Consider the following 227,975-nt stretch of genomic DNA (forward strand, 5'->3'; position numbering starts at 1 on the left):
CCGAGGTGGAGATCGGGACGCCCGACGCCACCGTCTACGCCGATACCCGCGGCGCGTCCTACGGTGCGGACCTCGAGGCCAACCGGGCCACGCTGACCGCCCAGCTGAGCAATCCGGTCGAGTTCTACGACGCGCTCACCGCCATGCGGGCCGACGGCTGCACGGTGTTCGTCGAATTCGGTCCCAAGCAGGTGCTGACCTCATTGGCGCGGCGCACCTTCGGCGACGAGATCATCGCCATCGCCACGGATTCCGGTCCGATCGGCAACGGCGATCTGGCACTCAAGCGGGCCGCGGTGCGCCTGGCCGTGCTCGGCTTCGACCTGCGCGGCATCAACCGCTACGGTGCCGCCGAGCCCGCCGCCCCGGCCGCGAAACCCGCTATGGCGGTGAGCCTCTCGGCTCCCGAGTACGTTCCCGAGGCGCGCCGCAAGGCCTACGCCGCCGCCCTGTCGGAAAGCTACCAGCTCTCGGTCGCCGCCCCGGCCGCTGCCGCCCCGGCCCCCGCTCCCGTCGCCCTGGCGGCCCCCGTGGCTCCGGCCCCGGCCGCCCCGACCGGCAACGGTCATCACGCCAACGGCACCCATGCCCCCAGTACCCTGGAGAAACCCGTGACCGCGGAACCGCAGTACCGCATTCCCACGCCGGGCGCCCTGGACAGCGCGCTCGTGCAGCACCTGCACACCCACCGCCACTACCTCGACGGCCAGCTCGAACTGGCCCGCGATCTGGCGGGCGCGCTGCGCCACGGTCAGGTCGACGAACTGCTGGTCCGCGCCATCGAGGCGGTCAAGGACCACGGCGTCGCCATCAGCGAAAGCCATTCCCGCGCCGGTGATGTGGTCGCGCAGCTGGCCGAGCTGGAGGGCGGGTCCGGGGTGGCCCGCGCCCAGTCGATCCCGGTCTACGTCGAGTCTGCCGCGAGCAGCTCCGCACTGCCGCCGGCCGCCCTGGCCGCGCCCGCGCCCGCCCTGGCGGCTCCGGTCGCGGTGGCTCCGGTGGCCGCTCCGGCCGCCCCGGCGCAGCCGGAACCGGTTGCACCCGTGAGTGTTCCGGTGCAGCAGGCCGCTCCCGTCGAGCAGGCCGCCGCGGCGTTGTCCGCGGACGCGGTGCGTCAGGCGCTGCGTGAGGTGGTCGCCGACAAGACCGGCTATCCGGTCGAGATGGTCGACACCACGATGGATCTGGAGGCGGATCTGGGGGTGGATTCGATCAAGCGGGTCCAGGTGATCGGTGCTCTGCAGGAACGCTTCCCGGAGTTGCCGGTGCTCGGCCCGGAACAGCTGGGCACGCTGCGCACCCTGGACCAGGTGGTGGATGAGCTGGTCGCCGGTGAGACGGCCGCCGCCCCGGCTGCCGACTCGGCTCCGGACGCCGAGGCCGCGCCCGTCACCGACGGTGTCTCCGCCGACGCGCTGCGTCAGGCGCTGCGTGAAGTGGTCGCCGACAAAACCGGTTACCCGGTCGAGATGGTCGACACCACGATGGATCTGGAGGCGGATCTGGGGGTGGATTCGATCAAGCGGGTCCAGGTGATCGGCGCTCTGCAGGAACGCTTTCCGGAGCTCCCGGTATTGGGACCGGAGCAACTCGGCACGCTGCGCACACTCGACCAGATCGTGGGCGAGCTGGCCGGGGGTGATGTCCACCCAAAAGCTGAGGCCGCGGCCGAAACGCCGCGGCACGTCGTCGAACTCGTCGAGCTGCCGGCGGTGGATCCGGCCGTGGATCCCTACCGCCCGGCCGGGCACGCCGTGCTGGTGTGCCTGGACGAGTCGGCCGAAACCGATTGTGAGGCCATCGAGGAACTGCTGCGGGCCCGCAGCTGGTCGGTGCGTCGGGTGTCCGGCCCCGACGCGGTCACCGGCACCGGCCCGGTCGACGCCTGCGTCGTGGTCGCCGGTGTGGCGACCGAATGGGTGCGGGCACAGGCCATTCTGACCGACGCCATCCTGGTGGCCGGACAGGTGCTGCCCCGGTTGCGGGCGGCGACCGGCCGGGCCGGGTTCGCGACCATCACCCGGCTCGACGGCCACCTCGGCTTCCGCGGTGACGCGGAACCGGTGCCGGCCCTGCTGGGCGGCCTGGGCGGTCTGGTGAAAACCCTGGCCGCGGAACAGCCCGCGCTGTTCTGCCGGGCTCTGGACATCGACCCGCGAATACTGCCGCACCGGCTGGCCGAGGTCGTGCTCGAGGAGCTTTGTGACACCGCCGTCGATACTCCCGAGGTCGGCATCGACGCCGACGGCGTCCGCCGCACCCCGGTGCCGAGTCGGCACGACGCGGCTCGCACCGTGGAAATCATCCGCGCCGGAACAGATTTCGGTCCGTCCCTGCTGACGGCCGACGACACCCTGGTGGTGACCGGCGGGGCCCGCGGCGTCACCGCTACCTGCGTGCTCGAACTGGCCCGCACCAGTGAGTGCCGCTTCGTCCTGCTGGGCCGCACCGAGCTGACCGATGATCCGGACTGGGCCACCGGTGTGGCCGATGCCGATCTGAAGCCCGCCGCCGTGCGTGCTCTGGCCGGGGCCGGGGTCACCCCGCGCGATATCGACCGCACCTGCGGCGGGATCCGCGCGGTCCGTGAAATCCGTTCCACCCTGGCCGAACTCGGCGATCGGGCGGAATACCTCGCCGTCGACGCCACCGACACCGCGGCCCTGACCGCCGCGCTCGCGCCGTGGCGTGCCCCGGCGGCACCGAGTGTCGCCGACGCGGGGGAACCTGCGTCGGGCCAGGCGGCCTTCGCGCCGAACGCGGCGCGAAACGGCTCGAACGACAGCGGAACCTCACCGGTGGCCGCCGGTGTGCGGCGTGGCGCGATCACCGGTGTGGTGCACGGGGCCGGAGTACTCGCGGATTCACTCATTCCGGATAAGACGGCCGAGTCGATCGGGCGGGTGCTCGGGCCCAAACTGGCCGGGCTGGCCGCTGTGCTGGAGGCGGCCGGGGACGTCCGGCATCTGGTGCTGTTCACCTCGGTGGCCGGACTGTTCGGCAACACCGGGCAGGCCGACTACGCGGCGGCCAACGAGGCGCTGGGCCGGTTCGCGGTCAGCTGGGGCGCCCAGGACCCGGACCGCCGGGTCACCGCCCTGGACTGGGGCGCCTGGGACGGTGGCATGGTGACTCCCGAACTGCGGGAACACTTCCGGTCCCGCGGCGTGCCGCTGCTGGCGCCGGCCGCCGGCGCCGCCGCGTTCACCGCGCAGTTCTCGGCCGCCCGCCGTCCCGAACCGGTGCTGCTCATCGGTTCCGCCACCGCCCTTTCGGCGTCGAGCGTGGAGCCCGCACCGGTGCGGGCCCGCCGCGGGATCGTGGAACTGGTGACCGAGCCGGTGATCGAGGCGCACCGCATCGGTGAGCACATCGTGCTGCCGGCCACCTTCGGGCTGGGCGCCATGGTGAACCTCGCCGAACGTACCCGGCCGGGGCGGATGGTGGTGGGGGTGCGCGGCTTCCAGGTGCTCAAGGGCCTGGTGTTCGATCACCCGATCCCGAGCATCGAGGTGGAACTCGAGCCCGCCGACCCGGTGGACGGCCGGATCGCAATGCGGGCCACCGTCTTCGGTGAGGGCGCCGCCCGTTTCCGGGCCACCCTGCTACTCGGCGACGAGCCCGAAGCCGCTGCCCGGCAGCAGGTTCCGGTCGGTACCGGCAGTGACGCGAGCTATGTCTACCGCGACGGCATCCAGTTCCACGCGCCAGCCCTGCAGGGGCTGCGCGCGGTGCGGTCGGCGAGCGACGCGGCCATCGTCCTGGAATGCGCGCTGAGCGCGGATCCGGTGGCGCACGGCAGCTTCGCGAGCCGTCTGCACGATCCGGTCCAGGCCGATCTGCTCCTGCAGTCCCCGCTGGTGCTGGGACACCGGTTGCTCGGCGCGGCCTGCCTGCCGCTGGGCGTCGGCCGGATCGACTACCACCGCCCGCTGCCGGCGGGCGAGCGCTTCCTGGTGGTCGTCGACAACCCTCGGGCGAGCCGGATGGAAGCCCTGATCGACTCGACCGCACTGGCCCTCGACGGCACGGTGCTGCAACGGTTCTCGGATGTCGCCGTGCTCACGACACCCGATCTGACGGAGAAGTTCCAGACCTCGGTGAGGGGGTGGACGGCATGACAGTTCTCGACTTCGACGGCATCGCCTTCGATCCGACGGGCACCCGGCCGCAGGCCGCGGCAGCGCCCACTACGGCGGCGGCGCCCGCCGCGCCGGAGCAGGTGACGCCGGTTGCGCCGCAGGCGATTTCGGCGCTCGCCCCGGTGCACGCGCCGCAGTCCGACGCCGGGCCGGTGCATCCGGTCGCGGCGGACGCGATCGCCGCCATCCGGGCCGGCGTCATCGAGGCGCACCGTGCGGCGCTGACCGCGCAGACGGCGCTGCAGCGGGAGGTGTGGCGACGGGCCCGTGCCGCGACCGTCGGCGCCGAGGACGCCAGCCACGCTGTGTCGGCGGCAGCCGCGGCAGTTCCGGCCGGTGCGCAGCAGGCTCCGGTCCCGCCGAGCACTCCGGTGTTCCTCGCCCCCGAGGGCGCCTTCAAGCCCCTGGCCCGCACCGCGGTGTCGCGGCTGGACCGGGCGGCGCTCGAGCGGCTGGCCGCCGGAGAGCTGAGCGCGGTGTTCGGCCGCACGCATCAGCGCACCGGCGTCGAGGTGACGGCCCGGCTGGCGGCCACCACGCCGCTCACCCTCACCGAGATCGAGTCGATCGAGGTGTACGGCGGCACCGGCAACGGTCGCGTGCTGGCCCGCTTCGACGGGGATCCGCGGGCGGCCGCCCTGCAGGCTGCCGAGGTGTTCGCCCTGTACACCGGGATGCCGCTGTGCCTGTCGGGCAGCACACTCACCGGCGGCGTCGGGGAGACCGAGGCCGGATTCGGCAGCGGCATCCTGGATCTGGTGGTGGACCGGCTCGATCTGGTGCCGCGCCCGTTCCTGCAGGCGACCGCCACCCTCGACGGCGGCGCGGCCCTGGCCGTCACCGTGATGGTGGCCGAGCGGCTCGGCGCCGAGGTCGGCCCGGGCCAGGCGGTGCCACGGGTGCTGCTCAACGAGTTCCACATGGCGCACCTGGCGCGCGGCGACCAGGCCATCGCCATGGGCCCGGAATTCGCCGAGTACACCGGCGTGCGGGCGACCCGCCTGCCCACCGGCGGACTGCTGCTGGTGGATCGGGTGCTGCGCTTCGACGGCGAACGCGGCAACCTCGAATCCGCTTCGTACGACACCGAATACGATTCACCGGCCGACTCCTGGTACTACGGCGACACCGCCAACGACTCCATGCCTCACTTCGTCTACATGGAGACCTCGCTGCAGGCGGCGCTGCTCATGGGCTACTACGCGGGGCCGACGCTGACCCAGCCGGGTACCACCCTGAGCCTGCGCAACCTGGGCGGCACCGCGACAGTGCTGCGGCAGGTCGACCTGCGCGGCAAGACGATTCAGCAATCCTCGCGGCTACTGTCGACCACCATCCTGCCGGGTTCCTCGCTGCAGACCTTCGACTACACCCTCAGCGTCGACGGTGAGCCGTTCTACCGCGGCGAGACCATGTTCGGCTACTTCAGCGATCAGGCGTTGGGCAACCAGACCGGTCTCGACGCCGGAAAGTACGTGCCGAGCTGGCTGTCGGAGCATCCCGGGGCCGCCCCGCGCGTCATCGACGTGGCCGCGCGCCGCGCCGATCCCGCGTCGCCGGCCTGCTCGCGACGCAAGCTGGCGCTCATCGACCGGGTCGAGGTGGTCGACGAGGGCGGCAACTACGGTGCGGGCTACCTGCGTTCGCTGCGCACCATCGATCCGCAGGACTGGTTCTTCGCCCGGCACTTCCACCTGGACCCGGTGATCCCGGGTTCGCTGGGCGTCGAGTCGGTGATCCACGCCGTGCAGGAGTGGATGCTCGACGCCGGATTCGCCGACGGCATGGCCGATCCGGTGTTCCGGATTCCCCGCGACATCGCCTTCAGCTGGCGCTACCGCGGCCAGTTCCTGCCCACCGACGGCACCGTCGAGCTCGAGGCGCACATCAAGTCGGTGCACCGCGGGCCGCACGGCGCGACCGTCGTGGTGGACGGCTCGCTGTGGAAGCCGGGCCTGCGCATCTACGAGCTGATCGACCTGGCCATCGAACTCGCCGACCGAAAGGCGCTGTCGTGACCACCCTCCGGAATCCGGCCGCCGACACGGCCGAGGAGATCGCCGCGCTGCTCGGCGACCTGGACCGCCCGTGCTGGATCATCCGGCACGACGGCCGGGTCGCCGCCACCGCCGACGAGGGTCTGGCCGCCCGCGGCGGGATTCTCGCGGCGGTGGGGCCGCTGCCCCCGGAACGACTGGGCGACAGCGCCTTCCGTGCCACCCACGGGGTCCGGGCCGCCTACGCGGCCGGGGCCATGGCCAACGGCATCGCCTCGCCCGAACTGGTGATCGCCATGGCCGAGGCGGGTTACCTGGCCAGCTATGGCGCGGCCGGGGTGCCGCCGGCCGGGGTGGAGGTCGCCCTGGCCGAGCTGTCCGCCCGGCTGCGCGGAAAGCCCTACGCCGTCAACCTGATCCACAGCCCGTCGGAGCCCGCCCTGGAACGCGCCATCGTCGATGCCTGCCTGCGCCACGACGTGCGGTGCGTGGAGGCCTCGGCGTTCATGGACCTCACCGCCGAGGTGGTGCGCTACCGGGCGGCCGGGCTCGCGGTGAATCCGCAGGGCGGCATCGAGATCCGGCACCGGATCATCGCCAAGGTGTCGCGCGTCGAGGTGGCCGAGCTGTTCCTGCGGCCCGCGCCGCAGCGACTGGTGACGCCGCTGGTCGAGAGCGGCCGCATCACCGCCGCCCAGGGTGATCTGGTCACCAGGGTGCCGATGGCCGACGACATCACCGCGGAGGCAGATTCCGGCGGCCACACCGACCGCCGCCCGCTGGTGGTGTTGCTGCCCGAGCTCATCGCCGCCCGCGACCGCGTCGCGGGCACCGTGCCGGCCGCCGCGACGGTCCGCATCGGCGCGGCCGGCGGCATCGGCACCCCCGACGCCGCCGCGACCGCCTTCGCCATGGGGGCGGCCTACATCGTGACCGGTTCGGTGAATCAGTCCGCGCGCGAGGCACAGCAGTGCGAGGCCACCAAGCGGCTGCTGGCCACCGCGCAGTTCGCGGACTGCGTGATGGCGCCGTCCTCGGACATGTTCGAACTCGGCGTGCAGGTGCAGGTGCTGCGGCGCGGCACCATGTTCGCCACCCGCGCGCAGCGCCTCTACGACCTCTACCGGGCCTACGACGGCATCGACTCCATCCCGGCCGAGGTCCGGGCCGATCTGGAGGCGACCCTGTTCCGCCGTCCGTTGCGGACCGTGTGGCAGGACTGCGTGGCCTTCTTCACCGAACGCGATCCCGCGCAGCTGGTTTCGGCCGAACGTGATCCGAAGGCGCGGATGGCGTTGATCTTCCGCTGGTATCTCGGCCTGTCTTCGGGCTGGAGCATCCGCGGTGAGGCCGAGCGGGTGGCCGACTACCAGATCTGGTGCGGCCCGGCCATGGGCGGGTTCAACACCTGGGCGGCGGGCACCTATCTGGCCGAGCCCGCCAATCGCGCGGTCGCCGATATCGCCGATCAGCTCATGACCGGGGCGGCCTACCTGACCCGCGTCGCGCAGCTGCGCACCGCCGGGGTGCGGCTTCCGGCCGCGGTCGCCCGGTACCTGCCTCGTCCGATGGAGGAGCGATGACCATTCTCGACACCGGCACCTCGGCCGGCACCACCTGGATGGTGTGCCCCGGGTGCGCGGCCATGATCTACGTCAAACGCTACGAACGCGGCGACCGGGTGTGCCCGGAATGCGACAGCCACGGCATGCTCACCGCCCCGCAGCGGATCGAGCTGCTGCTGGACCAGGACAGCGCCGTGCCCCTCGCCTACGCGGCGACCGTGCCGGACCCGCTGATCTTCACCGACTCCCGCCCCTACCCGGACCGGCTGGCCGACGCCCGCCGCCGGACCGGGCTGGACGAGGCCGTGGCATGCGTGCGCGGCACGCTCGGCGGGGTGCCGGTCGTGGTGGCCGCCATGGACTTCCGGTTCCTGGGCGGCAGTCTCGGCAGTGCGGTCGGCGAGGCGGTGACCACGGCCGCGGAAGTCGCACTGGCCGAACGCCGGCCGCTGATCCTGGTCACCGCCTCGGGCGGGGCGCGGATGCAGGAGGGCATCGTCGCCCTCATGCAGATGGCCAAGACCAGCGACGCGCTGCGCCGTCTCGACGACGCGGGCGTGCTGACCGTCTCGGTCATCACCGATCCCACCTACGGCGGTGTCGCGGCCTCCTATGCCACCTCCACCGACGTGATCATCGCCGAACCCGGTGCGCGCCTGGGGTTCGCGGGCCCCCGCGTCATCCGCCAGACCATCGGCCAGACGCTGCCCGCCGGGTTCCAGACCGCGGAATTCCTGCTCGAGCACGGCGTCGTCGACATGATCTGCCACCGGTCGGCGCTGCGCGACCGGCTGATCCGGCTGGTGGGCATGACCGTTCGCCCGGCGCGGCCGTACGCCAACGACGCCGAGGCGGTGTTCACCGATCCGGCCGCGCTGGCACCCGCCGACCCGTGGGAGCGGGTGCGGGCGGCCAGGCGGCTCGGCCGGCCCACGACCTTCGATCACATCGCCGGGGCCTTCGAGGAGTTCGTCGAGCTGCACGGTGACCGCCTCGCCGCCGACTGCCCGGCCATGGTGGCCGGACTCGCGCGCCTCGACGGGGTGCCCGTCGCGGTGATCGGCACCCAGAAGGGCCATACCGCAGCCGAACTGGCCGCGCACAACTTCGGCATGCCGACGCCGCCGGGCTACCGCAAGGCCGCGCGCGTGCTGCGGCTGGCGGCCAAGCTCGGCCTGCCGGTCGTCACCCTCATCGATACCGCCGGCGCCTACCCGGGTATCACCGCCGAGGAGCAGGGGCAGGCGGTGGCCATCGCCGAGAACCTGAAACTGCTTGCCGGACTGCCGGTTCCGGTGGTCGCCGTGATCACCGGTGAAGGCGGTAGCGGGGGAGCGCTGGCGCTGGCGGTCGCCGACCGGGTTCTGATCTGCGAGAACGCCGTCTACTCGGTGATCAGCCCCGAGGGGTGCGCGTCCATCCTCTGGCAGGACGCCGCCGCCGCGCCCCGTGCCGCACAGGCGCTGCGGGTGGACGCCGCCGCCCTGCTCGAACTCGGCATCGCCGACGCGGTCATCCCCGAACCCGAGGGTGGTGCGGATCGGCAACCGGCCGCCGCCACCGCGCTGCTGCGCCGTGCGCTGCGGCAGGCGGTGCACGAACTGCGGGCCTGGTCCGCGTCCGACCTGCGCGCCCACCGGCACGCACGCTTCCGAGCCTTCGGCGTCGCCCGAAACGATCTGCAGGAGAACCGATGACCGACAACGGCAGCACCCTCGTTCGTCCCGATAGCACCTCGTCCGCGTCCGGCGCCGCTGTGGTGAGCGCCGCCGAGGCCGACCACAGCCTCGCGGTCCTGGCCCGGCACACCCTGGCTGTCCGCGCGGGCATCGTGCCCGCTCCCACCACGGTGATCGTGGCCAACGGGCCCGTGGTCCTGCACGTGAGCTGGGACGGCGGCCGCACCGACGGCGCGGCGGTGGCGCAGCCCGCCGGGACCGTTCAGCCCGCAGTGGCCGTCGCGGCCGCGCCGGAGGCGGGCGCGACCGCCGCGCGACCGGAAAATGGTTCGCAGACAGCGATATTCACTCTGAACGCCGAAACCGTCGGCGTCTTCTACCGGTCGCCCGAGCCCGGTGCCGCGCCCTTCGTCGCCGAGGGCGACCCGGTGCGCGCCGGTCAGCAGGTGGCCATCATCGAGGCCATGAAGCTCATGATCCCGGTGACCGCGGATCGCGAGGGTGTGGTGGCCGAATTCCGGGTCGAGGACGGCGAATCCGTGGAGCACGGGCAGCCGCTGATCGTCTTCGAGGTGCTGCGGTGAGCCCGGTCGCCGGGGTGACGCGGCCCATCCGCAAGCTGGTGGTGGCGAATCGGGGCGAGATCGCGGTGCGGATCATCCGCACCTGCGCCGAGCTCGGAATCACCACCGTGGCAGTGCATTCGGCCGCCGACCGGGATTCGCTCGCGGTGCGGATGGCCGACGAGTCGGTGCAGATCGGTCCCGGCCCGGCCAAGCGCAGCTACCTGTACGTGCCCGCGATCATCGAGGCCGCCCGCGCCACCGGCGCCGACGCTGTCCACCCGGGCTATGGATTCCTTTCGGAGAACCCCGATTTCGCCGAGGTCTGCGAGGCCGAGGGCCTGGTGTTCGTCGGCGCCCCGGCCGCGGTAATGGCCCGGCTGGGCGACAAGTCCACCGCCCGCGCCCTGATGGCCGACGCGGGCCTGCCGCTGCTGCCCGGCAGCCGCGACCCGGTCGACACCGTCGACGAGGCCCGGGATCTGGCCGGCGACATCGGATACCCGGTGATCCTCAAGGCGGTGGCCGGTGGCGGCGGCCGCGGCATGCGGGTGGTCCGCGATCCGGGCGACTTCGCGACCGCCTGGCAGCAGACCCGCGCCAACGCGACCGCCGTCTTCGGCGACGGCCGTCTCTACGTGGAGCGTTATCTCGAACCGGCCCGCCACGTGGAGGCCCAGATTCTGGCCGACACGCACGGCCGGGTGGTGCATTTGGGCCTGCGCGACTGCTCGCTGCAGCGCCGGCACCAGAAGCTGGTGGAGGAGGCGCCCGCCCCCGGGCTCTCCGACGAGCTGGCCGAGCGGATCGGCGCGGCGGCCGTGCGCGGCGCCGAGGCGGCCGGGTACGTCGGTGCGGGCACGGTCGAATTTCTGCTCGACGGGGACGGGCAGTTCTACTTCATGGAGGTGAACTGCCGTCTGCAGGTGGAACATCCGGTCACCGAGATGATCACCGGCATCGACCTGGTGGCCGAGCAGTTGCGGATCGCGGCGGGGGAGCGGCTGACCGTCGAGTCCGGCGGGAATCCGCGCGGCGTGGCCATGGAGTGCCGCGTCAATGCCGAGGATCCGGAGCGGGAATTCGCCCCGGCCCCGGGCACTCTCACCGAATGCGTGCTGCCGGGCGGCCAGTTCGTCCGGGTCGACAGTCACATCTCGCAGGGCTATTCCATTCCGCCGCACTATGATTCGCTACTGGAGAAAGTCGTGGTGTGGGCTCCCGACCGGGCCGCAGCCATCGACCGCATGCGGCGCGCGCTCGCGGAGACCCGCATTCGCGGCGCCGGTGTCGCCACCACGGCGGAATTCCTGCACGACGTGCTGGATCATCCCCGCTTCCGGGCCGCCGCCCACGACACGGCGTTGATCGGTTCGCTCACCGGTCCGGTGGGGGCGCGGGCATGATGGAGGGCGGCCGCCCGCAACGCGAAGGAGCCCGCGCAGATGACCGTCGACGCCTGGGCGCAGCATCCCACCGCCCGCTTTCTCGCCCATGACATGTTCGACTCGCTGCGGCGGTGGACCGATGCCATCCCTGCCGGTGAGATCCCGCTGAAATCGACGCTCGCCGCCATGGACGCGGCGGGCGTCGACCACGCCCTCCTGTCCGCCTGGTGCGCCCCGGAGGGCATCCTCATCTCCAATGACGAGGTCGCCGCCTGGGTCGCCGAAGCGCCCGACCGGTTCTCCGGCATCGCATCGGTCGACCTGCGCCGGCCGATGACGGCGGTCCGCGAGCTACGCCACCGAGTCCAGGACCAAGGTTTCAGAGCGCTGCGCGTACTGCCCTGGCTGTGGGAGGTCCCACCCACCGACGCCCGCTTCTACCCGCTGTACGCCGCCTGCGTCGACCTCGGCATCCCCTTCTGCACCCAGGTCGGACACACCGGCCCCCTGCGGCCATCGGAGACGGGCCGCCCGATTCCCTACATCGACCGGATAGCCCTCGACTTCCCCGAACTGACCATCGTGTGCGGCCACGTCGGCTACCCGTGGACCGAGGAGATGATCGCAGTCGCCCGCAAACACCCGGGCGTAGTCATCGACACCTCCGCCTACACCACCAAACGCCTACCGCCAGAGCTGATCTCGTACATGAAGACCCGCAGCGGCCGCCGGAAGGTGCTGTTCGGCACCAACTATCCGATGATCTTCCCCGGCCACGCCCTGGCCGGCCTGGACGACCTGGCCCTGGACGACGAAACCCGCACCCTCTACCTGGACGGCAACGCCCGCCGCATCTTCGGACTGTGACGGCTTTCGGCGCCGCGCCACCGCACCCGCATCAATGCCCCCGGAATTCAGGGCAGTCCACATTTGTGAAATCGTCCTGTTTCACCGTTTCGGGCATCTAACTTCAATCGACCTGACTGAAAACGATTGGGGTTATCCATGAATGTGACGACCGGGACATGGCACCGGACCAGCTGGGCGGCAACGGTTTCCGTCCTTGCCGCGGCCTTGACCGTGGTGGCTGTGCCGGCGGGGTCTGCGGAGGCGATCCATCCCGCCGCAGCGTCGACCGGCTCGGCCGACGCAGGCAACTTCGAGATCGACGGCGGTCCGCAGGCCTATTTCGTGGGGTCGACCTACAACCTCGATGCCAATATGGGCGCGTCGAATATGTATGACACCCCGACGATCAGCTTCTACGACAACGGCACGTGTGTCGGCAGCACCATGCTGGTGCCCACGGGCGGCCAGTTTCCGAGGTTCACGAGGATGCCCTGGGTTCCGACCACCGCCGGCACCCATACGCTCCAGGCAAAGACGGGTTTCATCTCGAAGGAACTCGTCGTGACGATCCAAGCCGCCCCCGCGGGAACCACGCCCGACCCACAGCCAACCCACGACCCCTGCGGAGGCCTCGGCTCCGGCAGCGCGGGACTCTGAGCCCGAGAACGACTGGGGTTCTTCGCCGGATGGAGTCCTACCAAGGTCCGGCGGCGATGATGCCAGCCGACTCCGCACCTCATGTACGCGCTCAAAGAGATGTTGCGATATCCGCCTGCACCGCAAGCATGAACGCGCACAGTCGATGGTCTGATCACGCACTGTTGGTGAGGAACTGGCGGATTACGCACGATTCGTAGCCAATAGTGCGTGATTACACCGGTTGTGCCGCACTCTGCCTACATGGCCTACCCGGGTTCGGACCTGAGCCCTCGGCGGGTCGTCCCGGACACTCGGTTGGCATGGGCCGGCTTCCCCCGGCAGGCCTACTTGAGGCCTGAGCGGACGAAGGCATTCACGATGTGTCGTTGCAGGACCAGGTAGAGCAGCAGGACTGGGAGGCAGGCCAGGCCGGCCACTGCCATCAGGGGGCCCCATTGGTCGCCCTCGGTGCCCATGAAGCTGCGCAGGCCCAGTTGCAGGACGGAGTTGGAGCGGCGGAGGACTACTGCGGGCCAGAAGTATTCGTTCCAGGCGTTGATGAACAGGAGAATTCCCAACGCTGCCAGAGCGGGTCGCAGGTTCGGGACCACTACCGTCCACAGGATCGACCAGGACGAGCGGCCGTCGATGCGGGCCGCGGCCACCAGCTCCTTGGGGAAGGCGGCCAAGTGCTGGCGCAGGAGCAGCACGGCCAATGCCGAGCACAGGGTGGGCAGTACTGCGCCGACCAGGGTGTCGAGTAGGCCCAGGCGGGTCAGAAGGATGTAGTTGGGCAGCATGCTGACCTGGAACGGGACCAGCCAGGTGCCGACGAAAGCCAGGTACAGCAGCCGCTGGAAGCGGAAGGTGTACAGGCCGAAGGCGTACGCGGCGAGCAGGGCGATGAGCAGCTGACCCGACGCCGAGAGTGCCGCCACCACAAAGGTATTGAGGACCAGCCGGGGGATGTCGAGCTGGTGGGCGGCGTCGGTGAAGTTCGACAGCGATAGCGGCCAGGGCAGCGGTGACAGGGAGGTGACGTCCTCGGGCCGGCGCAGCGCGGTCGCGAAGAGCCAGTAGATGGGGAAGACGCACACGACGGCCGTGCCCGCCAGCAGCACGTGGCCGCCGGCGGAGCGCAGCCGGTCGGGCAGGGAGGTGTCAGTCATCGTGGAAGGCAACCTTTTCCGAGATCCAGACCAGGCCCGCGGCTACCACACCGAATCCGAGGAACAGCAGCACACCCGCCGCGGCGCTGAGGCCGGCGTCGAAGCTGTGGAACGCGTATTCGTAGAGCAGGTAATAGATGTTGGTGGTGGACTGCGCCGGGCCGCCCTGGGTCATGGTGTCGATGAGCGGGAAAGTCAAGGTGGGACTGAGCAATACGGTGGTCAGCACCAGGAACAGCACGGTGGGGGACAGCAGCGGCAGGGTGATCCAGCGGCGGATCTGCCTTGGGGAGGCCCCGTCGACGCTGGCGGCCTCGTCGTAATCGCCGCTGATACCGGCCAATCCGGCCCACACCACCAGCACGGCGAATCCGAGCAGCTGCCAGCCGGTGATGCCGACGATCACCCACTGCGCGGTCTGCGCGTCGTAGACCCAATTGCGTTGCGAGCCCACGACACTGTCCACGAAACCGGTGCGCGGGTGCAGCAGCCACCGCCACACCGCGGCCACCGCCACGGGCGCCACCAGGAACGGCGCGAAGATCAGCGCGTGATAGACGGTCCGGGCACGCGGGCCCACCCGCCGGCTGGCCAGCGCGATCAGCACCGGCAGCGCGACCGTGAACGGCAGCAGCCCGGCGATCATCCAGACGGTGCGGCGCACGGAGGCCCAGAACGCCGGAAGATCCACCAGCCGTTCGTAATTCGCCATCCCAACCGGCCGCATGGGCTGGGTCGGAAGCAGATTCCAGGAGTAGGTCGACAGTTGCAGGGCCTGCACCAGCGGCTGGTAGGTCCACACCACCAGCAGGAACAGCGCGGGCGCGAGATACAGATACGGTGTGGCGCCGCGCAGTACGCGGCGCAGCAGGGCGCGGTGCGGTCGCGCCGCCGGTGTCGCGGCGATCACCGGCGGCGCGTCCTGTTCGGGGACTGTGACGAACACCGGTCAGCCGGCCTCCGCCGCGAGAGCGGCCAGCCGCTCCTGCACCTCGGTGTCGGCTTTGTCGTAGATCCGGGTGCCCGGGCCCGCCTCGACCGCGGTCGCGATGACCGCCGTGCCGACCACATCGAGCCGGGTGAAACCGGATCCGACGAAACCCTGCTGCCGGCCCGCCGGCGCCATGGCGTCGATGCGGTAGGCCAGCGCCGGGCCGACCCAGACCGGGACCCCGGCCAGCACCGACGCCGCGGTCATGTGGTTGTGCCCGCACAGGATCATGCGCACGTCGGTGCCGGAGATCACCTCGGCCAGCTGATCCGCGTTCTGCAGCTTGAGGAACTCCGCGGCCGGGATGGCCGAGGGCAGCGGCGGATGGTGCAGCACCAGCACGCTGCCGCGCGACGCGGGGTGGCGCAACTGCTCGGCCAGCCAGGCCAGCTGCTCGGGTTCGAGACGGCCGTCGTGGCGTCCTGGCGTGGTGGTGTCCAGGCCGATGAGCCGCAGGCCGTCGACCTCGATGACCCGATCGTGCGGCAGCGCGGTGTCGACCGTGCCGGGTTCGAGACCGAGCAGCTCCACGCCGAAAGCATCGCGCTCGTCATGGTTTCCCATCACGTACAGCACCCGGGCGCCGAGTTCGGCCGCCACCGGCTCGACGGCCTCGCGCAGCCGCCGGTACGCCTCGGGCGAGCCGTTGTCGGTGAGGTCGCCGGAGAGCAGCAACGCGTCGATGCGCTGCCCGCCGGTGCGCAGCCGATTCAGGACGTGCAGCAGCGTGGCATGGGTGTCGATGGTGTCGAGGACCTGCTCACCGGCGGGGCGCAGGTGGGTGTCGGTGAGTTGGACGAGAATCAGATCGTTCATGAGGCCGGCATCAGTTTGGCGCCCTCGATGCGGGCGGCGGTGAGAGTGGACTGGGCGTCCTTGCCCTGGAACACGATCGACTCGACGGCGTCCATCATGCCGTCGCGGATCTGCAGATAGTCGTTGCCCGGCATGGAAACCCACGGTTCCATGGTGGCCAGCTGCGCGATGTTCGGCGCCAGCAGCGGGTTCTGGGTGGCCCACGAACCCAGCACGGCCGGATCGGTCACCATCTCCGAACGCAGCGGCAGGTAGCCGATGTTCTGTGCGATCTTCATGTAGGACTGCTCGCTGGTGAGGAACTTGATCAGCTCCCAGCCGGCGCGCTGCTTGACCGGGTCATTGGTCAGAATATGAAGTCCCGCACCGGAATTGGTGGGCACCGGCGGCTTGTCGCCGAAGCGCGGCATGGCGGCCGAACGCAGGTCCCACTTGTCCTTGGCGCCCGCCACGAACGTGCCCTGGATGGCGCTGGTCTCGAGGATCATGCCGATCTCGCCGCGCGCGAACGCCTCGTAGCCCTGCTTCTGCGCCAGCTTCGGCATGGAACCGGAGTTGACCAGATCCTGGGCCATCTTGGTGACCTCGACGCTCGGGGCGTCGGCATAGGTGAGGGTGCGGCGATCGTCGGAGATGACCCGTCCGCCGTCGGACCGCACCATCGACTGGAAGCACCAGTCCTTGGCGGCCTTGGTCAGGCAGTCCAGGTACACGCCGCCCTGACCGGTCTTCGCGGTGATCGCCTTGGCGTCGTCGGCGACCTGCTGCCAGGTGGTCGGCGGCTTGGCCGGATCCAGCCCGGCCTGGCTGAACAGGCTCGCGTTGTAGTAGAGCACCGGGGTAGAGAACACGAACGGGACACCGTAGGTGTGGCCGTCCCAGTCGTCGAGGGTGCGGGCGCGCGGGTGGAAGTGGAACTTCTCACCGTCGAAGTTCTGCTGCACCGCCTGCTTGCCGAACAGCGTGTCGAGCGGTTTGGCGCCCAGCTGGTGGATGGTGAAATCGAGGTCGCTGAAACCCAATTGGGCGACATCCGGCGGGTGCCCGGCCACCATCTGGTTCTGGATGCTCGAGATGGTGTCGGTGGCGGGGTTGGGGCTGTTGCCCTGCGGCTTCTGCGCGGTCACCGTGATGTTGGGGAACTTCTTGGAGAAGTCGGCGATCAGGGCGTTGAAGGTGTCGGTCCAGGCGCCGGCGAGCCCGTAGTTGTAGGACTCGAAGACGATCGAGACCTTCTGATCGGGGCGTAGTTCGGGGACCTGCGCCGTGGAGGTGGCGTCGGTGGCGGTGGTACCGCTCAGCCCGCAGCTGGTCAGCGCGAGACAGGCGGCGAACACCATGCCCAGGACGGGGCCGGTGCGTTTCACGGGTCTTCTCCTCATCGAATGGTGGTGCGAAAGAATCAGGCGACCGAGGCCGCCGGGTCCGCGGGTAGGGTCGCGGCCGGCTCCTGCCAGCGCAGGCGCAGGCCGGAGCCGGGGTCGAACAGGTGGAGATCGGCGGGGTCGCAACGCAATCCGATGTCGTCGCCGACCCGGACACCGGCGGGGCGGGTCGCGCGCACGCACAGCTCCAGCGCGCCGGCGGTGACGTGCACGAGTTCCTCGCTGCCCAGGTTCTCGACCATGGTCACCCGGCCGCGCACGGCCGTGGCGGTCGGATCGATGCGCAGACGCTCGGGACGAATGCCGGCCAGAACCTCGGTGCTGCTTCCGGTTTCGCCGGCGTCGCTACCGGATCCGGTCGTGATGCTGCCGGATTCGGCGTCGATCCCGAGCGCGGCGTCGATACCGTCGGTCCGCACGCGCAGCTTGCCCTCGTGCGAAACCACCTCCGCCGGGAAGATGTTCATCGGCGGCGAGCCGAGGAATCCGGCCACGAACGCGGTGCGCGGGTGGTCATAGAGCTCTTCCGGGGTGCCGACCTGCTCGACCCGGCCCGCGTTGAGCAGCGCGATGCGCGTGGCCATGGTCATGGCCTCCACCTGGTCGTGGGTCACGTACAGGAAGGTGGCCCCCAGCCGCCGGTGCAGGGCGATGAGTTCGGCGCGGGTGGCGCTGCGCAGCTTGGCGTCCAGATTCGACAGCGGCTCGTCCATCAGGAACGCGCCGGGGTCGCGAACCATGGCCCGCGCCAGCGCGACTCGCTGCCGCTGGCCGCCCGAGAGCGCGGCGGGCCGTCGCTCCAGCAGCGCGGACAATTCGAGCGTCCGGGCCACCCGTTCGACCCGCTCGGCGATCTGCGCCCGCGGCGTGCGGCGGGCCCGCAGCGGGAATCCGATGTTCTTCGCGACCGTCAGATGCGGGTAGAGCGCGTAGCTCTGGAACACCATGGCCAGGTCCCGCCGCTGCGGCACCTCGTCGGTGATGTCGGTGCCGTCCAGGAGGATTCGGCCTTCCGACGGCTGCTCCAGGCCCGCGATCATGCGCAGCAGCGTGGATTTGCCGCAGCCGCTGGGGCCGAGCAGCACCAGGAATTCACCGTCGGCGATGTCGAGGCTCACCTCGCGCACCGCGTAGTCGGTGTCGAATCGTTTCGACACCGCGTCGATCTGCAAGCGGGCCACTGTTCTCCTTCAGGCCGGCGCGGTGCCGGTCGTGATCCAATCCGCCACGCCGGTGGCGATGGCGGGCGCGTCCTTGACCCACAGGAAGTGGTCGCGGTTCGCGACGGCCGAGTTCTCGTCGATGTGCCAGCGGGTCACCTGGGCGGCGGGCATGCGCGAAACCAGGAAGTCCACATTGGATTTCGGTCCGAGCACGTCCTCCGACAGCGAGATCACCAGCACCGGCACGCGCATGGCGGCCAGTAGCGAGTTGTAGCGGCGTTTGGTGCCGCTGGGTCGGTAGTAGCTGGTCAGCGAATGCACCGACCAGTCGATCATCACGCCGCCGGGCATGGGCGCGGGAATGAGCACGCCTCCGGGCCAGTGACCCTTGTACCGCGACACCAGGCCGATCCACTGGATCTGGCTCAGCGCCTCCCACCAGCGGCGCGGGCCGAACGCCCACCAGAAGACCGTGCCGGTGCCGATGATGGTGACGCCCGCGATCCGACCGGGCTCAGCGGCCGAGAACAGCAGGGCCAGCTGGCCGCCCAGGCTGTGGCCGAACAACTGGATCGGCGCGCCCGGGAAGCGCTCCTCGACCGCGGTGACGATGGCGGGCAGATCGGTCTCGATCATCTCGCGGTAGCCGAAGTCGGTGTGCTCACCCAGCTTCGGGGTGGCCTCACCGTGCGCCCGCAGGTCGCAGGTCGCCACCGAAAGTCCCTGGGCGTGCAGGGCTTTGGCGAGCGAGAAATAGTTCTTGGCCTTCATCGCCATGGCCGGCAGGATCAGCACCACCGGGGCGTCCGGCCGCTGCGCGGGCAGGAAGCGGACGGTGAAAGCGACGCCGTCGGCCGTCTCGACCCGGGTGCTCTCCAGAGTGGTGAATTCCGAACGGGATTCGGGGGTCGCGGTGGTCGTGTCGCCGCTCATTTCGCCTCCGCCCCGGTGATGGTCACGTCGCACACGTAGTCGAAGGTGAACTTGGCGACCATGACCTCGTTGTCGTCGAGCAGCGTCGCCTTGCCGGACAGCTCGAACCGGGCCGACGCGGTGGCGGCCAGGATGTCGGCGAGCTCGCGCTGGTCGACGGTGGCGATCGCGCGGATGCGGCCCTGTGCCGGCTTGCGGTAGGACGCGGTGCCGCCGCGCAGTACCAGGCGTTCGACCGTGTACAGCCGGTGGGCGGCCGCGCCGACGAAGGCCGCCGCGCCCGCGATGTCGGCCGCGGTGAACAGCGCGCCCGCGTGCACGGTGGACATGTGGTTGCGGACCTCGTCCACGGCCGGGATCTCCACCACCGCGCGGTCGGGGCTGATCTCGGAGACGAGGGTGCCGACGTGGCGGCCGAACGGCACCATCTGCTGCGAGATGGCGCGCAGGTACTCGTAATCGACGGCGTCGGGGTTCAGTTCCGGGTAGGCGGCGGCGAATCCGGCCAGCGTGCGGGTGGTCATTCGGGCTTCCCTTCGGTGTTCTGAGTTGTCGGCGGCAATCGGGCGATCAGCGCGGGCCGCGCAGCACCCGGCGGGCGATCGACCAGCGCAGCACTTCCGAGGGCCCCTCGTAGATGCGGAAGGCCCGGGCCTCCACCAGGAATCGGGCCACCAGGTGGTCCTCGCAGACGCCCAGGCCGCCGTGCAGCTGCACCGCGCGATCCAGCACCCGCCAGACCGCCTCGGAGACGAAGGTTTTCGCGATGGAGGTCTCGTGCCGGGCCTGCGAGGAGGTCGGACCGTGAGTGTCGATGGTGTCGGCGACGCTGCGCACCAGGCTGCGGGCGGCCGCGATATCGATCTCGTTGTCGGCGACGAGGCCCTGGGCGATGCCGTGCTCGGCGATGGGCACGCCGAAGGAGTGGCGGCGGGTGATGTGGTCGGCGGTGAGCTGCTGCGCGCGCACCGCCAGGCCCAGCCAGTTCATGCAGAACGTGAGCCGTGACGGCGCGAGCCGGACCTGCGCCAGTTCCAGGCCCCGGCCGACCTCGCCCAGCACTGCGGTGTCGGGGACCTCGCAGTCGGCGAATTCGACCTCGCAGTGCCCGCCGGGGGCGCTGGTGTGGTCCAGGGTCGGCATCCGGCGGCCCACCCGCAGGCCCGGGTTGTCCTGATCGACCAGGAACATGGTGGGGCCGTCGGAGGTCATGGCCACGCAGATGGTGAACGCCGCGCCGTTGGCGCCGGTGGTGAAGTGCTTGGCGCCGTTGATGACCCAGCCCTTGTCGGTCTCCTCGGCCGTGGTGCGCAGCATGCGGGGATCGGTACCCGCGCCGGGGGCGGGCTCGGTCAGCGCGATGGCCGAGCGCACGTCGCCGGCGGCCAGCGGGGCCAGATAGCGTTCGCGCTGTTCGGCATTGGCGACGTGGGCCAGCAGATGGATATTGCCGTCGTCGGGAGCCCAGGCGTTCACGGCCAGCGGGCCGAGCAGGCTGGCGCCCGCCGCCTCGAGCACCTCGGCCTGGGCCCGGGTGTTCAGGCCGAGTCCGCCGTACTCCGGATCGGACAGCGGGCCGAAGACCCCCGCCTCCTTGGCCTTCTTCTGCAGGTCCAGCCGCAGCGCGTCATCGGTGACCCGGCCGCCGGCCACCACCTCGCGTTCCACCGGGATGACCTGCTCAATCACGAACTGCCTGGTCCGTTCGACCAGTTCCGCCACAGCGCTCATGGGGTCAGTGTCGGTCGGGCGTGCTGTCTACCGGGCGGGCGATCGTCAATGCCTATCGGTCGAATCGACTGCCGCTTCCGACCCGCGTTCTTCCGGGCGTCTCGGACAGGCTGAGCCCGACACCGAGTCCAGGAGTGTTCGACACCGGGCCCGCGAGGGCCGACGAGGGGATGCGATGACCGAGTTGATGGTCCGGGTGACCGGCCGACGTGACGTGGCCGAGGGCGTGTTCGCCCTCGAGCTGGCGGCGCTCGGCGGCGGCGCGCTGCCGGACTGGACGCCCGGCGCCCACATCGACGTGTTCGCCGGATCGGCCGGCGTGCGGCAGTATTCGCTGTGCGGCGATACCGCCGACCGGCAGTCCTGGCGGATCGCGATCCTGCACGAACCCGACGGCCGGGGCGGCTCCGCGCATCTGTTCCGCACCGCGCATCCGGGCACCGAGCTGCGAGTGTCGCTGCCGCGCAACCACTTCGCCCTGGCACCCGGTGACGAGTACCTGTTCCTGGCGGGCGGCATCGGGATCACGCCGATCCTGCCCATGGTGGCCGCCGCAACGCGGTCGGGCGCGCGCTGGAGCCTGCACTACGGCGCGCGCACCCGGGAGCACCTGGCCTTCACCGATGAGCTGGCGCGCTACGACCGGGTGAACCTGGTGCCACAGAACGAATCCGGGCTGCTGCCCCTGGCAGACCTGCTCGCCGACACCACCGCCACCGTGTACTGCTGCGGGCCCGCGCCGCTGCTCGACGCCGTCGAGGCCGAGGGCGCGCGCCGAGGGCTGGCCGTGCACACCGAGCGGTTCGTGCCACGACGCGTCGACAACGGGGTCGATCGCGCCTTCGAGGTCCGCCTGGCACGCAGTGGTCAGGTGCTGCGTGTCGGGCCGGACCGGTCCATCGTCGACGTGCTCGAGGGCGTGGGCGTCGCCATCGTCACCTCCTGCCGGGAGGGGACGTGCGGCAGCTGTGAGACGCCGTTGCTGGAAGGCGAAGTGGAGCACCGGGACTCGGTGCTCACCGCCGCCGAACGCGAATCCGGCAACACCCTGATGCCCTGCGTATCGCGGGCCGTCTCAGATGTTCTCGTGCTCGACCTGTGACACGAGAAGCACAAGGAAAACCAAGCGAAAGAACGCAGAGAGAAACAGGATGAGGAACACTGCTGCGGCGTCCGCGCTGCTCGCCGCCACGCTGTGCATCGGCGCAGGCGCCACCGGCACGGCCGGGGCCGACACCCCCGCCCCCCTGAACTACACCGCCACCAGCACCCCGACGAACGTGGTCATCCGGACCGACGCGGGCTCGATAGCCGTCGAGGACGGCGCCCTGAAGATCAAGGCCGGCGACGGCACCGTGCTGGCGGGCACCGAATTGGCCTTCCGCGTCGATGATTTCGTCTTCCCGATCGCGGCCGAGGTCACCGACCGCACCGCCACCCTGACCCCCGAATTCGACATGGCCCACGCCGTCTACAAGCCGGTCGCCCTCCCCTACGAGGACCAGGCCCCGTGGAAGACCCAGTACGACCGCGAACAGGCCGCCTGGAGCCGCATGACGACCACCATCTCCACGGGCGCCACCATCGGCACCCTGGTCGGTGGCATCGGTGGCGCCGCCCTGGGCTGCCTGGCGGGCGCGACCGCCGGTCTGGCGCTCACCGGTGCCCTCGCCACGCTCTTCGGCGCGGGCCCCCTGGCCGGTTGCATCGCGGGCGCGGCGGCCGTGGGTTTCCTCGGTACCATCGCCGGTCAGCTCTTCGTGACGGCACCGGTCGCCATCGGCGCCGCCATCCAGTACTTCACCACGATCAACCAGCCTTTCACGCCCGCGAAGTAGGCGTGTAAGACCCGGCGAGTCTCGCCCGGGGGACACGGCCCCGTCCGGATCATCGATCCGGGCGGGGCCTTTTGGTTCACAGGAGTACCGGGAGCTGGTGCAGGCCGCGGATCAGGGTGCTCGGATGCCAGGCCGCTTCGCCGGCGGGCGACAGACGCAGGTCCGGGAACCGGGACAGCAACGCGGCGAAGGCGATTCGCGCTTCCAGGCGGGCCAGGGGCGCGCCGACGCAGAAGTGGATGCCGTGGCCGAACGCGAGATGGCCGGTGGCGTCGCGGCCGGGATCGAGGGTGTCGGCGTCCGGGTAGCGGTCCTCGTCGCGGTTGGCGGCGGCGAGCGCGATGTAGACGAATTCGCCTGCGGGGATGGTGGTTCCGGCGACGGTGAGCGGCTCGGTCGTGTGCCGGACGGTGGCCAGATTGACCGGGCCGTCGTAGCGCAGGAATTCCTCGACGGCGCCGGGGATCGCGTCCGGATCGGCGCGCAGGGCTTGCAGCCGAACCGGATTGCGGAGCAGGGCACGGGTGCCGTTGGCGATGAGATTGACGGTGGTGTCGTGTCCAGCGACCAGCAGCAGGAAGGCCATGCCGACTTGCTCGGGCTCGGTGAGGGCGTCGCCGTCGTCGGCGGGAACGGCCAGCGCGGAGAGCAGATCGGCGGCGGGCTCCTGAGCCTTCGCGCGCACCAGCCGGGTCAGGTAGGCCGCCATGGCCTTCGAGGCGCGGGCGCGGTCCTCCTCCAGGCCGGCGACGGCGACCAGTGCCCGGGTCCACTCCTGGAAGTCCGCGCGGTCCTCGAGCGGTATGCCGAGCAGTTCACAGATCACCGTGATCGGCAGTGGTTCGGCGAACTCGCGCAACAGGTCCGCTTCGGCCCGTCCTTCCAGCGCGTCCAGCAGGTTGCCGGTGATCTCCTCGATGCGCGGGCGCAACTCCGCGACCCGGCGCGGGGTGAAGGCCCGGGTGACCAGCTTCCGCAGCCGGGTGTGCCCGGGCGGATCGGTATTGAGCATGTGGGTGAGCAGGGCCAGGGCGCTCGGATCCGATGGCGGCGTCCCGCGTTTGGCGCTGAGCAGGGCGTCGGTCGCGGCCGCGTCCTTCTGGAGGCGGGGATCGGTCAGGGCGGCGCGGCCCGCGGCATGGTCGAGCACGACCCAGCGAACGAGGCCGTCGGGGAAGCGGACTCGCCGCACCGGGCCGTGTGCGCGCCAGCGGCGGTAGTGGGCGTGTGGATCTGCGAAGAACTCCGGGCCGATGGTTTCGATCCGGTCCGGGGCGTCGATGTCGGCCATGGCGCGACCCTATTCGGCGGGGCGGACGGGGCGCGGGAGCGCGTGAAATCCCGATCATCCGATCGGACTTCGGAATGGAATAGCTTGCGGCGAACCGGAATTCACCCTGGGCTGGTCGAATTCGAGGACATCGCAGTCCAGAGAGGATGTCACCATGACCAGCACCGACATCAAGGTGAACGACACCGTCGCGTCGCGCGTCGGCGAACTGACCGAGGTATTCCAGCGGGGCCTGGACGAGAAGCTCGGAGTCGGCGCGTCGCTGGGCATCCGGCTCGACGCGGCCGGCGACGGCTTCACGCGGTACTACCTGGACCCCAATCCGGCCACCATCAACGCCATGTTCACCGTGCACGGCGGCGTGATCGCCACCCTGATGGACACCGCCATGGGCAGTGCCGTCTTCACGAAACTCGGTGACAACACCGCTTATACGACCCTGGAGCTGAAGGTCAACTTCATCCGCTCGGTCGCCATCGACGGCAAGCGGCTGACCTGCGAGGCCACCGCGGTACACGTGGGCCGGCGCACCGCCACCGCCGAGGGCCGGATCACCGACGCCGACGGCAAGCTCATCGCGCACGGCTCCACCACCATCCTGGTGCTCGGCCCGCAGGGCTGATCCGGACGAGATCGCCGATCCGCGCGCAGATGCCCGGCTCCCCTCGGGAGCCGGGCATCTGCCGTACTCGCCCCGATCAGGCCAGGGCGCGGCACTGGCCGATGAAGCGGGCCAGTTCGTCGATGCGGTCGGTGCGGGCGTCGACGGCCCGGTCGATCACCTTGAGCAGATGCTCATACGCCTCGGTGTGGTCGTAGTCGGCGACCTCGGCGATGCGCAGCGCCCACCGCCAGTAGCCGCGCAGCGTATCCGCCAGCGGCATCCGGAATCCCGCGATCACGTCCCGGATGGGCTCCACCGCCGCGTCGCCCTGGACCCGCAGGTAGCGGCCCACCACGTCGGCCATGAAGCTGAAGTGGCGCGCCTCGTCGCGGGCCAGCCGGCTCAGCACCGCCGCCAGCACGGGATCGCCGGAGACGTCCCGCAATTGGTGGTAGTACATCTGGGTCGCCTTCTCCTGCACCAGCGCGTAGGCGAAGAACTGCACCGGATGCTCGTAGGGCAGGTCGAACGGCTTGCGGCCCTCCACCGCCAATTCGGTGCGCAGGGAGTCTCTCTCGGCGATGCCGGAGGCCACCTGGTACCGGTTGAGTGCGCGGGCGTGGGTGTCCTCCTCGAGCGCCCAGCGCACCGTGAAGTGGTAGAGCTCGCGATTGTGGACGAATGCGGGCAGTTCGACACTGTCGTTCACCGGGAAACAGCGTTGGTATACATCGAAGTACCCCGGCAGGTGATCCTCGATGTAGGTGACGAACTGGACCGCCGAGCGCTGTCCCTCGGTGAGCCGCCCGGCGTCGGCGTCGGCCCAGTCGAAGGCGGTCTCCACGTCCCAGGCGCGGGTGGCCGGCGAGGCGGCCAGGAAGCCGTCCACCGCCGCCACCAGTTCATCGACCGGCAGCAGCGCGGATTCGATGCTCATCGATACTCCTGACGGCTAGCGGGCCCTGCGGCAGCCCAGTGCGTAATGCTTGGTGGTGTAACCCCATCCGGCATTGGCCACCTCGAGGTAGTACCGCAGTTTCCCGGCCAGTCCCGGCTGCCGCTCGTCGATGGCGTCGGCGGCGGCGTCGACGTTGGCGATCCAGTCCTCGATGGTGCGCCGGTAGTGGTCGGTGAGGTCGTCGACCGAGGTGATCGTGAAGCCGGCGTCCTCGGCTGCGGTGATCAGCTCGGACAGCGGCCGCAGATCGCCCCAGCCGAAGATGTCGGAGCGCACGAACTCGGTGCCGGCCCGCTCGTCGAACGCGCGGCGGGCGGCGGCATTGCGGAAGCAGCTCTCCGAGACGTAGAGGGTGCCGCCGCGGCGCAGCACCGCGCGGGCGCGGCGGAACACCTCGTCCAGATCGGGCATGTGCACGATGGACCCGAGCATGGTGACGGCGTCCACGCTGCCCGCGGGCAGGTCGAGCTGCTCGAAATGCCCTACGCGCGTGTGGACCTGGCGCTCGACGCCGCGGGCCTGCGCCTGTGCGGCGATGTAGTCGTGCTGGCGCGGCGCGGGACTGATGCCCAGGGTCTCGCAGCCGTACTCCTGGGCCATGAACAGGATCAGCGAGCCCCAGCCGCAGCCGATGTCGAGCAGTCGCTCGCCGCCCTGGATGCCGAGGCGGCGGGCCACGAACCGCAGCTTGTTGCGCTGGGCGAGTTCGAGGCTGTCGCCCTCGTTCTCGTAGAGCGCGGAACTGTACTTGCGCAGCGGATCCAGGAACTGGCCGAAGATCTCCGGATCCAGGTCGTAGTGCTGGTTGGTGTCGGCGGTGACGGTCATGCCGCGTCCTGCAGGGCCTTGTCGACGACCACGGCCACCTCGGCGAGCGTGGCGGTGCCGAAGACGTCCTCGTCCTCGAGCTCGATGTCGTAGGTGCGTTCGATGCGCGCGATCATGCGCAGCACCCGCACCGAGTCCACGCCGGCCATGGCGCGCAGGTCGGCGTCGGGGGTCAGTTCCGAGACGGGCAGGCCGGTCTCGGCGACGGCGATCTCGGTGACGGTGCGCAGGATGTCATCGGTGGTCATGACGGAACTCCATTCGGGGACAGGGCATTTGCCGTGGTGAGAGCTTGGTCGAGCAGGGCGACCTCGTCGTCGCGCAGGGACAGCTGGTGGCGCACGGACTCGAGCGCGAACGGGCGGTAGGTGGCGGCCGAGGACGCGCAGCTGATGCCGTCGGCGTCCAGGATCTCGGCGGCGGCCTGGATCAGATCGCCGGAGCCGGTCGCGGACAGCGTTGCCACACAACGATATTCGCGGTCGATCAGCAGCGGCGTCAGGAAGCGGGTGCGCTGCGACACCGTGAAGGCGGGCACCTGCCGGGCCAGCACGATCAGGTTGCCCATCACCTCGTCGCAGATGACGCCGGTCAGACCACCGTGCACGATGCCCGGATAGGACTCGAAGCAGCGGTCCAGCCGGAAGCGGGCCTGCAGCCCGTCCGGGTGCGGGGTGAAGGCCAGGCGCAGTCCGGACGCGTTGTGCGGGGAGCAGCCGAAGCAGTGATAGTCGGGGATGACCGACCACGGCACGCGGACGGTGGCCGGATCCGCGGGCGCCGCGGTGGCCGGATCCGCGGGCACGGTGGCGGCTGTGGGGGAGAGCACGGCCGCGCCGCTAGGCGATGGCCTCGGCCAGCGCGCGGCGGACCTTGGCATTGCTGGACAGGTCCAGGCCGGTCATGGTCGCGAAGGTGCGGCGCACCTTGTCGTGCAGCACCTCCAGTTCGCCGTCGGCGGCGACCTGTTCGAGGAACAGTTCGAAGCCGGTGTCGATGGTCTCGTGATCGCCGAGCTCGGCGATCCCGGCCTTGAAGGTGCTCACCGGGTGCTTGATCTTGGCCTCGGAGCTGTACACGTACAGGGTCTCCAGGACCGAGGGCAGCTCCTCGGGCCGGCGGGCCAGGCGCTCGGTGGCGTAGTGGATGAACTCGCGGGCGTGCCCGGCCTCGTCGCGACTCGCGTTGAGCAGCAGCGACTTCAGGACCGGCTCCTGCACCCAGGCCGACACCGCGCGGTAGACGTGGTTGACCGTCAGCTCGGAGATGATGTTGGTGGCCAGCGTCGCCGAGGGCGAGGTGCCCGGGGCGTAGGGCTCGCGCATGGCGTCGACCGCGCGGTCCTCGACATCCTCGCCGATGGCGCGCAGCCAGGACCGGAAGGCGTAGTGGTGCTGCACCTCCTGGTAGCCCCACACCACGGCGAAGGTGGAGAAGTCGTAGTCGTCGACGAACTCGGCCAGGAACCCGTGCACGGCGGCGATGACATTGGACTCGCCCATGGCGGCGCTCTTGGCCAGGGTCACGTACTCCGGCCGCACCAGGTCCTTGTCCACGGTGTCGAAGGCGAGATCGCCCAGCTTCCAGTGCAGGCGCTCGTAGTGGCGGAAGACTTCATAACTGTGCACGGGTGCCTCCGGTTCGTGCGGATCGAATGGCGTTGGGCGTCAAGGGCACTGGGGAATGTCAGCGGTGCTGGGCGATGAGGTCCCGGGCGGCGAGCCGCCGCAGCTTGCCGCTGCTGGTGCGGGGGATGGTGCGCGGCGGCACGAGGTACACCTCGACGGCCGCCAGCCCGAGATCAGCGGCCACCCGGTCGCGGATGGCCCGGGTCAGCGCGGCCGCGGCGTCGCCGTCGAGTTCGGATTCGGCGATCAGCGCGATCACGTCCGCGCCGTCGGGGTCGATCGCGGCGGTGCAGCGCTGCTTGTAGATGCCGTCGAGGTCGCGCACCGCGGCCTCGACGTCCTGGGCGTAGTGGTTCACGCCGCGCACGGTGATCATGTCCTTGCAGCGGCCGGTGACGAAAAGCTCACCGGCGCGCTGGTATCCGAGGTCGCCGGTGCGCAGCCAGCCGTCGGTGAAGCGGTCGCCCACCGCGGCCGGGTCGCCACCGAGGTAGCCGTCGGTGACCGAGGCGCCGCGGATGAGGATCTCCCCGACTCGGCCGTCGGGCAGGTCCAGGCCGGAATCGGTGGACACCACACGCAGTTCGAGGCCGTCCACGGCCGAGCCGACCCCGGCCACCGCCCGCGCGCCCGCCTGTCCCGGCAACACCGGGTCGGCGTGCTGGGCGTCGGCCAGCAGCACCCGGTCCACCCACTCGAACACCGGCTCGCGGCCCAGCGGCGGGAAGGCGACGGCCAGCGTGGCCTCGGCCATCCCGTACACGCCGAACATGGTGCTCGGCGCGAATCCGGCCGGGGCGAACCGGTCCAGGAACCGGGTCACCACGTCCTGCGAAATCGGTTCCGCGCCATTGAAGGCGATGCGCCAGCGGCTCAGGTCGTATTCGGCGACCTGCTGCGGGGCTACCGCTCCCAGCAGCGCCTCGTAGCCGAAACTCGGCATGGCGGTGATGGTGGTGCCGCTGGCGGCGAATTCGCGCAGCCAGCGCGCCGGGTCCTTGACGAACGACAGCGGCGACCACAGGTGCGCCGGAATGCCGCGCAGGATCGCCGAGAGCGTTCCGAACAGACCCATGTCGTGGAACAGCGGCAGCCAGAAGCCGCCCTGATCGTCCAGATCCAGGGCGATGCCCCGGCGGATGGCGGCCAGACCGGCCATCACCTGGCGGTGGGTCAGCTGCACGCCCTTGGGGAGGGCGGTGCTGCCGGAGGTGAACTGCACGACCGCCAGGTCGTCGGGCTCCGAGGTCGGCAGTACCACCCGCTCGGACTCCTCGTCGGCGGAAAGCTCTGCGGTGTCGAGGAATTCGACCGGGACGGCGCCGCCCAGCAGCGGCACCAGTTCGGCGAAGCGCGGGGACACCAGCACCGTGCGCATACCGGCAGCCGCGGTGATGGCTGCCAGCTGCGGTGGATAGCCGCCGGCGCGACGGGTGCTCGCGGGCAGGGGCAGGGGGGTGGCGGCCGCGCCGGCGGCGACGACGCCGAAGAAGCTCACCAGGAATTCCGGTGCGTTCGGGCAGAGGATGCCCACCGGTTCGCCGCGCCCCACCCCGCGCCGGACCAGCGCGGCCGCGGCCGCTCGTGCGGCGCGGTGCAGTTCCGCGTAGTCCATGCGCTCGGCGGTGGACCAGAATGTCGCCTCCACGCGTGGGTGCTCGGCGGCGATGAATGCGAGCCGATCGGTCAGTGTGCCTTCGGAATTCGCGGAATCCATAACCGTCACGACAACAGCGAATTGTGTCCGGGCGCTGAACGCGCTGTTAAACGTGAGCGGTGATAACCAGCCTCGATCGCCCAATTACAGTGCGCGATAAAGACATACGGCGATCGGACGATAGACGTCGGCAATGGCCGCGCGGCCTGCCGGGGCCGGCGGCGAGGATGAAATCGCGAAAATGCTATTCACAATTCAGGAGTCGCCGGTGAGTTCCGAACCCGCCGCCGTCGCGGAAATGACCCGGGTCCAGCGGGCCGTCGTCGAGAGCATCGCGCCGCACCTGCGGCACAACCCCTACGACAGTTACCGGATCCTGCGTGCCGCCGGGCCTTTCGTGCCCGGCCCCCACGACACCCGTCTGGTCACCCGCCACGCCGAGGCACAGGCCATCCTCACCGATCCGCGCTGGAGTCACGCCGAGGAACCCGAGTTGCTGCACGGCGACAGCGACGTGGAGCTGCCCGGATCGTTCCTGTGGATGGAGCCGCCGGATCACACCCGGCTACGTGGCCTGGTCGGCAAGGCGTTCACCGCCCGCACCGTCAGCGGATTGCGCGGGCGCGCCGCCCAGCTGGTGGACGAGCTGTTGACCGCGATCCTCACCGACTGCGAGGTGGATCTGCTCGAGGCCCTCGCCTATCCGGTGCCCCTCACCCTCATCTGCGAGATGCTAGGCGTGCCCGCCGAGGCGCACGCGCAGGTGCGGGCCATGTCGGCGGGCATCGCCCGCGGTCTCGACCCCGACGTGCTGCTCAGCCCCGAGGAACTGGCCGCCCGCACCGCCGCCGTGCACGAATTCACCGAGTTCTTCGGCGATCTCGTCGAACAGCGCCGCCGCACCCCGCGCGCCGACCTGATCACCGCACTGGTCCAGGCCGAGGAGGCCGGGGTGCGGCTGACCCACACCGAGCTCATCGGCACCTTGCTGATCCTGGTGGTGGCGGGCCACGAGACGTCGGTCAACCTGATCGGCAACGGCGTGCTCGCCCTGATCCAGGAGCCCGGTGAGTTCCGGCGGCTGCGCGCCGATCCCGACCTGGCCGGTGTCGCGGTGGACGAGGTGCTGCGCTACGACGCGCCGGTGCATCTCACCACCCGTACCGCGCGGGCCGAGATCACCGTCGGCGAGCGCACTTTCGCACCCGGTGACGCGGTGATCGTGCTGCTCGGATCGGCCAATCGCGACCCGGAGGCGTTCCCCGACGCCGACCGGTTCGACCTGGGCCGGTATCTGCCGGGCCGGAACACCGAGCGGCACCTGTCATTCGGCCTCGGCCTGCACTACTGCCTGGGCGCGCCACTGGCCCGCATGGAGATGCAGACGGTGCTGCACGCCCTGGGTGTTCGCGTTACCGAGTTGAGCCTGCTGGCCGAGCCGCCGTACCGGCCCAATGTGGTCGTCCGCGGCATGTCCGAATTGTGTGTCCGTGTGGAGGGCCGATGAGCACCGCTGTACCCGAGATCACCTTCGACGCCTTCGATCCCGGCCACCGCGCCGATCCCTACCCCGCGTACCGCCGCGTCCGTGACGCCGCGGCCCTGTTCCCGTACCACTTCGGGGGCGTGCCGGTCACCCTGATCACCCGGTACGAGGAGTGCGCGGAAATCCTCACCGGCGCGGACTGGGGACACGGGTACGCCGCCGGCATCAGCCCCTTCCGGGACACCACCGCCGCCATTCCGGGCTCCTTCGTGCGCATGGATCCGCCGCAGCACGGCCGCTACCGCAAGCTGGTGGCGAAGGCCTTCACGCCGCGCATGGTCGGCGAACTCGCGCCGGTGGCCGGGAAGGTGGTGGACGATCTGGTCGACATCGCCTTGGAGCGTGGCGAATTCGATGTGCTCGAGGATCTGGCGGTGCCGCTGGCGGTGGCCATGATCCCGGTGCGGCTGCTGGGCGGCGATCCGGCCGACGGCGCGCGGTTCCGGGAGTGGCAGCTGGCCATCGCGCGCGGCAGCGATCCGGACTCGCTGCTCGGGCCCGACGACATCGAGGCGCGCGGGCGGTCGGCGCTGGCCTGCATGGGGTACTTCGGCGAACTGGTCGCGCGCCGCAAGCGGGAACCGGGCCCGGATCTGCTCAGCGAACTGGTCGCGGCAAGCGCTGACGGTGAGACGTTGACGGAGGCGGAGGTGATCGGCATGGCCCTGCTGCTGCTCGTCGCCGGGATGGAAACCTCCATCAACCTGATCGGCAACGGGCTGCTGGCACTGCTGCGCAATCCGGACCAGCTCGAATTGCTGCGCCGCCGACCCGAACTCGTCGAACCGGCCCTCGACGAGATGCTGCGCTACGACGCGCCCACCCAGTTCACCATCCGGGTGGCCCTCGCCGACACCGTGGTCGGCGGCCGGCAGTTCGAGCGCGGCGACGGTGTCGTGGTGCTCACCGCCTCGGCGAGCCGCGACGACCGGGTGTTCCCGGACGCCGACACCTTCGATGTCACCCGGTACGCCGGGAACCGGCCCGCCCGTAAGCATCTGGGCTTCAGCCTCGGCATCCACTACTGCGTCGGCGCTCCGCTCGCGCGCCTCGAAGCCTCGGCCGCGGTCCGCGCTCTGCTCGACCGCGCGCCCGGGCTGCGGCTGGGCGCGGAGACCATCGAGTACCGGCCCAGCCTGATCCACCGCGGTGTGATGGCCCTGCCGGTGACGGTATGAGTCGAGCGGACCGGCACGCCATCGTCATCGGCGCGGGTATCGCGGGACTGCTCGCGGCCCGCGTGCTCGCCGAATCCTGCACGCGGGTCACGATTCTCGAACGCGATACCGCCGACGCGGCCGCGGTGCGCCGTGGCGTCGGGCAGGGCCGGCACCTGCACGGCCTGTTGGACCGTGGCCGCACCATCTTCGAAGAGCTGTTCCCGGGCTGTACCGCCGATCTGGTCGAGGCCGGCGCGCAGACAGCCGAGGTACTCGTCGGGACCCGCTGGTACATCGCCGGATCGCGGCTGACGGCCACTCCGACCGGGCTCACCTCGATCATCGCGACCCGGCCCCTGCTCGAATCCGTGCTGCGCCGCCGCACCCTGCAACTGCCGAATGTGATGCTGCGCGATGGAATCACGGTCCGGGGCCTGATCGGGGACAGCGATCGCATCACCGGTGTGCGGGTGGCGTCCTACCGTGATCCACACCCCGGCAACGACTTCGACGCCGCGGGTGGCGACAGGGCCTCGGCCGGCCCGCGCGGCGCGGCCCCGGACGGTGAGATCGCCACCGCCGATCTCGTCGTCGACGCGAGCGGGCGAGGATCGCGAGTCTGCGAGTGGCTCCGGGTGATCGGCGCGCCCACGCCCGTCGAGGAGCAGCTCGAGGTCGATCTCGGGTACGCCTCGCGGCTCTACCGCTACTGCGAGGGACAGCTGGGCGGGCACGCCTCGGTGATCATCTCCACCGGCGCCAACGGGCACGGCGGTGGGGCGGTGCACGTGGAGGGCGACCGCTGGCTGGTCACGCTCGCGGGCATGATGGGCGACCATCCGCCCATCGACGCGGCGGGCTTCCAGGCGTACGCCGCGAGCCTGGACGCGCCCGACATCCACGAGATCATCACGGCCGCAGAGCCTCTCGACGACCCGGTGCCCTACCGATTCCGGTCCTCGGTGCGGCGCCGCTTCGACCGGATGCCCGCCGCGCCCGCGGGACTGGTCGTGCTCGGTGACGCTCAATGCGCGTTCAACCCGCTCTACGCCCAGGGCATGACCGTCGCGGCGCTGCAGGCCGCCGCCCTGCGCGCATGCCTGGACGGCGGCCTGCCGTTCGCGGAGCTGCCCGCGCGCTTCTACCCGGCCGCGGCCGAGGCCACCGCGACCGCCTGGCAGCTCGCGGCGGCCTCGGATCTGCGTCATCGCAGGGTCGCGGGGCGGCGCGGGCTGCGCACCCGGCTCACCAATGCGTATGTGGCGCAGGCGCATCGCGCCGCCCACCGCGACCCGCTGGTGGCACGCACCTTCATGCGTGTCGCCCACCTCGTCGAACCGCCCGCCGCACTGACCCAACCGGCGCTGGCGGCCCGAATCATGCTGCGCGGCAATGGCGCCGCACTTCTTATACCGGCCGATCGTTGAATCCAGGAGGACAGTCATGGCCGCCCCAGAGGTGAACGCCGTCGCCGAAGCGCAGGACCCGGCCGTTGAGAACGCGCTGGTCCAGCTCTTCGGGCCCGACGGCCGCTCGGACCCGTACACCCCGGCGCGCGTGCTGCGTGATGCCGGGCCCATCCATCAGACCCCGCTCGGGCATCACGTGCTCACCCGGTACGAGGACTGCGCCGCGGTGCTGTCCACCACCGCGTGGAGCCACGCCGAAGAGGCCGGGATGATGCACCCGACCGTCAAACCCGAGGACGCCCCCGACGAACTGCCCACCTCCTTCCTGTGGATGGAGCCGCCGGACCACACCCGCCTGCGCAACCTGGTCACCAAGGGGTTCACCCCGCGCACGGTGGCCCGGCTGCGCCCGCGCATCGAGAAGCTCAGCGCGGAGCTGGTCGACAAGGCCCTGGAGGCAGGCGAATTCGACCTGGTCGAGATGATCGCCTACCCGCTGCCGCTGATCATCGCCTGTGAGCTCATCGGCGTGCCCGAGGAAGCCTACGAGCAGGTGCACCAGTGGTCGCAGGACCTGGCGCGCGGATTCGACCACGACTACACGCTGCCCGAGGAATCGCTGAAGGCGCGCAGCGCCGCCTCGCGCGGATTCATGGGCTACTTCCGGGAACTGCTCAACGAGCGCCGGGTGAACCCGCGCGACGATCTGCTCAGTGCGCTCTCACAGGTCGAGGACCGCGGTGACGTGCTCACCGAGCAGGAATTGCTCGCCACCTGCATCACCACCTTCGTGGCCGGGCACGAGACCACCGCCAACCTGATCGGCACCGGCATGCTGCGGCTGCTGCGCGCGCCCGACCAGATCCAGGCGATGCGCGACCGCCCCGAACTCACCGCCTCCGCACCCGATGAACTCCTGCGCCTGGAACCCTCGGTGCAGATCACCACCCGGGCCGCCACCCGCCCGATCACCGTCGCCGGTCACGACTTCGAACCGGGCGAGGGCGTGGTGGTCCTCATCAACTCCGCCAACCACGACGAGCGCGTCTTCCCCGATCCCGACCGCACCGACGTCGCCCGCTACTCCGACCCCAAGCACCCCGCCAAGAAGCACCTCGGCTTCAGCCTCGGCATCCACTACTGCCTGGGCGCCCCCCTGGCCCTCCTGGAAATGGAGATCCTGCTCGACGTGCTGCTCCGCAAAGTCGGTGCGATGGAACTGCTTTCGGAGAATCCCCCCTTCAAACCGAACGTGGTCATCCGCGGCCTCGAGTCCCTGCGCGTAGGCCTCCGGCCCGCCTGATCCGAGGCGTGACCCATCAGCGGGCACCGGGACATTCCCGGTGCCCGCCGGTGTATATCGGGGCTCTTTCGCGGCCGTCGCGGCGTGCCACACTCGCTGTGCGAATTGCACGGCGTGGCTTCGGCCGCGATGGTGGCTCGAGGAGCTGGGGTGAGGCAGACCCAAGAACCTTGGGCTGGTGCGCGTTTGGAACGTGGACTACTCAAGGTAGAACCCCTGATCTTGCTCCGGCGTTCGCCGTGATGTGACCGATCTCGGGGGGATGGGAGAGGTTGTGCGGTTGCTCGGCCCTTGGTCGGATTCGGTGGATGTCGCCACGCATGGGGGTGGAAAGGCGCGAGGGTTGTACGCGCTGGGGGAGATGGGGGTGCGGGTGCCGGAGTGGGTGGCACTCGGGACGGAGGTGTTCGACGGGTTCGCGACCGCGGCGGGCCTGACCGGGGAGTTGGCGGGGTTCGCGGCGGTCGGGGAGGTCGAGGCCGCGGTGGCGCGGGCCGCTGAGCTGCGCGAAGCGCTGGCGGCCGGGGACGTGCCCGCGGCTGCGGCGGCGGTGATCGGTGAGGCGTGGGAGCGGGTCGGGCCGGGACCGATCGCGGTGCGGTCGTCCATGTCTGCGGAGGACGGCGCGCAGCATTCGTTCGCCGGGCAGTTCGACAGTCACCTGAACGTGTACGGCCTCGAGGCCGTGACCGCGCGGGTTCGGGACTGCTGGGTGTCGGCGTACTCCGAGCGTGCGGTGCGATATGCGTTCGCGCACGGGCTGTCTCGCGGCTACGCGCCCGCGGTGGTGTTACAGCGATTGATCGCCGCGCGATCCAGTGGCGTGGTGTTCACACGGAATCCGATGACCGGCGCGGACGACGAGCTGGTGATCAGCGCCGTCTACGGGCTCGGGGAGGGTCTGGTCTCCGGCGCGGTCGACGCCGACTCGATGATCCTCGACCGGGACACCGGCGCACTGCTCGATATCACGCTGGGGGACAAGGATATTCGTTTCGACCCTCTCGACGGGCAGGGCTGCGCGACCGTCGAGGTCGAGGCCGACCGGCGCGGAGCCCGAGTGCTGAGCGACGCCGAGACCGCGGAGCTGGCCGAGGTCGCTCGCAAGGTCGAGATGTCCTGCGGTGCACCGCAGGACATCGAATGGGCGATCGACGACACCGGCGTGTGGCTGTTGCAGACCCGGCCGATCACCGCGACCGCGTCGACGCTGTCCGCGCGCGAGGTCGAACTGCGCGGCGCGGGCGAACAGGTTGCTCCCGGTGCGACGCGAATCTGGGACAACTCCAACATCATCGAGAGCTTCAGCGGCGTCACCTCACCGCTGACCTACACCACCGCCGCCGACATCTACGGCCGCGTGTACCGCGGCTACGCGGCCTCGCTGGGTGTGCCGCCCGCGCAGCTGCGGCAGACCGATGCCTGGACTCCCGTGCTGCTGGGTAGCTTCCACGGCCGCGTCTACTACAACCTGCTGCACTGGTATCGCATGGTCGGCATCGCGCCCGGCTACCCGCTCAACCGCCGGGTGCTCGAGGCCGCCCTCGGCGTGGCCGAACCGCTGGCCACCGATATCGCGAAGACGCTGCGCCCCTTCGAATTCGACAGCGCCGCGGCCCGCCTGCGCTCGCGGGCACTGACCACGGTGATCTACGCGCGCCGCCTGTTCGGCATCGACGATCTGGTCGAACGGTTCATGACCGACTTCTACCGCGTCTACGACGAATACGACGCCGTCGACTACACCACACTGACCGGTGAGCAGGCCTACCGCTCCTATCGCACGGTCGAGGGCGACCTGGTGCGGCGGTGGGGTCCGCTCATGGTCCTCGACGCCATCCTGCTCACCTGCACGGGCCTGATGTTCCTGCTCACCAGGCTGTTGCTGCCCAAGGCGCCGGAATGGTTCCTCTACGCCGTGGTCGGCCCCGGCGCGGATGTCGAATCCGCCGAACCGGCCCGCGCCATGACCGAGCTCGCCCGCGTCGTGCGCGCCGATCCGGAACTGAACGCGATCATCAATTCGACCGCGCCGGAACGGATTCACGAAGCCCTGCGGGCCGCCGGGCGCATCGAGTTCCTCGCCGCCCTCGACGACTATCTGGACCGCTACGGCTACCGCAGCCTCGACGAGCTGAAACTGGAGACCCCGGATCTGCGCGAGAATCCGGCCAGCCTGTTCGTCATGCTGCGCAGCGCGGTCGGCCGCGTCGGCGACACCGTGACCGCCGGCCGCACCGGTGAGGCCGACGCCTATCTGGACGAGCACCTCGGCCACGGCGTCCGCCGGCGCATCTACGAACGCCTGCGCGCCAAGGTCTCCCGCTGCGCCGCCCATCGTGAGCGGCTGCGCTTCTGCCGCACCCGCGCCTTCGGCATGGTCAAGCGCATGATCCGGGTCATGGGCCGCGATCTGGCGGCAAGGGGCGTCCTCGACGAGTTCGAGGACGTGTTCCAGCTGACCGTGGAGGAACTGCGCGGCTGCTACGAGGGCGCGGACACCGGCCGCCTGCGTGAGGTCGTGACGGTGCGGAAGTCGCTGCGCGCCAGGTATTCCGCGCTGGTCGCCCCGGCTCGCTTCCGCACGGTCGGCCCGCGGCTGGGCAATGCCGAACTCGCGGCGCAGGGCTGGGCGCCCATCACCGCGACCGACGCGGCCACCCCCGGCACGGTGCTCACCGGCACCCCGTCCGCGGCGGGCATCGTCGAGGGCGCGGCGGTCATCGTGGACGAACCCCGCGACGTGGCGGGCGGCATCCTCATCGCCTACCGCACCGATCCGGGCTGGGTGGCGGCCCTTCCGTCGGCGTCGGCGCTGGTCATCGAACGCGGCAGCCCGCTCACCCACGTCGCCATCGTGGCGCGCGAACTGGGCGTGCCGACCGTGGTCCAGCTGCCCGGCATCACCCGCCAACTGCGCAACGGCATGCGTATTCGAGTCGATGGGGCCGCCGGCACCGTCACCGTGCTTCCCGAAGGAGACCAGTGATCGACCAGGTGAACGACGAATCGACGGTGCGCCGATGGCTGCTCGAGCCCTCGGCGAGCACCGGGCTGTACCTGGCCGACGAGGCCGACGGATGGGAGTACCGCAGCTACCGGGACCTGGCCGGCCAGGTATGGTCGATCGCGGACCTGCTGCGCGCCCATGGACTCGGCGGCGGCGAGGGCGCCTGCGTCATCATGCCGACCGGATTCCCCTGTGTGGCGGCCTTTTACGCGGTGTGGGCGTGCGGCGGGGTGTTCACTCCGGTCGCGCCGCCCATGTTCGGTGACCTGGAGCAGATCATCGCGCACATCGCGGGCATCGTGGAACAGGCCGCCCCCCGGTTGGTGGTGACCTCGCCGGAGTTCGAGACCTTCGTGCGCAGCGCCTGCCTCGCGGCGGGCCGCACCGACGAACCGGTGGTCGTCAATGCCGCGACACTGCCTGCCGCACCCGCGACGCGTGAGCTCGCCGGCGCCTCGGAAGTGGCTTTGCTCCAGTTCACCTCGGGTTCCTCGGGCGCGCCGCGTGGTGTGCGGGTCAGCTGGCACAACCTGGCCAACAACATCGCCATGATCACCCGGCTCATCGACTGGCGGCCGGGCGAATCCATGGTGTCCTGGCTGCCGCTCTACCACGACATGGGCCTCGTCGGCGCGTTCCTGCAGGGCGTCACCAACCAGGCCGACCTGTACCTCATGCGCCCCGACCAGTTCGTGCGCGACCCGCTGCGCTGGCTGCGCGCCATGACCCATGCCCAGCACGCGCCGTCACCGTCGTTCGCGCTCGGCTATGTGGCGCACCGGGTCCGGCCCGAGGAGATCGCCGCCCTGGACCTGTCGGGCTGGCGGACCCTGGCGATCGGCTCCGAGCCGGTCGAGGTGGCCGATCTGCAGGCCTTCGCGGACCTGGCGGGCCCGCAGGGCTTTTCGATGGGCGCGTTCACCCTCGCCTACGGGTTGGCCGAGGCGACGCTCATGGTGACCTCCTCGCCCACCCGGCGGCCCATCACCGCGCTGCGGCTCGACAACCCGAATCTGCGCTTCGGCGAACCGGTTCCGGTGCTCGAGGAGGCGATCCTCGACGACACCCACCGGGTGACCGGCGCGGGCTGGATCACCGGGCTCGGCTTCTCCACCCCCGAATCCACGGTGACCGTGGTCGACGACGAGGGCCGGGAACTGCCCGACGGCGTCCTCGGCGAAATGGTGGTGACCGGAGACTCGGTGGCGCTCGGCTACTCCGGGGAGACGAACGCAGCCGCCGCAACCCGCCTCGAGAACGGCCGCCTCTACTCGGGCGATGCCGGATTCCGCTATCACGGTGAGGTTTTCGTCCTCGGCCGGATGGGCACCAGCATCAAGGTGCGCGGCCGCTCGGTGTTCATGGAGGACATCGAATCCCGGGTCGCCCAGGAAACCGGGCTCACCAAGGGCAAACTCGCCGCCGTCGGCCTCGTGGAGGCCGGACTCCAGGGCGTCGCCCTCTTCGCCGAAACCGCGCCCGGCGAGTGGATTCCCCAGGCCCGCGCCCTCATCCGCGGCCACCTCGGACCCGCCCAGACCGTCCACATCGTCACCGGCCCCCGTGGCCTCATCCGCCGCACGTCCAGCGGCAAACCCCGCCGCCGCCACATGTGGCAGCTCCTGCGGGACGGGGCACTGGAGGGCGCGGTGCTGCACGCGGCCGACACGCCTGCGGGGCAGCCGAATTCGCTCCAGCCGGACAGTGCCGCGGGTGAGTCCCGACCGGCCACGCCACAGCCGGACGGCGCTGGTCGTTCCGCGGACATGGCGCCGTCGGAACCGGTTGCGCACCAACCCGCGATGCCGCTGGATCGACTGCGACAGCTGCTGGACGGCGCTCTGCAGTCGGTGGTCGTTCCCGAGGACGCGGCAGTCCTGTTCGAGGGGTCGCTGGCCGAGGGCTTCGGCAATGCGGGCTCCGATATCGATTTCCTTGCGGTGGTGCCCGGTTCGGACGAACTGCCCACCCTCCCCACGGTCCTGTTCCTGGACGGCCGCCGTGTCGAGGTCCGTACGCGCTCGGTGGCCCAACTGCGGCGACAGCTCGAGCGGGCCGCGACCGACCCGGACGAGGACGGCCTCAACCGCTGCCAGCGTTTCCTGCGCGCCACGGTCGTCCGCCCCGGCGCCGTGGACCTGGACGAGCTGCGCGGGATTCTCGGCCACGACGGGTTGACCACCCTCGTCGCCGACTGGTGGACCGAACGGGCCCGGCACGCCCTGCGATTCGCAATCGCGCTGCGCGCCTTCGGATCCCACGCCGAGGCGGAGGCGTGGGCGGAAGACGGCCTCCTGCAAGCCATGAAGGCATGGCTCGGCCGCCGCGGCGAAACCTACCTCGAAACCAAATGGCTGCCACAACAACTCGACCGGACCGGGCCGGATCCGCTGATCGACCGCTACCGACTGCTGAACGACCTGGCCGATAGCGCCGCCCGCTGGACCGCCCGGCTCGCGCTGGCCGCGGATCTCGGTGTCGACGGCGTCGCGGACGACCCGAACGACGTGATCTTCACGCGCCGGCCGGCCGTCACCACCTGGCCGCTGGCCGGGCGGCTGCACGTGCTGCGTTCCGAGAGCGAGGTTTTCGTGCTCTCCGAGGCGGGGGCGCAGGCGTGGCGTTCGGTGGTGTTCCGGCAGTCGATCCGGGATGTGATGGCGCGGGCGCCACGCGATATCGGGGCGGAGTTGGCGGAATTCGTGCGGCTGGGATTCGTCGGATTGCAGTGGCGAGGTGGGCAGGTGCTGGAACCGGCCCTGGCCATGTGCAAGCCGGTCGCGGCGTATACACCGGTGGCCGTGGACGCCGCGCCTGCGCTGGGGCTCACCGGGGCGGCGCGCGGGGATGCGATCGCGACGCTGTCGGCGCTGCCGGCAAAACGGTTCATCGGGGCCGGACTGAATCTCGTGTGGTCCAACGTGGTGCTGGAGAACGCGCGCGAGGACCTGGTCGGGGCGGTCAAGGACGCGCAGGGGGACGTCGCCGACATCGCCGCGCACCGGCTGATCGCCATGAGCGTGCGAGTGCTGCTGAGCGCGGTCGGCATCCATCCGCTGCCCGCCGACGTGGACGCGGTCGGTACCGTGCGGCGGCTGCTGCCCGCCCACATCCCGGAGCGGAAAGCGCTGATCGCGGCGCTGGAATCGGCTACGGCGGTGCGGTTCTCGCGGACGCTGCGAAACGGCGGCGATGCGCTGAGCGATCTTGCCCGTGTCGACGGCGTCGTCACGGCGGTGCGCCGCCTGGCCGCGGATGCCGGTGCGGGCCGGGAATTCCCGGCCTCCTTCGATTCCCGTGAGCAGTGGCAGCGCACCCTCACCCTCGGCTACGACTGGCTGCGCCTGGCCGGCTATCTCGACGCCGACCTGCCCCTGGACGAGGCCCGCGATCTGCTGGCCAGCGGCGGCCAGCAGCCCCATCTGCGAGAAAGCGAGCAGTCATGACCCCAGAAGCCACTGTCACCGAACGCGTCCGGCACATCATCGCCACCATGGCGCCGCGACCCCCGGCCGACCTCGGCGCGCTGGAAGCCGGCGGCGAGCTGCGCCTGATCGAGGACCTCGGTTTCGACTCGCTGCGGCTCATGGAACTCACCGTCGTGCTCGAACAGAGCTTCGCGCTGCCGCGCTACCGGCCCGAACAGCTGATGGGCGTGCTGCGGGTGGACCAGGTCACGGATCTGGTCACCCGCACCCTGGAGGTGAGCGCGTGAACGAACGCATCACCGTCCTGCTCACCGGCGCCAGCGGACTGGTCGGTTCCGAGGTGGCCGCCCGGCTGACCGCGTCCGGCCGCCCGGTCGCGGCCGTCCTGCACCGCAATTCGGACATCCGACGCAATGACGGCAGCACCTATGAGCCGGATCTGCGAATCACCGGCGACATCCGGCAGCCGGGCTTCGGTCTGGACCTCACGACGGCCGCCGATCTCGCCGAACGGGTCGGCCTGATCGTGCACTGTGCCGCCACCACCGCCTTCGACGCCACCCCCGACGCCTACGACGAACTCAACGTGCGGGGCGCGGAGCATGCCGTCGGAATGGCCCTCGCCTGGGATGTCCCGCTGCTGCACGTGAGCACCGCCTACGTGTGCGGCCTGCGGCACGGCGTCATCGGCGAGGACGAATTGGACGCCGGCCAGTCCTTCGGAAACGGCTACGAGCAGAGCAAATTGCGCGCCGAACAGGTGGTCCGGGCGGCCGGGGAGCACGGCCTGCGGTGGGCGGTGGTGCGGCCCGGCATCGTCACCGGCGCGCTCACCGACGGCGTGATCCGCGAATACAAGAACCTGTACACCGTGGTGAAACTCATGGTCGAGGGCAAGCTGCGCACCCTGCCCGGCCGCTACGACGCCACCCTCGCCCTGGCCCCGGTCGACCATGTCGCCGACGTGATCGCCGCCGCGGCCGCCGATTTCGACAGCGTCGCCGGCGCCACCCTGCACGCGGTGGGCCGCGACACGCTGTCGCTGCGCGAGGTCTCCGACGTCCTGGCCGAGTATCCGTCCTTCGAGGTCGCGACCTTCGTCCCGGAATCCTCCTTCCGCACCGAGGATCTCGACCCCATCGAGCGCGAGTACTATCTGCGCATCGGCGCGCTCTACACCAGCTACTTCCAGCGCCGGCTGAGCTTCGACACCAGTACCGCGGACCGCCTGCTGGACCGGCTCCCGCCGCGCACCGGCAAGGACTACCTGCGGTCGCTGCTGGACCACTGCCTGGAGACCGGCTACCTGGGCGCGCCGCTGCCGTCCATCGCGGAAACATTGGCGCGCACCGGAATCGGCGCACCTGCCGCGGGAGCGGGGGCCCGGCCGTGACCGACGACGCCCTGCGCACCCTGCTCACCGACGCCACCCCGTCGAAGGAGAAGGTCGACGCCTACCTCGCCGACACCTACGTGCTCGAAACCGTCGAGCAGGCGCGGCGGCTCGGCATCGACACCGCCGCCTTCGCCCGCGAGCACTCGCTGCTGCTGCTGAAACCGGACGCCATCGTGGCGCGCGCCGTGGAAACGACCCTGATGTGGCTGGCGGACAACGACTTTCAGGTGGTGGATGCCCGGCGCGTGGTGGTGGACCGGCACGTGGCCCGCGCCCTGTGGTACTTCGCCTGGAACATCGCCTCCCCGGAACGACGGCGGCTGGCCGATCTGCTGGTCGGGATCTCCGATGTGCTGGTGCTCGTCGTCCGCGGCGCGGTCGCCGACCTGCCCACATCGGTGCGCCTGACCGCCGCGAAGGGCGCGACCGATCCCCGCAAACGGCAGCCCGGCGAACTGCGCTACCTGCTCGGCCGCCACAACTACCTGCTCAATCTCGTCCATTCCCCCGACGATCCCGCCGATGTCCTGCGCGAACTCGCCATCTACTTCGACGAGAAGACCCGCGCCGAGGTGTTCGCCCGCGCGCTCGAGGCGCGCGACCGCACCGAGACGGCCGCCGGACTGGCCCGCGACCTCTACGAGGTGGCTCCGGCCCGCAGCTTCGAACGCGCCGACGCCATCGCGCGGCTGTGTGCCGAACTGGGTTCCGCCGCAATGAAATCCCTGGACGACCGGATCGCCGCCATCGAACCCGGCTCGCCGGCCGCCCAGGCCGCGCTGCTGGAGGTGGCGTGGTCCGGTGGCCGCGAGCTCGACCCCTGGTCGCTCATCGTGCTGGGTTCCTACGTCCTACCCATGCGCGCCGGGACCGGGTCGCAGACCCTGCGCCCCGTCAGCGCGACCGATTGGCTGGAGGCCAGACCGTGACGACGACACAGCCACCCAGAACCGCCCACCCCCTCACCCGGGCGGCCGCCGTGCGCGCCACCCACGTGCGCACCATCCCGCGTGCCCTCGCGCACCGGCACGCGGTCGCGGAGGTCTTCGTGACCTCACTGGAGGCCGAGACTTCGGGCACCTTCGTGGCCGGGGCCCAATTGCCGCGCATGCACGGCCATTACGGCGATCACGCCGGTGCGCTGGGCCTGCACCACGACCTGATCGCGGTCATGGAGGCCGCCCGGCAGGCCTCCATCGCGGTGACCCACGAATTCTTCGGCGTCCCGACGAACCGGGCCTTCCTGGTGCGCACCTTCAACGGCACCGGCATCGACGGCGCCGGCTGGGAGATCGGTTCCGCACCCGCCGATCTGGAACTGCGGGTGCGGGCGCTGCGTGAACACCATCGGGGTGAGCGGCTGGAGGGCCTCGACCTCGTCCTCGACATCAGCTGCCGGGGAGTTCCGATGGGTACCGTGGACGGCTCCTTCTCCTGGGTGGACCCCCGGCAGTGGGCCGCCATCCGCGCCGGCTACCGCAAACATCTGGGCCTGGGGCCCTTCGAGATTCCCGCCTCGCCCGGCACGCGGGCGGACGCGGCGCTGGTCGGCCGGGAGAACCCGCGCAATGTGGTGATCGGCCCGCCGGAATCCACCCCCGGCCGATCCCGGGCCGCGCTGGTCGCCGACACCACCCACCCGATCCTGTTCGACCATCAGCTCGACCACGTGCCCGGCAACCTGCTCATCGAGGCCTGCCGGCAGACCGCGCTCACCACCATGGGAACGCGGCCGCGCCGATTGATCGGCGTGACAAGCGCTTTCGATCAATTCGTGGAGCTCGACCTGCCCGCCGTGTGCGTGGCCGAACGCACCGGCTCCGGGGTGGACGCCACCGTGGTGCACTGCGAGATCCGGCAGGCTGGTACCGTCGCGGCGCGCATCGACCTCGAATTCGCGGGAGACCTGGCCCTGGCGGAGGACGGCGACTGATGGACACCGAACTGCTGACCGGCACCCGCGCGGCCCGCAAACGCCTGGACCTGCACCGGCCCGTCGACGACCGGGACCTGCGGGAGTGTCTGGACATCGCGGTGCACGCACCCAGCGGCTCGAACCGGCAGCCCTGGCGGTTCGTGGTGGTGCGCGACCCCGAACTCAGAGCCCGGATCGGCGACTACTACCGGAAAGGGTTCGACGCCAACCTCTCCGGCCGCACACCCCGGCCCGATCAACTGGCCGATCTGTCCTCAGGGCAGTACCTGGCCGACCATCTGGGCGAGGTGCCCGCGCTGATCCTGGTGTGCACGCTGGGGCGGCCGCCCGCCGAATCCTCGTCACTGCGACTGGCCGGCTTCTACGGGTCGATCTATCCGGCGGTGTGGAATCTCCAGCTGGCCTTGCGCGCCCGCGGACTCGGGTCGACGCTGACCACCGCGCATCTGGCCTACGAACGCGAGGTCGCCGAACTACTGGGCATTCCGTTCGAGGAGGTCACCCAGGTGGCGATGCTGCCGGTCGCGCACCTGCTGCCGGGCGGCGGCAAGCCGGTGCGGCGCACGCCCGCCGCGGAACTGACCGGATGGGACGGCTGGCAGATCGGGGAGGCGCAGTGACCGATCTCGCCGAAATCCCGGTCAGCTCCGGCTTTCTCGCCTCGGTGGGCCGCATCGCGCGATTCACCAGGGTGATGTACAAGCCGCACTATCTGCTGTACGGCATCCTCTGGGTGCTGGCCCTCGAGGGCACGGCGGCACTGCTGACGAAGCCGGATGTCGCCTGGCATCCGGCCGGCGCGACCGCCGCCCGGATCGGCATCGTCGCCATCGTGCTGCTGTACCTGCGCATGGTCGACGAACAGAAGGACCTCGAGTACGACCGCGTGCACAATCCGGACCGGCCGCTGGTCACCGGAGCGGTGAGCGCGCTCGAATTGCGCGGTGCCATGGGGGTGATCGCGGTCGTCTCGATCGCGGGCAGCCTGGTCCTGTCGGTGCGATCGGCGGTGGCCATCGCGGCGGTGCTCGCCTACGGGCTGATCCTGTGGGCGCTGGAACAGCTCTCGGACACGGTGCGCACCAGCATCCTGCTCAACCTGGTGGTCACCTATCCGGTGCAGCTGCTGGTGACCGCGTATGTCGTGCTCTCGGCCATCGACACCGGCGACGCGGCGGCCCACGGGCGGGTCGCGGTCGTGGCCGTCGTGTTCGCCGGGGCTTTCCTGCAATTCGAATTCGCCCGCAAGACCTCACGGATCGCGCGGCCGGGGGAGATGTACTACTCGAACGCGCTGGGCGCGAGAGGGAGTGCCGCGGCGTCGGTACTGTGCGCGCTGGCCGCGGCGGCGGGTGAGATCGCCGTCGCGGAGCCGTGGGAGTGGCACGGCGCGGCGGTCGTGGTCGGCTGGATTCCCTTGACGCTCACGTTGATCCCGGTGATCGGGGCATGGCGGTTCGTGCGGTCGGAGGACGACGAGTACCCGGTGCTGCCCGCGGTCCTGTTCATCCTGACCCTGTACCTGACGCTCATCGCACAGGCGGCGGTGGTCACCCGCGGCTGACCGGCTCAGCGGTAGGCCAGGCGTCGGTAAGAGGTGGCGGCGCAGCCGAACCCGACCGCCGCGATGGCCAGGCACCACAGCACCGCCGCCGGCGCCCGATCGGCGGGGGCGCCGTCCAGCAGCGCGCGCACGGTGTCGACCACCGGGGTCGCGGGCTGCCGGTCGGCGATCCCGCGCAGCCAGCCCGGCATGGTGTGGGTCGGCACGAACGCGGAGCTGACGTACGGAATGAACGTGATGGCGTAGGTGAGCCCGCCCGCCGCCTCGGGATTGTTCGCCGCCATGCCCATCGCCACCGCGACGGCCGAGATCGCGACCACGAACAGGGCGATCAGCGCGGCCGCGCCCAGCCAGCCCAGTGGCCCCGAACCCGGGCGATAGCCCAGTGCCACCGCGACACCCACCGCGATGGCGATGGCCGCCATGGTGCGCGCGACCCCCTCGGTCAGATGTCCCGCCGACAGCGCCTGCCGGAACATGGGCAGCGTCCGGAACCGGTCCATGCTGCCCCGCGTCATGTCGGTGCATACGCTGGTCGCGGTGATGGACGCGCCGAAACCCGTGCACAGCAGCATGATTCCCGGCACCACATAGTTCAGGTACGAGCCGCCGACCTCGATCGCGCCGCCGAAGACGTAGGTGAACAGCAGCATCATCAGAATCGGCATGGTCAGCGAGATGACGAGGGTGTCGGTGCTGCGCAGGGTGCGGCGGGCGCAGCGCCGGAACATGACCAGGGTGTCGGGCACCAAATAGCGTGCCGCCGAGAACGCGGGAGCGGTCACCGGGCGGCGGCCTCGATCAGATCCGCGGTGTGCTCCGCCACGCCGGTGGTCCGCAGTGTGGCCGCGAAATCCGCGACCCGCTGCCGGGTGCGCGCGTTGAGCAGCGGCGCCAGCGCGGACTCCAACCGGTCTGCGGTCATGGCCGTGAACGGAAGATGCGCTCCCACACCGAGTTTCTCCACCTGTCCGCCCCACATGGGCTGCTCGAACGACACCGAGCACACCACCGTCGGCAGGCCGGCGCGCAGGCTCTCGAACAGGGTGCCGATGCCGCCGTGGTGCACGGCCGCCGCGCAATACGGGAAGATCAGGTCGAAGGCGAAGTTGCCGACCAGTTTGATGCGATCGTCCGTCACCGTGTTCGCCACATCCAGATCGCTCCACCCCGCGTGCACCAGGGCTCGTACCCCCAGCCGCGTGCACACCCGCTCCACCATGGCGAACACACTGGCGGCGTCGCGAATCGGCATGCTGCCGAACCCGAAGAACACCGGTGGCTCGCCCGCCTCGACCCAGGACAGAATGTCGTCATGGCTGCCCGACAGCTCGCCCACCGCTGCCCGCGTGGCCTGATCCAGCGTCAGGAAGCCGGTGAAGGGACGACGGCCGTCCCACTGCTCCGGCAGGCCCGGCACCAGGGCGGGGTCGTAGATCTGGATCTCGGGCACCCGCTCGCGTGCCAGCGCCGCGGCCGGGCTGGTGTACGACTTCGGCAGCCCCAGCACGGCACGCAGCTCGTTGAGATAGCGCAGGAACACCACCCGGCGCAGGTTCTCGGCCAGCAGCCAGGTCGCCCGATTCACCGCGGCGGGCGGATTCCATTGCGCGGGAAGCAGACCCGGGAACGGGTAGGCGCTGTTCATGCGCGCCGGGTAGTAGTGCAGGCTGACCAGCGGCACGTCCATGGCCTCCGCGATCGACGACGCCCGATCCTCGGTGACGGTGGTGGCCACGATCAGCTCGGCCTTGGCGCACACGTCGATGACCTCGCGGTTCATTCGCTCCGCGTACTCGGCCATCTGTTTGCCGACCAGCTGCATCAGCCGCAGCGTATTGCCGGCCGCCAGCGCGCGCTGGCCCTCGTCGGAACTGTAGAGCCGCTGCACGTCCGGCCCGCACGCCTGCGCGGGAAGACCTGCGGCGGTGACGAACTCGACCAGATTCGGCGGCGCGCCGATCAGCACCTCGTGGCCGCGGCGTCGCAGTTCGATGCCCAGGCCCACGATCGGGTGCACATCGCCCCGGGTTCCGGTCAGCGGTATCGCGATGCGCATGCGGCCTCTCTCGGTGCGGGGACGGGATTCCTCGACCCTGGGGTGCCCTGCGGCCCGCCGTCCAGACGCAGGAAATGTGGGCATTTCACGAAGCGGCGGCGCTGCGTAGGGTTGCGCTGATGCACATCGCCATGTTCGTGGACTACCATCCGGCCTCGCTCGGCGGGGTGCAGACAGCCGTCACCGGGCTGCGCCGCGGACTCGAACGGGCCGGGCACCGGGTCACCGTGTTCGCCGTGCCCGATCCCGCGGCCGCCCCCGATCCGGATGTCGTTGCGCTGCACCCGCTGTCGGTTCCGGCCGTCAACGGATTCGAGGTCGTCGCGCCGACCCGGCGCAATGCGGCGCTCATCGACGCCGAGTTCGCCGCCCGCGGGCCTGTCGACATCGTGCACACCCAGAGCACCTACGGCGTCGCCATCGCCGGGATGAGAGCCGCACGGCGACACCGGATTCCGCTCGTGCACACCGCGCAGAGCCGCGACGACGCCTTCATCGAGCACACCTCGCCGGCGCCCTATGCCACCGCGCTGGCACTGCGGCTGCTGCATGGACGCTATGTGCCGCACGAGCATCACATGCCGCACCGGGCCGGGGAATCGGCCGCCGCCCGGCACGCCTGGTGGACGATCAGCGGGCAGGCGCAGGCCGCCGACCGGGTGATCGCGCCGACCCGGCACTTCGCCGATCTGTTGCTCGCGCACGGGCTCACCCGGCCGATCACCGTGGTGTCCAACGGCGTCGACGACACACTGCTCAACGAGCGCACCCCGGTGCCACGCGATGGGGACGGACCGCTGCGGTTGGTGTGGTGCGGGCGGCTGTCGGGGGAGAAGCGGCTGCTCGAATCCATCGAGGCGGTGCGGCGCACCGACAACTGCGTCCTCGACATCTACGGCGACGGCGACCTGCGCGGCGCGGCCGTCGGGCGCATCGTGGAACGGCGGCTCGGGGAGCGAATCCGGCTGCACGGCAGGGTGAGTCAGGCCGCCTGCCTCGACGCCATGGCCGCGGCCGACGCACTGCTGTTCCCCTCCAACGGATTCGACACCCAGGGCATGGCGCTCCTGGAAGCCACCGCCGTCGGGCTGCCGGTGGTGTACTGCGATCCCGAACTCGCCGAATCGGTGCCCGCGGGCATCCGATCCGCGAACCCGTCCGTCGAGGCACTCGCCGAGACGCTGGCCAAACTGGCGGCCGACCGCACGGTGCTCGACGGACTGCGTGCGCGACTGGCCGATGAGGCCGACACCGTGCGCCAATCGCGCCAGATCGCACGGGTATTGGCGGTCTACCGGGACGCCGCCGCCGGATCGGCCGCCGCGCCGCCGCAGGCCATGCCCCGCACCCTGGCGGACATTCCGACCGCACCGGGCCGGGTGCCGGTGCTCGGGCACAGCCTGCGCGCGCTCACCGACGCGCCCGGCTTCGTCACCTCGCTGCCCGCGCTCGGGCCGATCGTGCGCGTGCACTTCGGACGCCAGACCGGGTACGTGCTCACCACCCCGGAACTGCTGCGCCAAGTCAATCTCGGCGATGCCGAATTCGAGCGGGAAGACCTGCGCGAAGCCATCGCCGATATCGCGGGCGGGGCGGTGAACGTGCTGCGCGGGCCCGAACACCGGCTGCGCCGCCGCATGATCTCGCCCGCCCTGCGACAGAGCCGGCTCGCCGAGTACGCCGAAGCCGCCGCCGACATCGCCAATGCCTGGGCCGCGGCACTGCCGGTCGATCAGCGGGTGAACCTGATGGACGAGGCGCACGGGCTGGTTCTCGACACCGTCTCCGCGACCCTGTTCACCGCCGATTTCGGCGACAGCGCGCGACGCGAGATCCGTGACAACGTGCCATGGCTGCTCAGCCAGGTCATCGTGCGCACCGCGCTGCCGCCCCAGCTGCGCAGGCTGCGGGTCATCGCGAACTACCGGTGGCGCAGCAAGTCCCGGCACCTGCGCGCCGCCGTCGGCGCGGTCGTGAGCGAATACCGCAGGCGCGACCAGGATTTCAACGACGTGGTGTCGGCGCTCATCCGCCACACCGACAGCGAGACCGGGGCCCGGCTGTCCGACGACCACATCATCGACGAGGCCATCCTGATGCTCGCCGGCGGTGTCGGATCCATGGCCTCGCTGACCGGATGGCTCTGGCACGAGGTCAGCCGGCGACCGGCCATCGCCGAACGGCTCTACACGGAACTGGACGCCGTGGTGGGAACCGGTGACGTGCGGCCCGAACACCTGGCCTCGATGCCCTACCTGAAACAGGTTGTTTCCGAGACCATTCGCTTCTGGGGACCCTGGATCAGCGCCGCCAACGCCGGCGCCGACCTGCCCATCGGGGACGTCACCATCCCGGCCGGTGCGGCGATCATGTTCAGCCCCTACATGGTTCAGCACGACCCGCGCTGGTTCAGCCACCCCGAATCCTTCGACCCGGATCGCTGGTCCGCCGCGAACGCCGCCGACACCGCCAAGAAGGCGATGATCTCCTTCGGCGTCGGCCGGCGCCGCTGCCTCGGCGACCACTTCGCGATGCTCGAGATCGCGCTCGCCTCCGCGGCCCTGCTGTCCCGCCGGCAGATCACCCCGGTGCCGGGACATCGGGTGCGGGCCTCCAACCGGGACTTCGTGCTCTCGCCCTCGGCGCTGCCGGTCGTCCTGCGGGCGCGCTGACCACGGACAGGTCCTACAGCAGGACCGGCAGCTCCTGCAGACCGTGCATGAGGGTGCTCGGATGCCAGGCGAGGGTCTCCGCCGTGGCGGACAGGCGCAGGTTCGGGAACCGGGACAGCAGGCCGGCGAAGGCGACCCGCGCTTCCAGGCGGGCCAGCGGGGCGCCGACACAGAAGTGGATGCCATGGCCGAAGGCCACGTGGCCGGTGGTGTCGCGGGTGGTGTCGAGGGCGTCGGGGGCCGGGTAGCGGTCGGGATCGCGGTTGGCCGCGGCCAGTGCGACGAACACGAGTTCCCCCTCGGGAATGTCCGTGCCCGCGATGGTGACCGGCTCGGCCGTGTGCCGGATGGTGCTCATGTTCACCGGACCGTCGAAGCGCAGGAACTCCTCCACCGCATCGGGAATCGCGTCGGGGTCCCGGCGCAGGGCCTCCCGCTGCGCCGGATCGCGGAGCAGCGCCAGGGTGCCGTTGGCGATCAGATTCACCGTGGTGTCATGCCCGGCCACCAGCAGCAGGAACGCCATGCCGACCTGCTCGGACTCGGTGAGCGCGTCACCGTCGTCGGCGGGCGCTGCCAACGCCGAGAGCAGGTCCGCGGCCGGCTCCTGCGCCTTCGCGCGCACCAGCCGCGTCAGGTAGTCCGCCATTTCCTCGGACGCTCGGGCGCGGTCTTCGTCCAGCCCGGCGACCGCCACCAGTGCCCGGGTCCAGTCCTGGAAGTCCGCGCGATCCTCGAGCGGCACGCCGAGCAGTTCGCAGATCACCGTGATCGGCAGCGGTTCGGCGAAGTCGCGCAGCAGATCTGCCTCGGCGCGGCCCTCCAGGGCGTCCAGCAGCGAAGCGGTGATCTCCTCGATGCGCGGGCCCAGCGCGGCCACCCGGCGCGGCGTGAAGGCTCGTGTCACCAGCTTCCGCAGCCGGGTGTGCGCGGGCGGATCGGTATTGAGCATATTGGTGAGCAGCGCCAGTGCGTTCGGATCCGACTGCGGCACAACGCGTTTGCGGCTCAGCAGCGCGTCGTTGACGGCGGCCGCCTTGCGCAGACGCGGATCGGACAGCGCGGCGCGGCCCGCCGCGTAGTCGAGGATGACCCAGCGGATGACGCCGTCCGGAAACCGGACGCGCCGCACGGGGCCGTGCTCGCGCCAGCGGCGGTAATGCGTATGCGGGTCGGTGAAGAACTCCGGGCCGATGGATTCGATCCGGTCCGGGGCTTCGATATCGGCCATGCCGAGACCTTAGCCGATGTAATGACTTGCAGTAAACGGCAATTCGTCGCCATGTAAAAGATTCTGTACATAATGTCGGGTTTTCTTTACACTGGCCGCATGCCCTACGAGGAGAAGCGGACCTGGATTCTGGGTGCCGCGGCCGCCGTCTCGTACCTGATCTATCTGATCGTCGTGCTGACGCGGGCCCGGCATGTCCCGGTGGTGGACGTCGCCTATGCCGCGCCGCTGCTGTGGGCGGTCGGCGGGTCCATCGTGTTCTCGATCGCGGCCAGTATCGCGGTGGCGATCGGGTCCCGGGATCGGGACCGCAGGGATCAGCGCGACCGCGAAATCGATATCCGTGGAACGCAGGTCGGCAACGCCTTCGTCGTGCTGGGCGCGGTCACCGCCCTGGTGCTGGCCCTGGCCGGCGGCGACCGGTTCTGGATCGCCAATGCGATCTATCTGGGTTTCACACTCTCCGCGGTGGTGGGCGCGGTCGCCAAACTCGTCGCCTACCGGCGGGGGACCTGGCCATGGTGAAACCGACCAGAGTCACCAACAACATTCGCGCACTGCGCTTCTCGCACGGTGAGATGACACAGGCCGAGCTGGCCGACCGGCTCGGGGTGACCCGGCAGACCGTCAACGCCATCGAACAGGGCAAGTACTCGCCATCGCTGGAGATGGCATTCCAGATCGCCCGGGTGTTCCGCGCACCACTGGACGAGATCTTCGAGTATCCGGAAGAAGACCAGCCATGAAGGCTATTGCGCAGGACGCGTACGGCACCGTCGACATGCTCTCCTACACCGACATCCCCACCCCCGGCACCGGACCCGACGGTGTGCTCGTCCGGGTGCGCGCCGCGGGCGTGGATCCCAGCGTCTGGCATTTCATGACCGGCGAACCGCGGCTCGCCCGGCTGGCGCTCGGACTGCGCGCACCCCGTGAACGGGTCCGCGGCTGGGACGTCGCCGGCGTTGTCGAGGCGGTCGGATCGCGGGTGACCGAATTCCGGCCCGGTGACGAGGTTTTCGGCACCGTCCCCGGCTCCTACGCCGAATTCGCCTGCGCCCCGGCCGCGAAACTCCAGCACAAACCCGTCAATCTCGGCTTCGAACAGGCAGCGGCACTACCGATCTCCGGCATGACCGCCCTCACCGGCCTGCGCGACGCGGGCCGCATCGAAGCCGGACAGCGGGTGCTGATCATCGGCGCGGCCGGTGGGGTCGGTCATCTCGCGGTCCAGCTCGCCAAGCACTACGGCGCCGAAGTCACCGGCGTGTGCTCGACCGGCGCCACCGCCTTCGTCGCCGACCTCGGTGCGGACCACGTCATCGACTACACCACCGAAAACATTACCGGCCGTTACGATCTCATCCTCGACATGGCCGGAAACCGCCCCCTTCCGCTGTTGCGCGCGCTGCTCACCGCCACCGGCACCCTGGTCCTCGGCGGCGGCGAGAACGGCGGCCGCTGGTTCGGCGGACTCGGCCGCTCCCTCCACGCACAGCTCCGCTCACCTTTCAGCCGCCACCGCATGCGCGCCCTGCTGTCCCTCCCCAAACCCGAATCCCTGCGCACTCTCGCCGAACTCGCCACCGCAGGAGCCCTCACACCCCGCATCGACCGCACCTACGCCCTCCCCGACGCCGCGGCCGCCATCACCCACCTCGCCGCCGGACACTCCATGGGCAAATCCGTGATCGTGGTCGGCTGACGCGGAAACCCGAGAACCCCTCCGCCGCAACGGGCGGAGGGGTTCTCGACACCGTGTTGCCTGCCGTTACAGCGGCATCGGGCCGGACGAGCCGGACGAGGCCCAGGACCAGCCCGCGTTGATGCGGGCCAGGATCAGGTTGACGACGTCGAGGACGGTTGAACCCATCGATACTTCCTCAGTGCTCGGGGTGATGCGACGGTGCGCAGCGTAGTCGAGGGGTCCGGGCAGCGATATGGGTTGGCGCAAAGGTGAATCAAGCTACGCCGAGACCGGAGTCGGGGCCGCGGCGAAGGCGAGCAGGTCCCGGGTGAGGCGTTCGGGATGGGTCAGGTACAGGCCGTGCGGGGCATTGTCGTAGACCACGAGCTCACTGCCCGGGATCAGTGCGGCCTGGCGGCGGCCACCGAACTCGAGCGAGATGGAGGCGTCCGAATCGCCGTGAATGATCAACGCGGGAACCGTGATCGCCCGCATCTCGTCACGGAAATCCGTCTCGACCACCGCGCGATTGCATTCGACGGTCGCCCACAGGGACGTCCCCGCAATCGATTGCAGGACACGGTCGCGGGCGATGTCGGAGACCTCGCAGCCCGGCAGGCCGGCGCCGAAGTAGGGATCGGCATTGTCGGTGAGCCAGCGGTCCTGGTGATGATGCCAGGAATCGCGCAGGGCAGCGGCGGCCGTGCGCGGCGCACCGTCCGGATTGTCGGCGGTGGCCAAGAGGAACGGCAGCGCGGCCGCCACCAGTGCGATGCGATGTACCCGGGCGCTGCCGTAGCGGGTCAGGTAGCGGACGATCTCGCCGCCGCCCATGGAATGACCGACCAGCAGGAGACCGCGCAGGTCCAGGTGATCGATCAGGTCGGCGACATCATCGGCGAGAGTGTCGTAGTCGTAGCCGCGTCCCGGATCATCGGAGCGGCCGTGACCGCGGCGGTCCAGGGCGATGACGCGATAGCCCTGCCGGGCCAGATCGGCCATCACGCCACGCGCTTCGGTGCTGTCCATCCCGGCCGCCGCGAGGAACAGCACCGGACGGCCGGTGCCCCAATCGCGGTAGAACAGCGAGGTGCCGGTGCGGGTGTCGACGAAAGGCATTGCGGTGTCTCCTCATTCGATGCTCGGATGTGATCCGATCGGAACGGGGAGGACAGTATGTCGGCTTCACTGACATCTAGTGTCAGTGGATTCCGGCAGAATTTCCGGCATGCGCGCCAGCCGTCTCATGTCGATTCTGTTGCTGCTGCAGACCCGTGACCGGGTCACCGCCCAGGAGCTCGCGGAGCAGCTGGAAGTCTCGATCCGCACCGTGTACCGCGACATGGAATCGCTGTCCGCCGCGGGCATCCCCGTCTACGGCGATCCCGGCCACGACGGCGGCTACCGTCTCCTCGACGGCTTCCGCGCCAAACTCGACCTGCTGACCACCGACGAGGCCGGATCCCTCTTTCTCGCCGGACTTCCCAGCGCCGCAGCCGATCTCGGCCTCGGTGCCATCGTCACCGCCGCCAACCTCAAGGTCATGTCCGCCCTGCCCCCGGAACTCCGCGACCGGGCGGGCCGCGTCGCCGAACGGTTCCACCTCGACGCCCCCGGCTGGTACAGCGAGGCCGAGCCGACGCCGTATCTGACCACCGTCGCCGACGCCGTCTGGAACGAACGGGCCCTGCGCTTCAACTACATCCGCTGGGCCACACCGCATCTGGTCACCCGCGCCACCGAACCCCTCGGCCTGGTCCTCAAATCCGGCAACTGGTACCTGGTGGGCCGCACCGGCGCCCAGCTCCGCACCTACCGCATCTCGCGGATCATGGAACTCGAGGTCCTCCCCGACGCGGTGTCCCGCCCGCCCGACTTCGACCTGGCGGCCTACTGGTCGAGCTACCTGGAGTCCTTCGACCGACGCCGCCATCTTCACTCGGCCCTGCTCCGCGTCACCGCCGAAACCTTCGAGCGCCTCCCCGAACTCCTCGACCCCGCCACCGCGCAGGCTGCCCGCGCCTCGGCCGCTGACCCCGCCCCTACCGGCCACCGCGAGATCCGCCTCCCGATCGAATCCATCGACCGCGCGATCCCCGACCTGCTCCGCCTCGGCGCCGGCGCGGAAGTCCTGGCCCCCGCAACGCTTCGCGACCGGATCGCCGCCGAAACCGCGGCGATGGCCCGCGTCTACTCGTAAGGCGGCCAGTTCGACAATGTCCGGTGCAGCGCCTCGACGATGTGCGGCCAGGAGTCGTCAGGGGAGCGCGAGTGTGCGAAGCCGCCGCCCGACTCGAGCGTCGCGAATCCGTGAAAAGTACTGCGCAACAAGCGAGCCGCGTCCAGCCCCTCGGCCTCTCCCAACCCATAACCGCGCAACAGTGCCGCGGTCAGCTCGACACTGCGCAGCAACGCCGGCTCCCCGGCCACTTCGCTCGGATCCATCCGAATCTGTGTAGCCGCATACCGTTCCGGATACTCGAGCACATAAGCCCGGTACGCGTCCGCGAACGCTACCAGCGCATCCCTGCCGGAGCGCCCGAGCACCGCCGCCCCGATCCGCTCGTTGAGCTCCGCACTGGCCAGCAACGCCACCCGCACCCGCAAGTCCCGCAACCCCCGCACATGCACATACAAACTCGGGTCCTTCACCCCGACCCGCTTCGCCAGCGCCGACAACGTCAACTTCTCGAACCCGATCTCATCGACCAACTCGGCTGCCGCCCCCACCACCCGCTCCGTCGTCAACCCAACCCGCGGAGACATCCGCCCTCCTCCCTATGTGCACTGAGCCAAAACCTAGCATCCATAGGAACAATCGAACCGGCCCGGGCGAGCTGCCAGCGGCCGAGAGGCCGGGGCTCAGCCTCCCGATCGGCCTCGAGCGCGACGAGCCGCCTCGGGCTGAAAAGCCCCGGGCGGCTCGCTGTTTCACTCTGAGGTGTGTACGGCTGACCTGACGAAGAACTGTCAAGAAGAGTCGGCCAAGCGGGACAAGGGGAAGGAGATCTGGAATGGGTCGGAGACCTCGAGAACGTCTGTTTCCGCGAGAATGATCGGGTCACTGTAAACGGTGCCGTTGCGGCGTCGGATCTGGATCCGTGGATGGGGGGTCGAAATCGACCACCCAAGGGAACTCTCGCCGGTCCAGGGTCAATCCCCGGCCGCCACGGTCGGCCGGGGATCAGTTTCACGCCGCGGCGTGGATGTGTTCGAGGCGGTCGTCGGCCGGGGCGACCGCCCTGGGGGTCGCCGACTCCCGGCGGATGGCCGCACGGATGTTCGGCGGTCGACCGTGGCGGTCCGGGACAAAGGGAAATCCCCGGCCGACGAGAGTCGACCGGGGATTTCGTTGAGGCTCAACCGAAGTCGGAACCTACACGCTCTTGTTGAAGGCCTTGGCCTCGCGACGGCGGCGGTGCAGGATCGGCTCGGTGTAGCCGTTGGGCTGCTTGGTGCCCTCGAGGACCAGTTCCTTCGCCGCCTGGAAGGCGATGGAGGCGTTGAAGTCCGGCGCCATGGGGAAGTACGACGAGTCGCCCGCGTTCTGGCGGTCGACGATGGGGGCCATGCGCTCGAGGGAGGCGATGACGTCGGCCTCGGTGACGATGCCGTGGCGCAGCCAGTTGGCCATCAGCTGGCTGGAGATGCGCAGGGTGGCGCGGTCCTCCATGAGGCCGATGTCCTTGATGTCCGGCACCTTCGAGCAGCCGACGCCCTGGTCGATCCAGCGCACCACGTAGCCGAGGATGCCCTGCGAGTTGTTGTCGAGTTCCTGCTGGATCTCCTCGGCGGACCAGTCGGTGTTCGGGGCGAGCGGGATCTCGAGGATCTCGTCGACGGTGGCACGCGGGCCGCCCTTGGCGATCTCGGCCTGCCGCTTGAACACGTCCACCAGGTGGTAGTGGGTGGCGTGCAGGGTGGCGGCGGTGGGCGAAGGCACCCAGGCGGTGTTGGCGCCCGACTTCGGGTGGCCGATCTTCTGAGCCAGCATCTCGGCCATCAGATCGGGCATGGCCCACATGCCCTTGCCGATCTGCGCCTTGCCGGGCAGACCGGTGGCCAGACCGGTGTCGACGTTCCAGTCCTCGTAGGACTTGATCCACTGCTGGGCCTTCATCTCGGCCTTGCGGACCATCGGCCCGGCCTCCATGGAGGTGTGGATCTCGTCGCCGGTGCGGTCCAGGAAGCCGGTGTTGATGAACACCACGCGGTCCTTGGCGGCGAAGATGGACGCCTTCAGGTTCACCGTGGTGCGGCGCTCCTCGTCCATGATGCCGACCTTGAGGGTGTTGGCCGGCAGGCCCACGACCTCTTCGACGCGGCCGAACAGCTCGTTGGTGAAGGCCACCTCGTCCGGACCGTGCATCTTCGGCTTCACGATGTAGATCGAGCCGGTGCGGGTGTTCTTCAGCTGGGTGTCGCCGACCAGGGCGTGCTTGGCGATCAGGACGGTGATCAGGCCGTCCATGATGCCCTCCGGCACCTCGTTGCCCTGCGCGTCGAGGATCGCGTCCGAGGTCATCAGGTGACCCACGTTGCGCACGAACAGCAGCGAACGGCCGTGCAGCACAAGCTCACTGCCGTCCAGTGCGGTGTACACGCGGTCCGGGTTCATGGTGCGGGTGAAGGTCTTGCCGCCCTTCGACACCTGCTCGGCCAGATCGCCCTTCATCAGACCCAGCCAGTTGTGGTAGCAGAGGACCTTGTCCTCGGCGTCCACGGCCGCGACCGAGTCCTCGAAGTCCATGATCGTGGTGACCGCGGACTCCAGCACCACGTCCTTGACGCCCGCGGTGTCGGTGGCGCCGATCGGGGAGGACGGGTCGATCTGGATCTCGATGTGCAGACCGTTGTGCTTCAGGAGCACAGAGGTCGGTTCGGTCGGGTCGCCCAGGTAGCCGACCAGCGCGTCGTTGTCGGCCAGGCCGATCTCGGTGCCGTCCTCGAGGCCGACCACGAGCTCGCCGTCCTCGATCGAGTACTTGGTGGAGCCGACGTGCGAGCCGGTGATCAGCGGCACCGCGTCGTCGAGGAAGTTGCGGGCCCACTCGATGACCTTGTCACCGCGGACCTTGTTGTAGCCCGAACCCTTCTCCGCGCCATTGGCCTCGGAGATGGCGTCGGTGCCGTACAGGGCGTCGTAGAGCGAGCCCCAGCGCGCGTTCGCGGCATTGATGGCGAAGCGGGCGTTCATCACCGGCACGACCAGCTGCGGTCCCGCCTGGGTGGCGATTTCGGCGTCCACGTTCTCGGTACCGATCTGGAAATCGGCCGGTTCGGGACGGAGATAGCCGATCTCGGTGAGGAACTGCTTGTAGGCAGCCTTGTCGTAGCCTGCGCCCGGGTTCGCGCGGTGCCACTCGTCGATCTTGGCTTGGATGTCGTCGCGTTCCGCCAGCAGTGCGCGGTTGCGGGGAGCGAGGTCATTGATGACGGCCTCGGCACCCGACCAGAACGCGGCGGAATCAACTCCGGTGCCGGGAAGGGCCTCGTTCTCCACGAAATCGTGGAGCACCTTGGCAACCTGAAGCCCGCCGACCTGAATCCGCTCTGTCATCTACTGCCTCATTTCGAGTAGCCGGGTGGAAATAGTACGCGCGTCATATTACTCGCGGTTACTCAGCGGTATTCCCCCGGCCTCGGGGTGGGGGCCTCGGCAGATGGGGGTTGATTGTATCGAACGGTACATTTAATGTACTGGTTGGAACATTTTCCGGCGGCCCGGAGCGAAGGTGCGAATCATGGGAAAGTCCTTGTCGGGCAAGGTCTCTGTGGTAACGGGCGGCAGTCGCGGGCTCGGCCGGGAGATGGTGCTCGCGCTCGCGGAGGCCGGATCCGACGTCGTGATCGCCAGCCGCAAGCTCGACGCATGTGAGGAACTAGCCTCCGACGTGCGCGCGAAGACCGGGCGGCGAGCGCTGCCGGTCGCCTGCAACGTCGGCGATTGGGGGCAGTGCGAGGCGCTCGCCGACGCCGCCTACGACGAGTTCGGAACGGTCGACGTACTGCTCAACAATGCCGGGATGTCGCTGCTCTACCCCAGCTTGGACCAGGTTTCCGAGGCCATGTTCGACAAGGTGATCGCGACCAATCTGAAGGGCCCGTTCCGGCTCTCGGCGCTCATCGGCGCACGCATGGCCGCGGCCGATGGCGGATCGATCGTGAATATCTCTTCGATCGAGGCCGCGCATCCCGAACCGCTGGCCGTGCCCTACGCCGCCGCGAAGGCCGGTCTCGAGGCGCTGACCGTGGGCTTGGCGCACACCTACGGACCGTCGGTACGGGTGAACACCATCCGCTGCGGACCCTTCGACACCGATATCGCCAAGGCCTGGCCGCCGCAGATGCGCGCCGAACTGGCCCGGCACACCGCCCTCGGCCGAATCGGCCTGCCCGCCGATATCGCCGGGGCGGTGCTGTTCCTCGCCTCCGACGCCTCGGCCTACTGCACGGGCGCGACCCTGGCCCTGGACGGTGGTTTCCGGTGACCTCCGCCGTCCCGGCCCGCCGGCGCGGCCGCCCGCCCGCCTCGGCGAGCGGGCCGGGGGAGACCCGGGAACGGATCGTGCACGCGGCGCTGGAACTGTTCGCGGAGCAGGGTTTTCACGGCACCGGCGTCGCCGAGATCGGAGAGCGGGCCGATGTGCAGCGCGGGGCGCTGTACTACCACATCGGATCCAAGGAGGAGCTGCTGTGGCAGATCCTCGCCGACTACACCCGGCTGATGCTGGCCGACGCCGAGCGGATCGCGAACGGCTCGGACCATCCGGTCGCCAAGCTGCGCAAGCTGATCCACAGCCATGTGCGGCTGATCATCGACAACCGCCGGGCGGTGGCCATCCAGCTGCGAGACGGCGGCGCGCTCAGCGGCGAACGGGCGCGGGAGCTGCAGGAGCTGCGCGACGGTCTGCAAGCCCGGTGGCAGCAGGTCATCGACGCCGGCCAGGCCGCGGGCGTGCTGCGCACCGCCGACCACGTGGTCACCAACAGCCTGCTGGGCATGCTCAATTCGGTGACCTTCTGGTACCGGCCCGACGGGCAGCACACCCCCGAAGAGATCGCCGACCTCCTCTGCACCACTGTCCTGGACGGACTCATCCAACCTCGTAAGAGCACGAAAGGCTGATCATGGCTTGGGATTTCGAGACGGACCCGGAGTACCAGAAGAAACTGGACTGGGTCGCGGAGTTCGTCAGGACCGAGGTGGAACCTCTGGACCTGCTCTACCCCAACCCCTACGACCGGCAGCACCCGGAGATCCGGGCGCTCATGAAGCCGTTGCAGGAGAAGGTCAAGGAGCAGCAGCTGTGGGCCTGCCACCTGGGTCCCGAGCTGGGCGGGCCCGGCTACGGGCAGCTGAAGCTGGCCCTGCTCAACGAGGTGCTGGGCACCTCCTTGTGGGCCCCGCTCGTGTTCGGCTGTCAGGCACCGGATTCCGGCAATGCCGAGATTCTGGCCCACTTCGGTACGCCCGAGCAGCAGGCGACCTATCTGCAGCCGCTGCTCGATGGCGAGATCGGCTCCTGCTACGCCATGACCGAGCCGACCGGTGGCTCGGACCCGACGGCCTTCCGGACCCGCGCGGTGCGCGAGGGCGACGAATGGGTCATCAACGGCGAGAAGTGGTTCAACTCCGCCGCCGAGTTCGCCACCTTCCACATCGTCATGGCGGTGACCGATCCGGAAGCGCCGCCGCATCAGCGGCTGTCGATGTTCATCGTGCCCGCCGCCGCGCCGGGCCTGGAGATAGTGCGCAACTTCACGGTGCCCGGTTTCAGTGAGCACGAGGCGCACCTGCGCTTCACCGACGTGCGCGTGCCGGCGGACGCGCTGCTGGGCGCGGAGGGGCTCGGCTTCGTCGTCGCCCAGACCCGCCTCGGCGGCGGCCGCGTCCATCACGCCATGCGGACGGTCGCGTTGGTGCGCAAGGCTTTCGACATGATGTGCGAGCGGGCGGTCTCCCGGCCGATGGGCCACGGCGTGCTCGGCGGCAAGCAGATGACCCAGGAGAAGATCGCCGAATCCTGGATCGAGATGGAGCAGTTCCGGCTGCTGGTGTTGCGCACGGCGTGGCGCATCGACAAGGAACAGGACTACCGTAACGTCCGCCACGACATCGCCGCGATCAAGGTGGCAATGCCCAAGGTGATGCACGACATCGCCCAGCGCGCCATGCATCTGCACGGCGCCATCGGTGTCAGCACCGATCTGCCGTTCCTCGACATGATGAACTACGCCCAGGTGATGGCCATCGCCGACGGGCCGACCGAGGTGCACAAGATCACCCTGGCGAAGCAGATCCTCGGGAACTACACGCCCGCGGATCCGGTGTACCCCAGCGGTTTCCGTCCCGCGCTGCGCGAACAGGCCCGTCAGTTGGTGGCCGAGCGACTCGAGCGCACCGTCGGGAACCTGTAGCGGTCAGGGTGCGGGGGTGGGTTCGTCGATGGTCTTGATGTAGTCGTCGACGTAGGTGGAGAGGATCTGCTCGACACTGAGCAGGAACTCGGTGGCGTTCGCGGCGGTGGGTCCACTCGTGTAATCGCCCGCCCCGCGACGAAACGCCGGCCCTCGGACAGCAGCAGCTGCTGGGTGCGCCGGTTGGTCGCCACCCGCTGGTCGGCGTGGAAGCTGGCGGCGCTGCCGGTGGCGACCACGGCCACCCCGCCCGCGAAGGCGGCGGCCCGGATGAGCGAGCCCTCGAAGCCGCCCAGACCGGTCACCACGGCGCTGGCGACCATGGCGACGAACCCGAGAAGCTGCCCCCAGCTGCGGAATCTGCCGGTCAGGAGGCCGGTGTTGGCGACCTCGCGGGCGTTGGCGCTGGTCCAGAAATCTGAAACGCGGGTCCGACGACGTTCCAGTCGATGACCGCCGCCATGGCGTCGGCCTGGGCTCGGGGCGACGAGGATCCTGCCACCCGGGTCTGTGTGGCACGGGTCGCCCGGCGACGCGCCCGGTCACGGCGAGTCCTCGTGGTCAACAGGCTTCGCCGGAGTGCCGCGCCGGTTCAGCCCTGGCGCGGTTCGATCCAGAGCGCCTCGGACAGTGCGCACAGCTCGCCGTCCGGCGTGGAGAGCGCCACGCCGACAGTGTGTTTGCGGTCGTCGCGGTTCAGCACCCAGGCGTGGGAGATGTAGTCGGATCCGGCCATGACGGGCGCCAGCTGGGTCGAGGTCATGGCGGCCGTGAACGCGCCCTGGCCCATTCTGGAGAAGACGAACGCGGCCAATCCGCCCGGGCAGTCCAGCGTCGACCACACGACTTCCGGTGGCAGCTCACCGTTCTCGTCCGCGAGACCCGGATCCGGCGTCCAGGCCGTGGCCATGATCTCGGTGCCGGGGACCCGCCACGGGAACAGGCGCAGGCCGCGGCCCGGCGCGCAGGCCACGCCGCAGCCGTAGCAGTCGGTGACGGTGCGGTGCTGGGACGAAAGGGCCGTCTCGAGCGCGTCTTTCGCGTCGGACCACGACGGCGCCGGGATGGGGTCGAGGGTGAGAGCGCCCGGGCTCGCCTCGACGAGCAGGGTGTCGTCGGTGCCGGTGAAGGCGGCGCGGCCGTGCTCGGGTCGCGACAGCAGGATCGGGGTGTCGATCAGGACGGGACGCCGGAAGTCGACGCGCACGGTGTCCGCACCGGAGTGGGCGGCCAGCAGGCCCGCGAGGTAGCCGCCGAACGCTATCTCGGGGTACCCGTGGATGTGCGCCGGAATCGTGAGCGCCTCGGCCCGAGTCATGCTGATGGTCAACCTCTCCCGGCCGGTCGGCCGATCATTCGACGATACCCAGAGTGCGCGGGTGCGTTGTCGGTGAGTTTTCGCACTCTCGGTCGAGCGCGACCCGGAGGGCGGCTACCGGCGCTTGCGCTCGCGCACCACGTGCGAACGCAGGCGCGGGATGCCCTTCACCCGGACGCTGCGCAGATGCCGCAACGCCAGGTCGTTGTCGCCCTCGAGTTCGGTGGCCGCGCCGTCGTCGACCAGGACGGTGCCCGGGCGGGCCACACCGGTGAGGCGGGCGGCGACATTGACCACGGTGCCGTAGAGATCGCCGAATCGGGTGAGAACCGGTCCGTAGGCCAGACCCACCCGGATCTGCGGCATCTCCGGAATCGTCTGGGCCGCACGGGTGATCGCGGTGTTCATCTCCAGGCCGATGCGGGCGCCCGCACGTGCGTTCTCGGCGGCGAACATGACTTCGTCGCCGACATTCTTGATCACCCAGCCGCCGTGGGCGGTGATCACCTCGGTGGTGGTGGTCTCGAAGGTCTCCAGCAGCTCGGTCAGCTCATCGGGATCCAGGTGCCGGGACAGCCGGGTGTAGCCGACCATATCGGCGAAACCGACCAGCAGGCGCCGGGTGCCGCCGCCCGACGCGAGGGAGCGGGTCAGCGCCGCGGCCATGTGCCGCTGCCAGGCGTAGTCCTGCAATTCGGCGAGCACCGCGATGGCCTGGGCGGTGGCCTCCCCGCCCGCCTCGGGCTCCCCGGCGCCGGCCGCGATCCGGCCGCCGATCTCGCGGGTGATCAGATCCGCCTGCCACTCCGCGAGCCGCGCCATCGCCTGGCCCAGCGTGCGGGCGGCGGCGATCTGGCTCTGCTCGTTCGCGATCGAGGCCGGATCCAGGGTGGCGAAGGCGCGGATGGCGGCGACGTCATTGTCGGTGTACGCCACCTCGTCGTCACTGTCCGCGGCCGGGAAGCCCAGTGCCACCCACAGCTTGCGGGCCCGGTCGGCGGGCACCCCGGACAACTCGGCCACCTGGGCCCGGGTGTACCGGCGCGGGCCGCCCAGCAACGACTGTTCGACCACCGCGTCGACCGCTTCGGTCACGCCACCAGATTCGATCATGCCGTCAGTACAGCACATCGGGCGGCGGAAGCAGAGAAGTCCCGCCGCGGCGGCCGATTCGAATCGCTCATTCGATGAAATGTCCAAAGTGACTGCGGCAGTGGGTAATCGGAAATCCTCCGGTTCTCGGTTCTCAGGACAGGGGTTGGGCGTCGCGCTGGGCGAGCATGATCGTCATCAGGCCCGACTCCTGGGACTGGGCCGTGATCATGCCTCGCGCGGCCTCTTTCACCGGACCCGACGTGAGCAACTGATCCGCCGCCTGAGCCATGGCCACACCGCCGCGATGGTGGCGCAGCATGAGCTGCAGGAACAGCACCTCGGCGTCCTTGCCGCGGGCGGCGGCCAAGGCGTCGAGTTCGGCCTGGGTGGCCATGCCGGGCATGGAGGTGCCGTTCGTGCTCGTCATCGAATGGTCGTGTGCCGCAGCCGATGTCATCCACGCCATCGGATGAGTGGAGTCCGGCGAGGCATTGGCCAGGCGCAGCCAGCCGAGCAGGGTGCCGATCTCCATGCGCTGGGCATCGGCGATCTGCTGGGCCAGCCGGCGCACCGTGGGATCCACGCCGGAATCCAAGCGCTGCACCATGATCAGCGCCTGCTCGTGATGGGCCTCCATGTCCTGACTGAAGCCGATCTCGACCGGGCTGAGGACCGTTGTCGCCGAACGGCTCTCGGGAATCAGCAGCGGTCGCAGCAGCATTCCGGCCGCCAGCAGGGCGAGGACGAGGACCGCGATCGCCATCGGCCGCCGGGCTCGAATACCCGGGCGATCCGTCACGATCCCACCACGGACTGCTGGTCGGCGGGCGGGTTGTACACGTCATCGGCGAGCTGCAACACCATGAAACCGTTGTCGTTGCAGGTGGCCCACAGCTGGTTGCCGTGCCACTCCGGCGGCGAGAAACACCAATCGGTGGACAGGTCGCCGAAGGCGACCATGCCCGACCGCGACGAGAGCGCCTGGTTCGGATCGAACTTGCCCTCCAGTACCGCCCGCGCCGCTGACGGGAACTCCATCGCCGGGACACCGATCAGCGAGGCCAGGGCGTGCGGAGAATTCCACAGCTCCAGGTTCCGGCCCTTGCGGGCGGGCGGATTGAAATACGCGATCTCCTTGGCGTGGAAGGGATCCCGCACATCGAACACCCGGATACCGGACTCCTCCCAGCCACAGGCGAGCGCCGTCGGATTCTCGGGCCGATCGGCGGCGCAGTAGTGGGCGTCGTAGGAGAACACCGAGCCGCCCATGGCCGAGGCCAGCATCGAATCCTGGTGCTCGGGCAGGTTGATCTCCAGCTTGATCTTGGCGGCGACCGTCGGGTTGGTCTCGTCGGAGATGTCGATGAGCTTCACCCCACCCGCGCCGCCCTCGTCCACCGTGAACAGGAACGGCTTGCCGTCATAGGTGACCGGAATGCTGTGCTGGGTCGCCCAGCCATCGGTCCAGAAAACTCGTCCCAGATGATTGACCTGCGGGTTCGGATCACGCCGTTGCACGGCGCTGATGTCCAGCACGGTGAAACCGGCCAGCGCGGACAGGTACATGCGATTGCCGTCCGGGCTGATGCCGAAGCCGTGCGCCTCGATGCCGGTGAGGCCCTGCCAGATCACGTGCGGATTCGCCGGATCGGTCAGGTCGACCGCGCTGACGAAACCTGGCGCGATGCCCGAGGCCCAGTAGGTGCGGCCGTCGGGGGAGAAGCCGCCCTCGTGGGTCGTGATCGGCAGCGGCATCAGCAGATCGGTGCCCGCGCCGGTGTTGAGCAGCCGCGGATGCGCGCAGTCGGAGATGTCGTAGACCGACAGGAACCCGGCGCCCTCGCCGACCGGAACGCCGGTGCCCACCAGCAGTTTCCGCTCGGGATTGACCTTGAGAGACTCCCAGGTGCCCGCGAGCATGGCGGGCTCGGTGAGGCTTCCGGTCACCACGGGATTCGCGGGATCCGACACATCCAGCACCTGCACGCCCTGGGAGGGCCCGAGGATATTGCCCGGGAACAGTGAGCCCGTGTAGGAGCAGTGGTCGTAGGTCGTCGAGGTGATCCCCGCGCCCTTGCCCACATACCCGCCGACGAACGACAGATTGCACCGATACCCCAGCGTGCTGCGGCCGCTGTCGCGGTCCTCGGCTGGAACATCGCCCTGCAGACCGGTTTCCGGCAGCGCGTCGTCCCCACAGTCCGCGCGCGGGACCGAGGTGCGCCCGACATCCAGGAACTGCTGCACCTGATTCTCGATGTCGGACTGCAGATCCGCCGTCGCGCCCTGCATCGGCAGCAGGGCCGCCCCCAGCAGCGTCACCGCCAGCACCGCCGCCGGCTTGGACCGGCGCACGCCTGTGAACCGCCTCATCGCGGTTACCCCCGTCTTCTTCCGAAACATTCGTGCAGTGACCGGTGGCACAGACAGCTGTGCAGTGTGGCCACGGTTACATCTCGGAACGCTAGCCCATAAACTGACTGACCGGTAGGGCCGCTTGCGAATAAGTGTCTGTGACACCACCGATAAACCGGGCTCGTAGTCTCATGAGGCGGGTGAAATCCTTTGCCGCAGTGCGTAACAGACCTGGTCGGCCGGTCGATTTCGGAAGTGTCCGACGTTCGAAGGGGATAGGTGACGCATGCGCACAACAGGATTCACGGCACTACTGGCCTGCGCGGTCCTCGCGGCCGCCACCGGCTGCTCGAGCTCCACCCCCTCCACCCCCTCCGCCGCCTCGACCACGTCCGCGTCGGCTGCCTCCTCGGGCGGCAATACCCCTGGCGGCGGTAACCCTGGTGGCAGCCAGAGCGGCGGCAACCCGACCGGTGGCGGCAACCAAGGCGGTGGCCCCGCCACCACCGCCCCGCGGCCCACCGACACCGCCATCCCCGCCTGCGCCTCCGGCCAAGTCGACATCACCGCCCAGAGCATGGGCGCCGCCATGAGCCACGACGGCATCACCCTCACCTTCGCCATCGCCAACCCATCCCAGGCCTGCACCCTCACCGGCTACCCCGGCATGGACGAAATCACCGACACCGGCACGGTCATCCACGCCGACCGCACCCTCAACGGCTACATCGGCGGCCTCCCCGCCGGCACCGACACCCCACCCACCGTCGTCGTCAAATCCGGCCACCCTGCCCACGCCATAGCCGAAGGCACCTCCTGCGGTCCCTACAACAAGCCCGACCCCAAGATCGTCAAAACCGAAGTAACAGCCCCCAACTCAACCGACACCCGAGTAATAGACACCGCCATCTACACCTGCCCCCTCAAGATCCACCCCGTCGCCGAGTAGCGCGTTGGCTCACACTGCCTTCGCTCGGTGTTCACGATGATCGCGAACGGGGTAGTGGAGGTGTCGATGGTCGTGCTGCGCTGCGATTCAGTCTGTGCTGGAATGGGTTTCGGCCCAGGTGGTGGCCCAGGCGTCGAGTGGGGCGAGTGCGCCGCGCAGTGCGGTACCGAGTGGGGTCAGTGCGTAGCCGTCTTCGTCGGGGTGCAGTACTCCGGCCTCCGTGAGTTCTCGCAGGCGTTGATACAGCACGCTGGACGACAGGCCCTCGCATCGAGCGAGTAGACCCCGTGCTCCGACCGGGCCCTCACGGAGTTCCCAGATGATGCGCAGGGTCCACCGGCGTCCGAGCAGGTCGAGGGCCGCCATGAGCGGACGTCCCGTCGACGAACCGCGTACCGGTCTTCCGGGCTGTGGGACTCCCATCGCACTCCTTGTGTTTCGAATATCGAAACACTAGCATCCGGGGTGTTTCTATTTCCGAAACAGGGGAGTTGGGATGTCCAGGATCGAACCCCTCGAGCCGCCGTACGCCGAGGAAACCGGCTCACTGCTGGCCCGGATGATGCCCGGCGGCGCGGCCCCGATCGGCCTGTTCCGGCTCTTCGTCAAGAACCTGCCCATGGCCGGCGCAATGCATGGCTGGGGAAGCTACGAACTGAGCAAGGAGCTGTCACTGACCCTGCGCGAACGCGAGATCGTCATCGACCGGACCACCGCCCGCTGCGGTTGTGAATACGAGTGGGGTGTGCACCTCGCGGTCTTCGCCGGGCGTGCCGGGCTCACCACGGAACAGCAGATCTCGCTCACCCACGGCGAGCCCGACGATCGTTGCTGGACAGTGGAATCCGAACGCCTGCTGATCCGCGCGGTCGACTCCTTGCACGACGAGGGCGATATCGATGACGGCCTGTGGGGCGCACTGGCGAAGGAGTTCGACGAGCGGCAGCTGCTGGATCTGGTGCTCCTGTGCGGCTGGTACCACGCGATCAGCTTCGTCGCGCGTGTGACCAGACTGCCGAACGAGCCCGGTACGCCGACCTTCACCGATCCGACGGCGACCGCGGAATAGACCCACCGCCCTTCCGCCGTTACGACGCGGGCGTGATCACCTCGGTCTGCAGCGCTCGGCAGGCGTCGAGGAGGCGGGCGCGGAGGAGGTCGGCTCGGGCGGCGATGCCGGCCTGGGCGCGGACGTATTCGGCTCGGCCGGCGGGGGTCTCGATGCGGATCGGATCGTAGCCGTAGTCGAGGAGGTCGTAGGGGCTGGCCCTCATATCGAGTTCTCGGGCGGCGCAGGCCAGTTCGAAGGCGTCGAACAGCAGGTCGGACGAGATCAAGGGGGTCAGTTTGAAGCCCCACTTGTAGATGTCCATGTTGGCGTGCAGGCAACCCGGTTGCTCGCGGTCCATCTGGGATTCGCGGGTGAGGGGTTCGATATTGCGGGGGGCGGCTTCGGGGGTGAAGAAGCGGAAGGCGTCGAAGTGGGTGCAGCGCAGTTGCATCGACTCGACGACGGCATCGGTGCCCTGGTGGCCCAGACGGAGGGGGACCTGTTGGTGGCGGACATCGTCCGTGCGGTAGACCATCGCCCATTCGTGCAGGCCGAAGCAGGAGAGCTGGGCGGGGCGGGTCGCGGTGGCCGCGAGCAGGCGGGCGACGAATTCGAGGGTGTCGCGGCGCTTTTCGAGGAAAGCCGGATCCGCGGTCCAGCCGGAGACCCGAGCACCGTCGGGGTCGATGGCCGAGATCGGTTGGTAGCCACGGGAACCCGCGTAGTCGTCGGCCTCGGCGAGCGCGACACCGAAGCCCGGATGCCACTTTCGGAGCTGGGCGGGCTTGTGGCCGTAGTACGTGAACAGGAAGTCGATCACCGGGTGCTTCGAACCCGCCGCCCGGCGTTCGAGATACGGGCCGATCAGGGCGTCGACGCGGTCGCGGTGGGCGGCCGCCCGGCCCCGCCAAGCGGGGCCGGGCAGCCATTCGGTGCCGGATGGCACGGTGGAATCGGTGTGCGCGTTCATCATTCGTCGAGGCGATGGGTGGCGTCGCGGACGGTGCCGACGAACTCCTCCACCAGATCTTCCAGGGCTACGATGCCGACCGTATTGCCACGGCTGTCGACCACCCGGCCCAGATGGGAATTGGTGCGGCGCAGGCGGGCCAGCGCCTCGAACAGGGTGGTGCCCATGCTGACCGTCGGCAGCGGGCGGATATCGGTGCGCGGGATCGGGGTGCCCGGGCCCGCGCTCTCGTCGGCGGTCAGGTCGAGGACATCCTTGACGTGCAGGTAGCCGACCATGGAACCGTCGTCCGCCCGCACCGGGTACCGGGAGAAGCCCGTCTCGGCGACGGCGGATTCGATATCGCCGAGCGTGGTCCCGTCCCCGCGCAGCGGCACCGACCGGGCCTTGGTCAGCGGCACCATCACATCGGCGACGATCCGGTCGCTCGAACCCAGCGCCTGGGTGAGGCGGCGGTGCTCCTCCTCGTCCAGCAGACCCTCCGACCGCGACTCACCGAACATCTCGGCCAGCTCCGTCGACGACACCGTGGAATCAAGCTCGTCCCTCCGCTCGATCCGCAGGGCGCGCAGGGTGATATTGGCCGCGAAGTTGTAGATCGCGATCAACGGTTTGGCCAGCCGCAGCCACGCCAGGTGCAGCGGAACCAGCAGCAGCGCCGACCGTTCCGGCCCGGCCAGGGCGATGTTCTTCGGGATCATCTCGCCCAGCAGGATGTGCAGGATCACCACGATCGCCAACGCCACCGCGAACGAGATCGGATGCAGTAGCGAATCCGGCACGCCCAGCAGATCGAACGGCTTCTCCAGCAGATGCGCCACCGCCGGCTCACCCACCCGGCCCAGCAGAATCGAGCAGATGGTGATGCCCAGCTGCGCGGCCGCCAGCATCATCGACAGGTTCTGACCCGCCTCGATGACCGTGTTGGCGCTCCGCTTGCCCTGCGCCGCAAGCGCTTCCAGCCGATCGCGGCGCGCGGAGATGAGCGCGAATTCCGCGCCCACGAAGAACGCGTTGCCCAGCAGCAGCACCAGCGTGAGCAGGACGGCGTACAGGTCACCCATGGGTCTGCTCCCAGATCGCGAGGGCTTCGGCGTCGACCGGCCGGATCAGGACGCGGTCGATGCGCCGGCCGTCCATCCGCTCCACCCGGGCGATCCAGCCGCCCTTGGTATGCGGCTGTTCGAGGTGATGGTTGCCGGGCTGCGGCAGCAGCACCTCGTCGCCTGTCTCCGGGATCCGGCCCAGCCGGGTCAGCACCAGGCCGCCGATGGTTTCGTACTCGCCCTCGGGTGCGTCGTATCCGGTGGTGCGGGATACCTCGTCGATGCGCAGCAGGCCCGAGCAGTTCCAGCCGTTCGGGGTGCGCCGCACATCGAGTTCCTCCTCGTCGTGCTCATCGCGCACATCGCCGAGGATCTCCTCGATCAGGTCCTCCATGGTGACGATGCCGGCGGTGCCGCCGTACTCGTCGACCACCAGCGCCACCTGCATGCCGTCGCGGCGCACCCGCTCGAGCACCTCGTCGCCATCGAGGCTGGCGGGCACGATCGGCACCGGGTGGGCGATCGACTTCAGCTTGATGCTGCGGCGATCCTTCACCGGGTGCACGAAGGTCTGCTTCACGTGTACGAAGCCCAGCGTGTTGTCCAGGTCGCCGTCGATGACCGGGAACCGGGAGTAGCCGGTCTCGCGGGCGGCGTCGATCAGATCGGCGAGAGTGCAGTCCTGATCCAGGGATTCGATCGTCATCCGCGGCGTCATCAACTCCTCAGCCGTGCGGTCGCCGAACTGTAGTGAGCGATCCACCACCTGCGCGGTGCGCTGATCCAGTGCCCCGTGCAATGCGGAAGTCCGCACCAGCGAACCCAATTCCTGCGGTGAGCGTGCCGAACGGAGTTCCTCCGCGGGCTCCACACCCAGCCGGCGCACCGCCCAGTTGGCGGCCCCGTTCAGGAAATTGATCATCCACTTGAACACGGTGGAGAACGCGATCATCGGCCCGGCGGTCAGTCGCGCCATCGACAGGGGATTGGCGATGGCGATGTTCTTGGGCACCAGCTCCCCGTAGATCATGGACAGCGAGGTCGCGATGAGCAGCGCCAGCGCCAGCGAAATGCCGTGCGCGGTACCGGCGCTCACCCCGAACGCGCGGAACATCGGCTCCAGCAGCCGCGCCAGCACGGGCTCGGCGATATAACCGGTGATCAGCGTGGTGATGGTGATGCCCAGCTGGGCGCCCGACAACTGGAACGAGAGCGTGCGATGCGCCTGCCGCACCTGCCGGGCCCGGCGGTCGCCGTCACGGGCGTGGGCCTCCACGGTGGAGCGTTCCAGGGCGGTGAGCGAGAATTCGGCGGCCACGAACAAGGCCGTGCCGGCGGTCAGAGCGATGAATCCGAGCAGACTGAGAACGGTGAGCAGGGCCGACACGGTCAGCACCACCTGGCCGTTTCCGAAGCCGGTATTGCGGGGAAGCCGGGTTCGTCACCCGGCTCGGTAGAGGAGCCCTCCTGTGAAGCGCCCTTGGACGCGGGTGACAACTGGTTCCTTTCGCAGGGGTTCTGGCGGAGATACGCCACCGATACCCATTTCTTGGGTCCGGTCACGCCATGCTACCGGGCCGCTTCGACTGATTCCGCACAGCGGGGCCGTATCACATCCGGCGGTGAGCCCGAATCCCCGCGGGTCGTGCTGAATCGCGTCCGCGGGCGGACCCGCACACGCGAAACCCGGCGGATCCGCGAGGGACCCGCCGGGTTCGGGTTGTGCAGTACTGACCGGTGAGGGTCACCAACCGGAGGGCAGTGGGCGGCCCTCCGCGAAACCGGCGGCCGACTGCACGCCCAGCATGGCGCGCTCGTGGAACTCGCCGATGGTGCGGGCGCCGGCGTAGGTGCAGGAGCTGCGCACACCGGAGGTGATGTGGTCGATCAGGTCCTCCACGCCCGGGCGCTCGGGATCCAGGCGCATGCGCGAGGACGAGATACCCTCCTCGAACAGCGCCTTGCGGGCCCGGTCGAAGGCCGAGTCGGTGGCGGTGCGGGCGGCCACGGCACGCTTGGACGCCATGCCGAAGGACTCCTTGTACCGATTGCCGTCGCGATCGACGCGCAGGTCGCCGGGCGACTCGTAGGTGCCCGCGAACCAGGAGCCGATCATCACGTTGGCGGCGCCGGCCGCGAGGGCCAGGGCCACGTCGCGCGGGTGGCGCACGCCGCCGTCGGCCCACACGTGCTTACCGAATTCCTTTGCGGCCGCGGCGCATTCGGCCACGGCCGAGAACTGCGGGCGGCCCACGCCGGTCATCATGCGGGTGGTGCACATGGCGCCGGGGCCCACACCGACCTTGATGATGTCCGCGCCGGCCGCGATCAGATCGCGGGTGCCGTCGGCGGAGACGACATTGCCTGCGACCAGCGGCACACCCAGATCCAGCGCGGCCACCGAGGCCAGCGCCTCCAGCATCTTCTGCTGGTGGCCGTGGGCGGTGTCCATCACCAGCACGTCGGCGCCGGCGTCGACCAGGGCCTTGGCCTTGGCCGGGATGTCGCCGTTGATGCCGACGGCGGCCGCGATGCGCAGCCGGCCGTTGGCGTCGGTGGCGGGGGTGTAGATGCCGGTGCGGATGGCGCCGGTGCGGGTCATCACGCCGGCGAGGGTGCCATCGGCGTCGACCAGCACGGCCAGATGGGCGTGGGCGGCCTCGAGCATGTCGAAGATGTCGCGCGGTGAGGCGTCGGCCGGCGCGCTGACGAAGTGGGGATCGGCGACCACGCTCAGGCGGGCGAAGCGGTCCACGTCGGCGCACGCGGCTTCGGTGACCACACCGACCGGCTTGCCGTTCTCGACCACCACGACCGCGCCGTGCGCGCGCTTGTGGATGAGGGCCAGCGCGTCGGAGACCGACTGCTCGGGATCCAGCACGACGGGGGTGTCGGCGGTGAGCGAGCGGCTCTTGACGAAGGCGATGGTGTCGGCGGCCGCGGGAATCGGAAGATCCTGCGGAAGTACCACGATGCCACCCCGGCGGGCGACGGTCTCGGCCATGCGGCGGCCGGCGACGGCGGTCATATTGGCGACCACGAGGGGAATGGTGGTGCCGGTCCCGTCCGCGGTGGAGAGGTCGACATCGAACCGGGACGCCACATCCGTCCGGCGGGGGACGAGGAAGACATCGTCGTAGGTCAGGTCGTAGGGCGGAGTCTGCCCGGGAAGAAACTGCACGTTGGACCATGGTAGCTGAATGCTGAGAGTTCGCGGTGGAGTTGGGCGGATTAAATGCCAGGCATCTACCGGCGGGGTCTCCTAGGTTGATCGGCGTGACCGATCTCGAGGCGCTCGCCGACCGACTGGATGTCAGCGACACCATCACCAAACTCTTCGTCTACTGCGATCAGGCCCGCTGGGCCGACCTCCGCGAGTCGGTGCTCGCGGAGGAGGTCTTCTTCGACAACGGCTTCGGCGGACCCGTCGGCCCGCAGCCCGGCGCCGACATCGTCGACACCTGGGCCACCGGCCTCGGCGCCCTCGACGCCGTGCACCATCAGGCCGGCAACCACCTCGTCGAGATCACCGGCGACACCGCGCTCGCGCACGCCGACGCCATCGCCGTGCACGTGAAGAACGACGCCGCCGGCGGCACCACCCGGTGGTTCGTCGGCAGCTATGTGCTCGGTCTGCAGCGGACCGAAAAGGGCTGGCGCATCGACCGTTTCGAGTACAGGTTGAAGACCATCGACGGCAACGCCGACCTGCTCTGAGGGCGGGTCAGGACGCGGTGGGAATGAACAGCGCCTCGAACGGCGGCGCGCCCACCCCGGCGGTCGTGTGACCGCGGCCGGTGGTGTCGGCGGCCAGCACCAGATCCCCGGGCGCGAACCGCCGGCGTTCGCCGTCGGAGGTGGTCACCTCGATCGCGCCGCGCAACATGACCACCCACTGGCGCGCCGGCGCGGGATGCGGCTCGCTGTCGAATCCCGCACTGCGCAGGTAGGCGACGCCGGGCGCCGAGGGCATGCCGCCGACCGCCATGGCGGGCACGCCGGTCGCCAGAGTCCGGTCCGCCAAAGGGATTTCGGCATCGGTGAACATCGAGCCGCCGTCGGCGGTGGATTCGATCACGGTGTAGCGCAGGTGCTTTCGGTCGGTCATGGCACCGATACTCGCGGTCCGGCCGCAGCAGCGCGATTCCCTCCGGGGAATGACGCACGGCTCTGCGGTCCGGGCGCGGCTACATCCGGATCTTCGTTTGCTAATAGATTGCCGAACCCTGTTCGGAGTCCGCAGTTATCTCGATCTCGTCCGATTTGCCGGGAACCCTGATCGATTTCGCCGCGCGTGTCGTAGGAACATCCAAACGTGTCGGGCGTCAGCGGGAGGACCGCCGGGCGGCGCCGGGTTTCCGCTTCTTGTTGTGCGGGCGGCTCTCACCCGGCGGCCGCTGCTGCCGGAACCGCGGCTGCTCCCGCGGAGTCTCCGTCGCGGGCGCGGGCGGCGCTGAAGGATCTCGCACCGGACGGCCACTGGGACGGCGGGCCCCCGTGATCTCGAGCAGCCGTCGATCGCCCGGCCGCACCTCGACATCGGTGAGCGTCACCGAGGCCCGTTCGGCCAGCCGTGCCGCTTCCTCCCGGTCGTCCGGGGTCACGATGGTGACGACCGTGCCCGACGCGCCCGCCCGCGCGGTCCGCCCGGTCCGGTGCAGGTAGTCCTTGGGATCGGCGGGCGGATCCACGTGCACGACCAGCGACACATCGTCGACGTGCAGGCCGCGGGCCGCCAGATCGGTGGCCACGAGCACCGGCGCGGTCCCGTCCGTGAACGCCGCCAGCATCCGATTGCGCTGGTTCTGCGCCTTTCCGCCGTGCAGAGCGACCGCCCCGATCCCGATCTCGCGCAGCTTGCGCGCCAGCTTGTCGGCGCCGTGCTGGGTGCGCACGAACAGCAGCGTCCGGCCTTGCCGCGCAGCGATCTCGCTGACCACGGCACGTTTGTCGGAGCGTCGGACGTGCAGGGCGTAGTGCGCGATGTCTGGTACAGCCGCGCTATGCACGCCACGGTCGTCGCCCGAGTCCTCGCTCGGGCCACGGGTGTTCGTGCCCGCGACGGCCCGAGCCTGTGCGCCGATATCCGGTTCGGCGGCGGCCACGATCGAGTGCCGCACCGGCTCACGCAGATAGCGCTGCACCAGGCCGTCGATCGTCTCATCGAGCGTCGCCGAGAACAGCAACTGCTGCGCGTCGCTCGGCACCTTGTTGAGCAGCGCCGTCAACTGCGGCAGGAACCCCAGCTCGGCCATGTGGTCGGCCTCGTCGACCGTGACGACCCGAATATCGCCCAGCTCCACGGCTTTACGCCCGAGCAGATCGGTCAGCCGCCCAGGCGTCGCGATGACCAGATCCACGCCACGCGCCAGCCGCTCCTCCTGCTTCTTGATCGGCAGTCCACCGACAGCGGTCGCCAGCCGCAGGCCCAGCGCGAGCGCCGGCTCATCCAGCGCGCTCTCGATCTGAATCGCCAGTTCCCGCGTCGGCGCCAGAATCAGCCCCCGCGGCCGCCGCGGCGAACTCGGCGCCCCGAACAGCCGCACCAACATCGGCAACCCGAATGCCAGCGTCTTCCCCGAACCCGTTGCCGCCCGGCCCAACGCATCACGCCCGGCCAGAATGTCCGGAATCACCGCCACCTGAATCGGAAACGGCGTATCGATCCCATCCCGCCGCAACGCCTGCACCAGCACGGGCGGCAGCCCCAGATCCGCGAACCGCACCTCGCCTCGGCCACCCGTGTTCGCCGGGCGTCCGCGCCGATCGGCCGTTGCGGCGCCGGCGTCGGGGTCGACCGGCGGGACCGCGGCTGTCGCCTCGGCATGGGATGTCGGGTCGGTGTGGATGGTGGCCTCCTGAGTTGGCATAGGTGTCGATGACAGGGTGTTCCCGCTGGTCGTGGCAGGTGTCGACCTGCTCTCGCCCGGGTCGGAACCGGCGGCGGGCATGGCGGATCGCGCCGCGCCCGAGCCGGATTCGGGAGCGGGCAGGGAGGGTTCAGGCACGGCTGACCAGGCGGCTGAGTTCGACCAGCCAGGGGATCGCGACGGCGAGAGTCGGGACGACGAGGATCGCGGCGGCGGCGAGGTAGGCGGCGACGGCGATGCGAAGGTCGCCGATGGGACCGGCCAGGCGCTGGATACGGATCAGAGTGGTGGGGCCGCCGACGGCCATCGCGCCCTGCGGGGCGGGCGAATTCGAGCAGGCAACCAGGGCGCGGGCCAGGGGGGTGGCACCCGTGACCTTGACCGCGGAGTCGTCGGCGAGCAGTTCGATGAGCAACTTCACCGAGTCCAGCGCGGATTTGGAACGCACCACGCGGGGAAACGCCTCGTGCGCGGCGGTGAAGGCCTCGAGCACCAGGTCGTGGCGGGCGCGCAGGTGGGAGCGCTCATGGCTGACGATGGCGGTCAGTTCCTCGTCGGACAGGTTGGTGACGGTGCCCTGGCTGAGCACCACGCGCCGGCGCAGGCCGGGCAGGCAGTAGGCGATGGGCTCGGTGGCGGCCAGTACCCGGATGTCGGCCGAGGTGCGGTACACGCTGGACTGATCCAGCAGATCGACCAGCATGCGGTGGCGGGCACGGCGGCGGCGGGTGTGGATGCCGACCCGGATCACCGACCAGATCAGCCGCGCCCCGACGAGCAGGGTGAGCGCGAACACCAGGACCAGGCCGAGCCACAGCGGCAGGCCGAGGGCGTCGATCTCTTTGCTGGGCGTGGTGGTGGGCCGGCCGTCGCCGCCCGGGACGAGGAGGCGGGAGGCGATGGCGAGGCCGGAACCGAAAGCGCTGAGCACCGCGGCGAGCGCGATCGCCTGCCAGAGGACCAGTGCCGCACGGGGACTGCGATAGGGCCAGGTAGCCCGGCTGAGCAGCGCTGGCACCGGTCCCGCCAATAACAGGGCGAGACCGGCGAATACCGGCGCTGTCCAGTCCATGTCCTCAGCTCACTGCGTTGTGGGGCTCGGGGCCGAGGATACTGCTACCTGGACTCGGGTTTGTCCTTGCGCGCTACCTCGGTGGCTTCGAGCTTAGCGAGTGCGTCGCGCAATGCGGCAGCCTCGTCCGCACCGACCTGTTCGACGAAGTGCACGAGCGCGGCGCGGCGGCTGCCGACCTCGTCGGCTTGCTGCAGCGCGTCGACCATGAGGCTGGCGACGAGTTCGTCGCGGGTGTGCACGGGGGCGTAGCGATGCGCGCGGTCGTCGCGCTGCTGGACCACGAGGTTCTTCTTCGCCAAGCGCTGTAGAACGGTCATCACCGTGGTGTACGCGAGTTCACGACGCTCAGCGAGGGCTTCATGGACCTGCCGGACCGTTTGCGGTTCATCGGCCGACCACAACTGGTCCATGACCGCTTTCTCGAGTTCACCAAGACCTGCCATCCCACAAGTTTACGGAGACAACGACAGGAATGCGTACTACAGGTCGTCGTAACCGGCGAGTTGCTGGTGTGGTATTGCTCATAGTTCGGCGGCGGCCGGCCTGCCCTCCGGGCGGGCGTCGCGGACGTGCCGGGCGCCGATGGGGACGATCATCGGCCGGCCCGACACCGGGCACTCGAGCACCTCGGCGTGCAGGCCGAAAACCTCGTGCAACAATCCGGCCTCGATGATGTCGGCGGGCGCGCCCTGGGCGACGATGCGACCGTCGCGCATGACGATCAGGCGGTCGCTGTATCGGATGGCCAGGTTCAGATCGTGCAGGACCATGACCACGGTCCGGCCGAACTCGTCGTGCAGGCGATCGACCAGGTCGAGGACCTCGAGGGAATGGGCGAGGTCTAGGTAGGTCGTCGGTTCGTCGAGCAGCAGGATGTCGGTGCCCTGGGCCAGGGCCATGGAGATCCAGGCGCGCTGGCGCTGACCACCGGACAGTTCGTCGAGGGTGCGGCCCGCCAGGTCCGCGATGCCGGTCTGTTCCAGGGCAACGGTCACTTCGGCCTCGTCATCGGCCGACCACTGCCGCAGCCAGGACTGATGCGGATGACGGCCCCGCGCGACCAGATCCGCGACGGTCAGGCCCTCGGGCGCGATCGGTGTCTGGGGCAGCATGCCGATGATCCGGGCGATGTCCTTGATCTTCATGGTGGAGATGGCCTTGCCGTCCAACAGGACTCGCCCCGACCGGGGGCGCAGCAGCCGGCCCAGGGAGCGCAGCAACGTCGACTTGCCGCAGCCGTTGGGGCCGATGACGGTGGTGATCAGCCCGGGCTCGATCTGCACCGACAGTCCGTCGACGATGACCCGGTCGCCGTAGCCGAGGGTGATGTTGTCCGCCGCGAGAGTCACAGTGTCGGCTTCCGGTTGGTGCGAACGAGCAGGTAGAGCAGGAACGGCCCGCCGACGGCCGCGGTGACGACACCGACCGGGAGCGAGACCGGAAAGGCGGTGCGCGCGAGCAGGTCCGCCCCGACCACGGCGATGGCGCCGACCAGTGCCGACGCGATGATCGGTTCCCCGGGCGTGCGCAGCAGCCGCCGCGCGATCTGCGGCGCGGCCAGTCCGACGAATCCGAGGGGGCCCACCGCCGCGGTCGCCAGTGCCGCGCAACCGACCGCGGCGGCAATGAGAATCGCCTGCTGGGTCTGGATGCGGACGCCGAGGACACGCGTGGTGTCGGTGCCGAAGCGCAGCGCGGCCAGCGTCCGTGCCGACCCGGCCGTGACGAGCAGCGCGATGCCCAGGCCGATCGAGGCCGGAACCAACGTCGGCCAATCGGCGGCGTTCAGCGACCCGGTCAGCCACTGCTGAGCGTGGGCGACATCGGTGAGCGTGGCACGCGTGAGCAGCCAGCTGACCACCGACAGCAGCGCCGCGTTCACGCCGATTCCGATGAGCACCAACCGCAATCCCATGACCCCGCTGTCTCCGGTCGCGGTCCGGCCCCAGGCCAGCAGGTAGATCAGCACTGCCGTGAGCAGCCCGCCCGCCAGCGCCGCCGCCGAAACCCCCAGGGCCGCAGCCGTCCCCGTCCCGGCGCCACCCATCCCGACGATCGCCGCGACCGCGCCGCAGCTCGCCCCGGAGGTGATGCCCAGCAGGTCCGGGCCGGCCAGCGGATTGTGCAGAATCGACTGCGTCACCGCACCCGCCAACCCCAACGCCGCCCCGACCACGAGGGCGGTCAGCGCCCTCGGCAGCCGAGAATCCATGATCACGAACCGCTGCGCCCGAGTCCCCCCGCCGCCCAGCACATCCAGCACCCGCCCGACCGGAATCCGGAACTCGCCCACCGCGATATCCAGCGCGAACAGTCCGAACAGCAGGGCCGCCAGCGCGACCACCGCGAACACCGCACCGACGCGCAACACCGCCGAGAACCCGCCCACGCGCACCGCCGGCCGAACAGCGCGCACGTGGTCGGCGGAAGCCCGCGTAGTGCTTCCTGCCGCTCTGCGCCGCAGTGTCCCGCCGATCGCGTGGCATTTCCCTGGTTCTGTAGCCGTGGTGTCACTCGGCCGAGGCGATTCGTCGGTGCCGAGGCGCCCAGCGTGCGCGGCGGGCGAACCCGGTTCGGCGACATGGTCATCGGATCGGGCGGCTGTCCGGTCGCGCCCGAGGGCGCTATCGGGGCCGGCCGTTGCCGGCTCGAAGGATGACGATTCGGTGCTTCCGGGGGTGTTTGCCCTGGGGTGGCCGGAGCTCACCGCGGCGCGGGTGCCGGTGGGAGGTGTCGGAAGAGTCACAGGCTCACCAGCTTTCGGCGGCGGACGAGCAGGAGGAAGAAGGGCGCGCCGAGGGCGGCGAGGGTCACGCCCGCCTGGAGTTCACCGGGGCGCGCGATGAGGCGGCCGCCGGTGTCGGCCAGAAGTAGGACCACGGCGCCCAGCAGGCCCGAATAAGGGAGCAGCCAGCGGTAATCCGGCCCGGTCAGGGCGCGGGCCAGGTGCGGGACGATCAAGCCGAGGAAGGCGATCGGGCCGACAGCGGCGGTGGCCGCGCCCGCGAGGAGGACCACCGCGGCCAGGCCGAGCGCCCGGCTGCGGATGACATCGACGCCGAGTCCGCGCGCTACATCGTCGCCGAGGCCGAGCAGGTTGAGGGCAGGGGCGGCGGCCAGGGCGAGGATCGCGCCGAGTGCGAGGAACGGCAGGACCTGGCGGAGGGTTGAGGCGTCGTGCCCGGCCACGTCACCGACCACCCAGTAGCGGTAGGTATTGAGGGCCGTGCCGTCCAGCAGGACAACGATATTGGTCATGGCCTGCAGGAACGCCGTCACGGCCGCGCCCGCGAGGACCAGGCTGAGCGGGCTCGCCTTGCCGCCGCCGAGCGAGGAGACGCCGAAGACGACCAGGCCCGCGAAGAGGGCGCCGGCGAAGGCGAACCAGATGTACTGCGCTGGCGTGGTCAGCGCGAGCAGGTGAATGCTCAGCGCGGCCAGGAACGCCGCGCCCGCGTTGATGCCCAGTAATCCCGTGTCCGCCAGCGGGTTTCGGGTGTAGCCCTGGATCAGCGCTCCGGCCATACCGAGCGCTGGTCCGGTCACCAGGGCGAGTCCTGTTCGCGGAAGGCGTAATTCACGCACGATCTGTGTGGCGGAGTCGTCGGCAGGGCATGAGAGTGGTAGTCCGCCAGGGCAAATCAGCGCGTCGTAGACGGTTCCGGGGCTCAGGTCCCGGGATCCGAGGGCGATGCTGGCGGCGATGGCGAACAGCAGGAGGACTGCGAGAACGAGAAGTCCGGACAGACGTCGCCGTCTGGTGGTGACTACGGCGGGCACGGTGACGAACTACTCCTGACGCATTCATTGCTCAATAAGTCTGGTAAGCCTAACCTATCTTCCTGTTGCTCATTGTCCCTGCATTGGCCGAACAGTCGATGAATGAGGAGGTTCGATGCTCGAACCCGTAACCGTGTGCCCGCCGCGCGATTCCAGGCTCGTTTTCGGGATGGCCTGTTCCCGCCTGCGCGCCCTGCAACCCGAACATCCGCGCGTCTACGCGGTCGCCGCCATGGCCGACCAGGGTAAACGTCGCTGGTGGCGGCTCGCCGAGGGCATCCGCGAGGGGCGTGTCGAGGTGATGTACCGGCGGCACGCGGCCGAGATGAGCAACGCCGACATCGCCGCCGAGGTGGTGGCCACGGCCCTGATCCACGCGGTGATCGGGCGGGTGATGGCCATGGTGGTGGCCGAGGGGCGGGCCTGGGATCCGGGCCTCGAGAACCTCTGGATCCATACCGACAACGACGGCGGCATCGACTGGGCGGGGCTGTCCGACACCACGATCCGCGTCCTCGACGGGGACGTGCTCACCGGGGAGGACGGCGTCGTCGCCCTGCCCTGTGAACCTGCCCTCTACGTCTGGCTCGCCCATCGCTGCATCCCGGCCCTGACCCTGGTCCAGGCGGCGATGGCCCGCTGTGCGGGGCTGGGCGCACGCCGCTTCTGGGGTCTGGTCGCGGAATCCATCGTGGGAGCGGCGACCTATGTCCCCGCCCTGGCGCGCACCTCCTCCACGGAAGGCGCTCGTCGTGGCCAGGCCATGTTGGCGGCCTTCGAGGACCGAGGTCTTCCGGTCCGCCGGACCTGACTCGGAGGGACCCGGCCTACGCCGGTCGAGACCGTATTCGGTCTCGACCGGCGTCAGGCGCCGACCGCCGGCCCCCCGTTCTCCGGAGTGCCGTGGCGTCGCCGGGAATGCAAGGGCCACAGCAGAACCCAGAGCACGCCGTAGAGCAGTCCCACCGTGAGCATCAGTACCAGCCAGGCGGGGTAGAGCACGATCAGGCACAGTCGCAGGAACTGCTTGACGCCGATCGGCTGGTCGTCGGCCTGCGAGAGCACGAAGGGCAGGCCCGAGACCTTCAGGAACAGGCGGCCGAGGGAAACGTCCTCCGCGTCTGTCTCGGGGTCCGGTGTGGGCGTCCCGGCGTTGGTCGTGGGCATTGTCCGTCCTCGCTCGTCAGACCGTGATGGTGATTTGCTGGTCGATGGTCTCGATGGCCGACTGCAACACCCCGGCCTGATCCTGATTGCTGGTGGCGTTCAGCTGCAGGACGTAATACGTGCCGCCCGCGCCCGGAATGACCACGGTCTCCTGTGCGGATACCGCGGGAATGCCTTGCAGCGTATAGGTGCCCGCGATCCGGTAGGCGGGGTATCCGGAGACGGTGGTGACCGACCCATTGCCGATCTGGGTGAAGCCGGGCAGGTTCTTCATCTCGCCGGCGGCGTCGTCGATCAGCTTCTGCGGATCGACCTTGCCCTGCAGTTTCGACAGCAGCGCAATGATATTCGGCGTGTAGTTCGCTCCGACCGCCTCCGCGCCGCTGTAGACGATCGCGCCGATGGCGTAGTCGGGGGTGTCGGCCCCGGCGTTGGCCCAGCCCTCGGGGAAGGGCAGGCCGATCGCCGGTGCGCCCGGATCGCCGTTGTGCACCTGGGTTTCGGTGATGTGCTGGTCTTTGATGTAGTCGGCGATCGTGTAGTTCGAGCCGCCGGCGGTGTCGAGCGTGCGCGGGGCGAGTTTGCTGTTGGCCGGATTCGCCGGCGTGGTCGGCTTGACCGCGCTCGAGGTCACCGACGCCGAGGACGCCGGGGCGCTCTTCGCGCTGTCCTTGCTACCGCAGCCGGTGAGCGCGACGCTCACCGCCAATGCCGCCACGGCGACCCCGATCAGGCCGCGATTTCCCATCATCATTGGCACCTCCGTGTCGAATCGAGCCGTCGAAACGTAGCCACGCGGGATTGGGATTCGATTGGAACCGCCGTCCGAGCGGGTTCCAATCCGGGCCGACTACGGTCCGTCGGACCCGGCGGGGAGCCGGTGCGGTGGAATCGAAGGAGCGGCCATGCCGGCATCTCGCACCCTGGGACTCGTGGCGCTGGCCGCGACGGTCATCCTGACCGCCGCCTGCGGTGCGCGATCGGAGACGGGCTCGGGGACGCCCACGGTGGCTGTCCACGGCGATGCCGGCAACGCGGTGAACACGATTGCGGCGCAGGCGATCAGCGATCTGCAACGGTATTGGGCCGAGCAGTTCCCGAAGCTGTACGGCCAGCCGTACCGGCCGGTCACCGGTGGGTTCTACGCGGTCACGCCGTCGACGGGACCGCTGCCGCCGTGCGCGAATTCGGCGGCCGATATCGCGGGCAACGCCTATTACTGCGCGGACCAGGATGTGGTGGCCTGGGATGTCGAGAGCCTGTTGCCGTCACTTCGGAAGAGCTACGGTGACTTCGTCATTCCCATCGTGCTCGCTCACGAATGGGGGCATGCCGTGCAGGCGCGGGCCGGTTTCCACGGGCTCACGGTGACCAAGGAGATCCAGGCCGATTGCTTCGCCGGAGCCTGGGCCGCGGACGTGGCCGCCGGGCACAGCTCCTTCCACGCCACCGCCTCCGACCTCGACAGCGCTCTGGCCGGATTCCTGTCCCTGCGAGACGAACCCGGAACCGACAAGACGAGCGGGTCGGCCCACGGCAGCGGATTCGATCGGGTCAGTTCCTTCCAGACCGGGTTCGACAATGGCCCGGGCGCCTGCAAGGACTATCGGGACGGCACTCCCGCGGTCATCGAACTGCCGTTCCGGTCCGCCGCCGACGCGGCCTCCGGCGGCAACGCCTCCTACGATCAGGTCGTCCAGTTGGCCCCGGTGGATCTGGAGGACTACTGGTCCGCGGTGTATCCGGCGTTGTTCAGCGCACCGTGGAAGCCGGTGCGGCAGGTGCTGGGGTTCGATCCGCGCCGCGCCCCGAGCTGTGGCGGCTCACCGACCGATTCGTACAGCCTGTTCTATTGCGTGCCCGACAATTTCATCGGATACGACGGTGTCCGGACCATGCCCGAGTTCTATGACGAGGGCGGCGATTTCGCGGTCGCGACGCTGCTGGCCACCCAGTACGGTCTCGCCGTAGAGGCCCGCGACGGCGACACTTCCGACGAGCGCACCGCCTCGCTGCGAGGTGACTGTTATGCCGGCGCGTGGGCCGCCAGCGTGTTGCTGGAGAACCGGCCCACCAGCAATATCCGCATGTCACCCGGTGATCTGGACAAGGCCCTCGCCGCGCTGCTCGTATTCCGCGGCCAGGATTCGACCGACCGGCAGGGCAGTGGATACACGCGCGTCGAGGCCTATCGGGATGGACTGCTCAACGGCGCGAAAGCCTGTACGGGGACCATGCCGGGCGCGTGAACCGGCACCCGGCAGCCTCGGTCACCGGTGTCCGGCGATCGTGTCACTCGTGCGGGCGGACTCGGCGCAGCTCGGCGACCCGGGCCGAGAGCAGCGGATCCCAGGCGTGCTCGCCGGTGGCGTCTGCGATTCCTTGTGCCCGGGCCAGCAATTCGAGCGCCGCAGCCGATCGGTGGTGGCGAGCTTCGATATCGGCGAGCAGGGCGAGGAAGAACGGGGCCATGACGGTGCTGCCGTCCTCGGTGATGGCGTCGAAGGCCCTGAAGGCGGTGGCGGGGTCGGTGTTCTCGCCGGTGAGGGTGCGTGCCCACACTTCGACCACCTTGGCGCAGGCCGCCCATTGTCCGCCGCCCGCAGCGCTGAGATCCCCGTATACGGCCTCGGCGGCGGCCGCGGTGCCCTCGGTGATGCCCAGCACCCCATAGGTCTCGACGAGAGTCAGCCGCGCGGCGAGGATATTGAAGACGTCGCCGCGAGACCGGGCCAGCTCCAACGATATCCGGCAATAGTCGGCGGCGGCGTCGCGGTTGCCGCGTAGGGCCTCCATCAGACCCATCCAGCAGTACACCCGGGGATGGAAGAAATGTGTGGGGTCGCTGACCGTCTCCGGCGGCGGGAAGGTCTCGAGCATACGGTGTGCGCGGTCCAGCATCTCGTCCCTGTGTCCCCGCAGTCCGGTGGCCATGACGTCCACGAAGGCGCTCGCCACCCCGGCGGCGGGATCGTGGGAGACCGCGTAGCGGGCTCGGAGGCCGTGCGCGATGACCTCGGCTTCGTCGAGGCGGCCGCGGGCGCACAGCATCATGCAGCGCATGGCGGCCGCGCTGTAGAAGTCGCGTCCGTCGATCTGCTCGCCGAGTTCGAACGCGCGCTGTACCGCGTCCAGGGCGGTGACGCTGGTCTGGCCGTGCAGGATGCCGCGGGCCCCGGCCAGGTGCAGCCAGAGCGCCGACTGCCGTTCCAGCAGTTCGGGTTTGGCGGGCAGGCGGCGGCAGATCTGGAGCGCGTGCTCGGCCAGGGTGGCGATGTCGGCGTAGGCGGATCGGGCGAGGGCGCGCTGGATCACGGTCTCGTGGATCTCCAGGGCCGCATGGGTATTGATCTCGGTGCCCGCCTGCCAGGCGTGATCGGCGGCCGCGATGGCCTCTTCGTAGGGCGAGGCCGCGAGTGCGGTAGCGCGATCCGAGGCGATGGCGGCGTGCGCGGCGCTCCGCTCGGCCACGGGGATCCGGGTCAGTACCGCGTCTCGCAGCAGACCATGACTGAAGCTGAACATGCCGGGTCGATCCCGGTGCTCGTCGAGCAGACCCGTCTCGTAGGCCGGGCGCAGCCGGGCCCGGACGGTCCGGACCGGGGAGTCGAGGATGCCCGCTAGTGTCGCGACATCGAACTCCGGGCCGATCACCGCGGCAGCCGACAGCGCGCGCCGGCCGGGCTTGCCGAGGACCGCCAGTCGTCGGCCGACCGCGGCGGCGACCGCATCGGGGACAGCGTCGAGGTCGGATCCGGTGAGGCCGCCCGATTGTGCGCCGACCGCGAGCGATCGGGCCAGTTCCTTGATGTAGAAGGGATTTCCGCGGGCATGCGTCCACAGGTGCTCGGACAGTTCTGGCGTGACGGGCGCGCCGCTGAGTTGCTCGATGAGCCGGCCGGCCGCGTCGCGATCGACGCCCCGCAAAGGCACTGTCGAGATGTCGCTCGACCCGGTGAGCTTCTCATACAGCTGTCGGTTGACCGGGCGTCCCACGCCGAAATACGTCCAGGTGCAGACGATCTGGATGGGCAGGCGGGCGCTGTGCGCGGCCAGCATGAGCAGGACGCTGCCGGAGGTGGAATCGGCCAGGTGCAGGTCGTCGATGACCAGCAGGAGCGGGCGCAGGGCGGACAGCTCGGCCAGGGCGGTCACGATGCTCTCGAAGAGCGGGAATCCGTTGGCGGCGGGCGCCGTCGTCGCCTCGCCGGCGTGCCATTCGGGTACCAGTGCGTCGATGACGCCGGGTGCTCTGTGGCGTACCCTGTTCCGGCCCGCCTCACCGAACTCGTCGCCCAGCCCGCGCAGGATCTGGATCCACATCCACAGCTGGGGGACGCGAATACCGGCTGGGTGTGCCGCCCAGGCGACGGTCATCCCGGCCTCGCGGGCCCGGTCGGACAGTGCGTCGACGACGGACGTCTTGCCGATTCCGCTCTCGCCGGTCACCACGATCAGGCCGCCCGACCCGGTGCGTGCGCGCATCACCGAGTCGGTGAGCGTGCCGAGTTCGTTCGCACGGCCGACCAGGACCGGCCGCCGGGCCTCCGGCGCGGCTGCGACGAGCGTTGCGGGCGTGGACCTTCCGAGTAGCAGGTCGGCGGAGTTGTCGCTGATCTTGCGATACAGGGTGCGCAGATCGTTGCCGGGCGGTGCCCCCACCTCTCGGTCCAGGGTGTCGCGGGCGCGCTCGAAGGCGCCCAGGGCGTCGGGACCGCGTCCGCTGCGGAAGAGCGCGAGCATCAGATGGCCCCACAGCTTCTCGTGCACCGGATCGTTCGCGAGGGCGGCCTCGAGTTCGGGTATCAGATCGCTGCCGCGGCCCATCCGCAGTGCGGCGTCGAATCGGGATTCGATCGCGAGCCGGCGCAGCGCCGTGTATCGCAACACCTCCGGGTGCGCGAACTCGTGGTCGGCGAATTCGCCGAAAGGCGTTCCGCGCCAGAGTCGCAACGCCGTGGTGAGCTTGTCGAACCCCAGCGTCGGGTCGTCGTGGCCGAGTGCCGTGCGTCCCTCGTCGACCAGGTGCTCGAAGGTGGCGAGGTCGAGCCGATCCGCCTCCAGCAGGGTCAGTCGATAGCCGAGCGGCCGGGTCTCCAGGCGCGCCGGGGCATCGGCGGGCAGGCATCGGCGGAGATTGGAGATATAGGACCGCAGCGATACCAGTCCCTTGGTGGGCGGCTCGTCACGCCAGAGCGCGTCGGTGAGCCGGTCGACGCTGACGACCGTGCCGCGCCCGGCCAGCAGGACCGCGAGCACACATCGCTGTTTCGGCCCGCCCAGCGCCGCCGGGGTTCCGTCGACGCACACCTCGATCGCGCCGAACAGTGAGTACTCGACCGGGCGGGTCATGCGGATGTGTCTCTCTCGTACGGGCAAACGCGGCGGGAACCGCAGATTTGGTTTTTAACACGTTCCGGCGTGCATCGCCCCCCGGTCAGCGGAATTCAGCGCATGAGAGGCAACCACCCGCAGAGCGCGGCACCGGCTGCCGATGCCACTGGGATTCGGCGGCGGTGATCGCGGGAAGCCGTGCACTGACAGGCAGTTTCGAGCACGTCCGGATCTGGTGCGGCAGTAGGAAACCCCGGGGCGGTGCGGCGTGGTCGTATGCGACACGGACCGCCGACGCGCCGACTGGTTTGCTGACAACTTGCCAGTGTCTGTACGGTGGCGGGCGCCGTCGCGAAACCCAGTGGCGTGCTCCAGTTTCAGCGATGGTTCGAACTGTTCAAGAGACTAGTTCTGAGGAAGAAGGGGGCGCCGGTGATGCCGAACCAGTCGGTGGCGCATCTGGTAGCTGACGTTGTGGCCCGGTACGGGTCCCTGGATGCGTTCTGTGCCCGGCTGCGGGGCAGCGTCGAGAATCCGACCGAGGAGCTACGGCGGATCACCGGTGAATGCGGTCCGCAGGCGGTCACGGACCGCACACGCGCGGGCTCGCCGGCCGCTGCCGATAGCGCCAGGCACCGGGGAACGGTGTAAGGGCCGGTCCTGGTCAGCACTGCCGACCGGGCACCGGCGCGACCGCACGACGACGGCCCGGACGCCGCGGAGACGGCGTCCGGGCCGTGCTTGCCCTGGCACTGCATGCGCTGCCCAGCGCTACTGCTGGGCACCGGAGGGCCTACGGCACCACCGGAAGGCGGGTGTCTGAAGTCCGCCACCGGCGGTGTTGGGGGTGCATTTCCTCTACGGTGCCGCGCAGTGCGCCGCACAGTGCCGAGGCCATTCCCCGACTGACCAAAGTCCGTCGGTGCTCATGAGTTTCACGTATCAGCCACGGTTGGGCAGGTCGAGAGCTCTGGAAGGCACAGACGGTCGGTACATGTGTCACAACCGGTCGGTCTGTAATGAACCGCTCTGCCATCAGGGACATGATCGATCCCCTCGCTCGGTGATCCACCCGGCGTCGATGGACTCGTCGCTGTCGAGGACGACGAATTCCCGCTCGGCGGACAGTACTTCGTAATCGTCGGCCCGCAGCGCGGCCAGCAGGGCCGTGTGGCGGACCGCGGCGGTGGCGTCACCGACCAGTCGGCAGCGCTGCGTGACAAAGCGTTCCGCGCTGCCGTCCGGCCGGGTGCGCCGGGCATTGGCCGACAGGTGCGCGTCGTGCCCAGCGGCGAGATCCGCGAGTGCGCGCACATCGGTGCCCGGTGTGAGCAGCAGTTTGACGTGATGCTCGAAGTAGTAGCCCGCCCCCAGCGTCGCGGCCGCGTCGTCATCGGCGGGTACTCCCGTCGCCCACGGCGTCGCCTCGATCTTGACCCGCACCACCTCGAATCCCGCCGCGCCGAGCCGCGCGGCCAACGCCATCATCGAATCCCGCACCGCGGGAAGCGATCCCATGGCGGGCACGGTGAGCATCGGCTGGTCGATCACCCGTCCGCGTTCCAGCACGATGTGCGCGAACTTCAATCCATGCGCTGCGGCATACCGTTCGAGTCGTTCGGCCTCACCCGCCCGCACCGTCAGATGTGTTTCGAAGTCGCCGTGGAAGATCGGTGGAGCGGTCACTGTCACCGCGCCATCCTCGCAAACCAACCACGATGGCGTCGCACGGTTTTCGGCACCGATCGGTGCGCCCGACAATGAAGAGGCGGTGGGCTCCACACAATCTCGTGACTGTGGAACCCACCGCCGGCAACAGATCGGGGCCACCGCAGCCCTCGGGGCCTCGCTCGATCCTGACGCCGAAACCAAGTGTAGGTCAGGCTTACCTAACTAGGCAAGCAGATCTCGAAATGCCCCGTTTGCCCTAGCTCTAATCGAGCCAGAATCCGCCATCCGACGCCGCGCGTGATCGAGATCGCCGTCGACGAGCGGACCGGCTGCTGCTTTGCCCAGCCCCGGCCGGGGTGGACTGCGTCCCTGTCGTGACCGCCGCAGTAACACCCGGTTTGCTCACCAGGATTCTGAGGCTGGCTAAGCTTCGGGGCATGACCGCTGATGAGCATGCGAATAAGGGTGCTGAGGACTTTTCTTCGATCAAGTCCATGGCCGATGTGACGCCTGAACTGATGAACAAGTTCAGTGAGGGGACCTTCACGGATCTGCTGGGATTGAAGTACACGGCGTTGGGGCCGGATGGGGCTACCGCGGAATGGGTGGTTACGCCGCAGCAGCATCAGCCGGCGGGGATCGCGAACGGTGGGGTGTACTGCACGGTGATCGAGACGCTGGCCAGTGTGTCGGCCGGGGTGTGGCTGGGGGATCGGGGGTCGGTTGTGGGGGTCAACAACAACACCGACTTCCTGCGGGCCGTGCGGGAGGGGAAGTTGACCGGGGTGGCGACGCCGATTCATCGGGGGCGGTCGCAGCAGTTGTGGCAGGTGGTGATCACCGACGAGCAGGATCGGACCGTGGCTCGCGGGCAGGTGCGGTTGCAGAATCTGAGTCCGCAGAACTGAACGGGGGGAGCGGAATCCGAGGGGCCGGGATGTGGGGTGTGGGTCGTGTCTTACTGAAACATGCTGGTAACGCGGGTCGTGCCAGAATGGCCGACGATCCGATCCCGCGATTCGACGAGGAGTCCGAATGCGACTGTCGCCGCACGAGCAGGAGCGCCTGCTGCTGAGTTACGCGGCCGAGCTGGCCCGGCGGCGACAGGCCCGTGGACTCAAGCTCAATCACCCCGAGTCGATCGCCATCATCACCGATCACGTGCTCGAGGGCGCGCGCGACGGGCGGACCGTCGCCGAGCTGATGGCCTCCGGCCGGACCGTGCTCACCCGCGCCGATGTCATGGTCGGCGTCCCGGAGATGATCCGCGACGTGCAGGTGGAGGCCACCTTCCCGGACGGCACCAAGCTCGTCACCGTCCACGACCCGATCGGATGACGCGCGTGATTCCCGGCGAATACCTCTGTGCCGAGGGCATGATCGAGCTCAACACGGGCGCGGCGCGCATCGAACTGGACGTGGTCAATACCGGCGACCGTCCGGTGCAGGTCGGCTCGCACGTGCACTTCCCGCAGGCCAATTCCGCGCTGGAGTTCGATCGCGCCGCCGCCCACGGCCACCGCCTCGACATTCCCGCCGGTACCGCGGTGCGCTTCGAACCCGGTCTGGGGCAGCGGGTTTCGCTGGTCCCGCTGGGCGGCGCCCGTGAAGTGCACGGAATCAGCCTCACCCCGCCCGGAAAGCTGGATGCCTGATGGCCGAACTGTCCCGCGCCCGCTACGCCGAACTGTTCGGGCCCACCGTCGGTGACCGGATCCGGCTGGCGGACACCGATCTGCTCATCGAGATCACCGAGGACCGCAGCGGCGGAACGGGTCTCGCCGGTGACGAGGCCGTCTTCGGCGGCGGCAAGGTGCTGCGTGAATCCATGGGCCAGGCCCGCGCCACCCGCGCCGAGGGCACCCCGGACACCGTCATCACCGGCGTGGTGATCGTCGACCACTGGGGAATCATCAAGGCCGACATCGGTATCCGCGACGGCCGCATCGCCGCCATCGGCAAGGCCGGCAACCCCGACACCATGACCGGGGTGCACCCCGACCTGGTGGTGGGGCCGTCGACCGAGATCATCGCGGGCAACGGCCGCATCGTCACCGCGGGCGCCATCGACTGCCACGTGCACTTCATCTGCCCGCAGATCCTCGACGAGGCCATGGCCGGCGGCATTACCACCCTCGTCGGCGGTGGCACCGGCCCCGCCGAGGGCTCCAAGGCCACCACCGTGACCCCGGGCGCCTGGCATCTGGCCCGTATGCTGGAGTCCACCGACTCGTGGCCGGTGAACATCCTGCTGCTGGGCAAGGGCAACACGGTCCGCGAGGACGCGCTGTGGGAGCAATTGCGCGGCGGCGCCGGCGGTTTCAAACTGCACGAGGACTGGGGCACCACCCCGGCCGCCATCGACCACTGCCTCACCGTGGCCGACGCGTCCGGCGTGCAGGTGGCGTTGCACTCGGACACCCTCAACGAGGCCGGCTTCGTGGAGGACACCCTCGCGGCCATCCGCGGCCGGGCCATCCACTCGTATCACACCGAGGGCGCCGGCGGCGGGCACGCACCCGACATCATCACCGTCGCTTCGCATCTCAACGTGCTGCCCAGTTCCACCAACCCGACCCGGCCGCACACCATCAACACCCTCGACGAGCACCTGGACATGCTCATGGTGTGCCATCACCTGAGCCCGTCGATTCCCGAGGATCTGGCGTTCGCGGAGAGCCGGATCCGGCCCTCTACCATCGCGGCCGAGGACCTGCTGCACGATCTGGGCGCGATCTCCATGATCGGCAGTGACGCCCAGGCGATGGGCCGCATCGGTGAGGTGGTGATGCGCACCTGGCAGACCGCGCACGTCATGAAACGCCGCCGCGGCGCACTGCCCGGCGACGGCGCGGCCGACAACAACCGGGTGCAGCGCTACGTCGCGAAATACACCATCTGCCCGGCGGTCACGCACGGCCTCGACGCCGAGATCGGCTCGATCGAGGTCGGCAAACTGGCCGACCTGGTGCTGTGGGAGCCCGCGTTCTTCGGGGTCCGCCCGCACGCGGTCATCAAGGGCGGCGCGATCGCCTGGGCCGCCATGGGTGACGCCAACGCCTCCATTCCGACCCCGCAGCCGGTGCTGCCGCGTCCCATGTTCGGGGCCGCGCCGAGCGTGGCGGCCGGAACGTCGCTGCACTTCGTGTCCGAGCAGGCCATCGAGGATGGTCTCGCCAACCGATTGCGGGTCGACCGGAAGCTGGTGCCGGTGGCCAACGTCCGCCGACGCACCAAGGCCGACCTCCCCAACAACGACGCCATGCCGCGCATCGAGGTCGAACCCGACACCTTCACCGTGCGCGTCGACGGGGAGGTGTGGACCGAGCAGCCGGCCACGGAGCTGCCGATGGCCCAGCGCTACTTCCTGTTCTGAACCACCGTCCTCCCCGGTGCCGGGGAGGACGAACCTCGCACCGACGAACGCCAATGCCTGTCAGGCATTGGCGTTCTTTCGTTGTGCGCGGCCAGCCCCGCCACACGTTTCTGATGTTTTCATCATTTTCTCCTTGACAGAGGAATCCGCCGTAACTGATGATTTCATCAACAACGGGTATGGAGGTGACTGTGACGAGCATCGGCGACGACGTGCTGACCGACCGGACGGTCCGGGTCGGCGGGCGTGAGCTCTACTTCGGCGAGACCGGATCGGGCCCCGCGGTGGTGATGCTGCACGGCGGCGGGCCGGGCGCGACCGGGGTGGCGAACTACGCACGCAATATCGAGGCGCTGGCCCGGCGGTTCCGGGTCATCGTGCCCGATATGCCCGGATATGGGCGGTCGGAGAAGTGGATCGACCAGTCGGATCCGTTCGGCTACCTCGGCCGGGCGATCGGCGGGCTGCTCGACGAACTCGGAATCGGCTCGGCCCATCTGATCGGCAATTCCTACGGTGGCGCGGCCGCCCTGCGGCTGGCCATGGACCGGCCCGAGAAGGTCGGGCGCATGGTGCTCATGGGACCGGGCGGCGTCGGCACGACCCGTGCGCTGCCGACCGACGGGCTGAACGCACTGCTGGGGTACTACCAGGGCGAGGGACCCAGTCGCGAGAAGCTGCGCCGATTCATCCGGGACTACCTGGTCTTCGACGGCGGCCGGGTGCCCGACGAGCTCATCGAACTGCGCTACCAGGCCAGCATCGACCCCGACGTGATCGCCAACCCGCCGCTGCGCCGCCCCTCCGGACCGATGGCGCTGCGGACCATCTGGCGCATGGATTTCACGCGAGACCCGCGGCTGCGCAAGCTCTCGCACCCCACGCTGGTGATCTGGGGCGCGAACGACAAGGTCAATCGTCCCGCCGGCGGCCGGATGCTGGCCGAGGCGATGCCGAACTGCGACCTCTACCTGGCGGCGAACACCGGTCACTGGGTGCAGTGGGAGCGCGCCGACCTGTTCAACACCCTCGCCACCGCATTCCTCGAAGGCTGACCATGAACGATTTCCGGCAACCCGCCACGGACGGCTCGGCATTCGGCGCGGTGCATCTGGGATACATTGCGGTGCAATCGAACCGGCTGCCGGAGTGGCGCAGGTTCGGGGCGGAGGCCATCGGGCTGCACGTCGACGAGATCGACAGTGACACCGTCCGTTTCCGGCTGGACGAGCGCGCCTGCCGCTTCCTCGTCCGGCGCGGCCCCGCCGAGGACGTGACCGCCCTCGGCTGGCAGATCGACGACCACGAGACCTTCGACCGTATCCTCGCTCGCGTCACCGATCGCGGCGTGCCGATCGCCGAGGGCACTCCGGACGACGCCGCGCTGCGCGGAGTGGAACGCCTGTGGCGGTTCGCCGGGCCGAAAGGCATTGCGCAGGAGATCTTCACGACCGCGGTGACCACTCCCGCGCCGCTGCGGATGCTCAGCTCCGGCTGGGTCACGGGCGAGGCCGGGCTCGGGCACGTGGCCATCGTGTCGCGCGAGCCGGAGGCCATGAGCTGCTACTACCGGACAGTCTTCGACTCCCGGCTCACCGACTTCATCGATGAGAACGTGTCCGGGCTGAAGATGAAGATCCGTTTCCTGCGGGTCAACGAGCGCCACCACTCGATCGCCATCGCCAATATCCGCGGCCTCAAGATCGATCCGCTGCGCACGCGGGTGCAGCACATCAATATTCAGTCCGCGACCCTCGACGACATGCTCGCCGCGTACCGCCGCGTGACCGAGATGGGTTTCCGCATGCAGTGGTCGGTCGGCCAGCACACCAATGACCGTGAGCTGTCGTTCTACTGCGTGACCCCGTCCGGTTTCGAACTCGAGGTCGGCTGGAACCCGCTGGTCATCGGGCCGGAACTCGAATCCACCTGGGAGCCCGCGACCTACCGGGGCATCAGCATCTGGGGCCATTCGCCGGTGGGGGAGACCGTCCTCGGCAAATTCGCTCAATTCCGGCAGGCGCTGCGGACCGCCGCCACCCCCGAGATCACCGTCCCACAGCTGACCGGAGGCACGCGATGACGAGTACCGAATACGACGTCGTGGTCGTCGGCCTCGGACCCACCGGCCTCACCCTGGCGAACCTGCTCGGCCGGCGCGGAGTCAGCGTGCTCGTCCTCGAACGCGAACCCGAGTTCTACGGCATGGCCCGCGCTGTCTACACCGACGACGAAGGCATGCGGATATTCCAGACCGCCGGGGCCGCCGACGAACTCGCCGCCGACATGAATGTCGATTCGATCGTGCAGTGGGTGCGCGGTGACGGCCGGGTCCTCGCCCAGTTCCATCGCACCGACCGGCCGCTGGGCTGGCCGATCGCCAACTTCCTGTACCAGCCATATCTGGAGAACACCCTCGAACGCGCGCTGGACCGGTACCCGCACGTCACCGTGCGGCGCGGCCGCGAGGTCCTCGGCTTCGACCACGATGCCGACGGCGTCACCATCGAGCACGCGCACTGCCTCGGCACCGGATACGGCAAGAACCCGCCCGAGACCGACCCGCAGACCACCGAGGGCGTCCGCGCGAGATTCCTCGTCGGCTGCGACGGCGGCCGCAGCGTGGTGCGCACCGAACTCGGTATCGACATGAGCGGCACCAGTTTTCCCGAACGCTGGCTGGTGGTGGACCTGAAGGCCCGCGACGGCGCGGACCCGTTCCGGCACCTGCCGTACTTCGACTTCGTCTGCGACCCGGAACTGCCGATCGTGTCCTGTCCCCAGCCGGGCCGACACCATCGCTTCGAATTCATGCTCACCGGCAGCCAGACCAAAGAGGATATGGAGAGCCCGGAAACGGTGCGCCGCCACATCTCCCGCTTCGTCGACCCCGACCAGGTCGAGGTCCGGCGCAGACTTGTCTACACGTTCAACGCTGTGGTCGCGCACCACTGGCGCGACGGCCGCGTCCTGATCGCCGGCGACGCCGCCCACATGACACCGCAATTCATCGGCCAGGGCATGAACTCCGGCGTCCGCGACGCCGACAACCTCTCCTGGAAACTCACCGCCATCCTGAAACACGGTGCGGACCAGCGCATCCTGGACACCTACGAATCCGAACGCCGCCCCCACGCCAAGGCGATGATCGACCTCTCGGTCCTGAACAAGGAGCTCGTCTCCGTCGGCAACCCCATCCTCGCCGGCATCCGCGACCTCGCTCTGATGACCGTGACCCGGGTACCGGGGCTCGGCGGCTGGATCCGCGCCGCGAAGATGAAGCCCTCCCCGCGCTACCGGCGCGGCACCTACCTGGGACTGCCGCGGCACGGGCTGCGCGGCATCGAAGGCACCCTGACTCCCCAGCCGGATGTCCGGACCGTCGACGGTCGCCACCTCCGCTTCGATGATGTTCTCGGCCTGGGCTTTTCGCTGCTCGGTATCGGCATCGACCCGCGCGCCGGGTTGAGCGGCGACGATCTCGCGGTTTTGCGGGCACTGGGCACCCGATTCGTCACCGTTCATGCTTCCGGAGGCAGGCCGCAGGGCCGCCCGGGCGACCCGGCGACGGCCGCCGATATCGCCGATATCGAAGACCACACGGGCACGCTCACGAGGTGGCTTGCCAAGGGCGGCGCTCGCAACGGCTGCGTGATTCTCCTGCGCCCCGACCGCTTCGTGTTCGGCGTCGGCCGGAACGGCCGCGCCGGGGAGTTGATCGGTGAGCTGCGCCGGCAGCTCTTCGCTCCGGGCTTCGAGTCATCCGAGGCGAATTCCCTGGTCGGTGCCGCGAGACGAGCGGAGGGCGCGTGATGGGAGTGGACGTGATCGATTCGGCGCAGGTGCGGACGGCGGCCGAGCGGCTGGCTCGCGCCAGGAGTAGCGGTGTACCTGTGGAACCGGTGCGGGATCTCATCGGGGCCGATGATGTGGCGGTCGCGTATGCGGTGCAGCGCATCGGGGTTCGGGAGCGGCTATCGGCAGGCGCGCGGGTGGTGGGGCGGAAGATCGGGCTCACCTCGCCGGCGGTGCAGCGGCAACTCGGGGTGGATCGGCCCGATTTCGGGGTGCTGTTCGACGACATGGATGCCGGTGCGACGCCGATGTCACGGCGGCCCCCACTGCTGCAACCCAAGGTCGAGGCCGAGTTGGCGTTCGTGCTGGGCGCCGATCTCGAGGACGGGCGCCTCGATGCGGAGAGCGTGCGAGCAGCCGTCGATCACGCGGTCGCGGCGCTGGAGATCGTGGACAGCCGGATCACGAACTGGGACATCAGTTTCGCCGACACCGTCGCCGACAACGCGTCCAGCGGCTGGTTCGTCCTGGGGCGGGAACGGCTGCCGCTGAGCGGGTTCGAACCGCGCGCGATCACCATGCGGATGCTCGTCGACGACGAGATCGTCTCCACCGGAACGGGTTCCGACTGTCTCGGCGACCCTCTCGCAGCGCTGGCCTGGCTGGCACAGACCGCCCGCGACGTGGGGGACCCGCTGCGCGCGGGGGAGACCGTGCTGTCCGGTGCGCTCGGGCCGATGGCCCCGCTGCGGCCCGGAGCACGGGTGCGATCCGAACTGTTCACCGGCGCGGGGCAACTCGGCGCCGTCGACTTCACCCTGGAGGACGCATGAGCCGCACGAAGGTCGCGGTGATCGGATCGGGCAATATCGGGACCGATCTGATGATCAAGGTGCTGCGGTTGTCGCGGACGCTGGAGATGGCCGCCATGGTCGGCATCGATCCGGGCTCCGACGGGCTGGCCCGCGCGGCCCGGCTCGGTGTGCCGATCACTGCGGACGGCGTGGACGGGCTGATCGCCATGCACCACTTCGGCGAGATCGATATCGTCTTCGACGCCACGTCCGCCGGTGCGCACCAGGTCAATTCGGCCGCGCTCGCGCCCTACGGCAAGCGCCTGATCGATCTGACCCCCGCCGCGCTCGGGCCGTTCGTGGTTCCGGCGGTGAACCTGGGCGCACACCTCGGCGCGACCAATCTGAACATGGTGACCTGCGGCGGACAGGCCACGATTCCGATCGTCGCCGCCATCTCCCGTGTCACCGCCGTGCCCTACGCCGAGATCGTGGCCTCGATCGCGTCGAAATCCGCCGGTCCCGGGACCCGCGCGAACATCGACGAGTTCACCGAAACCACTTCCCGCGCCATCGAAGACGTCGGTGGCGCGGCGGCGGGGCGGGCCATCATCGTCCTCAATCCGGCGGAACCACCGCTCATCATGCGCGACACCGTGCTGGCGCTCATCGCGGATCCCGACTCCGAACACGAAGCGGCCGTACGGGAATCGATCACCGCCATGGTGGCCGAGGTCGCCGCCTACGTGCCCGGCTACCGCCTGAAGCAGGAGGTCCAGATCACGCCGCTGGCCCCCGACGCCGCGCTGCGCACCCTGACCGGGGACGCCCCCGTCACCCATCAGGTGTCGGTCTTCCTCGAGGTCGAGGGCGCGGCCCACTACCTGCCGGCCTACGCCGGCAACCTCGACATCATGACCTCGGCCGCCCTGCGGGTCGCCGAACACCTTGCCGCGGCGCCGATTCCGGCCGCACCGACCTCGGAGCCCGTGCGATGACCAGCGTATTCCTGCAAGACGTGACCCTGCGCGACGGCATGCACGCGCTGCGGCACCGCCTTACGCCGCAGACCGTCGCCGCCGTCGCGGCGGCCCTGGACGCGGCCGGGGTCGATGCGGTGGAGGTCGCCCATGGTGACGGCCTGCACGGCGGCAGTCTCACCTACGGGCCCGGCAGCCACACCGATCGGGAATGGCTCGAAGCCGCCGCGGGCGCGCTCACCACCGCCCGGCTGACCACACTGCTGCTCCCCGGCATCGGCACCATCGAGGACCTGCGTCGCGCCCACGACCTCGGGGTGCGGTCGGTGCGGGTGGCCACCCACTGCACCGAGGCCGACATCTCCGCCCAGCACATCGCGTGCGCGCGCGAGCTGGGCATGGATGTCTCGGGATTCCTCATGATGAGCCACATGAACAGCCCCGAGGGGCTGGCCGCCCAGGCTCGGCTCATGGAATCGTATGGCGCGCACTGCGTCTACGTCACCGACTCCGGCGGCCGCCTCACCATGGACGGCGTGCGCGACCGGGTGCGCGCCTACCGTGCGGTGCTCGGCGACGCCACCGAGATCGGCATCCACGCCCACCAGAACCTCTCCCTCGCGGTGGCCAACAGTGTCGTCGCGGTCGAGGAGGGCGTGACCCGGGTCGACGCCTCGCTGGCGGGTCTCGGTGCGGGAGCGGGCAATACGCCTCTCGAGGCTTTCGTGGCCGTCGCCGAGCTGTCCGGCTGGCAGCACGGCGCCGACCTGGACGCCATCACCGATGCCGCCGACGACCTGATCCGCCCGTTGCTCGAGCGTCCGGTGCAGGTCGATCGCGAAACGCTCACCCTCGGCTACGCCGGCGTCTACTCCAGCTTCCTGCGGCACGCCGAGAACGTCTCCGCCACCTACGGCGTCGAGGTGCGGGCTCTGCTGGTCGAAGCCGGACGCCGCCGACTGGTCGGCGGTCAGGAGGACATGCTCGCCGACATCGCCCTCGATCTTGTTGCCGGGGAGGCGAATCGATGAGGTCAGAGCTCAGGCTGCGGCGGCAGCTCGCCGGTGGTCAGCTTCTCCGCCGCCCGCTTGGTCATCCCGAACATGCGCAGTACGTGGAAGGTCATCTCATCGGTGAGCGCGCCCGCATCGGCCTCCGGCCGCGCGTCGAGCATCTGCAGCAAGCCCAGCAGCGCGCCGCCCGCCGCCATCACCGCCATATCGGGATCCATGGGCTCGAACCGGCCCGCCTCCTGGGCGGCCTGGATGTCGTGCCGGGCGCGCGGGGCCAGACCCTCGTCGCGCATCAGGATCGAGGTGCCGGAGTTGAGGATCACCCGGACCCCTTCGGGCAGTTGGCGTTGCAGCCGCCCGGTCATGCGGAAGCTGACCGCGAACACCTCGGCGGGATCCGTATAGCGCGCCACGATGTCGTCGCGCATCTCGCTGTAGATCGTCAGCACCGACCGGACGGCCTCGTCGAAAAGCTCTTCCTTGGAACCGAAGTGGTTGTAGAAGGACCCGAATCCCACATCGGCGGCCTCGGTGATCTCCTGGATGCTCACCGCGGAACGGCCCTCCGACAGGAACTTCCGCGCCGCGCCCAGCAGCGCGTTGCGGGTGCGCTCGCGACGGCGATCGGTGCGGGTGCGCACCTCGGGTGTTGCCGCCATTCGCTCCCTCATTCCCCTCGAAACCGCCACCAGAATCGTATCTGACGAAAATATCAGAGCCGATTTCGATCATGATCGGAAGGCGAACCCCGTGACAACGTCTCGGCCGGGATCCCGGACCACTTTCACTCGTCGCGGCGCGCTGAGCAGCGGCCTGGCCGGGCTCGCGGGCATGGCCGGTGCGACCGGCATCGCCTCCGGGGCGATGCCGGGCAGTCTCGGCGCACCGGTGCGGGCCCAGCAGCCCCCGCCCGGCGGGACCTACCGCATCGACCTGCACGCGCACTTCCTGCCACCGGACTACCGCGCCGCACTGCTCGAGCACGGCCACCTGACCATCGGCGGCTACCCGACCCCGGACTGGTCGCCCGAACAGGCCATCGCGTTCATGGACTACTACGGCATTCAGGCCCAGGCGCTTTCGGTCTCCGACCCGGGTGTGTCGTTCCTCGGCGGCAAGGAGGCCGCCGACATGGCCCGCTACTGCAATACGTATGCGGCGGGCCTGTTCACCGCCGACCCGACCCGCTTCGGCGCCTTCGCCGTTCTGCCCATGCCCGACATCCCCGCCTCGATCGAGGAGGCGCTCTTCGCCCTCGACGAACTACACCTCGACGGCGTCATCCTGCTGTCCGCCTACAACGGCGTCTATCTGGGCGATCCGCGTTTCGAACCGCTCATGATCGCGTTGAACCAGCGCAACGCCTACGTCTTCGTGCACCCGGCCGCGATTCCGGACGATGCCAAACCCAGGCTGCCGCTGCCGGACTTCCTGGAGGAGTTCACCTTCGACACCACCCGGGCGGCCACCATGATGATGGTCACCGGAATGACCCAGCGCTACCCGGGAATCCGATTCCAGCTCGCCCACGCCGGCGGCACCGTGCCGTTCCTGTCGTCGCGCCTCAGCGTCGCCTCCCAGGCGGTGCTGGGCCAGTTGTGGCCCGAGGACCTGCCGAAGCCCTCGATCCTGGACATGCGGAACCAGATCTCGCGCTTCTACTACGACACCGCGCTGAGTGGATCGGCCGCCGCCATGGCGAGTGTGCTCGCGGTGACCGCACGTGACCACATCGTCTTCGGATCGGACTGGCCCTTCAGCGCGCTCACCCTGCCGCAGACCGGTTCTCACGATCCGGCCCCCGGGCTCAGCGACCTCTTCGACGCCGACCAGCGCATGGAGATCGAGCACCGCAATCCACTGCGGCAACTGCCCCGGCTCGCCGCCGCGGTCGGCTCCTGAGTGTGAAATCTCTCGGCGTGAGCGCAATGCTGGGAGTGCGCCGGAGGTGGTGGCAGACTGCGGGTATGACGACTGCCGACTGGGCCGAAGTTGATCGCTATCTCGTCGAAACCCTGGTGGGAGACGAGGATTCGGAAACCTTGCGGGCGAACGCGGCGGCGGGACTGCCCGCCATCGACGTCTCGCCGCCACAGGGCAAGTTCCTGTATCTGATCGCCAAGTCCGTGCGGGCGCGGCGGGTGCTCGAGATCGGCACGCTGGGTGGATACAGCACCACGTGGCTGGCGCGGGCGGTTGGCAAGTCCGGACAGGTGGTGACCCTCGAATACGAGGCGAAGCACGCGGAGGTCGCGCGCGGCAACCTGGATCGGGCCGGCGTGGGGGAGCGGGTCGACATCCGGGTCGGTGCCGCGCTGGATTCGCTGCCGGTGCTGGCCGAGGAGCAGCCGGAGGCGTTCGATCTGGTGTTCATCGACGCCGACAAGGTCAACAACGCCAACTATGTGCGGTGGGCGCTGCGGCTGACCCGGCCGGGGTCGGTGATCATCGTCGACAATGTGGTGCGCAACGGCGGCATCGCCGACCCGGCATCGGCGGACGCGGCGGTGCGGGCCAGCCGCGAGGTCATCGAATTGATCGCTGCCGAGCCGCGATTGGACGGGACCGTGTTGCAGACCGTTGGCGGGAAGGGCTGGGACGGCTTCGCTTACGCGGTCGTGCTCGGTGAGGACGATTGAGTCGTAGGTCACTCGGCGGGGGTGAGCTGCGCGTATTCTGCCCGGTTTACCCCGAATTTTCTTTGTTTGCCGAATGATTGCTTGTCATTCGGCGCAGGTGGTCAATACGGTCATGCGAATGGACGACCCGTATGGCCCGACCTTCCCGTCGCCCGCCTGTATGGCCCCGGCGGAAACCGATGCCCGGACCAGGCTGTTCACACGGCTGCGTAAGGCCGTGTTCGCGACGGCGCCGGTTGTCGCCCTCGTTCTGATGGTGGGTGTGCTCGCGGTCGTCATCTATCGCGGCGAGCATCCGCCGACCGCCGGTTCCGATCAGGGTGGGCGGGCCACCGTCCCCACCTCGGTGCCGGTATCTGCCGTTCCGGTCCAACCGGCGGTTCACACCTCGTAACGCTTTGCCGGGCAGTCACTTTCGCGACCCGGGTGCAGTTCCCGGGTTCGCGGCCAATTCCTCCCAGTAGTCCACATACGCCTGCTCGTGCATGATGCCCAGCCGAAGAATGCGGGCACGCGAGGTCGCGCGCTCGCTGTCGTCCGGATCGATCTCGCTGTAGAGCGTCCGGTACAGCTCGAGCCAGTGACGATGCTCGGCGGCCTGATTGCGGGCCAGCGCCACCACATCACCGGGCTCGCCCAGGTCAGCGAAGAAGAGTTTCAGCTGTGCGGGATCGCGGGTCTCCGGCGGTGGTGAGGTCGGATCGCCCAGCCAGCGGGTGAGTTCGGCGCGGCCGGCGTCGGTGAGATGGAAGACGCGACGGCGGCGTCCGCTCTCCTCGGCCTCCTCGCGCAGCAGGCCCTGCTCGGCCAGTCGCGGCGGGACGCGGTAGAGCTGGGCGTGGGGGATGGGCCAGAACTTGTCGACGCTCTCCTCGAGTCGGACCTTCAGGTCGTACGGGGTCAGCGGTCCGTGCCGGGCGATGAGTCCCAGCACGATGTGGTCCTGCGGGCCTGGTTCGGCCATTCGGTTACCCCTTCCGTTTGACATCGTATCGCTGAGACTATACATTCATATCAGTCAGACGGTATCAATGAGACTATTGGAGTGGACATGCGTGACTTCGCCATCGACCTGTTCGAGCGCTGGACCGAGATGTGGAACGGCGACCTCGCTCTGGCCGACGAGATCATGGCCCCGGAATTCACCCTCCGCTACGCCCAGCCGGGCGCGGACGCCTACGACGACATCCATGACCCCGCGGCCTTCGCGGCCCTGATCGACAAGTTCCGGGCCGAGCGGCCCGGCCTGGTGTTCTCCGTGCAGGGCGTACCGGTCGTCGAGATGAGCGACGCTCGAACCGGAATCATCGCCCGGCCCTACGGCGCCCGCGTCACCGATCCGGACGGCGTCGTCGTCCGCGATCTCAGCGGCACCGACATCCTGCGCTTCGCGAACGGGCAGATCGTCGAGGTGTGGTCGGTGTCCGGCGGGCTCGGCGGGCGCAGCTTCTACGCTTAGGCCATGTCGAAGCGCCGCAAAGCCCAGCCGATCCCCGAGGACTGCCCGTGCGGTCTGCCCGCGCGCTACGCGGACTGCTGCGGACGGCTGCATCGGGGTGAGGGGCAGGCGACGACCGCTGAGCAGCTCATGCGCTCCCGCTTCAGCGCCTTCGCCGTTCGCGACGAGGCGTACCTGCTGCGTAGCTGGGACCCTGAAACCCGGCCCGCCGACGTGGATTTCGACCCGGGACTGCGCTGGGACCGGCTCGAGATCCTCGGCGCGACCGGTGGGGGGCCGTTCCACACCGAGGGCACGGTCGAATTCCGGGCCCACTATCGCGCCCGGGGCGCGGCGGGGCAGCTGCACGAGAACAGCCGCTTCCGCCGCGACCAGGGGGCCTGGGTCTACCTCGACGGCGAGATCGAGAACTGATCAGCCGTTCCACCGCGCGGGCGGCGATGGCGGCGGCATCGGCGACCCGGATGGCCGGCCGAACCAGCGGGGAGGCCGGGGATGAGATCGGGCTCAGCGTCTGCTCGTCCATGACAGTCGATGCGCAGGTGCGGGCAGCGCAGGCTTGCAGCCTGTGCAATGGCGCAGACGATGCCGGGCACCGGGATTCATCGGTGACCGCGGCGCCGATCTCGGGCGGTCAGCGAGCGGCGCGGGCCTCGAACCCGTCGCACAGTGCGGCGAGACCGGTGTCGAGCAGATGTTCGGGGTCCAGGAGTGAGGTGTCGCCGGATCCCTCGAGCTCGGCCAGTGCGGCCGGGACGGGCCAGCGGGGGTCGCCGTCGAGGACGGCGGTGAGGCCGGAGCGCTCGTCGGCACTGCTGTCGCGGTCCTGCAGCAGCCGGGCGCTGACCTCCTGCAGGGCGACCCCGGCGATATAGCTCCACACCGACAGTGACATGCGGGTCGCCTCGCGGGCGTCGACGCCGAGCTCGGTGAAGCCCTCGACCAGCCAGCTCAGCACCACCAGGCTGTGCTCGCCGAAGTTGTAGCGCGGCACCGCGAAGGTGAACAGCACCCACGGATGTTCCTGGTAGAGCCGCCAATCCACCTCCGCCGCGATCCGTACCCGGTCCCGCCAGGTCCAGCCCCGGCCTTCGGCCGGCGGGTAGGGATTGCGGCGCGAGACCTCGTCGGTCATGGCCGCCAGCAGGGTGTCCTTGTTGGGGATGTGCCGGTAGAGCGACATGACGCCGGAATTCATGCGGTCGGCGATGCGGCGCATGGACAGGGAATCCAGTCCGGACTCGTCGGCCAGGGTGATGGCGGTGTCGACAATGGCGGCCCGGGTGAGCTTGGCCTCGGTCATCGGACGAATTGTTCCCTTCCCGCGCAGGGTATGCGTACACTGTACTCGCGCTCGTGCGTACAACGTACGCGCGCCTTTCCGTGCAAGCCCGAAATCAGCCCGAAGGATAGGTCATGACGAGTACCCTCGCGCGCCCCGACGCGAAGACGCCGCGCCGTGCCTGGGCGGGCCTGGCCGTACTGTTGCTGCCGGTCCTGCTGGTGTCGATGGACATGTCGGTGCTCTACCTGGCCATGCCGACCCTCACCCAGAGCCTCGATCCGTCCGCGACACAGCAGCTCTGGATCCTCGACATCTACGGCTTCATGATCGCCGGACTGCTCATCACCATGGGCAACCTCGGGGACCGCATCGGACGGCGCAATATCCTCCTCGCCGGGGCCGGCGTCTTCGGAATCGCCTCGGTGCTGGCCGCATTCGCACCCAGCGCGGGCGTGCTCATCGCGGCCCGCGCGCTGATGGGTATCGGCGGCGCGACGCTGTTGCCGTCGAGCCTGGCGCTGATCTCGACGCTGTTCCCCGACGATCGGGCGCGCGCGACCGCGATCGGCGTGTGGACCGCGTTCTTCGCGGGCGGGTCGGCGGTCGGGCCGATCATCGGAGGTGTGCTGCTGCATCACTTCTGGTGGGGTTCGGTGTTCCTCATCAATACGCCGGTGCTGCTGGTGCTGCTGGTCTTCGGGCCGCTGCTGCTGCCCGAGCATCGGGCGGCCGGGCGCGGACGACTGGACTGGGTGAGCGTGCTGCTGTCCATCGGTGGCATCCTGCCCCTGGTGTACGCGGTCAAGCATTGCGCGGCCGAGGGATTCGACCTGCCGGCCCTCGGCATCGGAATCGTCGGCGTGCTGCTGCTGACCGCCTTCATCCGACGGCAGCGGACCCTGGCCGAACCGTTGCTGGATCTGAGCCTGTTCCGGCGGGGGCTGTTCTCGGTGGCCGTCGGGTCCAGCACGGTCGGCATGCTGGCGCTGGCCGGGATGAGCTACCTGACCAGCATGTACCTGCAGTCGGTGACCGGACGCGACGCGCTGCAGTCGGCGGTGCTCGGGATTCCGGGCGCGGTCGCCGTGTTCGTGTTCTCGATGAGCGGCGCGCGGATCGGGCGCGTATTCGGCACCAAGACCACCTTCGCGCTCGCGCTGAGCATGGCGTCCCTGGGCAATCTCATGCTGCTCGGGGTCGGCGTGGACGGCGGGATCGGCTGGTACATCGCCGGTTCCGTGGTCGCGGGCGCGGGCTTCGGTATCGCGTTCACGCTGGTGTCGGAGGTGGCGGTGTCGTCGGTGCCGCCCGAGCGGGCCGGATCGGCGGTCGGCATCTCCGAGACCAGTTTCGAACTCGGCAACGGACTGGGCCTGGCGCTGCTGGGATCGCTGGCGGCGCTGGTGTTCCGTTCCGGCGGCGACTTCGGGCCGACGCTGGGCGAGACCATCGCCCGGTCCGGGGACGATACCGCCCTGGTCGAGTCGGCGCGCGAATCCTTCGTGACCGGCATGCACGTGGCGACCACCACCGGCGCGGTGCTGCTGGCCGCGATGGCGGTGGTGGCGTTCTTCGCGAAATCCGGCGCCACCGCGAACAGCGGTGCGGCGCCGGCCGGTTCCGCGCACTAGCCGAACAGGCCGGTCCACACCTCGGCGATCCGGGCGCGCCACGGCATGACCACCCGCTGATACGCCCAGCGGACCGGGCCCACGAGCGCCCGCCAAGCGCGGGCGATGGCCGCGAAAAGTGGTTGCAGGACAGTGCGGTTGAACCAGCGGCAGGGGGTCACCACCGTGATACGGACCACCGTGGTGGCCACCCGCCAGCCGAAGACGACCGTCACGATCACCGCGTAGACCAGCGGCCGCAGCACCCACCGCCACAGTTGCTGTGCCGGCCATACGAACAGCCAGGTGACGAGCGGTTCGATCACGGCGACCAGGAGCCAGTGGCCGCCGGGCTGCAGGATCCGCCGCCACAGGGCCGAGATCGGAACGGCGATCAGCCACTTCCATGTCATCGCCAGTATCCATCCGATCGCGTCGGCGATCGGTTCGATCACCGTGCGGAAGATCCACGGGATGCCCGGTTTCAGGACGCGCCGCCACAGCCAGTCCTCGATCGCATGCTGGATCGGGCGCAGGAAATAGGCGAGCAGGAACGCCCCTATCGGGGTGAGGACCATGCCGAACAGCAGTTGCTGGATCAGCAGGTGCCAGAGATAGTTGCGGACGAAATTGCGGAGCGGGCGGAAGACCCAGTCCCGGAACAAGATCGCCAGCGGTCGTGCCAGATGCTCGTTGAACAGCCGGAATGCCGCGGCGATCAATCCCGGTATCCGTTTGAGGGCCTCCCACACCAGCCGCGGCGGTACGAACACCACCAGCACGATGCCGCGGGCGATCCACCCCAGGATCGAGACGTGTTCCGGCGTCGGCGCTTCCGGCGCTCGATTCGACATGACGGATTCCTTCCCCCGTAGACCGCCTCCCATCCTGGTGCCGGAATGCGGGCCGGGCCCAGGGTAATTCCACTCAGTTCCCGTTCACATACCGATCCGCCGGTTAGGCTCGGACCCGTGGCTGAGCAAGACGCTCCGAGCAGTGCGCAACCGGCCGGGTCGAACGGACGTCCGCTGGCCGAACGCGTGGCGACCAGAATCTTCTACCCCACCTCCAGGCCGCGCGAGAAAGCGCTGCGTGAGGCCGTTTCCGGTCAGGTCATCCTGGTGACCGGAGCCTCGCACGGCATCGGCAAGGCGGCCGCGAAGAAACTGGCGGCCGCGGGCGCGACGGTGCTGCTGGTGGCACGGTCGCTGGAGGAGCTCGAACAGGTGGCCGGCGAGATCCGGGAGGCGGGCGGCGTCGCGCACGTGTATCAGTCGGACATCACCGAATTCGAGGCCGTCGAGGCGCTGGGGCAGCGGGTGCTGGACGAGCACGGCCGGGTGGACGTGGTGATCAACAACGCGGGCCGTTCGATTCGCCGTCCGATCGACGAATCCTATGACCGGTTCCACGACTTCACCCGCACCATGGACGTCAACTACCTCGGCCCGGTGCGGCTGCTGCTGACCCTGCTGCCGAGCATGCGCGAACACCGGCGCGGGCACATCGTGAACATTTCCACGTGGGGGCTGCGCATGCCGCCCGCGCCGCGATGGTCGGCCTATGGCGCGTCCAAGGGCGCGTTCGATATCTGGCTGCGCACCGTGGCGGCCGAGATCGCCGCCGACGGTGTCACCACCACGTCGGTGTACATGCCGCTGGTGCACACCCGCATGAGCGCGCCCACCGATTTCTCCGGCATCCCCGGGCTCACCGCAGACGAGGCCGCCAACCTCATCTGCCATGCGGTCGTGGCGCGGCCGGTGGAGATCTCGCCGTGGTGGACCGGTCCGGTGCAGGCGATCTCGGATCTGCGACGCGGGGCCGCGCAACGGTTCATGGAGCGCAGTATCGGCCGGCGGTCAGGGGAGTAGGACGACCTTGCCGGTCGTCTCGCGGGCTTCCAAGGCCCGGTGCGCGGCGGCGGCCTCCGCGAGCGGGAAGGACTGGACGGCCGGGCGCAGCCGGCCCGCCGCGGCCTCGGCCAGCGCGCGAGTCTCCAAGGCGCGCAAGCCACGCGCGCGTTCCAGCATCGGCGGGCCGAGCACGACCTGTGAGGTGACGCCGCGTTCGGCGAGGGCCTGGTCATCGAGTTCGGCCTGCCCGCCGGACCAGCCGAACACCAGCCGCACACCGCCCGCGCCGAGCAGATCGACCGCGGTCCGGGCGATCTCGCCGCCGACACCGTCGAAGAGCAGGGTGGCGGGCCGATCGCCGTAGCGAGCGCGTACCGCGTCCGGCCAGGACGGATCCAGGTAGTCGATGGCCAGCTCGGCGCCGTTCTCGTATACCTGATCGGCCTTCGCCTTGCCGCCCGCGAGCCCGATGACGGTCGCGCCCGCCGCGGCCAGGTATTGCACCAGCAGTGTGCCGATGCCACCCGCCGCGGACGGCACGATGGCCACGGTTTCGGCGGTGACCTCGGCGAAGCCGAGAATCCCCAGTGTGGTGCGCCCGGTGCCGATCATCGCCACCGCGGTCGCGGCCTCGACGCCATCCGGAATCGGGTGCAGCCGTTCGGCTTCGGTCACCGTGAGCTCCGCGTAGCCGCCCGGCACCTGTCCGATATGAGCGACGACGGCCCGGCCGAGCCAGCTGTCGTCCACTCCCGGGCCTACCCGGTCGACCGTGCCCGCCACCTCTCGCCCGGGGATGGTCGGCAGTACCGGCAAGGGCATCGGTGACCCCGAGAATCCCTGCCGCAGTGCGGTATCCAGCAGATGCACCCCGGCCGCACGAACCGCGATCCGGACCTGGCCGGGTCCGGGCTCGAGGTCCGGGAGCGTCTCGTAGCGCAGCTGCTCTGCGGGCCCGAACTCGTGAAGACGGATGGCGTGCATGGCAACTCCCGGTCGCGGCGATGAACGTGCCCCCAGCCTGCAACCTCAATTCTGGTTCAGGTCAAGCCACCGGCGCCGGTCCGTCGATCGCGATTCTGGACCGGCGTCCATTATTTGAAACGAATTGCCTTCACACTCATGGGTTTCGGGTTAGTCTCGCTGCGTTCCGCTTCCTGTGAGCTTGCTGTGAAGGATGATTCATGAAAACCATTGTGCTGAAAGCATGTGCGGCCGCTGCCATCGTCTCCGGACTCGGTGCGGCCCCGGCCATGGCCGCCCCGCTGACACTGCAACCCTCGGCCGCCGAACCGACCGCGGCGGACCCCGTCGCCGGGCTGGTGCCCGAAACCGGTTCCGCGGGCGCGCTCAATTCCTTCACCTGCGCGCTGAAGAGCATCTCGGCCTCGATGCCCTGCTTGCTCACCTAACCGGTGGGTCATGGCCGGGCGCGGCCTAGGATCGGGCCATGGGATATCCGGACGTGCGCCGATGAGCCTGACCACCCTCCTCACCCTCGCGGATTCCCGGCTGCCGATCGGTGGTCACGTGCATTCGGGCGGGGTCGAGGAGGCGGTCGCCTCCGGTCTGGTGCGTGACGTCGCGAGCGTCGAGCTCTATCTGCGCCGGCGCATCCGCACCTCCGGGCTGGTGGCGGCCTCCCTGGCGGCCGCCGTCTGCACGGGGACCCTCGAACCGGGGCGCGCGGAGCTCGAGGCCGACGCGCGGACGCCGTCGCCTGCGGCGCGTACGGCGTCGCGGGCCCAGGGGCGCGGGCTGCTGCGGCTGGCCCGACAGGTCTGGCCGCAGGCCGATTGGTCGGCGCTGGGTGCGCGCCCGCATCTGTCCACGGTGTTCGGGGTGGTAGGCACGGTGTGCGGCGCCTCGCCCGAGGACATCGCCGTGGTCACCGTCTACACGACCATGACCGGGGCGGCGACGGCCGCGCAGCGACTGCTGGCCCTCGATCCGGCCGCGGTCGCCGCCTGCACCATCCGCCTCGCCGAGGTGTGCGACGCCACCGCGCTGGAGGCGGCGAAATCGCTTGCCGCGCTCTCCGACCCGCTGCAGGACGTGCTCGCCGAGCGGCACCTGCGCCGGGACCTGCCGTTGTTCGCGTCGTAGCTGGTCACCGGGTTGGTAACAACCGGTTTACGTGGCTGGGCAAGGATGGGGGTGAAAGGAGCCGCACATGCCACCTCATCTCATCGACGGGGAACCGCACGATCACAGCCACGACCGGCCCAGGCGGGTGCGCACGCCGGGGGAGCCGCTGCGGATCGGAATCGGGGGGCCGGTCGGTTCCGGGAAGACCGCGCTGACCGCCGCCCTGTGCCGGCAGTTGCGCGACGAGCTGTCGCTGGCCGTGCTGACCAATGACATCTACACCACCGAGGACGCCGACTTCCTGCGCCGGCACGCGGTCCTGCCCGACGAGCGGATCACCGCCGTCCAGACCGGCGGCTGCCCGCATACCGCGATCCGCGACGACATCACCGCGAACCTGGACGCCATCGACGACCTGATCGAGGCCAACCCGCCCCTGGATCTGATCCTGGTCGAATCGGGCGGCGACAATCTGACCGCCACCTTCTCCTCCGGGCTGATCGACGCCCAGATCTTCGTCGTCGACGTCGCCGGCGGTGACAAGGTGCCGCGCAAGGGCGGCCCCGGCGTCACCTGGTCGGACCTGCTGGTCATCAACAAGACCGACCTGGCTCCCATGGTCGGCGCGGATCTGACTGTCATGGACCGCGATTCGACCAAGGTGCGCGAAGGCCGCCCCTTCGTCTTCACCTCCCTCACCGAGGACCCCGCCGCGACACCGGTGCTCGCCTGGGTGCGCGAGCAGCTACGCGCGGCCGCCGACCAGGATGCGGCGGCGGGCAGTGCCCATTCGCACTGAGCTCCGCATCACCGCGACCGCCGGGACCCTGCCGCACATCCACGCGGTCGGTGGCCTGGCGGCGCGGCGCACCGGCGTGGACACGGTGCACCTGATCGGCACGGCCGCCACTCCATTGGGCGGCGATATCCTGAACATCGTCGTCTCTGTCGGGCAGGGCGCCCGTCTGTCGGTGCGTTCGGTGGCCGCCACCATCGCCCTGCCCGGCCGCGAGACCCGGAAATCGGTGGCGCACTGGAACTTCGACGTAGCCGCGGGCGGCGAACTCGACTTCGACCCCGAACCGACGGTGGTCGCGGGCGGCGCCGAACACGAGACCCACACGACCGTGCGCCTGGAACACGGTGCGCGCCTGCGACTTCGCGAACGCGTCCAGATCGGCCGCACCGGCGAGGACCACGGCCACTGGAGCGGCGAACTGACCGCCGACCTGGCCGACACCCCCCTCCTACGGCACCGCCTCGACCTGGGCGCCGACGCAATCACCGACGACCCCCTCACGGCCCCCCGCGCCCTGGAAAGCATCCTCACCTACCCCGACTCCCGCCCCGCCGACACCACCGGCCTCGAAGCAGCCCTCCTACCCCTCGCCGCCGGCGGCACCCTCTTCACCCGCACCGCCCGCTTGCTGACGGTCTGAGCCGGGCCTGGATCCGTTGAGCGGGGTGGGTGTTCGCTGCCAGTCCGAGTCCCAGCGGCGCAACCGAACCCACCACCGTGGTCGCTGCGATACCCCACGCGGCAGCGCCCTCGACAGGGGCGGAAGTCGCTGCCGTTCACGTCGCAGGCGTGCGTTCCGTTCGGCTTCGGGACCGCCGGATCGCCGATGGCCGCCTTCCAGGACTGGGAATTCGGCAGCGCGCAGGGATCCACGCGAAAGGCCGACTTCGGATCACGTTTCAGCAGTGGAGGATTGACGGCCAGCCGTCGGATCGCGGCTGCCAGTCCGGTATCCGCCGGCGCACACGCATCGCCGTGGGACATCAGCACCGACATCTCGATTCCGACCGGGGCGCCGTTCTGCGCGAACACCACACGATCACAGCTGTCCGCGTCGCTCGACCGGCCGAGCACCGGTATCCGCGCCGGCATTGTGCCGGTGGGCGCGAACTGCGGCGATGTCGGCTTGATCTCGGTGTCCGCCTACAGGGTGTAGGTACTCGTGTCACCCGAGGGGTCGGTCATTTCGATCGAGCACGCGGTGGGGCCGCCGAATGTTTCCGCGGCAGCTGTCAGGCCGAGCTGCTTGCTCACGGATTGATCCAGGACCGCGCAGGGGTCGATCATGCGTGCCTCGTCGGCGGTGAGGTCGAGTGTCGGGTCGATGATCGCCGCAGTCTCCTCACCGCCCGCCGCCGTCGCCGGCTTCGAATCCGCCCGCGCCGCCTGGACAACCGGCCGAAGCGGTTCACTCCGACCATTTCGCCCGAGCCTGTCGCCGCCGACTCCGGCTCCGCGCTGTTGGACTCCAACGTGGCCGTACTGCTCGGTACCGGATCCGGCCAACTCACCCGAGCCCTCCTCGACGCCGGATCCAGCCGGACCCCGGCAAACGCCGACATCGCCGGGAACGGCTCGGCCGACCTCGCTACAACCGGTTCGGCCCTCGGCGACAATCTCCTGACCACCGGATCGGCCCAATCCCGCCTCGGCCCCGGCAGCGCGTGGTCCAACTTCTGGACCATGCTCGGCAATTCGGGATCGGGCAAGGGCTGGATGCAGGGGGCAGGCTCCAGCGGCTACAACCCGGTCGGCTGAGAGGGTGGCGACTCTTCGAATCCGTGGGCTGGGAACTTGGTCGGTGTGACACTGTTCAGTTGTGCCGGGAGCTCGCTGCCGTGAGACCGATGTTCGACAGCGTTTGCGACTGGCGGCTTCGGCGAGATGGCTTGTGGCGCAATTGCGTAGGGTGTCGGTGTGTTCGAGTACCACGGGTGGATTTCGTTGCGGGCGGGTGCTGGGGTGGTTGATGAGGGGGATGGGCTTCGTCTCGAGGAGGTTCGGGCGGTGGTCGGGGAGCTGGGCGGGTCGGGGCTGGGGGATCTGCGGGCGATGAATGGGGAGTACTACGTTCATGTGGGCGGGTACTCGAATCATCGGGGAAATCATGGGGATCGGGTTATCGCGGGATTCAGCAGGATCGGTCGGCTGGCGCCGGGGTCGTATGGGCTGCTGTATGTGCAGGATGATGAAGATCCTGTCTGGGCGACGGGATTCCGGGTTTATCGGATGGTTCGCGGTGCGGTGACGGAGCAGGCGGATGTGCTGCTCTCCCCGGTCATTCCCACACTGGAGGATCCAGAACTTCAGTGAGAGAAGATAGTTCGGTGGCGGTGGGAAGGCGGGGCGCGGTGGGAACCGGACCTCACCGCCGGTTCCCACCACGACTAAACGGTGCTGGGTCGAGCTGGGTTGACGGCGGGTGCTAGTCGCCGACGACTGGGGATGGGGCGTTGAATGCGATGAGCGCGCCGACCAAGCCCATCACACCGCCGACGGCGGCGGAGGTGAACTCGGCGCGTCGTCGTACTGTGCCACCGGAGCGACCTCGGACGGCGCCGTTCGCGGTGCCGGATCCGACGATCGCCGGGACTAGCGGGACCGCGCCTGCCGCCACCACGGTGCCGACCTTGTTCCGATGGGGATTGAGCGCCCGGTGCTTTCCTGCGGCCATGCAGAGCCTTTCTGTTCAGGCAGAATCTCTGGGGGTACATCGACGCTCGGCATTCGAACCCGCCGGTCGCCTGGATCGGTGACAAATCGGACGACACGAAATCATTGACGTAGCGAAGGAGTAGCCATAACTTCGCCAATACCCATGAAAGAGGCCGGAGTCCCAGTTCGGGAACCCCGGCCTCGCTGGCTTCGCACTCACTCCCGAGTTGCCGCCTCGTCCGTGACTGTCCCGTCGACGGGTAGCGGAGTCGTCGATTCCGCTCGCGGACTGATCCGCAGGCGCGCCCCGAGTAGCCGGGGTCAGGTAGCCGTTCACCGCGCCCACGGCCGCGCCGACGGCCGCCCCCGCCGTCGCGGCGGGCACCGCGATGATCGAGGCGGCCGCAGTCAAGCCCCTACCGAGGCCCCATGGGGAGAGAAATGTGAGTCCGCGCGGTCCTACGCGGATTTGCCCGCTTCCGCATTCGCCACGGATTTGCCATTGCCGGAAGAACTTTCGCCGCCGATCTGTTTGGCGAGCTGACGCGCCTCGACCGGATCGTCGAGCGCTTCGAGCGCGAGCCGTGCGAACACCCACTGCTCGGTGGCGGCCATCTGACCGCGGTGCCGGCCCAGGAACGAGACGAACCATTCGAGCACCGTGACGAAACGGCTACGGAATCCGACCAGGTACCACAGGTGCAGACCCAGCCAGGCCAGCCAGGCGAAGAAGCCGCTGAACTCCAGCTTGCCGACCTGGCACACCGCGCTGAACCGCGACACCGTGGCCATCGAGCCCTTGTCGAAGTACTTGAACGGCTTGCGGTCGGCCACCGTCTGCTTGCCCTCGACCTCGGCCTTGATGGCCTTGGCGGCGTAGGTGCCGCCCTGGATCGCACCCTGCGCCTGCCCGGGCACGCCCGGCACGGACATCAGGTCGCCGACCACGAAGACGTTCGGGTAGCCCTTGATGGTGAGGTCGGGTTCGACGATGACGCGCCCGGCCCGGTCCACCTCGGTGCCCTTGGACCGGTCGGCGAGGATCTTGCCCAGGCCGCTGGCCTGCACGCCCGCCGACCACACCTTGCAGGCGGATTCGATGCGCCGCTCGGAGCCGTCCTGGTCCTTGATGGTGACGCCGCGCGCGTCGACATTGGTGACGATGGCGTTGAGCTGGATCTCCACGCCCATCTTCTCCAGCCGCTGCTGCGCCTTGCCGCCGAGCTTGGGGCCCATGGGTGCGAGCACCGCGCCGGCGCCCTCGACGAGGATGACGCGCGCGTCGCGGGTGTCGATATTGCGGAAGGAGCCGTCCAGGGTGCGGTCGGCGAGTTCGGCGATCTGCCCGGCCAATTCGACGCCGGTGGGTCCCGCGCCGACCACGACGAAAGTCATGAACCGGTCGCGGACCTCGGGATCGGTGGCGAGTTCGGCCTCTTCGAAGGAGCCGAGGATGCGCGCGCGCAGCTCGAGAGCGTCGTCGATGGTCTTCATGCCCGGCGCGTAGGTGGCGAAGTGGTCGTTGCCGAAGTAGGACTGCTGCGCGCCGGCGGCGACGATCAGGCTGTCGAACGGGGTGACGTAGTCCTGGTTGAGCAGGCGCGAGGTGACGGTGCCGTTGTCGACGTCGATGTCGGTGACCTCGCCCATGATGACGCGCGCGTTCTGCTGTTTGCGCAGCACGATGCGGGTGGCGGGGGCGATCTCGCCGGTGGAGAGGATGCCGGTGGCGACCTGGTACAGCAGTGGCTGGAACAGGTGCGTGGAGGTCTTCGAGATGAGGGTGATGTCTACGTCGGCCTTGCGCAGTTGCTTGCAGGCGAACAGTCCACCGAACCCGGACCCGATCACCACCACGCGATGACGCTGTGCGACGGATTTCTCGGCGTTCATCTAGTTCCTGCTCCTCGCCAGACGGTGTAAGTACGACAACTCACCCGTAACGGTAATGCAGTGTGAGTAGCGCAGACCAATCAGGACCGACCGAAAACAGACGTTCAAGACAGCTGTCTCGAAAATACAATATGGTCGATTGTTCAGCATAGATTGCCGCGCGAACCGCCGCGGGCGGCTCCGGCCGTGCCGGAACCGCCCGCGCGCTGGATCGGTGCAGGAGTGGGCTCAGCGACCCTGGAAGAGCAATTGCGCTACGTGGGTGGTGGTTTCGGAGCCGTCGGTGTAACCGCCCTGATTACCCTGCTCGGTCATGATGGCGAGCGTGTAGCGCTCACCCGGGCCCGCGAAGCCGACCGAATTGACCACCCAGCCGCCCTGCTCGTCGGACCAGCCATTCTTCAGGCCCGGGTTCATGGCCGGCCCCGCACCCCACACGCCCCAGTGCTGGTTGGTGTCCACGTGCCGCATCCGGTCGAGCAGGTAGGCGCGGTCGTCGGGGTTCATCTTGGTGAGGACATTGTCCATCAGCCGGTCCAGGTCGGCGGGCGCGCACTGCTGGAAACCCCAGTCGGGGAACAGCTTGACCTGCTCGATCGAGGTGGTCGGCGGCATCGGGACCAGGCCGGTCATGCCGTTGGCGCGGAAGGCGTTGTTGAACGACATCCGGTCCAGCCCCGCGAACTTGTTCCACAGGATGTCGGCGGCGGTGTCGTTGGAGGTTGCCAGCATCGACTCCATCAGGGAGCGGTCGTCGGGCCCGAGCTGGATGGCGCCGACCCGGGCACGGTTCAGCAGATCCTCGGCGATTGCCAGTTTGATGGTGGAGGCGGTCCAGAAGTTGGTGTCCGCGTTGGCGTTTCGATAAATGCCGCCGGTGACACGGTCACGCATCACGTAGCCGGTGACGCCGGGACGGGTGCTGAGGTAATTGTCGACGGCGGCGATGCGATTGCTCATATCGGCGTCGAATCCCGCGATGGGGCCCTGGGTGTGCGCCGGTATGGCACCGGCCACGGGGGTGAAGGCGGGGGCGGCCGGAATGAGGGCCGCGGCAGCCAGAACACAAGCGGAGGAGGCCACGCGCCGGGCCTTGGGGGAACGCACGAGGGAACACAATAGAGGGGACCATGCCCGATACGCACGTCTTGAGGTGATTCGGGGGACGTGTTATCGAATCGACACTGTTGCACGGACTTTCGCGCGTGTCAGTGGAAAGCCGCGTGCAGCTCTTCGATACTGCGTCCGTTGAGGCGATAGCAGTGCTCGAACGCCTCGGTGTGCCGCTCGCGCGGCCACCACTGCAGCACCACGCCGCGGCCGTAATGCCGGGAGTTGACGAGCTCCCAGCGCTCTCCCCGCCGGCGAACCGTGAACCCGGTTCTGGGTACCAGGGGAATGACCGACGCAGACATCGACGCGGACCAGCCTTTCGTGAGAACTTCGAACCTCCCCGAAAGGCACTGTCGCATACCACACTAGAAATTCCGGGTGACGCGCCCTAGCAAACCCCGGGCGTGTGGCGGGTGTCACCCGGCGAGCCGCGGCGCTGGGTGTTTGCATGTCGTTCGCCGACTGTATAAACACAGGTCGTGCACATTCACCGGGCCGAACGAGCGGATACGCTCGCCGACGCGCTGGCCGAGTTGCTCGCCGATCCGCTCGGCGATCCGTTCACCCCGGAGGTGGTGGCGGTCCCCGCGAAGGGGATCGAGCGCTGGCTGAATCAGCGGCTGGCCACGGTGCTCGGCAGCGGCGCCGCCGCCGACGGTATCTCGGCGAACATCGACTTCGCCGATCCCGCGGCCCTGGTCGCGGCGGTGCTGGCGGAGGCGACGGGGGTGGATCCGGACCAGGATCCGTGGTCGCCGGAGCGTCTGGTGTGGACGGTGCTGCCGGTCCTGGACGAGGTACTGGCCGAGCCGTGGGCCGCGGTGCCGGCCCGGCATCTCGGGCACGGGGACGCGCGGGGGCACCGGGTCGGCCGCCGGTACGCGACGGCCGCGCGGATCGCGTCGCTGTTCGACAGCTATGCCGCGCAGCGTCCGGACATGATCACCGACTGGGCCGACGGCCGCGACACCGACGGCGCGGGCCGGGAGCTGCCCGCGGATCTGATGTGGCAGCCGATGCTGTGGCGGCGGCTGCGCGGGGTGGTCGGGGTGGCGAGTCCCGCCGAGCGCCTGGGCGCGGCGTGCGCGCGGCTGCGGGTGGAACCGTCCATTGTGTCTCTGCCGGAACGGATTTCGCTGTTCGGCGTGACCCGGCTGACCACCGATCAGCTGGCCGTGCTCTCGGCGCTGTCGTCGGGGCGTCAGGTGCACCTGTGGCTGGTGCATCCCAGCCCCGCGCTGTGGAACAAGCTCGCCGACGCCGAGGTGATCCCGAATCCCGCTGTGCGCGTGCGGCATCCGCTGCTGGCGGCACTGGGCCGCGACGTGCGGGAGCTGCAGCAGCGGCTGTCCGGATACGACCACATCGACACCTATCACCCGCGGCCGGAGACGATCGAGCCGCGCACGCTGCTGACCGAGTTGCAGGCCGCGGTGCGTCAGGACCGCTGGTCGCTCATGCCGGAGCCGGGCCTGGCCGACGGGACCATCGCGGTGCACTCCTGCCACGGTCCGTCGCGGCAGGTGGAGGTGCTGCGCGACGCGCTGCTCGGACTCTTCGCCGCCGACCCCACCCTGGAGCCGCGCGACGTCATCGTCATGTGCCCCGATGTGGAGCGGTACGCGCCGCTGGTGCGCGCCGCCTTCGGGCAGTGGTCCCTCGACGGGGCCGAGCCGGGGCATCCCGCGCACGGGCTGCGGGTGCGGCTGGCCGACCGCGCACAGCGGGCGGTCAATCCGGTGCTGGACGTGGTCGGCACACTGCTGGAACTGGCCGACGGGCGCGTCACCGTGACCGAGGTGCTGGATCTGTGTGCGGCCGAACCGGTTCGGGTGCGCTGCGGCTTCGACGACGACGATATCGAGCGGCTGCGGGAATGGGCCGCCGAGACCGGGGCGCGCTGGGGGATCGGACAGCGGCAGCGGCAGGCGTTCGGGCTCGGGGACTTCGCGCAGAACACGCTCAACGCGGCGGTCGACCGCATTCTGCTCGGAGTCGCGGCGGGCGAATCCAGTGAGGACTGGCTCGATCTGGTGCTGCCGCTGGACGACGTGGACAGCAACGACATCGACCTGGCCGGGCGATTCGCCGAATTCGTGGACCGGCTGGCGGTGTGCCTGCGCGATCTGCGCGGCTCCACCCTGGAAGAACCGTCCGGCAGCGCGCGACCGGCGTCGGAGTGGGCGGCGGTGCTGGGGCGGTCCCTCGACCTGCTCACCGACATGCCCGCCGGCCAGGCCTGGATGGGGGTGCAGGCGCGTCGCGAATTGACGACCGCGCTGGAACCCGCGGGCGGGATTCCCTTGCGGCTCACCGATATCGGCGCGCTGCTGACCGCGCGGCTGGCGGGGCGGCCCTCGCGCGCGAACTTCCGCACCGGCGAGCTGACGGTCTGCACCATGGTCCCGATGCGGTCGGTGCCGCACCGGGTGGTGGTGCTGCTCGGCCTGGACGACGAGGTGTTCCCGCGCGCCGGCGGCGTGGACGGTGACGACGCGCTGGCCCGGCACCGCTGCCCCGGCGACCGGGATCCGCGCAGCGAGGACCGGCAGCTGCTGCTGGACGCCATCATGGCCGCCGGGGAGCGACTCGTGTTGCTGCACACCGGTTCCGACCCGGTGTCGGGCGCGCACCGCCCGCCCGCGATTCCGCTGGCCGAGCTGCTCGACACCGTGCGGGCGCATGTCGGCACGGACGGTCTGGAGCGAGTCGTGACGCGACATCCGTTGCAGCCCTTCGACCGCCGCAACTTCCGGCCCGAACAGCCCTTCAGTTTCGACACCGTGGCACTGGCGGGCGCGCAGGCCGCGGGGCGCGCACCGCAGCCGCGCCCCCTGTTCCTCGGCACGCCGCTGCCGGGCCGGGAGCGCGGTGATGTGGAGCTGGCCGATCTGGTGGCCTTCGCCGAGCATCCGGTGCGGGCCTTCCTGTGGCAGCGGCTGGGGATCCGGGTGCCGGAGGACGAGGAGGAGATCGCCGACCGCCTTCCCATCGAGCTCGACGGCCTCACCAAATGGAACATGGGCGAGCGCATGCTGTCCGCGCGGCTGACCGGCGTGGACCCGAACGTGCTGCGCGCGGCCGAATGGCGGCGCGGCACCCTGCCGCCGTTCAGCATGGGCGCGGCCGTGCTCGACGAGGTGGAGGGCACCGTCGACCAGCTGGTGCGGGTGGCCCGCCCGCTGCACGAGATCCCCGCGCGCACCATCGACATCGCCGTGGATCTGGGGGACGGCCGCCGGCTCACGGGCACGGTCCCCGACGTCCACGACGACGCGCTGCTGCGCACCACGTTCTCGCGGCTGGCTCCGAAACACCGGATGGCGGCCTGGATTCGCCTGCTCGCGCTGGCCGCCACCGGGACGCATCAGTCGTGGCGGGCCATCACCATCGGCCGCGGCAAACACCATCGCCCGGCCTGGCAGTCGACCCTCACCTCGCCCACCGCGGCCCTGGCCCGCGGCATTCTGCGCGACCTGGTGCTCCTGCGCGACGAGGGCCTGTCCGAGCCGCTGCCCATCGCGCCCTCGGCCTCGGCCACCTACGCCGAACGCCGGCTCGCGGGCGCCTCCGCCGAGGACGCCCTGCACGCCGCCGAACAGGACTTCGACGACCGCTTCGGCGAACACACCGACCGCTACTTCCGCCACATCCTGGGCCGCACGCCCCGTTTCCATCAGCTCACCGAGGCCGCGGCCCCCGCGGTCCCCGGCGTCGAGTCGGAACCGACCCGTTTCGGCGAACTGGCGCGCCGTCTCTGGAACCCCCTGCTCACCAACGAGAATCAAGGTCAGCCATGACCATCCCGAGGAGGAACCCCCTGCCCGTCACCGCTCCCGGGAGCCCGGCATGACCGACGACCTGTTCTCCCTGACCGACCCGGACCTGGCTCCGCGCCCCGCCGTCCGTCCGCGACGCCGCGGCGACGGCGTCAGCGGCGAACCGCGTCGCCGGGAGGCCGCGCCCGCGCACAGCGACAATCCGGATCTGTTCGATCTGGCCGCCGGGTCCGGGCCGATCGGTAAAGGCGATGATCGGCAAGGACTTTGGGCGGCCGACCCCTCACCGGTCATGCCGGGGGCCGGCAACCTCGCGGCTGATGCGACTGGGCGGCAATCGGATTCGGGCAGAGCGGGGGATCGGGTCCCGGGTTCCGGTGGGGAGCCCGCCGGGCAGGGGCTGTGGGAGGCGAGCGTGAGCGGAGCCGAGGGCGAGTCTGCGAACGCCACCCCGCCGACCGGTTCGGTTGTGCCGGCCGGGGATTCGGGACCTCGGTTCGAGCTGACCGGAGCGCTGCCGGTGGGGACCACGGTGCTCGAGGCGAGTGCGGGGACCGGGAAGACGTACGCCATCGTCGGACTGGCGGTCCGATTCGTGGCCGAGAGGGGAGTGGACGTCTCCGAGCTGCTCCTGGTCACGTTCAGCCGGGCGGCGACCCAGGAGCTGCGGGAGCGGACTCGGGATCGGTTCGTGGGAGTGGCGGCGGCGCTGGGAGATCCGGAGCGGGCGCTCTGCTCGGAGGACGAGTTGATCCGGCATCTGGCGCAGGGAAATCCCGGGGAGATCGCGTTGCGGCGGGAGCGGCTGCTGGCGGCGCTGTCGGATTTCGACGCGGGAACCATTGCCACGACGCACAGTTTCTGTCAGCGGATGCTGGACGAACTCGGGCTGGCGGGGGAGCAGGATCCGGGGGCGCGGCTGGTGGAGGGGATCGAGGACGTGGTGTCCACGGTCGCCGACGATCTGTACCTGAGCCGGTACGCGCGCGGGGGCAAGCCCTTCGGGCCCGCGGACGCGCAGCGGCTGGCCGCGGCGGCCGTCGGGGATCCACACGCCCTGCTGCTGCCCGAGGCCGATGGCGACGATGATCCGGCGGCCGAGCGGGTCGCGTTCGCGCAGGCTGTGCGGGTGGAAACGGCACGGCGCAAACGACTTTCGGGTCTGCGCGACTTCGACGACCTGCTGGTGCTGCTGCACGAGGTGCTGGCCGATCCCGAGCACGGGCCGCGCGCCTGTCAGCGGATCCGGGACCGGTACCGGGTGGCACTGGTGGACGAGTTCCAGGACACCGACCCGCTGCAGTGGGACATCCTCCGCCGCGCCTTCCATGGGCACGCCACCCTGGTGCTGGTCGGCGACCCGAAGCAGGCGATCTACGCCTTCCGCGGGGCCGAGGTGCTCAGCTATCTGGACGCGGTGGCGCACGCCGACAGCAAGCGTGAACTCACCACCAACCGGCGCAGCGACGCCGGCCTGCTGACCGCGCTCGAACACCTGCACGGCGGAGCGGCCCTGGGGCACAAGGAGATCACCGTGCACCGGGTGACGGCGACCAGACCGTTCTCGCGGCTCACCGGGGCGCCCGAGCGGATCACGCCGCTGCGGTTGCGGTGCCTGCCGCGCAGTGGCGCGGGTCCGCTGAACAAGTCCGGGTATCCGACGGTCGGCCGGCAGCGGGAGCGGGTCGCCGTCGACGTGGCCGCCGACATCGTCGGGCTGCTCGAATCCGGGGTCCTGATCAACGCGAACGCCGGCGAAAGGCCCATCGGGCCGGGCGATATCGCGGTGCTGGTGCGCAATCGGAACCAGCTGGAAATGGTGCGCGCCGAGCTGGAAGCGGCCGGTGTCGCCTCGGTGCTGGCCGGTGGGGCGAGCGTGTTCGCTACCCCCGCGGCCACCGAATGGCTGTGGGTGCTGCACGCGCTGGAGCAGCCGCACCGCGCCGACCGGGTGCGCCTGGCCGCAGGGACCGCGCTGCTCGGGCTGAGCGCCGAGGAGATCGATGCCGGGGGAGCGGATCTGGTCGGCCGGCTCAGCGCCGAACTGCGCGACTCGGCCCGGCTGTTCGCGCGTGCCGGCTTCGCCGCGGTCGCCGAGAAACTCGGCGCCGAAACCCGATTGGCCCCGCGCCTGCTCGCCCTCGAGGGCGGCGAACGCCAGCTCACCGACCTGCGCCAGATCGCGCAGCTGCTCGACGACGCGGCCCTGCGCGAGGGTCTGGGCCTGTCGGCGCTGACCCGCTGGCTGGCCGACCGGGTGCGTGATCCGGCCTCCGGCAGCGTCGCCGACCGCAGCCGTCGCCTGGACCGCGACGCCGCGGCCGTGCAGATCGCCACCGTGCACGCCAGCAAGGGCCTCGAATTCCCGGTGGTGTACCTGCCTTTCGCGTGGGACGCGGCCAAGCTGCGCAACCCGCCGACCCTGCTGTTCCACGACGAGCAGGGCCGCCGCGTCCTCGACGTCGGCGGCCCCGACGCGCCCGGCTACAGTTCGCGCCGCCTGCGCGCCGAGGCCGAGGAACAGGCCGAGGAGCTGCGCCTGCTGTATGTGGCCCTGACCCGGGCGGGCGCGCAGATCGTGGCCTGGTGGGCGCCCGCCTACGACACCCAGACCGCGCCGCTGCACCGCATGCTGCTGGGCCGCGAGCCCGGCAGCCCGGCCGTCGCCGACAAGGTGCCGGTCCCCGCGGATTCGGTGCTGCTGGAACGCATCCGGGAGTGGGCGGCCACCGCCGAACCGGGCGTGATCGCCGTCGAACAGGTGCGCGAGATCACCCGCGCCCGCCTGCCCCTCGACGGCACCGTCGGCACCGCAGTGCCTTTGGCGGCCGCGCACTTCGACCGCGCGCTCGATCAGGCGTGGCGGCGCACCTCCTACTCGGCGCTGACCGCGGGTGCGCACGATGCCCTGCCCGCCGCCGACCTGCCCGAGGGCAGCGGCATCGCCGACGAACCGGCCACCCCCGCCGTGCTCGCCGACGACCTCACTGCGTTCACGGGAGCCCGTCCGTCGCTGATGAATTCGCTGCCCTACGGCGCCGAGTTCGGCACGCTCGTGCACGAGGTGCTCGAATACGTCGACACCGACGCCCCCGACCTCGCCGCCGAGATCCGGGCGCGCGTCCTGCACGCGGTGGGCGAGCAGATGTTCGACGCCGACCCGGACGTCCTGGCGGGTGCGCTGCTGGCGGTCATGCGCACGCCCATCGGTTTCGGCGCGCTCGCCGACTTCTCGACCCGGGATCGCTTGAGCGAGCTCGATTTCGAATTGCCGCTGGCCGGTGGCGACCATCCGGTCGGCACGCGGGTGACCGTCCCGCGCATCGCCGACCTGCTGCGCCGGCACCTGCCCGCGGACGATGTCTTCGCCCCGTACGCCGACCAGCTGGCCCACCTGGACGACACGCCGCTGCGCGGTTATCTCACCGGCAGCATCGACGTCGTGCTGCGCACCACCGGACCGAGGTTCGTGGTCATCGACTACAAGACCAACCGCCTCGGTACCGGCGATCTCACCGTCGCCCACTACACCCACGAGCGCATGGCCGCGGAGATGATGCGGTCGCACTATCCGCTGCAGGCCCTCCTGTATTCCGTTGCCCTGCACCGGTATCTGCGCTGGCGGCTGCCCGGCTACGATCCGGCCGTGCACCTGGGCGGTATCCGCTACCTGTTCGTGCGCGGGATGATCGGACCCGATACCCCGGACGGCGCAGGCGTTTTCGACTGGCTGCCGCCCGCGGACCTGATCGTCGAGCTGTCGGCCCTGCTGGCCGGCGACCCGGAGGTGACGCGGTGACCGCGATCCAGCTGGCCCAGCGTGGCACCGGCCCGCTGCAGGTGTTCAACGCCGCCGGGGTGCTGTCGGCGGCGGATGTGCATGTGGCGCTGCGGCTCGCGCGGCTCGGCGGCGAACGGTCACCGGCGGTCGTGTTCGCCACCGCGCTGGCGGTGCGCGCGGTGCGATCCGGGTCGGTGTGCCTGGAGGTCCGACGCATGCACGAGATCGGCGTCGATGCCGAAGGCGCCGAGGAGTCCGCCATCGACCCGGCCACCCTGCCGTGGCCGGAGGTGGAATCGGTCATCGCGGCGCTGCGGGTGAGCCCGCTGGTGACCGGGAGCCCGTCCGGGCCGCTGCGCCCACTGCGGCTCATCGACCCGCCCGGCCCGAATGCCTCGGGCCCGTTGCTCTACCTCGACCGGTATTACCGGCAGGAGGAGACCATCCGCCGTGTCCTCACCGAGCGCGCCGCCACCCACCCGATGGTGGACGCGGAACTCGTTCGGCGTGAACTGGATCGGCTCTTCCCCGACCATGCCGGGCCCGGCGAACCGCCGGATCGGCAGCGGCTGGCTGCGGCGCTGGCCACCACCCAGTCGACCACCGTGATCGCGGGCGGTCCCGGTACGGGCAAGACGCACACCATCGCCCGGGTGCTGGCCCTGCTGGTCGCGCATCAGCAGGCCTTGCCCGGCGCGCCCGCCCTGCGCATCGCCCTGGCCGCCCCGACCGGCAAGGCCGCCGCGCGCATGCAGGAATCGGTGCGTGAGCAGGCGGGCGAGATCGGCCTGCCCGAACTGACCGCCGCCACCCTGCACCGGCTGCTGGGCTGGCAGCGCGGCGGCGCGGGCCGATTCAAGCACAACGAATTCAACCGGCTGCCCTACGACGTCATCGTGGTCGACGAGACCTCCATGGTGTCGCTGACCATGATGAGCCGGCTGCTGCCCGCCGTGCGGCCCGACGCCCGCCTCGTGCTGGTCGGCGACCCGGACCAGCTGGCCTCGGTCGACGCGGGCGCGGTGCTCGCCGACCTGGTCGCGGGACCCGTTCCGGGACAGGCGAATCCGGCGCTGGAACGTATTCTCGGCGGCGACCCGGCCGCCACCGCCGCCCACCCGGACGGGCTGTCCGGGCGCGAACGCGAACGTCTGCAGGGCGGCATCGTCCGGCTCACTCGCGGCCGCCGCTTCGGCGGGCGCATCGCCGAACTGGCCGTCGCGATCCGGGCGGGCGACGCGGATGCCGCGCTGGCGTTGCTGGCCGACGGCGGAGACGAACTGTCGCTCTACGCACCCGACGACATCACCGAGGTCCGCGCCGACATCCTGCGCGCGGCCCGGGAGGCCACCGACGCCGCCGTCGACGGCAATGCGACCGCCGCGCTCACCGCACTCGAATCCCATCGCCTGCTGTGCGCCCACAGGCAGGGCCCCTACGGTGTCGAACGGTGGGATCGCCTGGCCGCCGGGTGGGTGACCGCCGCCGGCATCACCGCCGATCCAGGTGCCGGACACTGGTATCCGGGGCAGCCGCTGCTGGTCACCGCCAACGACCACGAGGCCCGCATCTACAACGGCGACACCGGCGTCATCGTCCGCGCGGCCGACGGCACTCTGCGCGCCGCGCTGCAGCGCGGCACCGAGCCGTACCTGGTGCATCCCACTCAGTTCCCCGGAGTGACCACCGTCTACGCCATGACCATCCACCGCAGTCAGGGCAGCCAGTACGACACCGTGTCGGTCGTGCTGCCCGGACCCGAATCGACACTGCTGACCCGGGAACTGCTGTACACGGCCATCACACGCGCCCGCCGCCACGTTCGGGTCCTCGGCACCGAAGAATCCATCCGCTCCGGCATCGCTCGCCGGGTGCTGCGCGCGAGCGGCCTGCGCAACCGGGAATGACTCGCCGCCCCGGCCTCGGAACACGCTGTCGCGGCCTGGGTGTACCGCGGTAGGGCGGCTGTCCGCGGCCGGATCGGCGTAGCGTGGGCGGAACCTGATACGGCTGTCGCCGTGGTCTTTCGGGGGCGCGTGCGGCCGGAAGCGGAGGGTTGCCCATGACCGAGTGGGAAGGCGAGCGGTCCACGGATAGCGTGGTGTCCGCCGATGGAACGCGGATCGCCTATGTCACCGAGGGGATGGGGCCGGGGGTGATCGTCGTCCCGGGGGTGCTGTCGCTCGCGGAGGGGTACAGCCGGTTCGCCGACGCGCTGGCCTCCGCGTTCACCGTGCACACGATCGAACGGCGCGGGCGCGGGGACAGTGGTCCGCAGCGACCGGACCACGGGGTCGAGGACGACTGCGCGGATGTGCGGGCGCTGATGGACAAAACGGGTGCCGCGTTCCTGGTCGGGCACTCGTACGGCGGGTTCGTCGCCCTCGAAGCCGCCCGGAACAACCCGGGCATCCGGAAGGTCGCGGTATACGAGCCGGGGCTGTCGGTCAAGGGGTCCATGCCGTCCAAATGGATGAAGCCCTATGAGAAGTACCTGGCTCAGGACAAACCCCTCGAGGCCTTCATCGAATTCATCCGTGAGATCGGCCCGGACAGCACCCGCAAGATTCCGCGCTGGATGTTCCGCCGCATGACGCCGATCTTCATGAATGCGCCCGAAAAGGACATGGTGATCGCGCAGTTGCCGCAGAACCTCACCGAACACCGCCAGTACGTGCGGTTCGACAGCACCTACCACCACTACGCGGAGATCACCGCCGAGGTGCTGCTGCTCGACGGCGACCGGGAACGGCGCGCCTGGACCGCCTCCGATCAGGAGCTGCTGGCCTCCGTGATCCCGCACAGCGAACGTGCCACCATTCCCGGGCTCGACCATTTCGGCATCGACAAGGGCGACCCGGATCGAGTGGCCGGCATGGTGGGCGAATTCTTTTCCCGTTCGTAGCGGTCTCGGACGCTGGCCCGCACCACGGTCGATAGGCTGGGGCTATGGCCACTACGCCCGAGCACGTCGACGTGCTGATTGTCGGGGCCGGACTGTCCGGTATCGATGCCGCCTATCATCTGCAGCGCGCGTTTCCGTGGCGGAGCTACGCCATTCTGGAGATGCGCGAGGCCAGCGGCGGCACCTGGGATCTGTTCCGCTACCCGGGGATTCGCTCCGATTCGGACATGTTCACCCTCGGCTATCGGTTCCGGCCGTGGCTGGGGGACAAGGCCATCGCCAGCGGTGACTCGATCCTCGCGTACGTGCGCGACACCGCCTCGGAGAACGGGATCGACAAGCGTATCCGCTACCGGCACAAGGTGGTGCGGGCCGAATGGTTCTCGGCGGACAACCGCTGGACCGTCACCGCCGACCACGACGGACGGCCGGTCACCATGACCACGAACTTCCTGTTCAGCTGCTCGGGCTACTACCGTTACGACGAGGGCTATGCCCCGGACTTCGCGGGTACCGAACGCTTCCGGGGCCCGATCATCCACCCCCAGCACTGGCCCGATCATGTCGACGTCGAGGACAAGCGGGTCATCATCATCGGGTCCGGCGCCACCGCCGTCACCCTCGGCCCCGCCCTGGTGGAACAGGGCGCGCACGTGACCATGCTGCAGCGGTCGCCCTCGTACATCATTTCCATGCCCGCCCGCGATAGCTTCGCGGACAGCGCCCGGAAATTGCTGCCCGCGCGCGCCGCCTATGCCCTGACCCGCGCCAAGAACGTCGCGCTCAGCACGATGATGTATCAACTGTCGCAACGGTATCCGAAGCGCATGCGGGCCTGGATCCGCGGCTGGCAGCAACGGTGGCTGCCCGACGGTTTCGACCTCGACACCCACTTCAACCCCAGCTACAAGCCGTGGGATCAGCGACTGTGCCTGTCGCCCGACGGCGATCTGTTCCGCGCCATCCGGCAGGACAAACTGGATCTGGTCACCGACCGCATCGACACCTTCACCGAAACCGGACTGCGCCTCGAATCCGGGCGCGATCTCGCCGCCGACGTCATCATCACCGCAACGGGATTGAACCTGATCCCCTTCGGGGGCATCGAACTTGCCGTGGACGGCCGCGAGATCAACCTTCCCGACACCATGGCCTACAAGGCCATGATGCTCTCCGAAGTCCCCAACTTCGCCTTCGTCATCGGCTACACCAACGCCTCCTGGACCCTCAAGGCAGACCTGGTGTGCGAGTACGTCGTCCGCCTGCTCCGCTATATGGACGCCGAAGGCTACGTCCGCGCCACCCCGGTCCGCGACCCCTCCGTCGGCACCGCACCCTTCCTCGACTTCGAACCCGGCTACGTCCTCCGCTCCCTCGACATCCTTCCCAAACAGGGCGACCGCGCACCCTGGCGTCTCCACATGAACTACCTCCGCGACCTCCCCAAACTCCGCTACGGCAGAATCACCGACCCGGCCATGCGCTTCGAGCGGGTCTGACCCGCAGTCGGATTCGCCCGTCGCGCGATCGACGAAATCGAAGACAAAAGCGGAAGAGATCAAAAGACAAGAGATGCAGTGATGATGTGGGTGAACCCCGCGGTGGTCGTCCTGACTCGAAAAGATGCTGACCGTGGTGTCATGTCCAGGATCTGTCGGTCGGTCCGGCTGCGGGGTTCACCGCACTGCCCGGTCGTGGCACTGGTGACTTGATAGACATCCCAGGAGCCTGAATGTCAAGCAGCAGACGGTTGAGCGGGACCTGGCCAGGCCCGTGGGTTCGTCGTAGATCGGCCAGTCCAGTTCGTTGTGGGTGATGCCGCGGGCCTCGACCTTGATCAGGACATCGCAGAGGCCGGGTTTCGCGTCGGGGGACGTCCCCATGGACCAGTCCCTCGATGCCGGGCTCGCGGGTGCGAACGCCTTCATCCTCAGCTTTTTTCGTTGTGCGAACGAATCGACGATAGGACGGGCGTCTCGACGGTGTCGGCTAATTCCCTGGGAATCCGATCGCTGGATCCTGATCCGAACTCAACAGGAAATGGCCCAGGAATACGACGTCCTCGTCGAGCGCGTCGAACTGGGCGATGCGCACCGCTTCCGGTTCGAAGAACACATCGCCCGGACCCAGCACCACCAGCGGTTCGCCCTCGATGCGATAGGCCACCGAGCCGGACACGATGCTGCCCACCACGGGACCATTGTGCGTGTGCAACCCGGCCGCCGTGCCCGCAGGCATGGAGATCCGGCGGGTCTGGATGCGATCGGTGTGCTTGGCGGGCGTCACCGCGACGTCCTGGATGATGGCACGGGTGACCGCCGAGAAGGATTGGGGCGGTGTGGTTTCCGGCATGCACCGAGCCTAGCCGGGGACGACAATGGACGCTAACCGGTTGGACTGGTTAGTCCTCGAGGGATTCGAACAGTCCCGGAATCGTCAGCGCGTACTCGACATCCTCGCGCGTCCCGAGCATGGTCAGCACGCCGCGGATCATCGTCAGCCGGGCCGCGTCGATAGTGTCCTGATCGGGTTCGCCGTGCGGGGCGCCGGCGGAAATGCGATAGACGACGAACTCGCAGGTCTGCAGCGCGGTATCGAGATCGAGATCCGTGGGTGCGGGCCGTCCGAGCCCGACGATCTTGGTGCGCACCAGGACCCGGATGTCCTCGATGGCCCGCTCGCGATAGGCCGACACCGGCGAGCCCGGATCGTGCAACTCGGCGAACAGCGGCGCCAGCATCGGTCCGTGGCCGCCCGCCCAGTGGAGATACGCCTCGATCATATTGATGCCGAGTTCGACCGGTTGCTCGGTGCGTTCCAGCGCGGACCGGATGCCGCCGACCAGATCCTCATTGGACACGGTGAGCAGTGCGTGCAGCGGCTCCACGGCATTGGCGAAATAGCGGTAGAACGTGGGCCGCGCCAGCCCGGCTTTGGCGATGATCCGCGCCACGCTCAACCCGCGCGAGCCCTGTTCGGCGAAGACCTCGGCGGTAGCCAGCACGATGCGGGCGCGCACCTGGTCGGCCTGCTTCTCCGTCTGCGGCGGGCGGCCGCGGCGGGCAGGGGTCCTCTGACCTGCCGCAGGGCTTGACATGGTGTGCGTCACGTCTATTAATCTAACACCAGTGTTCATGTAACACCGATGTTCAGATAATCTTGGGAACCACCCGCACCCGACTCCTCGAGAGGGCGACCAATGACGACTGCCCCGCAGCTCGCCGCCGCCGATGCGCTGCCTTTTGACCTGGTCCAGCGCCTGCTCGGCCACGCCGTCGCGGGTGGTGCGCCCTCGGTGGAGGTGTTCGCACCCGCCACCGGCGCCAAGATCACCGACCTGCCGCAGTCCTCGACCTCCGACATCGAGGCCGCCTTCGCTACCGCGCGCGCCGCGCAGCAGGAATGGGCGAACGTCCCGGTCGGGGCCCGGGCCGCGCTGCTGCGCCGCATCCACGATCTGGTGCTGGCCGAGCAGGACACCATCCTCGACATCGTCCAGCTCGAGACCGGCAAGTCCCGGGTGCACGCCTTCGATGAGGTCTCCGATGTCGCGGTCAACACCCGCTACTACGCGGCCGAGGGCAAATCGATTCTGGCGCACCGCAAGCCGCGCGGGGTCATGCCCGTCCTCACCCAGGTGGAGGTGCGCAACCGGCCCAAAGGCGTGGTCGCGGTCATCTCGCCGTGGAACTACCCTCTCGCGCTGGGCGCCTCCGACGCGCTGCCCGCGCTGCTGGCCGGCAACGCCGTCATCGGGCGGCCGGACAACCAGACCGCGCTGACCCTGCTGTGGGCCATCGACATCGCCGAGCGCGCCGGTCTGCCCAAGGGTCTGTGGCAGGCCGTGCTCGGGCGCGGCGCCGTGGTCGGCACCGAGGTCATCGCCCGCGCCGACTACGTCGACTACACCGGGTCCAGCGCTACCGGCCGCACCATCGCCCAGCAGGCGGGGGAGCGGCTCATCGGCTACTCCCTCGAGCTCGGCGGCAAGAACCCGCTGCTGGTGCTCGCCGACGCCGACGTGTCGGCCGCCGCCAAGATCGCGGTGCGGGCCTGCTTCGCCTCGGCCGGGCAGCTGTGCGAATCGATCGAGCGAATCTACGTGCACGACAGCGTGTACGACCGATTCATTACCGAATTCGTGGCCAACACCAAGGAACTGGATCTCGGCAAGACCCTCGATTACAGCTACGAGATCGGGTCGCTGACCTTCCCGCGGCAGATCGACACGGTCAGCAAGCATGTCGACGACGCTGTCGCCAAGGGCGCGACCGTCCTGGCCGGCGGCAAGGCTCGGCCGGACCTCGGCCCCTACTTCTACGAGCCCACCATCCTCGAGGGCGTGCGTGAGGGCATGACCGTCTACCGCGAGGAAACCTTCGGACCGGTCGTCTCGGTCTACCGCGTGTCCAGCGACGACGAAGCCGTCGCCCAGGCCAACGACACCGCCTACGGCCTCAATGCCAGTGTGTGGAGCCGCGATACCGACCACGGTCGCGAGGTCGCCGCGCGCGTGCGCGCCGGATCGGTCAATGTGAACGAGGGCTTCATCGCCGCCTGGGGTTCGGTGGCCGCGCCCTCGGGCGGGCTCGGCATCTCCGGCACCGGCCGCCGGCACGGACCCGAAGGCCTGCTGAAGTACATCGACACCCAGACCATCGCGGTGCAGCGGGGGCTGCCCATCGCACCGCTGCCGGGCATGTCGGAACAGTTGTGGGCCAAGACCATGACGCTCTACCTGGGCGTCATGAAGACACTGCGGCAGAAGTGAGTCCGCCGACCATTCGACAGGGGAACAGAGGGGTATGAAGACCGTAGCGGGCAAGAAGGTCCTGGTCACCGGGGCCGCCATGGGTCTCGGCAAGTCGTTCGCGCAGCGCGCGGTCGTCGAGCAGGCCGCCGACGTGGTGCTGTGGGACATCAACGAGCAGGCGCTCGGGGAGACCGCGGCCGAGCTGGCGGCCCGGGGCGGCAGCCGGATTCACCACTACGTGGTGGACGTGTCCGACCGTGACGCCATCGCCGAGGCCGGTGCGGCCGTGCGCGCCGAGGTCGGCGGGATCGACGTGCTGGTCAACAACGCCGGCATCGTGCGCGGCAACGGGTACTTCTGGGAGACCGAGAACCGGGCCGACATCGACAAGACCATGGCGATCAATTCGCTTGCGCCCATGTACATCGCGCTCGAATTCCTGCCCGCCATGGTCGCCAACAAGGGTGTCGAGGGCCGTGTCCTCAATATCGCCTCCTCGGCCGGACTCGTCGCCAACCCGCGCATGAGCGTCTACGCGGCGTCCAAGTGGGCGGCGCTGGGCTGGTCGGATTCGGTGCGCCTGGAGCTGGAGCAGTCCGGCAACGAGCACGTGAAGTTCACCACGGTCTGCCCGACCTACATCAACACCGGAATGTTCGACGGCGCCAAGGGCTTCTGGTTCACCCCGATCCTGGAGCAGGAGGAAGTCGTCGACACCTCCTGGGCCGAGATGAAGAAGGGCTCCGCCCTGGTCGTCCTACCCTGGACCTCCCGCCTCAACCGCGCCATCTCCGGCCTGCTCCCGCTCAAGGTCCGTGACTTCTACCTCAACACGGTCGGCGTCTACCACTCCATGGACGAATTCACCGGCCGCAAGCAGTGATTCGAGCCGCCGCTGCGCGGTAGCGGAGGGCGACGGCCCGGGCGAGTGTGTCTCGCCCGGGCCGTTTCTGTTCGCGCGGTGGGCGGGCGAAGGCCGCACGACCAGCGGTCAGGCTTCATCATTAACGGTGCGGGTGCTGTGCTCGATAGCCTCCGTGACGGTGACCGCGCGCGCCGGCGACCCTGTGCCATACTCTGCCGGGGTCGGGCGCAGCGCCCGAGGGAGGAAAGAGAACTCAATGGGCCTGTTCGACATGATCCGCGGCGAATTCGTCGACATCATCGAATGGTTGGATGACACTCGCACGACGCTGGCGTGGCGGTTTCCCCGCTACGAGAACGAGATCAAGAACGGCGCGGAGCTGATCGTCCGGGAGGGGCAGCAGGCCGTCTTCGTCTACCGCGGCCAGCTGGCCGACAAGTACGGGCCCGGTCACTACCAGCTGACCACCGAGAACATGCCGATTATGTCCACGCTGCAGGGCTGGCGGCACGGGTTCAACTCGCCGTTCCGGTCCGAGGTGTACTTCGTGAACACCCGCGCCGTCACCGACATGCGATGGGGTACACCGCAACCGGTCACCGTGCGCGACCCCGACTTCCGGATGGTGCAGATCCGCGCCAACGGCACCGCGAACGTGCGCGTCACCGACATCGAGGTGTTCCTGCGCCAGATGATCGGCACCAACGCCGAGGTCGACGCCGAAGCGCTGAGCGAGCAGCTGCGCGCCAATGTCGCACTGGCCTTCTCCGACATGGTGCTGGCCAGCGGCCTGGGCGCCATCGATCTGCAAGGCCGCCAGGTCGAACTGTCGGACAAGCTGCGCGAATTCGTCGGTCAGCGGCTGTCCGGCTTCGGCATCGGGGTCGAGGGCGTCACCATGACGATCTCGCTGCCCGAGGAGATCCAGCAGGCCATGACCCGCGGTGTGGCGCGCGGCGTCGAAGCCGGCGGCTTCATGAACAATGTCGACCTCAACCGCTACCAGCAGATGCAGGCCGCCGACGCCATGCTCGCCGCCGCCCAGAACCCCGGCGGCGGAATGGGAGCCGCCATGCAGGCCGGCATGGGCGTGGTCCTCGGCGGCCAGATGGCCGGCGCCATGCAGGGCAGCATGCAGCCGCAGCAGGGCGGCTACGCCCAGCCCGCCGCCCCGCAGCAGGCCGCCCCGCCGCCGCTCCCCGGCCAGCAGCAGTTCCACTTCGACAACGCCGGCCAGGCCGCGGGCCCGTTCCCGATCGACCAACTACGCCAGTACGTCTCGTCCGGTCAGCTGACCCGTGACACCAATGTCTGGAGCGAGGGCATGGCCGGCTGGCAGCCCGCCAACACCGTCCCCGCCCTCCAGTCCCTGTTCGCCACCCCGCCCCCGCTGCCGGGCACCCCGCCGCCGCTGCCCCCGCAGTAGCGGAAACTCGACCGGTGGCATCGTCCGCGCCTGCCCGGGCGGTGCGTCGAACCGGTCCGCGCGGGCGCGCCGAGACGGGTGAACCGGTAGTGAGACCCGAGCCCCCACAGCTCATCCCACCGCCTTCCCGCGCTCAGACACCGGCCCACCGGCCGCAGCCGCACCGCGGCCGATCGGCCCGCCGTACCCGGACGTCATCTCCGTCCGGACTGCCCGACATCCACGCCCGAGCCCTCGGCGCGTCCCGAAGTCCTTCCGCCCCATGGCGTGACACGAGTCCGCCGCACCGAGTGAGCTCCCATGAACGACAACCACCAGCAGTCGCACCCGTCCGGCCCCCCGCCGCTCCCGCCCACGGCCGACCCGCAACCATGGACGCCGCCGCCCCCGGCCAATGACCAGGCCCAAGGCGGCCTCCCACCCGCACAGCCGCCGCACCCCGGTGGCCCCGGCACGGGAGCGCCTGTCCCGCCGCCCCTTCCGGGCACCGTCCCGCCGATGCCGCAGCCTGGCGCGACTCCGCCGGGCGGCGTACCCCCGCAGACATGGGGCGCGCCTCCGCAACTTCCGCCCACCGGAGTGGGACAGGGCGGGGTCTCTCCGATGCAGCAGCCTGGATCGATGCCGCCGCGGCAGGGTTTCGCGCCGCAGCCCGGGGATGTTGCTGGGCCGGGGACCATTGCGCCGCCGCCACTTCCGGGATCGGGAGGTCCGGCGGGTCCGCCGCCGCTGCCAGGTGGCGGGATCGGTCGACCAGGAGGCGTTCAGTCGCCGCAGAACTTTGGACCGCCGAGTGGTGCTGCTGGGCCGGGAACTGTTGCGCCGCCGCTTCCGGGATCCGGGGCTCCGGCTGGGCCGCCGCCCCTTCCTCCCGCTGGAGTGGGGCAGGTCGGAGCTTCTCCGATGCCGCAGCCTGGATCGATGCCGCCGCAGCAGGGTTTCGCACCGCAGGTCGGCGCTGCCGCTGGGCCGGGAACTATCGCGCCGGAGCCCGGGGCTGCCATTGGGTCGGGAACTGTTGCACCGCCGCCGCTTCCGGGCTCCGGAGGTCCGGCGGGTCCGCCGCCGTTGCCGGGTGCTGGTAGCGGTCGACCAGAGGGTGTTCAGTCGCCGCAGAACTTTGGGCCGACCAGTGGCGCTGCTGGCGGGCCGGGAACTGTTGCGCCGCCGCTGCTCGGTGGGGTCGGGGCGGGACAGCCGGTGGGGGCTATGGCGCAGCCGGTGATCGTGGCGCCGGTGCTCGTGCCGGGTGTGGCTGCCCCGGGCCCGGGTGAGCCGGATGGTGCTGTGCCGCAGGGGGATCCGGTGGTGCCGGATCGGGCTATGCTGCATCAGACGGAGTTGACTCGGACGTATCCGTGTTCCTCTTGTGGGGCGCAGTTGGTGTTCGATCCGGTGGGGCAGGATTTGTTGTGCCCGAGTTGTGGGAATCGGACGCCGGTGACGGCGCCGGATGTGCCGGTGCAGGCTCGGGAGTTGGGGCCCGCTATTGCGGCGTTGCGGGAGTTGCAGGCGCATGCGGCGGGGCCGCAGGTGACGGGGGAGCGGGAGGTGAAGTGCCAGAACTGTGGTGGGACAACCGGGTTCACCGGAAGTCTCACCGCTACTCGGTGCCCGTACTGCGCCACGCCCATTCAGCGTGATGATGTGCACAATGCGCCGGCGCGGTTGCCGGTGGACGGTGTGGTGCCGTTCCTGGTGGGGGAGAAGCAGGCTCGCGAACTGGTCGAGAAGTGGGTGTCGGGGCGGTGGTTCGCGCCATCGAACTTCCGGAAGTATCGGCGGATCGGGGCTTTCTCCAGCCTGTACACCGCGTATTTCACCTATGACGCCGATACCCAGAGCTGGTACCAGGGCGAGCGCGGTGACGACTATCAGGTGCGGGTCGGGACGGATTCGGACGGTGAGCCGGTCTACGAGACCCGGACTCGCTGGTATCCGGTGGCGGGCGAGGTCGCCAATGATTTCGCCGATCTGCCGGTGCTGGCCAACGACAATATGAACCGTGAGCGGATTCGGTCGCTGGAGCCGTGGCCGGTCGAGCAGGCGCGCGCCTATTCACCGGAATTCGTGGCCGGGCACCTGTGCCGGACCTACGACAGCGACGCCGAGCAGTCGTTCCCGGAAGCGCAGCAGCGGATGGAATCGGCGATCGAATCGACCGTGCGCGGCGATATCGGCGGTGACCATCAGCGGATCCACCAGTTGAACACCAACTGGAACTGGCTGGCGTACAAGCATCTGCTGCTGCCGATCTGGCTGCTGACGGTCGTCTACATGGACAAGCCGTACCAGGTGTACATCAACGGCCTCACCGGCCAGGTGTCCGGTGACCGCCCGTGGAGCAAGGTGAAGATCATCGCCGCGATCCTGGCGGTGCTCGCGATCATCCTGGCGGTGGTCCTGGTGTACAGCAAGGTGCACGGCCACCACACGCCGGCGCATCCCACCGGACCCGTCCGCTCCACCGTCGCCCCGCCGCACCCGACCACTCATCGCTGACCCCACGAAAGTGAGCCGACCATGTTGATCGTCGTGCTGATCGTGCTGATCCTGATCGCGGCCGCGGTGGGCGGCGTCATGCTGGTGTCCTCCCGCCAGAAGACCGCGACCGCGGCCGCCAACCAGGTCGTTCCGGGCGCTCCCACCCGGGCCCCCGCCTCGTGGGCGGGCTCGCACGACCCGGAGCCGCGCCTGCACCGCCGCCTGCGCGACGCCATGCGGGCCCTGCACACCGCCGGCGCCCTCGACGACGGCGCCACCATCGTGCTGCGCGCCGAACTCGAGCAGGCCGCGCTGGCCTGGGACGACCGCCTGGTCGCCATGGCCGCCCTGCCCGCCGCCGCCCGCGGCGACCAGGTGGCGACCGCGACCACGGCGGTGGAATCCATCGAAGCGGCGGTGGCACAGTATGTCTCGGCCGCCACCCAGCGGACCGCCGCCGAGGTGAACGCGGGAATGAACGCGGCCCGCGCGCAGCTCGAGATCCAGGCCGAGATCCGGAAGTCCCTCGAAGCGGGCTGAGTCCCGGGAAAGGCTGCGGCCCCGCGGTACCGGCCCGGCTGCCTACTACGCGACCGCCCGGTGGCTACGGTCCGCCTACACCGACTTGCGGTGGGACATCCACGAGGTGGCCGTCGACGGCGACCTCGTGGCCCTGCACACCACCATGCACGGCCGTCAGATCGGTACGTTCCTCGTCTACGGGCCGGATGCCCAACCGGTGCAGGCGATGCCGTCGCTCGGGAAGACCTTCACCGTCATCCAGTCGCACTGGATCCGCATCGCCGACGGCCAGGTCATCGAACACTGGGCGAACCGCGACGACCTCGGCCAGGCCACCCAACTCGGCTTGGTCCCACCGACTCCGGTCTACCTGCTGCGCATGCGCCGCGCGTTGAGCGAGGCCCGCAAGGCGACGCACGGACACTGAGCACGCGGCCGGCGGACTCACTCCGCCGGTGAATCCAGTTCCGCCAGTGAGCGAATGACCGTGATCTTGTCGTCGGGGGTGACTGCCGGCCCGCTGCGGACCAGCCAATAGGCCCGCAGCCCGGCATTTCTGGCCCCGAGCGCGTCCCAGTCGTACCGATCGCCGACATAGGCCACCTGCTCCGGCGGCAGCCCGAGCATCTCGCATCCCGCGCGGAAGATCGCCGGATCCGGCTTGGCCGCACCGAATTCGTCCGAGCACAGGATGTCGTCCCCGAAGTGGTGCAGCAGCCCGACCGTGCGCAGCTTCCCGACCTGGTACGGCCGGGAGGCGTTCGAGATGACGCCGAGCGCCATCCGCCCGTCGAACCGCCGCAGGATGGGCGCGGCATCCGGGAATGCCGCCCACGCCGTATCCCGGTGTGCCGCATAGCGTCCGAACCAGGCGACCGGGTCGTCGGCCGTCACGTTCAGGTGCGCCAGGAATCGCACGGTGCGCACCGTCTGCTGCGTCTTGAAGGTGTGCTCACCGGCGAGGAACCGCAGGTACTCTTCCTCCTCGATCGCCCGCCACAGCGTCAGCGCGGCCTCCGGCGACTCGACCCGATCCAGCAGTTGTTCCGCCGCGAGATGTCGCAGGAACCCGATCCGCACGGTCGCGGAATAGTCGATGAGCGTGTCGTCGATATCGAACAGCACACCGCGAATGCTCATGCCCGCGTACCGATCACCACAGTGGCCCCCATCTCCTCGCATTCCGCGATCCGCGCCGCCAGCCCATGCTCGCGCATGACCTCCGCCGCGACCGGAGCCTGCTCCTCGCTCTCCTCGACAAGCAGATGCCCACCCGCCCCGAGCCATTCGCCCGCCGCCGTGGCGATCCGCCGCAACACATCCAATCCGTCCACCCCGCCATCGAGGGCCCGCCGCGGCTCATGATCGCGCGCTTCGGGTGGCATCCACGCGATCTCCTCCGACGGCACATACGGCGTATTCGCCAGCAGAATGTGCACGCGCCCACGCAGATCCGCGGGGACCGCATCGAAGAGATCACCCTCGACGACCCGAGCCCCCACCGCGGCGAGATTCTCCCGCGCACAGGCAACCGCCGCCGGTTCGATGTCCGCCGCCGTCAACTCGACCTGAATGCCTTCTTCTGCAAGTTCTTTCGCAAAAGCCAAACCCAGAGCGCCACAGCCGCAACACATATCGAGGACGACCAGTGGCGAATCCTGGAACACGCTGCGGCCCAGGGCAATAGCTTGCTCGACCAGGAAGCTCGTGCGCTGGCGCGGGACGAAGACATCCGGCGCGACGGCGACGCGGAGGCCGCGGAATTCCGCCCAGCCCAGGAGATGCTCGAGCGGGAACCCGGCGATGCGCTGTGTGACAAGCGATTCCAGATGGGCGGGGTCGGTGGCTGCGGTCAGCAGGAGGGCGGCCTCGTCTTCCGCGAAGACGCAGCCGGCCGCGCGGAGCCGCGCGACCAGCGTTTCGGTGGCGGAAGTGGTCACCGGATCATTGTGCACGCCCGGACTGCCGCCCGGATCGGGCGGGGTCCGGGCGTGAGGGGATCAGCGTTCGGTGGGGAGCCGCAGGGTGCGGGTGGTGTCGAGGTAGATGCCGCGCTGGCTGCTGCGGGCGGGCGGGGGCAGCTGGGAGACGAGCTGCTCGAGGGAGGTGGTGGCGCCGATGACCGGGATGCCGGCCACGATGAAGTCGGCCACCGCGCGGCGAATGTGGTTGGGGGAGGTCACCACAATGGCGCTGGTCGCGCCCGCGTCCCGGAGCATCTGCGCGCCGAACAGCGCGTTCTGCACGGTCGACCCGGCGCGGTGATCGGCCAGGATGCGGCCGGCGGGAATGCCGTGCCCGACCAGCCAGCCCTGCATGGCCGCCGCCTCGGTGATCCCGTTCTGCGGGTTGCCGCCGGTCACCAGGATCGGCGACATGGGCGAGGCGATCGCCTGCAGCCAGGCCGCCTGCATCCGGTTCACCAGCTCCGGCCGCATGGTCCCGTCGGGCAGCAGGCCGTAGCCGAGCACCGCGATGCCGGTCTGTGGTCCCGCGATCGCCGGGATCGGGTTGGGCAGGGTGCCGACCGCGGCGCCGATGGCCCGGAACAGATTCCGGGTCTCGTCCGCGAGCCGGCCGTCGACGCCGTTGAGCCGGTTCAGCGCCAGCTCGCGGGTGATGATGTCGCCGGTGTAGTCGGACCAGATCGCCTGCAGGGCGAGTGCCTGTGCGTCATCGGGTGATTCGTTGAGCAGGTTCCGCAGGTCCGCCAGTCCGGCCGCCTCGTTGCCGGCGGTGAAGTTGTCCTGCGCGGAGTTGTAGAGCGCCGCGGTGTCCGCGTGCGCGGTGCCGGTGCCGAGGATGGTGAGCGCGGCGGCCGCCGCCGCGAGCAGGATGGGAAAACGCCTGGCGATCTGCACTGCTGTCGACCTTTCGGAGGGTGTCACGCATCGCTTGCCGGCTATCCATGGAATTAGCTGGCTATTGTCTAGTTACCGAATGGGGACACGATACGACTGCCCAAGGCGGTTGTCGGGTATTTGCCGAACGGAATTCGCGGTTTCGGTCGAAGTCATAGCGGGAACGCGCGCGAGGCGTGCCGTGTCACAGCCAGGCTCCGGACATATCGCCGAACCGCCCGCCGGTGTGCGCGGGCATGGCGCGGTCGGGACTCGGGATAGGCTGTGTACCCGTGGATACGACTTCGCTCATCGGCAAGGAACTCGCCGCCGCCATCAACGCCGACACCAAGCAGCGCGCCGCCGCCCTCGCCGAGACGGGCGCCGCTCCCCGTCTGGCCCTCGTGATCCCGAACGACGACCCGGCCAGCGCGTGGTACGTGAAGTCCCTCAACCGCGCCGCCGAGCGCAATGGAATCACTTGCGAGAACGTCGATCTCGGCGTCGACGCCACGGCCGAGCAGATCCGCGCCAAGCTCACCGAGCTGTCGCAGGACCCGTCGGTGGACGCCATCATGCTGCAGACCCCGCTGCCCAAGGGCGTCGGCCTCGACGACGTCAGCTCGGCCATCGCGGCCGCGAAGGATGTCGACGGCGTCAGCCCGCTGTCGCTCGGCCTGCTGGCAGCGGGCCTCCCGGGCTTCCCGCCCGCTACCTCGGAGGCGGTGGTGGAATTGGCGAAGTTCCACGAAATCCCGCTCGCCGGTCGGCATGTCGCGGTGGTCGGCCGCTCGAACGTGGTCGGCAAGCCGCTGCTGCAGTTGCTGCTCGCGGAGAACGCGACCGTCACCATCGCCCACTCCCGCACGACGGATCTGCCCGCGGTCACCTCCGCCGCCGATGTCGTCGTCGCCGCGGTCGGCCGTGCGGGCCTCATCACCGCCGACCATGTCCGTGCGGGCGCGGTCGTCATCGACGTGGGTACCAACGAGGACGAGAACGGCAACATCACCGGCGACGTGAACGCCGCCTCGGTCACCGGCAAGGCCGCCGCCCTCAGCCCCGTCCCCGGCGGCGTCGGCCCCGTCACCACCGCACTGCTCATGCGTCACGTGGTCCAGGCCGCCGAATCCGCCCGCTGACGAAGCGGGTCAATGAACGAGATCAGGGAGCTCTCGCCGGGGGAATCTGTCCGATTCCCTGAGCTGAGAGCTCCCTGATTCCGTGACTACCGGGGTGAGCTGGGCTCACCAGTGTGTCGTGACCGGATCTCCGATGGAGACGTTGTTGTAGTACCACTCGGCGTCGGCCGGGGCCAGATTGATGCAGCCGTGGCTGACGTTCGAGTTGCCCTGCGAATCGACGGACCACGGGGCGGAGTGGACGTAGACGCCGCCCGAGGTGAGGCGCTCGGCGAACTCACCGGTGATCAGATAGCCCTCCGGATCGCTGAGCGGGATGCCGATGGTCCGGGAGTCGAAGGTGACCGTGCGCTCGCGGGACATCACCGGGAAGGTGCCGACCGGAGTCTCCCGCCCGGGCTTGCCCATCGAGGCGGGCATGGTGCGTGCGACGCCGTCGATCCAGACCGTGAACGTGTGCGCCGACATGTCCGCGTCGGCTGTGGTGCCGCCATTGGTCTGGAACTTGATGTGCTGGCGTCCGGCGAGGACCGTGATCGGCGAGCGGGTCGGCAGATAGTTGTCCGGCTGCCACATCAGCTGACGGTCGTCGATCCACGTGTAATGCCCGGCGAGGGAGTTCTGCGCGCGGACGTCGACGGTGCGTTCCGCGGCGGCGCGATCGGTGACCGCGGAGGCGAACTGGACGGTCACCGGGGCCGCGATGCCCACCACCTGCCCTGGGCTCGGTGTAATGGCTTGGACCGCTGGGAGATTGGGAGTTACGAGGGCCGCACCCGCGGCTCCGGTTCCGAACGCGGCCGCCGCGGCGACGGAGCTTGCGACGAACAGAGAGCGAATCGCTTTCCGCATTCCTGCATCCCTTCAAGAGGGGGCTTGGTTCCCCAGACTATGACTTGATCATCAGTCTCATCGGCAAATGTTTCCGGTTCGTGACAATTGTACCGGCGTGGGCGCTTTGTGAAATTCGGGGTGCCAGGTAGCAGGCCAGAAAATAGCTGTGCCCCGTTCCATAACGGAACGGGGCACAGTGCGGGTGGATTCGAGCCGGTCAGCGCGTGATAGCCGAGACCACATCGTTGTGCAGCGCATCGGCGCGCGCGATGACCTCTTCGATCTGCTTCAGCACCGGGGCGAACTCGGCGCCCGCCATGCCGTCCAGCGACGCCACATTGATGGCGATGTTCAGCTGCGAGCTGGCCGCCGCGGACCGGGCGCAGTCGGCCGCCGCGCCGATGTCGGTCACCACGTTCGGGTTGCCGATGGGTAGCAGTTCCGTTGCCAGAGAGACGATTTCGTCCGCCTCGGAGACCACGGCCGCGGGCACCCGGGCGGCCTGCAGCAGCGCGGCGGTGATGGCCTCGGCGCGGGCGGCCTGCTCGGCCTCGGTCTCCTTGGGCAGCTTGTAGGCATTGCCGACCCCGGTGAAGGCGGCCGCGTCGGCGTCGGCCAGGGCCAGCGAGCGCTCGCGGGCCACGTCGGCTGCGGCGATGATCCGGTCGATGACCGGGCGGTTCTCGGCGTCCTTGGCGCGGGTGGTGTAGCGCGCGACCATGGCGACCAGGGCCGCGCCCTGGGCCGCGTGCAGTGCCGCGACCGCGCCGCCGCCGGGTGCGGGCACCTTGGCGGCCAGCTCGTCCAGGTATCCCCGCAGTGTCGAGTCACCGAAGCCGGTGGTGTCCTGGGTCATGCGGGGTGGCCTCCCTTGGCAGTACGGGGAATTCGGGTGATTTCGCCGCTTACGGTACCGCTCCGCGAGCCGTCACCGGCAACCCGCCCGCTGTCGGTGTGCCAACAGGTGGGTAAGGTCCCCGACATGCGTATCGGACTGTCGATCAATTACACCGACGGCTTCAAGGAGACCGCCGCCGAGGTCGCCGACCTCGAACGGGCGGGCCTCGACATCGTGTTCGTGCCCGAGGCGTACTCGTTCGACGCGGTGAGCGCGCTCGGCTACCTGGCCGCCAAGACCGACCGGGTGCAGCTGGCCTCCGGCATCCTGCAGCTCTACACCCGCACGCCCACACTGACCGCCATGACCGCGGCCGGCCTGGACTACGTCTCCGACGGCCGCTTCATCCTGGGCCTGGGCGCCTCCGGTCCGCAGGTCATCGAGGGCTTCCACGGCGTGAACTACGACGCCCCCATCGGCCGCACCCGCGAGGTGCTCGAGATCTGCCGCAAGGTCTGGAAGCGCGAGCGCCTCGAGCACAGCGGCAAGTACTACAACATCCCGCTGCCCGAGGGCCGGGGCACCGGCCTGGGCAAGCCGCTCAAGCTCATCAATCACCCTGTGCGCGAGAACATTCCGGTGCTGCTGGCCGCGCTCGGCCCGAAGAACGTGGAGCTCGCGGCCGAGGTGGCCGAGGGCTGGCAGCCCATCTTCTTCCTCCCGGAGAAGGCCGACGCAGTCTGGGGCGACTCGGTGAAAGCCGGTCTGGCCAAGCGTGATCCGGCGCTGGGCGACCTCGAGATCTTCGCCGGCCCCGCGCTGGCCATCGGCGACAATGTGGACAGCTGGCGCGACGGCGTCAAGCCGCATCTGGCCCTCTACATCGGCGGCATGGGCGCCAAGGGCAAGAACTTCTACCACGCGCTGGCCACCAAGTACGGCTACGGCGCCGAGGCCGACCGCATCCAGGAGCTGTACCTGGCCGGCCGGAAGGAAGAGGCCGCCAAGGTGGTTCCGGACGATCTGGTCCGCGACGTCAACCTGATCGGTTCGGCCGGGTTCGTGAAGGAGCGGGTCGCGGCCTTCCGCGAGGCCGGTGTGACCGTGCTGAACGTGGTCCCGATGGCCGGTACCCCGGCCGAGCGCGTGAAGCTGATCGAGCAGCTGCGCGAGCTCATCTAGCTCTCGAATGCCGCGAAGCCGGGCCCGGGATGATCCCGGGCCCGGCTTCTGTGTTTCGGGCCGCTGCGCTCCGCGTGTCGGGCCACTGCCCTCAGCGCAGCGCGCTGAGCGCCTCCGCGAGCGTGGAATGCAGCGAGAACACCTGGTCCAGGTTGGTCATCTTCAACTGGCGGCTGGTGGCGGGTCCGTCGGCCACGATCACCAGGCGGGTGCCGGCCGCGCGCTTGTGCACGCCCACCAGCACCGCCATGCCCGCCGAGGCCAGGAAGCTGACCGCGGACAGGTCGATCACCAGGGCGGCGGGCTTGCCCGCGAGCGCCGCGTCGATCGCGTTCTCGAGGGCGGGCGCCGTGGCCAGATCGACCTCGCCGGTCACGGTGAGCACGGTGGCCTCAGCGTGCGGGGTGACCGAGGTGGTCATCGTGTCGGCGAAGGGATAGCCGTCTCCGGAAGTATTGGTCACGTTTGTTAAATCTGCCATGATCCGTCCGTTCGTGCTGCATCGTCTACCACATCGGTACTGGTTCGGTAGCCGGCGTTCCAGTGAAACCCGCAGCTACCGCACTCTTTCGGAGTCCTCCGAAACCGCCCGCCGAAGTCGTCCCGGCGGGCCCTGATTCACATGCGTCCAGCCGCTGAAAATGAAACGGCCGTTAGTCGCACCGACATCCGGACCCGGGTGCCGGGGCCGGAATTGTCGATGTCGAGATCGTCGGTGAGCGCACGCATCATGGCGATGCCGCGGCCCCGGTGACCAGGATCCGCGGGCAGCGGCCGCCACACGCCGGTATCGGACACCTCGATGGTGAGGGTGTCCACCCCGCAGTCCGCGTTGAGCCGCACTCGGCCCGGCTCGCCGCCCAGGTATGCGTGCTCGATGCTGTTGCTGCAGGCCTCGTTCGCGGCCGCCACCAGGTCCACCGCCGTATCGTGCGGCACCGCGGCGGCGGTCAGCCAGGAGCGCAGCGCGCGCCGGATGCCGGACAGCTCACGGGCTTCCGCGGGAACGTCCAGGCGCAGCGGCCCGGGCGGCTGCCGGTACACGACCATGGCCACGTCGTCGTCGTAGCCGGCGACGGGCCGCAGCCGCGACAGCACCGCGTCGGCCACATCGCGCGGCAATTGGCCTGCCACGCGCGACAATTCGTCGGCGAGCGCGACGAAGCGGTCATCGATGTCGACGCCGCGCTGCTCGACCAGGCCGTCGGTGAACAGCACCAGGGTGGAGCCCGGCGCCATCGCGGTGGTCGCCTCCGGGCGGCGCGGAATATCGAAGGTGGCCAGCGGGAATGCGCGCCCGCCCTCCAGCAGCCGGCCGCGCTTGGCAGGCTCGGCCAGCACCGGGGGCATATGCCCGGCATTGGAGTAGCGCACCAGCCCGCGCACCGGATCCAGGATGGCCGCGCACACGGTGGTGCACATGGCGCCCGGAATGCGGGCGGCCACGGTGTCCAGTTCGGCCAGCAGCTGGGCCGGGCCCGCGCCGCGTAGCAGCAGCGCCCTTGCGGCCGAACGTAATTGGCCCATCACCACCGCCGCCGACAGGCCACGTCCGACGCAGTCGCCGACGACCACGCCGATGGTGCCGTCCTCGAGCCGCACCACGTCGTACCAGTCGCCGCCGATCTCGAGCGGCGGCAGCGCGGGCTCGTAGTGCACCGAGAATCGCGGCGGCAGTTCGATCGGGCCGAGCATGGCGCGCTGCAGGGTGAGAGAGGTCGACCGCGCCTGGTCGAAGTTGCGCGCCCGCTGTACCGCCAGGCTCAGATGACCGACCAGCAGCGAGAACAGCGCCCAGTCACCGGGGGTGATCACGCGCGGCGCGGCGAAGCGCAGCCACAGCGCTGAATCGCCGCTCTCGCCCAGCGGTGCGACGATGCCCTCCGAACTCGACGCCCCCTCGGGGATGGCGAACATGGTGCGGCCGGGCTGCACTCGGGCGCGGTCGAGCAGGGCGCGCGCCCGGGCGTCCAGGACGCGCCGGGATTCGCCGCCGCCGGTCGGCCCGGCCTCGCCGCGCCGGGGAATGGGCTGGGTATCGTGCGGGGCCAGGCCCGCGCCGGTGTACGGATTGTCCTCGGAGACATACAGTTCCGGGCCCGCGTGATGGTTGGGCCAGACCGAGACCACCGCGGCCTCCGCGCCCACGGCCCGCCGCAGCTCCTCCAGGCCGACGGTGAGCACCTCGACCACGCTGGTGGCCGCGCCGACCGCGGTGGCCAGCCGGGAGACCGCTTGATCGCGGGCCTGCGCGTCGTGCTCGGCGGTGACGTCACGCAGCGTGCCTACGAAAATGCGTTCCCCGTTCTCGGGTTTCACCAGTGAGGAGGTCGACACCGCCAGCCACAGCTGCCGTCCGTCGCGATGCCGGATGGGCATCACGAAGCGGGCCGCGTCGGTGCCCAGATCCGGGTAGCGCGCCGCCTCGGGCAGGGTCCACGGGTGGGGGAGCGCGTACGGAATGCCGTCGGGCCCATAGCCGGTGAGCGCGCCGAACGCCGAATTGACCTCGATCAGGGTGCCCTGCGCGTCGACGACGAAGAAGCCGTCCTGCAGCGATTCCACCAGCGCTGTCCGGAAGGCGTCGCGGCCCGCGAGATCGTCGGCGCGGGAACGCTGTTGCTCGTAGCGCCGGGTCCCGTCCAGGAAGCCGCGGGTGGCGACGTCCAGTGCCGCCATGGTCTGTAGCAGGAACTCCAGTGCCGCCTCGGTGCGGTCGGTGCCGTCGGGGGCGGGCCCCAGCCCCTCGACCTCGAGCAGCCGGAAATGGTGCTCGGTGAGGTCGAGAATGCTCACGCCCTCCACCAGCGCCCGCCGCCCGAGTTCGTAGCCCTCGGCCAGGGTGTTCTGATTGGGGGCGCGCAGGTGCAACCGGAGCGCGGCGGCGTACGCCTCGCGGAAAGCGGCCAGTACCGCACTCACGCCGGAATCTCGCTCATGGCTTCACACTCGGAATGGGTTGGGAGGGATGGGGATACCCGCGATGGCGGGCCGCGAGCACGAGCGCGTCGTCGGTGTCCTTGGCGTGGCGCGCCAGGATCTCGGCGGTGATCTCCGCGGTCGGCTTGGACAGGTCGACGGCGTCGGCGAAACTGCTGGTGATGCCGTCGGTGGACATGAGCAGCAGGTCGCCGGGCCGCACCGGCACGGTTTGTGGCTGCAGGTTCGGCGGTAGCAGGTAGCCGACGATGCCGCCCGACAGCAGCGCCGTCGCGCGGATGGCCGGTTGACCGGGAGCCGCTGCCACGATGCGGGATTCGACATTGCCGACGCCCAGCCAGTGCACGCGGTCGCCAGAGTCGAACAGCGCCAGCGAGACCGCCGCGCCGCGGGTGTCGGACATGGCGCGATGGCACAGCAGCAACAGCACATCCAGTGGCTCGGCGCGGTTCTCGGCCAGCACCTGCGCCGCCCGATCCGAGGCGTCCGCCGCGGCCGCGCCGTGGCCCAGACCGTCCAGTACCGCGAAGAGCACCGAGCCCCCGCCCGCGTCGAGCACGACCGACCGGTCACCCGAAACACGTTGCCCCGGCAGCGCGCGACCGGCGACGGCCCATTCGACCGCGCCGATGAAACCGTCCTCACGCACCGCTGGGCACCCACTTCCACATTTCGACGAGGGTGCCGTTCCCCGGATGGGAATTGATGACCATGCCGTCCATCAGTCGCTTCGCGCCCGGAAGACCCAGTCCCAGACCGCGTCCGGTGGAGAACCCGTCCTCCATGGCGCGCGGAATGTCGGGAATGCCGGGCCCATTGTCCTTGGCCTGCACCACCATCGAGCGCCGGCCGTCCCGATCCTGCACGGCCAGCCGGATCTCCCCGGTGCCGGCATAGCTCGTGATATTGCGCGCCACTTCGGAAATGGCAGTAGCGATCATGGTGCGATCGGAGAGCGAGAAGCCGAGTTTGGCAGCCAACTCCAGCCCCGCTTGCCGAGCGGTCACGATGTCGTTCGACACGTTCACCGCGATCACCACGTCGTCAGCGGCCACGATCACGACCGTCTCGTTGGCTGCGACTCTGGGTCTTCTTGTTCAGCCAGGCCAGGCCTTCCTCGAGGTCCAGCGCGGTGTGCATGTCCTCGAAGGTGAGCCCCAATTGCACCATGGCGAAAGCGACTTCGGGCTGCAGGCCCACGATGACCGTTTCCGCGCCCCGCAGCTTGGTCATGTGGGCGATGGTACGCAGCGATCTAGCGGCAAAGGAGTCCATTACGTCGATTGCGGTGACATCGACGATGATGCCCTGGGCGCGATATCTGCTGACGTAGGTCATCAGATCGTCTTGCAGGCGTTCGGTATCCGCGTCGGTGAGCGCTGACTGCACCGACGCAATGAGATAGGTGCCCTGCTTCAGAATGGGTACCGGCATCTGCCCCGCCCTGATTACCGTCCGTCGCGATCGGTGACGCGCGACACCTCGTAGCCGAGCAGCCGCTCCGCCTCCTCGATGCCACCCTGGAGATCGCCGACGGCATTCATCTTCGACAGATCCAGGCCGATGGTCACCAGGGTAAGTGCGATCTCCGACGACAGGCCGGTAATGATGACGTTCGCACCCATGAGTCCGGACGCGTCGACCGTCTGCACCAGGTGGTTGGCGACCGTGGAGTCGATCGCCGGCACACCGGTGATGTCGATGACGACGACTTTGGCGCGGTTGGCGCGGATGGCGCGCAGCAGCTGCTCGGTGAGCTGACGCGCGCGCTGCGAGTCCAGCACGCCGATGATGGGGAGGATCAGCAGCTGCTCGCGCACCTGCAGAACCGGGGTGGACAGCTCGCGAATCGCCTCCTGCTGCTGGCGGATGACGCGTTCGCGCTCCTGCACGAAGGACACCGACACGGTGTTGGCGATGCGGTTGGCGGCCGGTTCGTAAGCGTCGAGCACCAGCTTCAGCAGCTCGAAGTCGGACTGGTACTTCTCGAAGAGGCTGCGCGCCAGCACGTCTCGCAGCAGGAGCACGATGCCGACGACCTCGTCGGTCTCGACGCCTCTGGGGATGATGCGTTCGGAGAGGTCGCGGGCATAGGTCTGCAGGGCTTCGACGCTACCGGTCTCGAGCACCTCGACGTAGTTGTCGTAGACGGAGGTGGCTTCCGAGAAGATTTCCTCGGGGGTCATGGCGGTGAGCAGCTGGGCATCGGTGATGCGACGGGCCCACTCCTCGCGCAGTTCGGTGCGGTTCTGCCGCAGGTGCTCGACAAGCTGCGGAAGCAGGTTGTCGACGGAACCCGCGGGCAGCGAATCCGCCGAGAGACCGATGGACACGTCGGACATGAAAACTCCTGCCCCTTTCACTAAGGCCAGGTCGGGTGCTCACTTCGACGGCCGATAACCGGCCGTGTGCTCGGTGCCGACCGCCGTCGGAAGCCGATGCCGAGCCTAGTCTTACCCAGTACCCGATGGGTGCCAAACCAAACCCTGGTCGTGCTGGGAATTTCGTGTCAGGTGTGCGCGTCGCGGGTTTCCGGTCTGCGGTGATGAGCCAGCAAGGTGTCGTAGATATCGGCGAGCGCGCTGAGCTGGCCACGATCGAGCACATCGACCATGTGACGGCGCACACTCTCGACATGCGCGGGCGCGGCGGAATCGAGCACCTGGGAGCCCTTGTCGGTGAGCACGGCCGCGGTGCGGCGGGCGTCGTCGGGGATGGATTCGCGAGCGACCAGACCGCGCTTCTCCATGCGGGTGATCTGATGCGAGAGCCGGCTCTGCGACCACTCCAGCACGGCCGCGAGTTCGGCGAAACTGCGGCGATGGTCGGGTGCGTCGGCGAGCCGGGCCAGCACCGTGTACTCCACGTAGGTCAGATTGGACTCGCGTAGGGAGTCGCGTCCGACCGCGGCGGCGATGAGATCGCGGGTGAACACGAACCCCAGCCACGCGCGCATCTCGACGTCATCCAGCCAGCGGGGATCGGCCACAGTTCCACTCCCGGGTTCCGTTGTCATGCTAAATCCTCCCCGCCGCCGACAAGCGCATCATGCACAGGTAACACCCGCCCGATTGAAGGTGCAACAGGTACCTGTTCGCGGCCGCCTGTCGCGGATTGTGGTGTCCTCGAGCACGACCCACGCTGGCGGGCCGGGCCGGGTCGGCAGCGCACCCGCCCGGGTCGGTACAGTCACTCTGCTTGAACCGTCGGCTGACCAGCCCCAGCCCTGCTCGAGGAGTGCGATTCGTGACCGCGCCTGATTTCCTGTACTCGGATCTGCTGCCCATCGGTAAGGACGAGACGCCCTACCGGCTGCTCACCACCGAGGGTGTGAGCACGTTCGAGGCGGGCGGGCGGACCTTCCTGCAGGTGGAGCCCGAGGTGCTGCGGATGCTCACCGCGGAGGCCATGCACGACATCAGCCACTACCTGCGGCCGGCGCACCTGGCGCAGCTGCGCAAGATCATCGACGATCCGGAGTCCAGCGGCAACGACCGGTTCGTGGCGCTGGATCTGCTGAAGAACGTCAATATCTCCGCGGGCGGCATCCTGCCCATGTGCCAGGACACCGGCACCGCCATCGTGATGGGCAAGAAGTCCGAGGGTGTGCTCACCGGAGTCGATGACGCGGAATGGATTTCGCGCGGTGTGTTCGACGCCTACACCAAGCTGAACCTGCGCTACTCGCAGCTCGCGCCCATCACCATGTGGGACGAGAAGAACACCGGCAACAACCTGCCCGCGCAGATCGAGTTGTACTCCAACCAGGGCGATCCCGCGCAGCCGTCCTACAAGTTCCTGTACATGGCCAAGGGCGGCGGCTCGGCCAACAAGTCGTTCCTGTACCAGGAGACCAAGGCGATCCTGAACCCGGATCGCATGCTGGAGTTCCTGGACGAGAAGATCCGCTCGCTGGGCACCGCGGCCTGCCCGCCGTACCACCTGGCGGTCGTGATCGGCGGCACCTCGGCCGAATTCGCTTTGAAGACGGCCAAGTACGCCTCGGCGCACTACCTGGACAACATGCCGACCGAGGGTTCGATGGCCGCACACGGCTTCCGCGACCTCGAGCTCGAGGAGCAGGTCTTCAAGCTGACCCAGTCCTTCGGCATCGGCGCGCAGTTCGGCGGCAAGTACTTCTGCCACGACGTGCGCGTCATCCGCCTGCCCCGCCACGGCGCGTCCTGCCCGGTCGCCATCGCGGTGTCCTGCTCGGCGGACCGCCAGGCGCTGGCCAAGATCACCCCCGAGGGCGTGTTCCTGGAGCAGCTGGAACGTGAACCGGCGCAATACCTTCCGGAGCAGACCGACGCGATTCTCGGCGGCGACGTCGTCAAGATCGACCTGAACCGGCCGATGTCGGAGATCCGCGACGAGCTCTCGAAGTACCCGGTGAAGACCCGGCTGTCGCTGACCGGCCCGCTGGTGGTGGCGCGCGACATCGCGCACGCCAAGATCAAGGAGCGCCTGGACGCGGGCGAGCCGATGCCGCAGTACATGCGCGACATGGCCGTGTACTACGCCGGTCCCGCCAAGACCCCGGACGGCTACGCCTCGGGCTCCTTCGGCCCGACCACCGCCGGTCGGATGGACTCCTACGTGGATCAGTTCCAGGCCGCGGGCGGCTCGCACGTCATGCTGGCCAAGGGCAATCGCTCCGCGCAGGTCACCAAGGCGTGCAAGGAGCACGGCGGCTTCTACCTCGGCTCGATCGGCGGTCCCGCCGCGCGACTCGCGCTGGACTGCATCAAGTCCGTGGAGGTCCTCGAATACCCTGAGCTCGGCATGGAAGCCGTGTGGAAGATCGAGGTCGAGGACTTCCCCGCCTTCATCGTCGTCGACGACAAGGGCAACGACTTCTTCGCCGAGACCTCGAAGCCGATCGCCCTGCGCGTGCGCGAGCGGTCCAAGGAACGCGTCTAGCACCAGGAGGCCGATCGATGCGGGTGGACCACCGCGACCCGGCGCGCAACACCGAAACCGTTGCGCGCCGAACGACGCGAGCCACCCGTACGACGGCTGTTCCGAGCGGGCAGCCTGCCGCCCGAACCGGTACGAGGCCCGCACATCGCAGGCCGGCGCGTTGCGGGGTGGCTCGCTCGTTCGCTGTCACCAAGGCCATCGATGTCGGTCCGTGCGAGGGCGCGGCGTGGCTGGAGGCGAACGGCAACCGCTGGGGCCTGTGCCGCACGTACGACAACGAGTGGCGGCACTTCGAATTGGCGACCCTGCCCGGTTTCGGCTGCCCCGCTCGCCTGCCCGACGCCGCCGGCCGATGACCGTCACCGTCGAGCCAGGAGACAACAGGATGCGTGCGCCCGGCCCCGCCCTACCGCCCGCCCGGCGGCGACAGCCGGGCACGCGCCGGGCGGCCGCCCTGGCCGTCCTGGCGAGCGCCGGCCTGATAGGCGGCTCGCTCACCGCGGCACACGCTGCCGCCCAACAGCTTTCGGACACCGCGCCCGCCGCCGCAGGCTTGCCCGCCGGCCGGGCCATCGCCGCGGGCACCGACGGCCTGGACCCGAACCTGTCCGCGGCCTACAACGCCGCCGCGACCGAGGCGCACAATGCCGGTGTCCCGCTGTCGATCACGTCCGGCTACCGCACGCCCGCCGAACAGGAAGCCCTCTGGGAGGACGGCCTGCAGACCTACGGCAGTCCCGAGGCCGCACGGAGATGGGTGCTGCCCCCGAACGAATCCACCCACGTCACCGGCCAGGCCATCGACGTCGGCCCCCGCGAGGGCGCCCAATGGCTGGAGGACCACGGCTCCCACTGGGGCCTGTGCCGCATGTACGACAACGAATGGTGGCACTTCGAACTGGCCACCACCCCCGACGGCCCCTGCCCGGCCCGCCTCCCCGACGCCAGCGACCGCTGACCCGCCTGCGGCCGCCACCCAGCGGTCCCCGAGCCACCCGCCGTCGGCCCGCAGGGCGGCAGCCCGTGCGGGGGAACGTGCGAGCGTATCGACAGTCGGGGAGGTGCCGGACGAAACCGGACAGTGACCGGCCATGACGCCATCGATATAGATGCGGGTAATGGATAGGATCGATGTCAAGTCTTGGACACTATAGGCAGAGCTCGGGCAGGGTAGAAGGCGCCGGGCACTCTGTCCCGGCGGATCCTCACCCTGCACGGGCGGGTGTACGACATCGGCACCGGCCGCGTCGAGGCGCTCGGTGCCGCGGGCGGGTTCAGCACTCTCGCCGCCTGATTCCCTGATCAGCGACCCTGACCTCCGATTTCGCCGCCGCGAAACGGCTTTCCGAAAGGAACACCCTCATGGTGCACGCACAGTTCGATCCAACCGCCCGCGAGGCGCTGGCCGATGTCGCCGTCGCCGCCAAGATCGCCAAGGACCTGACCTGGCAGCAGATCGCCGACGCGGCCGGGCTGTCGGTCGCCTTCACCACCGCCGCGGTGCTGGGCCAGCACCCGCTGCCGGAGCAGGCCGCGCTGGCGGTGGCCGAACTCCTGGACCTGGACGCCGACGCGGCCCGGCTGCTGCAGACCATCCCGCTGCGCGGCTCGATTCCCGGCGGCGTGCCGACCGACCCGACCATCTACCGCTTCTACGAGATGCTGCAGGTCTACGGCACCACGCTGAAGGCCCTGGTGCACGAGCAGTTCGGCGACGGCATCATCTCCGCCATCAACTTCAAGCTCGACGTCAAGAAGGTCGCCGATCCCGAGGGCGGCGAGCGCGCGGTCATCACCTTGGACGGAAAGTACCTGCCCACCAAGCCGTTCTGAGACCGGCCGCCCGTCGATGACCTGAATGTCCGGAACCGGAAGCTGATCGGTCATGTCCGGGCACCTGGCGGTTCAACTGGCAACCGTACCGTCACCGGTGGGGGGATCATGGCGGACGGAGATGTGATGCTGGAACCGCGACTTCGGACCATGTGGCTGGCCAATGCGGCGAGCGGAGCGGCGGCCGTCGCCGTCCGCACTCCGCGCCCGGCCTTCGCCGCCCAGACCCGGCGGGCCCAGCGCGAGGCCGTGGTGGCCTCCGATCTGGAAGTCGTCACGGTGACCGATCATTCGGCCGTGATCACCTGGACGACCCGGACCCGGACCCGGGCCGGGCGGCTGCGGCCCGCACCCGCCGACACCGAGCTGCGCATCGCTCCCGCCGACGGCCGCGGCGTGGCCCGCGTCCAGATCTTCGAGGGCATCCGGACGCCGTACCACTACGCCGAGATCCGGGAGCTGGAACCGGGGCGGGCCTACCGGTTCGAGGCGTACTCGGACGGCCAGCGTGCGGTGCCCGCGCGGACACTGGTGACACGCCGATCCGGAACACCCGAATCCACCGGTGTTTTCACCACTTTGACGCCACCGCCGGGACGCTTGCTGCGCACCCTCGCCCTGGCCAACGACCTCCACTACGGCGAACCGGCCAGCGGCCTGTTCGCGGGCTTCTTCGAAGGCGTGCGGCACGACTCCGACGAGTATCCGGAGTTCATGCTGCGCGCCATGCTGGAGGATCTGCGCCTGCCGGACCGCGGTGCGGACCATCTGGTGGTCGCGGGCGATCTGACCGATTCCGGCACGGCCGAACAGTCGCGCGGCGTCCGGGAAGGTCTGGACACCTGGGGCAACCTGGGCCAGGATTACTTCGTGTGCAGGGGAAATCACGATGTCCGCCCGCCGGAGGAGCCCGACCAATGGGGCGCGGTGTTCCACGAGCGGGACCGCCTCGTCGAATACTTCATGGGCGGCCTGCGCCTCATCGGGCTCGACACCACCCGCACGCGCGGCGCGGGCGGCACCCTCGACCCGGCCCAACTGGCCCACCTGCGCGAGCTGCTGCGCGGCGAACCCGACCGGCCGACACTGATTTTCGGCCACCACCCGGTGACCAGGCATGCGGCGGTGAGCAATCCGGGCGGACCCGGTTTCGTCCTGGACCGGTCCAACGCGGCCGCCCTGCACTCCCTGTACGCCACCGCGCCCGGGGTGTTCCTGCACCACAGCGGGCACACGCACCGGAATCGGCTGAGCCGCCCCGATTCCGGGATCGGCGTGGAATTCCTCGAGGTGGGCGCCGTCAAGGAGTATCCGGGCGGGTACACCCTGGTGCGGGTCTACGAGGGCGGCTACATGGCGAACTTCTACAAGACCCGATCCGAGGCGGCGCGGCGCTGGAGCACCCGCACCCGCAGCCAGTATTTGGGCATGCATCCCGATCACGCGCTGGGCAGCTGTGCCGACCGCAACCATGTCGCCCTGCGCGACTTCTCGGGCCTGTGCGGTGAGCCCTCGGCGAGTTGAGCAGCGACACACCGGTTGACGCACCGGTAGGTCCGGTCAATACGCCCACATTGTTCCTCCTGTTCGGCATACTGCCTGATGCGAGGGCGCGCCACAGCAACCCGCGCCCGATCGGTCATCGCGGTGTCCGTTCAGCGCTGGAGACGTGCCCCGGGTTCGGCATCCTGGGTTCGGCACTTCTCTAGCAACGGAGGCATGGTGGGCAGGCAGGGCAGGCAGTACCGTACGAATCACGGCACACTCCGGCACCAGTGCCCGCCCGTTCGCGTCACCCAGAGCCCCGCCCACCCTGTCCGGGATGTCGTATTCGCCACCAGCTGGCTGTTTTTCGAACTGCCCACCGCTGTCCTGCTGGCCGTCTTCGTCGGCACCGGCTGGCTCGGCTACCTCCAGCACGCCGGCACCCCCGCCCAGCCGCGCTCGGCGGTGGTGGTGCCCGCCGAGCCGACCCCGGGCGAGCACTGAGTCAGTTCCGCACGGGCAGCAGCGGATGATCGCGAAGATCCGCCGCCGCCGTAGGCGAATACGCGCCGATGGCCGAGCAGGTCGCCGAGGCGGCCACCGAGCAGCAGGCAGCCGCCGAAGCAGATGGTGTAGCCGGTGATCACCCAGTGCCGGGTGTCCCAACGCCTTCCACGACTGTCCGCACGCGCAGGAGGCATAGTGTCCCGCTTCCCGGACGGACTCCTGGACGGGCTGGAACAGGCTCTGCGCGTCCTCAGGAAACGACGCCACCCCGGTGCCGCTGGCTGCGGGTCACCGGGGTGCTGGCCGGCGGATCGGCCGAAGCTGGTGCAGCGGTGGCCGATTCGGGCGCGTAGGTGTCAGTCGTCGATCGAGCTGCCGTTGCGGGAGCGCGACGCGGCGCGAGCGCGGCGGCGGGCGGCCTGCAGTTCGGCGAGTTCCTGCTCGAGGGTCTCGGCGATCCGGAACTGGCCGGTGTCATAGACATTCAGCGGCGGGACCGGGTCGGTCAGGTCGGCGAGCGGAGAACGATCGTCCTCTTCTTCGGGCTTGCGGCTCTTGCCGGTCGCGGAGCGTCGCTCCTTGTCGGCGGGTTTCGCGGTGTCCGACTGGCTTTCGGCCCGCGCGGGTCGGGGCTCGACCACCTGGGCTTCGGCATCGACGGTGTTCTCGGGCTCAGTGGGAGCCGCGGGAAGCGCCGGGGTGGGAGTCGGCACCGCTGACGGAGAAGGGCGGCCGGGCCAGGAGACGACGGTGGGCATGGAACGGCGTAGTTGTTCGCCCGGGTCCGGCAGATCCCGGATCTGATCCGTGGCACGCACGATGGCGAGGCCGTACCGACCGGCCGCGGCATTGTGGATGAGCAACGCCACACCGATCATGACCGGTGCGATGGCGTGCACCGCGACCTCGTACCAGCTGCCGTTCTTCAGATACGGGTAGGTGTTGAGCATCACGGTCAGGCCCAGCAGCGCCATCTCGGCGACAACGACCTGGCGGCGGCTGTCGATCACACCCCATTCGGCGACCTTGTTGGTGCCGATCATGATGATCACGAGGCAGACGCTGATCATGCCTTCGAGCAGGTAGCTGAACCAGTACAGCGGATCGCTCGCACCGCCGGGGGCGATGTTGTGCTGCACGTTGACCGCGGACCAGAGCATGCCCGCCGCGACCACTCCGGCGAGCGCGCGCTGACTCCACGCCCGATGCTTGTACAGGGACGCGAGTTTGGCGTGCGGGCTCGATTCCCGCCGCTGAGCGGCGATCGCCTTGCGCGCCAGCAGCAAGTCGCGAATGTCGGCCTTCTCAATCTCTTCGGTGGTCTGCCGGGCTCGATCGGCCGCACTTGCTGCGGCTTCGGCCTGTTTCCAGCGCTGCGCACGCTCCTGCTCGCGGATACGTTCGGCTAGGTCGCGCTCGGCGACGAGCTCGGTCTCCGACAGTGCATCGGTGAGAGCGGGATCGTATTGGTATGCCAGCCTGCCCCGGGCCTTTTCGACCCGTTGCGCCAGCTGGGTGACCTCGTCCTCGCGCGGATGTTCGATCGTCAATTGGTCCCCCGTCCGAGGAGTCCCGATGGCTGACAGGTGATTCCGGTAGGCACGGAGAACATTTCTAGTCGATACACGCCCAACCGCGAAACTGTTGATTTGCCGATGGTCCAATCCTTACGGCGCGCCGCGCTGCGACACGCGGAATTGAGTGGGAGTCAGGGCAGTACGAACATGCCATCCGATCGGCTGTCCAGAGGGGTTGCCGACCGGAGTTCGCGCACCACCTTATAGGACGCGGCGGATTAAGGTCGGAAACCGTGGAACAGAGACCGGTTCGGGGCATTCGCGAGGCGCGGACCTGCGGTGTTCGCGAGCGAGCGCGGGCCGTTCCGTCACAAATGCCTTGTATCGCTTGGCGTTCGTCGAGGTCCCGGATCGGCGGTACGGCCACGGGCGCTTCGTCGTGTGACGATATGGCGTGTATGCCGCCCATCCGGATCCGCGTCGGCACGCCGCACCGGTCGCGGCTGGGCCTGTGCTCGTTGGGGATCCGGACGTGGGGTCAGCTGGTCGTCTCGAGTTCCTCGTCCAGCGGGATCGCGCCCTCCAGGCCGTGGGGGAGGCGGCGGCGGTTGGGAGAGCCGAGCGCGGCGGTGAGGTCGGTGCCGTCGTGTTCGGCGAGCAGATCGTCGGAGTCCCACACCAGCAGGGTGGCGCTGACGGTGTTCTCGGCGGCGGAGTGAGCGAGATCGTAGTGGGCGCAGGCGGGGACGTGTGGGTAGGTGATCCAGAGGTCGTATCCGGTCATGAACAGGTCGAGATCGAATTGGACGGACAGGCCGAGGAGTTCGCTGCGGCCGTTGTCGTCGACGCCGGCGAAGGCTTCGTCGAGGGCCAGCAGGCGGGGCGCCTGCGGGTCCGCGGAGTCGAGCATGACGTGGGCGGCCGCGAAGAGCGGAAGGTGCAGGGACACCGATTGTTCACCGCCGGAGAGGGCGCTGTGGCGCGCGACGGTGAGGCGGTCCTCGGTGCCGTCGGCGGTGACGATGGTGAAGGAGAAGATGCGCCAGGTGCGGTAATCGAGGGTAGCCGCGAGGATTTCGGGGAACGAGCGCTCCGGGTGCGCGGCGCGGGCGGTGCGGATCTCGGCCGCGAAGTAGGCGCGGATGGTGGAGAGGTCCTCGGGGGTGAGGTCGGCGGAGTCGCGGTCGAGGAGCTTGCAGACCGCGCGGGCCGGTTCGGCGAGATTGTCGGCCAGCACCCAGTGCACGCCGATGGTGTTGCCGGAGGACATGCGGCGCTGCTTCATCTCGGCGCCCATGCGGGAGATGAGATCCCGGGCATCGGAGGTGCGTTCGTGGATCTGCTGCGCCAAACCGGTGAGGAGCGCGTCCTCCAGGATGCGGCGTTCGGCGTCGGTGAGCAGCAGCTCCTGATCGCGGCGCGCCCCGCCGATGCGCTCGGCGAAATCGGCCAGCGTGGACAGACCGTGATCGTCGTGCACCTGCACCACCGTGAGGCCGTCGGCGGCATCCCAGTGCAGGCGGTAGTCCTGGCGGGCGGCGGTCAGCGCGGCATCGAACTCCTGCAGGGCGGTGGTGACCGCGCTGCGCGTCGATTTGCGGGCCGCCTCGCCCGCGCGCACCGAAGCGGTTGCGGCGGCGAGGTTCTCGAACAGGGTGGACACCTCGGCCGGCAGCACCGTGGGCTCCTGCTCCGGATCGCCGTTCTCGATCCGGTACAGCAGCTGCTCGGGCGTCGACCAGGCGGCGTCGCTGCTGGGCCAGCGGCTGTCGGAGGGCGCGCCCAGCAGGCTCAGCAGATCCGGGCGGGCGTAGGGGGCGAGATGGCGGACGTCGGAGAGCAATTCGGCGAGCGCGGTGCCCAGCGTGTCGTGTGCCGCGCGATGCGCGCCCTCCGCCGTGCCCACGGCCTCGATGGCCTCGGCGGCGGCCTTGCGGGCGGCCTTCTGCTCCGCGCGGGCCGCGTCGATCTTCTCGCGGGCCGCTTCCAGCTCGCGATCGATATCGGCGGCGCCCGCGCCGAGCGCCTCCCGCAGCGTCTCCAGCTTGCGCAGCTGCTCTTCGTACCCGGCCCGCGCGGCCGCCGCCTCCTCGGCGAAAGCCTCCGCGAGGTCCTTGGATTCCTCGAGGCGGTCAGCGGCCTCCCGGGCCCGCTCGTGCTCGCGCTGGTGATCGCCGCGCAGTCGCAGCAGCGCGGTGCCGCCGTTCTCGAAGTGCCGCACGGCCGCCGCGAGCGCGTCCAGCTCGGCGGGGTCGCGGGGTGCGCGGTGATCGGCCGCGATGGCGCGAACCTTCTTGTCCGCGTTGGTGTACTCGGCGACGGCCTGGTCCAGATCCCGCTCGGCCTGGCCCGCGGCCTCCGACCGTGAACGCAGCATGCCGGCCGCCTCGGCGACGCTGCGCAGAGCGGCGGTGATGGCGGTGGTTCGGGGAAGCGCCTTGGCGGCGGCCGAAATACGGCCCAGCTCCTCGGTGGCGGCCCGTTCCTCGGCTTCGGCGGTATCGGCCTCACCCAACGCCGTTTCGATGGCAGCGGCGAGTTCAGCCAGCCGCACTTCGCGACGCCGGGCGCGGGCGGTGGCGCCGATGAATTCGGCGTCCGCCTTGAAGTGCCGGCCCGCGTGCACGCCCTGCCGGAATCGGCCGTCGGTGGCGATGGTCACGCCCCCGGTGTCGGTTATTGGCTGCGCGTCGGCCCCGGAGGCCTTGTGCCCCAGCGCACTTGCATCGCCGTCCGTTATCGCGGAGCCGTTCCCGGTGACCGAATGCAGGGCGATCGAGGCCAGCACGGCGGCCACCGTCTCGCGCGGCACCGTGAGCGCCTCGGTGTCCTCCTCGACGACGAGCACCGATGCGAGCGTCGGCCCGGCCGGCCGCTCGGCGATCGGCAGCGGCACCAGGAACTGATCCGAAGCGTGTTCGGGCAGTTCGGAATCCGCGCACACCCAGGCGTCGAGCAGGTTGGCGGCCTGCAGGGCCGCCTCGATGCCGGCCGCGTCCCGGGCACCGACATCGTCGGCGAACCGGACCAGCCGCCACAGTGGAGCGCCCGCGCGTTCCGGTCGCACATCGGCACGGGCCTCGAAAGCCGGTGGCGCGTCATCGCGTTCGGCCGCTACCTGCTCCCGCTCGGCGCGCAACTCGCCCGCGCGTACGGTGGCCTGAGCCGCCCGGGTCCGGGCCTCCTGGCGCCGCGCCCGGATCTCCTCGGTCAGCGGCTCGGTGCGTTCGGCGAGCACCTCCGCCGGTGTGGCCGGTACCGAGCCGTCCTCGGACGCTTCGGCCGGCTCGGCGCCGGACTTGGCGCTCCTCCTGCCGCCGCTGTCCGGGCGCGGGGCGTGCTCGCTGCCGACCTGACCGAGCGCGCCGTCGAGCGCCTCGAACAGCCCGGTGCGAATCGGCCCGTAGACGTCGCGGTGCGTGTCCCACCAGTCACGCAGGGACACAGCGGTATTCGATCGGGCCAGGGCCACGCCGGCCTCGGCCTCGGCGAGTTCGGCGGCGGCGGCTTCGCGCAGCTCCACCGCGCGCTGCCCGGCCCGCTCGGCCCGGGTGCGCTCGTTGACGGCCTGGTCGACCAGGGTGAGGGCGCGGCGGACGGCGCGCACGTCGGCGTCGCGTTCCTCCGCGTGGGAACGGACGGTGGTGGTGAGATGGTCGGCGCGGGCCGATTCGGGGAGGGTGGTCCAGAGGATGCCGGCTTCCTCTGCCGCGGAACGCAATTCGTCCTCGCCCCGGGACAGCGCGGAGGCGGCATTGGCGACAGCTGCCTGGGCGCGTTCGGACTCCTCGAGACGCTGGTCCACGGTCTGCCGTGACTTGAGCGCCTTGTCGCTGTGCACCGCGGCGGAGGTTTCCAGGCGGCGGACGGCGTCGGCGAGATCGTCGAGCTGCTGCTTGCCCTCGTAGGCGCTGGACCGCTGCAGGGTTTCGCGGTCGGCCAGGGCCTGCTCGTAGGCACGGTCGGCGTCCTCGGCGCGGGTCTCGGCGGCCGCGCGCTCGGTGTCGCGGCGCTTGCGCAGGGCCGCGGCCGCGTGCAGGGCGGTGCTCGCGTGGGTGACCGCGTCCAGGCGGGTCCGCACCTGGTCGATGTCGGTCTTCGCCTGCACGGCAAGGTATTTGTGGTAGACCCTGACGAAATCACGGGTCGCGGAGTCGGCCTGGACCAGGCCCTCCAGGGTGCGGCCCACCTCCTCCATATCGCTGAAGGAGCGCGCGGCGTCCAGGATCAGCTGATCGTCGAGCGGGCGCAGGCCATCGGTGAGCGCCTGCGAGAGCCCGCGCGGATCCAGGTTCTTGGCCAGCTGCGGGCGGCGCAGCGTCAGAATCAGATTGATGAGCTGGTCGTAGCGCTGCTGCCCGAGCCCGAACATGCGGGCGTCGATGGCATTGCGGTACTCGACCGGCCGGTCCACGATGGCGTCGGAGCCGATCTGCTCGGCCAGCTGCTTGCGGGTCAGCGGCCGGTCGTCGGGGCCCAGCAGCGAGAAGTCCACGCCGACCCGGCCGTCGGCGACGAAATACCAGCGCGTCACCTTGTCGTTGGAGCGGGTGGCGCGCATGCCGATGCCGATGGTCACCGTCTCCGGCTCGGCCCAGCTGCCGCGCGCGAACTCCATCCACACGTACGAGTAGGCCGATTCCTGCTTGCGGTACAGCAGGTTCGACTTCATGGTGCGCTCTTCGCCCGCGAACGGATTGAGCCGGCGCGGCTCGATCCGCCCGTCCAGCACGAACGGGAACAGCACCTCGAGGGCCTTGGTCTTGCCCGAGCCGTTGGGCCCGCGCAGCACGATGCGCCCGTCCGCGAAGCAGAACTCCTGGTCGCGGTAGTCCCACAGGTTGATGATGCCCGCCCGGGTGGGGACGAAGCGCACTCCACCGTGAATGTGGTCGGCCATCAGTTCCCGGATCCCTTCTCTGTCGAGCTGTCCGCGCCGAGTTGCGTGGGGGAGATGAACAATTCGGTCTCCGCGCGGGTGCGGATGGTGACGATGGCGCCCCGGTAGCGGGCCAGCGCGGGCAGGATGAGCAGGCCGCCGTCGACCGGCTCCACCAGCCGCAGCCGTTCCAGCAGCGACACCGCCTCGGCGGTCAGGCCCGGCACATCGGCCTGCCACTGGGCGGCGAACGTATTGCCGTAACGGCCGGTGAGCATCTGCACGGTGTCGCGGATCCAGGACGACTCGAGGAACGGGAAGTCGGGGATCTCGGGCTCTTCGGGCTCGCCGTCCGAATCCTCATGGGGCCCTGAGACATCGAACGGATCGGCCAGCGGCGCGAACACGGTGCTCGACGGAATGGCGGAATCGAGTTGCTCCACCAGATCCGTGAGCGGGCGGTCCGGGCGCGGCCGGCGTTCGACCGGGTTGTCGATATCCAGCACCAGGTCCGCGATCTCACCCGCCAGCAGCAGCGCCACCTGCGCGAGCGTGCCGGTACCCGGGAACCGGATGTCCGAGAGCCGTCCCGAACTGTCGATCAGCGCAACGCCTTCCGCGCGCCGCTCCGCCCGCAGCCCGGTGAGGGATTCGACCTCGGCGACGAGTTTCTCCTGGGCCAGCAGCGAGCGCTGCGGCTCGTGGAGCTCGTCGGCGTAGACCACGGGTTGCTCGACCAGCGCCCGGCGGACCTGGCGGGCCGCCGAAGCCATTGCGGGGGAACGGGTGTCGGCTCCACCCGGCTCTTCGCCGAGGAGTCCGGTGACACTCTGGAGGTGCTGCAGGGTGCGCGGCGGACGGAACAGGGCGAAGACAACCGACCGGTCGATGTCGTACAGCGCCTCGCCGGCTTCGGGGTCGTGCGCCCAGCCTCCGGCGTCGCCGTCGGCCAGGGTGACGGCGCCGCGCGCGGCCAGCCAGCCGACCGCGTCCACGAAGGCATCGCGATCTGCCGCCCGGTCGGGCGCGAGCTCCAGCCCGTCGACCCGTTCGGTGTAGGCGGCCACCTGATCGGCCATCTCCGACAACGTGATTTGATCCCCGGCCCGGCCGAGCGCGGCCAGCGCCAGCGCGAGATACGCGTAGCGGCGGCGATCGAACACGCGGTCGCCGGTGGTCCGGGCGGGCCGCCCGGCATCGAGGTGATCCAGCACCGGGAACAGCCGGGCCGTGGTCTCGGTGACCTCGAGGCGATACCCGAACAGCTCGGCCAGATCCTCGCGCAGTTCCGTCGCCCACCGCCGGAGCAGCGGCAGCGCAATGCGATCCGGGTAGGTGCGGGTGACGAGGTGGTTGGCGAGGATCACCCGCGCGGCACGCTGGTAGCTGTCCAGTGCCAGTGAATCGATACTCCGGGCGTGCATCAGCCGACCTCCCCGCCACTGTCGCCCCGGCCGGTCCCGGCCGGTCCCGGCCGGTCGGCGGACGTGGTGGGCGCGGCCGATGAATCTCTGGACGGCACAGGGGATTTGCGGCTTCGGATGGCTGTGGTCTCGCGAACCTCGAGACGGCGGCCGTTGAGGTGCAGCACGCCCTTGGAGGTGCGGACCAGTGTCGAGCCCGGATGCTCGGAGACGGTCAGGGTCACGCCGTTGTCCGAGCCGGAGGTGCCGGGCACGCGGCCGCTGACCGGCACCCACGCCGTGGACGCGGCGTCCAGCAGCTTGAGCAGCACCTCGGTCTCGCCCTCGTCGAGCTCCCGGTGGTGGAGGTCGGCGGCGGCCAGGGACCGCGCGGCGTCGGCGCGGGCGCGTTGCGCCTCGAGCTGCACCTGCCGCAGCCGGCGGATCCCGGCGTCATTGCGCTGCAGTCGCGCGGGCGCGCCCGGCGTCGGCGGCCGGCCGGTCTCGGCGAGGGTGCGGGCGATCTCCAATGGCGGTGCGTCCCACCAGGATCGGATGGCCGGAATCACATCGGCGTCCGGATGTTGCATGGCCAGGTGGCGCGGGCGGCCCAGACCGAACACCGCGTCGTAGAGGGCGTGGGCCGCGTCGGCGGTCGGCGCGGCGGTGAACCAGCCGGCCAGGTGTCGCAGCGCGGATTCCCGGCTGACTCCGCCCTTGCGGGTCTCGGTCACGCGCCGCAGCAGCGACAGCACGGCGGCGATGGCGCTCATGGTGGCCTCGCGCAGTCGCTCGCACTCGGTGAGCCCGCCCTCGTCGTCACTGATGAACCAGCCCCGCAGGCCGTGCCAGCGTGCCCGCCAATCCGCTTGGCGCTCCGCGGTATTCAGCAGCACCCGCTCGTCGCAGTGGGCCGCGCGCCCGATGAGGTCCTCGACCCCGGTGTGCTCGACCTCGCGGATTGCGGCGGCCAGCCGCGGCGCGAAACGCGCCAGGTCCATGGAGAATTCGCGCATGTGCGCCAGTAGCGCGTCCTTGTGCGCGAGGAACGCCTCGGGCGTGGCCTCGGTGGTGCGCACCAGATCGCCGAGCGTGAGATAGAAGTGCGCCGCCCGCTCGGCCAGATCCGAGAGTGCCCGGTCCAGCCGGTTCAGCACCCGGTAGACGCGCGGCGCGTCGGCGCTCTTGTTCGCCTCGGCGAGGGTGTGCAGATCGGCGAGCAACTCGGGCAGCACGAGCCGCGAGAGCGCGGCCTCGTCGAGCCGGGCCTCCAGCACATCCGAAACCGCCCGATAGGCCTGGTAACCCGCCTGGGAGAACTGATAGACGAAATGCCGGTTCCGGTACTCGGCGAGGGTGGCCGCCCGGGTCCCGTCGTAACTGCGTTCCAGCACGCCCCACTGATGCAACTGCTCCAGCAGCGGGCCCACCTCGGTGGCGGTCAACGCGGGCGCGCCCGGGCAACGATTGAGCGTGTCGGCGACGTCGGAGGCGTGCAACAGCACCACGTAGGCGGCGCGGGCGGTGTCGAAGGCCCGCAACACCCACAGGTAATCGGCCCGTTTCTCGGCGGTGGCGAAGGAGAACAGGCGCAGCCGGTCGGCGTGCGGAATCTCCTCGGACCCGACCCCCCTCGGGTCGGGCAGCAATCCGTCAGCGGACTCGGTCACCGGGAGAAGGTTAGTACTCCCGCCCGACCGGTTCGGAATCGTGCCGAGTGTCGGCGCGCCTGATCCGGCCCCGGTGACCGATTCCGGGTCCGCGAGGGCGGGTCAGCTGCCGAGCGCGGCCACGCCCGCCTGCGCGAACTTCTCGTCCTGATCGCCGCTCGGCGCGCCCGCGACACCGATGCCCGCGATCGGAGCGCCGCCCTTGGCGGCCACCGGGGCGCCACCCGCCAGGAACAGGGTGCCCTTGATGCCGGCCAGGTGCGGCGCGTTGTCGAGGCGCTTGGCCAGCTGCGAGGTCGGCGCGTTCCAGGAGACGGCCGTGAACGCCTTCTCCTGTGCCGACGAGTAGGACTGCGGCCCGGCGCCGTCACCGCGCAGCGTGACGAGGGTGTTGCCGTCGCGATCCACCACGGCGACCGTCACGTGCTGGTTCTCCTTCACCGCGGCGTCCAGGGCGGCCTGCGCGGCCTTGGTGGCGGCGGCAACGGTCAGATGGGTGCTCTGCTGCAGGTTGCCGTCGGCGACATCGGCGGCCACGGGGGCCTTGCTGCCCGGATCCGGATCCTGCGCGTTCACCGACACCACGCCGATCACGCCGGCGGCCACCACCGCCGCGGCCGCGCCGCCGATGCCGAGGCGCTTGCGGTTGGAGTTGGTCTGCTGCGGGGTGGTCATGATGTCCTCCACTGACTCTGGGGTGAAAGCTGTTCGCTCCGTTCGTCTTCCAGCTTGTTGCCAGGCAGCGCCCGGCACGTCGGCGTAGTGGCTGGGAACTGGTGCGCGGTCCAGTTGACCCCCGTATCGACCGATCGGATGACCCGCGGAGCGGACCGGGCACGGCAGAATGACAGTGTTTGTCCTTGCCACGGGTGTTGTGCGCCCACGTCGCTGTCGCCGAGGAGGTGCCCCATGGAGTCCGAAGACGAGGTGAGCGTGCCGCCCCGCGACGACGCCCGGCTGCTGGGCACCATCGTGCACAGTGCCTTCTACGTTCTGCTGGCGGCGTCGATGCTGCGCTTCGTGCTCCGGCATCCCGAGAGCGCGCGCATGCCGTGGGTGATCGGACTCTCGCTCGCACTGGCCGTGCTCTATGTCCTGAGCGAACTGCGCGCCTCGCGTCAGGTGCCGCTGTTCGGGCTGCTGGTGACCGCGTGGGCGGTATTGGTCGTGCTGGCACCCAGTTTCGCGTGGTGCGCGGTGCCGCTGCTCTACACCGGTCTGCGGATCCTGCCGCTGCGCCTCGCGCTCGCGCTGGTCGCCGGGCTGACCGCGCTGGTCGTCTTCGCGCAGCTGAAGCTCGCGGGCTGGGCCGACCCGAATCTGCTGCTGGCCCCGCCCGCCGTGGCCGCGCTCGGTACCGCGCTGTTCGTCGGCCTGCTGCGGCAGACCGAACGGCAGGCCGCGCTCATCGACGACCTGCGCGCCACCCGCCGCGAACTCGCGGCCACCGAACGCCGCGAAGGCACCCTCGCCGAACGGCAGCGCCTGGCCATGGAGATCCACGACACCCTGGCCCAGGGGCTTTCGAGTCAGCGCATGCTGCTGCAAGCGGCCGACCGGATCTGGGACACCGAACCGGGGCAGGCCCGTGAGCATGTGCGCAGCGCGGCGGCCGTCGCCGAATACAACCTCGCCGAGGCCCGGCGCTTCGTGCACGACCTCACGCCCACCGACCTGGCCGCGGGCGGGTCGCTGGTCGCGGCGTTGCGGGCGATGGCCGACCGGGAGGGCGGCGAGTCACTCGCCGTGCGAGTCCATGTCGAGGGCGCGCCGGTCGGGTTGCCCGCGGGCGTGGAGGCCGCGGTCCTGCGCATCGCGCAGGGGGCGTTGGCGAATGCGCGCGAGCATGCCGCCGCGACGGTGGTCACCATCACCCTCACCGAGCTCGGCGACCGCCTCGTCCTCGACATCGCGGACGACGGAAAGGGTTTCGACCCCGCCGCGACCGCCACGACGGCCGATCGCGGCCACGGCCTGCCCGCCATGCGCGCCCGCCTGCGTCAGCTGGGCGGCACCCTCACCGTCGAATCGGCACCCGGAGACGGTACCGTAGTCTCCGCCGAGATCCCCCTGGAGCGGCCGTGACCGAAACCCCTGTCCGCCTGGTGATCTGCGACGATCACGTGGTCGTGCGCGCCGGACTGCGCGCCCTGCTGGCCAGCGCGCCCCGCATCGACGTCATCGGCGAGGCGGGCAGCGGCCCGGAGGTCGTCGCCCTCGCCGAGAGTCTGCGCCCGGACGTCGTGCTCATGGACCTCCAGCTCGGCGGCGACATGGACGGCATCGAGGCCACCCGGCGCATCACCTCCGGTGCTGGTGCGGCCCCGTATGTTCTGGTGCTCACCACCTATGACACCGACGCCGACATCACCCGCGCCATCGCGGCCGGCGCGACCGGCTATCTGCTCAAGGCCGAACGGCCCGAGGAGCTGTTCGCGGCGATTCACGCTGCGGCGCAAGGACGTACGGCACTCTCGCCGCCCGTCGCGGATCGGGTCCTCAACCGGATGCGAAATCCGCAGCCCGCGTTGACAGCCCGGGAACTGGACATCCTCGGCCAGCTGTCCCAGGGGCTGGGGAATCGGGAGATCGCGCGGGCGCTCCACGTCAGCGAGGCGACCGTGAAGACCCATCTCGGCCGGATCTACGACAAGCTGGGCGTCGACAATCGCGCCGCGGCCGTGGCGGTGGCCACTGCGCAGCGACTCCTGAAGTGAGTCACACCCCTTTGGGCGCGGCCTGCCGCATGAACCCGAAGAGATACCCGGCCACCCGGCGCATCTGAATCTCCTCGCTGCCCTCGGTGATCCGATACCGCCGGTGATGCCGGTAGATGTGCTCGAACGGCGTGTGCCGTGAATAGCCGAGCCCGCCGTGAATCTGCATCGCGCGATCGGCGGCCTCACAGCACAGCCGGTTGGACCAGTAGTTGCACATGGACACCTGCGCGGACTGTGTGAACGGCCCGTAGCGGTCCATGGCCCACGCGGTCTTGTGGATCAGACTCCGGAGCATCTCGCACTGGGTGCTCAGCTCCACCAGCGGGAACTGGATCGCCTGATTGGCGGCCAGGGGAGTCCCGAAGGTCTTGCGCTCCTTGGCATACGCGATCGACCGATCGATACAGTACTGCGCCGCTCCGAGACTGGACGCCGCCTGCCGGAGCCGGTTCTCGTTGAAGAAATGCTGCACGACCGCCAGCCCGCGGCCCTCCTTGCCGAAGATCGCGGCGTCCGGCACCCGCACATCCTTCAGGACGACGTGGGCGTGATCGGTGGGCATATTGAACGTCCAGAGAAACTCGGCGATCCGGAAGCCGGGCGTCTCAACCGGTACAAGGAAAGCGGTGATGCCGACGGCGTCGCCCGGGCTGCCCGAAGTCCTGGCGAAGATCAGGTCGGCGTCGGCGCGGTGCATCCCGGTGTTGAAGGTCTTCTCGCCGTTGATGATCCAGGAATCACCGTCGCGGACCGCCGTGGTCTCCATGAAGGTGGCGTCGGAGCCGTGGTCGGGTTCGGTGATCCCGAAGCCGAAGAACTTCTCGCCGGTGGCCAGCTCGCCGATCCACTCCGAGCGCTGTGCGGGCGAACCGTATTCGTGCATGAGCAGCAGCCCGACATTGTTGGCCACGATGGCGTGCTCGGTTTGCAGATCGCAGTGCAGCCCGAGGCCGCGGCGCGCCAGATGCTCACGGATGACGGCCATATCGAGATTGCTGCCGTCCCGGCCGCCGTATTCGGCGGGATAGGCGTATCGGAGGTGGCCGGCGGCGTCGGCGCGGCGACGGGCCTCGTCCAGCAGGTTCTCCCACTCGCCATGGGGAAGGCCGCCGCGATCCCAATCGGTGCGGGCGTCCTCGCGGCGGTGGTCGAAGAAGCGGATATTGTCGTCGGCCTGCTCCAGCGGGATGATCTCGCGGTCGATGAACTCGTCGAGTTCGGCCAGATACTTCTGCAGGGCGTCGGGTAGCTCGAAATCCATGGCGGTCATCTCGATCCAGTCGGGCGGATCTGCATGAGCAGATCCCATTCGATCTCGGGGATGCGCCGCCCGCTGGCGGCCATGACAATGCTGGGGACGGTGCCGTCCAGGAACGAGGCGGCCTGCGCGGCGAGCATGGCGCCCCAGCCCAGCGTGCAGGCCACCTTCCACCAGCGGAACCGGTCCTCGTCGAAATCGCCTCCGGCAGCGGCGTATCCGCGCACGTAGGTCGCGCGGCCGGTGAACCCGCCGAATTCGCGATCGTCGACGCCGAAGCGCCACATGCGCAGCGCCGACCAGGCGGTGTCGCGCATCGGATCGCCGAACCGCTGGGCGCCTTCCCAATCCAGCACCGTCTCGATGCCGCCGGGGCCGACGATCAGGTTGCCGTTGCGAATATCGGTGTGGACCAGGGCGAGCCGCTCCGGCGGCGCGGGGAGGTGACGGCCCAGCCAGCGCAGCGCGAGCGCGAACACCGGGCGGTCGGCGAGATACCGGGCCACCGACGATTCGGCTTCGCGCAGAAACGATTCGGCCGGGTTCCGGACGGGACCGCCGGGGAGCTCGGAGGAGCCCTTCTCCGGGTCGATCGCATGCAGCAGGGCGGTGGCCCGGCCGAGCTGCTCGCCCACCAGATCGCCGATACCGGCCTCGTGGACCAACCGCAGGACCCGGCGCGGCACGGTCTCCCCGTCGAGGCGCTCGGACAGCATGAACGGTTCCCCGGCGTATCCGGCGTCGGTGCAGACGGCCAGCACGTGGGGGACGGGCACCCCGTGCTCGCGGGCCAGTTCCCGCACGCCCGCCTCGACATCGACCGGGAGTAACTGAATAGTGCCCGGCACCAGCGTGGCGACCAGCCTCAGCACGCATCCGCCGATATCGGCGTCGAGGGCGATATTGCGCCGCCGCGCGCCCGCCGAGAGCGGCTGCACATCGGAGATCGTCACCGGCCGGCCGATGTCCTCGGACAGGAATCGGGCCAGGCCGGCCGTCAGGTCGCCGGTCATTCGCCCTCCCACGCGTCGTAGCCGGGTTTGGCGACGGCCAGATCGGCGCGGACCACCGGCACCAGGGCCGCCCACAGCGCGTCGTCGTCGGTCGCGGGCAGGTCCGGTGGGTGTGCGGGGAGGGTGAGCTCGCGTTCCAGCATCCGGGCGAGATGCGCGCCGACGCGGGCCTGATGCCGCAGCTCGGGTGGGAGTGCGGGCAGGAGCGTCGTCTCCAGCAGATCCGCGAGCGCGCTCAGCAACTCCGGTGCCGTGGGCCGATACTGCATGGCGTGCCTCCGGCGTGAAATCCGTTGTTCGGCAGGTAGACCGGGATCGTACGGGACCCGGGCGGCCAATTGCAGGCGAATGCCCGCAGTTGCAGGTCGGCGGGGTCGTCCGGGCTACCGGTGCGCGGTGGCAGCGGAGCGCTGGAGCCAACTCGGTGTCGAACGCCGGTCGGACCGGGAGGCGGCTGGTGGGGCAGTGGCCGACCAGCCCGCACCAGGTGCCCGTCGGGCCGACGCGTCTATCGCCCACGCAGGGTGGAACGTCACATTACGACAGATTGATCTGGCTGCGTAGTCTGGACACAGAGTTGGGTCGATCTATCCAGTCAGTGCGCTGACCAGCGCGGCGTCCGCGGCCTGGCCGGACGCTCCGACTTCACCGAAACGGGCGATGTTGCTGGAACGGTGGCCGGTCGGAATCGCCAATATGCCACCTGTCATCCCCGTCCCGCGTGGAGTGTCGTGCTCCGTGCCCGAATCCATGAAATGATCGCTACTGCTGATCATTTGCTGTACACGGACCGCGACCGCGACACCGGACTGGTGGTGACAGTGGACAACCAAGCCCAGGACCCGGGTGCGGACGAGCAACCCCCGCTCGACTACCGCTTCACCCTGGCGAACGAACGCACCTTCCTCGCGTGGATCCGTACCGCGCTCGGCCTGCTGGCCGCCGGTGTCGCGGTGCACACGCTGGTGCAGCCGTTCCACCACGCCGGGATCCGGCGCGCTCTCTCGCTCAGCTGCATCGTGCTCGCGGTGGCCCTGGCGGTGGGGGCGTACACGCACTGGCAGGACGTGCAGGCCCGGATGGTCCGCGGTGAGCCACTGCGCAATACGCTGCTGGTCCCGATGCTCGCGGGCGGTATCGCGATCGTGTCGATCTTCGCGGCCATCGCGACGGTATGGCCGTGACCGCGCCGCCCACCTATCCCGCCGAGCGCACGGCGCTGGCCTGGCGGCGTACCGCGATCGCCGCGATGGGGACCGCGGCACTGTTCGTCGATCACGCCGCGACCAGCGGCTGGCACGCGGCGGCCGTCGCGCCCGCGCTCGCGGCGGTCGGGCTGCTGTTCCTCGCGGGGCTCAGCTTCCTGCGCAACACCTCACTGCACCACGGGCACTGGGCGCACGGTGCGCGGGTCATCGCCGTCGCGACCGGTGTGGTGCTGGTGGTGTGCGCGGTGGCGTTGATCATCGCGATCACCGATCCCGATCTGGCACAGGCTCTTCCGAACCCGGCTACCCACCCATCGATGTCGGGGATCCCGGCAGTGACAGGAGGCGAACAGTGAGTGCGGTCACCGAACCGAGCAGGTTCATCATCGAACAGAACCAGCGTGCGCTGCGGGAACTGCCGTTCGACAACACCACGGATCAGCAGGACGCCGATCGCGGCTTCATCGCCAAGCTCGAGCCGGGAATCGTCAAGGACGACAAGGGAACCGTGGTCTGGGACGACGATTCCTACGGCTTCCTGCAGGGCTCCTGCCCCAACTCGGTGCACCCGTCGCTGTGGCGGCAATCCGGCCTGGTGGTGAAACAGGGCCTGTACGAGGTGGTTCCGGGCATCTATCAGATCCGCGGTCTGGATCTGTCGAACATGACGATCGTCGAGGCCAAGGCCGGTGTGATCGTGATCGACCCATTGATCTCGGCCGAGACCGCCCAGGCGGGGATGGAGCTGTACTTCGCGCACCGCGGTGAGAAGCCGGTCGCGGGCATGATCTACACCCACTCGCACGTCGACCATTTCGGTGGCGCCATGGGCGTCATCACGGTCGAGGACGCCGAATCGGGCCGGGTGCCGGTGCTGGCGCCCGCCGGATTCCTCGAACACGCGGTGGCCGAGAACGTCTACGCGGGGACCGCCATGACTCGCCGGGCCGGGTACATGTACGGCGCGGTGCTGCCCCGCGGACCGAAAGGTCAGGTGGGCGCTGGTCTGGGTCAGACGACCTCGACCGGCACCGTCGGCCTGATCGCCCCGACCCTGGACATCACCCACACCGGGCAGCAGGAGACGATCGACGGCGTCCGCATCGTCTTCCAGATCACGCCGGGCACCGAGGCCCCCGCGGAGATGAACTTCCACTTCCCCGAATTCCGCGCACTCTGCATGGCGGAGAACGCGACCCACACCCTGCACAACCTGCTCACCCTGCGCGGCGCGCTGGTGCGCGACCCGCACGTGTGGGCCCAGTACCTGACCGAGTCGGTCAATCTGTACGGCCGGGACAGCGATGTCGTGTTCGCCTCGCATCACTGGCCGACCTGGGGCACCGAGCGTCTGGTCGAGTACCTGGAACTACAGCGCGACCTGTACGCCTACCTGCACGACCAGACCCTGCGCCGGATCAACCAGGGCTATGTCGGCAGCGAGATCGCGGAGATGATGGATCTGCCGCCGGCCCTGGTCGATTCGTGGGCGGCGCACGGCTACTACGGTTCGGTCAGCCACAATGTGAAGGCCATCTACCAGCGCTACATGGGCTGGTTCGACGGCAACCCGGCCCACCTGTGGGAGCATCCGCCGGTCGAGGGCGCCAAGCGGCACGTGGAGTTCATGGGCGGTGCGGACGAGGTCCTGCGCAAGGCGCGCGCGTCCTTCGACGAGGGCGACTACCGCTGGGTGGTGCAGGCGGTCAACTACGTGATCTTCGCCGATCCGTCCAATGACGCCGCGAAGGCCTTGCAGGCGGACGCCTTCGAACAGCTGGCCTTCGGATCCGAGAACGGCACCTGGCGCAACTTCTTCCTCTCGGGCGCCTACGAGTTGCGCAACGGCAAGTTCGGCACCCCGACCAGCACCAGTCCCGCGTCCACGCTGATGGCGCTGTCGGTGGACCAGGTCTTCGACGGTATGGCGCTGCGGGTGAACGGGCCCGCGGCCTGGAACGAGAAGGCTATCAGCGACTGGGTGTTCACCGACGAGAACCGTAAGGTGCGGTTGCAGTTGCGCAATGGCGTACTGGTGCACTGGGATCGGCGGGACGGCGACCGGTTGCCCGCCGCGGATGTCACCTTCACCCTGACCCGGGCGACCCTGATCGGCGTCCTGCTCGCCGGCCAGGACATCCAGGCCGCGGTGCAGTCCGGGCAGATCAAGATCGACGGCGACGCCACCGTCTTCGGCAAGCTGGCGGGCCTGCTCGACGAGCCGGATCCGGACTTCAGCATCGTGACCCCGTAAGAGCGGACACGGCAGGGGCCCGGCCGGGCCCGTTGCTCGTCCCTGCGATCGGCGCTGTCGTCCTTCACGCACCCGGTTTCACCCGAATCGGGTGCCGTTGCCGCATGGGCGGCCCCGGACCTTCGATCGCCCCCGACCCGGAGAACGACGCAGGAGCCCCACCGCCGGCCTCGAACCGGGCCACATCGCTGAAAGCCGCTGTGCCTCTGCGTGTGCCGCTGTGGTCGTCCGCGGCCGGTTCGGCAACTGGCGCAGTCGGGATGCCGATCGTCCCAGGTTCGCCGGTGGTCCCGGAGCCGGTCGCCGTGCGCCGCCGTGTCGCCGGGGCCCGCGGGACTGCGACGCGGGGTGTCGATCACCTCGGTGAGGGCGCTGAAAGCCGCTGTGCCGCTGGGTCTCTCCTGGGGTGGATGGCGACTGGATCGTCCTGCACCGAGCCGGTGAATCCGCCCGGGTGCCGGGTGCGGCTTGGCTCGTTCCGGGTGTGCCCGCACGCTGGGCATCCAGATCCTTGGCGCGGCGGGCCGCGTGGGTGGCGAGTTCGGTGACCGGGGCGGCCGTGGTTCGGGCCGGGCGTGCTCGCCGATGCTCGGCCCGATTCCGGCAGTGCGAGCCGTATCCGGTCAGCGTCCGAGAGTGAGCATGGCGGTGAGTGCGCGTCCCACGGCCTCGGAAGCGGCGCGCTTGGACAGCCCGCGCCGGTCCATCAGATGGTGGCGGTACGGCCAGCCGACGGTGGCGTCGACGAGGTCGAGCAGCTGCTCGCTGTCGGCGCGGTCCAGCTCGGGCGCGAAGGCGCGGGTGAGCGCTTCCCGAATCCGCTTGTCGGTCAACCGCATCCGGGTGTCCACCGCCGGGGTGCGCAGCGACTCGATGAGACCCAGCACGCGCGGCTCGCGCTGCAGCGTGAAGATGGCCTCGCTCTGGCGCACCACCGCGTCGATGCGCTGTGCCAGCGGCAGTTCCGGGTCGACGTCGGCGAGCAACGCCTCGACTTGCTCGGACTGCTGGTCCACTGCCGCGGTGATGAGTGCGGTCCGGGTCGGGAAGTGCACGAAGATACTGCGTTCGGACACCCCGGCGCGTTCGGCGACACTGCGGGTGGTGGGGTCGAACTCGCCGTCGTGGACCGCCGACAGCAGGCCCTCGATGATCGCCCTGCGGGTCTGTTCCGGGTTGCGCCGCCGCCGTGGGCCGTCGCCCTTGCCCTCGCTCATGAGAAGAATCCGATCACATCCGGCCGGAGCGCGCGCACGCAGGTCCGGCCGAGGGTTCGCGGGGACAGAGGTGGCGTCACACGCCTATCGTATTGCAGTGGTACTGCAATAATGATGTACTGTGGCGGACGTGGCGGAATGGCAGCGAATACTCGGCTACACCTGCTGTCGCGCACGCCAACCGCATGGAGACAGGAGAGCGCTGATGACCGACGAGGACCTCGAGAACAACGGCGACGACCGCAGGCCGGGCGGCTTCACGGTGTCCCGGCGAGGGGTGTTCGGGGTGGGCGCGGCCGCGCTGGTGGCCGCGGGCGTCGGCGCCGCCGTCACCGGATGCGACAGCAACGGGGACAACGCCACTGCCGCCGAGCGGACCAGCAAGGACTCGGTCGATCCCAGCGGGCACATCGTCGATCGGCAACGGCAGGCGCAATCCTCGCTGCCCTTCGCCGACAGACAGGACTTCATCGACACCGACAAGGGCTTCCTCGCTGAGCTCGAGCCCGGCGTGGTGCGGGATGCCGATGGGAAAGTGGTGTGGGACAACGATTCCTACGGCTTCATCCAGGGCGCCTGCCCCAACTCGGTGCACCCCTCGCTGTGGCGGCAGTCGCAGTTGGTCGTGAAACAGGGCCTCTACGAGGTGGTTCCGGGCATCTATCAGATCCGTGGCCTGGATCTGTCGAACATGACGATCATCGAGGGCAAGACCGGCGTGATCGTCATCGACCCGCTGATCTCGACCGAGACCGCCAGAGCGGGCATGGACCTGTACTTCGCGCACCGCGGCAAGAAACCGGTCACCGGCATGATCTACACCCACTCGCACGTCGATCACTTCGGCGGCGCCCTGGGTGTCATCAGCCTGGAAGACGCTGCGTCGGGCCGGATTCCGGTGATCGCGCCACAGGGCTTCATGGAGCACGCGGTCGAGGAGAACATCTTCGCCGGCACGGCCATGGCCCGCCGCTCGGCCTACATGTACGGTGCGGCGCTGCCGCGCGGCGAGAAGGGTCAGGTCGGCGCGGGCTTGGGCATGACCACCTCGGTCGGCACCGTGAGCCTCATCCCGCCGAACAAGGACGTCACCCACACCGGTCAGCAGGAGACAGTCGACGGCGTCGACGTCGTCTTCCAGATCACCCCCGGCACCGAGGCGCCGTCGGAGATGAACTTCTACTTCCCCGGCTTCCGCGCGATGTGCATGGCGGAGAATGCCACCCACACGCTGCACAACCTGCTCACCCTGCGCGGCGCGCTGGTGCGCGACGCGCACGTGTGGTCGCGGTACCTCACCGAGACCATCACCATGTTCTCCGACAAGTACGACGTCGCCTTCGCCTCGCATCACTGGCCCATGTGGGGTGCCGACAAGGTCACCGAATGGCTGTCGCTGCAACGGGATACCTACGCCTACCTACACGACCAGACGCTGCGCATGCTGAACCAGGGCTATACCGGCATCGAGATCGCGGAGATGATCCAGCTGCCGCCGGCCATCGAGAGCAAGTGGTACAACCACGGCTACTACGGCTCGGTCAGCCACGATGTGAAGGCCATCTACCAGCGGTACATGGGCTGGTTCGACGGCAACCCTGCGCACCTGTGGGAGCACCCGCCGGTCGAGTCCGGCAAGCGGCATGTCGCCGCCATGGGCGGCGCGAGCGGCGTACTCACGGTGGCCCGCAAGGCCTACGCCGACGGTGATTACCGTTGGTGCGTCCAGGTACTCAACTACCTGATCTTCGCCGACCCGGGCAATCAGAAGGCGAAGATGCTGCAGGCCAGCGCTTTCGAACAGCTCGGCTACGGTTCGGAGAACGCCACCTGGCGCAACTTCTTCCTCTCCGGCGCCTACGAACTGCGCAACGGTACCTTCGGCACGCCCATCAAGGCCGATTCCGCCGGCATGATCAGCGCCCTGAGCGTGGATCAGGTCTTCGACTCCGCCGCATTCCTCGTCAACGGCCCGAAGGCGTGGGATCTGCACCTGGTCAACGACTGGATCATTACCGACCAGAACCAGACCTACCGCACCGAGCTACGCAACGGCGTGCTCATCCACTACGTGGTCCCCGCCGACTTCAAGGGCCCGGCCCCCGACGCCACCTTCACCCTGTCCCGCCTGGAACTCATCGCCACCATGACCGGATCCAAGGACATCATCAAGGAGATCCAGTCCGGCGCGATCAAGGTCAGCGGTGACCCGGCCAAGCTGAAGCGGCTGAAGGACGTCATGGACAAGCCCGACCCCAACTTCAATATCGTCACCCCGTAACGAGGTTCGCGAGGTGGATTGCCCCGGCGTGACGGGAGTTACCGTGGGCGTCACGCCGCGACCTATATGAATAGATACCGGGGTTACAGCGCCACGCGCGTGGCAGAGTCGACCTCACCATCGACCCGGATCGCGGCCCCGGCCACGCACTCCTGGATCGTCTTCCGCGACGAGCTGATCAAATCCTGGCCGACCTCGTCCCACAGCCTCGGCGTGCCCGGGTGACCCGGCCGCCCGAGGTCAGGGCGCGCGCCGGGTGACGATGCGCTCGGTGCGGTCCTCGGATTGCGCTGCGACGGCGGCGCGTTCGACGGTCATGAGGCTCTCGGAGTGATGCTCCGCGTAATACTTCGCGGCACCGCCGTTCAGCCCGAACAGCGACTTGCTCCACAGCAGCCAGATCACGGCGGCCAGGTTGACCAGCAGCGCGGCGGCCCGCAGGAACGTGACCTTCTCGGTGAGCTCGTAGATCTCGAGCGGCAGGAAGATACTGGTGGCCACCACCGCGAAATACTCGCCCCACCGCTTGACCAGCCACAGGCCGACCGCCTCCACGAGCTGGATTGTCGCGTAGGCGAACAGCGCGACCGCGATCCAGATCAGAATGTTCGGCGAGAGCGTGAACGCCTTGTCGATGCCCCGGATGATCTTCGAATGGTCGGGGTTGAAACCGATCTGGTCCGCCAGCTGGCGGATGAGCGGAAGATCCTTGTCCCAGCTGGTCTTCCAGTGCTCCCGCGAGCCGCGCAACTTCAGCACGCCCGCGCCCAGCAGGATGAGCACCAGCGCGCGGCCGATCCGCTCCGCCGCGAGCAACCGCATGATGATGCGGTCGCGCAGCAGATGTCCGCGCGGCACCTCGGGCGCGTCGTCGGCGGGACCGGAGCGCCGCGGCGTGCCCGGCACGAAATCCCCGCAGCGCAGGCAGCGCCACGATTCGCCCGCCGGGGTGGCGACGTGGAGACGTGCCGCGAGCTCGGGCTCGGTCGGGGCATAGGTCTCGTGCCCTCGGGCAGCGCAGGTCCACAGACTGAAGTCCATGCGCGTGAGCGTAACCGGTGCGCGTGCGGCGAGGGGCGTCTCAGCGCGCGGCCGGCGACATCTCAGCCCGCGGCCGGCGACATCTCAGCCCGCGGCCAGGGATCGGAGCTGATCCAGATAGGTGCGGGTGCGCGGATCGCCGGGAAAGCGTTCGATCATCTCCCGGGCCGTCTCGCCCGCGATCCACATGAGCGATGGCAGCGAGCGGCGCGTGCCGCTGAAGGCGCGCATGCCCTCGTCCAGGGCGAGCTCCAGATTGCGATCGCGGATGGCGACCACCGCCAGCGTCAGGTGCGCCTCGGCGACCCGCATGGGTTTGCGGATGCTGCCATCGGGCCGGGTGGAGGTCAGGATCACCTGCCGGGCATAGTTTTCCGCGAGTCGATCGTCCCCGGCTACCCGGCAGCAGTCCATGGCGTAGAAGTCGAACTTCTGCGGATCGACCACGAAATGGTTGTCCAGATTGGACGGGTGCTCGATGGCGTCCAGAATCGAACGTCCCTGGGCGAGGGCCTTTTCCACCTCGCGCCGGTCACCCAGCCGCGCCCACGCCTTGGCCCGCTGCGCCGCCAGCTGCACGCCGACGCCCAGCCGGTCGGTCGTGGGGTGCGCGGCCTCGGCGGTCTCGATGGCGCCGCGGTAGTTGGCCTGGGTGAGCGCGAACCAGGAGGCCATTTCGGCTCCCCAGCCGATGATTTCGGCGTGCTCGGCCTCCTGGCCGAGGGAGAGCGCGGCCCGGCGGGTCGCCTCGGCGGCGGTGCGCCAGCCGAGATCGTAATCGACGCAACCGACCAGCAGCGCAACCCATCCCGCCAGGATCAGGACCTCCCGATGCTGCGCGAGGGTCAAGCGACCGTCCAGTAGGGAAGTGATGCGCCGGAGCCACGCCGTGCCCTCCGCATGCAGCTCGTGCGGATCGGCGCACGCATACTCCGAACACATCCGGTCGGCGGTGATGCGGATCGCGTCGAGGGTGGAGGCGGACACATCGGACATACGTAGCCGCCCAATGAATTCCAGCGTGTCCATCCCCGTGGCCGAGAGCATCTCGTCGTCCCGATTGGGCCGGGCCTTGGGAAAGAACGCTGCCGTCACCGTGTCGAAAGCCGCCGCGATGATCGGAGCGTAGAAATCGTCCGGGCGCGATTCGCCGGACTCCCAGCGCCGCCAGTTACGCAGAAGTGTGCTGTCCGTTGGCAGATTGTGGCTCGACTTGGATCGCATGGCCCGCACCGCATCGGCTTGAGACCACCCCCGAGCATCACGTTCGGCACGCATTCGGACAGCCCATACAGGTCGATCCTCACCGGCGGACACGCTCTGTAGTATCTCATCAGTTAACGACGGATGGACCCGGATAGGGCATCTGAATGTCAGTGGGTTGACATCTGCAATTGCATTCGTGATTACGCCAAGCTGTTCGACAGGGCACATTCATGACAGCGATCCCCAATCCAACGGAGGTTCGGGTGGAAGCGTTGATCTATGGGTACGTGCGTGACGATTTGGCCGACGGCCGCAGCGAAGAGCTGGAGAACGCCATGTGCGGACTCGCTCGATCCGCCGGCCTCTGCTTCGCCGCCACGTTCCATGAATCGACCCCCGGCGACGGCACCGCATTCGCGGAGCTGACCGCCGAACTCAAGCGCGCCGATGCCCACCACGTGGTGGTGCCGTCGCTCGATCACCTTGCGGGCCAGACGATTCCGCGTGATCTGCTGATCGCGAAACTGGCGCACGAGGCCTCCGTCAAGATCTGGGCCGTAGAGCACTAGCCGACGAGACGACAGCCGCACCTGCGCCGGAACGCAGGTGCGGCAATGGTTTCGGTGTCGGAGCCGGTTGGCAGGAGCCGGTGGTCAGAGGCCGAAGCCGCCCCGGCCGCGGCGGCGTAGGTACTTCTCGAACTCGGCCGCGATGGCGTCGCCGTCGATCTTGGCCATGGCGTCGTTGATGTCGACCTCGGCATCGCCGCGCTCCTCGAGCGAGCGCACGTATTCGGCGATCTCCTCGTCGCCGGCGGTCATCTCGTTGACCGCGCCCTCCCATTCCTCGGCCTGCTCGGGCAGACCGCCGAGCGGCACCTCGACATCGAGCACATCCTCGACCCGGTGCAGTAGGGCGATGATGGCCTTGGGGTTCGGCGGCTGGGAGACGTAGTGCGGCACCGCCGCCCAGAAGGAGATGGCCGGGACGCCCGCGCGCACGCACGCGTCCTGCAGCACTCCGGTAATACCGGTCGGTCCCTCGTAGCGAGTCTGTTCCAGGTTGAAGCGTTCCGCGGCTTCCTTGTTATAGGCGGTGCCGGTGACCGGAACCGGCCGGGTGTGCGGAGTATCGGCCAGCAGCGCGCCGAGAATCACCACCGTGGACACCCCGAGCTGTTCGACGAATTCGAGGATGTCATTACAGAAGCTGCGCCAGCGCATATTCGGTTCGACGCCACGCAGCAGCACGACATCCCGATCGCTGCCCGGGGGCGAACACACCGACAGCATCGCCGAGGGCCACTGGATCTCGCGGGTAACCCCGTCAACCTGCCGGACCGTCGGCCGGTTGACCTGATAGTCGTAATAATCCTCGGAGTCGAGCTCGGCCAGTGGCTGCGCGTCCCAGATCAGTTCCAGATGCTCGACCGCGCCACTGGCGGCATCGGCGGCATCGTTCCAGCCTTCGAAGGCGGCCACGAGCACCGGATCCCGCAGCGTAGGCAGGTCCGATTCGGGTGGCACCGGGGATTCACTGGCGTTCACCCGGTCAGCCTACGGTGTGCGTAGACGCAGTGTGCATGCGACGCGCAATGTGGGACTCGGGCTACCACGCACACCGACGCGGGGATTGTCGGGCGTTCCCACTACTCTTGGGTACATGTCTGTACGCAGCCGCGCCGAATTCGACACCACCCTCTTGGACACGCTCAGACGGCGTGTCGTAATCGGGGACGGTGCGATGGGCACGATGCTGCAGGCCGCGGATCTCACTCTCGACGATTTCCGCGGCCTCGAGGGATGCAACGAAATCCTCAATGAAACCCGCCCCGACGTGCTGCGCCACATCCACCGGGCCTATTTCGAGGCCGGCGCCGACGCCGTCGAAACCAATACCTTCGGGTGCAATCTCCCCAACCTCGCCGATTACGACATCTCCGACCGTATTCGCGACCTGTCCGAGCGGGGCACCCGCCTCGCCCGCGAGGTGGCCGACGAGATGGGACCCTCGGCCGACGGGACCGCCCGGTACGTGCTGGGTTCCATGGGCCCCGGCACCAAGCTGCCGACCCTGGGTCACGCGCCCTACGCGGCCCTGCGCGACGCCTACAGTGAGGCCGCGCTCGGGATGCTCGACGGTGGCGCCGACGCCATCCTCATCGAAACCTGCCAGGACCTGCTGCAGGTCAAGGCCGCCGTCACCGGCAGCCATCGGGCCATGGACAAGGCCGGGCGCCGGATCCCGATCATCGCGCACGTGACCATGGAGACCACCGGCACCATGCTGGTCGGCTCCGAGATCGGCGCCGCGCTGACCGCGCTGGAGAAGCTCGGCATCGACATGATCGGGCTGAACTGCGCCACCGGCCCGGACGAGATGAGCGAGCACCTGCGTCATCTGTCCAGGCACGCGCAGCTGCCGGTGTCGGTCATGCCGAACGCCGGCCTGCCGATCCTCGGCGCGAACGGGGCGGAGTACCCGCTCACGCCGGAAGAGCTGGCGGTCGCGTTGAGCCAGTTCGTGTCCGAGTTCGGGCTGTCGCTGGTCGGCGGCTGCTGTGGCACCACTCCCGAGCACATCCGGCAGGTGGCCGAGGCGGTGCGCGAGGTCCAGCAGGCCAAGCGGGATCCGGTGCACGAGCCGAGCGTGTCCTCCGTCTACAGCTCGGTCCCGTTCGAGCAGGACGCCTCGATCCTGATGATCGGCGAGCGCACGAATGCCAACGGCTCCAAGGCATTCCGTGAGGCCATGCTGGCCGGCGACTGGCAGAAGTGCCTCGACATCGCCAAGGACCAGACCCGCGACGGCGCCCACATGCTGGACCTCTGCGTCGACTACGTGGGCCGCGACGGCACCGCCGACATGACCGAGCTGGCGTCCCGGCTGGCGACCGCGTCCACCCTGCCGATCATGCTGGACTCCACCGAAACCCCGGTGCTGAAGGCCGGTTTGGAGCACCTGGGCGGGCGCTGCGCGGTCAACTCGGTCAACTACGAGGACGGCGCGGGCCCGGATTCGCGGTTCCAGCAGACCATGGCGCTGGTCGCCGAGCACGGCGCGGCCGTGGTGGCGCTGACCATCGACGAGAACGGCCAGGCGCGCACCGCCGAGCACAAGGTGGAGATCGCCGAGCGGCTCATCGAGGACATCACCGCCAACTGGGGTCTCGCCGAGTCCGACATCATCATCGACACGCTGACCTTCACCCTCGGCACCGGCCAGGAGGAGTCGCGGCGCGACGGCATCGAAACCATCGAGGCCATCCGCGAACTCAAGAAGCGGCATCCGAATGTGCAGACCACACTGGGCCTTTCGAACATCTCCTTCGGCCTGAACGCGGCTGCGCGGCAGGTGCTCAACTCGGTGTTCATGAACGAGTGCGTCGAGGCGGGCCTGGACTCGGCCATCGTGCACGCCTCGAAGATCCTGCCCATGGCGCGGATTCCGGAGGAGCAGCGCCAGGTCGCCCTGGATCTGGTCTACGACCGCCGCACCGAGGACTACGACCCGCTGCAGAAGCTGATGGCGCTGTTCGAGGGCGTGTCGGCGGCCTCGTCGAAGGCGTCGCGGGCCGAGGAACTGGCGGCACTGCCGCTGTTCGAGCGCCTGGAGCGCCGCATCGTGGACGGCGAGAAGGCCGGCATGGACGCGGATCTGGACGCGGCCATGGCCGAGGTCCCGCCGCTGCAGATCATCAACGAGACGCTGCTGGCGGGCATGAAAACCGTTGGCGAGCTGTTCGGTTCGGGTCAGATGCAGCTGCCGTTCGTACTGCAGTCGGCCGAGACCATGAAGACCGCGGTCGCCTACCTGGAACCGCACATGGAGGCCACCGACGACTCGGGCAAGGGCCGCATCGTGCTGGCCACCGTCAAGGGCGACGTGCACGACATCGGCAAGAACCTGGTGGACATCATCCTGTCCAACAATGGCTACGAGGTCGTGAATCTCGGTATCAAGCAGCCGATTTCGACGATCCTGGATGCCGCGGTGGACAAGAAGGCCGATGTCATCGGCATGTCCGGGTTGCTGGTGAAGTCCACCGTCGTCATGAAGGAGAACCTGGAGGAGCTCAACGCCCGCGGTGTCGCGGAGCAGTTCCCGGTGCTCCTGGGTGGCGCGGCGCTGACCCGTGCGTACGTGGAGAACGATCTCACCGCCGTGTACGACGGCGAGGTGCACTACGCGCGTGACGCCTTCGAGGGCCTGCGGCTCATGGACGAGATCATGACCGTCAAGCGTGGTGGCGGGCTGGATCCGGATTCGCCGGAGGCCGTCGCGGCCCGGGAGAAGGCGGCCGAGCGCAAGGCGCGCCACGAACGGTCCCAGCGCATCGCCCGCGAGCGCAAGGCCGCCGAGGTGCCCATCGAGGTGCCGGAACGTTCAGATGTGGCCGCGGAGCTGCCGGTGCCGACGCCGCCGTTCTGGGGCTCGCGGATCGTGAAGGGCCTGTCGGTCAACGAGTACTCCGGTCTGCTCGACGAGCGGGCGCTGTTCCTCGGCCAGTGGGGTCTGCGCGGCCAGCGTGGCGGCGAGGGGCCCTCCTACGAGGAGCTGGTGGAGACCGAAGGCCGTCCACGCCTGCGGTATTGGCTGGACCGGCTGACCGCCGAGGGCGTGCTGCAGCATGCCGCGGTGGTGTACGGGTACTTCCCGGCGGTGTCCGAGGGTGACGATGTGATTGTTCTCACCGAGCCGAATCCCGATGCGCCGGAACGCTTCCGGTTCACCTTCCCGCGTCAGCAACGCGACCGGTTCCTCTGCATCGCGGACTTCGTTCGCTCACGCGAATACGCGAAGCAGACCGGGCAGGTCGATGTGCTGCCGTTCCAACTGGTCACCATGGGCAAGCCCATCGCCGACTTCGCCAATGTGCTGTTCGCGGGCGACAATTACCGCGACTATCTCGAGGTGCACGGCATCGGTGTGCAACTCACCGAAGCGCTCGCCGAGTTTTGGCACCGCCGGATCCGGGAAGAACTCACACTGGAAGGACATTCGGTCGCCGACGAGGATCCCGCCGATGTGTCGGACTACTTCAAACTCGGATACCGTGGCGCACGGTACTCGTTCGGTTATGGCGCCTGCCCGGATCTGGAGGATCGGGCCAAACTCGTTGAACTGCTGGATGCCGGCCGGATCGGAGTGATGCTGTCGGAGGAGCTGCAACTGCATCCGGAGCAGTCCACGGATGCGTTCGTGCTGCTGCACCCGGAAGCCAAGTACTTCAACGCTTAAAATTCTCACCAGTTTTCCGGGCTTTCGCGCAGAGTTGCAGGGGTGCTCGGCGCGAAAGCCAGCAGGAGGGGCACAACCACATGAGCGCAGACCGGCTGATTGCGGGGCGGTACCGGCTAACGGATCCGATCGGCACCGGTGCGATGGGGGTCGTGTGGCGCGCGACCGATGTTCGGCTGCGGCGCACGGTCGCGGTCAAGCAATTGCTCCTGACACCGGGGCTGACCCGGTCGCAGGCCGTGGAGGCCAGGATGCGGGCGATGCGCGAGGGGCGCATCGCGGCGCGACTGCATCATCCCAACGCCGTCACCGTGTTCGACGTGGCGGAGGAGGACGGCCAGCCCTGGCTGGTCATGGAATACGTGAACGCCGTCAGCCTGGCGGCGCTCATGCGGGAGAAGGGCAAGCTCGAGCCGGTCGAGGTGGCGCGGATCGGGGCCAAGGTCGCCGAGGCGCTGGCCGCGGCGCACAAGGCTGGGATCGTGCACCGGGATGTCAAGCCCGCCAACATCCTGGTGGCCGATGACGGGACGGTGAAGATCACCGACTTCGGCATCTCGCGGGCCACCGGCGACGTCACCGTCACCTCCACCGGGTTCCTGGCGGGCACGCCCGCCTACCTGTCGCCGGAGGTGGCGCGCGGCGAGAACCCGGAGCCGACCTCCGACGTATTCGCTTTGGGCTCAACGCTCTACGCGGCGGTCGAGGGGAAGCCGCCCTTCGGTGAGGGCGACAACCCGCTCGCGGTGCTGCACTCGGTGGCGCGCGCCCAGGTGCCGCCGCCGACGCATGCCGGGGCGCTCGCGCCGGTGCTGATGGACCTGCTCGCCGCCGAGGGCGCGGACCGGCCGACGATGGTGCAGGCCGCGGAACGACTGCAGGCCGTGGCGGAAGGGCGGGCCCCGGCCGTGCCCGTGCAGCCGACCAAGGTGCTACCCGCCATGAGTGCCGCTGCCCCCGTGGACGGTTCGGCCGCCACGACGGTGATGTCGAGCTCGCGCAGCGGTGCGCCCAGCAACGCCGCCGACGCCACCGTGCACGTCGACATGTCCGAGGACGGGTCGTCGCGCGGCACGGTGCCCGGGTCGCCGCCGCCCGGCATCGGCGCCGGCGCGGCGAAATCGGGTGGCGGGGACCGGAATCCGCGGCAGCTGGTCATGGTGGCGGTCGGTGTGGTGGCGGCGCTGGTGCTGGCCACGGTGATCGCGCTGGCCGTCAACCACAATGGCGGCGGCAATGCGCCGCAGGCGGACAACGGCGGCTCGGTCACGGCCACGCCGATCCCGGCGACCTCCCCGGACAATATGGGCCCGGCCGATACCGGCGCCCAGCAGCCCACCCGGAACGGCGAGGCGGGCGCGGCCACCCACGCCGTGACCACCACACCCGCGCCGACCTCGTCGGCGGCGCCCACGTCCTCGGCCCGCCCGAGCACCACCACGGCGCCGCCGTCCTCGACGACCCCGTTCGGCCCGCCGCCCGCCACCTCGGTGGCCTCGTTCATCCAGGGCTACTACGGCATGCTTCCCGGCAATGTCGGCGGTGCGTGGTCGATGCTGTCGCCCGGCTACCAGTCGTCCACGGGCGGCTACAACAGCTACGCGCAGTTCTGGAACGGCATCTCCTCGGTCAGTGTCGGCGCGGTGACGCCCAACGGCGACAACCGTGCGGTCGTGGCACTCACCTATGTGTCGAAGAACGGTCAGGTGTCCACCGAGAACCGCTGGATCCAGGTCGACTCCTCGACGGGTCATCTCCTGATCGCGGCCTCCGGCCTCTGACCGGACCCCGATAGGCTGAACCGGCTCCGCCCGCGCGGCGGGGCCGGTTTTTCGTCGACGGTGTGCGGAGGGAGTTCGAGTCGGTGGCGCGTTTGGACGCGGTGTTGTGGGATATGGACGGAACGCTGCTGGACTCGGAAAAGCTCTGGGACATGGCATTGCGCGAGTTGGCCGCCGAGTACGGCCGCGAGCTGACCGACACGGTCCGGCACGCGCTCATCGGCGCCTCCGGCCCCAACGCCTTCAGAATCTTGTTCGAGGGTCTCGGCATCGAGCACACCCCCGAGGCCGTCGCCGAGGGCTCGGAGTGGATGGAACGCCGGGTCACCGAGCTGTTCCACGGCCCGGTCCCGTGGCGCCCCGGCGCTCGCGACGCCCTGGAAATGGTGCGGGCCTCCGGAATTCCCATGGCCCTGGTCACCAACACCAAGCGCTCCCTCACCGAATACGGCCTCAACACCATCGGCCGCGAATTCTTCGGCGCCACCGTCTGCGCCGACGAGGTCTCGCACGGCAAGCCGGCTCCCGACGTCTACCTCCGTGCCGCCGAACTCCTCGGCGTCGCCCCGGAAAACGCAGTCGCCATCGAGGATTCCCCCACCGGCTCGCTCGCCGCCCAGGCCGCAGGCTGCGCCCTCCTCGTCATCCCCTGCGAGGTCGCCGTCCCCGACGCGCCCGGCCGCACCTTCCGTGGAAGCCTGGTCGGGCTCGGTGTCGCGGACCTCGAGGATCTGGTGCGGGTGCGCGCGAACTCCTGACTCGCGGTTCCCATTCGTCCAAGCCGGTCGCGCGGGTCTGGCCTAGCCTGCGGGTATGGAAAGCGTGCTGGAGTTGCTGCGGGGTGTGTGCGCGGGGCGTTTCGACCCCGCTCCCCCTGCCGCCCGATCCCGCGATCGCCGCCCGCGATAGTGTTCGTCCAATACGGGCACGGGATCGAGCTCCGACACCTGATGTCCGGCATTGCAGTGATCGGTGAGATCCTTCCCATCCCGAGCCTGCACAACCCGCAGTTCATCCACCGAATCCACCAGTGAATCGGCCACTTTCGCCGCATGCCGGTACCCTGGCGCGTCCCGGTCGGCCACCACCCACACCCGATGTGCACCCTGCAGCCATTCGGCATGCTCCCGATGCCACCCGTTGGCCCCGCCCGCATTGCAGGTGGCGGTCAACCCCGCGTGCGTGGCGGTGAGCACATCCGCCTCACCCTCGCAGACGAAGACGTCCCGCCCGGTCCGCACGGCGTCGATCACCTCCGGCAGATGGAACGGAAGACGCTCGAATCCACCGTATTCCCAACCGGTTTCGGTGCGCCGCTGCTGGTGGAAGCTCTTCACATACCCCTGCCGATGCAGCGTCCGAACCCGGAACACGCACCCCGCCGGACTCCCGTCCGGCCACCGGTAGATGTACGCCGCCACCCGCCGCGACCTGCCGATGGGCGGCCCGAAATCCCGCTTGTGCACCGAAAGCGCCAGTCCCGCAGCCAGAATGGCCCGATCGGCCGGCCCCGGCTCCGCGGTCTCGCGCGTCACCGGCCCCCGGCGCTCCGGAGGCGCATCGAACAAGTCCCGCACCCGCAGCCCCAGCCGCTCCAGCACCTCGACATCCGAGCATCCGGCGAAACACCGCACCACCGTCCGCTGCCGTTGCGGGTTGTATACGACGCCCAGCGACGGCCGATGCCGCCGCCCATCCGCCTCGTGCACCGGACACAGATAGGTGGTCCATTCGCCCCCGCGCCTCCCCGGCCCGGACACCCGATTCAGCGCCCGGTTGATGGCCTCCCAGGATCCGTGACTGCCCATGACGCCGGTCCTCTCACTACCGGTGTACCCCGTTCGGGAGCGTTGTCAACCGTCATGAATCCGGCTGTAGCGCAATCGAAATCAACCGCTGGATGGATGCTTGACCGCGGTCTCCGCCGGGCGCGCCCGGCCGGTGGATATCGGCTGATCCGGGGCGGCGGAGTGTCGCGACACTCTGTGGTGGCCGCCACGAACCGGGCGGCCGGTACCGCATGAAACCTCTTGGCGCGCAGGAATGGTGAGTATTCACAATCAGCGTGGAACCCGGGCGTGTCGGGCGGCGGGCGGCAAGAATGGGCCGCATGGTTGCGGTCGGGGGTTGGGCAGACTCGTGGGACGCCGACGCGGTGGCGGGCGGGGGACCGGTGCCGGGGGTGGATGTCGGGAAGTATCCGCTGGACACTCCGGGAAGCGCGGGGTGGCTGGCGGCGGTCGAAGAGGCCCGGGCCGAGCTGGCCACTGATGGATGCTGCGTGTTGCGTGGATTCATCCGCGCCGAGTTGCTGGAGACCCTGCGCGGGGAGGGGGTGGCGTTGGCCCCGCACGCGTACTACACGGTGCAGGACGTCAACGCCTACAACATTCCGCTGGACGCGGACCTGCCCGCCGATCATCCGGGGCGGATCGTGCTGCGGCGCGGGAACGCCTTCGTGGCAAGGGATCTCATCCCGGCGGAGGCGCTGATCCAGCGGCTGTACACCGACCCCAGGTTCCAGCGGTTCGTCGCGGACTGCTTCGGGCTGCCCGAACTGCACGAGTACACCGACCCGCTGGCGGGACTGTGCCTGAACGTCGTCGCGCCGGGCATGTCGCATCCGTGGCACTTCGACACCAACGAATTCACCGTCAGCATGCTCACCCAGGAACCGGAATGCGGTGGGGTGTTCGAATACTGCCCAGATATCCGGTCGCGGGAGGCGGAGAATCTCGCCGATGTGCGGGCGGTGCTGACGGGGCAGGGGGAGCGGTTCGTCCGGCGGCTGGCGTTGCGGCCGGGAGATCTGCAGCTGTTCCAGGGGAGATTCTCGTTGCACCGCGTCGCGCCCGTGGGCGGCACGGTGCAACGGCATTCGGCGATCTTCGCCTACAGCGACAATCCGGGACTGGTCGGCACCGCCGAACGGACCCGGCAGCTGTTCGGGCGTGTATTGCCGGATCATCTGGCCGTCGGCGAGGTCCGCGGCGATCGTTTGCTCGACTGAGAGGGGACCAGCGCGTGCCGGTTTCGTTACACAGCTCCACCGGAAAAGCCTCGTTCGACGACATCTACGACCGCCCCGATCCACGCGAGTATTACGCGCGCATGGCCGAATTGGATTACCAGATACCGGAATTGGCCAAACCGCACTTCCAGCGACTGATCACGGAATACCGGACGGCCACCGGCATCGCCACCCCCGCCGTTCTCGACCTCGGCTGTTCCTACGGCGTGAACGCGGCCCTCCTGCGCCTGGACACCGGCATGACCGACCTGGCCGCGCGCTACCGCGGCCGCGACAGCGAGGACACCGCCGCGCTCATCGACCGCGACCGGCAGCTGCTGCGCGCCCACGACCAGCTCCCCGGCGTCCGCTTCATCGGCATGGACGCCTCCCGCCCCGCTCTCGACTACGCCGGCGCCGCCGGCTTCCTCGACGACGCCGTGCACGCCGACCTGGAATCGGCCGACCCCACCGAAGCCCAGCGCCAGACCCTCGCCGCCGCCGACCTGGTCATCTCCACCGGCTGCGTCGGCTACATCACCGAGCGCACCCTGTTGCGGGTGGCCCGCGCCCACGGCGGAAAACTGCCCTGGATGGCGCATTTCGTGCTGCGCATGTTCTCCTTCGACCCCATTGCCGCCCACCTCGAAACTCTCGGTTACCGGACCGAGCGCGTGCCCGGCATGTTCCGGCAGCGGCGTTTCGCCTCCGCCGACGAGCAGGAGCGAGTGCTGAACACCCTGGCGGACAGCGGAATCGACCCCACCGGCGGTGAATCCGACGGATGGCTCTACGCCCAGCTGTATCTGTCCCGGCCGAAATTGACCGTGGCGACCGAACACTGATCCCGTCGCACACCGAATTCGCATCCCGGATTCACCTGAAAACCCGCCGGGATTGTTACGGTGAATCGGTGGCACCAGCGAAGATCGTAATTATCGGCGGTGGTTTCGCGGGCGTCGAGTGCGCCCGGTATCTCGAACGCCGAGTCCGGCCCGACGAGGCGTTCATCCAGCTCGTCTCACCCGACGCCGGACTGCTGTATCTACCGCTGCTGCCGCAGGTCGCCTCCGGCACCCTCAACCCCCGGTCGGTCTCGGTATCCCTGCGCCGGATACTGCGCCGCACCGAGGTGGTACCGGGCATGGCGGTCGGAGTGGACCACGGCACCCGGCGGGTGGTGGTGCGCCGGGGGACCGCCGGCCGCGAAACCGCCCTCGACTACGACCATCTCGTCCTGGCCCCGGGCTCCATCACCCGGGTCCTCGACGTGCCCGGGCTCCAGGAACACGGCTTCGGCATGAAGACCTTGCCCGAGGCCATGTTCCTGCGCGACCACGTACTGCGGCAACTCGATGTCGCCGCGCTGCGCGGCGGGGTCGAGGAGGACCGGGAGCGGCTCAACTTCGTCACCATCGGCGCCGGCTATGCCGGGACCGAGACCACCGCCGTCCTCAACAAGGTCTGTCGCGCCGCGGCCGAGCGCTTCTTCCCCGCGACCGAACGCGGCATGGTGAAGTGGCATCTGGTCACCCACGGCGACCGCATCATGCCGGAGCTGGGGGAGCGGCTCGGCATGGAGGCGAAAAGGATTCTGGCCGAACGCGGTATCGAACTCATCTCCGGTGCGTCGGCGGCCGAGGTCACCGCGCACGGGGTGAAACTCACCAATGGGCGATTCATCCCGTCCCGGACCGTGCTGTGGACCGCCGGCGTCACCCCGAGCCCGCTTGCCGGGCACCTCGGCGCGGACACCGAGAAGGGCCGCATCATCGCGGCCGCCGATCTCTCCGTGCCCGGCCTGCCCGGCGTGTGGGCAATGGGTGACGCCGCCGCCGTGCCCGACACGGCCGAGGGCGGCGACAAGGTGTGCGCGCCCACCGCCCAGCACGCCATGCGCCAGGGCAAGCACCTGGCCCGGAACCTGCTCGCCACCCTGCGCGGCGGACAGCCCGAACCCTATCGGCATCCGGACCTGGGCATGGTCGTCGACCTCGGCGGCCGCGACGCCCTGGCCCGCCCGCTGCGCATCGGATTGCGGGGCATCCCAGCGCAATTCGTGGCGCGCAGCTACCACCTGATGGCGCTGCGCACCGTCGTCGCGCGCGCCCGCGTCGCCTTCGACTGGACCGTGCACGGCCTCAGCGGCGACGACTTCCTGCGCATCGGGTACGGCGACTACCGGACCCACACCATCGGCGGATTCGAGCAGTCCGGCTGTTATCTGCAGGCCGACGAGGTGCCGCGGGTCCTGAAGGGACTGGGCGATCCGGACTGACTCCGGGACTCACATGAAAACTATTGTGGCGCAGTAAAACCACTTTCCGTCCCGACTGCCTGCGGTTTCGCGCCAAACCCTGGCGCACGGACGGTTTCGATGACAAGAATGGGTGCGGTGACCGCCAAGGGGGACGGTCACACGTGTGCAAAGCCAGGTTGCCCCTACCCACCGACCCCACGAGGACACCCCTTGAGCGACAGCACCTTCGCCTTCGACGAGCAGCTGCCCCGCGTCCCGCTGCCCACCCTGGAGGAGAGCTGCACCCGCTTCCTGCACTGGTGCGCGCCCCTGCTGAGCTCTGACGAGTACGCCGCGACCGCGGCCGCCGTCGAGGATCTGCTGCGCCCAGACGGCCCCGCCCGCACCCTGCACGCCGATCTGGAACGGTTCGACAACACCCCGGGCGTGGGCAGTTGGCTCGACGAGTTCTGGCCCTCCCGCTACCTGGGTCGCCGTGACCGAATCGCGTTGAACGCGAACTTCTTCTTCCTGTTCCGCGACGACACCGCCCTGGCCTCCTCCACGAGCGCCGACCAGAGCGAACGCGCCGCCGCCCTCATCTCCGCCACGGTCGGCTACAAGCTGCGTCTGGACAAGGAGGAGATCCCGCCCGCCACCCAGCGCGGCACCCGACTCAATATGGCGCAGAACAAGTTCCTGTTCTCCGAGACGCGCATTCCGGACGTGCCGCAGGACACCGTGCGGGTGCCCTACAGCGACGCATGGCCCGGGCCCTCGGATGCCCGCCACATCGTGGTCTTCTACCGCGGCAACATGTTCCGGATGGACGTCATCGGCCCCAGCGGCGTCCCCTACAGCCCCGAGGACCTCGCCGACGGCCTGCGCGCCGTCATGAAGGCCGGCGCCCGCCGCGCCGCCACCAACGTTTCGCCCGGGCACCTGACCACCCTCGCCCGCGCCGACTGGGCGCCGGTCTATGCCGCCCTGCGCCCCGTCAACGCCGCCGCCTTCGACACCATCGAGACCGCGCTGTTCTGCGTCTGCCTCGAGGACTTCGCGCCGCGCGACCCGCTGCACGCCTGCGACCAACTGCTGCACGGCGACAGCGGCAACCGCTGGTTCGACAAGTCGGTGTCCTTCATCGTCTTCGCCGACGGCGAGGCCGGCATCAATGTCGAGCACTGCGGCCTGGACGGCACCACCATCCTGTCCTTCGTCGACACCCTGCTCGAAGCGCCGGTCGGCGACCATGCCGAACAGTCGGGCGCGCAACCGCAGGGCCTGCCCGCCCTCGAGCCCGTCGAGTTCGTCCTCGGCCCCGAATCCAAGACCGAGATCGCCTCCGCCGCAGCGTCTTTCGCACAGTACGCCGCCGACAACGCCACCACCACGGTGTCCTTCGACTTCGGCACCAACCGCGCCAAGCGGCTGGGCATCTCCCCGGACGCCTTCGCGCAGCTGAGCTATCAGCTCGCGCACCGGCGCAGCAAGGGCCTCAACGGCGCCACCTACGAATCCATCGCCACTCGCCAGTTCCGCAACGGCCGCACCGAGGCCATGCGCGTGATCACCCAGGAGATGCTGGATTTCGTTGCCGCCATGGAGGATCCGGCCGTGGACCGGGACCGCAAACTGGTGGCCCTGCGCACCGCCGCCGAGGCCCACGTGCGCCGTGCCCAGGAATGCCAGCGCGGCGAGGCCCCCGAACAGCACCTGTGGGAACTGCAGTGGATCCAGCGCCGCCGCGGCGAGGAACTCGGCGCGACCGCGCCGATGCCGTTCTTCGACAGCCCCGGCTGGATCATCACCCGCGACGACTACCTGAGCACCAGCTCCGCGCCGTCGGTGAACATCCAGTACTTCGGTTTCGGCTCCACCAGCCCCAAGTGCATCGGCATCGCCTACGTGCTGCTTCCCGACCGCTGGAACCTCTACCTGGCCACGCCGAAGCACGTCGCGCAGCAGATGCACGACTTCGCCGAGCAGCTGCGCGGGGCGGTATCCGAACTCGCGGAACTGCTCACCGTATAACCGATTGCGGGGAGTGTGCGCCCGTCTGAGAGAATCACTCCCCGTGAAATCTTTCGAAGCCCTGTTCGCCGAGCTGCAGGATCGTGCCGCCAACCGCCCTGAGGGGTCGGGCACCGTCGCCGCCCTGGACGCCGGCGTGCATGCGCAGGGCAAGAAGGTGCTCGAGGAAGCCGGCGAGGTCTGGATCGCGGCCGAGTACCAGAGCGACGAGGAACTCTCCGAGGAGATCTCGCAGCTGCTCTACTGGGTGCAGGTGCTGATGGTGGGCCGCGGCCTGCGGCTCGAGGACGTGTACCGACATCTGTGACGCGCCGGTGCGCCGCACTCATCCGAGTGCGGCCACCGTTCGCCCGTCCACTCGTCGTCACCGTCTTCCCTCCGTTCCGAAAGGACCTCCCATGCTTCGCGTCGCCGTCCCCAACAAGGGCGCACTCTCCGAATCCGCCGTCGGCATCCTGTCCGAGGCGGGCTACCGCAAGCGCACCGACTCCCGTGAGCTGAGCGTGCTGGACCCGGTCAACCAGGTCGAGTTCTACTTCCTGCGGCCCAAGGACATCGCCATCTACGTCGGATCCGGCGAGCTCGACCTCGGCATCACCGGCCGCGACCTGGCGCTGGATTCCGGTGCGCCCGTGCAGGAACGGCTCGCGCTCGGCTTCGGCCGCTCCACCTTCCGCTACGCCGCCCCGGCCGGGCGCGACTGGAAGGTCGAGGACCTCTACGACAAGCGCATCGCCACCTCCTACCCGAACCTGGTCCTCACCGACCTGGCCGCGCGCGGCATCCAGGCCGAGGTCATCCGCCTCGACGGCGCGGTCGAGATCTCCATCCAGCTCGGGGTCGCCGACGCCATCGCCGACGTGGTCGGCTCCGGCCGTACGCTGCGACAGCACAATCTGGTCGCCTTCGGCGAGTCGCTGTGCTCCTCCGAGGGCGTGCTCATCGAGGCCAAGGGCGCCGACCAGCACGACAAGGCCCGCAACCAGCTCGTCGCCCGTATCCAGGGCGTGGTCTTCGCCCAGCAGTACCTGATGCTGGACTACGACTGCCCCAAGGCGCTGCTCGAAGAGGCCGTCAAGATCACCCCCGGTCTGGAGTCGCCGACGGTGTCGCCGCTCACCGATCCCGAATGGGTCGCGGTGCGCGCGCTGGTGCCGCGCAAGAACGGCAACGAGCTCATGGACCAGCTCGCGGACCTGGGCGCCAAGGCCATCCTGGCCACCGACATCCGGTCCTGCCGCGCCTTCTGATTCCGGTCAGGCAGAGGGCGGGCCGGATTCCGGTTCGTCCTCCCCGGATGGGAAAGGCGGTGGGGTGCCACCGAATTCGGGGCATAGTCGCTTGAAATCGCAGTACTCGCACAGCCAGCCCGGACTGGGCGGGAACTCCCCGATCTCGGCGGCGGTCACGATGGCGGCCCACAGCGCCGACAGGATCCGCTCGAAGCGCAGCAGCTCTTCGGGGTCAGGTGCGTAGGTGAGGGTGACCCCGTCGGCGAGGTACATCAACCGCAGTTCCGCCGGGGCGCGGCCCTGGGTGCGCAGCAGGACCAGCGCGTAGAACTTCAGCTGGAACAGGGCCCGGGTCTCGTAGGTGAGGCCCGGGGCACGGCCGGTCTTGTAGTCGATGACCTTCAGGTCGCCATCGGCCGACCGGTCGATGCGGTCCACGATGCCGCGCAGAGGCGTGCCGTCGGGCAGGTCGGCTTCGATGAAGGTCTCGCACGATTCGGGCTCGAATCCGGTCGGGTCCTCGAGCCGGAAGTAGACCCCCACCAGCTTGCGCACCTCGGCCAGGAACCCGGGCAGCTCCGCGTCCGGAATCAGCGACTCCACCTCGGGCCGCGACTCGCGCACCCCCGCCCAGGCGGGCTCGATGAGGGCGGCCGCGGCCTCGGCGTCGCGCTCGGTGGCGGGCAGCCCGAACAGCGCCTCCAGCACGGCGTGCACCACCGTGCCGCGCACCGCCGCCCGCGAGGGCGGCTCCGGAATCTGGTCGATGACGCGCAACCGGTATTTCAGCGGGCACTGCTTGAAATCGATTGCGCGCGAGGGCGACAGGGCGGGCCCACGCGGGGCGAACCGCTCCGTCTCCGGGGTACTGATCACGTCAACCGACATACCTGGCAGGCTAAACGCAGGCACCGACAAGGTGCGCACGAATCCGGCGCAGCACCATCGCGGCCACGCACGACATCACCACAACCACGCAGAACGGAGATTCATGACGGCCAGACGGACCGGCCCTTTCCAGATCGGTGACCGGGTACAGCTGACCGACGCCAAGGGGCGCAAGTTCACGGTGATCCTGGAGGCGGGCAAGGAGTTCCACACCCACGCCGGCCACATCAACCACGACGACCTCATCGGCGCCGACGAGGGCTGCGTGGTGAACTCCGCCAAGGGCACCCCCTACCTGGCGCTGCGCCCGCTGCTGACCGACTACGTGCTGTCCATGCCGCGCGGCGCGGCGGTCATCTACCCCAAGGACTCCGCCCAGATCGTTCACGAGGGCGACATGTTCCCCGGTGCGAAGGTCCTCGAGGCCGGCGCCGGCTCGGGCGCGCTGACCTGCTCGCTACTGCGGGCCGTCGGCCCCGAGGGCAAGGTCATCTCCTGGGAGATCCGCGACGACCACGCCGAGCACGCGGTCAAGAATGTCGAGCGTTTCTTCGGCGAACGCCCCGCCAACTGGGAACTCACCCTCGGCGATGTGGCGGAGTACTCCGGCGAACAGGTCGACCGGGTCGTCCTGGACATGCTCAAGCCCTGGGACGCCCTCGAGGCGGTCGCCAAGGCGATCATCCCCGGCGGCGTCTTCCTCGCCTACGTGGCGACCACGACCCAGCTCTCCGAGGTGGTCGAGGCCCTGCGTCGGCAGGGCTGCTGGACCGAGCCCACCGCCTGGGAATCCATGGTCCGGCCGTGGCACGTGGTCGGCCTGGCCGTCCGCCCCGAACACCGCATGCAGGGCCACACCGCCTTCCTGGTGAAGGCCCGCCGCCTCGCCGACGGCGTGACCGCCCCCAAGCCGCAGCGCCGTCCCTCGAAGGGCTAGCGCCGCAAGATGTATCCCGGCGCCGTTTCTCCGGCCCCGGACACGAACGCGCCCCCGCCACGACCGGCGGGGGCGCGTTCGACTTCAGCCGATGGCGCAGCGGTTTCGCCCGATCAGCAGGGCGCCTTGCCCATGGCCAGGATGTTGCAGCCGGTGTTCTCCGACAGCTGCCAGCCGGCGTCGGTGTGCTGCCAGCTCATCGGCACGCCGGGCATGGTGCCGTGCGGGGAGACGATGGCGACCGAGGCATTGGCATTGTCGCCGTTGGCCTGCACGCCCGAGACCGTCCAGCCGATGCTGCCGTAGTTGGCCAGGCCCTTGTTCATGGTCGCGATGTTCGAGATGCGCGCACCACCGTTGACCATGAGGTTCGCCTTGTCGGCGGCGGGCACGGCCGGGTCGGTGAAGCGGGTCAGCGTCGACCGCAGCTCGTCGGCGGTGGGTGCGGGGGTATCGGCGCCGGCGAGGCCCGCGCCCGAGGTGAGGGCGGCGGCGGCCGCGGCGACGGCCAGGGACAGGCGAACGGATCGAGCGAGCACGAACGAACGGGCCTTTCGGGAATCGAGCGGGTGGTTACTGGCAGGCCGCGCGTGCCATGCCGAGGATGGTGCAGGCGCCGGCGTCGGAGAGTTTCCACGCACCGCCGGTGTACTGGAACGCCATCGGGACGTCGGGCATGGTGCCATGTGGCGAGGTCACCGACACTTTCGCGTCGGCCTTGGTCCCGTCCTGCTTGATCTCGCCGACGGTGAACCCGACCTGGTAGTGCGCGAGTCCCTGGTTCATGGTGTCGATGTTTTGCAGGCGCTTGTCGCCATCGACGACTAGTTTGGCCTTGTCGGCAGCCGGTTTCGCCGGGTCGGCGAAGGCCGTGAGCACGCCCTGCAGGGCGTCCGCGGTCGGCGCGGGCGCGGTGGCGGCGGCCGGCACGGTGGTAGTCGATGACGCAGTGCCCTTGTCGTCGGAGCTGCATCCGGTCACAGTTGCCGTAACGGCCGCTAGGGCCGCGACGGTAGCCACGGAAACACGAAGCGTCCGCGTGACGTTGCGCATACCAGGAGTACGACTGGTGGGAAGGAGCATCAACGGCACCTTTCGGCTCGGTCCGGCGATTAACTCGCCGGAAACAGGTTAGGGCAGGCTAACATGCTCGTCCGGCCCGTAGGCCGCAGCCTAGATGTGATCACGACGAAACCATGTCGGAAAGCGGGAACGGTTAGAGCCCGGTAGCGTTGATAGACCGGGACTGGGAGGAGCAGCATCATGAGCCCCATCGAACATTCGGATTCGGCCGCCTGGAGGGAACTCGAGGCAGTACGTGCCGAGGCCGCTGCACTCCGGAGGCAACTCGCCGACACGCCGGATCGCACACGGGAATTGGAAGCGCGCGTCGATTCGCTGACGATTCGCAATACCAAACTGATGGACACCTTGAAGGAAGCGCGCCAGCAACTGGTCGCTCTCCGTGAGGAAGTGGATCGCCTCGGCCAGCCACCCTCGGGCTACGGCGTCCTCATCGGCGTGTACGACGATCAGACGGTCGATGTGTTCACTTCCGGGCGCAAGATGCGGCTGACGTGTTCGCCGAACATCGACACCATCACCCTCCACTACGGCCAGACCGTGCGTCTCAACGAGGCACTGACCGTGGTCGAGGCGGGCGGTTTCGACTCCATCGGTGAGATCGGCACGCTGCGTGAGATTCTCGACGACGGCCGGCGTGCGCTGGTGGTCGGGCACGCCGACGAGGAGCGGGTGGTCTGGTTGTCCGGGCCGCTGTCCGCGCTGGTCGACGTGGACGATCTCGAGGATCCGGATCGTCCGATTCGCAAACTGCGGCCGGGTGATTCGCTGTTGGTCGACACCAAGGCCGGGTTCGCCTTCGAGCGGATTCCCAAGGCCGAGGTCGAGGACCTGGTGCTCGAAGAGGTGCCGGATGTCGACTACGAGGACATCGGCGGTCTCTCGCGCCAGATCGAGCAGATCCGCGACGCGGTCGAATTGCCGTTCCTGCACAAGGATCTGTTCCGCGAGTACGCGCTGCGCCCGCCCAAGGGTGTGCTGCTCTACGGTCCGCCCGGTTGCGGTAAGACGTTGATCGCCAAGGCCGTTGCGAACTCGCTCGCCAAGAAGATCGCCGAGGCGCGTGGTGAGGATGCCAAGGAAGCCAAGTCGTTCTTCCTGAACATCAAGGGCCCCGAGCTGCTCAACAAGTTCGTGGGTGAGACCGAGCGTCACATCCGGATCATCTTCCAGCGGGCTCGCGAGAAGGCGTCCGAGGGTACCCCGGTGATCGTGTTCTTCGACGAGATGGACTCGATCTTCCGCACCCGCGGTTCGGGTGTCTCCTCCGATGTGGAGACCACCGTTGTGCCGCAGCTGCTCTCGGAGATCGACGGCGTCGAGGGCCTGGAGAACGTGATCGTGATCGGCGCCTCCAACCGTGAGGACATGATCGACCCCGCCATCCTGCGGCCCGGCCGCCTGGACGTGAAGATCAAGATCGAGCGCCCGGACGCCGAAGCCGCGCAGGACATCTTCTCCAAGTACCTGACGGAGACGCTGCCCCTGCACTCGGAGGATCTGCGCGAGTTCGACGGCGATCGCGGCAAGTGCGTGCAGGCCACCATCGAACGCGTGGTGGACCGCATGTACGCCGAGTCCGAGGACAACCGCTTCCTGGAGGTCACCTACGCCAACGGTGACAAGGAGGTCCTGTACTTCAAGGACTTCAACTCCGGCGCCATGATCCAGAACATCGTGGACCGGGCCAAGAAGTACGCTATCAAGTCCGTGCTGGAGACCGGCAACCCCGGCCTGCGCATCCAGCATCTCTACGATTCGATCGTGGACGAGTTCTCCGAGAACGAGGACCTGCCCAACACCACGAATCCGGATGACTGGGCCCGTATCTCGGGTAAGAAGGGCGAGCGCATCGTCTACATCCGCACCTTGGTGACGGGGAAGAACGCCAGTGCCAGCCGCGCCATCGACACCGAGTCGAACACCGGCCAGTACCTGTAAGCCGGAAAAGCAAGGGCTCGCATCCTTTCGGATGCGAGCCCTTTCGCTTGCGTGGATCCCGGTGCGGGTCAGCTGATTCCGGGGATGAAGCCGGGGTAGACCCAGTGGCTGACGCCGCCGCCGGGGGCGCCGGAGCCGCTCACGTTCGGGAAGTTGAACGGCAGTCGCTTCAGCGCGTGCGGGTTGCCGTCGGCGTCGGCCTGGACGCAGTTGGTGGTGACGCCGTGGAAGCCGGAGCAGACGATCCGGGTCGAGGTGCCGTACGGCGAGGTGAGGCGGGCACGGTTGACCAGGGGGTTCCAGAAGTCGAGGTCGCCCGGGGTGAGGAAGTCGTGCGCCTCGAAGACGTAGATGGGGCTGTTCGGCTGCTGGACGGGCCAGTCGTCGGCCGCGGCGGCGCCCGTGCCGAGGCCGAGCGCGGCCCCGGTGAGGGCGGCCGTGGCGGCCAGGCCGGTGACGCTGCGGGTGATCATGTTCATGTACCCCTCCGTGGAACGTCGATTGATGGTGAGCGGCGGCTATTTCGTGCCGCGCAGCTGCCGATCCTCGGTCCAGTCGACCACGAGCCGGCGCTGCCGGAACCGCCACCCGCCGCCATCGTAGGCGAAGGTGTCGTCGTAGCGGATTTCCATGATGAACACGCGGGAGCCGTCGGCGTCGTCGTAGACATGGGAAGCGGTGCAATAGGTTTCGCCCCGCACCTGCTCGCCGGAGAAGTCGAGCAGCTGGTTGGCGATCACGTGACGGGTGGCCCGGTAGCGGTCGAGCGACCGCATGGCCGCCGCGATCTCGCTGTGGCCCCGGACCGTGGTGGCGGGCCGCCCGCCGCCCCATTCGATGACCAATGTGCCGTCCTCGGTGAAGAGTTCGGCGATGGCCGAGTCGCGGCGCCGATCGGCGTGCGAGGCGTAGCGCTCGGTGAGTTCACGCAGCGCGAGCCGGGTTTCCACGTGATCCATGCGAATCTTCTTACACGAGATGAGATCGTCATCTTCTGTTCCGGCAGTTCTTCCCATCCGCGCTGAGGACCGGAGCACCATCGAGAGCATGGCAACTGTTCGAGCGGCGCTGGTGCAGACGAGCTGGACCGGTGACAAAGAGTCCATGATCAAAGCGCACGAGGACTATGCGCGGCAGGCGGCCGCGGCCGGAGCGAAGGTGATCTGCTTCCAGGAGCTGTTCTACGGGCCGTACTTCTGCCAGGTCCAGGACACCAAGTTCTACGACTACGCCGAATCCGTGCCCGGCCCGACCGTCGAGCGGTTCGCGGCGCTGGCCCGCGAACTCGGGCTGGTGATGGTGCTGCCGCTGTACGAGCAGGAGCAGCCGGGGGTGCTCTACAACACGGCCGCGGTGCTCGACGCGGACGGGACGTACCTGGGCAAATACCGCAAACACCACATCCCGCAGGTCCACGGGTTCTGGGAGAAGTTCTACTTCCGGCCCGGCAACCTGGGCTGGCCGGTGTTCGACACCGCGGCCGGCCGGGTCGGCGTCTACATCTGCTACGACCGGCACTTCCCGGAGGGCTGGCGGGCCCTGGGCCTGGCAGGGGCGGAGATCGTGTTCAATCCGTCGGCCACCTCGCGCGGCCTGTCGAGCTACCTGTGGAAGCTGGAGCAGCCGGCCTCCGCGGTGGCCAACGAGTACTTCATCGGGGCGATCAACCGGGTCGGCATCGAGGAGTACGGGGATGACGACTTCTACGGAACCAGCTACTTCGTCGACCCCGAGGGGCAGTTCGTGGGCGAGGTCGCCTCCGATACCGCCCCCGAGCTGATGGTGCGCGACCTGGACATGGATCTGATCAAGGTGGTGCGCGACCGCTGGGCCTTCTACCGCGACCGGCGTCCCGACGCCTACGGAAAGCTGGTGGAACCGTGAGCACGACCTTCATCCACGGCGGAATCGTGGTGTCCGCCAACGGATCCCAGCCCCTCGACATCCTGATCGACGACGAGACCATCGCGGCCGTGGTGCAGCCCGGATCCACCGCGCTCGGCGCCGACCTGGCCGCCACGTCCGACACCGTCATCGACGCGACCGGCCGCTACGTCATCCCCGGCGGTGTCGACGGCCACACCCACATGCAGCTGCCGTTCGGCGGCACCGAGGCCTCCGACACCTTCGAGACCGGCACCCGCCCCGCCGCGTGGGGCGGCACCACCACCATCGTCGACTTCGCGGTGCAGAAGCCGGGGGAGCGGGTGCAGGACAGCCTGGCGCTGTGGCACGAGAAGGCGGCCGGGCAGTGCGCGATCGACTACGGCTTCCACCAGATCGTCGGGTCGGTCGACGTCGAATCTCTGAAGGGCATGAGCGAACTGGTGTCCGAGGGCGTCACCAGCTTCAAACTGTTCATGGCCTATCCGGGCGTCTTCTACTCCGATGACGGCCAGATTCTGCGCGCCATGCAAACCGCGGGTGATCTCGGCGCGGTGCTCATGATGCACGCCGAGAACGGAATAGCGATCGATGTGCTTGTGGAACAGGCGCTTTCGCGGGGCGAGACCGCGCCCTACCACCACGGCGTCACCCGGCCGTGGCAGATGGAGGAGGAGGCCACCCACCGCGCGATCATGCTGGCGCACCTGACCGGCGTCCCGCTGTACGTCGTGCACGTCTCCGCCAAGCAGGCGCTCGAACAGATCGCGGAGGCACGGGGCAAGGGCCAGAACGTGTTCGGCGAGACCTGTCCCCAGTATCTCTATCTCTCGCTCGAGGAGAACCTGGGCGCACCGGGTTTCGAGGGCGCGAAATGGGTGTGCTCGACGCCGTTGCGGGCCCGCGCCGAGGGGCATCAGGACGAGCTGTGGCGCTACATCCGGACCGGCGACGTCACCACTGTCGCCACCGACCATTGCCCCTTCTGCATGAAGGACCAGAAGGAACTCGGGCTCGGCGATTTCAGCAAGATCCCCAACGGGATCGGCGGCGTCGAACACCGCATGGACCTGATGTTCCAGGGCGTCAAGGACGGCCGGATCTCGCTGGAGAAGTGGGTCGAGGTCTGCTGCACGGCCCCGGCCCGCATGTTCGGGCTCTACCCGCGCAAGGGCATCATCGGTCCGGGCGCGGACGCCGACGTGGTGATCTACGACCCGAACGGGCACACCAGTATCGGTCTCGGCAAGACCCACCACATGAACATGGATCACTCGGCCTACGAGGGTTTCGAGATCGACGGTCATGTGGACACCGTGCTCTCGCGCGGCCGGATCCTGGTCGACGCCGGGCAGTATCGGGGTGCCGCCGGGCACGGCCGGTTCGTCAAACGCGGGCTGTCCCAGTACCTCATCTGACGTCGCAGTACCTCATCTGAGCATCCGAGCAGCGAAGGGGAGTGTGCCCCATGGACATCGGAGTGGTGCTGCAGTGCACGCCGCCCGCGTCACGGGTGGTGGAGCTGGCGAGAATCGCCGAGACGCACGGGTTCACGCACGTGTGGACCTTCGATTCGCACCTGCTGTGGCAGGAGCCGTACGTCATCTACAGCCAGATCCTCGCCGTGACCCGGAAAGTCGTGGTGGGCCCGATGGTGACCAACCCGTCCACCCGCGACTGGACCGTCACCGCGTCCGCGTTCGCGACCCTCAACGACATGTTCGGCAATCGCACCATCTGCGGTATCGGCCGCGGTGATTCGGCCGTCCGCACCCTGGGCGGCCGGCCTGCCACGCTGGCGACTTTGCGCGAATCCATCGCGGTCATCCGGGAACTGGCGAATGGCCGCAGCGCGCGGATCGGCGATACCACCGTCCGCTTCCCCTGGGCGGAGGCGTCGCGGTTGCCGGTGTGGGTGGCCGGATACGGTCCGCGCGCACTGGATCTCACCGGGGAGGTGGCCGACGGGTTCATCCTCCAGCTCGCCGATCCGGACATCACCGCCTGGACCATCGCGCGGGTCCGCGCCGCCGCCGAACGCGCTGGTCGCGACCCGGCGGCGGTGACCATCTGCGTGGCCGCTCCCGCCTACATCACCGACGGCACCGGCCCGGCGCTGAAACACGCGCGGGAGCAATGCCGTTGGTTCGGCGGCATGGTCGGCAACCATGTGGCCGACATCGTCGCGCGCTACGGCACCGACTCCGGGGTGCCCCGGGCGCTGACCGACTACATCGCCGGCCGGCAGGGCTACGACTACAACGAGCACGGCCGCGCGGGCAACATCCACGCCGAGTTCGTCCCCGACGAGATCGTGGACCGGTTCTGCCTGCTCGGCACCCCCGACGACCACCTCGCCCGGCTGCGGGAGCTGGAGGCGCTTGGCGTCGGCCAGTTCGCGGTCTACCTCCAGCACGACGCCAAGACCTCGACGCTCGAGGCGTACGGCGAATCGGTGCTGCCGCGCCTGAGCCACCCGGTCGAGGCGACGTCGCCCGGATCGTGAGGGTAGGCGGGGACCACCTGCGTCAAAAATGTGAGGTAAGTCACAATTTTATCGAACCGATATAAACCCAGGTGGAACCTGTTCTACCGTGAAGCTCCCGTCGGGTTCGGAAGACTTTCCCCGTGAAACGACTTCCCTTCGAATGTGAACCGTGCATGATTCACATGCCCGACATGTTGTTCGAAAGATGAGGAGTACCACGTGTCCGGATCCGCTTCGGATTTCCTGGCGTCGGTTCTGATCAAGACCATCCAGGGTCTGTTCACCGGCAGCGCCGGTAGCACGCCGACCGTCTGAAACGCAGTAGCACGACGGCCCATCGAATCGCGCGGGATTCGATGGGCCGTCGGCGTTCGCGGGCCAGAGTGCCGTTCAGCGCAGCAGGTCGGGGATGAGCACCCGGGTGTCGGGCACGAACGGCCATGCCGGATTCTCCAGATGCGACCGCAGCTCCTCGTCGGTCCACCACCAGCCGTCCGCGATCTCCTCCGGCTGATGCCGGATCGGACCGTCGTAGCGCAGCTCGTAGGCGAACAGGTGGCAGCGCATCGGCCGTCCCGCCCACTGGCCGTTCCAGGACGCGCTGGCCAGCGGCAGCGGCTGATCGTCGTGCGGGCCCAGTTCGATGCCCAGTTCCTCGCCCAGCTCCCGGACCGCCGCCGCGGCCGGATCCTCGCCCGGATCGAGCACCCCGCCTGCCAGGCAGTCGTGCATGCCGGCGAACACGGCCTTGGTGTCGGTCCGCTTGTGCACGTAGACCTTCGATCCGTCGCCCGAGCGCACCAGCACACCGGCGCTGGCGTGCCAGAGGCCCTCCGCGTACACCACCGCGCGCTCCTGCGCGCCGATCTCACGACCGGCGGCGTCGTACACCGCGATCATCTCCGGCATGGGCCGGGCTCTCCTTCCTGCCGCGCCGCGGGACCCGGCGCCCTGTGTGAACAGTAGCGACGCCGGGTATGCGGTGCCTACGCCACATGCCCGACCACGATGCCGCGCGGGCGCCCGCCGCCCGGCGTAGCCTCAGGGGCGCAACCGTTTTCGTCAGGGAGGACGAGATCATGCCGCTGCCGCAGGCACTCGCGAGGATCAACCGGCGGGTCAGCAACCCGATCCTGGGCGTCGGGGCCCGGGTGGCGCCGTGCTTCGGCGTCGTGATCCACCGCGGCCGCAAGTCCGGACGGGAGTATCGGTCCCCGGTCATGGTCTTCGAGCGCGACGGCGGCTACCGCATCGCCCTCACCTACGGGCGGGACGTGGACTGGCTGAAGAATATTCGCGCGGCCGGACGCTTCGAATTCGAGACCCGCGGGCGCACGGTCACGCTGACCGATCCGGTGATCGGTCACGACGCCTCGGCCTCCTGGGCCCCGCCGCTGGTCCGTCAGGTGCTGGTCGGCCTGAACGCCGAGGACTACGTCCAGGCCCGGCTCGCGGAGTAACCCGGGCCGGCTCAGCGCACGGTGAGCCGGATGATCACAGCGCCCTGCTCCCAGCTCTGATAGGCGTCGGCGCGGTTCGGATTGCCGGCCGCGTCGAAGCCCATGCCGTTGAACTTGGCCCACTGCTTGTTGTCGCGGGCGATGACCTCCGACAGCCGAACCACGGATTCGGCGTCGGTGAGCACCTCGGCGTCGGCGGGGTGCCGCGGCCCGCCGAAGGAGACCTCGATCGGCACGCCCTTGCGGATATTGCTCACCCACGGACGCTTGGCGGTGCCGACCAGGATGGCGTTCTCGTGGCGGGTGTAGGCGACGGGCACGTCGTAGTGCTTGCCCGATTTCCGGCCCACCACGTGCAGTACGCACAGTCGCTTGCCGACCGGCGTGGACAGCACCGGCACCCGCAGCAGGCTGCGAATGAGCGTGTTGACGAGGTTCTGATAGGACGGGATCGGTTCCGGCCCGGCGGTGGTCGGGGTCCCGTACGGGTTGGCCTCGGGCGTCTGCTCGGTCATGCCGGCCTCCTTCGCTGAAACGCGTTGCGCGGCAGTCACACTGGCATCGAGTATAGAACGTCATCGACGCGGGCGGCCTCGTCCCCGACCTCGCCACACCAACAGCCGGGTCCAGACCGTCGGCGAGGACGCGGCGGTGCGCCGCGCCGACCCCGGGATTCGCCGCCGCGGGTGCCGGGTCCATCCGGCGGGTGGCAGGGCGGGCGGCGTCGTGTCCGAAGTTTGCTGGACGGACGCTGTAGATTCCGGAGTATTCACAGCAAAACCCGGCGGCGAGGAGTACGCGTTGACCGATGTGGTGAATCGCCCGGCCCGCCCGCACGGTTGCGGAAGGCACGCCAAGGCCGAGGAACGGCCACCCATGGCGTGGTGGACCGTGGCGGCGGTCGTGGTTCCGGCCGCGGTGGTGCTGTTGCTGTCCGCGAGCCGGTACGGGTACTTCGGAGACGAGCTGTACTTCCTGGCGGCGGGGCGGCGGCCGTCGTCCGGGTACGCCGATCAGGGGCCGGTGCTGCCGCTGCTGGCGCGGCTGATGGACACCCTCGCGCCCGGATCGTTCTTCGTACTGCGGCTGCCATCGGTGGCGCTGACGGTGACCGCGATCGTGTTGTGCGCCATGCTCGCCCGCGAATTCGACGGCGGCAGGTGGGCGCAGCTGCTGGCCGCGATCGGGTACGCCGGCTCGCCGTTCCTGCTCCTGCAGGGCACGATGCTCACCACCAGTGCCGTCGACACCGCGCTGTGGGTGATCATCACCTGGCTGGTGGTGCGGTGGGTGCGCACCCGCCACGACCGGCTGCTGCTGGCCGCGGCGCTGGTCACCGCGGTGGACATGCAGGTGAAGTGGTTGATCCCGTTCTTCTGGATCGCGGTCGCGGTGAGCAGCCTGCTGTGCGGTCCGCGCGAGCTGGTACGGCGGCCGTTGCTGTGGGCCGGCGGCGTGATCGTGGTGGCCGCGACCGTGCCCGAGCTGATCTGGCAGGCACGGCACTCCTGGCCGCAGTTGAGGATGGGCGGGGTGATCGGCTCCGAGCAGGGGATCCTGGGCGGGCGGCTGCTGTTCGTGCCGATGTCGGTGAGCCTGGCCGGATACCTGGGGGCGCTGCTGCTGGTGTGGGGACTGTGGGTGCTGCTGCGCTGGGATATGTTGCGGCCGTACCGGTTTCTGGGTGTCACCCTGCTGCTGTTGTACGCGGTGTTTCTGATCACCGGCGGGCGGATCTATTACGCGGCGGGCATGTACGCGGTGATGATCGCGGCGGGCGCGGTCGGGGTGGTCGGCACGGCGGAACGGATCGGGCCGCTGTGGCGGCGGATGCTCACCGCGGCGGTGGCCGTACTCGCCCTGGGCACAATGGTTTTCACGCTGTACTCGACACCGTGGCGGCCCGCCGGTCAGGTCCGCCCGCCCCGCGATGACGCCGAGGCCGCCATCGGTATCGGCGTGTACGGCTCCTTCGGCTGGCACGAACTCATCGACGAGGTGACCCGCGCCTACCGGGCGCTCACCCCGGCCGAGCGGGCGCACGCGATCATCATCACCGACACCTATTGGCAGGCGAGCGCCCTCGACGAACTGGCCCGCGACCAGCTACCGCCGCTGTACAGTCCCAGCCGCGGCTTCGGCTACTTCGGCACGCCACCCGACGAGGCCACCGCGGTGCTGGCCGTCGGCGGTTACGAGGCGGTGCTGCGCAGTCAGTTCGAGCACGTCGAACCGGTCGGGAAGGTGGACACCCGGCTGGGATTCAAGGGCAATACCCAGGACGTCACCATCTGGAAGTGCTCGGGCCCGAAGAAGTCGTGGTCACAGGTGTGGCCGAACTGGATGCACCTGTAGCGGAGCGCACGTCGGCGCCGCGCGAAGAGGGACACGCTCCGCCCGCGCGGTGTCAGGAATCAGCGGGACCGGGTGGTTCCAGTGCGGTGCCGCACGACCTCGTCGTCGGCATTCGGCAGCCCGCGCAGCGCCCGCGCGCCGCTATCGGCAATCACCAGGACTATGGCGCGGGCCGTTGTGCAAATGTCCGAGCGGAGGAGCCGTGGCACGGCGAGAGCCGCGACGTGGGCGGGAACCGGGAGCGTGGGGAACGGGACCCGGGGTCGCGGATTACGGTGCGAAGCAGGCGGTTTCGAGCCGCCGCGCGATCCGGGCCGCCGACAGCGTCATGGCGTCGGTCGGGCGGTGCGGATCGAGCCCTGTCAATTCGTGCACCCGCGCCAGCCGGTAGGTGACGGTATTGCGGTGGATGGTGAGCAGGCGCGCGGTGGCCAGCTGATTGAACCCGGTGTCGACGAACACCTCCAGGGTCTCCGCCAGCAGCGGCTGGGTATCCAGCGGCGCGAGCACCGCCGCTAGTCCCGCGCGGGCGGAATCGCCTGCGGCGACGGTGTATTCGAACATGAGGTCCGGTCGGCGGCACACCGGGTGCGGGCGGTCCAGGCAGCGGCCGAGCTCGGCGAGCACCCGGGTCTCGGCGAACACCGCGGGCACGTCCGCGCGCGAGGCGGCGGTGGCGACGCCGACCCAGAACGGCGCCGGTGGGTCGGTCCGGGTCGGTGTCTCTGCCTGCGGCGCGGGGCGTGCGGCGCCGAGGTCGGGCAGGCGGCTGGTCAGTGCGGTGAGCGTGGCGGCGCCGTCGTCGCCGGGTTGCAGTGGCAGCAGCGCGGTCCAGCCGCCGCGGTCCAGCCGCAGGAACACGCCCGGAATCGCCTCGATACGATGCCGCAGTTCGCTGGTGTCGGCACCGCGGGTCGAGCCCAGCCGGAAGGCCGCGACCAGGAATTCGTCCGGTACCGCGATGGCCGGTTCGTCCGCCCACTCGACGGGGTCGCGTCCGGCGAGCAGCGCGTCGGCGATGGCGCGGCGGCGTTCCAGCAATTCCCAGCGCGGATCGTGCGCACGCTGCACACAGGCGGTGGCGATTCGGGTGGTGAGCAGGGTGACATACTGCAGCAGCGACAACGCGGCGTCATTCAGCAGTTCCCGTTCGGGACCGGTCGCGGTGTCCTTCAGGCGCGACCACAGGTGTTCCGCGCCCAGGCTGTACCGGCCCAGCACCTCCTCGAGGGATTCGCCGTCGCGGACCCGGCTCAGCGCGATCTGCACCACCTCGTGGGTGTCCTCCGGCGAGGGTGCGCGACCGGTGCGCAGGAACTCGAAGAACAGGTCCACATTCAGCCGGGTGCCGCGTTCGAAACCGCTGGCCACCAGGGGTTCCGGCAGGGTGCGGTAGGGCGGCATCGAGGCCGGTACCTCCGCGCGCGCCACGACCGCGCGCCGGTGCAACTCCTCCAGCGTTCGGTCCCGCAATCGCGCGTGCATCACTCTCCTACTGCCCGTACAGCGACTCGATAGTAGCGGCGTATGTGGTAGCTATCGGTTTGCGTCCGACTTTTCCGGTGGCCGTGAGGTGCACGCCGGCGGGCGCCCACACCTCGGGCAGCACCGCGAACCTCATGATCTGCTCCGGGAGAGCGTGGCGTTCGTCGCGTCGATGCCCTCGCGCAGGGATTTCGGCACCTCCGGATGCACGGCCGGGGCGGGCAGGGACCGCTCGGTCACCTGGTGCCGTTCGGCGCAGGCGGCGGCCGGTTCGGGGTCCAGTCAGATGAGCGCGGTGTTGCAGGCGCGGCCCTCGCCGATGCCACCACCGTGCCCGCCGGCGGGATGTTCTCGGTGTCCCCGCAACCGGTGTCGAACTCACGACCTACCTCTGTATCGAATGTCGTCGGGGCTGCGGCGCCTCGGGGCTGTACCAGCAGACCGCACAACGGGCCGGGCAGACCAGTGGCCATGGAGAAGACCTGGGAGGACGGGTTTGTGCACAGTGACACAAGCGGGGGAGGGGAAGGCCGATGTCGCCGGGAGCCGGCCCTCCAGGACCGGCGTGGTGCCCGGAAAGTGACGAATGATCTTGTAACACAACCTCATTCGAGTCCATCCCAGGGTGGCCGCGACGTATCGTGTTAGCACGAGCAGGACCGCCGGACCCCGACCGGGCCGTCCGATCGGGTAGGCGTGCGCGGCCACGAGGAGCGAGCGGTGATCACCCCTACCGTCAACGGAGTACAGGACTACATCGACGCCGAGGAAGTCGAATACATCGACATCCGGTTCTGCGACGTCCCCGGCATCCAGCAGCATTTCTCGATCCCGGCGAGCATGTTCGGTGCGGATCTGGTCGAGAACGGCCTCGCCTTCGACGGTTCGTCGGTGCGCGGATTCCAGGCTATCCACGAGTCCGACATGCTGCTCCTCCCGGATCTGCGCACCGCGAAACTGGATTCGTTCCGCGCCGCCAAGACGCTCAATGTCAGCTGCTTCGTCCACGACCCGCACACCCGCGCCGCGTACAGCCGGGATCCGCGCAATGTGGCCCGCAAGGCCGAGGAATACCTGCGCTCCACCGGTATTGCCGACACCGCCTATTTCGGGCCCGAGGCCGAGTTCTACATCTTCGACTCGGTGCGCTACGACACCGCCATGAACGGGGCCTTCTACGAGGTGGATTCGTCGTCGGCGGACTGGAACACCGGCCGCAAGATCAATCCCGACGGCACCCCGAACCGCGGCTACAAGATCCGGCCCAAGGGCGGCTACTTCCCGGTCGCGCCGTATGACGCGGACGTGGATCTGCGCGACCGCATGTGCACTCATCTGCAGCACGCCGGATTCGACTTGGAGAAGGGGCATCACGAGGTCGGCACCGCCGGGCAGGCGGAGATCAACTACCGGTTCAACACCCTGCTGGCGGCCGCCGACGATCTGATGCTCTACAAGTACATCATCAAGAACGCCGCCTGGGAGTCCGGCAAGACCGTCACGTTCATGCCGAAACCGCTGTTCGGCGACAACGGATCCGGCATGCACGTGCACCAATCCCTGTGGAGGGACGGCTCGCCGCTGTTCTACGACGAGGCCGGTTACGCGGGCCTGTCGGATCTGGCCCGCCACTATATCGGCGGCCTGCTGCACCACGCGCCCTCACTGCTGGCCTTCACCAACCCGACGGTGAACTCCTACAAGCGCCTGGTGCCCGGATTCGAGGCGCCGGTCAACCTGGTCTACAGCCAGCGCAATCGCTCTGCAGCCGTCCGCATTCCGGTGACCGGCACCAGCGCCGCCGCCAAACGCCTCGAATTCCGCTGCCCGGACTCCTCCGGCAACCCGTACCTGTCCTTCGCCGCCATGATGATGGCCGGCCTCGACGGCATCACCAACAAGATCGAGCCCGCCCTCCCCGTCGACAAGGACCTCTATGAGCTCACCCCCGAGGAGAGCGCCGAGGTCACTCAGACCCCCGGCAGCCTCGCCCAGGTCATCGACCGCCTCGAAGCCGACCACGACTACCTCACCCAGGGCGGCGTTTTCACCGAAGACCTCATCGACACCTGGATCCGCCTCAAGCGCGACACCGAAATCGCCGAGATCGACATCCGCCCCCACCCCTACGAATTCGAGCTCTACTTCGACGTGTAGAGACCGGCGAGGGGCTGGGGTAGCGGGGCCTCGTGCAGGACGCCGAGGCGCTGGGTGGCGCGGGTGAGGGCGACGTAGAGTTCGGCCGCGCCGCGGGGGCCGTCGGCGAGGATGTGGTCGGGCTCCACGACCAGGACGGCGTCGAATTCGAGGCCCTTGGTCTCCGAGGCGGGGACCGTGCCGGGCATGCCGGGCGGGCCGATCACGATGCTGGTGCCTTCGCGGCCCGCCTCGTCGCGGACGAAATCCGCGATGGCCGAAGGCATCTCGGCGACGGTAAGTTGCCGTGACCACGGCTGGACGCCGCACGAGCGGACCGACTCCGGCGGTGTCACGTCGGGGGCGAAATCGGCGAGGACGGCGGCGGCCACCGCCATGATCTCCGCGGGGGTGCGGTAGTTCACGGTCAGCGAGCGGTAGACCCAGCGGCCGGGGACGTAGGGGTCCAGCATGGCGTCCCAGGACGTCGCGCCCGCGGCGGAACGGCGTTGCGCGAGATCGCCGACGACGGTGAAGGAATGGCTGGGGCAGCGGCGCATGAGCACCCGCCAGTCCATCGCCGAGAGCTCCTGGGCCTCGTCGACCACGATGTGACGGTAGGTCCAATCTCGGTCGGCGGCAGCGCGTTCGGCGAGTTCGCGGGTGTCGCGTTCCAGGAAGCGCTCGGCCAGGTCCTCGCCGTAGAGCAGGTCGGTGGCGAACAGGTGGTCCTCGTCGTCCATGTGGTCGGCGCGGCTCACCAGCAGGTCGAGGACGCCTTCGGCATAGGCGGCCTGCGCTTTTCGCTCCCGCTCGGCCGCGGCCTCCTCGGCCGAGGTGTCGCGGCCCAGCAGATCGACCAGCTCGTCGAGCAGCGGGATGTCGGACACCGTCCACGCCTGGCCGTCCTCGCGCCACAGCGCCTCGGCGGCGCCCGCCGCACGCAGGCGGTCGGTGGACGAAAGCAAATCTGCCAGTAGCGTTTCCGGTGTCAGCGTGGGCCACAGCTCGTCCATCAGCGCCGTGAAGCCGTCGTGCTCGGCGAGCTCGGTGCGCAGGTCCGCGCGCATGTTCTCCCACGCCTCGCGGTCGTCGCGGGTCAGCCAGCCGTCGCCGATCCGCTTGCTGGCGCGCTCGGTGAGCGCCCAGGTGAGGACTTCGAGGAAGGTCGCGCGAGCCTGGTTGTGCGGCAACCCGCTACCGCGCGCCTCCTCCCGCGCCCAGTCCGCGATATCCGCGCCGATCCGCATCGTCACATCGGACAGCTCGATCGTCACCGGCTCCTCCGGCACCCGCTGCCGGTCGGCGATCGCCGCCTTCAGCACGTCCAGGATCCGCAGCGATCCTTTGAGCCGCACCGCTTCCGGCTCGTCCTCGGCGGTGCTGCTCAGCCCGGGCATGAGATCACCGGTGGTCGTGAACACCACGTTCGTCTCGCCCAGCGACGGCAGCACCCGCCCGATGTGCCTCAGGAAGGCCGTATTCGGCCCCACCACCAGCACGCCGTTGCGTTCCATCTGCTCCCGCTGCGTGTACAGCAGGTACGCGACCCGGTGCAGCGCCACCACGGTCTTGCCGGTGCCCGGCCCGCCCTCGATCACCAGCACGCCCGGGTGATCGAGCCGGATGATCCGATCCTGTTCGGCCTGAATGGTCGCCACGATGTCGCGCATGCCCTCGCCGCGGGGCGCGTTCACCGCCGCCAGCAGGGCCGCGTCCCCGCGCTCCCCGTCACCCGGATGCCCGAAGACCTCGTCGGTGAAGTCGGCCACCAACCGCCCGCGCGCGTGGAATTGGCGGCGGCGCCGCATGTTCTCCGGGCTCGCGGCGGTCGCGATATAGAACGCCTGCGACGCCGGCGCCCGCCAATCCAGCAGCAGCGGTTCGAATTCGTCGGCCTCGTCGAAGATCCCGATGCGCCCGATATAGGAGTGCTCGCCGGTCACACTGTCCAGCCGCCCGAAACACAGCCCGTTGTCGGCGACATCGAGGCGCTTGACCTCCTTGCCCAGCGCCCGCACCTCGGCGTCCCGCTCCACCAGCGTGGAGCCGCGCGAACGCAGCGTCTCCCCGTAGCGGCCCTTCACCCGGGCCCGCTCTGCATCGAGTCGCGCGTACAGCCCCGCCACATACTCCTGCTCCGCGAGCAGTTCCTTCTCGTACTCCAGATCCGACATCAGCACACACCTTCCCGCCCAGTCCGATCCCCGCTGCCCGCCCGCGCCTATCCGCGCAGGTTGCAGCCCTCGGCCAGCGATTGTGCGCCAACACCGGGGCCTTGCCGCAAGCCCCCCACCGCGTTATATGGTGAAAGGGGAGAGGACGGCGATTCTCCCCATTCCTTCGTCCCCCGCACGCTCGAGAGGTCCAAGGTGACCTCGTCGGCGAAGATGCCCGAGAAGGCATCCCCGCCGCGAATGTCGATGAATCAGAACAGGCGGGTGGTGGCCTCGATGATGCCGGTGCGCAGCTGAGCGGTGGCGGTCATGTCGAATCTCCTACTGCGCAATGGAATACGTGATGCGGGGGAGTGCGGATCGGCGAACTATCCACCGGCAGTGCGGAATTCGCCGATTTCTGGCGTGTCGGCGACGTCGAGCACCGTGCGGCGGCGGCAAACTGATCCGCCACGCCCACTCCAGCGACCTGTCCTGCTCGTACGAGAACCTCGAACTCCCCGGCGCCCCCCCGCCGGCGCATCTCACCTTCACCCCGATTCCGGCGTCCCTCCCCGCTTTGTAGGGGCCCATCGGGGGATCCGTGACGCTCCCTCGTCGGTGTCGCGGCCCGCTGTGCGGCAATCGCGCCAATATTTCCTACTTCAATTGACAAACAATGGCCATGGCCCAGCGGGGGGTTGAAATCGGCGAAGGACCCGCCACGCGGGTGAGCCTGTCCCTACCCGAAGGGACGGCCGAGGCGATCCGCCGTCGGGTCGGCAAGCGTGAGTCTTCCGCATTCGTCACGTCGGCTGTTGAACGTGAGCTGCGCTGCGCGGGTTGCTGCTGGACGAATACCTGGCCGACTACGAGCGCCGCCACGGTGAGCTGCCGGAGATCGACCGTCGGCACGCCTTCGATCGCTTCGAGCAGGCGCTCGCGGATGAGTGGGCATGGCCGGACGAAAGGTAAAGGGGGCGGCGCGATCGCGACCCTCGCAGCAAGGGACCGTCGTGCTCGACTGTGCGGGGCTTTCGGGGTTGCCGGCCGAGGATCGGGCGATAGCCGCCCTTGTCGCAGAAGCTCGCAGGCGCCGGATGGAAGTGGTGAGCAGCGCGCTGACGATTATCGAATCCACGCGCGATTGTCTTGGTTGCTGTCCATCATTCGTGGAGGCAGTCGACGATGGCTGCGCTCGCGCTGCGTCCGAACTGCTACTGACCACTTGTGTGCACGGTCACCAATACACCAGGGACGCCGCTGTAGCCGAGATGGCGCCGCGACAGCCGCCGCCAGTGGTCCTGATGATCTCGGATCCGCAGGACATGCGGACTCTGTGTGGAGATGCGGTTCGGGTCATTCCCCTGTGAGGGAGTCCGACGCGCCGAGTTCGGTTGCGACGCGGGCTGGCGTGTTGTCGTTAGATTGGGGTCCGGACGGATCGGCCGCGACGCGAGAGTGGCCCGCAGGGAGGCGGGTTCGCGGAGGGGTGCGGGAATACCGTTGTGACACAACGTGCCACGCGAATGACAACGCGTGGTCATGTGGGGTGGAGTCAAACTATGACCTTGACCTCACTGGCCACGCGCGGTGGTGGCGCGGTCATACGATCCGGGGCTGACATATGCGGGAAGGCGAGTAGGCCATGGATCGAAATGCGTTCGTCGAGGTGATGAACGAGGCGAGCGGCATGTTGGACTCCGGCCGGGCCGACGAGGCGCTGGCCCGTTTGTCGGCGTTCGACGACGGGCTCGACATGGCGCCCGATCCCAAGGAGTACGGCTGGATCGTCTCCTACCGCTTCCGCTCGGCCTTCGCCGCGGGCGATTACGCGCAGGCCCTGCACCTGGCCGAACACGGCCCGGCCCGCTACCCGGCCGACATCCCGCCCGCCACCCTGGCCACCATGTACTCGATGGCTGTCGAGGCCGCCACCCAGCAGGGCCTGCCCGACAACGCCGTCGTCATGGCCGACCGCTGCATCGACCTGCGGCGCGCCCACGGCGAACACTCCGAAGTGCTGATGGCCGCCATGACCGCGTGCACGCTGCTCGGCGATATCGAAAGACATGATCTGGCAAGCAGATATGCGCAGCTGCTCATCATCGAGGGTGTCGGTCACGATGATTACCGCGGTTACGGCTACTACGCGCTGTGCGCCGCCATCGAACAGGGCGTCGGCGGCCACCTCGTCGACACGCTGCGCGCCGGGCGGGAATGGCTGGAGAGCCAGGACAACGAATTCGCCCGGGTGGCACTGGAATACCTGCAAAGCGCGCCCAGCCTGCAGGAACCGCTCTCGGTCAACCTCGATCTGAATGATCCGCTGGGCAACGGAGTGCCGCTGCCGGATCCGGGCGCACTGCACCCCGATCCTGGCCTGCCGCCTATGAATCCGGGCGTGTCGCTGCCGGATCCGGCAGCCCCCGACGCCATGCAGACCCAGTTCCTGCGCGTCGGCGACGGCGTGCCGCAGGCGGTCACCGGTCCGGCCCAGCCGCCCGCCGCGCAGCTCGCCGGCGGCGAGACCGCCGACGCCCTGATGGACGCCAACCGGCCCGGCATCGCCGCCGCGGCCTACCGGGCGCTCATCGACGACGCCCTCTCCACCGGCCACCCGGATCCGCTCATCATGGGCAAGTCCACGCTGGGCCTGCTCACCGCGCTCATTTTCGACAACCGGGTGGGCGAGGCGCACGCGGTGTGGATCGACGAGCAGGGGCCGACCTACCTCGGCATCTGGTCGCTCGAGAACGGCCAGACCTCGGTCCACGACGCCATCGCCTACAACCTGGTCGCCGCCTTCCTGCACTCGCTGAGCACCGGCGACCCCAATGCCGCCAACCACGCCGTCGACAGCCTCATGGCGCGAAACGTGGAGTGGGCCTACGAGAACGACCAGCAGGCCGTCCCCGCCATGATCAACACCTGGCGGCGCCACCTCTACGAGATTCACGGCGGCGAGCCCGCCCCCGAATACCGCTGGCAGCTGACCCAGGCCGAACAGCGCTGGGGCGCGCCCGTTCCCGAGGGCGGCCTGTACTGGATGCGCCCCTACCGCTGGGTCGTCGACTGGGTCTGACATGCCGGTGCCGAATGGACCGGCGGCCGCCGCCTAGGCTGAGCCCATGGCAGCAACCGAGATCTGGCACAACCCGAAGTGCTCCAAGAGCCGTACCGCCAAGGCGGTGCTCGACGAGACCGGCACCGACTACGTCGAGCGCCGCTACCTCGACAACCCGCCCTCCGACGCCGAAATCCGCGCCGCCCTGACCAAACTCGGCCTCGAACCGTGGGACATCACCCGCACCGCCGAGCCCGAGGCCAAGGAACTGGGCGTCTCGGCGTGGGGCCGGACCCCCGCCGACCGCGACCGCTGGATCGAGGCGCTGGCCACGCATCCGCGACTGATTCAGCGCCCCATCGTCTTCACCGCTGACGGCCGCGCCTACCTGGCCCGCGACGAGGAGTCCCTCGACGAACTGCGCTGAGCCTCAGGCCAGGGCGAAAACGGGGAAACCCGGGGCGATGTCGGCCAATTCGGCGTCGGTGGCGTCCTTGGTGACACCCTCGAAGAAACGGCCGACCTCCCAGCCCCAGCGGTCGAGGTAGGCGCGCAGCACCGGAATCTTGTCCGTGTCGGGGAGCTCGGTGGCGGTGAAGGTCTCGGCCTTGCGGCCCAGGCGCAGTTCGCCGGTGCCGGCGACGCGCAGATTGCGGACCCACTGGGTGTGGCCGCGCGGTGCGACCAGGTAGCGGGCGCCATCGTCGGTGGTCAGGACATTGACCATGGTGGTGCGCCATTCGCCCGACTTGCGGCCGCGCACCGCCAGCAGGCGGGAGCCGGCGACGCTGATACCGAGCTTGGGCAGCAGGTTGAACAAGCGGTTCATGTAGGGGTCCAGGCCCTTCGGGCCGAGGTAGCGGGTGGCGGCGGTGTGGGCGTCCATGGTGCTCTTCCTTCTCGTTGCGAGAGCGGTGCTCTCTGTTGAGATCAGTGTGCGCTCCGGCTCTTCGGAATGTCAAGAGCAGTGCTCTTGAAACTTGTCGGTGATCCGATTCGTGGCACACTGTCGGAATGAGCGTGCCCCGAACCGCCCGCGCCCGGGCCCGAGCCGAGATCACCCGCGAGATCACCGACGCCGCGCGCCGGCAGCTCGCCGAATCCGGCGCGCCCGCGCTCTCGCTGCGGGCCATCGCCCGGGAGCTCGGCATGGTGTCCTCGGCGCTGTACCGGTACTTCCCGAGTCGCGACGAGCTGCTGACCACGCTGATCATCGAGGCCTACGACGCCCTGGGCGACACCGCCGAGCGCGCGGTCGCCACCGAGACCGCCCCCCGCGCCCAATGGCGGGCCCTGTCGAATGCCGTGCGGGACTGGGCGATCGCGCACCCGCACGAATACGCGCTGGTGTACGGATCGCCGGTGCCGGGCTATCGCGCCCCGCAGACCACGGTCGGACCCGCGTCGCGCACACCCCTGGCGGCACTCGGCATCGTGCACCGAGCCTGGCAATCCGGCACCCTGGCCACGCCCGCGGACACCCTCACCCCCGAACTCGAGACCCAGTCCGCGCTGATCTCGGCATTCCTGAACTCCGGCATGCCCGAGGCGGCGGTCGCACGCGCCATGGTGGGCCTGACCCAGCTGTTCGGCGTGGTGACGTTCGAGCTGTTCGGCCAGCTGGACAACACGATGGACCCGGCCGGGCCGTTCTTCGCCTACTCGGTCGAGACCATGGCCGATCTCATCGGGATCACCGAGTAGCGTTCGAAACCCGGTGCGCTACAGCGGAAACGGTGGCGGGCCGATCCCGGCGATGCGCAGATTCCCCCACGGATCGCGCTCCTGGAGGACGCCTGGCGCGGGCGCACCGCCCGGCACGGTGAGGAACACCTGCCCGTGGCCGGGGTCGGGCAGTTCGGTCCCCTCGGTGGCGGAAATCCGTCCGTGCCAATGGAATTGGCCGTCGATCGGATCGAGCTGCCCGGTCAACGCCACCTGAACCGCCACCTCCGTGCCGGGGGCGTCCAGCAGGGCGGGTCCCGAATAGTCCGGCGCCGCTTCGGGTTCGGCGAATTCGGGGAGCGGGCCGACCGGCGTGGGGGAGTCGCGCCGGGCCCGCCGGAACCTCACAGCAGTCCTCGCCGCCGCCAGATCCGCTTGCCGATCGGCCCGATCAGGCCCTGCTTGTCCAGGAACACGCCGAGATTCGCCGCGCCCAGGCCCAGCGTCCGCCGCGAATGCGGGTTGGCGCGCGCCAGCTTGCGGGCCGCCCGCCCGTCCGCGATGCCCGCGCGGGCGTACATGTGCCAGTTCGTCATCAAGTAGACGAACAGTGGAGCGGCCACCGCGACGCACAGTCGCGTGTAGTGTGATTCGGCCTTGGACATGGTCGGCACCCGGTGCGCCAGGGCGTCGCGCGCGAAACCGATGTGCCGCGCCTCCTCGGTGACGTGAATCCGCATGGCCCGCGCCACCAGTGGCTGCAACTGCGGATCATCGAGTGTGCGGCGCTGCAGGGCGTCGAAGATCTCCTCGCCGACCAGCGCGCCCACCCACACCATCGAGCCTCGCAAGAACAGTTGCAGGGCGCTGATCGTCCAGCGCTCCCACCGATTCGGCCAGTACGGCCGTGTGCCGATCCGGTCGATGAGCTTGCCGAACATCATCATGTGCCGGCATTCGTCGCCGATCTCGGTGAGCGTGTAGTGCGCGTGCCGCGAGGTCGGATCGCCGGCCATGAGCTCGCGCAACAGCAGCCGGTTGAGCAGGTTCTCGAACCAGATGCCGACCGACAGCACATTGGCCAGCTCCTCGCGGGAGAGCTCGCGGCGCTGTTCGGGCGTCATCGCCTCCCACAGCGGGGTGCCGTAGAGCGAGACCACCTCGGGCGGCAGGAAGAGCTTGTCCGGATCCAGCGGGGCGTCCCAGTCCATGTCGACGACCGGGTCGTAGGACTTCTTGACCGATCCGGTCAGCAAGCGCTGGGCGAAGACCTCGCGCGGAGACAGTGCGGCGGCCGCGGCGATGGAGACTGCGTTCTCGCCCATGACAGCTCCCGACTCGTTACTGATACAGGCTGTTACACTGAGATTAGTGCTACAAACTGTCTCAGTCAATGCTGAGGTGAGTATCGTGAGGCCCGTGACCGGCATTCGACGCAAACCCGCGCAGTCGCCCCTGCGGGACCGAGACCGGGCCGCGGACGGCCGCAGCACTCGCTGGGACGGCCACAAGGCCCAGCGCCGCGCCGACATGCTCGACACCGCGCTGGCCGTCATCGAGGAGAACGGCACCGAGATCTCCGTCCAGCAGATCGCCGACCGCCTGCAGGTCCCACGCCCGGTCGTCTACCGGCACTTCGACGGCCGCGCCGACCTCGACGACGCCATCCGCCGCCACATCCTGGAATCCCTGACAGCGGAAGTGCTTCCGCGCCTGCACTCCGACGGGACGGTCCGCGATCTCGTGCGCGGCGCGGTCGGCACCTACGTCGGCTGGGTCGAACGCCACCCCAACCTGCACCGCTTTCTCGCCGCCGCCGACCCGCACAGCGCGGCCGGCACCGCCCTGGCCGGCGCCCGCGACCGCATCGGCGGCCAGCTGGCGGACCTGTTCGCCGACGGCCTCGAACGCTTCGGCATCGACCGGAATCGCGCCCGCCCCATGGCTTTCGGCATCGTCGGCTTCGTCGACGGCGTGGTCAACAGCTGGCGCGCCGCCCCCACCCTGTCCTCGGAGCACGTCGAGGGCATCCTCACCGAATCCGTCCTGGCCCTGCTCGAGGGCAATGCCCGCAGCCTGGACGTCCCGCTCACCCGCGACACCGTGGTGAGCGACCTGCTGTCCCGCGCACAGGCCGCGCGGGTGCCGTGACCAGCACCACCGGTCAGCGCCCGGTGAGGACGCGATAGCAGATGTTCCACAGCCATTCGACCGGTCCCCGGTCGAAGCGGCGCAGCCAGGCGTGCGCGAACACCAGCATGAACGCGCAGACCAGCACGTAGATCCCGACGGTGACCGGCACCCGCGCGTTGGCCGACACCAGGCTCGCCAGCCCCAGGCCCCAGCCGTAGCAGAGGAATCCCGACACCAGGTTCTGCAGGATGTAGCAGCTCAACGCCATTCGGCCGACCTCGGCGAAGCGGCGCGCGACGAACCCCGGCGCCGGATGGTGGGCGTAGAACTCCGCGACCAAGGCCAGGATGCCCAGTGCGACCAGCGGTGCGGTGCCGTAGCGGGTCACCAGGATGAGGTCGCCGCCGGCCATGCCCAGGACGAGATCGATCGGCGCCGCTACCGCGAACCCGATCACCATGAGACGCTTGCGGATTCGCGCACCCTCGGGCTGGAACACCCCGGCCCGGAACAGCCGCGCGCCCACCAGGAACAGCGCGATCGACATCGGGAAGATGAAGATCGGCTCCAGCCGGAACACCAGCGCGTGCTCCCAGCGGAAGGCCACCAGATCCCAGAACGACCCGTCCGCATACGGATTCGGGTCCAGCGGGCGGTGCCCGCCGCCGTCCCCGCCGGAACCCAGCATGATCGCCACGGCGATCAGCGACAACATCGCGAGGTGGATGCTCGCCGCCACGATCAGCCAACGTCGCTGTGCCTTCGGTCCCGTCGCCAGGATGAACGCCACCGCCAGCCCGGTGACCGCGTACCCCATCAGCACGTCGAACTCGGCGACGAAGAAGAAGTTGAGCAGCCCGTCCAGGAACAGCAGTCCCGCCCGCACCGGGTAGCCGCCCGGCCAGGCCCGCCCGCCGCGCACCGCCGATCGCTGCTGGATGGCCAGCCCGATGCCGAAGATGATGGTCAGCAGTCCCAGGAACTTCCCCTGCGCAAGTTGCTGCAGCAACCGCTCGGTCCACAACCAGGCGCCGTGCGGTTCGTCACTGCGCGCGATATAGCCGAGTAGCCCTTCGGCATTGGTGAAGATCCAGATATTCGTGCCCAGCGTCCCCAGGATGGCGATGCCACGCAGCACGTCCAGTGCGGCCAGACGCCCCGAACGCGGCTGTGCCGAAACGGGATTCGGGTCCTCGGCCGGAACGGGCGCGAGCGCCGGGGGTGGGGGAGACGCCGAATCGACCATGCCGGTCATTGTGCCGTCGCCCCAGCTCGGCGCGGATCGCCCGCGAGAACGACCCGGCCTACGACCAGCGAATGACCCCAACCCGGACAGTCCACCCGCGTCCGGGCGTGCCTTTCGCCTAGGCTCGATCGCATGCAGCGCATCATCGGAATCGAGGTCGAGTACGGCATTTCGACGCCTACCGAGCCGTCGGCCAACCCGATTCTCACATCCACCCAGGCGGTGCTCGCCTACGCCGCAGCCGAGGGCGTGCCGCGCGCCAAGCGCACACGCTGGGATTACGAGGTGGAATCGCCGTTGCGCGACGCGCGCGGCTTCGATCTCGGCCGGCTCAACGGGCCCGCGCCGGTGATCGACGCCGACGAGGTCGGCGCGGCCAACATGATCCTCACCAACGGAGCCCGCCTCTACGTCGACCACGCCCATCCGGAGTACTCCGCCCCCGAGGTCACCGACCCGCTGGACGCGGTCATCTGGGACAAGGCCGGTGAGCGTGTCATGGAGGCCGCCGCCCGCTACGCCTCCAGTGTCCCCGGCGCCCCGCGCATGCAGCTGTACAAGAACAATGTCGACGGCAAGGGCGCCTCCTACGGCACCCACGAGAACTACCTCATGAGCCGCGAGACCCCGTTCAACCAGATCATCCTGGGCCTGACCCCGTTCTTCGCCTCCCGTCAGGTGGTGTGCGGTTCCGGCCGCGTCGGCATCGGACAGTCCGGTGACCAGCCCGGCTTCCAGCTGTCGCAGCGCGCGGACTACATCGAGGTCGAGGTCGGCCTGGAGACCACGCTCAAGCGCGGCATCATCAACACCCGCGACGAGCCGCACGCCGACGCGGACAAGTACCGCCGCCTGCACGTCATCATCGGCGACGCCAACCTCGCCGAATGGTCCACCTACCTCAAGGTCGGCACCACCGCCCTGGTGCTGGACCTGATCGAGGCCGGCGAGGACCTCTCGGATCTGCAGCTGGCCCGCCCGGTCACCGCCGTGCACACCATCAGCCACGACCCGACTCTGCGTGCCGCCGTTGCCCTTTCGGACGGCCGTGAACTGACCGGCCTTGCGCTGCAACGCATCTACCTCGACCGGGTCGAGAAGTTCATGGACCGCACCGGAAGCGACGACGAGCGCACCAAGGACGTCATCGAGAAGTGGGCCCACGTCCTCGACCTGCTCGAGCGCGACCCCCTCGAAACCGCCGATCTGCTCGACTGGACCGCCAAATTGCGGCTGCTCGAAGGCATGCGCAACCGCGAGGGCCTGTCCTGGGCCGCGCCCAAGCTGCACCTGGTCGACCTGCAGTACTCGGACGTGCGCCTGGACAAGGGCCTCTACAACCGCCTGGTGGCCCGTGGCTCCATGCAGCGCCTGGTCTCCGAGCAGCAGGTCACCGACGCCATGACCAATCCGCCGACCGACACCCGCGCCTACTTCCGCGGCGAGTGCCTGCGCCGCTTCGGCGCGGATATCGCGGCGGCGAGCTGGGATTCGGTCATCTTCGACCTGGGCGGCGACTCCCTGGTCCGCATCCCGACCCTGGAACCGCGCCGCGGCACCAAGTCCCACGTCGGCAAACTCCTGGACGGCGTCCACACCGCCTCGGAGCTGGTGCAGCAGCTGACGCACTAGTAGTCCCCCCGAAGGGGTACGCGAATCGAACCGCGTACCCCTTTTCCATGTCCATGACATGGCCGAGAGGAGATCGCGGAGACAGCACAATGCCGCTTAATCCGGCATGTTGTCCGCTCCGCTGGGTAGTGTTGGGGGACGAGCATCGGATCTTCTCCGGTGCTCGCCGATGATCACAGAGGAGGTCGGCTGCTATGGCACAAGAGCAGACCAAGCGCGCCGGTGGCGGCGACGAGGACGAGGGCCCGATCGGCGACGGTGGGGCGGGACAGGAGCGTCGCGAGAAGCTGGCGGAGGAAACCGACGACCTGCTCGACGAGATCGACGACGTGCTCGAGGAGAACGCGGAGGACTTCGTCCGCGCATACGTGCAGAAGGGCGGCCAGTGACCCAAGGTGACCCCCTGCGGCTCCAGTTGGGGTTCGCCCAATCCTCTTTCTCCGAGTACCTGCGTTTGCACGCCCCGGAACTGTTGCCCGGCAACGGAATCCGATCCGACGGCACCAACCCGAATCCGGGTGTGCCGTCGGATATCGCTCCGCACGGCACCACCATCGTCGCGGTCAGCTACCGCGGCGGTGTGCTGATCGCCGGCGATCGCCGCGCCACCCAGGGCAACCTGCTGGCCAGCCGTGACATCGAGAAGGTGTACATCACCGACACCTACTCCGCGGCCGGCATCGCCGGCACCGCGGGCATGGCGATCGAGATGATCCGCCTGTTCGCGGTGGAACTGGAGTACTACGAGAAGATCGAGGGCGTACCCCTCACCTTCGACGGCAAGTCCAACAAGCTGTCGAAGATGGTGCGTGACAACCTCCCCGCGGCCCTGCAGGGACTCGCGGTGGTGCCGCTGCTGGTCGGCTACGACCCGGACGCGCCGGACCCGGACAAGTCCGGGCGCATCGTGTCCTACGACGTCGTCGGCGGCCGCAGCGAAGAGCGCTTCGGATACACCGCGGTGGGGTCGGGTTCACTGTTCGCCAAGTCGTCGCTGAAGAAGACCTACACGCGCGGTATCGATCAGGACCGGGCGTTGCGGATCGCGATCGAATCGCTCTTCGACGCCGCCGACGACGACACCGCCACCGGCGGGCCCGACACCATGCGCAACATCTACCCGACGGCCATCGTGATCGACGCCGAGGGTTCCGAGGAAGTGACCGAGGAGCGCCTCAAGGAGATCACCCGGGTCATGGTGGAGGAGCGGGCCGCGCTGGCGGCAGAGGGGATCGGCGAAGCATGACACTGCCGTATTACGCGTCGGCCGAACAGATCATGCGCGACAAGACCGAACTTGCGCGCAAGGGCATCGCACGGGGCCGCAGTGTCGTGGTGCTGGTGTACGACAAGGGTGTGGTGTTCGTGGCCGAGAACCCCTCGGCCACCCTCCACAAGATCAGTGAGCTGTACGACCGGGTGGGTTTCGCCGCGGTCGGAAAGTACAACGAGTTCGAGGCGCTGCGCCGCGGGGGCATCCTGCAGGCGGATCTGCGCGGCTACCAGTTCGACCGCCGCGACGTGACCGGCCGGTTCCTGGCCAACCTGTACGCGCAGAGCCTCGGCACCATCTTCACCGACCAGCTCAAGCCCTACGAGGTGGAGATCTGCGTCGCGGAGGTGGGTTATCCGGAGCAGTCCTCGAACTCGGTGCTCTACCGCATCAACTTCGATGGATCCATCGTCGACGAGCGGGAATTCGTGGTGATGGGCGGCAACACCGAGCCGATCACCACCGCCCTCAAGAATTCCTACCAGCCGGGCATGGACCTGCATTCGGCCATCGCCACGGCGGTGGCCGCGCTGCAGAAGGCTATCCCCGAAGGCGACAAGGACAAGCAGCGCTCCATGGGTTCCGGCTCGCTCGAGGTGGCAACCCTGGAGCAGTCCCGGCCGCGGCGGGCGTTCCGCCGCATCCAGGGCGCGGCGCTGCAGGAGTTGGTGACCGGCGAGGCGCCGACCGCGAAGGCGGCCGCCGAGGCCGAGAAGCCGTCGAGCGGGGACCCGTCATAGGGCCCGCGCCGGTGTAGGCAAATCCCGCTATTCGGGATAAGGCTCCTTTGCACTCTCAATAGCAGAGTGCAAAGGAGCCTTGCTTTTTCGCAGGGTAGAGCGCGTGCCACGTTGCATCCCGTGCTAAATCGTTGTGAATACGTTTGCATCAGCTGTCCGACAAGCCCGTTACCGGCGACAACTCCGCTGTAATGTCGATAGGGTGCAGCGACGAATCATGGGGATCGAGACCGAATTCGGGGTGACGTGCACGTTCCACGGTCACCGTCGGTTGAGTCCTGACGAGGTGGCCCGGTATCTCTTCCGCCGGGTAGTTTCCTGGGGCCGTAGCTCGAACGTGTTCCTTCGTAATGGTGCCCGGCTCTACCTCGATGTCGGTTCCCATCCGGAGTACGCCACGGCCGAATGTGACAGCCTGGTGCAGTTGGTCACCCACGACCGCGCCGGCGAGCGGGTCCTGGAGGATCTGCTCATAGACGCCGAGCAGCGGCTCGCGGAGGAGGGTATCGGCGGCGATATCTACCTGTTCAAGAACAACACCGACTCGGCGGGCAACTCCTACGGCTGCCACGAGAATTTCCTCGTGGTCCGCGCCGGCGAGTTCTCCCGCATCTCGGACGTGCTGTTGCCGTTCCTGGTTACCCGCCAGCTGATCTGTGGCGCCGGCAAGGTGCTGCAGACCCCGAAGGCGGCCACCTTCTGCCTGTCGCAGCGGGCCGAGCACATCTGGGAGGGCGTCTCCTCGGCGACCACCCGCTCGCGGCCGATCATCAACACCCGCGACGAGCCGCACGCCGATGCCGAGAAGTACCGGCGCCTGCACGTGATCGTGGGCGACTCGAACATGGCCGAGACCACCACCATGCTCAAGGTGGGCACGGCCTCGCTGGTGCTCGAGATGATCGAGGCGGGTGTCGCGTTCCGAGACTTCGCTCTGGACAACCCGATTCGCGCCATCCGCGAGGTGTCGCACGACCTCACCGGGCGCCGTCCGGTGCGGCTCGCGGGCGGCCGGCAGGCGAGCGCGCTCGACATCCAGCGCGAGTACTACGCCCGCGCCGTCGAGCACCTGCGCAACCGCGACCGCGACCCGCAGGTCGACGCCGTGGTGGATCTGTGGGGCCGCACCCTGGATGCCATCGAGGCGCAGGACTTCGCCAAGGTGGACACCGAGATCGACTGGATCATCAAGCGCAAGCTGTTCCAGCGCTACCAGGACCGCTACAACATGGAGCTGTCCGATCCCAAGATCGCCCAGCTCGATCTGGCCTACCACGACATCAAGCGCGGACGCGGCGTCTTCGACCTGCTCGCCCGCAAGGGTCTGGCCAAGCGGATCACCGAGGACGAGGCGGTCGACGCGGCGGTCACCACGCCGCCGCAGACCACCCGCGCCAAGCTACGCGGCGATTTCATCACCGCCGCGCAGGAGGCGGGCCGCGACTTCACCGTCGACTGGGTTCACCTCAAGCTCAATGATCAGGCCCAGCG

Annotated in this window: 206 protein-coding genes and 1 pseudogene (1 of these 207 only partly in view); 115 read left to right on the forward strand and 92 right to left on the reverse strand. The window is 69.2% G+C overall.

Features of this window, described 5'->3' with window-relative positions; all coding sequences use genetic code 11:
- The 8 genes from ON33_RS08420 to ON33_RS08455 all read left to right on the forward strand — a co-directional run.
- Window positions 1–4,121, forward strand: partial view of a type I polyketide synthase gene (locus tag ON33_RS08420; protein ID WP_051151806.1) — the 3' portion only. It extends 2,344 nt beyond the left edge of the window; the window shows 4,121 of its 6,465 coding nt (coding positions 2,345–6,465); its start codon lies beyond the left edge, outside the window; it ends in the stop codon at window positions 4,119–4,121.
- Window positions 4,118–6,160, forward strand: a complete 2,043-nt coding sequence (locus ON33_RS08425; protein ID WP_040857456.1) for a hotdog family protein — start codon at window positions 4,118–4,120, stop codon at window positions 6,158–6,160. The genes ON33_RS08420 and ON33_RS08425 overlap by 4 nt, the downstream gene beginning before the upstream one ends.
- Entirely contained in the window at window positions 6,157–7,722 is a 1,566-nt protein-coding gene (locus ON33_RS08430; protein ID WP_040857197.1) for a PfaD family polyunsaturated fatty acid/polyketide biosynthesis protein, read from the forward strand. Before ON33_RS08425 ends, ON33_RS08430 begins: the two co-directional genes overlap by 4 nt.
- On the forward strand, window positions 7,719–9,401 hold the full coding sequence (locus ON33_RS08435; protein ID WP_040857198.1) for an acetyl-CoA carboxylase carboxyl transferase subunit: 1,683 nt from the start codon (window positions 7,719–7,721) through the stop codon (window positions 9,399–9,401). Before ON33_RS08430 ends, ON33_RS08435 begins: the two co-directional genes overlap by 4 nt.
- Window positions 9,398–9,967 carry an acetyl-CoA carboxylase biotin carboxyl carrier protein gene (locus ON33_RS38070; RefSeq protein ID WP_051151807.1) on the forward strand — a complete coding sequence of 190 codons (570 nt, stop codon included), beginning with the start codon at window positions 9,398–9,400 and terminating at the stop codon, window positions 9,965–9,967. Before ON33_RS08435 ends, ON33_RS38070 begins: the two co-directional genes overlap by 4 nt.
- The gene (locus ON33_RS08445) at window positions 9,964–11,352 is read left to right on the forward strand and encodes an acetyl-CoA carboxylase biotin carboxylase subunit (protein ID WP_245550393.1); all 1,389 of its coding nucleotides are present in this window, start codon (window positions 9,964–9,966) and stop codon (window positions 11,350–11,352) included. The genes ON33_RS38070 and ON33_RS08445 overlap by 4 nt, the downstream gene beginning before the upstream one ends.
- Window positions 11,353–11,391: 39 nt before the next feature.
- A complete protein-coding gene (locus ON33_RS08450) occupies window positions 11,392–12,201 on the forward strand; it encodes an amidohydrolase family protein (RefSeq protein ID WP_040857199.1) in 810 nt (269 codons plus the stop codon).
- A gap of 138 nt (window positions 12,202–12,339) precedes the next feature.
- Window positions 12,340–12,840: a hypothetical protein gene (locus tag ON33_RS08455; RefSeq protein ID WP_040857200.1), complete on the forward strand. Its 501-nt coding sequence runs from the start codon at window positions 12,340–12,342 to the stop codon at window positions 12,838–12,840.
- 326 nt (window positions 12,841–13,166) lie between these two features.
- On the opposite strand, the gene ON33_RS08460 is transcribed toward ON33_RS08455, so the two are convergent.
- From ON33_RS08460 to ON33_RS08495, 8 genes are read right to left on the reverse strand one after another with little or no spacing between them, the layout of a single operon-like run.
- Window positions 13,167–13,991, reverse strand: a complete 825-nt coding sequence (locus ON33_RS08460) for a carbohydrate ABC transporter permease (protein ID WP_051151808.1) — start codon at window positions 13,989–13,991, stop codon at window positions 13,167–13,169.
- On the reverse strand, window positions 13,984–14,937 hold the full coding sequence (locus ON33_RS08465; protein ID WP_040857201.1) for a carbohydrate ABC transporter permease: 954 nt from the start codon (window positions 14,935–14,937) through the stop codon (window positions 13,984–13,986). The genes ON33_RS08460 and ON33_RS08465 overlap by 8 nt, the downstream gene beginning before the upstream one ends.
- Before the next feature lie 3 nt (window positions 14,938–14,940).
- Entirely contained in the window at window positions 14,941–15,798 is an 858-nt protein-coding gene (locus tag ON33_RS08470; protein WP_040857202.1) for a metallophosphoesterase, read from the reverse strand.
- Complete coding sequence (locus ON33_RS08475; protein ID WP_245550395.1) at window positions 15,795–17,165, reverse strand: ABC transporter substrate-binding protein; 1,371 nt, start codon at window positions 17,163–17,165, stop codon at window positions 15,795–15,797. The genes ON33_RS08470 and ON33_RS08475 overlap by 4 nt, the downstream gene beginning before the upstream one ends.
- A gap of 35 nt (window positions 17,166–17,200) precedes the next feature.
- Window positions 17,201–18,364 carry an ABC transporter ATP-binding protein gene (locus ON33_RS08480; RefSeq protein ID WP_040857204.1) on the reverse strand — a complete coding sequence of 388 codons (1,164 nt, stop codon included), beginning with the start codon at window positions 18,362–18,364 and terminating at the stop codon, window positions 17,201–17,203.
- Window positions 18,365–18,373: 9 nt separating this feature from the next.
- Complete coding sequence (locus ON33_RS08485; protein WP_040857205.1) at window positions 18,374–19,279, reverse strand: alpha/beta hydrolase family protein; 906 nt, start codon at window positions 19,277–19,279, stop codon at window positions 18,374–18,376.
- Window positions 19,276–19,803 carry a YiiD C-terminal domain-containing protein gene (locus ON33_RS08490; protein WP_040857206.1) on the reverse strand — a complete coding sequence of 176 codons (528 nt, stop codon included), beginning with the start codon at window positions 19,801–19,803 and terminating at the stop codon, window positions 19,276–19,278. The genes ON33_RS08485 and ON33_RS08490 overlap by 4 nt, the downstream gene beginning before the upstream one ends.
- Before the next feature lie 46 nt (window positions 19,804–19,849).
- Window positions 19,850–21,010: an acyl-CoA dehydrogenase family protein gene (locus tag ON33_RS08495; protein ID WP_040857207.1), complete on the reverse strand. Its 1,161-nt coding sequence runs from the start codon at window positions 21,008–21,010 to the stop codon at window positions 19,850–19,852.
- Window positions 21,011–21,185: 175 nt separating this feature from the next.
- Between ON33_RS08495 and ON33_RS08500 the strand changes: the two genes are divergently transcribed.
- On the forward strand, window positions 21,186–22,112 hold the full coding sequence (locus tag ON33_RS08500; protein WP_040857208.1) for a PDR/VanB family oxidoreductase: 927 nt from the start codon (window positions 21,186–21,188) through the stop codon (window positions 22,110–22,112).
- Between the two features lie 49 nt (window positions 22,113–22,161).
- A complete protein-coding gene (locus ON33_RS08505) occupies window positions 22,162–22,848 on the forward strand; it encodes a DUF8020 domain-containing protein (RefSeq protein WP_040857209.1) in 687 nt (228 codons plus the stop codon).
- 76 nt (window positions 22,849–22,924) lie between these two features.
- Here the strand turns inward: ON33_RS08505 and ON33_RS08510 are convergent, their stop codons facing one another.
- Window positions 22,925–24,139 (reverse strand): cytochrome P450 family protein, encoded by a 1,215-nt coding sequence (locus ON33_RS08510; RefSeq protein ID WP_040857210.1) that lies wholly within the window; start codon window positions 24,137–24,139, stop codon window positions 22,925–22,927.
- A gap of 154 nt (window positions 24,140–24,293) precedes the next feature.
- Between ON33_RS08510 and ON33_RS08515 the strand changes: the two genes are divergently transcribed.
- On the forward strand, window positions 24,294–24,761 hold the full coding sequence (locus tag ON33_RS08515) for a PaaI family thioesterase (protein WP_040857211.1): 468 nt from the start codon (window positions 24,294–24,296) through the stop codon (window positions 24,759–24,761).
- A gap of 76 nt (window positions 24,762–24,837) precedes the next feature.
- On the opposite strand, the gene ON33_RS08520 is transcribed toward ON33_RS08515, so the two are convergent.
- The 6 genes from ON33_RS08520 to ON33_RS08545 are packed head-to-tail and all read right to left on the reverse strand — an operon-like array spanning window position 24,838 to window position 29,874.
- Window positions 24,838–25,680 (reverse strand): acyl-ACP desaturase, encoded by an 843-nt coding sequence (locus ON33_RS08520; RefSeq protein ID WP_040857213.1) that lies wholly within the window; start codon window positions 25,678–25,680, stop codon window positions 24,838–24,840.
- 15 nt (window positions 25,681–25,695) lie between these two features.
- A complete protein-coding gene (locus tag ON33_RS08525; RefSeq protein WP_040857214.1) occupies window positions 25,696–26,529 on the reverse strand; it encodes an SAM-dependent methyltransferase in 834 nt (277 codons plus the stop codon).
- Entirely contained in the window at window positions 26,526–26,777 is a 252-nt protein-coding gene (locus ON33_RS08530; RefSeq protein ID WP_040857216.1) for an acyl carrier protein, read from the reverse strand. The genes ON33_RS08525 and ON33_RS08530 overlap by 4 nt, the downstream gene beginning before the upstream one ends.
- Entirely contained in the window at window positions 26,774–27,358 is a 585-nt protein-coding gene (locus ON33_RS08535) for a PaaI family thioesterase (protein ID WP_245550397.1), read from the reverse strand. Before ON33_RS08535 ends, ON33_RS08530 begins: the two co-directional genes overlap by 4 nt.
- 10 nt (window positions 27,359–27,368) lie before the next feature.
- On the reverse strand, window positions 27,369–28,157 hold the full coding sequence (locus tag ON33_RS08540) for a ferritin-like domain-containing protein (RefSeq protein ID WP_040857217.1): 789 nt from the start codon (window positions 28,155–28,157) through the stop codon (window positions 27,369–27,371).
- A gap of 58 nt (window positions 28,158–28,215) precedes the next feature.
- Window positions 28,216–29,874 carry an AMP-binding protein gene (locus ON33_RS08545; protein ID WP_040857219.1) on the reverse strand — a complete coding sequence of 553 codons (1,659 nt, stop codon included), beginning with the start codon at window positions 29,872–29,874 and terminating at the stop codon, window positions 28,216–28,218.
- Between the two features lie 208 nt (window positions 29,875–30,082).
- On the opposite strand from ON33_RS08545, the gene ON33_RS08550 reads away from it, so the two are divergent.
- From ON33_RS08550 to ON33_RS08605, 12 genes are all read left to right on the forward strand, one after another.
- A complete protein-coding gene (locus tag ON33_RS08550) occupies window positions 30,083–31,321 on the forward strand; it encodes a cytochrome P450 (RefSeq protein WP_040857464.1) in 1,239 nt (412 codons plus the stop codon).
- Window positions 31,318–32,538 carry a cytochrome P450 gene (locus ON33_RS08555; protein WP_040857221.1) on the forward strand — a complete coding sequence of 407 codons (1,221 nt, stop codon included), beginning with the start codon at window positions 31,318–31,320 and terminating at the stop codon, window positions 32,536–32,538. The genes ON33_RS08550 and ON33_RS08555 overlap by 4 nt, the downstream gene beginning before the upstream one ends.
- The gene (locus ON33_RS08560; protein WP_051151809.1) at window positions 32,535–33,947 is read left to right on the forward strand and encodes an NAD(P)/FAD-dependent oxidoreductase; all 1,413 of its coding nucleotides are present in this window, start codon (window positions 32,535–32,537) and stop codon (window positions 33,945–33,947) included. Before ON33_RS08555 ends, ON33_RS08560 begins: the two co-directional genes overlap by 4 nt.
- Before the next feature lie 16 nt (window positions 33,948–33,963).
- On the forward strand, window positions 33,964–35,232 hold the full coding sequence (locus ON33_RS08565; RefSeq protein ID WP_051151810.1) for a cytochrome P450: 1,269 nt from the start codon (window positions 33,964–33,966) through the stop codon (window positions 35,230–35,232).
- Between the two features lie 262 nt (window positions 35,233–35,494).
- A complete protein-coding gene (locus ON33_RS08570) occupies window positions 35,495–38,221 on the forward strand; it encodes a phosphoenolpyruvate synthase (RefSeq protein WP_083868742.1) in 2,727 nt (908 codons plus the stop codon).
- Complete coding sequence (locus ON33_RS08575) at window positions 38,218–41,688, forward strand: AMP-binding protein (RefSeq protein WP_040857222.1); 3,471 nt, start codon at window positions 38,218–38,220, stop codon at window positions 41,686–41,688. The genes ON33_RS08570 and ON33_RS08575 overlap by 4 nt, the downstream gene beginning before the upstream one ends.
- Window positions 41,685–41,957 carry an acyl carrier protein gene (locus tag ON33_RS08580; protein ID WP_040857224.1) on the forward strand — a complete coding sequence of 91 codons (273 nt, stop codon included), beginning with the start codon at window positions 41,685–41,687 and terminating at the stop codon, window positions 41,955–41,957. The genes ON33_RS08575 and ON33_RS08580 overlap by 4 nt, the downstream gene beginning before the upstream one ends.
- The gene (locus ON33_RS08585) at window positions 41,954–43,063 is read left to right on the forward strand and encodes an SDR family oxidoreductase (protein WP_040857225.1); all 1,110 of its coding nucleotides are present in this window, start codon (window positions 41,954–41,956) and stop codon (window positions 43,061–43,063) included. Before ON33_RS08580 ends, ON33_RS08585 begins: the two co-directional genes overlap by 4 nt.
- A complete protein-coding gene (locus ON33_RS08590; RefSeq protein WP_040857227.1) occupies window positions 43,060–43,995 on the forward strand; it encodes a nucleoside-diphosphate kinase in 936 nt (311 codons plus the stop codon). Before ON33_RS08585 ends, ON33_RS08590 begins: the two co-directional genes overlap by 4 nt.
- Complete coding sequence (locus ON33_RS08595) at window positions 43,992–44,999, forward strand: ScbA/BarX family gamma-butyrolactone biosynthesis protein (RefSeq protein ID WP_245550401.1); 1,008 nt, start codon at window positions 43,992–43,994, stop codon at window positions 44,997–44,999. The genes ON33_RS08590 and ON33_RS08595 overlap by 4 nt, the downstream gene beginning before the upstream one ends.
- Complete coding sequence (locus ON33_RS08600; RefSeq protein ID WP_040857228.1) at window positions 44,999–45,622, forward strand: nitroreductase family protein; 624 nt, start codon at window positions 44,999–45,001, stop codon at window positions 45,620–45,622. Before ON33_RS08595 ends, ON33_RS08600 begins: the two co-directional genes overlap by 1 nt.
- Window positions 45,619–46,566, forward strand: coding sequence for a UbiA prenyltransferase family protein (locus tag ON33_RS08605; RefSeq protein WP_245550402.1), 948 nt, complete (start codon window positions 45,619–45,621; stop codon window positions 46,564–46,566). Before ON33_RS08600 ends, ON33_RS08605 begins: the two co-directional genes overlap by 4 nt.
- Window positions 46,567–46,571: 5 nt before the next feature.
- On the opposite strand, the gene ON33_RS08610 is transcribed toward ON33_RS08605, so the two are convergent.
- On the reverse strand, window positions 46,572–47,351 hold the full coding sequence (locus ON33_RS08610; RefSeq protein WP_245550403.1) for an ABC transporter permease: 780 nt from the start codon (window positions 47,349–47,351) through the stop codon (window positions 46,572–46,574).
- Complete coding sequence (locus tag ON33_RS08615; protein WP_040857231.1) at window positions 47,348–48,625, reverse strand: glycosyltransferase; 1,278 nt, start codon at window positions 48,623–48,625, stop codon at window positions 47,348–47,350. The genes ON33_RS08610 and ON33_RS08615 overlap by 4 nt, the downstream gene beginning before the upstream one ends.
- A 119-nt stretch (window positions 48,626–48,744) precedes the next feature.
- Here ON33_RS08615 and ON33_RS39040 point away from each other — a divergent pair, with 119 nt between their 5' ends.
- Entirely contained in the window at window positions 48,745–51,297 is a 2,553-nt protein-coding gene (locus ON33_RS39040; RefSeq protein WP_040857232.1) for a cytochrome P450, read from the forward strand.
- Window positions 51,298–51,310: 13 nt separating this feature from the next.
- On the opposite strand, the gene ON33_RS08625 is transcribed toward ON33_RS39040, so the two are convergent.
- On the reverse strand, window positions 51,311–52,528 hold the full coding sequence (locus ON33_RS08625) for a cytochrome P450 family protein (protein ID WP_040857233.1): 1,218 nt from the start codon (window positions 52,526–52,528) through the stop codon (window positions 51,311–51,313).
- Between the two features lie 99 nt (window positions 52,529–52,627).
- Here ON33_RS08625 and ON33_RS08630 point away from each other — a divergent pair, with 99 nt between their 5' ends.
- The 3 genes from ON33_RS08630 to ON33_RS08640 are packed head-to-tail and all read left to right on the forward strand — an operon-like array spanning window position 52,628 to window position 54,233.
- Window positions 52,628–53,053, forward strand: a complete 426-nt coding sequence (locus ON33_RS08630) for a hypothetical protein (RefSeq protein ID WP_085996699.1) — start codon at window positions 52,628–52,630, stop codon at window positions 53,051–53,053.
- Window positions 53,047–53,274: a helix-turn-helix transcriptional regulator gene (locus ON33_RS08635; RefSeq protein WP_040857236.1), complete on the forward strand. Its 228-nt coding sequence runs from the start codon at window positions 53,047–53,049 to the stop codon at window positions 53,272–53,274. Before ON33_RS08630 ends, ON33_RS08635 begins: the two co-directional genes overlap by 7 nt.
- Window positions 53,271–54,233 (forward strand): NAD(P)-dependent alcohol dehydrogenase, encoded by a 963-nt coding sequence (locus ON33_RS08640; RefSeq protein ID WP_040857238.1) that lies wholly within the window; start codon window positions 53,271–53,273, stop codon window positions 54,231–54,233. Before ON33_RS08635 ends, ON33_RS08640 begins: the two co-directional genes overlap by 4 nt.
- A 261-nt stretch (window positions 54,234–54,494) precedes the next feature.
- Here the strand turns inward: ON33_RS08640 and ON33_RS08645 are convergent, their stop codons facing one another.
- On the reverse strand, window positions 54,495–55,334 hold the full coding sequence (locus ON33_RS08645; RefSeq protein WP_040857240.1) for an alpha/beta fold hydrolase: 840 nt from the start codon (window positions 55,332–55,334) through the stop codon (window positions 54,495–54,497).
- A 109-nt stretch (window positions 55,335–55,443) separates the two neighbouring features.
- On the opposite strand from ON33_RS08645, the gene ON33_RS08650 reads away from it, so the two are divergent.
- Window positions 55,444–56,415, forward strand: a complete 972-nt coding sequence (locus tag ON33_RS08650) for a helix-turn-helix transcriptional regulator (protein WP_040857241.1) — start codon at window positions 55,444–55,446, stop codon at window positions 56,413–56,415.
- On the opposite strand, the gene ON33_RS08655 is transcribed toward ON33_RS08650, so the two are convergent.
- Entirely contained in the window at window positions 56,406–56,981 is a 576-nt protein-coding gene (locus tag ON33_RS08655) for a TetR/AcrR family transcriptional regulator (protein WP_040857244.1), read from the reverse strand. The genes ON33_RS08650 and ON33_RS08655 overlap by 10 nt on opposite strands.
- 610 nt (window positions 56,982–57,591) lie before the next feature.
- Window positions 57,592–59,775, reverse strand: a complete 2,184-nt coding sequence (locus tag ON33_RS08660; RefSeq protein WP_040857245.1) for a malate synthase G — start codon at window positions 59,773–59,775, stop codon at window positions 57,592–57,594.
- A 184-nt stretch (window positions 59,776–59,959) separates the two neighbouring features.
- Here ON33_RS08660 and ON33_RS08665 point away from each other — a divergent pair, with 184 nt between their 5' ends.
- From ON33_RS08665 to ON33_RS08675, 3 genes are read left to right on the forward strand one after another with little or no spacing between them, the layout of a single operon-like run.
- On the forward strand, window positions 59,960–60,706 hold the full coding sequence (locus tag ON33_RS08665) for an SDR family NAD(P)-dependent oxidoreductase (protein WP_040857247.1): 747 nt from the start codon (window positions 59,960–59,962) through the stop codon (window positions 60,704–60,706).
- Window positions 60,703–61,344, forward strand: a complete 642-nt coding sequence (locus ON33_RS08670) for a TetR/AcrR family transcriptional regulator (RefSeq protein WP_040857249.1) — start codon at window positions 60,703–60,705, stop codon at window positions 61,342–61,344. The genes ON33_RS08665 and ON33_RS08670 overlap by 4 nt, the downstream gene beginning before the upstream one ends.
- Before the next feature lie 2 nt (window positions 61,345–61,346).
- The gene (locus ON33_RS08675; RefSeq protein WP_040857251.1) at window positions 61,347–62,636 is read left to right on the forward strand and encodes an acyl-CoA dehydrogenase family protein; all 1,290 of its coding nucleotides are present in this window, start codon (window positions 61,347–61,349) and stop codon (window positions 62,634–62,636) included.
- Here ON33_RS08675 and ON33_RS41040 read toward each other — a convergent pair.
- The 5 genes from ON33_RS41040 to ON33_RS08695 all read right to left on the reverse strand — a co-directional run bounded on the left by ON33_RS41040 (window position 62,591) and on the right by ON33_RS08695 (window position 67,422).
- Window positions 62,591–62,959 (reverse strand): hypothetical protein, encoded by a 369-nt coding sequence (locus ON33_RS41040; RefSeq protein ID WP_157184453.1) that lies wholly within the window; start codon window positions 62,957–62,959, stop codon window positions 62,591–62,593. The genes ON33_RS08675 and ON33_RS41040 overlap by 46 nt on opposite strands.
- Before the next feature lie 269 nt (window positions 62,960–63,228).
- Window positions 63,229–63,954 (reverse strand): PaaI family thioesterase, encoded by a 726-nt coding sequence (locus ON33_RS08680; RefSeq protein WP_040857473.1) that lies wholly within the window; start codon window positions 63,952–63,954, stop codon window positions 63,229–63,231.
- A gap of 114 nt (window positions 63,955–64,068) precedes the next feature.
- Window positions 64,069–65,067, reverse strand: a complete 999-nt coding sequence (locus tag ON33_RS08685; protein ID WP_040857253.1) for an adenylate/guanylate cyclase domain-containing protein — start codon at window positions 65,065–65,067, stop codon at window positions 64,069–64,071.
- A 133-nt stretch (window positions 65,068–65,200) separates the two neighbouring features.
- Complete coding sequence (locus ON33_RS08690) at window positions 65,201–65,812, reverse strand: DUF305 domain-containing protein (protein ID WP_040857255.1); 612 nt, start codon at window positions 65,810–65,812, stop codon at window positions 65,201–65,203.
- A 32-nt stretch (window positions 65,813–65,844) separates the two neighbouring features.
- Entirely contained in the window at window positions 65,845–67,422 is a 1,578-nt protein-coding gene (locus ON33_RS08695; RefSeq protein WP_040857256.1) for an LVIVD repeat-containing protein, read from the reverse strand.
- A 268-nt stretch (window positions 67,423–67,690) separates the two neighbouring features.
- On the opposite strand from ON33_RS08695, the gene ON33_RS43940 reads away from it, so the two are divergent.
- Window positions 67,691–68,353: a DUF4232 domain-containing protein gene (locus ON33_RS43940; RefSeq protein ID WP_040857259.1), complete on the forward strand. Its 663-nt coding sequence runs from the start codon at window positions 67,691–67,693 to the stop codon at window positions 68,351–68,353.
- Between the two features lie 87 nt (window positions 68,354–68,440).
- Here ON33_RS43940 and ON33_RS08705 read toward each other — a convergent pair whose 3' ends face one another.
- Window positions 68,441–68,776 carry a winged helix-turn-helix transcriptional regulator gene (locus ON33_RS08705; RefSeq protein ID WP_218001386.1) on the reverse strand — a complete coding sequence of 112 codons (336 nt, stop codon included), beginning with the start codon at window positions 68,774–68,776 and terminating at the stop codon, window positions 68,441–68,443.
- A 73-nt stretch (window positions 68,777–68,849) separates the two neighbouring features.
- Between ON33_RS08705 and ON33_RS08710 the strand changes: the two genes are divergently transcribed.
- Window positions 68,850–69,422, forward strand: coding sequence for a carboxymuconolactone decarboxylase family protein (locus tag ON33_RS08710; protein ID WP_040857262.1), 573 nt, complete (start codon window positions 68,850–68,852; stop codon window positions 69,420–69,422).
- A 19-nt stretch (window positions 69,423–69,441) separates the two neighbouring features.
- Here the strand turns inward: ON33_RS08710 and ON33_RS08715 are convergent, their stop codons facing one another.
- The 4 genes from ON33_RS08715 to ON33_RS08730 form a co-directional block, all read right to left on the reverse strand.
- Window positions 69,442–70,374, reverse strand: a complete 933-nt coding sequence (locus tag ON33_RS08715) for a hypothetical protein (RefSeq protein WP_051151833.1) — start codon at window positions 70,372–70,374, stop codon at window positions 69,442–69,444.
- Window positions 70,374–71,438: a hemolysin family protein gene (locus ON33_RS08720; protein ID WP_040857264.1), complete on the reverse strand. Its 1,065-nt coding sequence runs from the start codon at window positions 71,436–71,438 to the stop codon at window positions 70,374–70,376. The genes ON33_RS08715 and ON33_RS08720 overlap by 1 nt, the downstream gene beginning before the upstream one ends.
- Window positions 71,431–72,807 carry a hemolysin family protein gene (locus ON33_RS08725; protein WP_040857476.1) on the reverse strand — a complete coding sequence of 459 codons (1,377 nt, stop codon included), beginning with the start codon at window positions 72,805–72,807 and terminating at the stop codon, window positions 71,431–71,433. The genes ON33_RS08720 and ON33_RS08725 overlap by 8 nt, the downstream gene beginning before the upstream one ends.
- A gap of 357 nt (window positions 72,808–73,164) precedes the next feature.
- On the reverse strand, window positions 73,165–74,601 hold the full coding sequence (locus tag ON33_RS08730; protein ID WP_040857267.1) for a GuaB1 family IMP dehydrogenase-related protein: 1,437 nt from the start codon (window positions 74,599–74,601) through the stop codon (window positions 73,165–73,167).
- Window positions 74,602–74,696: 95 nt separating this feature from the next.
- Between ON33_RS08730 and ON33_RS08735 the strand changes: the two genes are divergently transcribed.
- Entirely contained in the window at window positions 74,697–75,137 is a 441-nt protein-coding gene (locus ON33_RS08735) for a nuclear transport factor 2 family protein (RefSeq protein WP_040857269.1), read from the forward strand.
- Between the two features lie 7 nt (window positions 75,138–75,144).
- Here ON33_RS08735 and ON33_RS38080 read toward each other — a convergent pair whose 3' ends face one another.
- The 7 genes from ON33_RS38080 to ON33_RS08770 all read right to left on the reverse strand — a co-directional run bounded on the left by ON33_RS38080 (window position 75,145) and on the right by ON33_RS08770 (window position 82,145).
- Entirely contained in the window at window positions 75,145–75,528 is a 384-nt protein-coding gene (locus tag ON33_RS38080; RefSeq protein WP_051151812.1) for a cupin domain-containing protein, read from the reverse strand.
- Window positions 75,529–75,745: 217 nt separating this feature from the next.
- Complete coding sequence (locus ON33_RS08745; protein ID WP_083868746.1) at window positions 75,746–77,290, reverse strand: DEAD/DEAH box helicase; 1,545 nt, start codon at window positions 77,288–77,290, stop codon at window positions 75,746–75,748.
- Between the two features lie 130 nt (window positions 77,291–77,420).
- Window positions 77,421–78,362, reverse strand: a complete 942-nt coding sequence (locus ON33_RS08750; RefSeq protein WP_040857271.1) for a M56 family metallopeptidase — start codon at window positions 78,360–78,362, stop codon at window positions 77,421–77,423.
- A 44-nt stretch (window positions 78,363–78,406) separates the two neighbouring features.
- Window positions 78,407–78,808: a BlaI/MecI/CopY family transcriptional regulator gene (locus ON33_RS08755; RefSeq protein ID WP_040857273.1), complete on the reverse strand. Its 402-nt coding sequence runs from the start codon at window positions 78,806–78,808 to the stop codon at window positions 78,407–78,409.
- 78 nt (window positions 78,809–78,886) lie between these two features.
- Window positions 78,887–79,714, reverse strand: coding sequence for an ABC transporter ATP-binding protein (locus tag ON33_RS08760; protein ID WP_040857275.1), 828 nt, complete (start codon window positions 79,712–79,714; stop codon window positions 78,887–78,889).
- Window positions 79,711–80,781, reverse strand: a complete 1,071-nt coding sequence (locus ON33_RS08765; protein WP_245550405.1) for a FecCD family ABC transporter permease — start codon at window positions 80,779–80,781, stop codon at window positions 79,711–79,713. Before ON33_RS08765 ends, ON33_RS08760 begins: the two co-directional genes overlap by 4 nt.
- A gap of 326 nt (window positions 80,782–81,107) precedes the next feature.
- Complete coding sequence (locus tag ON33_RS08770) at window positions 81,108–82,145, reverse strand: FecCD family ABC transporter permease (RefSeq protein WP_083868748.1); 1,038 nt, start codon at window positions 82,143–82,145, stop codon at window positions 81,108–81,110.
- Window positions 82,146–82,260: 115 nt separating this feature from the next.
- Between ON33_RS08770 and ON33_RS08775 the strand changes: the two genes are divergently transcribed.
- Window positions 82,261–82,956 carry a hypothetical protein gene (locus ON33_RS08775; protein ID WP_040857277.1) on the forward strand — a complete coding sequence of 232 codons (696 nt, stop codon included), beginning with the start codon at window positions 82,261–82,263 and terminating at the stop codon, window positions 82,954–82,956.
- A gap of 53 nt (window positions 82,957–83,009) precedes the next feature.
- Here the strand turns inward: ON33_RS08775 and ON33_RS08780 are convergent, their stop codons facing one another.
- Window positions 83,010–83,312, reverse strand: a complete 303-nt coding sequence (locus tag ON33_RS08780; protein ID WP_040857278.1) for a hypothetical protein — start codon at window positions 83,310–83,312, stop codon at window positions 83,010–83,012.
- Window positions 83,313–83,328: 16 nt separating this feature from the next.
- The gene (locus ON33_RS08785) at window positions 83,329–84,063 is read right to left on the reverse strand and encodes an LpqN/LpqT family lipoprotein (protein ID WP_306307509.1); all 735 of its coding nucleotides are present in this window, start codon (window positions 84,061–84,063) and stop codon (window positions 83,329–83,331) included.
- A gap of 154 nt (window positions 84,064–84,217) precedes the next feature.
- Here ON33_RS08785 and ON33_RS08790 point away from each other — a divergent pair, with 154 nt between their 5' ends.
- Entirely contained in the window at window positions 84,218–85,561 is a 1,344-nt protein-coding gene (locus tag ON33_RS08790; protein ID WP_040857281.1) for a neutral zinc metallopeptidase, read from the forward strand.
- Window positions 85,562–85,604: 43 nt separating this feature from the next.
- Here ON33_RS08790 and ON33_RS08795 read toward each other — a convergent pair whose 3' ends face one another.
- The gene (locus ON33_RS08795) at window positions 85,605–88,664 is read right to left on the reverse strand and encodes an ATP-binding protein (protein WP_040857283.1); all 3,060 of its coding nucleotides are present in this window, start codon (window positions 88,662–88,664) and stop codon (window positions 85,605–85,607) included.
- A gap of 318 nt (window positions 88,665–88,982) precedes the next feature.
- Between ON33_RS08795 and ON33_RS08800 the strand changes: the two genes are divergently transcribed.
- Window positions 88,983–89,297, forward strand: coding sequence for a hypothetical protein (locus ON33_RS08800; RefSeq protein WP_157184454.1), 315 nt, complete (start codon window positions 88,983–88,985; stop codon window positions 89,295–89,297).
- Between the two features lie 384 nt (window positions 89,298–89,681).
- Here ON33_RS08800 and ON33_RS08805 read toward each other — a convergent pair whose 3' ends face one another.
- Window positions 89,682–90,338 (reverse strand): hypothetical protein, encoded by a 657-nt coding sequence (locus ON33_RS08805; protein ID WP_218001387.1) that lies wholly within the window; start codon window positions 90,336–90,338, stop codon window positions 89,682–89,684.
- A 473-nt stretch (window positions 90,339–90,811) separates the two neighbouring features.
- On the opposite strand from ON33_RS08805, the gene ON33_RS08810 reads away from it, so the two are divergent.
- The 10 genes from ON33_RS08810 to dmpG all read left to right on the forward strand — a co-directional run bounded on the left by ON33_RS08810 (window position 90,812) and on the right by dmpG (window position 100,293).
- A complete protein-coding gene (locus tag ON33_RS08810; protein WP_040857486.1) occupies window positions 90,812–91,225 on the forward strand; it encodes a PaaI family thioesterase in 414 nt (137 codons plus the stop codon).
- 127 nt (window positions 91,226–91,352) lie between these two features.
- Window positions 91,353–91,655 carry an urease subunit gamma gene (locus tag ON33_RS08815; protein WP_040857288.1) on the forward strand — a complete coding sequence of 101 codons (303 nt, stop codon included), beginning with the start codon at window positions 91,353–91,355 and terminating at the stop codon, window positions 91,653–91,655.
- Window positions 91,656–91,660: 5 nt separating this feature from the next.
- The gene (locus tag ON33_RS08820) at window positions 91,661–91,972 is read left to right on the forward strand and encodes an urease subunit beta (RefSeq protein ID WP_040857488.1); all 312 of its coding nucleotides are present in this window, start codon (window positions 91,661–91,663) and stop codon (window positions 91,970–91,972) included.
- Entirely contained in the window at window positions 91,972–93,693 is a 1,722-nt protein-coding gene (locus ON33_RS08825) for an urease subunit alpha (protein WP_040857290.1), read from the forward strand. The genes ON33_RS08820 and ON33_RS08825 overlap by 1 nt, the downstream gene beginning before the upstream one ends.
- Before the next feature lie 200 nt (window positions 93,694–93,893).
- Window positions 93,894–94,748, forward strand: a complete 855-nt coding sequence (locus ON33_RS08830) for an alpha/beta fold hydrolase (protein ID WP_444543757.1) — start codon at window positions 93,894–93,896, stop codon at window positions 94,746–94,748.
- 2 nt (window positions 94,749–94,750) lie between these two features.
- The gene (locus tag ON33_RS08835) at window positions 94,751–95,776 is read left to right on the forward strand and encodes a VOC family protein (protein ID WP_040857294.1); all 1,026 of its coding nucleotides are present in this window, start codon (window positions 94,751–94,753) and stop codon (window positions 95,774–95,776) included.
- Window positions 95,773–97,506, forward strand: coding sequence for a bifunctional 3-(3-hydroxy-phenyl)propionate/3-hydroxycinnamic acid hydroxylase MhpA (mhpA, locus tag ON33_RS08840; protein WP_040857296.1), 1,734 nt, complete (start codon window positions 95,773–95,775; stop codon window positions 97,504–97,506). The genes ON33_RS08835 and mhpA overlap by 4 nt, the downstream gene beginning before the upstream one ends.
- Window positions 97,506–98,321, forward strand: coding sequence for a 2-keto-4-pentenoate hydratase (locus tag ON33_RS08845; RefSeq protein WP_040857298.1), 816 nt, complete (start codon window positions 97,506–97,508; stop codon window positions 98,319–98,321). The genes mhpA and ON33_RS08845 overlap by 1 nt, the downstream gene beginning before the upstream one ends.
- Window positions 98,318–99,280: an acetaldehyde dehydrogenase (acetylating) gene (locus ON33_RS08850; protein WP_040857300.1), complete on the forward strand. Its 963-nt coding sequence runs from the start codon at window positions 98,318–98,320 to the stop codon at window positions 99,278–99,280. The genes ON33_RS08845 and ON33_RS08850 overlap by 4 nt, the downstream gene beginning before the upstream one ends.
- Entirely contained in the window at window positions 99,277–100,293 is a 1,017-nt protein-coding gene (dmpG, locus tag ON33_RS08855) for a 4-hydroxy-2-oxovalerate aldolase (protein ID WP_040857302.1), read from the forward strand. Before ON33_RS08850 ends, dmpG begins: the two co-directional genes overlap by 4 nt.
- A gap of 2 nt (window positions 100,294–100,295) precedes the next feature.
- On the opposite strand, the gene ON33_RS08860 is transcribed toward dmpG, so the two are convergent.
- A complete protein-coding gene (locus ON33_RS08860) occupies window positions 100,296–100,934 on the reverse strand; it encodes a TetR/AcrR family transcriptional regulator (RefSeq protein ID WP_051151813.1) in 639 nt (212 codons plus the stop codon).
- Between the two features lie 91 nt (window positions 100,935–101,025).
- Between ON33_RS08860 and ON33_RS08865 the strand changes: the two genes are divergently transcribed.
- The 3 genes from ON33_RS08865 to ON33_RS08875 all read left to right on the forward strand — a co-directional run bounded on the left by ON33_RS08865 (window position 101,026) and on the right by ON33_RS08875 (window position 103,308).
- Window positions 101,026–102,177: an amidohydrolase family protein gene (locus tag ON33_RS08865; protein ID WP_051151814.1), complete on the forward strand. Its 1,152-nt coding sequence runs from the start codon at window positions 101,026–101,028 to the stop codon at window positions 102,175–102,177.
- 65 nt (window positions 102,178–102,242) lie between these two features.
- On the forward strand, window positions 102,243–102,914 hold the full coding sequence (locus ON33_RS08870) for an O-methyltransferase (RefSeq protein ID WP_040857308.1): 672 nt from the start codon (window positions 102,243–102,245) through the stop codon (window positions 102,912–102,914).
- Between the two features lie 118 nt (window positions 102,915–103,032).
- Window positions 103,033–103,308: a hypothetical protein gene (locus tag ON33_RS08875; protein WP_040857310.1), complete on the forward strand. Its 276-nt coding sequence runs from the start codon at window positions 103,033–103,035 to the stop codon at window positions 103,306–103,308.
- A 15-nt stretch (window positions 103,309–103,323) separates the two neighbouring features.
- Here the strand turns inward: ON33_RS08875 and ON33_RS08880 are convergent, their stop codons facing one another.
- A complete protein-coding gene (locus ON33_RS08880; RefSeq protein ID WP_040857311.1) occupies window positions 103,324–103,878 on the reverse strand; it encodes a PadR family transcriptional regulator in 555 nt (184 codons plus the stop codon).
- Between the two features lie 87 nt (window positions 103,879–103,965).
- On the opposite strand from ON33_RS08880, the gene ON33_RS08885 reads away from it, so the two are divergent.
- Both ON33_RS08885 and ON33_RS08890 read left to right on the forward strand, forming a co-directional pair.
- On the forward strand, window positions 103,966–104,373 hold the full coding sequence (locus ON33_RS08885; protein ID WP_218001388.1) for a nuclear transport factor 2 family protein: 408 nt from the start codon (window positions 103,966–103,968) through the stop codon (window positions 104,371–104,373).
- Between the two features lie 3 nt (window positions 104,374–104,376).
- Window positions 104,377–104,787 carry a YchJ family protein gene (locus ON33_RS08890; RefSeq protein ID WP_040857315.1) on the forward strand — a complete coding sequence of 137 codons (411 nt, stop codon included), beginning with the start codon at window positions 104,377–104,379 and terminating at the stop codon, window positions 104,785–104,787.
- A 220-nt stretch (window positions 104,788–105,007) separates the two neighbouring features.
- On the opposite strand, the gene ON33_RS08895 is transcribed toward ON33_RS08890, so the two are convergent.
- Window positions 105,008–105,676 (reverse strand): TetR/AcrR family transcriptional regulator, encoded by a 669-nt coding sequence (locus ON33_RS08895; protein ID WP_040857316.1) that lies wholly within the window; start codon window positions 105,674–105,676, stop codon window positions 105,008–105,010.
- A gap of 113 nt (window positions 105,677–105,789) precedes the next feature.
- On the opposite strand from ON33_RS08895, the gene ON33_RS08900 reads away from it, so the two are divergent.
- Entirely contained in the window at window positions 105,790–107,289 is a 1,500-nt protein-coding gene (locus ON33_RS08900; protein ID WP_040857318.1) for an MFS transporter, read from the forward strand.
- Here ON33_RS08900 and ON33_RS08905 read toward each other — a convergent pair.
- Window positions 107,286–108,122, reverse strand: coding sequence for a hypothetical protein (locus tag ON33_RS08905; RefSeq protein WP_040857319.1), 837 nt, complete (start codon window positions 108,120–108,122; stop codon window positions 107,286–107,288). The genes ON33_RS08900 and ON33_RS08905 overlap by 4 nt on opposite strands.
- Window positions 108,123–108,239: 117 nt before the next feature.
- Here ON33_RS08905 and ON33_RS08910 point away from each other — a divergent pair, with 117 nt between their 5' ends.
- Complete coding sequence (locus ON33_RS08910; RefSeq protein WP_245550409.1) at window positions 108,240–109,142, forward strand: SDR family NAD(P)-dependent oxidoreductase; 903 nt, start codon at window positions 108,240–108,242, stop codon at window positions 109,140–109,142.
- Here the strand turns inward: ON33_RS08910 and ON33_RS08915 are convergent.
- A complete protein-coding gene (locus ON33_RS08915) occupies window positions 109,131–110,108 on the reverse strand; it encodes a zinc-binding dehydrogenase (protein ID WP_040857322.1) in 978 nt (325 codons plus the stop codon). The genes ON33_RS08910 and ON33_RS08915 overlap by 12 nt on opposite strands.
- Before the next feature lie 200 nt (window positions 110,109–110,308).
- Between ON33_RS08915 and ON33_RS08920 the strand changes: the two genes are divergently transcribed.
- From ON33_RS08920 to ON33_RS08950, 7 genes are all read left to right on the forward strand, one after another.
- Window positions 110,309–110,536 carry a hypothetical protein gene (locus tag ON33_RS08920; protein WP_040857325.1) on the forward strand — a complete coding sequence of 76 codons (228 nt, stop codon included), beginning with the start codon at window positions 110,309–110,311 and terminating at the stop codon, window positions 110,534–110,536.
- A gap of 61 nt (window positions 110,537–110,597) precedes the next feature.
- The gene (locus tag ON33_RS08925) at window positions 110,598–111,230 is read left to right on the forward strand and encodes an urease accessory protein UreF (RefSeq protein WP_040857327.1); all 633 of its coding nucleotides are present in this window, start codon (window positions 110,598–110,600) and stop codon (window positions 111,228–111,230) included.
- 67 nt (window positions 111,231–111,297) lie between these two features.
- On the forward strand, window positions 111,298–112,011 hold the full coding sequence (ureG, locus tag ON33_RS08930; RefSeq protein ID WP_040857328.1) for an urease accessory protein UreG: 714 nt from the start codon (window positions 111,298–111,300) through the stop codon (window positions 112,009–112,011).
- On the forward strand, window positions 112,001–112,651 hold the full coding sequence (locus ON33_RS08935) for an urease accessory protein UreD (protein WP_040857491.1): 651 nt from the start codon (window positions 112,001–112,003) through the stop codon (window positions 112,649–112,651). Before ureG ends, ON33_RS08935 begins: the two co-directional genes overlap by 11 nt.
- Before the next feature lie 186 nt (window positions 112,652–112,837).
- Window positions 112,838–113,167, forward strand: coding sequence for a hypothetical protein (locus ON33_RS08940; RefSeq protein ID WP_040857330.1), 330 nt, complete (start codon window positions 112,838–112,840; stop codon window positions 113,165–113,167).
- Between the two features lie 317 nt (window positions 113,168–113,484).
- The gene (locus ON33_RS41045; protein WP_157184455.1) at window positions 113,485–113,769 is read left to right on the forward strand and encodes a hypothetical protein; all 285 of its coding nucleotides are present in this window, start codon (window positions 113,485–113,487) and stop codon (window positions 113,767–113,769) included.
- A gap of 159 nt (window positions 113,770–113,928) precedes the next feature.
- The gene (locus ON33_RS08950) at window positions 113,929–114,324 is read left to right on the forward strand and encodes an Imm7 family immunity protein (protein ID WP_040857333.1); all 396 of its coding nucleotides are present in this window, start codon (window positions 113,929–113,931) and stop codon (window positions 114,322–114,324) included.
- A 112-nt stretch (window positions 114,325–114,436) separates the two neighbouring features.
- On the opposite strand, the gene ON33_RS08955 is transcribed toward ON33_RS08950, so the two are convergent.
- The 4 genes from ON33_RS08955 to ON33_RS08970 all read right to left on the reverse strand — a co-directional run bounded on the left by ON33_RS08955 (window position 114,437) and on the right by ON33_RS08970 (window position 117,974).
- Window positions 114,437–114,685, reverse strand: coding sequence for a hypothetical protein (locus ON33_RS08955; protein ID WP_040857335.1), 249 nt, complete (start codon window positions 114,683–114,685; stop codon window positions 114,437–114,439).
- 440 nt (window positions 114,686–115,125) lie between these two features.
- On the reverse strand, window positions 115,126–116,559 hold the full coding sequence (locus ON33_RS08960) for an NAD(P)/FAD-dependent oxidoreductase (protein ID WP_040857337.1): 1,434 nt from the start codon (window positions 116,557–116,559) through the stop codon (window positions 115,126–115,128).
- A gap of 228 nt (window positions 116,560–116,787) precedes the next feature.
- Window positions 116,788–117,678, reverse strand: a complete 891-nt coding sequence (locus ON33_RS08965) for a serine hydrolase (protein ID WP_040857339.1) — start codon at window positions 117,676–117,678, stop codon at window positions 116,788–116,790.
- An 89-nt stretch (window positions 117,679–117,767) separates the two neighbouring features.
- Entirely contained in the window at window positions 117,768–117,974 is a 207-nt protein-coding gene (locus ON33_RS08970; RefSeq protein ID WP_040857341.1) for a hypothetical protein, read from the reverse strand.
- A 177-nt stretch (window positions 117,975–118,151) separates the two neighbouring features.
- Here ON33_RS08970 and recC point away from each other — a divergent pair, with 177 nt between their 5' ends.
- The 5 genes from recC (at window position 118,152) to ON33_RS08995 (ending at window position 129,636) form a co-directional block, all read left to right on the forward strand.
- Entirely contained in the window at window positions 118,152–121,472 is a 3,321-nt protein-coding gene (recC, locus tag ON33_RS08975) for an exodeoxyribonuclease V subunit gamma (protein WP_040857343.1), read from the forward strand.
- Between the two features lie 49 nt (window positions 121,473–121,521).
- Window positions 121,522–125,250 (forward strand): UvrD-helicase domain-containing protein, encoded by a 3,729-nt coding sequence (locus ON33_RS08980; protein ID WP_245550412.1) that lies wholly within the window; start codon window positions 121,522–121,524, stop codon window positions 125,248–125,250.
- Entirely contained in the window at window positions 125,247–127,139 is a 1,893-nt protein-coding gene (gene recD, locus ON33_RS08985) for an exodeoxyribonuclease V subunit alpha (RefSeq protein WP_040857345.1), read from the forward strand. Before ON33_RS08980 ends, recD begins: the two co-directional genes overlap by 4 nt.
- Window positions 127,140–127,294: 155 nt before the next feature.
- Entirely contained in the window at window positions 127,295–128,137 is an 843-nt protein-coding gene (locus ON33_RS08990; RefSeq protein WP_040857347.1) for an alpha/beta fold hydrolase, read from the forward strand.
- A gap of 44 nt (window positions 128,138–128,181) precedes the next feature.
- Window positions 128,182–129,636: a flavin-containing monooxygenase gene (locus ON33_RS08995; protein WP_040857349.1), complete on the forward strand. Its 1,455-nt coding sequence runs from the start codon at window positions 128,182–128,184 to the stop codon at window positions 129,634–129,636.
- A gap of 490 nt (window positions 129,637–130,126) precedes the next feature.
- Here the strand turns inward: ON33_RS08995 and ON33_RS09005 are convergent, their stop codons facing one another.
- Both ON33_RS09005 and ON33_RS09010 read right to left on the reverse strand, forming a co-directional pair.
- Window positions 130,127–130,489, reverse strand: a complete 363-nt coding sequence (locus tag ON33_RS09005; RefSeq protein ID WP_051151815.1) for a cupin domain-containing protein — start codon at window positions 130,487–130,489, stop codon at window positions 130,127–130,129.
- Between the two features lie 49 nt (window positions 130,490–130,538).
- Window positions 130,539–131,246 (reverse strand): TetR/AcrR family transcriptional regulator, encoded by a 708-nt coding sequence (locus tag ON33_RS09010; RefSeq protein ID WP_306307511.1) that lies wholly within the window; start codon window positions 131,244–131,246, stop codon window positions 130,539–130,541.
- 90 nt (window positions 131,247–131,336) lie between these two features.
- On the opposite strand from ON33_RS09010, the gene ON33_RS09015 reads away from it, so the two are divergent.
- The 6 genes from ON33_RS09015 (at window position 131,337) to ON33_RS09040 (ending at window position 138,614) form a co-directional block, all read left to right on the forward strand.
- On the forward strand, window positions 131,337–132,908 hold the full coding sequence (locus tag ON33_RS09015; protein ID WP_040857353.1) for a succinic semialdehyde dehydrogenase: 1,572 nt from the start codon (window positions 131,337–131,339) through the stop codon (window positions 132,906–132,908).
- A 34-nt stretch (window positions 132,909–132,942) separates the two neighbouring features.
- Entirely contained in the window at window positions 132,943–133,773 is an 831-nt protein-coding gene (locus tag ON33_RS09020) for an SDR family NAD(P)-dependent oxidoreductase (protein WP_040857355.1), read from the forward strand.
- 238 nt (window positions 133,774–134,011) lie between these two features.
- Window positions 134,012–135,181 carry an SPFH domain-containing protein gene (locus tag ON33_RS09025; protein ID WP_040857357.1) on the forward strand — a complete coding sequence of 390 codons (1,170 nt, stop codon included), beginning with the start codon at window positions 134,012–134,014 and terminating at the stop codon, window positions 135,179–135,181.
- Window positions 135,182–136,621: 1,440 nt separating this feature from the next.
- A complete protein-coding gene (locus ON33_RS43945; protein ID WP_157184456.1) occupies window positions 136,622–137,683 on the forward strand; it encodes a TFIIB-type zinc ribbon-containing protein in 1,062 nt (353 codons plus the stop codon).
- Between the two features lie 21 nt (window positions 137,684–137,704).
- On the forward strand, window positions 137,705–138,205 hold the full coding sequence (locus tag ON33_RS09035) for a hypothetical protein (RefSeq protein ID WP_040857359.1): 501 nt from the start codon (window positions 137,705–137,707) through the stop codon (window positions 138,203–138,205).
- Between the two features lie 13 nt (window positions 138,206–138,218).
- Window positions 138,219–138,614 (forward strand): ester cyclase, encoded by a 396-nt coding sequence (locus tag ON33_RS09040; RefSeq protein WP_083868751.1) that lies wholly within the window; start codon window positions 138,219–138,221, stop codon window positions 138,612–138,614.
- A gap of 17 nt (window positions 138,615–138,631) precedes the next feature.
- Here the strand turns inward: ON33_RS09040 and ON33_RS09045 are convergent, their stop codons facing one another.
- From ON33_RS09045 to ON33_RS09055, 3 genes are read right to left on the reverse strand one after another with little or no spacing between them, the layout of a single operon-like run.
- On the reverse strand, window positions 138,632–139,327 hold the full coding sequence (locus tag ON33_RS09045; protein ID WP_051151817.1) for an HAD family hydrolase: 696 nt from the start codon (window positions 139,325–139,327) through the stop codon (window positions 138,632–138,634).
- The gene (locus ON33_RS09050; RefSeq protein ID WP_040857502.1) at window positions 139,324–140,127 is read right to left on the reverse strand and encodes a putative protein N(5)-glutamine methyltransferase; all 804 of its coding nucleotides are present in this window, start codon (window positions 140,125–140,127) and stop codon (window positions 139,324–139,326) included. Before ON33_RS09050 ends, ON33_RS09045 begins: the two co-directional genes overlap by 4 nt.
- A gap of 60 nt (window positions 140,128–140,187) precedes the next feature.
- Window positions 140,188–141,048 (reverse strand): YdcF family protein, encoded by an 861-nt coding sequence (locus ON33_RS09055; RefSeq protein WP_085996702.1) that lies wholly within the window; start codon window positions 141,046–141,048, stop codon window positions 140,188–140,190.
- A gap of 272 nt (window positions 141,049–141,320) precedes the next feature.
- On the opposite strand from ON33_RS09055, the gene ON33_RS09060 reads away from it, so the two are divergent.
- Window positions 141,321–142,169 carry a bifunctional 5,10-methylenetetrahydrofolate dehydrogenase/5,10-methenyltetrahydrofolate cyclohydrolase gene (locus tag ON33_RS09060; protein ID WP_040857360.1) on the forward strand — a complete coding sequence of 283 codons (849 nt, stop codon included), beginning with the start codon at window positions 141,321–141,323 and terminating at the stop codon, window positions 142,167–142,169.
- A gap of 105 nt (window positions 142,170–142,274) precedes the next feature.
- On the opposite strand, the gene ON33_RS09065 is transcribed toward ON33_RS09060, so the two are convergent.
- Both ON33_RS09065 and ON33_RS09070 read right to left on the reverse strand, forming a co-directional pair.
- Window positions 142,275–143,021 carry a L,D-transpeptidase gene (locus ON33_RS09065; protein WP_040857361.1) on the reverse strand — a complete coding sequence of 249 codons (747 nt, stop codon included), beginning with the start codon at window positions 143,019–143,021 and terminating at the stop codon, window positions 142,275–142,277.
- A gap of 199 nt (window positions 143,022–143,220) precedes the next feature.
- On the reverse strand, window positions 143,221–143,859 hold the full coding sequence (locus ON33_RS09070) for a cyclodeaminase/cyclohydrolase family protein (protein WP_040857362.1): 639 nt from the start codon (window positions 143,857–143,859) through the stop codon (window positions 143,221–143,223).
- 126 nt (window positions 143,860–143,985) lie between these two features.
- Between ON33_RS09070 and ON33_RS09075 the strand changes: the two genes are divergently transcribed.
- Window positions 143,986–145,023 carry an LLM class F420-dependent oxidoreductase gene (locus ON33_RS09075; protein ID WP_040857363.1) on the forward strand — a complete coding sequence of 346 codons (1,038 nt, stop codon included), beginning with the start codon at window positions 143,986–143,988 and terminating at the stop codon, window positions 145,021–145,023.
- 91 nt (window positions 145,024–145,114) lie between these two features.
- Here ON33_RS09075 and ON33_RS09080 read toward each other — a convergent pair whose 3' ends face one another.
- The 7 genes from ON33_RS09080 to ON33_RS09110 all read right to left on the reverse strand — a co-directional run bounded on the left by ON33_RS09080 (window position 145,115) and on the right by ON33_RS09110 (window position 150,979).
- Window positions 145,115–145,444 (reverse strand): STAS domain-containing protein, encoded by a 330-nt coding sequence (locus ON33_RS09080; protein ID WP_040857506.1) that lies wholly within the window; start codon window positions 145,442–145,444, stop codon window positions 145,115–145,117.
- A 197-nt stretch (window positions 145,445–145,641) separates the two neighbouring features.
- Window positions 145,642–147,945 (reverse strand): SpoIIE family protein phosphatase, encoded by a 2,304-nt coding sequence (locus ON33_RS09085; RefSeq protein WP_040857364.1) that lies wholly within the window; start codon window positions 147,943–147,945, stop codon window positions 145,642–145,644.
- Window positions 147,946–147,958: 13 nt separating this feature from the next.
- The gene (locus ON33_RS09090) at window positions 147,959–148,612 is read right to left on the reverse strand and encodes a SpoIIE family protein phosphatase (RefSeq protein ID WP_040857365.1); all 654 of its coding nucleotides are present in this window, start codon (window positions 148,610–148,612) and stop codon (window positions 147,959–147,961) included.
- Window positions 148,605–149,018 carry an ATP-binding protein gene (locus tag ON33_RS09095; RefSeq protein WP_245550440.1) on the reverse strand — a complete coding sequence of 138 codons (414 nt, stop codon included), beginning with the start codon at window positions 149,016–149,018 and terminating at the stop codon, window positions 148,605–148,607. The genes ON33_RS09090 and ON33_RS09095 overlap by 8 nt, the downstream gene beginning before the upstream one ends.
- Entirely contained in the window at window positions 149,008–149,397 is a 390-nt protein-coding gene (locus ON33_RS09100; protein WP_040857366.1) for an STAS domain-containing protein, read from the reverse strand. The genes ON33_RS09095 and ON33_RS09100 overlap by 11 nt, the downstream gene beginning before the upstream one ends.
- 14 nt (window positions 149,398–149,411) lie before the next feature.
- A complete protein-coding gene (locus ON33_RS09105) occupies window positions 149,412–150,305 on the reverse strand; it encodes an STAS domain-containing protein (protein ID WP_040857367.1) in 894 nt (297 codons plus the stop codon).
- 167 nt (window positions 150,306–150,472) lie between these two features.
- Window positions 150,473–150,979: a MarR family winged helix-turn-helix transcriptional regulator gene (locus ON33_RS09110; protein ID WP_245550414.1), complete on the reverse strand. Its 507-nt coding sequence runs from the start codon at window positions 150,977–150,979 to the stop codon at window positions 150,473–150,475.
- A gap of 230 nt (window positions 150,980–151,209) precedes the next feature.
- Between ON33_RS09110 and ON33_RS09115 the strand changes: the two genes are divergently transcribed.
- The 6 genes and pseudogenes from ON33_RS09115 to ON33_RS09140 all read left to right on the forward strand — a co-directional run bounded on the left by ON33_RS09115 (window position 151,210) and on the right by ON33_RS09140 (window position 156,708).
- Entirely contained in the window at window positions 151,210–152,886 is a 1,677-nt protein-coding gene (locus tag ON33_RS09115; protein ID WP_051151836.1) for a fumarate hydratase, read from the forward strand.
- A gap of 194 nt (window positions 152,887–153,080) precedes the next feature.
- A pseudogene (locus ON33_RS09120) lies at window positions 153,081–153,242 on the forward strand (peptidase M15); the annotation flags it as partial.
- 29 nt (window positions 153,243–153,271) lie between these two features.
- Entirely contained in the window at window positions 153,272–153,844 is a 573-nt protein-coding gene (locus tag ON33_RS09125) for a M15 family metallopeptidase (RefSeq protein WP_083868767.1), read from the forward strand.
- A 404-nt stretch (window positions 153,845–154,248) separates the two neighbouring features.
- Window positions 154,249–154,719 (forward strand): cyanase, encoded by a 471-nt coding sequence (gene cynS, locus ON33_RS09130; protein ID WP_040857370.1) that lies wholly within the window; start codon window positions 154,249–154,251, stop codon window positions 154,717–154,719.
- Between the two features lie 108 nt (window positions 154,720–154,827).
- Window positions 154,828–156,243, forward strand: a complete 1,416-nt coding sequence (locus ON33_RS09135; RefSeq protein ID WP_245550421.1) for a metallophosphoesterase family protein — start codon at window positions 154,828–154,830, stop codon at window positions 156,241–156,243.
- A 195-nt stretch (window positions 156,244–156,438) separates the two neighbouring features.
- A complete protein-coding gene (locus tag ON33_RS09140; protein WP_040857371.1) occupies window positions 156,439–156,708 on the forward strand; it encodes a hypothetical protein in 270 nt (89 codons plus the stop codon).
- 359 nt (window positions 156,709–157,067) lie between these two features.
- Here ON33_RS09140 and ON33_RS09145 read toward each other — a convergent pair whose 3' ends face one another.
- The 5 genes from ON33_RS09145 to ON33_RS09165 all read right to left on the reverse strand — a co-directional run bounded on the left by ON33_RS09145 (window position 157,068) and on the right by ON33_RS09165 (window position 166,855).
- Entirely contained in the window at window positions 157,068–158,261 is a 1,194-nt protein-coding gene (locus ON33_RS09145) for a hypothetical protein (protein ID WP_040857372.1), read from the reverse strand.
- 505 nt (window positions 158,262–158,766) lie between these two features.
- Complete coding sequence (locus ON33_RS09150) at window positions 158,767–163,128, reverse strand: TIGR02680 family protein (RefSeq protein WP_040857373.1); 4,362 nt, start codon at window positions 163,126–163,128, stop codon at window positions 158,767–158,769.
- A complete protein-coding gene (locus tag ON33_RS09155; RefSeq protein ID WP_040857375.1) occupies window positions 163,128–164,531 on the reverse strand; it encodes a TIGR02678 family protein in 1,404 nt (467 codons plus the stop codon). The genes ON33_RS09150 and ON33_RS09155 overlap by 1 nt, the downstream gene beginning before the upstream one ends.
- A complete protein-coding gene (locus ON33_RS09160) occupies window positions 164,531–166,105 on the reverse strand; it encodes a TIGR02677 family protein (RefSeq protein WP_083868768.1) in 1,575 nt (524 codons plus the stop codon). Before ON33_RS09160 ends, ON33_RS09155 begins: the two co-directional genes overlap by 1 nt.
- A gap of 177 nt (window positions 166,106–166,282) precedes the next feature.
- Window positions 166,283–166,855 carry a GlcG/HbpS family heme-binding protein gene (locus ON33_RS09165; protein ID WP_040857514.1) on the reverse strand — a complete coding sequence of 191 codons (573 nt, stop codon included), beginning with the start codon at window positions 166,853–166,855 and terminating at the stop codon, window positions 166,283–166,285.
- A gap of 234 nt (window positions 166,856–167,089) precedes the next feature.
- Between ON33_RS09165 and ON33_RS09170 the strand changes: the two genes are divergently transcribed.
- Both ON33_RS09170 and ON33_RS09175 read left to right on the forward strand, forming a co-directional pair.
- The gene (locus tag ON33_RS09170; protein ID WP_040857377.1) at window positions 167,090–168,265 is read left to right on the forward strand and encodes a sensor histidine kinase; all 1,176 of its coding nucleotides are present in this window, start codon (window positions 167,090–167,092) and stop codon (window positions 168,263–168,265) included.
- The gene (locus ON33_RS09175; protein WP_040857378.1) at window positions 168,262–168,897 is read left to right on the forward strand and encodes a response regulator; all 636 of its coding nucleotides are present in this window, start codon (window positions 168,262–168,264) and stop codon (window positions 168,895–168,897) included. The genes ON33_RS09170 and ON33_RS09175 overlap by 4 nt, the downstream gene beginning before the upstream one ends.
- A 1-nt stretch (window position 168,898) precedes the next feature.
- On the opposite strand, the gene ON33_RS09180 is transcribed toward ON33_RS09175, so the two are convergent.
- Genes ON33_RS09180 through ON33_RS09190 form a run of 3 tightly spaced genes read right to left on the reverse strand, consistent with a single transcriptional unit; the run spans window position 168,899 to window position 171,440 of the window.
- Window positions 168,899–170,161: an acyl-CoA dehydrogenase family protein gene (locus tag ON33_RS09180; protein WP_040857515.1), complete on the reverse strand. Its 1,263-nt coding sequence runs from the start codon at window positions 170,159–170,161 to the stop codon at window positions 168,899–168,901.
- Window positions 170,162–170,166: 5 nt separating this feature from the next.
- Window positions 170,167–171,171, reverse strand: a complete 1,005-nt coding sequence (locus ON33_RS09185; RefSeq protein ID WP_040857379.1) for a phosphotransferase family protein — start codon at window positions 171,169–171,171, stop codon at window positions 170,167–170,169.
- A complete protein-coding gene (locus tag ON33_RS09190) occupies window positions 171,168–171,440 on the reverse strand; it encodes a hypothetical protein (protein ID WP_040857380.1) in 273 nt (90 codons plus the stop codon). Before ON33_RS09190 ends, ON33_RS09185 begins: the two co-directional genes overlap by 4 nt.
- 546 nt (window positions 171,441–171,986) lie before the next feature.
- Here ON33_RS09190 and ON33_RS09200 point away from each other — a divergent pair.
- The 3 genes from ON33_RS09200 to ON33_RS09210 are packed head-to-tail and all read left to right on the forward strand — an operon-like array spanning window position 171,987 to window position 174,633.
- On the forward strand, window positions 171,987–172,355 hold the full coding sequence (locus ON33_RS09200) for a YidH family protein (RefSeq protein WP_040857517.1): 369 nt from the start codon (window positions 171,987–171,989) through the stop codon (window positions 172,353–172,355).
- Entirely contained in the window at window positions 172,352–172,735 is a 384-nt protein-coding gene (locus tag ON33_RS09205) for a DUF202 domain-containing protein (RefSeq protein ID WP_157184457.1), read from the forward strand. Before ON33_RS09200 ends, ON33_RS09205 begins: the two co-directional genes overlap by 4 nt.
- Window positions 172,732–174,633, forward strand: coding sequence for an alkyl/aryl-sulfatase (locus ON33_RS09210; protein WP_040857382.1), 1,902 nt, complete (start codon window positions 172,732–172,734; stop codon window positions 174,631–174,633). The genes ON33_RS09205 and ON33_RS09210 overlap by 4 nt, the downstream gene beginning before the upstream one ends.
- Window positions 174,634–175,256: 623 nt before the next feature.
- On the opposite strand, the gene ON33_RS09215 is transcribed toward ON33_RS09210, so the two are convergent.
- A complete protein-coding gene (locus ON33_RS09215; RefSeq protein ID WP_040857384.1) occupies window positions 175,257–175,850 on the reverse strand; it encodes a TetR/AcrR family transcriptional regulator in 594 nt (197 codons plus the stop codon).
- Window positions 175,851–176,055: 205 nt separating this feature from the next.
- On the opposite strand from ON33_RS09215, the gene ON33_RS09220 reads away from it, so the two are divergent.
- Both ON33_RS09220 and ON33_RS43950 read left to right on the forward strand, forming a co-directional pair.
- On the forward strand, window positions 176,056–178,131 hold the full coding sequence (locus tag ON33_RS09220; RefSeq protein ID WP_083868756.1) for an alkyl/aryl-sulfatase: 2,076 nt from the start codon (window positions 176,056–176,058) through the stop codon (window positions 178,129–178,131).
- Window positions 178,132–178,230: 99 nt separating this feature from the next.
- The gene (locus ON33_RS43950; protein ID WP_281033197.1) at window positions 178,231–178,356 is read left to right on the forward strand and encodes a hypothetical protein; all 126 of its coding nucleotides are present in this window, start codon (window positions 178,231–178,233) and stop codon (window positions 178,354–178,356) included.
- Window positions 178,357–178,371: 15 nt separating this feature from the next.
- Here ON33_RS43950 and ON33_RS09225 read toward each other — a convergent pair whose 3' ends face one another.
- Complete coding sequence (locus ON33_RS09225) at window positions 178,372–179,172, reverse strand: DUF2127 domain-containing protein (protein WP_051151820.1); 801 nt, start codon at window positions 179,170–179,172, stop codon at window positions 178,372–178,374.
- An 84-nt stretch (window positions 179,173–179,256) separates the two neighbouring features.
- Window positions 179,257–180,396: a hypothetical protein gene (locus ON33_RS09230; protein ID WP_040857386.1), complete on the reverse strand. Its 1,140-nt coding sequence runs from the start codon at window positions 180,394–180,396 to the stop codon at window positions 179,257–179,259.
- Between the two features lie 245 nt (window positions 180,397–180,641).
- On the opposite strand from ON33_RS09230, the gene ON33_RS09235 reads away from it, so the two are divergent.
- Window positions 180,642–180,947 carry a hypothetical protein gene (locus tag ON33_RS09235; protein WP_040857523.1) on the forward strand — a complete coding sequence of 102 codons (306 nt, stop codon included), beginning with the start codon at window positions 180,642–180,644 and terminating at the stop codon, window positions 180,945–180,947.
- A gap of 84 nt (window positions 180,948–181,031) precedes the next feature.
- On the opposite strand, the gene ON33_RS09240 is transcribed toward ON33_RS09235, so the two are convergent.
- Entirely contained in the window at window positions 181,032–181,925 is an 894-nt protein-coding gene (locus ON33_RS09240) for a PAC2 family protein (RefSeq protein ID WP_040857388.1), read from the reverse strand.
- Window positions 181,926–182,040: 115 nt separating this feature from the next.
- On the opposite strand from ON33_RS09240, the gene metH reads away from it, so the two are divergent.
- From metH to ON33_RS09255, 3 genes are all read left to right on the forward strand, one after another.
- Window positions 182,041–185,619, forward strand: a complete 3,579-nt coding sequence (metH, locus tag ON33_RS09245) for a methionine synthase (protein WP_040857390.1) — start codon at window positions 182,041–182,043, stop codon at window positions 185,617–185,619.
- Between the two features lie 80 nt (window positions 185,620–185,699).
- A complete protein-coding gene (locus ON33_RS09250; protein ID WP_040857392.1) occupies window positions 185,700–187,400 on the forward strand; it encodes a serine/threonine-protein kinase in 1,701 nt (566 codons plus the stop codon).
- Window positions 187,401–187,483: 83 nt separating this feature from the next.
- The gene (locus ON33_RS09255) at window positions 187,484–188,158 is read left to right on the forward strand and encodes an HAD family hydrolase (protein WP_281033198.1); all 675 of its coding nucleotides are present in this window, start codon (window positions 187,484–187,486) and stop codon (window positions 188,156–188,158) included.
- A 42-nt stretch (window positions 188,159–188,200) separates the two neighbouring features.
- On the opposite strand, the gene ON33_RS38085 is transcribed toward ON33_RS09255, so the two are convergent.
- Window positions 188,201–189,208: a toprim domain-containing protein gene (locus ON33_RS38085; protein WP_051151823.1), complete on the reverse strand. Its 1,008-nt coding sequence runs from the start codon at window positions 189,206–189,208 to the stop codon at window positions 188,201–188,203.
- 302 nt (window positions 189,209–189,510) lie between these two features.
- Between ON33_RS38085 and ON33_RS09265 the strand changes: the two genes are divergently transcribed.
- The 6 genes from ON33_RS09265 to hisG all read left to right on the forward strand — a co-directional run bounded on the left by ON33_RS09265 (window position 189,511) and on the right by hisG (window position 195,933).
- Window positions 189,511–190,410 (forward strand): HalD/BesD family halogenase, encoded by a 900-nt coding sequence (locus ON33_RS09265; RefSeq protein ID WP_245550423.1) that lies wholly within the window; start codon window positions 189,511–189,513, stop codon window positions 190,408–190,410.
- Between the two features lie 14 nt (window positions 190,411–190,424).
- The gene (locus ON33_RS09270; RefSeq protein WP_040857394.1) at window positions 190,425–191,255 is read left to right on the forward strand and encodes a class I SAM-dependent methyltransferase; all 831 of its coding nucleotides are present in this window, start codon (window positions 190,425–190,427) and stop codon (window positions 191,253–191,255) included.
- 68 nt (window positions 191,256–191,323) lie between these two features.
- Window positions 191,324–192,688, forward strand: a complete 1,365-nt coding sequence (locus ON33_RS09275) for an NAD(P)/FAD-dependent oxidoreductase (protein WP_040857395.1) — start codon at window positions 191,324–191,326, stop codon at window positions 192,686–192,688.
- Window positions 192,689–192,880: 192 nt separating this feature from the next.
- Window positions 192,881–194,683, forward strand: coding sequence for a choline/carnitine O-acyltransferase (locus ON33_RS09280; RefSeq protein WP_040857396.1), 1,803 nt, complete (start codon window positions 192,881–192,883; stop codon window positions 194,681–194,683).
- Between the two features lie 43 nt (window positions 194,684–194,726).
- Entirely contained in the window at window positions 194,727–194,990 is a 264-nt protein-coding gene (locus ON33_RS09285) for a phosphoribosyl-ATP diphosphatase (protein ID WP_033085388.1), read from the forward strand.
- A gap of 91 nt (window positions 194,991–195,081) precedes the next feature.
- Window positions 195,082–195,933 carry an ATP phosphoribosyltransferase gene (hisG, locus tag ON33_RS09290; protein WP_040857397.1) on the forward strand — a complete coding sequence of 284 codons (852 nt, stop codon included), beginning with the start codon at window positions 195,082–195,084 and terminating at the stop codon, window positions 195,931–195,933.
- A gap of 6 nt (window positions 195,934–195,939) precedes the next feature.
- Here the strand turns inward: hisG and ON33_RS09295 are convergent, their stop codons facing one another.
- Window positions 195,940–196,803 carry a RecB family exonuclease gene (locus ON33_RS09295; protein WP_051151824.1) on the reverse strand — a complete coding sequence of 288 codons (864 nt, stop codon included), beginning with the start codon at window positions 196,801–196,803 and terminating at the stop codon, window positions 195,940–195,942.
- A gap of 103 nt (window positions 196,804–196,906) precedes the next feature.
- On the opposite strand from ON33_RS09295, the gene ON33_RS09300 reads away from it, so the two are divergent.
- Entirely contained in the window at window positions 196,907–197,740 is an 834-nt protein-coding gene (locus ON33_RS09300) for a tRNA (adenine-N1)-methyltransferase (protein WP_040857398.1), read from the forward strand.
- 113 nt (window positions 197,741–197,853) lie between these two features.
- Here the strand turns inward: ON33_RS09300 and ON33_RS09305 are convergent, their stop codons facing one another.
- Window positions 197,854–198,279, reverse strand: coding sequence for an MTB12 C-terminal domain-containing protein (locus tag ON33_RS09305; protein WP_040857399.1), 426 nt, complete (start codon window positions 198,277–198,279; stop codon window positions 197,854–197,856).
- Window positions 198,280–198,313: 34 nt separating this feature from the next.
- Window positions 198,314–198,823 carry a WKL family lipoprotein gene (locus tag ON33_RS09310; protein WP_505791099.1) on the reverse strand — a complete coding sequence of 170 codons (510 nt, stop codon included), beginning with the start codon at window positions 198,821–198,823 and terminating at the stop codon, window positions 198,314–198,316.
- Window positions 198,824–199,003: 180 nt separating this feature from the next.
- Between ON33_RS09310 and arc the strand changes: the two genes are divergently transcribed.
- Window positions 199,004–200,764, forward strand: a complete 1,761-nt coding sequence (gene arc / locus ON33_RS09315) for a proteasome ATPase (RefSeq protein ID WP_040857401.1) — start codon at window positions 199,004–199,006, stop codon at window positions 200,762–200,764.
- Window positions 200,765–200,832: 68 nt separating this feature from the next.
- Here arc and ON33_RS09320 read toward each other — a convergent pair whose 3' ends face one another.
- The gene (locus tag ON33_RS09320; RefSeq protein WP_051151825.1) at window positions 200,833–201,243 is read right to left on the reverse strand and encodes a hypothetical protein; all 411 of its coding nucleotides are present in this window, start codon (window positions 201,241–201,243) and stop codon (window positions 200,833–200,835) included.
- A 39-nt stretch (window positions 201,244–201,282) separates the two neighbouring features.
- The gene (locus ON33_RS09325) at window positions 201,283–201,723 is read right to left on the reverse strand and encodes a nuclear transport factor 2 family protein (RefSeq protein ID WP_051151826.1); all 441 of its coding nucleotides are present in this window, start codon (window positions 201,721–201,723) and stop codon (window positions 201,283–201,285) included.
- An 88-nt stretch (window positions 201,724–201,811) separates the two neighbouring features.
- On the opposite strand from ON33_RS09325, the gene ON33_RS09330 reads away from it, so the two are divergent.
- From ON33_RS09330 to ON33_RS09340, 3 genes are read left to right on the forward strand one after another with little or no spacing between them, the layout of a single operon-like run.
- Window positions 201,812–202,648 carry a nitrilase-related carbon-nitrogen hydrolase gene (locus ON33_RS09330; protein WP_051151827.1) on the forward strand — a complete coding sequence of 279 codons (837 nt, stop codon included), beginning with the start codon at window positions 201,812–201,814 and terminating at the stop codon, window positions 202,646–202,648.
- Window positions 202,645–204,066, forward strand: coding sequence for a dihydropyrimidinase (gene hydA, locus ON33_RS09335; RefSeq protein ID WP_040857403.1), 1,422 nt, complete (start codon window positions 202,645–202,647; stop codon window positions 204,064–204,066). Before ON33_RS09330 ends, hydA begins: the two co-directional genes overlap by 4 nt.
- Window positions 204,067–204,116: 50 nt before the next feature.
- Complete coding sequence (locus ON33_RS09340; protein ID WP_040857405.1) at window positions 204,117–205,154, forward strand: TIGR03842 family LLM class F420-dependent oxidoreductase; 1,038 nt, start codon at window positions 204,117–204,119, stop codon at window positions 205,152–205,154.
- A gap of 372 nt (window positions 205,155–205,526) precedes the next feature.
- Here the strand turns inward: ON33_RS09340 and ON33_RS09345 are convergent, their stop codons facing one another.
- Window positions 205,527–206,045 (reverse strand): NUDIX hydrolase, encoded by a 519-nt coding sequence (locus ON33_RS09345; protein WP_040857407.1) that lies wholly within the window; start codon window positions 206,043–206,045, stop codon window positions 205,527–205,529.
- Between the two features lie 86 nt (window positions 206,046–206,131).
- On the opposite strand from ON33_RS09345, the gene ON33_RS09350 reads away from it, so the two are divergent.
- Window positions 206,132–206,596, forward strand: coding sequence for a nitroreductase family deazaflavin-dependent oxidoreductase (locus ON33_RS09350; RefSeq protein ID WP_306307512.1), 465 nt, complete (start codon window positions 206,132–206,134; stop codon window positions 206,594–206,596).
- A gap of 11 nt (window positions 206,597–206,607) precedes the next feature.
- On the opposite strand, the gene ON33_RS09355 is transcribed toward ON33_RS09350, so the two are convergent.
- Window positions 206,608–207,111, reverse strand: a complete 504-nt coding sequence (locus ON33_RS09355; protein WP_245550427.1) for a nitroreductase/quinone reductase family protein — start codon at window positions 207,109–207,111, stop codon at window positions 206,608–206,610.
- A gap of 295 nt (window positions 207,112–207,406) precedes the next feature.
- Between ON33_RS09355 and ON33_RS09360 the strand changes: the two genes are divergently transcribed.
- A complete protein-coding gene (locus tag ON33_RS09360) occupies window positions 207,407–208,951 on the forward strand; it encodes a glycosyltransferase family 39 protein (protein WP_245550443.1) in 1,545 nt (514 codons plus the stop codon).
- Window positions 208,952–209,221: 270 nt separating this feature from the next.
- Here ON33_RS09360 and ON33_RS09365 read toward each other — a convergent pair whose 3' ends face one another.
- Window positions 209,222–210,436, reverse strand: coding sequence for a PucR family transcriptional regulator (locus tag ON33_RS09365; RefSeq protein ID WP_040857412.1), 1,215 nt, complete (start codon window positions 210,434–210,436; stop codon window positions 209,222–209,224).
- 7 nt (window positions 210,437–210,443) lie between these two features.
- On the reverse strand, window positions 210,444–210,572 hold the full coding sequence (locus ON33_RS43955; protein ID WP_281033200.1) for a hypothetical protein: 129 nt from the start codon (window positions 210,570–210,572) through the stop codon (window positions 210,444–210,446).
- Between the two features lie 584 nt (window positions 210,573–211,156).
- Here ON33_RS43955 and glnA point away from each other — a divergent pair.
- Window positions 211,157–212,593, forward strand: coding sequence for a type I glutamate--ammonia ligase (glnA, locus tag ON33_RS09370; protein WP_040857536.1), 1,437 nt, complete (start codon window positions 211,157–211,159; stop codon window positions 212,591–212,593).
- On the opposite strand, the gene helR is transcribed toward glnA, so the two are convergent.
- A complete protein-coding gene (gene helR / locus ON33_RS09375) occupies window positions 212,578–214,749 on the reverse strand; it encodes an RNA polymerase recycling motor ATPase HelR (RefSeq protein WP_040857537.1) in 2,172 nt (723 codons plus the stop codon). The two genes, glnA and helR, sit on opposite strands and share 16 nt — an antisense overlap.
- 822 nt (window positions 214,750–215,571) lie before the next feature.
- On the opposite strand from helR, the gene ON33_RS43960 reads away from it, so the two are divergent.
- The 3 genes from ON33_RS43960 (at window position 215,572) to ON33_RS09390 (ending at window position 218,222) form a co-directional block, all read left to right on the forward strand.
- The gene (locus ON33_RS43960) at window positions 215,572–215,703 is read left to right on the forward strand and encodes a hypothetical protein (protein WP_281033201.1); all 132 of its coding nucleotides are present in this window, start codon (window positions 215,572–215,574) and stop codon (window positions 215,701–215,703) included.
- A gap of 673 nt (window positions 215,704–216,376) precedes the next feature.
- Window positions 216,377–217,813: a hypothetical protein gene (locus ON33_RS09385; protein ID WP_040857414.1), complete on the forward strand. Its 1,437-nt coding sequence runs from the start codon at window positions 216,377–216,379 to the stop codon at window positions 217,811–217,813.
- Between the two features lie 46 nt (window positions 217,814–217,859).
- Window positions 217,860–218,222 carry an ArsC/Spx/MgsR family protein gene (locus ON33_RS09390; RefSeq protein WP_040857416.1) on the forward strand — a complete coding sequence of 121 codons (363 nt, stop codon included), beginning with the start codon at window positions 217,860–217,862 and terminating at the stop codon, window positions 218,220–218,222.
- A 3-nt stretch (window positions 218,223–218,225) separates the two neighbouring features.
- Here ON33_RS09390 and ON33_RS09395 read toward each other — a convergent pair whose 3' ends face one another.
- A complete protein-coding gene (locus ON33_RS09395) occupies window positions 218,226–218,681 on the reverse strand; it encodes a nitroreductase family deazaflavin-dependent oxidoreductase (protein ID WP_040857417.1) in 456 nt (151 codons plus the stop codon).
- 128 nt (window positions 218,682–218,809) lie between these two features.
- Here ON33_RS09395 and ON33_RS09400 point away from each other — a divergent pair, with 128 nt between their 5' ends.
- Window positions 218,810–219,499, forward strand: a complete 690-nt coding sequence (locus ON33_RS09400; protein ID WP_040857419.1) for a TetR/AcrR family transcriptional regulator — start codon at window positions 218,810–218,812, stop codon at window positions 219,497–219,499.
- Window positions 219,500–219,517: 18 nt separating this feature from the next.
- On the opposite strand, the gene ON33_RS09405 is transcribed toward ON33_RS09400, so the two are convergent.
- Together ON33_RS09405 and ON33_RS09410 are read right to left on the reverse strand one after the other, a co-directional pair.
- Entirely contained in the window at window positions 219,518–219,868 is a 351-nt protein-coding gene (locus ON33_RS09405) for a DUF4873 domain-containing protein (RefSeq protein WP_083868758.1), read from the reverse strand.
- Window positions 219,865–220,785, reverse strand: coding sequence for an AurF N-oxygenase family protein (locus ON33_RS09410; protein WP_040857420.1), 921 nt, complete (start codon window positions 220,783–220,785; stop codon window positions 219,865–219,867). The genes ON33_RS09405 and ON33_RS09410 overlap by 4 nt, the downstream gene beginning before the upstream one ends.
- 94 nt (window positions 220,786–220,879) lie before the next feature.
- Here ON33_RS09410 and ON33_RS09415 point away from each other — a divergent pair, with 94 nt between their 5' ends.
- Window positions 220,880–221,611: a TetR/AcrR family transcriptional regulator gene (locus tag ON33_RS09415; protein ID WP_245550428.1), complete on the forward strand. Its 732-nt coding sequence runs from the start codon at window positions 220,880–220,882 to the stop codon at window positions 221,609–221,611.
- 13 nt (window positions 221,612–221,624) lie between these two features.
- On the opposite strand, the gene ON33_RS09420 is transcribed toward ON33_RS09415, so the two are convergent.
- Window positions 221,625–222,839, reverse strand: coding sequence for a DUF418 domain-containing protein (locus ON33_RS09420; protein WP_083868778.1), 1,215 nt, complete (start codon window positions 222,837–222,839; stop codon window positions 221,625–221,627).
- A 132-nt stretch (window positions 222,840–222,971) separates the two neighbouring features.
- Between ON33_RS09420 and dop the strand changes: the two genes are divergently transcribed.
- The 5 genes from dop to pafA all read left to right on the forward strand — a co-directional run.
- Window positions 222,972–224,471: a depupylase/deamidase Dop gene (gene dop / locus ON33_RS09425; protein WP_040857422.1), complete on the forward strand. Its 1,500-nt coding sequence runs from the start codon at window positions 222,972–222,974 to the stop codon at window positions 224,469–224,471.
- Window positions 224,472–224,665: 194 nt separating this feature from the next.
- Window positions 224,666–224,860 carry a ubiquitin-like protein Pup gene (locus tag ON33_RS09430; protein WP_040857423.1) on the forward strand — a complete coding sequence of 65 codons (195 nt, stop codon included), beginning with the start codon at window positions 224,666–224,668 and terminating at the stop codon, window positions 224,858–224,860.
- Complete coding sequence (gene prcB / locus ON33_RS09435) at window positions 224,857–225,717, forward strand: proteasome subunit beta (protein ID WP_040857424.1); 861 nt, start codon at window positions 224,857–224,859, stop codon at window positions 225,715–225,717. Before ON33_RS09430 ends, prcB begins: the two co-directional genes overlap by 4 nt.
- A complete protein-coding gene (gene prcA, locus ON33_RS09440; RefSeq protein ID WP_040857426.1) occupies window positions 225,714–226,484 on the forward strand; it encodes a proteasome subunit alpha in 771 nt (256 codons plus the stop codon). Before prcB ends, prcA begins: the two co-directional genes overlap by 4 nt.
- A gap of 202 nt (window positions 226,485–226,686) precedes the next feature.
- Window positions 226,687–227,975, forward strand: a 1,289-nt coding sequence (gene pafA, locus ON33_RS09445) for a Pup--protein ligase (protein WP_218001390.1), incomplete at its 3' end; no start/stop codon positions are given.

It is taken from the genome of Nocardia niigatensis NBRC 100131, assembly GCF_000308655.1.
Taxonomy (GTDB): Bacteria; Actinomycetota; Actinomycetes; order Mycobacteriales; family Mycobacteriaceae; genus Nocardia; species Nocardia niigatensis.

Excerpts from the sequence above, each read along its gene's own strand:
- ON33_RS08425 (WP_040857456.1), top strand. The coding sequence starts at position 4,118 with ATGACAGTTCTCGACTTCGACGGCATCGCCTTCGATCCGACGGGCACC.
- ON33_RS08435 (WP_040857198.1), top strand. The coding sequence starts at position 7,719 with ATGACCATTCTCGACACCGGCACCTCGGCCGGCACCACCTGGATGGTG.
- ON33_RS38070 (WP_051151807.1), top strand. The coding sequence starts at position 9,398 with ATGACCGACAACGGCAGCACCCTCGTTCGTCCCGATAGCACCTCGTCC.
- ON33_RS08450 (WP_040857199.1), top strand. The coding sequence starts at position 11,392 with ATGACCGTCGACGCCTGGGCGCAGCATCCCACCGCCCGCTTTCTCGCC.
- ON33_RS08455 (WP_040857200.1), top strand. The coding sequence starts at position 12,340 with ATGAATGTGACGACCGGGACATGGCACCGGACCAGCTGGGCGGCAACG.
- ON33_RS08460 (WP_051151808.1), bottom strand. The coding sequence starts at position 13,991 with ATGACTGACACCTCCCTGCCCGACCGGCTGCGCTCCGCCGGCGGCCAC.
- ON33_RS08470 (WP_040857202.1), bottom strand. The coding sequence starts at position 15,798 with ATGAACGATCTGATTCTCGTCCAACTCACCGACACCCACCTGCGCCCC.
- ON33_RS08485 (WP_040857205.1), bottom strand. The coding sequence starts at position 19,279 with ATGAGCGGCGACACGACCACCGCGACCCCCGAATCCCGTTCGGAATTC.
- ON33_RS08490 (WP_040857206.1), bottom strand. The coding sequence starts at position 19,803 with ATGACCACCCGCACGCTGGCCGGATTCGCCGCCGCCTACCCGGAACTG.
- ON33_RS08495 (WP_040857207.1), bottom strand. The coding sequence starts at position 21,010 with ATGAGCGCTGTGGCGGAACTGGTCGAACGGACCAGGCAGTTCGTGATT.
- ON33_RS08500 (WP_040857208.1), top strand. The coding sequence starts at position 21,186 with ATGACCGAGTTGATGGTCCGGGTGACCGGCCGACGTGACGTGGCCGAG.
- ON33_RS08505 (WP_040857209.1), top strand. The coding sequence starts at position 22,162 with ATGAGGAACACTGCTGCGGCGTCCGCGCTGCTCGCCGCCACGCTGTGC.
- ON33_RS08510 (WP_040857210.1), bottom strand. The coding sequence starts at position 24,139 with ATGGCCGACATCGACGCCCCGGACCGGATCGAAACCATCGGCCCGGAG.
- ON33_RS08515 (WP_040857211.1), top strand. The coding sequence starts at position 24,294 with ATGACCAGCACCGACATCAAGGTGAACGACACCGTCGCGTCGCGCGTC.
- ON33_RS08520 (WP_040857213.1), bottom strand. The coding sequence starts at position 25,680 with ATGAGCATCGAATCCGCGCTGCTGCCGGTCGATGAACTGGTGGCGGCG.
- ON33_RS08525 (WP_040857214.1), bottom strand. The coding sequence starts at position 26,529 with ATGACCGTCACCGCCGACACCAACCAGCACTACGACCTGGATCCGGAG.
- ON33_RS08530 (WP_040857216.1), bottom strand. The coding sequence starts at position 26,777 with ATGACCACCGATGACATCCTGCGCACCGTCACCGAGATCGCCGTCGCC.
- ON33_RS08545 (WP_040857219.1), bottom strand. The coding sequence starts at position 29,874 with ATGGATTCCGCGAATTCCGAAGGCACACTGACCGATCGGCTCGCATTC.
- ON33_RS08555 (WP_040857221.1), top strand. The coding sequence starts at position 31,318 with ATGAGCACCGCTGTACCCGAGATCACCTTCGACGCCTTCGATCCCGGC.
- ON33_RS08560 (WP_051151809.1), top strand. The coding sequence starts at position 32,535 with ATGAGTCGAGCGGACCGGCACGCCATCGTCATCGGCGCGGGTATCGCG.
- ON33_RS08565 (WP_051151810.1), top strand. The coding sequence starts at position 33,964 with ATGGCCGCCCCAGAGGTGAACGCCGTCGCCGAAGCGCAGGACCCGGCC.
- ON33_RS08570 (WP_083868742.1), top strand. The coding sequence starts at position 35,495 with ATGGGAGAGGTTGTGCGGTTGCTCGGCCCTTGGTCGGATTCGGTGGAT.
- ON33_RS08580 (WP_040857224.1), top strand. The coding sequence starts at position 41,685 with ATGACCCCAGAAGCCACTGTCACCGAACGCGTCCGGCACATCATCGCC.
- ON33_RS08600 (WP_040857228.1), top strand. The coding sequence starts at position 44,999 with ATGGACACCGAACTGCTGACCGGCACCCGCGCGGCCCGCAAACGCCTG.
- ON33_RS08615 (WP_040857231.1), bottom strand. The coding sequence starts at position 48,625 with ATGCGCATCGCGATACCGCTGACCGGAACCCGGGGCGATGTGCACCCG.
- ON33_RS39040 (WP_040857232.1), top strand. The coding sequence starts at position 48,745 with ATGCACATCGCCATGTTCGTGGACTACCATCCGGCCTCGCTCGGCGGG.
- ON33_RS08625 (WP_040857233.1), bottom strand. The coding sequence starts at position 52,528 with ATGGCCGATATCGAAGCCCCGGACCGGATCGAATCCATCGGCCCGGAG.
- ON33_RS08630 (WP_085996699.1), top strand. The coding sequence starts at position 52,628 with ATGCCCTACGAGGAGAAGCGGACCTGGATTCTGGGTGCCGCGGCCGCC.
- ON33_RS08635 (WP_040857236.1), top strand. The coding sequence starts at position 53,047 with ATGGTGAAACCGACCAGAGTCACCAACAACATTCGCGCACTGCGCTTC.
- ON33_RS08640 (WP_040857238.1), top strand. The coding sequence starts at position 53,271 with ATGAAGGCTATTGCGCAGGACGCGTACGGCACCGTCGACATGCTCTCC.
- ON33_RS08645 (WP_040857240.1), bottom strand. The coding sequence starts at position 55,334 with ATGCCTTTCGTCGACACCCGCACCGGCACCTCGCTGTTCTACCGCGAT.
- ON33_RS08650 (WP_040857241.1), top strand. The coding sequence starts at position 55,444 with ATGCGCGCCAGCCGTCTCATGTCGATTCTGTTGCTGCTGCAGACCCGT.
- ON33_RS08655 (WP_040857244.1), bottom strand. The coding sequence starts at position 56,981 with ATGTCTCCGCGGGTTGGGTTGACGACGGAGCGGGTGGTGGGGGCGGCA.
- ON33_RS08660 (WP_040857245.1), bottom strand. The coding sequence starts at position 59,775 with ATGACAGAGCGGATTCAGGTCGGCGGGCTTCAGGTTGCCAAGGTGCTC.
- ON33_RS08665 (WP_040857247.1), top strand. The coding sequence starts at position 59,960 with ATGGGAAAGTCCTTGTCGGGCAAGGTCTCTGTGGTAACGGGCGGCAGT.
- ON33_RS08675 (WP_040857251.1), top strand. The coding sequence starts at position 61,347 with ATGGCTTGGGATTTCGAGACGGACCCGGAGTACCAGAAGAAACTGGAC.
- ON33_RS41040 (WP_157184453.1), bottom strand. The coding sequence starts at position 62,959 with ATGGTCGCCAGCGCCGTGGTGACCGGTCTGGGCGGCTTCGAGGGCTCG.
- ON33_RS08680 (WP_040857473.1), bottom strand. The coding sequence starts at position 63,954 with ATGACTCGGGCCGAGGCGCTCACGATTCCGGCGCACATCCACGGGTAC.
- ON33_RS08685 (WP_040857253.1), bottom strand. The coding sequence starts at position 65,067 with ATGATCGAATCTGGTGGCGTGACCGAAGCGGTCGACGCGGTGGTCGAA.
- ON33_RS08690 (WP_040857255.1), bottom strand. The coding sequence starts at position 65,812 with ATGGCGATCGCGGTCCTCGTCCTCGCCCTGCTGGCGGCCGGAATGCTG.
- ON33_RS08695 (WP_040857256.1), bottom strand. The coding sequence starts at position 67,422 with ATGAGGCGGTTCACAGGCGTGCGCCGGTCCAAGCCGGCGGCGGTGCTG.
- ON33_RS43940 (WP_040857259.1), top strand. The coding sequence starts at position 67,691 with ATGCGCACAACAGGATTCACGGCACTACTGGCCTGCGCGGTCCTCGCG.
- ON33_RS08705 (WP_218001386.1), bottom strand. The coding sequence starts at position 68,776 with ATGGGAGTCCCACAGCCCGGAAGACCGGTACGCGGTTCGTCGACGGGA.
- ON33_RS08710 (WP_040857262.1), top strand. The coding sequence starts at position 68,850 with ATGTCCAGGATCGAACCCCTCGAGCCGCCGTACGCCGAGGAAACCGGC.
- ON33_RS08715 (WP_051151833.1), bottom strand. The coding sequence starts at position 70,374 with ATGAACGCGCACACCGATTCCACCGTGCCATCCGGCACCGAATGGCTG.
- ON33_RS08720 (WP_040857264.1), bottom strand. The coding sequence starts at position 71,438 with ATGGGTGACCTGTACGCCGTCCTGCTCACGCTGGTGCTGCTGCTGGGC.
- ON33_RS38080 (WP_051151812.1), bottom strand. The coding sequence starts at position 75,528 with ATGACCGACCGAAAGCACCTGCGCTACACCGTGATCGAATCCACCGCC.
- ON33_RS08745 (WP_083868746.1), bottom strand. The coding sequence starts at position 77,290 with ATGCCAACTCAGGAGGCCACCATCCACACCGACCCGACATCCCATGCC.
- ON33_RS08750 (WP_040857271.1), bottom strand. The coding sequence starts at position 78,362 with ATGGACTGGACAGCGCCGGTATTCGCCGGTCTCGCCCTGTTATTGGCG.
- ON33_RS08755 (WP_040857273.1), bottom strand. The coding sequence starts at position 78,808 with ATGGCAGGTCTTGGTGAACTCGAGAAAGCGGTCATGGACCAGTTGTGG.
- ON33_RS08775 (WP_040857277.1), top strand. The coding sequence starts at position 82,261 with ATGCTCGAACCCGTAACCGTGTGCCCGCCGCGCGATTCCAGGCTCGTT.
- ON33_RS08780 (WP_040857278.1), bottom strand. The coding sequence starts at position 83,312 with ATGCCCACGACCAACGCCGGGACGCCCACACCGGACCCCGAGACAGAC.
- ON33_RS08785 (WP_306307509.1), bottom strand. The coding sequence starts at position 84,063 with ATGATGGGAAATCGCGGCCTGATCGGGGTCGCCGTGGCGGCATTGGCG.
- ON33_RS08790 (WP_040857281.1), top strand. The coding sequence starts at position 84,218 with ATGCCGGCATCTCGCACCCTGGGACTCGTGGCGCTGGCCGCGACGGTC.
- ON33_RS08795 (WP_040857283.1), bottom strand. The coding sequence starts at position 88,664 with ATGACCCGCCCGGTCGAGTACTCACTGTTCGGCGCGATCGAGGTGTGC.
- ON33_RS08810 (WP_040857486.1), top strand. The coding sequence starts at position 90,812 with ATGGCCGATGTGACGCCTGAACTGATGAACAAGTTCAGTGAGGGGACC.
- ON33_RS08815 (WP_040857288.1), top strand. The coding sequence starts at position 91,353 with ATGCGACTGTCGCCGCACGAGCAGGAGCGCCTGCTGCTGAGTTACGCG.
- ON33_RS08825 (WP_040857290.1), top strand. The coding sequence starts at position 91,972 with ATGGCCGAACTGTCCCGCGCCCGCTACGCCGAACTGTTCGGGCCCACC.
- ON33_RS08835 (WP_040857294.1), top strand. The coding sequence starts at position 94,751 with ATGAACGATTTCCGGCAACCCGCCACGGACGGCTCGGCATTCGGCGCG.
- mhpA (WP_040857296.1), top strand. The coding sequence starts at position 95,773 with ATGACGAGTACCGAATACGACGTCGTGGTCGTCGGCCTCGGACCCACC.
- ON33_RS08845 (WP_040857298.1), top strand. The coding sequence starts at position 97,506 with ATGGGAGTGGACGTGATCGATTCGGCGCAGGTGCGGACGGCGGCCGAG.
- ON33_RS08850 (WP_040857300.1), top strand. The coding sequence starts at position 98,318 with ATGAGCCGCACGAAGGTCGCGGTGATCGGATCGGGCAATATCGGGACC.
- dmpG (WP_040857302.1), top strand. The coding sequence starts at position 99,277 with ATGACCAGCGTATTCCTGCAAGACGTGACCCTGCGCGACGGCATGCAC.
- ON33_RS08860 (WP_051151813.1), bottom strand. The coding sequence starts at position 100,934 with ATGGCGGCAACACCCGAGGTGCGCACCCGCACCGATCGCCGTCGCGAG.
- ON33_RS08870 (WP_040857308.1), top strand. The coding sequence starts at position 102,243 with ATGACGACTGCCGACTGGGCCGAAGTTGATCGCTATCTCGTCGAAACC.
- ON33_RS08875 (WP_040857310.1), top strand. The coding sequence starts at position 103,033 with ATGGACGACCCGTATGGCCCGACCTTCCCGTCGCCCGCCTGTATGGCC.
- ON33_RS08880 (WP_040857311.1), bottom strand. The coding sequence starts at position 103,878 with ATGGCCGAACCAGGCCCGCAGGACCACATCGTGCTGGGACTCATCGCC.
- ON33_RS08885 (WP_218001388.1), top strand. The coding sequence starts at position 103,966 with ATGCGTGACTTCGCCATCGACCTGTTCGAGCGCTGGACCGAGATGTGG.
- ON33_RS08890 (WP_040857315.1), top strand. The coding sequence starts at position 104,377 with ATGTCGAAGCGCCGCAAAGCCCAGCCGATCCCCGAGGACTGCCCGTGC.
- ON33_RS08895 (WP_040857316.1), bottom strand. The coding sequence starts at position 105,676 with ATGACCGAGGCCAAGCTCACCCGGGCCGCCATTGTCGACACCGCCATC.
- ON33_RS08900 (WP_040857318.1), top strand. The coding sequence starts at position 105,790 with ATGACGAGTACCCTCGCGCGCCCCGACGCGAAGACGCCGCGCCGTGCC.
- ON33_RS08905 (WP_040857319.1), bottom strand. The coding sequence starts at position 108,122 with ATGTCGAATCGAGCGCCGGAAGCGCCGACGCCGGAACACGTCTCGATC.
- ON33_RS08915 (WP_040857322.1), bottom strand. The coding sequence starts at position 110,108 with ATGCACGCCATCCGTCTTCACGAGTTCGGGCCCGCAGAGCAGCTGCGC.
- ON33_RS08920 (WP_040857325.1), top strand. The coding sequence starts at position 110,309 with ATGAAAACCATTGTGCTGAAAGCATGTGCGGCCGCTGCCATCGTCTCC.
- ON33_RS08925 (WP_040857327.1), top strand. The coding sequence starts at position 110,598 with ATGAGCCTGACCACCCTCCTCACCCTCGCGGATTCCCGGCTGCCGATC.
- ureG (WP_040857328.1), top strand. The coding sequence starts at position 111,298 with ATGCCACCTCATCTCATCGACGGGGAACCGCACGATCACAGCCACGAC.
- ON33_RS08940 (WP_040857330.1), top strand. The coding sequence starts at position 112,838 with ATGGCCGCCTTCCAGGACTGGGAATTCGGCAGCGCGCAGGGATCCACG.
- ON33_RS08955 (WP_040857335.1), bottom strand. The coding sequence starts at position 114,685 with ATGGCCGCAGGAAAGCACCGGGCGCTCAATCCCCATCGGAACAAGGTC.
- ON33_RS08960 (WP_040857337.1), bottom strand. The coding sequence starts at position 116,559 with ATGAACGCCGAGAAATCCGTCGCACAGCGTCATCGCGTGGTGGTGATC.
- ON33_RS08970 (WP_040857341.1), bottom strand. The coding sequence starts at position 117,974 with ATGTCTGCGTCGGTCATTCCCCTGGTACCCAGAACCGGGTTCACGGTT.
- ON33_RS08980 (WP_245550412.1), top strand. The coding sequence starts at position 121,522 with ATGACCGACGACCTGTTCTCCCTGACCGACCCGGACCTGGCTCCGCGC.
- ON33_RS08990 (WP_040857347.1), top strand. The coding sequence starts at position 127,295 with ATGACCGAGTGGGAAGGCGAGCGGTCCACGGATAGCGTGGTGTCCGCC.
- ON33_RS08995 (WP_040857349.1), top strand. The coding sequence starts at position 128,182 with ATGGCCACTACGCCCGAGCACGTCGACGTGCTGATTGTCGGGGCCGGA.
- ON33_RS09005 (WP_051151815.1), bottom strand. The coding sequence starts at position 130,489 with ATGCCGGAAACCACACCGCCCCAATCCTTCTCGGCGGTCACCCGTGCC.
- ON33_RS09015 (WP_040857353.1), top strand. The coding sequence starts at position 131,337 with ATGACGACTGCCCCGCAGCTCGCCGCCGCCGATGCGCTGCCTTTTGAC.
- ON33_RS09020 (WP_040857355.1), top strand. The coding sequence starts at position 132,943 with ATGAAGACCGTAGCGGGCAAGAAGGTCCTGGTCACCGGGGCCGCCATG.
- ON33_RS09025 (WP_040857357.1), top strand. The coding sequence starts at position 134,012 with ATGGGCCTGTTCGACATGATCCGCGGCGAATTCGTCGACATCATCGAA.
- ON33_RS09035 (WP_040857359.1), top strand. The coding sequence starts at position 137,705 with ATGTTGATCGTCGTGCTGATCGTGCTGATCCTGATCGCGGCCGCGGTG.
- ON33_RS09045 (WP_051151817.1), bottom strand. The coding sequence starts at position 139,327 with ATGAGCATTCGCGGTGTGCTGTTCGATATCGACGACACGCTCATCGAC.
- ON33_RS09065 (WP_040857361.1), bottom strand. The coding sequence starts at position 143,021 with ATGCGGAAAGCGATTCGCTCTCTGTTCGTCGCAAGCTCCGTCGCCGCG.
- ON33_RS09070 (WP_040857362.1), bottom strand. The coding sequence starts at position 143,859 with ATGACCCAGGACACCACCGGCTTCGGTGACTCGACACTGCGGGGATAC.
- ON33_RS09075 (WP_040857363.1), top strand. The coding sequence starts at position 143,986 with ATGCGTATCGGACTGTCGATCAATTACACCGACGGCTTCAAGGAGACC.
- ON33_RS09080 (WP_040857506.1), bottom strand. The coding sequence starts at position 145,444 with ATGACCACCTCGGTCACCCCGCACGCTGAGGCCACCGTGCTCACCGTG.
- ON33_RS09100 (WP_040857366.1), bottom strand. The coding sequence starts at position 149,397 with ATGCCGGTACCCATTCTGAAGCAGGGCACCTATCTCATTGCGTCGGTG.
- ON33_RS09105 (WP_040857367.1), bottom strand. The coding sequence starts at position 150,305 with ATGTCCGACGTGTCCATCGGTCTCTCGGCGGATTCGCTGCCCGCGGGT.
- ON33_RS09110 (WP_245550414.1), bottom strand. The coding sequence starts at position 150,979 with ATGACAACGGAACCCGGGAGTGGAACTGTGGCCGATCCCCGCTGGCTG.
- ON33_RS09125 (WP_083868767.1), top strand. The coding sequence starts at position 153,272 with ATGCGTGCGCCCGGCCCCGCCCTACCGCCCGCCCGGCGGCGACAGCCG.
- cynS (WP_040857370.1), top strand. The coding sequence starts at position 154,249 with ATGGTGCACGCACAGTTCGATCCAACCGCCCGCGAGGCGCTGGCCGAT.
- ON33_RS09135 (WP_245550421.1), top strand. The coding sequence starts at position 154,828 with ATGGCGGACGGAGATGTGATGCTGGAACCGCGACTTCGGACCATGTGG.
- ON33_RS09140 (WP_040857371.1), top strand. The coding sequence starts at position 156,439 with ATGGTGGGCAGGCAGGGCAGGCAGTACCGTACGAATCACGGCACACTC.
- ON33_RS09150 (WP_040857373.1), bottom strand. The coding sequence starts at position 163,128 with ATGGCCGACCACATTCACGGTGGAGTGCGCTTCGTCCCCACCCGGGCG.
- ON33_RS09155 (WP_040857375.1), bottom strand. The coding sequence starts at position 164,531 with ATGCACGCCCGGAGTATCGATTCACTGGCACTGGACAGCTACCAGCGT.
- ON33_RS09165 (WP_040857514.1), bottom strand. The coding sequence starts at position 166,855 with ATGACCACCCCGCAGCAGACCAACTCCAACCGCAAGCGCCTCGGCATC.
- ON33_RS09170 (WP_040857377.1), top strand. The coding sequence starts at position 167,090 with ATGGAGTCCGAAGACGAGGTGAGCGTGCCGCCCCGCGACGACGCCCGG.
- ON33_RS09180 (WP_040857515.1), bottom strand. The coding sequence starts at position 170,161 with ATGGATTTCGAGCTACCCGACGCCCTGCAGAAGTATCTGGCCGAACTC.
- ON33_RS09185 (WP_040857379.1), bottom strand. The coding sequence starts at position 171,171 with ATGACCGGCGACCTGACGGCCGGCCTGGCCCGATTCCTGTCCGAGGAC.
- ON33_RS09190 (WP_040857380.1), bottom strand. The coding sequence starts at position 171,440 with ATGCAGTATCGGCCCACGGCACCGGAGTTGCTGAGCGCGCTCGCGGAT.
- ON33_RS09215 (WP_040857384.1), bottom strand. The coding sequence starts at position 175,850 with ATGAGCGAGGGCAAGGGCGACGGCCCACGGCGGCGGCGCAACCCGGAA.
- ON33_RS09220 (WP_083868756.1), top strand. The coding sequence starts at position 176,056 with ATGACCGACGAGGACCTCGAGAACAACGGCGACGACCGCAGGCCGGGC.
- ON33_RS09225 (WP_051151820.1), bottom strand. The coding sequence starts at position 179,172 with ATGGACTTCAGTCTGTGGACCTGCGCTGCCCGAGGGCACGAGACCTAT.
- ON33_RS09230 (WP_040857386.1), bottom strand. The coding sequence starts at position 180,396 with ATGCGATCCAAGTCGAGCCACAATCTGCCAACGGACAGCACACTTCTG.
- metH (WP_040857390.1), top strand. The coding sequence starts at position 182,041 with ATGTCTGTACGCAGCCGCGCCGAATTCGACACCACCCTCTTGGACACG.
- ON33_RS09250 (WP_040857392.1), top strand. The coding sequence starts at position 185,700 with ATGAGCGCAGACCGGCTGATTGCGGGGCGGTACCGGCTAACGGATCCG.
- ON33_RS38085 (WP_051151823.1), bottom strand. The coding sequence starts at position 189,208 with ATGGGCAGTCACGGATCCTGGGAGGCCATCAACCGGGCGCTGAATCGG.
- ON33_RS09265 (WP_245550423.1), top strand. The coding sequence starts at position 189,511 with ATGGTTGCGGTCGGGGGTTGGGCAGACTCGTGGGACGCCGACGCGGTG.
- hisG (WP_040857397.1), top strand. The coding sequence starts at position 195,082 with ATGCTTCGCGTCGCCGTCCCCAACAAGGGCGCACTCTCCGAATCCGCC.
- ON33_RS09295 (WP_051151824.1), bottom strand. The coding sequence starts at position 196,803 with ATGTCGGTTGACGTGATCAGTACCCCGGAGACGGAGCGGTTCGCCCCG.
- ON33_RS09300 (WP_040857398.1), top strand. The coding sequence starts at position 196,907 with ATGACGGCCAGACGGACCGGCCCTTTCCAGATCGGTGACCGGGTACAG.
- ON33_RS09310 (WP_505791099.1), bottom strand. The coding sequence starts at position 198,823 with ATGCTCCTTCCCACCAGTCGTACTCCTGGTATGCGCAACGTCACGCGG.
- arc (WP_040857401.1), top strand. The coding sequence starts at position 199,004 with ATGAGCCCCATCGAACATTCGGATTCGGCCGCCTGGAGGGAACTCGAG.
- ON33_RS09320 (WP_051151825.1), bottom strand. The coding sequence starts at position 201,243 with ATGAACATGATCACCCGCAGCGTCACCGGCCTGGCCGCCACGGCCGCC.
- ON33_RS09325 (WP_051151826.1), bottom strand. The coding sequence starts at position 201,723 with ATGGATCACGTGGAAACCCGGCTCGCGCTGCGTGAACTCACCGAGCGC.
- ON33_RS09330 (WP_051151827.1), top strand. The coding sequence starts at position 201,812 with ATGGCAACTGTTCGAGCGGCGCTGGTGCAGACGAGCTGGACCGGTGAC.
- ON33_RS09340 (WP_040857405.1), top strand. The coding sequence starts at position 204,117 with ATGGACATCGGAGTGGTGCTGCAGTGCACGCCGCCCGCGTCACGGGTG.
- ON33_RS09345 (WP_040857407.1), bottom strand. The coding sequence starts at position 206,045 with ATGCCGGAGATGATCGCGGTGTACGACGCCGCCGGTCGTGAGATCGGC.
- ON33_RS09350 (WP_306307512.1), top strand. The coding sequence starts at position 206,132 with ATGCCCGACCACGATGCCGCGCGGGCGCCCGCCGCCCGGCGTAGCCTC.
- ON33_RS09355 (WP_245550427.1), bottom strand. The coding sequence starts at position 207,111 with ATGACCGAGCAGACGCCCGAGGCCAACCCGTACGGGACCCCGACCACC.
- ON33_RS09365 (WP_040857412.1), bottom strand. The coding sequence starts at position 210,436 with ATGCACGCGCGATTGCGGGACCGAACGCTGGAGGAGTTGCACCGGCGC.
- ON33_RS43955 (WP_281033200.1), bottom strand. The coding sequence starts at position 210,572 with ATGAGGTTCGCGGTGCTGCCCGAGGTGTGGGCGCCCGCCGGCGTGCAC.
- helR (WP_040857537.1), bottom strand. The coding sequence starts at position 214,749 with ATGTCGGATCTGGAGTACGAGAAGGAACTGCTCGCGGAGCAGGAGTAT.
- ON33_RS09385 (WP_040857414.1), top strand. The coding sequence starts at position 216,377 with ATGGATCGAAATGCGTTCGTCGAGGTGATGAACGAGGCGAGCGGCATG.
- ON33_RS09390 (WP_040857416.1), top strand. The coding sequence starts at position 217,860 with ATGGCAGCAACCGAGATCTGGCACAACCCGAAGTGCTCCAAGAGCCGT.
- ON33_RS09395 (WP_040857417.1), bottom strand. The coding sequence starts at position 218,681 with ATGGACGCCCACACCGCCGCCACCCGCTACCTCGGCCCGAAGGGCCTG.
- ON33_RS09400 (WP_040857419.1), top strand. The coding sequence starts at position 218,810 with ATGAGCGTGCCCCGAACCGCCCGCGCCCGGGCCCGAGCCGAGATCACC.
- ON33_RS09410 (WP_040857420.1), bottom strand. The coding sequence starts at position 220,785 with ATGGGCGAGAACGCAGTCTCCATCGCCGCGGCCGCCGCACTGTCTCCG.
- ON33_RS09420 (WP_083868778.1), bottom strand. The coding sequence starts at position 222,839 with ATGGTCGATTCGGCGTCTCCCCCACCCCCGGCGCTCGCGCCCGTTCCG.
- dop (WP_040857422.1), top strand. The coding sequence starts at position 222,972 with ATGCAGCGCATCATCGGAATCGAGGTCGAGTACGGCATTTCGACGCCT.
- ON33_RS09430 (WP_040857423.1), top strand. The coding sequence starts at position 224,666 with ATGGCACAAGAGCAGACCAAGCGCGCCGGTGGCGGCGACGAGGACGAG.
- prcA (WP_040857426.1), top strand. The coding sequence starts at position 225,714 with ATGACACTGCCGTATTACGCGTCGGCCGAACAGATCATGCGCGACAAG.